The organism is Stenotrophomonas sp. 22LJNL06-5-1 (genome assembly GCF_056861455.1).
Genome location: NZ_JBSPUE010000001.1, coordinates 225,893 through 452,611, shown reverse-complemented (window position 1 = coordinate 452,611; position 226,719 = coordinate 225,893). Strand labels below are relative to the sequence as shown.

The 226,719-nt window shown below is 66.8% G+C and carries 206 protein-coding genes, 1 tRNA gene and 1 pseudogene (2 of these 208 only partly in view); 103 read left to right on the top strand and 105 right to left on the bottom strand.

The window, feature by feature from the left end; genetic code table 11:
• The 4 genes from sufD to AC13GF_RS02050 all read right to left on the bottom strand — a co-directional run.
• Window positions 1–1,237, bottom strand: the 5' portion of a protein-coding gene (sufD, locus tag AC13GF_RS02065; RefSeq protein WP_483003019.1) for a Fe-S cluster assembly protein SufD. It extends 26 nt beyond the left edge of the window; 1,237 of the gene's 1,263 nt are visible here — the first part of the coding sequence; the start codon lies at window positions 1,235–1,237; the stop codon falls past the left edge of the window.
• A complete protein-coding gene (gene sufC, locus AC13GF_RS02060) occupies window positions 1,237–2,001 on the bottom strand; it encodes a Fe-S cluster assembly ATPase SufC (RefSeq protein ID WP_019337095.1) in 765 nt (254 codons plus the stop codon). The genes sufD and sufC overlap by 1 nt, the downstream gene beginning before the upstream one ends.
• 74 nt (window positions 2,002–2,075) lie before the next feature.
• A complete protein-coding gene (gene sufB, locus AC13GF_RS02055; protein WP_010483551.1) occupies window positions 2,076–3,551 on the bottom strand; it encodes a Fe-S cluster assembly protein SufB in 1,476 nt (491 codons plus the stop codon).
• 17 nt (window positions 3,552–3,568) lie between these two features.
• Window positions 3,569–4,024: an SUF system Fe-S cluster assembly regulator gene (locus tag AC13GF_RS02050; RefSeq protein WP_483003018.1), complete on the bottom strand. Its 456-nt coding sequence runs from the start codon at window positions 4,022–4,024 to the stop codon at window positions 3,569–3,571.
• A 209-nt stretch (window positions 4,025–4,233) separates the two neighbouring features.
• Between AC13GF_RS02050 and AC13GF_RS02045 the strand changes: the two genes are divergently transcribed.
• The gene (locus tag AC13GF_RS02045) at window positions 4,234–4,701 is read left to right on the top strand and encodes an SET domain-containing protein (RefSeq protein WP_010483549.1); all 468 of its coding nucleotides are present in this window, start codon (window positions 4,234–4,236) and stop codon (window positions 4,699–4,701) included.
• Window positions 4,702–4,745: 44 nt separating this feature from the next.
• Here the strand turns inward: AC13GF_RS02045 and AC13GF_RS02040 are convergent, their stop codons facing one another.
• From AC13GF_RS02040 to AC13GF_RS02025, 4 genes are all read right to left on the bottom strand, one after another.
• Window positions 4,746–5,342: a YceB family lipoprotein gene (locus AC13GF_RS02040; RefSeq protein ID WP_171953988.1), complete on the bottom strand. Its 597-nt coding sequence runs from the start codon at window positions 5,340–5,342 to the stop codon at window positions 4,746–4,748.
• An 82-nt stretch (window positions 5,343–5,424) separates the two neighbouring features.
• On the bottom strand, window positions 5,425–5,961 hold the full coding sequence (locus tag AC13GF_RS02035; protein ID WP_483003016.1) for a hypothetical protein: 537 nt from the start codon (window positions 5,959–5,961) through the stop codon (window positions 5,425–5,427).
• Between the two features lie 55 nt (window positions 5,962–6,016).
• On the bottom strand, window positions 6,017–6,325 hold the full coding sequence (locus AC13GF_RS02030) for a DUF3861 family protein (RefSeq protein ID WP_483003015.1): 309 nt from the start codon (window positions 6,323–6,325) through the stop codon (window positions 6,017–6,019).
• A 254-nt stretch (window positions 6,326–6,579) separates the two neighbouring features.
• A complete protein-coding gene (locus AC13GF_RS02025) occupies window positions 6,580–6,978 on the bottom strand; it encodes an HU family DNA-binding protein (protein ID WP_010483539.1) in 399 nt (132 codons plus the stop codon).
• A gap of 373 nt (window positions 6,979–7,351) precedes the next feature.
• On the opposite strand from AC13GF_RS02025, the gene AC13GF_RS02020 reads away from it, so the two are divergent.
• Window positions 7,352–7,783 carry an OsmC family protein gene (locus tag AC13GF_RS02020; RefSeq protein ID WP_005408443.1) on the top strand — a complete coding sequence of 144 codons (432 nt, stop codon included), beginning with the start codon at window positions 7,352–7,354 and terminating at the stop codon, window positions 7,781–7,783.
• A gap of 99 nt (window positions 7,784–7,882) precedes the next feature.
• Here the strand turns inward: AC13GF_RS02020 and AC13GF_RS02015 are convergent, their stop codons facing one another.
• Together AC13GF_RS02015 and AC13GF_RS02010 are read right to left on the bottom strand one after the other, a co-directional pair.
• Window positions 7,883–8,761: a PhzF family phenazine biosynthesis protein gene (locus AC13GF_RS02015; RefSeq protein ID WP_483003013.1), complete on the bottom strand. Its 879-nt coding sequence runs from the start codon at window positions 8,759–8,761 to the stop codon at window positions 7,883–7,885.
• A 133-nt stretch (window positions 8,762–8,894) separates the two neighbouring features.
• Window positions 8,895–9,767, bottom strand: a complete 873-nt coding sequence (locus tag AC13GF_RS02010) for a PhzF family phenazine biosynthesis protein (protein WP_483003011.1) — start codon at window positions 9,765–9,767, stop codon at window positions 8,895–8,897.
• A gap of 75 nt (window positions 9,768–9,842) precedes the next feature.
• Here AC13GF_RS02010 and AC13GF_RS02005 point away from each other — a divergent pair, with 75 nt between their 5' ends.
• From AC13GF_RS02005 to murD, 3 genes are all read left to right on the top strand, one after another.
• Window positions 9,843–12,437, top strand: coding sequence for a bifunctional aspartate kinase/diaminopimelate decarboxylase (locus tag AC13GF_RS02005; protein ID WP_483003010.1), 2,595 nt, complete (start codon window positions 9,843–9,845; stop codon window positions 12,435–12,437).
• Between the two features lie 76 nt (window positions 12,438–12,513).
• Window positions 12,514–13,866, top strand: coding sequence for a UDP-N-acetyl-alpha-D-muramoyl-L-alanyl-L-glutamate epimerase (gene murL, locus AC13GF_RS02000; protein WP_483003008.1), 1,353 nt, complete (start codon window positions 12,514–12,516; stop codon window positions 13,864–13,866).
• Complete coding sequence (murD, locus tag AC13GF_RS01995; protein WP_483003006.1) at window positions 13,847–15,256, top strand: UDP-N-acetylmuramoyl-L-alanine--D-glutamate ligase; 1,410 nt, start codon at window positions 13,847–13,849, stop codon at window positions 15,254–15,256. The genes murL and murD overlap by 20 nt, the downstream gene beginning before the upstream one ends.
• Window positions 15,257–15,316: 60 nt before the next feature.
• Here the strand turns inward: murD and AC13GF_RS01990 are convergent, their stop codons facing one another.
• The gene (locus tag AC13GF_RS01990) at window positions 15,317–15,910 is read right to left on the bottom strand and encodes an SMI1/KNR4 family protein (RefSeq protein WP_483003005.1); all 594 of its coding nucleotides are present in this window, start codon (window positions 15,908–15,910) and stop codon (window positions 15,317–15,319) included.
• Window positions 15,911–16,042: 132 nt separating this feature from the next.
• On the opposite strand from AC13GF_RS01990, the gene AC13GF_RS01985 reads away from it, so the two are divergent.
• Window positions 16,043–16,828 (top strand): dienelactone hydrolase family protein, encoded by a 786-nt coding sequence (locus AC13GF_RS01985; protein ID WP_483003004.1) that lies wholly within the window; start codon window positions 16,043–16,045, stop codon window positions 16,826–16,828.
• 84 nt (window positions 16,829–16,912) lie between these two features.
• Here the strand turns inward: AC13GF_RS01985 and AC13GF_RS01980 are convergent, their stop codons facing one another.
• The gene (locus AC13GF_RS01980) at window positions 16,913–17,911 is read right to left on the bottom strand and encodes a polyprenyl synthetase family protein (protein ID WP_004147673.1); all 999 of its coding nucleotides are present in this window, start codon (window positions 17,909–17,911) and stop codon (window positions 16,913–16,915) included.
• 214 nt (window positions 17,912–18,125) lie between these two features.
• Between AC13GF_RS01980 and AC13GF_RS01975 the strand changes: the two genes are divergently transcribed.
• Entirely contained in the window at window positions 18,126–19,739 is a 1,614-nt protein-coding gene (locus AC13GF_RS01975; protein ID WP_483003003.1) for an alpha-glucosidase, read from the top strand.
• A 154-nt stretch (window positions 19,740–19,893) separates the two neighbouring features.
• On the opposite strand, the gene AC13GF_RS01970 is transcribed toward AC13GF_RS01975, so the two are convergent.
• Together AC13GF_RS01970 and AC13GF_RS01965 are read right to left on the bottom strand one after the other, a co-directional pair.
• Window positions 19,894–22,650 carry a TonB-dependent receptor gene (locus tag AC13GF_RS01970; protein ID WP_483003001.1) on the bottom strand — a complete coding sequence of 919 codons (2,757 nt, stop codon included), beginning with the start codon at window positions 22,648–22,650 and terminating at the stop codon, window positions 19,894–19,896.
• A 216-nt stretch (window positions 22,651–22,866) separates the two neighbouring features.
• Window positions 22,867–24,918 (bottom strand): glycoside hydrolase family 97 protein, encoded by a 2,052-nt coding sequence (locus AC13GF_RS01965; RefSeq protein ID WP_483002999.1) that lies wholly within the window; start codon window positions 24,916–24,918, stop codon window positions 22,867–22,869.
• A gap of 237 nt (window positions 24,919–25,155) precedes the next feature.
• On the opposite strand from AC13GF_RS01965, the gene AC13GF_RS01960 reads away from it, so the two are divergent.
• From AC13GF_RS01960 to AC13GF_RS01935, 6 genes are all read left to right on the top strand, one after another.
• Window positions 25,156–27,348: a glucosidase family protein gene (locus AC13GF_RS01960; protein WP_483002997.1), complete on the top strand. Its 2,193-nt coding sequence runs from the start codon at window positions 25,156–25,158 to the stop codon at window positions 27,346–27,348.
• Window positions 27,345–28,832, top strand: coding sequence for an MFS transporter (locus AC13GF_RS01955; RefSeq protein WP_483002995.1), 1,488 nt, complete (start codon window positions 27,345–27,347; stop codon window positions 28,830–28,832). The genes AC13GF_RS01960 and AC13GF_RS01955 overlap by 4 nt, the downstream gene beginning before the upstream one ends.
• Complete coding sequence (locus tag AC13GF_RS01950) at window positions 28,832–30,544, top strand: alpha-amylase family glycosyl hydrolase (RefSeq protein ID WP_483002993.1); 1,713 nt, start codon at window positions 28,832–28,834, stop codon at window positions 30,542–30,544. Before AC13GF_RS01955 ends, AC13GF_RS01950 begins: the two co-directional genes overlap by 1 nt.
• A gap of 124 nt (window positions 30,545–30,668) precedes the next feature.
• Window positions 30,669–31,055 (top strand): SseB family protein, encoded by a 387-nt coding sequence (locus AC13GF_RS01945; RefSeq protein WP_049462191.1) that lies wholly within the window; start codon window positions 30,669–30,671, stop codon window positions 31,053–31,055.
• A gap of 110 nt (window positions 31,056–31,165) precedes the next feature.
• Window positions 31,166–31,630: a GNAT family N-acetyltransferase gene (locus AC13GF_RS01940; RefSeq protein ID WP_483002991.1), complete on the top strand. Its 465-nt coding sequence runs from the start codon at window positions 31,166–31,168 to the stop codon at window positions 31,628–31,630.
• The gene (locus AC13GF_RS01935; RefSeq protein ID WP_483002989.1) at window positions 31,627–31,920 is read left to right on the top strand and encodes a hypothetical protein; all 294 of its coding nucleotides are present in this window, start codon (window positions 31,627–31,629) and stop codon (window positions 31,918–31,920) included. Before AC13GF_RS01940 ends, AC13GF_RS01935 begins: the two co-directional genes overlap by 4 nt.
• A gap of 124 nt (window positions 31,921–32,044) precedes the next feature.
• Here AC13GF_RS01935 and AC13GF_RS01930 read toward each other — a convergent pair whose 3' ends face one another.
• From AC13GF_RS01930 to AC13GF_RS01920, 3 genes are all read right to left on the bottom strand, one after another.
• On the bottom strand, window positions 32,045–35,629 hold the full coding sequence (locus AC13GF_RS01930; protein ID WP_483002987.1) for an ABC transporter permease/M1 family aminopeptidase: 3,585 nt from the start codon (window positions 35,627–35,629) through the stop codon (window positions 32,045–32,047).
• A gap of 12 nt (window positions 35,630–35,641) precedes the next feature.
• Entirely contained in the window at window positions 35,642–36,544 is a 903-nt protein-coding gene (locus AC13GF_RS01925) for an ABC transporter ATP-binding protein (protein ID WP_024956967.1), read from the bottom strand.
• 131 nt (window positions 36,545–36,675) lie between these two features.
• Entirely contained in the window at window positions 36,676–37,707 is a 1,032-nt protein-coding gene (locus AC13GF_RS01920) for a LacI family DNA-binding transcriptional regulator (protein ID WP_024956968.1), read from the bottom strand.
• A 137-nt stretch (window positions 37,708–37,844) separates the two neighbouring features.
• Here AC13GF_RS01920 and AC13GF_RS01915 point away from each other — a divergent pair, with 137 nt between their 5' ends.
• The 6 genes from AC13GF_RS01915 to AC13GF_RS01890 all read left to right on the top strand — a co-directional run bounded on the left by AC13GF_RS01915 (window position 37,845) and on the right by AC13GF_RS01890 (window position 43,130).
• Complete coding sequence (locus AC13GF_RS01915) at window positions 37,845–38,240, top strand: hypothetical protein (protein ID WP_154267733.1); 396 nt, start codon at window positions 37,845–37,847, stop codon at window positions 38,238–38,240.
• A 170-nt stretch (window positions 38,241–38,410) separates the two neighbouring features.
• The gene (locus tag AC13GF_RS01910) at window positions 38,411–38,986 is read left to right on the top strand and encodes a single-stranded DNA-binding protein (protein ID WP_059033488.1); all 576 of its coding nucleotides are present in this window, start codon (window positions 38,411–38,413) and stop codon (window positions 38,984–38,986) included.
• Between the two features lie 201 nt (window positions 38,987–39,187).
• Window positions 39,188–40,084 (top strand): hydroxypyruvate isomerase family protein, encoded by an 897-nt coding sequence (locus tag AC13GF_RS01905; RefSeq protein ID WP_483002984.1) that lies wholly within the window; start codon window positions 39,188–39,190, stop codon window positions 40,082–40,084.
• A gap of 27 nt (window positions 40,085–40,111) precedes the next feature.
• Window positions 40,112–41,797: a GMC oxidoreductase gene (locus AC13GF_RS01900; protein ID WP_483002982.1), complete on the top strand. Its 1,686-nt coding sequence runs from the start codon at window positions 40,112–40,114 to the stop codon at window positions 41,795–41,797.
• A complete protein-coding gene (locus tag AC13GF_RS01895; RefSeq protein ID WP_100437983.1) occupies window positions 41,797–42,372 on the top strand; it encodes a gluconate 2-dehydrogenase subunit 3 family protein in 576 nt (191 codons plus the stop codon). The genes AC13GF_RS01900 and AC13GF_RS01895 overlap by 1 nt, the downstream gene beginning before the upstream one ends.
• Complete coding sequence (locus AC13GF_RS01890) at window positions 42,372–43,130, top strand: 3-keto-disaccharide hydrolase (protein WP_483002980.1); 759 nt, start codon at window positions 42,372–42,374, stop codon at window positions 43,128–43,130. The genes AC13GF_RS01895 and AC13GF_RS01890 overlap by 1 nt, the downstream gene beginning before the upstream one ends.
• A 30-nt stretch (window positions 43,131–43,160) precedes the next feature.
• Here the strand turns inward: AC13GF_RS01890 and AC13GF_RS01885 are convergent, their stop codons facing one another.
• The 5 genes from AC13GF_RS01885 to AC13GF_RS01865 are packed head-to-tail and all read right to left on the bottom strand — an operon-like array spanning window position 43,161 to window position 47,803.
• On the bottom strand, window positions 43,161–43,439 hold the full coding sequence (locus tag AC13GF_RS01885) for a c-type cytochrome (RefSeq protein ID WP_483003693.1): 279 nt from the start codon (window positions 43,437–43,439) through the stop codon (window positions 43,161–43,163).
• Between the two features lie 46 nt (window positions 43,440–43,485).
• Window positions 43,486–44,349 (bottom strand): sugar phosphate isomerase/epimerase family protein, encoded by an 864-nt coding sequence (locus AC13GF_RS01880; RefSeq protein ID WP_483002978.1) that lies wholly within the window; start codon window positions 44,347–44,349, stop codon window positions 43,486–43,488.
• A gap of 19 nt (window positions 44,350–44,368) precedes the next feature.
• Window positions 44,369–45,493, bottom strand: coding sequence for a Gfo/Idh/MocA family protein (locus tag AC13GF_RS01875; RefSeq protein ID WP_483002977.1), 1,125 nt, complete (start codon window positions 45,491–45,493; stop codon window positions 44,369–44,371).
• Window positions 45,494–45,505: 12 nt separating this feature from the next.
• Window positions 45,506–46,723 (bottom strand): nucleoside permease, encoded by a 1,218-nt coding sequence (locus AC13GF_RS01870; RefSeq protein ID WP_483002975.1) that lies wholly within the window; start codon window positions 46,721–46,723, stop codon window positions 45,506–45,508.
• A gap of 27 nt (window positions 46,724–46,750) precedes the next feature.
• A complete protein-coding gene (locus AC13GF_RS01865) occupies window positions 46,751–47,803 on the bottom strand; it encodes a sugar phosphate isomerase/epimerase family protein (protein WP_483002973.1) in 1,053 nt (350 codons plus the stop codon).
• 95 nt (window positions 47,804–47,898) lie between these two features.
• Here AC13GF_RS01865 and AC13GF_RS01860 point away from each other — a divergent pair, with 95 nt between their 5' ends.
• Together AC13GF_RS01860 and AC13GF_RS01855 are read left to right on the top strand one after the other, a co-directional pair.
• Window positions 47,899–48,906, top strand: coding sequence for a LacI family DNA-binding transcriptional regulator (locus AC13GF_RS01860; protein ID WP_483002971.1), 1,008 nt, complete (start codon window positions 47,899–47,901; stop codon window positions 48,904–48,906).
• A gap of 113 nt (window positions 48,907–49,019) precedes the next feature.
• On the top strand, window positions 49,020–50,072 hold the full coding sequence (locus tag AC13GF_RS01855; RefSeq protein WP_483002970.1) for a sensor domain-containing diguanylate cyclase: 1,053 nt from the start codon (window positions 49,020–49,022) through the stop codon (window positions 50,070–50,072).
• Here the strand turns inward: AC13GF_RS01855 and AC13GF_RS01850 are convergent.
• Window positions 50,060–50,956 (bottom strand): LysR family transcriptional regulator, encoded by an 897-nt coding sequence (locus AC13GF_RS01850; protein WP_483002969.1) that lies wholly within the window; start codon window positions 50,954–50,956, stop codon window positions 50,060–50,062. The genes AC13GF_RS01855 and AC13GF_RS01850 overlap by 13 nt on opposite strands.
• Between AC13GF_RS01850 and AC13GF_RS01845 the strand changes: the two genes are divergently transcribed.
• From AC13GF_RS01845 to AC13GF_RS01795, 11 genes are all read left to right on the top strand, one after another.
• Window positions 50,942–51,916, top strand: coding sequence for an isocitrate lyase/PEP mutase family protein (locus AC13GF_RS01845; RefSeq protein ID WP_483002967.1), 975 nt, complete (start codon window positions 50,942–50,944; stop codon window positions 51,914–51,916). The genes AC13GF_RS01850 and AC13GF_RS01845 overlap by 15 nt on opposite strands.
• Window positions 51,917–52,051: 135 nt before the next feature.
• Window positions 52,052–53,077 (top strand): AI-2E family transporter, encoded by a 1,026-nt coding sequence (locus tag AC13GF_RS01840; RefSeq protein ID WP_019337057.1) that lies wholly within the window; start codon window positions 52,052–52,054, stop codon window positions 53,075–53,077.
• Between the two features lie 162 nt (window positions 53,078–53,239).
• Window positions 53,240–54,982, top strand: a complete 1,743-nt coding sequence (locus tag AC13GF_RS01835) for a GGDEF domain-containing protein (protein WP_483002966.1) — start codon at window positions 53,240–53,242, stop codon at window positions 54,980–54,982.
• Window positions 54,983–55,051: 69 nt separating this feature from the next.
• Entirely contained in the window at window positions 55,052–55,489 is a 438-nt protein-coding gene (locus tag AC13GF_RS01830; protein WP_483002964.1) for a hypothetical protein, read from the top strand.
• Window positions 55,490–55,503: 14 nt separating this feature from the next.
• Window positions 55,504–56,007, top strand: coding sequence for a GNAT family N-acetyltransferase (locus AC13GF_RS01825; protein WP_483002963.1), 504 nt, complete (start codon window positions 55,504–55,506; stop codon window positions 56,005–56,007).
• Window positions 56,008–56,134: 127 nt separating this feature from the next.
• Window positions 56,135–56,716, top strand: coding sequence for an NMCC_0638 family (lipo)protein (locus tag AC13GF_RS01820; protein WP_483002962.1), 582 nt, complete (start codon window positions 56,135–56,137; stop codon window positions 56,714–56,716).
• 184 nt (window positions 56,717–56,900) lie between these two features.
• On the top strand, window positions 56,901–57,368 hold the full coding sequence (locus AC13GF_RS01815; protein WP_295558100.1) for a DUF2975 domain-containing protein: 468 nt from the start codon (window positions 56,901–56,903) through the stop codon (window positions 57,366–57,368).
• Window positions 57,368–57,592, top strand: coding sequence for a helix-turn-helix domain-containing protein (locus AC13GF_RS01810; protein WP_483002961.1), 225 nt, complete (start codon window positions 57,368–57,370; stop codon window positions 57,590–57,592). The genes AC13GF_RS01815 and AC13GF_RS01810 overlap by 1 nt, the downstream gene beginning before the upstream one ends.
• 43 nt (window positions 57,593–57,635) lie before the next feature.
• Window positions 57,636–59,174: a TerC family protein gene (locus AC13GF_RS01805; RefSeq protein ID WP_483002960.1), complete on the top strand. Its 1,539-nt coding sequence runs from the start codon at window positions 57,636–57,638 to the stop codon at window positions 59,172–59,174.
• A 134-nt stretch (window positions 59,175–59,308) separates the two neighbouring features.
• Window positions 59,309–60,445 (top strand): metallophosphoesterase, encoded by a 1,137-nt coding sequence (locus AC13GF_RS01800; RefSeq protein WP_483002959.1) that lies wholly within the window; start codon window positions 59,309–59,311, stop codon window positions 60,443–60,445.
• Window positions 60,446–60,538: 93 nt separating this feature from the next.
• Window positions 60,539–60,922, top strand: a complete 384-nt coding sequence (locus tag AC13GF_RS01795; protein ID WP_239666642.1) for a hypothetical protein — start codon at window positions 60,539–60,541, stop codon at window positions 60,920–60,922.
• 62 nt (window positions 60,923–60,984) lie between these two features.
• Here AC13GF_RS01795 and AC13GF_RS01790 read toward each other — a convergent pair whose 3' ends face one another.
• The 5 genes from AC13GF_RS01790 to AC13GF_RS01770 form a co-directional block, all read right to left on the bottom strand.
• On the bottom strand, window positions 60,985–61,623 hold the full coding sequence (locus tag AC13GF_RS01790; protein WP_483002958.1) for a hypothetical protein: 639 nt from the start codon (window positions 61,621–61,623) through the stop codon (window positions 60,985–60,987).
• 51 nt (window positions 61,624–61,674) lie between these two features.
• Window positions 61,675–62,409, bottom strand: coding sequence for an HvfC family RiPP maturation protein (locus AC13GF_RS01785; RefSeq protein ID WP_483002956.1), 735 nt, complete (start codon window positions 62,407–62,409; stop codon window positions 61,675–61,677).
• Window positions 62,402–63,247 (bottom strand): HvfB family MNIO-type RiPP peptide maturase, encoded by an 846-nt coding sequence (locus tag AC13GF_RS01780; RefSeq protein WP_483003691.1) that lies wholly within the window; start codon window positions 63,245–63,247, stop codon window positions 62,402–62,404. Before AC13GF_RS01780 ends, AC13GF_RS01785 begins: the two co-directional genes overlap by 8 nt.
• 62 nt (window positions 63,248–63,309) lie before the next feature.
• Entirely contained in the window at window positions 63,310–63,786 is a 477-nt protein-coding gene (locus AC13GF_RS01775) for an HvfA family oxazolone/thioamide-modified RiPP metallophore (protein ID WP_069139051.1), read from the bottom strand.
• A gap of 96 nt (window positions 63,787–63,882) precedes the next feature.
• A complete protein-coding gene (locus AC13GF_RS01770; protein WP_483002954.1) occupies window positions 63,883–64,527 on the bottom strand; it encodes an HvfX family Cu-binding RiPP maturation protein in 645 nt (214 codons plus the stop codon).
• 342 nt (window positions 64,528–64,869) lie between these two features.
• Here AC13GF_RS01770 and AC13GF_RS01765 point away from each other — a divergent pair, with 342 nt between their 5' ends.
• From AC13GF_RS01765 to AC13GF_RS01740, 6 genes are all read left to right on the top strand, one after another.
• Window positions 64,870–65,664 carry an alpha/beta fold hydrolase gene (locus AC13GF_RS01765; RefSeq protein ID WP_483002952.1) on the top strand — a complete coding sequence of 265 codons (795 nt, stop codon included), beginning with the start codon at window positions 64,870–64,872 and terminating at the stop codon, window positions 65,662–65,664.
• A 3-nt stretch (window positions 65,665–65,667) separates the two neighbouring features.
• Window positions 65,668–66,213: a redoxin family protein gene (locus AC13GF_RS01760; RefSeq protein WP_329768986.1), complete on the top strand. Its 546-nt coding sequence runs from the start codon at window positions 65,668–65,670 to the stop codon at window positions 66,211–66,213.
• A gap of 58 nt (window positions 66,214–66,271) precedes the next feature.
• Window positions 66,272–67,012 carry a response regulator gene (locus AC13GF_RS01755; RefSeq protein WP_032960784.1) on the top strand — a complete coding sequence of 247 codons (741 nt, stop codon included), beginning with the start codon at window positions 66,272–66,274 and terminating at the stop codon, window positions 67,010–67,012.
• Window positions 67,009–68,322 carry a sensor histidine kinase gene (locus AC13GF_RS01750; RefSeq protein ID WP_483002951.1) on the top strand — a complete coding sequence of 438 codons (1,314 nt, stop codon included), beginning with the start codon at window positions 67,009–67,011 and terminating at the stop codon, window positions 68,320–68,322. The genes AC13GF_RS01755 and AC13GF_RS01750 overlap by 4 nt, the downstream gene beginning before the upstream one ends.
• A 105-nt stretch (window positions 68,323–68,427) precedes the next feature.
• The gene (locus tag AC13GF_RS01745; RefSeq protein ID WP_483002950.1) at window positions 68,428–69,441 is read left to right on the top strand and encodes a hypothetical protein; all 1,014 of its coding nucleotides are present in this window, start codon (window positions 68,428–68,430) and stop codon (window positions 69,439–69,441) included.
• Window positions 69,442–69,519: 78 nt separating this feature from the next.
• Entirely contained in the window at window positions 69,520–70,779 is a 1,260-nt protein-coding gene (locus tag AC13GF_RS01740; RefSeq protein ID WP_483002948.1) for an MFS transporter, read from the top strand.
• Between the two features lie 4 nt (window positions 70,780–70,783).
• Here the strand turns inward: AC13GF_RS01740 and AC13GF_RS01735 are convergent, their stop codons facing one another.
• Window positions 70,784–71,731 carry a nucleoside hydrolase gene (locus AC13GF_RS01735; RefSeq protein ID WP_483002947.1) on the bottom strand — a complete coding sequence of 316 codons (948 nt, stop codon included), beginning with the start codon at window positions 71,729–71,731 and terminating at the stop codon, window positions 70,784–70,786.
• A 151-nt stretch (window positions 71,732–71,882) separates the two neighbouring features.
• On the opposite strand from AC13GF_RS01735, the gene AC13GF_RS01730 reads away from it, so the two are divergent.
• Window positions 71,883–72,215 carry a hypothetical protein gene (locus tag AC13GF_RS01730; protein ID WP_483002946.1) on the top strand — a complete coding sequence of 111 codons (333 nt, stop codon included), beginning with the start codon at window positions 71,883–71,885 and terminating at the stop codon, window positions 72,213–72,215.
• Window positions 72,216–72,286: 71 nt separating this feature from the next.
• Here AC13GF_RS01730 and AC13GF_RS01725 read toward each other — a convergent pair whose 3' ends face one another.
• From AC13GF_RS01725 to AC13GF_RS01665, 13 genes are all read right to left on the bottom strand, one after another.
• Entirely contained in the window at window positions 72,287–73,006 is a 720-nt protein-coding gene (locus AC13GF_RS01725) for a GntR family transcriptional regulator (protein ID WP_483002944.1), read from the bottom strand.
• Window positions 73,007–73,062: 56 nt separating this feature from the next.
• Window positions 73,063–74,430, bottom strand: a complete 1,368-nt coding sequence (locus AC13GF_RS01720) for an SLC13 family permease (protein WP_483002942.1) — start codon at window positions 74,428–74,430, stop codon at window positions 73,063–73,065.
• A 104-nt stretch (window positions 74,431–74,534) separates the two neighbouring features.
• On the bottom strand, window positions 74,535–75,455 hold the full coding sequence (gene mdcH, locus AC13GF_RS01715) for a malonate decarboxylase subunit epsilon (RefSeq protein WP_483002940.1): 921 nt from the start codon (window positions 75,453–75,455) through the stop codon (window positions 74,535–74,537).
• The gene (gene mdcB / locus AC13GF_RS01710; RefSeq protein WP_483002939.1) at window positions 75,452–76,309 is read right to left on the bottom strand and encodes a triphosphoribosyl-dephospho-CoA synthase MdcB; all 858 of its coding nucleotides are present in this window, start codon (window positions 76,307–76,309) and stop codon (window positions 75,452–75,454) included. The genes mdcH and mdcB overlap by 4 nt, the downstream gene beginning before the upstream one ends.
• A complete protein-coding gene (gene mdcG / locus AC13GF_RS01705; RefSeq protein ID WP_483002937.1) occupies window positions 76,306–76,947 on the bottom strand; it encodes a malonate decarboxylase holo-[acyl-carrier-protein] synthase in 642 nt (213 codons plus the stop codon). Before mdcG ends, mdcB begins: the two co-directional genes overlap by 4 nt.
• Window positions 76,940–77,644, bottom strand: coding sequence for a biotin-independent malonate decarboxylase subunit gamma (mdcE, locus tag AC13GF_RS01700; RefSeq protein ID WP_483003690.1), 705 nt, complete (start codon window positions 77,642–77,644; stop codon window positions 76,940–76,942). The genes mdcG and mdcE overlap by 8 nt, the downstream gene beginning before the upstream one ends.
• A 2-nt stretch (window positions 77,645–77,646) precedes the next feature.
• Window positions 77,647–78,555, bottom strand: a complete 909-nt coding sequence (locus tag AC13GF_RS01695; protein WP_483002936.1) for a biotin-independent malonate decarboxylase subunit beta — start codon at window positions 78,553–78,555, stop codon at window positions 77,647–77,649.
• A complete protein-coding gene (gene mdcC, locus AC13GF_RS01690; RefSeq protein WP_483002934.1) occupies window positions 78,552–78,872 on the bottom strand; it encodes a malonate decarboxylase acyl carrier protein in 321 nt (106 codons plus the stop codon). Before mdcC ends, AC13GF_RS01695 begins: the two co-directional genes overlap by 4 nt.
• 10 nt (window positions 78,873–78,882) lie before the next feature.
• Window positions 78,883–80,526: a malonate decarboxylase subunit alpha gene (gene mdcA / locus AC13GF_RS01685; protein ID WP_483002933.1), complete on the bottom strand. Its 1,644-nt coding sequence runs from the start codon at window positions 80,524–80,526 to the stop codon at window positions 78,883–78,885.
• 190 nt (window positions 80,527–80,716) lie between these two features.
• Window positions 80,717–82,909 (bottom strand): TonB-dependent siderophore receptor, encoded by a 2,193-nt coding sequence (locus tag AC13GF_RS01680; RefSeq protein WP_483002931.1) that lies wholly within the window; start codon window positions 82,907–82,909, stop codon window positions 80,717–80,719.
• 321 nt (window positions 82,910–83,230) lie between these two features.
• Window positions 83,231–84,925: a malate dehydrogenase (quinone) gene (gene mqo, locus AC13GF_RS01675; RefSeq protein ID WP_483002929.1), complete on the bottom strand. Its 1,695-nt coding sequence runs from the start codon at window positions 84,923–84,925 to the stop codon at window positions 83,231–83,233.
• A gap of 228 nt (window positions 84,926–85,153) precedes the next feature.
• Window positions 85,154–85,600: a GNAT family N-acetyltransferase gene (locus AC13GF_RS01670; RefSeq protein ID WP_483002928.1), complete on the bottom strand. Its 447-nt coding sequence runs from the start codon at window positions 85,598–85,600 to the stop codon at window positions 85,154–85,156.
• A gap of 169 nt (window positions 85,601–85,769) precedes the next feature.
• Entirely contained in the window at window positions 85,770–86,675 is a 906-nt protein-coding gene (locus AC13GF_RS01665; RefSeq protein ID WP_006424060.1) for a LysR family transcriptional regulator ArgP, read from the bottom strand.
• A gap of 138 nt (window positions 86,676–86,813) precedes the next feature.
• Here AC13GF_RS01665 and AC13GF_RS01660 point away from each other — a divergent pair, with 138 nt between their 5' ends.
• Both AC13GF_RS01660 and AC13GF_RS01655 read left to right on the top strand, forming a co-directional pair.
• Window positions 86,814–87,449: a LysE/ArgO family amino acid transporter gene (locus AC13GF_RS01660; RefSeq protein ID WP_005408523.1), complete on the top strand. Its 636-nt coding sequence runs from the start codon at window positions 86,814–86,816 to the stop codon at window positions 87,447–87,449.
• Window positions 87,450–87,616: 167 nt separating this feature from the next.
• Window positions 87,617–89,599, top strand: coding sequence for an alpha/beta hydrolase family protein (locus AC13GF_RS01655; RefSeq protein ID WP_483002926.1), 1,983 nt, complete (start codon window positions 87,617–87,619; stop codon window positions 89,597–89,599).
• Window positions 89,600–89,656: 57 nt separating this feature from the next.
• On the opposite strand, the gene AC13GF_RS01650 is transcribed toward AC13GF_RS01655, so the two are convergent.
• Together AC13GF_RS01650 and AC13GF_RS01645 are read right to left on the bottom strand one after the other, a co-directional pair.
• Complete coding sequence (locus tag AC13GF_RS01650; RefSeq protein ID WP_483002925.1) at window positions 89,657–91,411, bottom strand: peptide MFS transporter; 1,755 nt, start codon at window positions 91,409–91,411, stop codon at window positions 89,657–89,659.
• 79 nt (window positions 91,412–91,490) lie between these two features.
• A complete protein-coding gene (locus AC13GF_RS01645; protein ID WP_483002924.1) occupies window positions 91,491–92,639 on the bottom strand; it encodes an acetyltransferase domain-containing protein in 1,149 nt (382 codons plus the stop codon).
• Between the two features lie 200 nt (window positions 92,640–92,839).
• Between AC13GF_RS01645 and AC13GF_RS01640 the strand changes: the two genes are divergently transcribed.
• The 3 genes from AC13GF_RS01640 (at window position 92,840) to AC13GF_RS01630 (ending at window position 98,478) form a co-directional block, all read left to right on the top strand.
• The gene (locus tag AC13GF_RS01640) at window positions 92,840–94,804 is read left to right on the top strand and encodes an OPT family oligopeptide transporter (RefSeq protein ID WP_483002922.1); all 1,965 of its coding nucleotides are present in this window, start codon (window positions 92,840–92,842) and stop codon (window positions 94,802–94,804) included.
• Window positions 94,805–95,038: 234 nt separating this feature from the next.
• Window positions 95,039–97,117 carry a S9 family peptidase gene (locus AC13GF_RS01635; protein WP_483002920.1) on the top strand — a complete coding sequence of 693 codons (2,079 nt, stop codon included), beginning with the start codon at window positions 95,039–95,041 and terminating at the stop codon, window positions 97,115–97,117.
• A gap of 131 nt (window positions 97,118–97,248) precedes the next feature.
• Window positions 97,249–98,478, top strand: a complete 1,230-nt coding sequence (locus AC13GF_RS01630) for a DUF819 family protein (protein ID WP_126927895.1) — start codon at window positions 97,249–97,251, stop codon at window positions 98,476–98,478.
• Window positions 98,479–98,514: 36 nt separating this feature from the next.
• Here the strand turns inward: AC13GF_RS01630 and AC13GF_RS01625 are convergent, their stop codons facing one another.
• From AC13GF_RS01625 to AC13GF_RS01605, 5 genes are read right to left on the bottom strand one after another with little or no spacing between them, the layout of a single operon-like run.
• Window positions 98,515–98,994, bottom strand: coding sequence for a hypothetical protein (locus AC13GF_RS01625; protein ID WP_049422782.1), 480 nt, complete (start codon window positions 98,992–98,994; stop codon window positions 98,515–98,517).
• A gap of 46 nt (window positions 98,995–99,040) precedes the next feature.
• Window positions 99,041–99,301 carry a cell division topological specificity factor MinE gene (gene minE, locus AC13GF_RS01620; RefSeq protein ID WP_004148073.1) on the bottom strand — a complete coding sequence of 87 codons (261 nt, stop codon included), beginning with the start codon at window positions 99,299–99,301 and terminating at the stop codon, window positions 99,041–99,043.
• Window positions 99,302–99,303: 2 nt separating this feature from the next.
• Entirely contained in the window at window positions 99,304–100,113 is an 810-nt protein-coding gene (gene minD, locus AC13GF_RS01615) for a septum site-determining protein MinD (protein WP_010483375.1), read from the bottom strand.
• Between the two features lie 37 nt (window positions 100,114–100,150).
• Window positions 100,151–100,996, bottom strand: coding sequence for a septum site-determining protein MinC (minC, locus tag AC13GF_RS01610; RefSeq protein WP_483002918.1), 846 nt, complete (start codon window positions 100,994–100,996; stop codon window positions 100,151–100,153).
• A complete protein-coding gene (locus AC13GF_RS01605) occupies window positions 100,942–101,538 on the bottom strand; it encodes a GNAT family N-acetyltransferase (protein WP_126927897.1) in 597 nt (198 codons plus the stop codon). The genes minC and AC13GF_RS01605 overlap by 55 nt, the downstream gene beginning before the upstream one ends.
• A gap of 153 nt (window positions 101,539–101,691) precedes the next feature.
• On the opposite strand from AC13GF_RS01605, the gene AC13GF_RS01600 reads away from it, so the two are divergent.
• The 4 genes from AC13GF_RS01600 to AC13GF_RS01585 all read left to right on the top strand — a co-directional run bounded on the left by AC13GF_RS01600 (window position 101,692) and on the right by AC13GF_RS01585 (window position 105,318).
• Window positions 101,692–102,894, top strand: a complete 1,203-nt coding sequence (locus tag AC13GF_RS01600; protein WP_126927898.1) for a sensor histidine kinase — start codon at window positions 101,692–101,694, stop codon at window positions 102,892–102,894.
• Window positions 102,894–103,535, top strand: a complete 642-nt coding sequence (locus AC13GF_RS01595) for a response regulator (RefSeq protein WP_006424175.1) — start codon at window positions 102,894–102,896, stop codon at window positions 103,533–103,535. The genes AC13GF_RS01600 and AC13GF_RS01595 overlap by 1 nt, the downstream gene beginning before the upstream one ends.
• A 234-nt stretch (window positions 103,536–103,769) precedes the next feature.
• Window positions 103,770–104,843: a polyketide cyclase gene (locus AC13GF_RS01590; protein ID WP_126927899.1), complete on the top strand. Its 1,074-nt coding sequence runs from the start codon at window positions 103,770–103,772 to the stop codon at window positions 104,841–104,843.
• A 103-nt stretch (window positions 104,844–104,946) separates the two neighbouring features.
• A complete protein-coding gene (locus AC13GF_RS01585) occupies window positions 104,947–105,318 on the top strand; it encodes a DUF423 domain-containing protein (protein WP_019659313.1) in 372 nt (123 codons plus the stop codon).
• A 512-nt stretch (window positions 105,319–105,830) separates the two neighbouring features.
• Here the strand turns inward: AC13GF_RS01585 and AC13GF_RS01580 are convergent.
• Genes AC13GF_RS01580 through AC13GF_RS01560 form a run of 5 tightly spaced genes read right to left on the bottom strand, consistent with a single transcriptional unit; the run spans window position 105,831 to window position 108,529 of the window.
• The gene (locus tag AC13GF_RS01580) at window positions 105,831–106,640 is read right to left on the bottom strand and encodes a M15 family metallopeptidase (protein WP_483002916.1); all 810 of its coding nucleotides are present in this window, start codon (window positions 106,638–106,640) and stop codon (window positions 105,831–105,833) included.
• A gap of 9 nt (window positions 106,641–106,649) precedes the next feature.
• Window positions 106,650–107,243 (bottom strand): PH domain-containing protein, encoded by a 594-nt coding sequence (locus AC13GF_RS01575; RefSeq protein WP_483002914.1) that lies wholly within the window; start codon window positions 107,241–107,243, stop codon window positions 106,650–106,652.
• A gap of 3 nt (window positions 107,244–107,246) precedes the next feature.
• On the bottom strand, window positions 107,247–107,426 hold the full coding sequence (locus tag AC13GF_RS01570; protein WP_126927902.1) for a DUF4177 domain-containing protein: 180 nt from the start codon (window positions 107,424–107,426) through the stop codon (window positions 107,247–107,249).
• Complete coding sequence (locus tag AC13GF_RS01565) at window positions 107,423–107,602, bottom strand: type II toxin-antitoxin system antitoxin (RefSeq protein ID WP_005415691.1); 180 nt, start codon at window positions 107,600–107,602, stop codon at window positions 107,423–107,425. The genes AC13GF_RS01570 and AC13GF_RS01565 overlap by 4 nt, the downstream gene beginning before the upstream one ends.
• A 45-nt stretch (window positions 107,603–107,647) precedes the next feature.
• Complete coding sequence (locus AC13GF_RS01560; RefSeq protein WP_024956284.1) at window positions 107,648–108,529, bottom strand: SPFH domain-containing protein; 882 nt, start codon at window positions 108,527–108,529, stop codon at window positions 107,648–107,650.
• 137 nt (window positions 108,530–108,666) lie between these two features.
• Between AC13GF_RS01560 and purT the strand changes: the two genes are divergently transcribed.
• Window positions 108,667–109,854: a formate-dependent phosphoribosylglycinamide formyltransferase gene (purT, locus tag AC13GF_RS01555; RefSeq protein WP_065183122.1), complete on the top strand. Its 1,188-nt coding sequence runs from the start codon at window positions 108,667–108,669 to the stop codon at window positions 109,852–109,854.
• 97 nt (window positions 109,855–109,951) lie between these two features.
• Here purT and AC13GF_RS01550 read toward each other — a convergent pair whose 3' ends face one another.
• Both AC13GF_RS01550 and AC13GF_RS01545 read right to left on the bottom strand, forming a co-directional pair.
• On the bottom strand, window positions 109,952–111,166 hold the full coding sequence (locus AC13GF_RS01550; protein WP_483002912.1) for an endonuclease/exonuclease/phosphatase family protein: 1,215 nt from the start codon (window positions 111,164–111,166) through the stop codon (window positions 109,952–109,954).
• Between the two features lie 38 nt (window positions 111,167–111,204).
• Window positions 111,205–111,960, bottom strand: coding sequence for an arginyltransferase (locus tag AC13GF_RS01545; RefSeq protein ID WP_111150364.1), 756 nt, complete (start codon window positions 111,958–111,960; stop codon window positions 111,205–111,207).
• 156 nt (window positions 111,961–112,116) lie between these two features.
• On the opposite strand from AC13GF_RS01545, the gene AC13GF_RS01540 reads away from it, so the two are divergent.
• Window positions 112,117–112,677: an EF-hand domain-containing protein gene (locus AC13GF_RS01540; protein WP_483002911.1), complete on the top strand. Its 561-nt coding sequence runs from the start codon at window positions 112,117–112,119 to the stop codon at window positions 112,675–112,677.
• Window positions 112,678–112,728: 51 nt separating this feature from the next.
• On the opposite strand, the gene AC13GF_RS01535 is transcribed toward AC13GF_RS01540, so the two are convergent.
• The 4 genes from AC13GF_RS01535 to AC13GF_RS01520 all read right to left on the bottom strand — a co-directional run bounded on the left by AC13GF_RS01535 (window position 112,729) and on the right by AC13GF_RS01520 (window position 116,469).
• Window positions 112,729–113,946: a sigma-70 family RNA polymerase sigma factor gene (locus AC13GF_RS01535; RefSeq protein ID WP_197579301.1), complete on the bottom strand. Its 1,218-nt coding sequence runs from the start codon at window positions 113,944–113,946 to the stop codon at window positions 112,729–112,731.
• Between the two features lie 183 nt (window positions 113,947–114,129).
• Window positions 114,130–114,636, bottom strand: coding sequence for a pathogenicity-like protein (locus AC13GF_RS01530; RefSeq protein WP_483002909.1), 507 nt, complete (start codon window positions 114,634–114,636; stop codon window positions 114,130–114,132).
• A 4-nt stretch (window positions 114,637–114,640) separates the two neighbouring features.
• Complete coding sequence (gene tesB / locus AC13GF_RS01525) at window positions 114,641–115,561, bottom strand: acyl-CoA thioesterase II (RefSeq protein WP_004148214.1); 921 nt, start codon at window positions 115,559–115,561, stop codon at window positions 114,641–114,643.
• Between the two features lie 131 nt (window positions 115,562–115,692).
• Window positions 115,693–116,469 (bottom strand): enoyl-CoA hydratase/isomerase family protein, encoded by a 777-nt coding sequence (locus AC13GF_RS01520; RefSeq protein ID WP_010483336.1) that lies wholly within the window; start codon window positions 116,467–116,469, stop codon window positions 115,693–115,695.
• Between the two features lie 34 nt (window positions 116,470–116,503).
• On the opposite strand from AC13GF_RS01520, the gene AC13GF_RS01515 reads away from it, so the two are divergent.
• On the top strand, window positions 116,504–116,950 hold the full coding sequence (locus tag AC13GF_RS01515; protein ID WP_483002907.1) for a copper chaperone PCu(A)C: 447 nt from the start codon (window positions 116,504–116,506) through the stop codon (window positions 116,948–116,950).
• A 71-nt stretch (window positions 116,951–117,021) separates the two neighbouring features.
• On the opposite strand, the gene AC13GF_RS01510 is transcribed toward AC13GF_RS01515, so the two are convergent.
• From AC13GF_RS01510 to uvrA, 3 genes are all read right to left on the bottom strand, one after another.
• A complete protein-coding gene (locus AC13GF_RS01510; RefSeq protein WP_483002906.1) occupies window positions 117,022–117,747 on the bottom strand; it encodes an enolase in 726 nt (241 codons plus the stop codon).
• Window positions 117,748–117,838: 91 nt separating this feature from the next.
• Entirely contained in the window at window positions 117,839–118,246 is a 408-nt protein-coding gene (locus AC13GF_RS01505; RefSeq protein ID WP_483002904.1) for an acyl-CoA thioesterase, read from the bottom strand.
• Window positions 118,246–121,248, bottom strand: coding sequence for an excinuclease ABC subunit UvrA (uvrA, locus tag AC13GF_RS01500; protein WP_483002902.1), 3,003 nt, complete (start codon window positions 121,246–121,248; stop codon window positions 118,246–118,248). The genes AC13GF_RS01505 and uvrA overlap by 1 nt, the downstream gene beginning before the upstream one ends.
• 339 nt (window positions 121,249–121,587) lie before the next feature.
• Between uvrA and rplU the strand changes: the two genes are divergently transcribed.
• From rplU to cgtA, 3 genes are all read left to right on the top strand, one after another.
• Window positions 121,588–121,896, top strand: coding sequence for a 50S ribosomal protein L21 (rplU, locus tag AC13GF_RS01495; RefSeq protein ID WP_005408557.1), 309 nt, complete (start codon window positions 121,588–121,590; stop codon window positions 121,894–121,896).
• Between the two features lie 18 nt (window positions 121,897–121,914).
• Window positions 121,915–122,178, top strand: coding sequence for a 50S ribosomal protein L27 (gene rpmA / locus AC13GF_RS01490; protein WP_005415704.1), 264 nt, complete (start codon window positions 121,915–121,917; stop codon window positions 122,176–122,178).
• Between the two features lie 177 nt (window positions 122,179–122,355).
• Window positions 122,356–123,408, top strand: coding sequence for an Obg family GTPase CgtA (gene cgtA / locus AC13GF_RS01485; RefSeq protein WP_049434686.1), 1,053 nt, complete (start codon window positions 122,356–122,358; stop codon window positions 123,406–123,408).
• A 195-nt stretch (window positions 123,409–123,603) separates the two neighbouring features.
• Here the strand turns inward: cgtA and rpsT are convergent, their stop codons facing one another.
• Complete coding sequence (gene rpsT / locus AC13GF_RS01480) at window positions 123,604–123,873, bottom strand: 30S ribosomal protein S20 (RefSeq protein ID WP_005408560.1); 270 nt, start codon at window positions 123,871–123,873, stop codon at window positions 123,604–123,606.
• A gap of 117 nt (window positions 123,874–123,990) precedes the next feature.
• On the opposite strand from rpsT, the gene murJ reads away from it, so the two are divergent.
• From murJ to AC13GF_RS01445, 7 genes and pseudogenes are all read left to right on the top strand, one after another.
• A complete protein-coding gene (murJ, locus tag AC13GF_RS01475) occupies window positions 123,991–125,595 on the top strand; it encodes a murein biosynthesis integral membrane protein MurJ (RefSeq protein WP_483003688.1) in 1,605 nt (534 codons plus the stop codon).
• Between the two features lie 74 nt (window positions 125,596–125,669).
• On the top strand, window positions 125,670–126,617 hold the full coding sequence (locus AC13GF_RS01470) for a bifunctional riboflavin kinase/FAD synthetase (protein WP_483002901.1): 948 nt from the start codon (window positions 125,670–125,672) through the stop codon (window positions 126,615–126,617).
• Entirely contained in the window at window positions 126,614–129,445 is a 2,832-nt protein-coding gene (gene ileS, locus AC13GF_RS01465) for an isoleucine--tRNA ligase (protein WP_483002900.1), read from the top strand. The genes AC13GF_RS01470 and ileS overlap by 4 nt, the downstream gene beginning before the upstream one ends.
• The gene (lspA, locus tag AC13GF_RS01460) at window positions 129,445–129,969 is read left to right on the top strand and encodes a signal peptidase II (protein WP_010483311.1); all 525 of its coding nucleotides are present in this window, start codon (window positions 129,445–129,447) and stop codon (window positions 129,967–129,969) included. The genes ileS and lspA overlap by 1 nt, the downstream gene beginning before the upstream one ends.
• A 27-nt stretch (window positions 129,970–129,996) precedes the next feature.
• Window positions 129,997–130,947: a 4-hydroxy-3-methylbut-2-enyl diphosphate reductase gene (gene ispH / locus AC13GF_RS01455; RefSeq protein WP_049428543.1), complete on the top strand. Its 951-nt coding sequence runs from the start codon at window positions 129,997–129,999 to the stop codon at window positions 130,945–130,947.
• 201 nt (window positions 130,948–131,148) lie between these two features.
• A pseudogene (locus AC13GF_RS01450) lies at window positions 131,149–133,021 on the top strand (M61 family metallopeptidase).
• Window positions 133,018–133,683: a lysoplasmalogenase gene (locus tag AC13GF_RS01445; RefSeq protein ID WP_483002898.1), complete on the top strand. Its 666-nt coding sequence runs from the start codon at window positions 133,018–133,020 to the stop codon at window positions 133,681–133,683. Before AC13GF_RS01450 ends, AC13GF_RS01445 begins: the two are co-directional and overlap by 4 nt.
• A gap of 82 nt (window positions 133,684–133,765) precedes the next feature.
• On the opposite strand, the gene AC13GF_RS01440 is transcribed toward AC13GF_RS01445, so the two are convergent.
• The 5 genes from AC13GF_RS01440 to AC13GF_RS01420 are packed head-to-tail and all read right to left on the bottom strand — an operon-like array spanning window position 133,766 to window position 139,769.
• Window positions 133,766–134,485 carry a hypothetical protein gene (locus AC13GF_RS01440; protein WP_483002897.1) on the bottom strand — a complete coding sequence of 240 codons (720 nt, stop codon included), beginning with the start codon at window positions 134,483–134,485 and terminating at the stop codon, window positions 133,766–133,768.
• The gene (locus AC13GF_RS01435; RefSeq protein WP_483002895.1) at window positions 134,482–135,438 is read right to left on the bottom strand and encodes a hypothetical protein; all 957 of its coding nucleotides are present in this window, start codon (window positions 135,436–135,438) and stop codon (window positions 134,482–134,484) included. Before AC13GF_RS01435 ends, AC13GF_RS01440 begins: the two co-directional genes overlap by 4 nt.
• Window positions 135,439–135,484: 46 nt before the next feature.
• Window positions 135,485–138,283 (bottom strand): TonB-dependent receptor plug domain-containing protein, encoded by a 2,799-nt coding sequence (locus AC13GF_RS01430; RefSeq protein ID WP_483002894.1) that lies wholly within the window; start codon window positions 138,281–138,283, stop codon window positions 135,485–135,487.
• 11 nt (window positions 138,284–138,294) lie between these two features.
• Window positions 138,295–139,263: a FecR family protein gene (locus AC13GF_RS01425; protein WP_483002892.1), complete on the bottom strand. Its 969-nt coding sequence runs from the start codon at window positions 139,261–139,263 to the stop codon at window positions 138,295–138,297.
• Window positions 139,260–139,769, bottom strand: a complete 510-nt coding sequence (locus AC13GF_RS01420) for an RNA polymerase sigma factor (protein WP_029379863.1) — start codon at window positions 139,767–139,769, stop codon at window positions 139,260–139,262. Before AC13GF_RS01420 ends, AC13GF_RS01425 begins: the two co-directional genes overlap by 4 nt.
• Before the next feature lie 256 nt (window positions 139,770–140,025).
• Here AC13GF_RS01420 and AC13GF_RS01415 point away from each other — a divergent pair, with 256 nt between their 5' ends.
• The 4 genes from AC13GF_RS01415 to AC13GF_RS01400 all read left to right on the top strand — a co-directional run bounded on the left by AC13GF_RS01415 (window position 140,026) and on the right by AC13GF_RS01400 (window position 144,617).
• Window positions 140,026–142,899, top strand: coding sequence for an autotransporter domain-containing protein (locus AC13GF_RS01415; RefSeq protein WP_483002891.1), 2,874 nt, complete (start codon window positions 140,026–140,028; stop codon window positions 142,897–142,899).
• 97 nt (window positions 142,900–142,996) lie between these two features.
• Complete coding sequence (locus tag AC13GF_RS01410; protein WP_483002889.1) at window positions 142,997–144,001, top strand: 2-hydroxyacid dehydrogenase; 1,005 nt, start codon at window positions 142,997–142,999, stop codon at window positions 143,999–144,001.
• Window positions 144,002–144,288: 287 nt separating this feature from the next.
• On the top strand, window positions 144,289–144,480 hold the full coding sequence (locus AC13GF_RS01405) for a hypothetical protein (RefSeq protein ID WP_483002887.1): 192 nt from the start codon (window positions 144,289–144,291) through the stop codon (window positions 144,478–144,480).
• Between the two features lie 61 nt (window positions 144,481–144,541).
• A tRNA-Thr gene (locus AC13GF_RS01400) sits at window positions 144,542–144,617 on the top strand.
• 93 nt (window positions 144,618–144,710) lie between these two features.
• On the opposite strand, the gene AC13GF_RS01395 is transcribed toward AC13GF_RS01400, so the two are convergent.
• Together AC13GF_RS01395 and AC13GF_RS01390 are read right to left on the bottom strand one after the other, a co-directional pair.
• Window positions 144,711–145,046 (bottom strand): hypothetical protein, encoded by a 336-nt coding sequence (locus AC13GF_RS01395; RefSeq protein WP_483002886.1) that lies wholly within the window; start codon window positions 145,044–145,046, stop codon window positions 144,711–144,713.
• Between the two features lie 13 nt (window positions 145,047–145,059).
• The gene (locus AC13GF_RS01390) at window positions 145,060–145,695 is read right to left on the bottom strand and encodes a GyrI-like domain-containing protein (RefSeq protein ID WP_483002885.1); all 636 of its coding nucleotides are present in this window, start codon (window positions 145,693–145,695) and stop codon (window positions 145,060–145,062) included.
• A 351-nt stretch (window positions 145,696–146,046) separates the two neighbouring features.
• Here AC13GF_RS01390 and cyoA point away from each other — a divergent pair, with 351 nt between their 5' ends.
• The 4 genes from cyoA to cyoD are packed head-to-tail and all read left to right on the top strand — an operon-like array spanning window position 146,047 to window position 150,078.
• On the top strand, window positions 146,047–147,102 hold the full coding sequence (cyoA, locus tag AC13GF_RS01385) for a ubiquinol oxidase subunit II (protein WP_099554396.1): 1,056 nt from the start codon (window positions 146,047–146,049) through the stop codon (window positions 147,100–147,102).
• A gap of 2 nt (window positions 147,103–147,104) precedes the next feature.
• Complete coding sequence (cyoB, locus tag AC13GF_RS01380; RefSeq protein WP_142807521.1) at window positions 147,105–149,102, top strand: cytochrome o ubiquinol oxidase subunit I; 1,998 nt, start codon at window positions 147,105–147,107, stop codon at window positions 149,100–149,102.
• Window positions 149,099–149,737 carry a cytochrome o ubiquinol oxidase subunit III gene (gene cyoC / locus AC13GF_RS01375; protein WP_012510428.1) on the top strand — a complete coding sequence of 213 codons (639 nt, stop codon included), beginning with the start codon at window positions 149,099–149,101 and terminating at the stop codon, window positions 149,735–149,737. Before cyoB ends, cyoC begins: the two co-directional genes overlap by 4 nt.
• Complete coding sequence (gene cyoD, locus AC13GF_RS01370) at window positions 149,737–150,078, top strand: cytochrome o ubiquinol oxidase subunit IV (protein ID WP_005408584.1); 342 nt, start codon at window positions 149,737–149,739, stop codon at window positions 150,076–150,078. The genes cyoC and cyoD overlap by 1 nt, the downstream gene beginning before the upstream one ends.
• A gap of 117 nt (window positions 150,079–150,195) precedes the next feature.
• Here the strand turns inward: cyoD and AC13GF_RS01365 are convergent, their stop codons facing one another.
• A complete protein-coding gene (locus AC13GF_RS01365) occupies window positions 150,196–152,256 on the bottom strand; it encodes a putative bifunctional diguanylate cyclase/phosphodiesterase (RefSeq protein ID WP_483002884.1) in 2,061 nt (686 codons plus the stop codon).
• A gap of 149 nt (window positions 152,257–152,405) precedes the next feature.
• Between AC13GF_RS01365 and radA the strand changes: the two genes are divergently transcribed.
• The 4 genes from radA to AC13GF_RS01345 all read left to right on the top strand — a co-directional run bounded on the left by radA (window position 152,406) and on the right by AC13GF_RS01345 (window position 158,689).
• Window positions 152,406–153,782 carry a DNA repair protein RadA gene (radA, locus tag AC13GF_RS01360; RefSeq protein WP_483002883.1) on the top strand — a complete coding sequence of 459 codons (1,377 nt, stop codon included), beginning with the start codon at window positions 152,406–152,408 and terminating at the stop codon, window positions 153,780–153,782.
• Between the two features lie 144 nt (window positions 153,783–153,926).
• Window positions 153,927–155,783: an ATP-binding protein gene (locus tag AC13GF_RS01355; RefSeq protein ID WP_483002882.1), complete on the top strand. Its 1,857-nt coding sequence runs from the start codon at window positions 153,927–153,929 to the stop codon at window positions 155,781–155,783.
• Window positions 155,784–155,831: 48 nt separating this feature from the next.
• Window positions 155,832–158,138 carry a tetratricopeptide repeat protein gene (locus AC13GF_RS01350; protein ID WP_483002881.1) on the top strand — a complete coding sequence of 769 codons (2,307 nt, stop codon included), beginning with the start codon at window positions 155,832–155,834 and terminating at the stop codon, window positions 158,136–158,138.
• 92 nt (window positions 158,139–158,230) lie between these two features.
• Window positions 158,231–158,689, top strand: coding sequence for a YqhG/Tai3 family protein (locus AC13GF_RS01345; protein ID WP_483002880.1), 459 nt, complete (start codon window positions 158,231–158,233; stop codon window positions 158,687–158,689).
• Between the two features lie 40 nt (window positions 158,690–158,729).
• Here AC13GF_RS01345 and AC13GF_RS01340 read toward each other — a convergent pair whose 3' ends face one another.
• Window positions 158,730–159,524: a cytochrome C assembly family protein gene (locus AC13GF_RS01340; protein ID WP_032127560.1), complete on the bottom strand. Its 795-nt coding sequence runs from the start codon at window positions 159,522–159,524 to the stop codon at window positions 158,730–158,732.
• Window positions 159,525–159,646: 122 nt separating this feature from the next.
• Between AC13GF_RS01340 and ffh the strand changes: the two genes are divergently transcribed.
• From ffh to AC13GF_RS01290, 10 genes are all read left to right on the top strand, one after another.
• On the top strand, window positions 159,647–161,023 hold the full coding sequence (gene ffh / locus AC13GF_RS01335; protein WP_004149025.1) for a signal recognition particle protein: 1,377 nt from the start codon (window positions 159,647–159,649) through the stop codon (window positions 161,021–161,023).
• Between the two features lie 91 nt (window positions 161,024–161,114).
• The gene (locus AC13GF_RS01330) at window positions 161,115–162,191 is read left to right on the top strand and encodes an NAD(P)H-dependent flavin oxidoreductase (protein ID WP_483002877.1); all 1,077 of its coding nucleotides are present in this window, start codon (window positions 161,115–161,117) and stop codon (window positions 162,189–162,191) included.
• Window positions 162,188–162,970 carry an aminotransferase class IV family protein gene (locus tag AC13GF_RS01325; protein WP_483002876.1) on the top strand — a complete coding sequence of 261 codons (783 nt, stop codon included), beginning with the start codon at window positions 162,188–162,190 and terminating at the stop codon, window positions 162,968–162,970. The genes AC13GF_RS01330 and AC13GF_RS01325 overlap by 4 nt, the downstream gene beginning before the upstream one ends.
• 131 nt (window positions 162,971–163,101) lie before the next feature.
• The gene (gene rpsP / locus AC13GF_RS01320) at window positions 163,102–163,362 is read left to right on the top strand and encodes a 30S ribosomal protein S16 (RefSeq protein WP_005415733.1); all 261 of its coding nucleotides are present in this window, start codon (window positions 163,102–163,104) and stop codon (window positions 163,360–163,362) included.
• A 44-nt stretch (window positions 163,363–163,406) separates the two neighbouring features.
• Window positions 163,407–163,919 carry a ribosome maturation factor RimM gene (rimM, locus tag AC13GF_RS01315; RefSeq protein WP_010483256.1) on the top strand — a complete coding sequence of 171 codons (513 nt, stop codon included), beginning with the start codon at window positions 163,407–163,409 and terminating at the stop codon, window positions 163,917–163,919.
• Between the two features lie 8 nt (window positions 163,920–163,927).
• On the top strand, window positions 163,928–164,686 hold the full coding sequence (gene trmD / locus AC13GF_RS01310) for a tRNA (guanosine(37)-N1)-methyltransferase TrmD (RefSeq protein ID WP_483002875.1): 759 nt from the start codon (window positions 163,928–163,930) through the stop codon (window positions 164,684–164,686).
• Window positions 164,687–164,839: 153 nt separating this feature from the next.
• Window positions 164,840–165,241: a 50S ribosomal protein L19 gene (rplS, locus tag AC13GF_RS01305; protein ID WP_005408597.1), complete on the top strand. Its 402-nt coding sequence runs from the start codon at window positions 164,840–164,842 to the stop codon at window positions 165,239–165,241.
• Between the two features lie 82 nt (window positions 165,242–165,323).
• Window positions 165,324–165,704 (top strand): DUF6404 family protein, encoded by a 381-nt coding sequence (locus tag AC13GF_RS01300; RefSeq protein WP_483002873.1) that lies wholly within the window; start codon window positions 165,324–165,326, stop codon window positions 165,702–165,704.
• A gap of 79 nt (window positions 165,705–165,783) precedes the next feature.
• Window positions 165,784–166,218 carry a DUF1801 domain-containing protein gene (locus AC13GF_RS01295; RefSeq protein WP_483002871.1) on the top strand — a complete coding sequence of 145 codons (435 nt, stop codon included), beginning with the start codon at window positions 165,784–165,786 and terminating at the stop codon, window positions 166,216–166,218.
• Between the two features lie 38 nt (window positions 166,219–166,256).
• Entirely contained in the window at window positions 166,257–166,664 is a 408-nt protein-coding gene (locus AC13GF_RS01290; RefSeq protein WP_483002869.1) for a DUF1801 domain-containing protein, read from the top strand.
• Window positions 166,665–166,732: 68 nt separating this feature from the next.
• Here the strand turns inward: AC13GF_RS01290 and AC13GF_RS01285 are convergent, their stop codons facing one another.
• Entirely contained in the window at window positions 166,733–168,205 is a 1,473-nt protein-coding gene (locus AC13GF_RS01285) for an MATE family efflux transporter (RefSeq protein WP_483002867.1), read from the bottom strand.
• A gap of 62 nt (window positions 168,206–168,267) precedes the next feature.
• Between AC13GF_RS01285 and AC13GF_RS01280 the strand changes: the two genes are divergently transcribed.
• Both AC13GF_RS01280 and AC13GF_RS01275 read left to right on the top strand, forming a co-directional pair.
• On the top strand, window positions 168,268–168,507 hold the full coding sequence (locus AC13GF_RS01280) for a hypothetical protein (RefSeq protein ID WP_126928318.1): 240 nt from the start codon (window positions 168,268–168,270) through the stop codon (window positions 168,505–168,507).
• A gap of 9 nt (window positions 168,508–168,516) precedes the next feature.
• A complete protein-coding gene (locus AC13GF_RS01275) occupies window positions 168,517–168,924 on the top strand; it encodes an RNA-binding S4 domain-containing protein (protein WP_483002866.1) in 408 nt (135 codons plus the stop codon).
• Between the two features lie 87 nt (window positions 168,925–169,011).
• Here the strand turns inward: AC13GF_RS01275 and AC13GF_RS01270 are convergent, their stop codons facing one another.
• The 4 genes from AC13GF_RS01270 to mutS form a co-directional block, all read right to left on the bottom strand.
• Entirely contained in the window at window positions 169,012–171,702 is a 2,691-nt protein-coding gene (locus tag AC13GF_RS01270; RefSeq protein WP_483002865.1) for a P-loop NTPase fold protein, read from the bottom strand.
• Between the two features lie 100 nt (window positions 171,703–171,802).
• Window positions 171,803–172,405 carry a DUF937 domain-containing protein gene (locus tag AC13GF_RS01265; protein WP_483002863.1) on the bottom strand — a complete coding sequence of 201 codons (603 nt, stop codon included), beginning with the start codon at window positions 172,403–172,405 and terminating at the stop codon, window positions 171,803–171,805.
• Window positions 172,406–172,513: 108 nt separating this feature from the next.
• Window positions 172,514–174,157, bottom strand: a complete 1,644-nt coding sequence (locus tag AC13GF_RS01260) for a catalase (RefSeq protein WP_483002862.1) — start codon at window positions 174,155–174,157, stop codon at window positions 172,514–172,516.
• Window positions 174,158–174,352: 195 nt separating this feature from the next.
• Entirely contained in the window at window positions 174,353–176,908 is a 2,556-nt protein-coding gene (mutS, locus tag AC13GF_RS01255; RefSeq protein ID WP_483003687.1) for a DNA mismatch repair protein MutS, read from the bottom strand.
• A gap of 339 nt (window positions 176,909–177,247) precedes the next feature.
• Here mutS and AC13GF_RS01250 point away from each other — a divergent pair, with 339 nt between their 5' ends.
• Together AC13GF_RS01250 and AC13GF_RS01245 are read left to right on the top strand one after the other, a co-directional pair.
• Entirely contained in the window at window positions 177,248–178,525 is a 1,278-nt protein-coding gene (locus AC13GF_RS01250) for an O-antigen ligase family protein (protein ID WP_483002860.1), read from the top strand.
• Entirely contained in the window at window positions 178,525–179,517 is a 993-nt protein-coding gene (locus tag AC13GF_RS01245; protein WP_483002858.1) for a glycosyltransferase, read from the top strand. Before AC13GF_RS01250 ends, AC13GF_RS01245 begins: the two co-directional genes overlap by 1 nt.
• 29 nt (window positions 179,518–179,546) lie before the next feature.
• Here AC13GF_RS01245 and AC13GF_RS01240 read toward each other — a convergent pair whose 3' ends face one another.
• Complete coding sequence (locus AC13GF_RS01240) at window positions 179,547–179,939, bottom strand: barstar family protein (RefSeq protein ID WP_483002856.1); 393 nt, start codon at window positions 179,937–179,939, stop codon at window positions 179,547–179,549.
• Window positions 179,940–180,218: 279 nt separating this feature from the next.
• Here AC13GF_RS01240 and AC13GF_RS01235 point away from each other — a divergent pair, with 279 nt between their 5' ends.
• Window positions 180,219–182,441: a methyl-accepting chemotaxis protein gene (locus AC13GF_RS01235; RefSeq protein ID WP_483002854.1), complete on the top strand. Its 2,223-nt coding sequence runs from the start codon at window positions 180,219–180,221 to the stop codon at window positions 182,439–182,441.
• A 166-nt stretch (window positions 182,442–182,607) separates the two neighbouring features.
• Window positions 182,608–182,976, top strand: coding sequence for a glycine zipper 2TM domain-containing protein (locus tag AC13GF_RS01230; RefSeq protein WP_032127541.1), 369 nt, complete (start codon window positions 182,608–182,610; stop codon window positions 182,974–182,976).
• A 127-nt stretch (window positions 182,977–183,103) separates the two neighbouring features.
• Here the strand turns inward: AC13GF_RS01230 and AC13GF_RS01225 are convergent, their stop codons facing one another.
• The 5 genes from AC13GF_RS01225 to AC13GF_RS01205 all read right to left on the bottom strand — a co-directional run bounded on the left by AC13GF_RS01225 (window position 183,104) and on the right by AC13GF_RS01205 (window position 188,784).
• Window positions 183,104–184,231, bottom strand: coding sequence for an ABC transporter permease (locus tag AC13GF_RS01225; protein WP_483002852.1), 1,128 nt, complete (start codon window positions 184,229–184,231; stop codon window positions 183,104–183,106).
• Window positions 184,228–185,415: an ABC transporter permease gene (locus AC13GF_RS01220; RefSeq protein WP_483002851.1), complete on the bottom strand. Its 1,188-nt coding sequence runs from the start codon at window positions 185,413–185,415 to the stop codon at window positions 184,228–184,230. The genes AC13GF_RS01225 and AC13GF_RS01220 overlap by 4 nt, the downstream gene beginning before the upstream one ends.
• The gene (locus AC13GF_RS01215; RefSeq protein ID WP_483002850.1) at window positions 185,400–186,413 is read right to left on the bottom strand and encodes an HlyD family secretion protein; all 1,014 of its coding nucleotides are present in this window, start codon (window positions 186,411–186,413) and stop codon (window positions 185,400–185,402) included. The genes AC13GF_RS01220 and AC13GF_RS01215 overlap by 16 nt, the downstream gene beginning before the upstream one ends.
• Window positions 186,406–187,812, bottom strand: a complete 1,407-nt coding sequence (locus AC13GF_RS01210; RefSeq protein ID WP_483002848.1) for a TolC family protein — start codon at window positions 187,810–187,812, stop codon at window positions 186,406–186,408. The genes AC13GF_RS01215 and AC13GF_RS01210 overlap by 8 nt, the downstream gene beginning before the upstream one ends.
• A 78-nt stretch (window positions 187,813–187,890) precedes the next feature.
• The gene (locus AC13GF_RS01205) at window positions 187,891–188,784 is read right to left on the bottom strand and encodes a LysR family transcriptional regulator ArgP (RefSeq protein ID WP_483002847.1); all 894 of its coding nucleotides are present in this window, start codon (window positions 188,782–188,784) and stop codon (window positions 187,891–187,893) included.
• Window positions 188,785–188,888: 104 nt separating this feature from the next.
• Between AC13GF_RS01205 and AC13GF_RS01200 the strand changes: the two genes are divergently transcribed.
• Both AC13GF_RS01200 and AC13GF_RS01195 read left to right on the top strand, forming a co-directional pair.
• Entirely contained in the window at window positions 188,889–189,509 is a 621-nt protein-coding gene (locus tag AC13GF_RS01200) for a LysE/ArgO family amino acid transporter (protein ID WP_483002846.1), read from the top strand.
• A 175-nt stretch (window positions 189,510–189,684) separates the two neighbouring features.
• Window positions 189,685–190,353, top strand: a complete 669-nt coding sequence (locus tag AC13GF_RS01195; RefSeq protein WP_483002844.1) for a hypothetical protein — start codon at window positions 189,685–189,687, stop codon at window positions 190,351–190,353.
• On the opposite strand, the gene map is transcribed toward AC13GF_RS01195, so the two are convergent.
• From map to AC13GF_RS01120, 15 genes are all read right to left on the bottom strand, one after another.
• Window positions 190,350–191,132, bottom strand: a complete 783-nt coding sequence (map, locus tag AC13GF_RS01190) for a type I methionyl aminopeptidase (RefSeq protein WP_483003685.1) — start codon at window positions 191,130–191,132, stop codon at window positions 190,350–190,352. The genes AC13GF_RS01195 and map overlap by 4 nt on opposite strands.
• A 10-nt stretch (window positions 191,133–191,142) precedes the next feature.
• Window positions 191,143–191,355, bottom strand: coding sequence for a ParD-like family protein (locus tag AC13GF_RS01185; protein WP_012510456.1), 213 nt, complete (start codon window positions 191,353–191,355; stop codon window positions 191,143–191,145).
• Between the two features lie 68 nt (window positions 191,356–191,423).
• Window positions 191,424–191,783, bottom strand: a complete 360-nt coding sequence (locus AC13GF_RS01180) for a bleomycin resistance protein (protein WP_483002843.1) — start codon at window positions 191,781–191,783, stop codon at window positions 191,424–191,426.
• A gap of 64 nt (window positions 191,784–191,847) precedes the next feature.
• A complete protein-coding gene (locus tag AC13GF_RS01175) occupies window positions 191,848–192,732 on the bottom strand; it encodes a hypothetical protein (protein ID WP_483002842.1) in 885 nt (294 codons plus the stop codon).
• A gap of 3 nt (window positions 192,733–192,735) precedes the next feature.
• Window positions 192,736–193,800 (bottom strand): GNAT family N-acetyltransferase, encoded by a 1,065-nt coding sequence (locus tag AC13GF_RS01170; RefSeq protein ID WP_483002840.1) that lies wholly within the window; start codon window positions 193,798–193,800, stop codon window positions 192,736–192,738.
• Window positions 193,801–193,827: 27 nt separating this feature from the next.
• A complete protein-coding gene (locus AC13GF_RS01165) occupies window positions 193,828–195,228 on the bottom strand; it encodes an aspartate aminotransferase family protein (protein WP_006425764.1) in 1,401 nt (466 codons plus the stop codon).
• Between the two features lie 62 nt (window positions 195,229–195,290).
• On the bottom strand, window positions 195,291–196,004 hold the full coding sequence (locus tag AC13GF_RS01160; RefSeq protein ID WP_483002839.1) for an MtnX-like HAD-IB family phosphatase: 714 nt from the start codon (window positions 196,002–196,004) through the stop codon (window positions 195,291–195,293).
• Window positions 196,005–196,178: 174 nt separating this feature from the next.
• Window positions 196,179–197,381 (bottom strand): DegT/DnrJ/EryC1/StrS family aminotransferase, encoded by a 1,203-nt coding sequence (locus tag AC13GF_RS01155; RefSeq protein WP_483002838.1) that lies wholly within the window; start codon window positions 197,379–197,381, stop codon window positions 196,179–196,181.
• A gap of 10 nt (window positions 197,382–197,391) precedes the next feature.
• Entirely contained in the window at window positions 197,392–197,790 is a 399-nt protein-coding gene (locus AC13GF_RS01150) for a DMT family transporter (RefSeq protein WP_483002836.1), read from the bottom strand.
• Complete coding sequence (locus AC13GF_RS01145) at window positions 197,787–198,146, bottom strand: EamA family transporter (protein ID WP_012479558.1); 360 nt, start codon at window positions 198,144–198,146, stop codon at window positions 197,787–197,789. The genes AC13GF_RS01150 and AC13GF_RS01145 overlap by 4 nt, the downstream gene beginning before the upstream one ends.
• A gap of 1 nt (window position 198,147) precedes the next feature.
• Complete coding sequence (locus AC13GF_RS01140) at window positions 198,148–198,984, bottom strand: alpha/beta hydrolase (RefSeq protein WP_010483180.1); 837 nt, start codon at window positions 198,982–198,984, stop codon at window positions 198,148–198,150.
• Between the two features lie 79 nt (window positions 198,985–199,063).
• Window positions 199,064–200,443, bottom strand: coding sequence for a sensor histidine kinase (locus AC13GF_RS01135; protein ID WP_005412674.1), 1,380 nt, complete (start codon window positions 200,441–200,443; stop codon window positions 199,064–199,066).
• On the bottom strand, window positions 200,440–201,123 hold the full coding sequence (locus AC13GF_RS01130; protein WP_099498146.1) for a response regulator: 684 nt from the start codon (window positions 201,121–201,123) through the stop codon (window positions 200,440–200,442). The genes AC13GF_RS01135 and AC13GF_RS01130 overlap by 4 nt, the downstream gene beginning before the upstream one ends.
• Before the next feature lie 133 nt (window positions 201,124–201,256).
• Window positions 201,257–202,384, bottom strand: coding sequence for a metallophosphoesterase (locus AC13GF_RS01125; protein ID WP_483002835.1), 1,128 nt, complete (start codon window positions 202,382–202,384; stop codon window positions 201,257–201,259).
• A 73-nt stretch (window positions 202,385–202,457) separates the two neighbouring features.
• Entirely contained in the window at window positions 202,458–202,907 is a 450-nt protein-coding gene (locus tag AC13GF_RS01120; RefSeq protein ID WP_483002834.1) for a winged helix-turn-helix transcriptional regulator, read from the bottom strand.
• Between the two features lie 77 nt (window positions 202,908–202,984).
• On the opposite strand from AC13GF_RS01120, the gene AC13GF_RS01115 reads away from it, so the two are divergent.
• On the top strand, window positions 202,985–204,202 hold the full coding sequence (locus AC13GF_RS01115) for an MFS transporter (protein WP_483002832.1): 1,218 nt from the start codon (window positions 202,985–202,987) through the stop codon (window positions 204,200–204,202).
• Between the two features lie 95 nt (window positions 204,203–204,297).
• On the opposite strand, the gene AC13GF_RS01110 is transcribed toward AC13GF_RS01115, so the two are convergent.
• Window positions 204,298–205,713, bottom strand: coding sequence for a GGDEF domain-containing protein (locus AC13GF_RS01110; RefSeq protein ID WP_483002831.1), 1,416 nt, complete (start codon window positions 205,711–205,713; stop codon window positions 204,298–204,300).
• Window positions 205,714–205,999: 286 nt separating this feature from the next.
• On the opposite strand from AC13GF_RS01110, the gene AC13GF_RS01105 reads away from it, so the two are divergent.
• Together AC13GF_RS01105 and AC13GF_RS01100 are read left to right on the top strand one after the other, a co-directional pair.
• Window positions 206,000–208,249, top strand: a complete 2,250-nt coding sequence (locus AC13GF_RS01105; RefSeq protein WP_483002829.1) for a TonB-dependent siderophore receptor — start codon at window positions 206,000–206,002, stop codon at window positions 208,247–208,249.
• Between the two features lie 173 nt (window positions 208,250–208,422).
• Window positions 208,423–209,403 carry a cation diffusion facilitator family transporter gene (locus tag AC13GF_RS01100; RefSeq protein ID WP_483002828.1) on the top strand — a complete coding sequence of 327 codons (981 nt, stop codon included), beginning with the start codon at window positions 208,423–208,425 and terminating at the stop codon, window positions 209,401–209,403.
• A gap of 38 nt (window positions 209,404–209,441) precedes the next feature.
• Here the strand turns inward: AC13GF_RS01100 and nfi are convergent, their stop codons facing one another.
• Complete coding sequence (gene nfi / locus AC13GF_RS01095; RefSeq protein ID WP_483002826.1) at window positions 209,442–210,116, bottom strand: deoxyribonuclease V; 675 nt, start codon at window positions 210,114–210,116, stop codon at window positions 209,442–209,444.
• A 94-nt stretch (window positions 210,117–210,210) separates the two neighbouring features.
• Here nfi and gpmA point away from each other — a divergent pair, with 94 nt between their 5' ends.
• The gene (gene gpmA, locus AC13GF_RS01090) at window positions 210,211–210,960 is read left to right on the top strand and encodes a 2,3-diphosphoglycerate-dependent phosphoglycerate mutase (protein ID WP_033830680.1); all 750 of its coding nucleotides are present in this window, start codon (window positions 210,211–210,213) and stop codon (window positions 210,958–210,960) included.
• A gap of 157 nt (window positions 210,961–211,117) precedes the next feature.
• A complete protein-coding gene (locus tag AC13GF_RS01085; RefSeq protein WP_483002824.1) occupies window positions 211,118–213,211 on the top strand; it encodes a M13 family metallopeptidase in 2,094 nt (697 codons plus the stop codon).
• Window positions 213,212–213,404: 193 nt separating this feature from the next.
• Here AC13GF_RS01085 and AC13GF_RS01080 read toward each other — a convergent pair whose 3' ends face one another.
• The 4 genes from AC13GF_RS01080 to AC13GF_RS01065 form a co-directional block, all read right to left on the bottom strand.
• Window positions 213,405–214,022, bottom strand: coding sequence for an HD-GYP domain-containing protein (locus AC13GF_RS01080; protein ID WP_180852207.1), 618 nt, complete (start codon window positions 214,020–214,022; stop codon window positions 213,405–213,407).
• 45 nt (window positions 214,023–214,067) lie between these two features.
• Window positions 214,068–217,532 carry a transcription-repair coupling factor gene (mfd, locus tag AC13GF_RS01075; RefSeq protein ID WP_483002823.1) on the bottom strand — a complete coding sequence of 1,155 codons (3,465 nt, stop codon included), beginning with the start codon at window positions 217,530–217,532 and terminating at the stop codon, window positions 214,068–214,070.
• Window positions 217,533–217,680: 148 nt separating this feature from the next.
• Window positions 217,681–218,226, bottom strand: coding sequence for a GNAT family N-acetyltransferase (locus AC13GF_RS01070; RefSeq protein WP_004150340.1), 546 nt, complete (start codon window positions 218,224–218,226; stop codon window positions 217,681–217,683).
• Window positions 218,227–218,321: 95 nt separating this feature from the next.
• Window positions 218,322–219,179, bottom strand: coding sequence for a 23S rRNA (adenine(2030)-N(6))-methyltransferase RlmJ (locus AC13GF_RS01065; RefSeq protein ID WP_049446789.1), 858 nt, complete (start codon window positions 219,177–219,179; stop codon window positions 218,322–218,324).
• A 35-nt stretch (window positions 219,180–219,214) separates the two neighbouring features.
• Here AC13GF_RS01065 and creB point away from each other — a divergent pair, with 35 nt between their 5' ends.
• The 7 genes from creB to AC13GF_RS01030 form a co-directional block, all read left to right on the top strand.
• On the top strand, window positions 219,215–219,940 hold the full coding sequence (gene creB / locus AC13GF_RS01060) for a two-component system response regulator CreB (protein ID WP_483002822.1): 726 nt from the start codon (window positions 219,215–219,217) through the stop codon (window positions 219,938–219,940).
• Window positions 219,941–219,943: 3 nt separating this feature from the next.
• On the top strand, window positions 219,944–221,404 hold the full coding sequence (gene creC, locus AC13GF_RS01055) for a two-component system sensor histidine kinase CreC (RefSeq protein ID WP_483002821.1): 1,461 nt from the start codon (window positions 219,944–219,946) through the stop codon (window positions 221,402–221,404).
• Between the two features lie 81 nt (window positions 221,405–221,485).
• Window positions 221,486–222,805 carry a cell envelope integrity protein CreD gene (gene creD, locus AC13GF_RS01050; RefSeq protein WP_049433884.1) on the top strand — a complete coding sequence of 440 codons (1,320 nt, stop codon included), beginning with the start codon at window positions 221,486–221,488 and terminating at the stop codon, window positions 222,803–222,805.
• A 10-nt stretch (window positions 222,806–222,815) separates the two neighbouring features.
• A complete protein-coding gene (locus AC13GF_RS01045) occupies window positions 222,816–223,226 on the top strand; it encodes a hypothetical protein (protein WP_483002819.1) in 411 nt (136 codons plus the stop codon).
• Between the two features lie 171 nt (window positions 223,227–223,397).
• Window positions 223,398–224,975, top strand: coding sequence for a M20/M25/M40 family metallo-hydrolase (locus tag AC13GF_RS01040; RefSeq protein ID WP_483003683.1), 1,578 nt, complete (start codon window positions 223,398–223,400; stop codon window positions 224,973–224,975).
• 155 nt (window positions 224,976–225,130) lie between these two features.
• Window positions 225,131–226,534, top strand: a complete 1,404-nt coding sequence (gltX, locus tag AC13GF_RS01035; protein WP_054171306.1) for a glutamate--tRNA ligase — start codon at window positions 225,131–225,133, stop codon at window positions 226,532–226,534.
• Between the two features lie 34 nt (window positions 226,535–226,568).
• Window positions 226,569–226,719 carry the start of a Fur family transcriptional regulator gene (locus AC13GF_RS01030; protein ID WP_004150412.1) on the top strand. 341 nt of this gene lie beyond the right edge of the window, so 151 of the gene's 492 nt are visible here — the first part of the coding sequence; its start codon is at window positions 226,569–226,571; the stop codon falls past the right edge of the window.

Below are 226,719 nucleotides of genomic sequence, written 5' to 3'. Positions count from 1 at the left end.
CCTTGTCCAGGCGACGTGCCAGCTGCGCACGCAGCGCGTCGGGCAGGATCTTCAGCGGCTCGTGGCAGAACGCGGCGCTCAGCAGTGCCTGCGCCTGTGCCTGCGGCAGGCCGCGCGAGCGCAGGTAGAACAGCGCATTGGCGTCGAGCTGGCCGACGGTCGCACCGTGTGCGGCTTTCACTTCATCGGCGTCGATCACCAGCGTCGGCTGGGTGTCGATCTCGGCATCGGCCGACAGCAGCAGGTTCTTGTTGGACAGGTTCGCGTCGGTGCCATCGGCGCCTTCGCGGATCTGGATGCCACCATGGAACACCACGCGGCTGCGGTTGGCGGCGACACCGCGCCACAGCAGTTCGCAGGCGGTATCGCGGGCGATGTGGTCGATACCCAGGCGGGTTTCGACGTGGCGGCGGCCATTGCCAAGCAGCACGCCGTTGGCGGTCAGCTGGGCATTGTCGCCTTCCAGGCGCACGTTCAGTTCATGGCGGCTGAGCGCGGCGCCCAGCTCCAGGTCCACGCGGTGGTACTGCGCATCGCGCGCCAGCACGGCGTCGGTGCGCAGGAAGCTGGTCTGGCGCGCGCTGCCGGCCTGCACGCGGGCGTGCTTGAGCACGGCATCACGGGCGACGTGGGCATGCAGCACGGTGTTGTCCAGGTGGGCGGAGTCACCCACGCTGAAGCGATGCTCGACCACGCCCAGGCTGGCGCCGGCACGCAGTTCGATCAGGTGACGGTGGTGCCAGGCCAGATCGGTGTCGCCAGCGACGCTGGCGAATACCAGCTGCAGCGGCGTTTCGACCTGCACGCCTTCATCCACGCGCAGCACCACGCCTTCATCGGCCAGCGCGGCATTCAGGCGGGCGAAGATCTCCTCGCTGCGCTCGTAGCGGCGGCCAAGGAAACGCACGGCGTCTTCGCCGGCAGCCAGCGCGGCCGAAAGCGGCTGCAGCTGCACGCCGGCCGGCAGGGCCTGCACGTCGCTCAGCGCGGTATCCAGGCGGCCGTTGACGAACACCAGGCGCGGCGCCGGGATGTCGTCCAGCAGCGCGGCGTCCAGCGCCGGCGCCTTCTGCGGTGCCGCAGCGAACGCACGGCGTTCCAGCTGGCGCAGCGAGGTGTACTTCCAGGCTTCGCTGCGGGCGGCCGGCAGGCCGTCGCGCAGGGCCGCATCCAGCACTTCGCGGCGCGCGTCGCTGCCGCAGAAGGCTTGGGCCATCGAATCAAGCAGGGCGCTCATCAGACCGCCGCCTCGGGCACGACCCGGTCCTTCAGGAAATCATAGCCGTGCGCTTCCAGTTCCAGCGCCAGCTCCGGGCCGCCGCTCTTGACGATGCGGCCATCGGCCAGCACGTGCACCACGTCCGGCTTGATGTAGTCCAGCAGGCGCTGGTAGTGGGTGATGACCAGGAACGAGCGGTCGGCGGCGCGCAGTGCGTTGACGCCGTCGGCCACGCTCTTCAGCGCGTCGATGTCCAGGCCCGAGTCGGTTTCGTCGAGGATCGCCAGCTTCGGTTCCAGCACGGCCAGCTGGAAGATCTCGTTGCGCTTCTTCTCGCCACCGGAGAAGCCTTCGTTGACGCCACGATGCAGCAGTTCGTCTTTCAGGTGCAGCACGGCCAGCTTCTGGCGCACCAGCTTGAGGAACTGCATGGAATCGAGTTCTTCCTCGCCGCGTGCCTTGCGCTGGGCGTTCAGTGCCGCGCGCAGGAAGTAGGTGTTGTTCACGCCCGGGATTTCCACCGGGTACTGGAACGCCAGGAACAGGCCGGCAGCGGCGCGCGCTTCCGGGTCCTGCTCCAGCAGGTCGACGCCGTCGAACTGCACGCTGCCTTCGGTCACTTCGTAGCCGTCGCGGCCGGCCAGGACATTGCCCAGGGTGGACTTGCCGGCGCCGTTGGGGCCCATGATGGCGTGCACCTGGCCCGGCTGGACGTCCAGCGACAGGCCCTTGAGGATTTCCTTGTCGCCGATGCGGGCGTGGAGGTTTTCGATCTTCAGCATGGTGGGGGTTTCCGTGGGGCGGGCCGCGGCGCGCCGGTAAAGAGAATGCGTTTGCGAGGGGCAGGGGTGGGCGATCAGCCCACCGAACCTTCCAGCGAGACTTCCAGCAGCTTCTTGGCTTCCACCGCGAACTCCATCGGCAGTTCGCGGAACACCTGCTTGCAGAAGCCGTCGACGATCATCGACACCGCGTCTTCCTGGCTGATGCCACGGGCGCGGCAGTAGAACAGCTGGTCGTCGGAAATCTTGGAAGTGGTGGCCTCGTGCTCGACGGTGGCGCCCGGGTTCTTCACCTCGATGTAGGGGAAGGTGTGGGCGCCACACTGCTTGCCGATCAGCAGCGAATCGCACTGGGTGTAGTTGCGCGCGCCGTCGGCATTGCGGTCCACACGCACCAGGCCGCGGTAGGTGTTCTGGCCGCGGCCGGCGCTGATGCCCTTGCTGACGATCTTGCTCTTGGTGCGCTTGCCGATGTGGATCATCTTGGTGCCAGTGTCGGCCTGCTGGCGGTGATGGGTCAGCGCCACGGAGTGGAACTCACCCACCGAGTCGTCGCCCAGCAGCACGCACGATGGGTACTTCCAGGTGATCGCCGAGCCGGTCTCGACCTGGGTCCAGGTGACCTTGCTGCGCGCGCCGCGGCATTCGGCACGCTTGGTGACGAAGTTGTAGATGCCACCGACGCCGTTCTCGTCGCCCGGGTACCAGTTCTGCACCGTGGAGTACTTGATCTCCGCATCTTCCAGCGCGACCAGCTCGACCACCGCGGCGTGCAGCTGGTTCTCATCGCGCATCGGCGCGGTGCAGCCTTCCAGGTAGGACACGTAGGCCTTGTCCTCGCACACGATCAGGGTGCGCTCGAACTGGCCGGTGTGGCCGGCGTTGATGCGGAAGTAGGTGCTCAGCTCCATCGGGCAGCGCACGCCCTTGGGAATGAACACGAAGCTGCCATCGGAGAACACCGCCGAGTTGAGCGCGGCGAAGTAGTTGTCACCCACCGGCACCACGGTGCCCAGGTACTGGCGGACCAGTTCCGGATGTTCCTTGATGGCCTCGGACATCGAGCAGAAGATGATGCCCTTCTCGGCCAGTTCCTTGCGGAAGGTGGTACCGACGGACACCGAGTCGAACACCGCATCAACCGCCACGCCGGCCAGCTTGGCGCGCTCGTGCAGCGGCACGCCCAGCTTGTCGTAGGTGTCCAGCAGTTCCTTCGGCACGTCATCCAGCGAGGCGTACTTCGGGCCCTTCGGCGCGGAGTAGTAGCTGAGCGCCTGCAGGTCGATCGGGGCGATCTCCAGCTTGGCCCAGTCCGGCATCGGCATGGTCAGGAAGTGGCGGTAGGCGTCCAGGCGCCACTGCGTCATCCACTCCGGCTCTTCCTTCTTGGCCGACAGGGCACGGATGGTGTCCTCGTCCAGGCCCGGCGGCAGGGAGTCCGATTCGATCTCGGTGATGAAGCCGGCCGAATACTTGCGGCCGAGCTGCTCGTGGATCTCGCGGTTGGGGGTGTCGTCGTGGGCGACGTTTTCGATGGTTTCGGTGGCCATGGGGGGCTGCCTACGGATCAGGAGACGACGTCGACAGCGATGGTGCGGCGCTGTTCGTCATCGGCAAGGGGGAGAGGGGGCAGGATCTGGGCGAGGGTGACATCGCGCAGGGCCTCGGAAACCACATCGTTGATCAGCCGCCAGCTGCTGCGCGCGCCGCAGTTGGGCGCCATGCCGCACTGGTGGTGGTCGTGGCTGCATTCGGTCAGGGCCAGCGGCCCTTCCATTGCTTCGACCACTTCGAACAGCGAGATCTCGATGGCCGGGCGGGTCAGGCGATAGCCGCCACGGACGCCGCGCAGGCCTTCAACCAGGCCGGCCTGGGCCAGCGGCTTGAGCACCTTGCTGACGGTGGGCGGCTCCAGACCGGTGAATTCGGCCAGCTCAGTGGCACTGAGTACCTCGCCCGGGCGGGCGGCGAGCACGGTCAGTACGACGGTGGCGTAATCGGTGAGTTTGGTGACGCGCAGCATGGGGATGCGAGTGGTTCTTAAAGCGGACTGAAATTGTACGCTTTTATTCGCCGCCATCCAACCCGGGCATTCAGCCGGCGCTGGGGCCGGGCCGGGAGGACACACCGGGGCCGTTGCCAGGACGCAATGCTGCGCCAACGGGGTGATTTTCGCAATCACCCGGAATGGGCGAGAATCAACGTTCCTTTCGCTGCAGACCTCCCTTGCCGATGCCCAAGAAGATCCAAGCCCGCAAGTCCGCCATCCACGGCAACGGTGTGTTTTCCGTGGCCCCGATCAAGCAGGGCGAGCGCGTGATCCAGTACAAGGGCCTGCTGCGCAGCCACGGCGACGTTGATGCCGATGACAGCGGCGACGTTGAAAGTGGCCATACCTTCCTGTTCACCCTCAATGACGACTGGGTGATCGATGCCAACTACAAGGGCAATGACGCGCGCTGGATCAACCACAGCTGCGACCCGAACTGCGAGGCAGTGATCGAGGAAGACGAGGACGGCGACAGCCGCGGCGACAAGGTGTTCATCGAGGCGCTGCGTGACATCAAGGCCGGCGAAGAGCTGACCTACAACTACGGCATCACCCTGGCCGAGCGCCACACCGCCAAGCTGAAGAAGATCTGGGAGTGCCGCTGCGGCTCGCCCAAGTGCACCGGCACCATGCTGCAGCCCAAGCGCTGACCCGCAGTGGGTAGTGCCGGCCAGCGGCCGGCACTACCTCGACCCTATTTACCCAGAACGCCTGCCGGCACCAGGTTGCCCAGGTTCTGGTTGAAGGTGACCACCAGCTTGCCGTTCTTCACCTGCGCCGACTGCACCTGCAGAGCGCCGAGCACCCCGGCCACGGCCGGGTCCAGCTTGTAGATCGGTTCGCGCTGGGCGTAGTCGCTCAGCCAGGCATTGAGCAGGCCGCGGGTGCGCGAATCGAGGCGACCGCCCTGGTTGGCCGGGGTGAAGTCATCCACGCTCGGCTGCTGCAGGTGGAAGCCCTGGGTCTGCGCGTCGTAGCGCAGGCCACTGCTGAGCTTCACCGTGCCCAGCTTGGACGGGTTGCCACCGGCGGTGGCCAGTGCCACATCCATGCCCAGGTTCAACCGCTCGCCGGCCGGAAGGCTCAGTTGCGGGTGGCTCATGGTCAGGGCGATCAGGCCACCCAGGGCGTCCTGGGTGCGCGGGAAGCTGCCATCGAGGTACTGCTGCACGTCGCTGGCACCGACCGACAGTTCGCGGCCGGAAATGGAAGGGGCAGCCTGGGCGCCGATCGCAGCAGCGATCAGCACGGTGGAGGCCGCGAGGCGGGTCATCAGGGAACGCAGGCGCATGGCGGTGACCGGTGAATGCGGAATGGATGAATCAAAGAGTAGCCTTGCCGGCTGAATCGCGCGTGCATGCCGCTGCAACGGTTCAGTCCAGCGATGGCCGCAGTTGCGCCGACTGGATCTGCCAGGCGCGGCCATCGGCACGGGGTTGCACCCGGTACCAGCCACCGAAGCGGAAGGTGCCCTCAGGGGTCACTGCGCGGATCTGCACCGGAACCTCCAGCAGCTGCGGCGGCTGGTGACCATCGCGCGCGATCGGCAGTTCGCTGGTCAGGCGCAGGCTGCGCACGTCCGTGAGCTGGCGCAATGCGGCATCGTCGGCGCGTCGTGCATCGCTGGGCGGGAAGGTCCACGCGGCATCGACGGCCTTGCGATCGCGATTGAGCAGGGCCATGACATAGGCATTGAGCATTCCCGCCGGCAACTCGGCCTCGGCCGCGACAGCGGCAAACAGGGGATCGACGTCGATGGCCTGCACGGCCGGTGTATCGCCTTCTGCGGCGGTCTGTGGAGCCGCCTCGGCCGTGGCCGATGGTGCGGCATCCGCTGGATCGGATGGCGATGGCGGCCGGGAACAGGCCAGCAGCACCAGTGGTGCGATCAGTATCAGGAACCTGCGCATGTCTGCCTCCTCCCCGAGGCGAACGGAAGGAGGCAGTGTATCGGCTGTGCCGCGATCAGCGGGAGGAGGGCAACTGCTCCAAGGCATCCAGTGCCGGCAGTACCTGCGCGGCGATGCCGGCCAGGGCATGGCCTTCGGTTTCGGCGTGGCGCTGCACGATGTCGCGCAGCAGCTGGGTGGCGATCACCAGGGTCGCGCGCTCGTCGCCGCTGATGCCAGCGGTGCGCGGCGCCGCTTCCAGCAGGCGCATCAGGTCGCGGCTGGCGCGATGTTCCAGTTCGATGGTGCAGCGCCCGGTGCACTGCAACCCGTCCTTTTCGATGGGGGTCACCGAGATCCGGTAGCGGGTGGAGGGGCTGGCCATGAGGGTGTGCTCGCCGTAGCTGTGGAGGATGTGCCCACCTTAGGCAAGGCGGTGCCCGGCGGCGATGGCCGGGGCTGCACGCAGTGTTCCACCCGGTACGTTCCGGGACCGGAACGGAGCACGCCCAGCCAATGGCGACGGGCCTGTACGCGCATTCCCGGGGATGCGGCAACGCTGTGTTGCGGGCTGTGGTTGGGACAAAAAAAACGGGACGGCCAGAGCCGTCCCGTCGGAATCCGCGTTGGGGCGCGCGCTTACAGCGCGGCGTCCTTCAGCTTCTTCAGCGGACGCACCTTCAGCTTGGTGGTGGCCGGCTTGGCAGCGAACCACTGCTCTTCCTTGGTGAACGGGTTGATGCCCTTGCGCTTCGGCTTGGCCGGCACATTGACGGTGGTGATCTTCAGCAGGCCCGGCAGGGTGAACGAGCCAGCGCCCTTCTTGTGCACCGAGGAGGCGACAGCGCTTTCCAGCGAGGCCAGCACAGCGCGGACGTCCTTGGCGATGACGCCGGAGGCTTCAGCGATGTGTGCAACCAGGCCGGACTTGGTCAGCACTTCCTTGATCGGCTTCGGAGCGGCCGGCTTGGCGGCTGCCTTCGTCGCGACTTTCTTCACTGCCTTCTTCGGGGCAGCCTTCTTAGCGGTCTTTGCCATGGTTTCCTGTTCCGTGAACGGTTGGTTGTTTGGTCGGCGCCGAACCCCGTCGGCAAGCGCAATGTAGGGCAACTCTCGGGCGCCGCCAATAGCCCGAAGCGCGGAAAGTGCATGTTTTTTCATATCCAGGCCGATTCAGTACATGGCCGGCAGTGGGGGAAGGGGGTGTGGCAGCGCGCGCGATGGCCCACGCCCGCCCATCGACGGAATGCGCGAAACTACTGAAAACAAGAGGAAAATGCGTTTCCGGTTGGCGAGGAAGTGTCCACGCGACGGGTTCGGAAGGTGACCTGTGGCCTGCGGCGGAGCGACGCAGGGCTAACGCCTCCCGTGCGAGGGTGACCGTTCATCACCGCCATGCAGGAGCAGCACAATGGGAATCTCGCGACACGCCACCGCGCACTGGGAAGGCGATCTGAAGTCGGGCAAGGGGCAGTTGAGCACGCCGCAGAGTGGGCTGCTGGACAAGACCCGCTACGGCTTCAATAGCCGTTTTGGCGACGAAAAAGGCACCAATCCGGAAGAGCTGATCGCTGCCGCGCACGCCGGTTGTTTCACCATGGCGCTGTCGGCCAAGCTCGGCGAAGCCGGCTTTACCCCGACCTCGCTGGATACCGAAGCCAAGGTTGATCTGTCGCTGGAAGGCGGCCCGCAGCTGTCGCAGATCCGGCTGAAGGTGAAGGCGGTGGTGCCGGGCATCGACGCGACGCAGTTCCGTGCGATTGCCGATGACGCCAAGCAGAACTGCCCGGTGTCCAAGGCGCTGAGCGCCGTGCCGATCAGCCTGGAAGCCGAGCTGGGCTGAGCCGGCGCATCTGCAGAGCCGAGCCCATGCTCGGCTCCCCTGGCTGCCATGATCTGGCCGGAGAGCAGCCGAGCATGGGCTCGGCTCTACAGCATCCCTTTACCAATCGATGGTGCCGGTGATGACGGTCTGCACCTGGCCACCCGACCAGACCTCGCCGTCCTCGTCGACCAGCAGAGTCAGGCGCGCGTCATGGCCGACTTCGCGGCCCTGGCTGACTTCGAACGGTGCACGGCCACGGGGCAGTGCATCGCGCAGGTCCAGCCACGCGGCCAGCACGGCGTTGGCGGCACCGGAGGCGGCGTCCTCGAAGCGGCGTCCATTGCCGACGAAGGCACGTACCGCCAGGTCGAAGCCCTCGCTGCCATCGCTGAAGGCATAGGCGAACACGCCCATGCTGTCGGTGGACTCGGCCAGTGCGGCCACCGCATCCCAGTCCGGCTGCAGCGCGCGCAAAGCGGCCTCATCGGCCACCTGCACCACCCACCAGCTGCGCCCGCCCTGCATGCGTGCCGGTGGCAGCGTGCCCAGCGGCCAGCCCTTCAGTGCGGCCTGCAGGCGAGGATCGGTCGCCTCGGCAGTCTCGGCCAGCTGCGCGCGCGGGGTGCGGATGGCGATGCGCTGCTGCGCACCCTCACCGCTGACGCGCAGCGGCAGGGCACCGGCAATGCCGTCCTGCACCAGCACACCGTCGACCGCTGCGGCCAGGCCCGCCTGCAGCACCGCATGCGCGGTGCCGACGCTGGGGTGGCCGGCGAACGGAACTTCCTTCTGCGGGCTGAACATGCGTAGCCGGTAACTGGCACCGGCGACCTGCGGCGGGAACACGAAGGTGGTTTCGGGCAGGCGCGTCCAGCGCGCGATGGCCTGCATGCTGGCATCGTCCAGGCCCTCGGCATCGAGCACGACGGCCAGCGGATTGCCGGCGCCGGCGCGCGGGGAGAACACATCCAGCTGCAGGAAACGGCGGGTGGTCATCAGGCGGCACTCCAGTAAACAGGCCGCATAGCGTAGCGCGGGGCACCAAAAAGGGGACGGAGGGAATTAAGTCGCTTTTGCCCCATGTGCCATAAGCGACTTAATTCCCTCCGTCCCCTTTTTTTTCCGTGGGCTACCAGCGGATGTGGCCGTCGATGACCGGCTGCACCTGGCCGCCGATCCAGACCGTGCCCTGCGCATCGACCTGCACCTGCACGCGGCCATCGCGACCTACTTCGCGGCCCTGACTGGCCACGTAGCGGCCCTCGCGGCCGGGCAGGGCATCGCGCTGCCGCAGCCAGGCGCCGATCAACGCATTGGCGCTGCCGGTCACCGGATCCTCGGGCACGGCGGCCGCATCGGCGGGGCAGAAGGCGCGCACAACGCGGGCGTGGTCGTCGCTAGCCTCGTCGGCGAACACGGCCAGGCCGGTAGCATCGGTGGCCAGGCTCCAGTCGCGCAGGGCCGCCATGTCCGGCGCCAGCCCGCGTACGGCGGCGGCGTCGCGCAACGGCAGCAGCCACCAGCGTGCGCCGTTGTCCCACAGTTCGGGCACGTGCCCGCTGGCCGCCAGCGCCAGCAGCTCCTCCGGCGCGGCGTCCGCCGTCGTGTCCAGTTGCCGCCCCGGTGGGCTGGCCAGCTGGATCTGCAGTGCCTCGGCCGGGCCGTTCACCCGTACCGGCAGCAACCCCGCCTCGCATTGCTGCAGCAGGGCACCGTCGCGCGGTTGCGCCAGGCCGCAGGTCACCGCCACCCAGGCGGCGCCGACGCTGGGGTGGCCGGCAAAGGCCAGCTCGCGGGTCGGGGTGAAGATGCGGATGTGGTAGTCGGCGCCCGGCGCGCTGGGGCGCAGGAAGAACACCGTCTCGGACAGGTTCAGCCAGGCGGCCAGGGCCTGCATCTGGCTGCTGGAGAGCCTGTCGGCGTCCAGGATGACGCCCAGTGGGTTGCCGGTGCCGGGGCGGGGGGCGAAGACATCGAGCTGCAGGTAACGGAGGACGGCCATCTACGGGGATATTGCGCTTAGAATCAAAGGTTCCGCCCCCGAGGGCGGCTTCCCCACATTCTACATAGCCAATCCATGTCAGCTTCCCCCCTTGTCGATCGTTGGATCGTACTGAAGTTCGGCGGCACCTCGGTGTCGCGTCGTCATCGCTGGGACACGATCGGGAAGCTGGCGAAAAAACGTGCGGAAGAGACCGGCTCGCGCGTGCTGGTGGTGGTGTCGGCGCTGTCCGGGGTCACCAACGAACTGACTGCGATTGCCGATGGCGCGCCGGACAGCCGTGATCGCATGGCGGCGCTGGTCGAGCGCCACGAGGCCTTCCTGGTTGAGCTCGGCCTGGGTCGAGAGGTGCTGGCCGAACGCCTGGCGGCGCTGCAGGGCCTGCTCGACGACGCGCGTGCGGCCACCCGTCCGCTGGAATGGCAGGCCGAAGTGCTGGGCCAGGGCGAGCTGTTGTCCTCCACCCTGGGCGCGGCCTATCTGCATGCCTCGGGCCTGGACATGGGCTGGATGGACGCGCGCCAGTGGCTGGATGCGATGCCGCCGCAGCCGAACCAGAGCGACTGGTCGCAGCGCCTGTCGGTGAACTGCCAGTGGCGTGCCGATGCGGAGTGGATGCAGCGCTTCCGCGCGCAGCCGACCCGCCTGCTGATCACCCAGGGCTTCATCTCGCGGCATGCCGATGGCGGCACCGCCATCCTCGGCCGCGGTGGCTCGGATACCTCGGCGGCGTACTTCGGTGCGCTGCTCGGCGCCAGCCGCGTGGAAATCTGGACCGATGTGCCGGGCATGTTCAGCGCCAACCCGAAGGACGTGCCGGACGCGCGCCTGCTGACACGCCTGGACTATTACGAAGCGCAGGAAATCGCCACCACCGGCGCCAAGGTGCTGCACCCGCGCTCGATCAAGCCGTGCCGCGATGCCGGCGTGCCGATGGCCATCCTCGATACCGAGCGCCCGGAACTGCCTGGCACCAGCATCGATGGCAGCGCCGCACCTGTGCCGGGCGTAAAGGCGATCAGCCGCCGCAACGGCATCGTGCTGGTGTCGATGGAAGGCATCGGCATGTGGCAGCAGGTCGGCTTCCTGGCCGATGTGTTCAACCTGTTCAAGAAGCATGGCCTGTCGGTGGACCTGATCGGTTCGGCCGAAACCAACGTCACCGTGTCGCTGGATCCGTCCGAGAACCTGGTCAACACCGATGTGCTGGCCGCGCTGTCGGCCGACCTGTCTCAGATCTGCAAGGTGAAGGTGATCGTGCCGTGTGCGGCGATCACCCTGGTTGGCCGTGGCATGCGTTCGCTGCTGCACAAGCTGTCGGACGTGTGGGCCACCTTCGGCCGCGAGCGCGTGCACATGATCTCGCAGTCGTCCAACGACCTGAACCTGACCTTCGTCATCGACGAGGCCGATGCCGATGGCCTGCTGCCGGTGCTGCACGCCGAGCTGATCGACAGCGGCGCGATGCCGGTGGAAGAGACCGAAGTGTTCGGCCCGCGCTGGCGCGAGATCGCCGGCACCGTGCGCCCGCGTGGCACGCCGTGGTGGCGGGGCCAGCGTGCGCACCTGCTGCAGCTGGCCGATGCCGGCACGCCGCGTTACGTCTACCACCTGCCGACGGTGCGCGCCCGCGCCCGTGCGCTGGCTGCGATCAAGCCGATCGACCAGCGCTACTACGCGATCAAGGCCAACAGCCACCCGGCCATCCTGCAGCTGCTGGAAGCCGAAGGCTTCGGCCTGGAGTGCGTGTCGCACGGTGAGCTGAAGCACGTGTTCCAGCACCTGCCGGAACTGTCGCCCAAGCGCGTGCTGTTCACCCCCAGCTTCTGCCCGCGCAGCGAGTACGAGGCGGCGTTCGCGCTGGGCGTGACCGTGACGGTCGACAACGTCGAAGCACTGCAGCGCTGGCCGGACCTGTTCCGTAACCGCGAGCTGTGGCTGCGCGTCGACCTGGGCCGGGGCGAGGGCCACCACGCCAAGGTGCGCACCGGCGGCAAGGAGTCCAAGTTCGGCCTGCCGATTGCCCGCGTCGACGAGTTCGTGCGCGCGGCCACCGATCTGGGCAGCCGCGTGGTCGGCCTGCATGCGCACCTCGGCAGCGGCGTGGAGACCGCGCAGCACTGGCGCCTTATGTGCGATGAACTGGCCGGTTTCGCCCGCCGCATCGGCAGCGTGCACACCATCGACATCGGCGGCGGCCTGCCGATTCCGTATTCCGCCGAGGACGAGCCGTTCGACCTGGACGCCTGGGCCGAGGGCCTGGCCGAGGTCAAGGCACTGCATCCGGCATTCCGGCTGGCGATCGAGCCGGGCCGCTACCTGGTGGCCGAGTCCGGCGTGCTGCTGACCCATGTCACCCAGGTGGTGGAGAAGGAGGGCGTGCGCCGCGTCGGCCTGGATGCCGGCATGAACGCACTGATGCGCCCAGCCCTGTACGACGCCTGGCACGACATCGAGAACCTCAGCCGCCAGGGTGGGTATGCCGAGGCGGCGTTCGATGTGGTCGGCCCGATCTGCGAATCCAGCGATGTGTTCGGCAAGCGCCGCAAGCTGCCGGTGTCGACCGCGCCGGACGACGTGATGCTGATCGCCGATGCCGGCGCCTACGGCTATTCGATGGCCAACACCTACAACCAGCGGATGCTGCCGCGCGAAGACGTGATCGAATGATCGCCGCGCGCGCCCTGCACCCGCCCACCGACACGCCCCGCGCCATCGCGCGGGCCCGTGCCTGACCGGATACACCATGACTGCTTTCGACAAACACCAGGTTTCCCGCTTCCGCTTCGTCCGCTGCGAATTCGCAGCGGAGACCGGCGTGGCCAAGCTGGTCTATGCCTTTGATGACGGCCCGGAGATGGTGGAAACCATCACCGTGCCGGGCGCCCCGTTCGTGCTGGACGAGGCGCGTGCCGCCGCCGTGCAGCGCGCGCTGCAGCTGCTGCACCTGATCGCCGGTGTCAGCTACTACAAGGCGGGCGTGCCGGAGACGGTCAGCATCGACAGCTACGCCATCGATGCCGATACCGCTGCGCTGGTGGAGACGGTCTACCTCAACGGCCTGGGCGAATTTGCCTACCGCAACGGTCTGAACCTGCGCGGGCGCTTCCGCCTGCCGGTGCAGGGCGAAGCGGTGCAGGCGCCGGTGCTGGGCCTGCAGCCGCACGCACTGGTGGCGATCGGCGGCGGAAAGGATTCGCTGGTCAGCATCGAAGCGCTGCGCCGTGCCGGCGTGGACGAGACGGTGACCTGGATTGGTGGTTCGCAGCTGATCCGCGCCTGTGCCGAGCGTACCGGCCTGCCGACGCTGAACCTGGGCCGTGCGCTGGCGCCGGAACTGTTCGAGCTCAACCGCCAGGGCGCCTGGAACGGCCATATCCCGGTCACCGCGGTGAACTCGGCGATCATGGTGCTGGCCGCGCTGCTGCAGGGCGTGGACCAGGTGGTGTTCTCCAATGAGCGTTCGGCCAGCTACGGCAGCCAGATTCCGGGCACCGGCGAAGTGAACCACCAGTGGTCCAAGGGCTGGGCGTTCGAGCAGGCCTTCGGCAGCCATGTGCAGACGCACGTGGCGGCGGACCTGCAGTACTACTCGCTGCTGCGCCCGATGTCCGAGCTGGCGGTGGCCCGCCAGTTCGCCAAGACCGACTTCTACGACGCGCACTTCTCCAGCTGCAACCGCAACTTCCACATCCTCGGCGAGCGCCCGGTGAACCGCTGGTGCGGCGTCTGCCCGAAGTGCCATTTCGTGTTCCTGGCGCTGGCCCCGTTCATGCCCAAGACGCGCCTGGTGCGCATCTTCGGCCGCAACCTGCTGGACGATGCCGAGCAGGCCGGTGGCTTCGATGCGCTGCTGGAATTCCAGGACCACAAGCCGTTCGAGTGCGTGGGCGAAGGCCGCGAATCGCGTGCGGCGATGGCGACCCTGGCGCAGCGCCCGGAGTGGAAGGAAGACGTGCTGGTGAAGCGCTTCTGCAATGAGATCCAGCCGCAGCTGGATGCGGTCGAACTGGAACTGGCACCGCTGCTGCAGCTGCAGGGCGAGCACCGCGTTCCGGCTGCGCTGTGGGAACGGGTGCGTGAAGATTTCGAAGCTTGAAGGAAAGCGCGTTGCGCTGTGGGGCTGGGGCCGTGAGGGCCGCGCCGCGTTTGCGGTACTGCGTGAGCGCCTGCCCACGCTGCCGCTGAGCCTGTTCTGCCCGGCGGCCGAAGTCGAGGCCGCGCGTGCGGAAACGCAGGGCGTGCTGGACGTGCGTGGTGAGCCTTCTGCTGAAGCGCTGGCCGCGTTTGACGTGGTGATCAAGTCTCCCGGCATCAGCCCGTACCAGCCGATCGCGCTGGCGGCGGCGGAGCAGGGCACCACCTTCATCGGTGGCACCGCGCTGTGGTTTGCCGAGCATGCGGCTGCCGATGGCATCGTGCACGACACCGTGTGCGTGACCGGTACCAAGGGCAAGAGCACCACCACCGCGCTGGTCGCGCACCTGCTGCGTGCCGCCGGCCACCGTACCGGCCTGGTCGGCAACATTGGCCTGCCTCTGCTGGAAGTGCTGGACCCGCAGCCCGCGCCCGAGTACTGGGCGGTGGAACTGTCCAGCTACCAGACCGGCGAAGTGGCGCGCAGTGGCGCCCATCCGCAGGTAGCGGTGGTGCTGAACCTGTTCCCGGAACACCTGGACTGGCACGGCAGCGAGCAGCGCTACATCGACGACAAACTGCGGCTGGTGACCGAAGCTGCTCCGCGCATCGCCGTGCTCAACGCCGCCGATCCGCATCTGGCCGCGCTGTCGTTGCCTGACAGCGAGGTGGTCTGGTTCAACCAGCCGCAGGGCTGGCATATGCGCGAAGACATCGTGCACCGTGGCGAACAGGCCGTGTTCGATACCCGCAACACGCCGCTGCCGGGCCGCCACAACCGCGGCAACCTGTGCGCGGTGCTGGCCGCGCTGGAAGCGCTGGGCCTGGACGTCGAGGCGCTGGCGCCGGCGGTGCAGGATTTCCGCCCGCTGCCCAACCGCCTGCAGCGCATCGGCGTGGCGGATGGCCTGACCTACGTCAACGATTCGATCAGCACCACACCGCATGCCAGCCTGGCCGCGCTGGAGTGCTTCGCCGGCCAGCGCATCGCGCTGCTGGTGGGCGGGCATGATCGGGGCCTGGACTGGACCGATTTCATGCAGCACATGGCCCACGACGTGCCGCCGGTGGAGATCGTGACCATGGGCAGCAACGGCCCGCGTATCCACGCCATGCTGCAGCCGCTGGCCGATGCCGGTCGCTTCGGCCTGCACGCGGCGGGCGATCTGCCCGAGGCGATGGCGCTGGCGCGTACTGCGCTGGGCGCGCAGGGTGGGGTGGTACTGCTGTCGCCGGGTGCGCCGAGTTTTGGTGCTTACCGAGACTACGTGGCGCGTGGTCGTCATTTCGCCGAGCTGGCCGGGTTTGACCCGGAGAGCATCAGCGCGATTCCCGGGCTGGGTATCGCTTGAAGGTAGTGCCGGCCGCTGGCCGGCAACCTCCGGAGAAATTCATCCACGCATGGCGTGGATCTACTGCTCCTCGTCGATGAACGCGTAGTCGCCGTCGATCAATTGCTGCAGATACGCATCGAAGCTGGGCGCGATCACCGCGTAGCTGTCCGGGTCGTGCAGGTAGCGCACCACCTGGCCGACCGTGCCACCCGGCGCCGGATCGAAATCCAGGTACAGCATCGAGGTGCCGCCATTGTTCATGCAGTGCGAGAAGCACAGGCGACGGTTCATCGGCAGATCGGCGTCGATGCCCTCACCCAGGATCTCCGGCTCGTCGTCCAGCCATTCCTCGTAGATGGAACGGATGCTGTCGTCCCATTGCTGCTGGTCCTCGAAGATCTGCGCGACCGAACGCAGGTAGTACGGATAGCCGCCGTCTTCCACGTCCGAGCCGAGCATCAGCACGCAGACCTCGCCGCTGGGGTACTCACGGAAGTGGGTGCCATCCACGCGGGACAACAGTTCCGCCAGGCTGTCCGGCACCTGCGGCCACTGCACACGCAGGCGCTGCAGGTCTTCGGCGCTGGCGCCCTGCACATGGGCCCACTGCGGGGCATCGTCGGCAGGCAGGCGTGGGATCAGGCCAGACAGAAAGCGATCAACAAGAGTCATGCGAAAAAAGGGACGGAGGGGATTAAGTCGTATCCAACCACACCTGCGTCACGTCGCCAATGCAGAATGCGACGCGAGAGGGGCGAATACGGCTTAATCCCCTCCGTCCCCTTTTTCTTGCGGAGCAGGCGCATGAATCGTTGGCGATGCGGTGTGGCGGTGATGCTGGGGCTGGCGGCGATGCCGGCGTGGGCGGCGATGAAGACGCAACCGGTGGAGTGGAAACACCAGGGCACGACCTTCAGCGGCGTGCTGGTCTATGACGACGGCGACAACGACAAGCGCCCTGGCCTGGTGATGGTGCCGAACTGGAAGGGTGTGAACGAGTCGGCCATCGAGAAGGCCAAGCAGCTGGCTGGCGATGACTACGTGGTGCTGGTGGCCGATGTGTACGGCAAGGGCGTGCGGCCGAAGACCGATGCCGAGGCGGGGCCGGTGGCGACCAAGTTGCGCAATGATCGGCCGCTGCTGCGCGCACGCGCACTGGAGGCGGTGAACGTGCTAAAGGCCCAAGCGGGCAAGGTGCCGCTGGATGCTGGCCGGATCGGTGCGGTGGGCTTCTGCTTCGGCGGTACCACCGTGCTGGAGCTGGCCCGTGCCGGTGCGCCGCTGGCCGGGGTGGTCAGCCTGCATGGCGGGCTGGGTTCGCCGCTGCCGGCACAGGCCGGTGGCAGTCACCCGTCGGTGCTGGTGCTCAACGGCGCCGACGACAAGAGCGTGACCGCCGAGGACATTGCCGGTTTCCAGACCGAAATGAACGCCGCCAAGGTCGACTGGGAATTCACCAACTACAGCGGGGCGGTGCACTGCTTCGCCGAGCGCGATGCCAACAGCCCGCCGGGCTGCCAGTACAACGAACGGGCGGCCAAGCGCGCGTGGAAGGCGCTGGATGAGTTCTTCGAGGAACGCTTCCGGTAATAAACGGCGTGCCGACCAACGGTCGGCACCCACCGGAATGCCGGTTTGGTGGGTGCCGACCGTTGGTCGGCACATTTCAACCCATCAATGCGAGCGCTGCACCGCGTAGCGCGCCAGGCCGCGCAGGGCGGCAACAGCGTCGTTGTCGCCCAGGCCATCGAGCGCGCGCTCGGCGGCTTCGGCATATTCCTCGGCACGCGCGCGGCTGTACTCCAGGCCGCCGGTAGCACGGATCGCCGCCAGCACTTCCGGCATCGCCGAGGCGTCGCCGTCCTGCACGATGGTGCGCAGGCGCTCGCGGGTGGCGTCGTCGGAGTGGGCCATCGCGTGGATCAGCGGCAGCGTCGCCTTGCCCTCGGCGAGATCGTCGCCCAGGTTCTTGCCCAGCTCCTCGGCGTTGGCCGAGTAGTCCAGCACGTCGTCGGCGATCTGGAACGCGTAGCCCAGGTGCATGCCGTAGTCGAACAGGGCCTGCTGGGTCGCTTCATCCACGCCGCTGGCCAGTGCGCCCAGGCGGGTACCGGCGGCGAACAGCACCGCGGTCTTGCGCTCGATCACGCGCAGGTAGGCGGCTTCGTCGGTGTCCGGGTTGTGCACGTGCAGCAGCTGCAGCACTTCACCCTCGGCGATGCGGTTGGTGGCATCGGCCAGGATCTGCATCACCGACATGCGCTCCAGCTCGACCATCAGCTGGAAGCTGCGCGAGTACAGGAAGTCGCCGACCAGCACGCTGGGCGCGTTGCCCCACAGTGCGTTGGCGGTGCTGCGGCCACGGCGCAGGCTGGATTCGTCCACCACGTCGTCGTGCAGCAGGGTGGAGGTGTGGATGAACTCGATGATCGCCGCCAGCTGGTGGTGATCCGGACCGGCCTGGCCGACCGCATGGCCGGCCAGCATCACCAGCATCGGGCGCAGGCGCTTGCCGCCGGCGGAAATGATGTGGTCGGCGATCTGGTTGATCAGCACGACGTCCGAGGACAGCCGGCGCCGGATCAGGGCGTCGACGGCGGCCATGTCGGCCGCGGCAAGCGACTGGATCTGGGGCAGGCCCAGGGCGGGACGGGTGTCTTCGGTGATGGTCATGCGATCAGGCTTTCAGGCTCACCACTGATTATAGGCGCTGGCCGTGAATTCGGGCGCAAACCGGGCGGGCCGACGTCCGCGGCCCGGCCAACGCTGCCGCCTGCGTGAATACGTATGCAGGTTGCGCCATGCCCGCAGGGCCACCGCTAAGCTTGCGGCATCAGGATTTCGGCCCGCTCCCGGCGGGTCCCGCATGCCCGGAGGGGGGCTGTCGATGTCGCACTATCCATGGTGGCGCGGAGCCGTCATCTACCAGATCTACCCACGCAGCTACCTCGATGCCAACGGCGATGGCGTGGGCGACCTGCCGGGCATCATCCAGCGCCTGGACCACATCGCCGCGCTGGGCGTGGACGCCATCTGGATCTCGCCGTTCTTCAAGTCGCCGATGGCCGATTTCGGCTATGACATTGCCGACTACCGCGACGTCGACCCGCTGTTCGGCAATCTGGATGACTTCGACCGCCTGCTGGCCAAGGCCCACGGGCTGGGCCTGAAGGTGATGATCGACCAGGTCCTGAGCCACACCTCGATTGAGCACGCCTGGTTCCGCGAGAGCCGCCAGGACCGCAGCAACCCGAAAGCGGACTGGTACGTCTGGGCCGACCCGCGCGAGGACGGCACCCCGCCCAACAACTGGCTGTCGCTGTTCGGCGGCGGCGCCTGGCAGTGGGAACCGCGCCGCGAGCAGTACTACCTGCACAACTTCCTGGTGGACCAGCCGGACCTGAACTTCCATCACCCGGACGTGCAGCAGGCCACCCTGGACAACGTGCGCTTCTGGCTGGACCGCGGCGTGGATGGCTTCCGCCTGGACGCGATCAACTTCTGCTTCCACGATGCGCAGCTGCGCGACAACCCTGCCAAACCGGCGGAGAAGCGCTTCGGCCGCGGCTTCAGCCCGGACAATCCGTACGCCTACCAGTACCACTACTACAACAACACCCAGCCGGAGAACCTGCCGTTCCTGGAGCGCCTGCGCGCGCTGCTGGACGAGTATCCGGGGGCGGTCAGCCTGGGCGAGATCTCCTCGGAGGACTCGCTGGCGACCACGGCCGAGTACACCCGCGATGGCCGCCTGCACATGGGCTACAGCTTCGAGCTGCTGGTGGACGACTACAGCGCGGCCTATATCCGCGACACGGTCTCGCGGCTGGAAGCGGCGATGACCGAAGGCTGGCCGTGCTGGGCGGTTTCGAATCACGACGTGGAGCGGGCGGTCAGCCGCTGGGGCGGCCACCCGGCCGACCCGCGCCTGGCGCGGATGCTGGTGGCGATGCTGTGCTCGCTGCGCGGCTCGGTCTGCCTGTACCAGGGCGAGGAGCTGGGCCTGGCCGAGGCCGAGGTGCCGTTCGAGGCTCTGCAGGACCCGTATGGCATCACCTTCTGGCCGAACTTCAAGGGCCGTGATGGCTGCCGCACCCCATTGCCGTGGACCGATGCGCCGCTGGCCGGTTTCACCACGGGCCAGCCGTGGCTGCCGATCCCGGCTGAGCACCGCGCCGCGGCCGTGGCGGTACAGGAGCGCGACCCGGATTCGGTCCTGGCCGCGTTCCGGGGGTTCCTGGCCTGGCGGCATAGCCAGCCGGCGCTCCTGCATGGCAGCATCCGATTCATCGAAAGCGCCGAGCCAGTGCTGCTGTTCGAGCGTATGCTTGCAGATGAAACCCTCCTGCTGGCCTTCAACCTGTCGGCCGAGGCGGTGAGCCATCCGCTGCCGCCGGGCAACTGGCAGCAGGTGGCGGTACCGGGCCCGGATGCGGGCACGGTGCAGGGCAATGAACTCCAGCTGCCGCCGCGTGCGGTGTATTGCGCACGACGCAGCTGACCGATTTCTCCGGTGGCGGTACTTGCGGGGACGGGGCCGAAGCGCCCCGTCCCTTTTTTGTGGATGGGCATCCGCGCAAAAGAAAACCCGCTGCCTGCGCAGCGGGTTTCCGATGAGTCGTTGCCGGCCAGCGGCCGGCACTACCCGGTCATGGTCAGAACTTGTAGTTCACGCCCAGCATATAGGTGCGACCCCACTCGATGTATTCCAGCGGGCGGTCCTTGCTGCCGGCGTAGGTGCGGTACGGCTCGTTGGTGAGGTTGCTGCCCTGCAGCAGCAGGGTCAGGCCCCGCAGGGCGCTGCTGTCGCTGAAGGTGTAGCTGACCTGCGCATCGGTCACGTTCTCGCCGACGACATAGCGCAGGCTGCGGTTGCCGTTGAAGTTGCCGATCTCACCGATGAAGTCCGAACGCCGGCGCTGGCTGACGCGTGCTTCAAAGCCGCTGCGCTCGTAATAGGCCGTGAAGTTGTACACGCGCTTGGACAGGCCCGGCAGGCTGATCGGGTCACTGCCTACGCTGGAGGCGCTCTCCGGATCCAGGATGGTGATGTCGCTCTTGTTGAAGGTCGCGCTGGCCTGCACGCCGAAGCCACGCAGGCTGTCGGTCAGCATGTCCAGCGGGAACGATGCGGTCAGTTCCAGGCCCTTCAACGTGCCGCCCTTGCCGTTCTGCGGGGCGGAGAAGGTGCCGGTGGTCAGCACCGGTGCCGTCATGCCCGGCGGCGGCACGTAGCTGCCCAGCAGCGAGGTGAAGTCGTAGTTGTCGACCGACTGGGTGTAGACGTAGCTCTTCAGGTCCTTGTAGAAGATCGCGGCGGCCACGTACGCCTTCTCGCCGAAGTACTTCTCATAGGACAGATCCAGCGCGGTGGCACGCCACGGGTCCAGCAACGGATTGCCGCCGCTGCCGCCGGGGCGGCCGGTGCCGGTGTCCACGCCGAACTCCAGGCCGGCGCGCATCTGGTCCACGCGCGGGCGCGCGACCTGCTTGGCGGCGGCGAAGCGCAGCGTCTGCTGGTGCGGGAACATGAAGGCCAGGTTCAAGCTCGGCAGCCAGTCGTTGTAGGTACGGCCGTTCGAATACGGCTGCACGTTGTTGCCGGCCGACTGCGAGCTGTCCCAGTAGCGCGAATCCGAACTCTGGTCGGTGTGCTGCATCTGCACGCCGATGTTGCCGCGCACGCCGACCACGCCGATGTCGGTGTTGATGTTCAGGCGCGCCCAGGCGGTAGTGATCTTTTCCTGCACCGACCACGACTTGGGAATCAGGTAGTCCAGGTTGTCGACCGGGTTGAAGGTCATGTAGCGACCGACCGCGGCCGGCACGTTCCAGGCCGGAATGGTGCCGAGGCCGGCGAAGCCCAGGTCGACCGGGCGGTACTGCAGGTCCGAGGCGATGTTGGCGTCGCCCTGGGCGCCGAGCAGGATGTTGCCTTCGGACTGGGTCTTCACCTTGCGGCGGTCGGCGTAGTTCACGCCGATGTCGATGTCCGGCGCCCACGAGGCGATGGCATCGGGCAGGGCGATGGTGGCGGCCAGCTTGCCACCCTTCAGGCGGTCTTCCACCTTCGGCACCTTGCCGTAGCCGGAACCGTAGATGGTGTTGGTCAGGAACAGGGCGTCGGGGTTGGAATAGTTCAGCCCCGGGCTGATCTGCGAGAAACCATCCTGGCGGATCGTCACGCCGATCGTATCCAGCTGCGGCATCGGAGTCAGCTGCAGGTTGTTTTCCAGGTTCAGCTCATCGCGCGTGGCCTTGGAGTAGTTCAGGTCGGCGACCAGCTTGACGCCGCCGAAGTTGAACTCGTTGTTCCAGCCGAACGCATCGATCTTGTCCTTGCGCTTGTTGTACATGCCGCGCACCAGCGGATACACGCCGCTGGCGGTGCCGCCGGTGAACGAGCCGTTGGCGTTGATCTGCGGGTTGCTGACCAGCAGGCCCGGGGTGTAGTTGCCGTTGTAGTTGCTGAGATTCAGCTCGAACTGGTTGGCGGTGTCGATCTGCTCGGCTTCGGTGTGGAACGCATCGAAGGTGCTGGTCCAGCTGTTGTTCGGCCGGAACTGGATCGTGGCCATCACGCCGTCGCGCTTGTTGTTGCCGGTGCGGCGCAGTGCCTTGATGCCATCGGAGAAGTAGGTGCCGGCGCCCACGCCCGGGCGGTCGCCCTTGTCGGTGTGCTCGGTGGTCCACGGCTCGTACAGGCCGACCTGGTTCTCCTGGATCGGCATGTCGCTGTGCGCGTAACCGATGGCGATGCCCAGGGTATTGTCGAAGAACTGGTCGATGTAGCTGGCGCTGAAACGGTTGCCATACGGATCGACGTTGGCAGCGCGGCCCAGCGAACTCTTCTGGTAGCGGCCGCTGACGGCGATCACGCGCTCGCCGAAGCTGAGCGGGCGTGCGGTCTGCATGTCGATGGTGCCCGACAGGCCCTGGCCGACCAGCGCGGCATCCGGGGTCTTGTACACGGTCACGCCGTTGACCAGCTCGGACGGGTACTGGTCGAACTCGACGCCGCGGTTGTCGCCGGTGCTGACCACTTCCCGGCCATTGAGCAGGGTGGTGGCGAAGTCCGGCGACAGGCCGCGCACGCTGATCACCTGCGCACGGCCGGCCACGCGCTGGGCGGCCAGGCCGGGCAGGCGCGAGATGGATTCGGCGATGCTGACGTCGGGCAGCTTGCCGATGTCTTCGGCGGAAATCGCCTCGACCACCGAGGTGGCGTCCTGCTTGACCGCGATCGCGCTCTCGATGCCGCGGCGGATGCCGGTGACCTGCACCGTATCCAGGTTGGTGGCGGCGGTGGCGGCCGGCGTGGTGGTGCTCTGCGTGGACTGTGCCGACGCCAGCGTCGGCGCCAGGACAACGGCCAGCGCGATGCTCAGCGCGCTGCGCTTGTGGTTCAACATTTTCCCCTCCCAGGCAATGTTGCAGATCGATTCGTGAACGTCCCGGAGTGACCGTGGACGTGCGACGCGGTGGCCGCTGTCGTCGCCGCTATGGTAGGCAGCGCGTTCTTCGCGGGAATCACCCTGCATACGTATTCAATGGCGTTTGCAGGGATGTAATCGCTTTCAGATCCTGCTTGCGGTGATGCCGGCCGGCGGCCGGCACTACCGGGGTATTCACAGCGGCGTGAAGCGAATGGCCTGCCCACCGCCCGGTGCCAGCACCAGCGTCAGCACGTCGGTGCTGGTCACCTCGCGGGTTTCGCGCGCGAAGGCGAATGGATTGCTGCGGAAATCCGCGCCCTCGCCATCGCGGTAGATCTCGGCGCGATAGCGCACGCCCGGCTCCAGGAAGCCCAGCGACACCGGCAGCACGCCGCCGTGTTCGTCGGTGATGCTGCCGAGGAACCAGTCACGGCTGTTGCGGTCGCGGCGCACGATCGTCACGTAGTCGCCCACTTCGCCATCGAGCACGCGGCTCTGCTCCCAGTCCACCGCCACGTCCTCGATGAAGCGGAATGCCTCGCGGTGCTGCAGGTAGTGCTCGGGCAGGTCGGCGGCCATCTGGATCGGGCTGTACAGCACCACATACAGCGCCAGCTGGCGGGCCAGCGTACTGGGGATGGCCTGGCCGTGGCGGCCCTTCAGGCTGAGGATGCCGGGGGTGTAATCCATCGGCCCGGCCAGCATCCGGGTGAACACCAGGTTGACCTCATGCTCGGGTGGATTCGGCGGTTGGCCCCAGGCGTTGTACTCCATGCCACGTGCGCCTTCGCGCGAGATCCAGTTGGGATAGGTGCGGCGCAGGCCGGTGTCCTTGATCGGCTCATGCGGGTTCACCGACAGGTGCCGGCGCGCTGCTTCCTGCACCACCTTCAGATGGTGGCGGGCCATGAACTGCCCGTCGTGCCACTCGCGCCACAGCGGGCCCCCCGTGGGATTGCGGCGGTCGACCTGGCCGTCGTCGCAGACGTAGCCGGTCTTGAACTGGTCCACGCCCAGCCGTGCGTACAGATCCAGCGCGGCGCCCAGCTGCTCCTCGTAGTGCTCGATGGCGCAGCCGGTTTCATGGTGGCCGATCAGGTGCACACCCCTTTTCAGGCCATACGCCGACAGCGCTTCAATGTCGAAATCGGGCGTGGCGCGGGTGAAATCGAAGTCGTAGCCATTGCCCACCCACATGCCGTCCCAGCCCGGGTTCCAGCCTTCCACCAGCACGCCACGAAAGCCGTGCGCGGCGGCGAAGTCGATCACCTTCTTCGTCTTGGCGGTGGTGGCCGCGTGCTTCGGTCCGGTCGCCCAGCTCTCATTGTCCAGGTGCATCGACCACCACACGCCGAGGTACTTGGCTGGCTTCACCCAGCTCACATCGCCCAGCGCATTGGGTTCGTTGAGGTTGAGGATCAGGTCCGATTCGACCAGCCCGCCGGCACGGTCGGCGATCTGCAGCGTGCGCCACGGCGTGGCGAAGGGCAGGGTACGGCGCACCTTCCAGCCTTCGGCCGCAGGCGAAAGCTGCGCGCGCAGGCGCTGGCCCTCGGTGCGGCGCAGCCACATGCCGGCGTAGTCCACCAGCGCGGCCTCGTGGATCGCCACATGCAGGCCATCGCGGCTGCGCAGGGTCATCGGCGTATGCACCAGCGGCACCTCGCGCAGTGGCGTGCGCTGGTACAGGTATTCGTAGTGGATCGGTTCGCCGGCGGGAATCCACCAGGCGGTGGAATCCTGCGCGATGGCGAACTCGGTCAGTTCGTCATCGATGATCGCTTCGCGCAGATTCGGCTGTTCGGGGAACACATAGCGGAAGCCGAGGCCATCGTCGTAGACGCGGAACACCACATCCAGCCGTCGCTTGCTGCCGGTGGTTTCGGCCAGCTGCAGGGTCAGCTCGTTGAAGTGGTTGCGGGTGAGCCGGCGCTCGCCCCACGGCTGCTCCCAGCGGTCATCGACGCTGCGTCGTTGCTGGCCCAGCAGGGCGAAATCGCGGTCCAGGCGGCCGTCGCGCAGGGCGAAGCCGAGCTTCGAATCCTCCACCACGGGCTCGCCGAAACGCTGGACGCGGTAGCGGACGGTGCCGCCGTCCAGCACGAGGCTGACCTTGAGCACCTTGCCCGGTGATTCGACGCTGGCGACCTGTGGCGCGGCCTGTGCCAGCGTGGCCACTCCCAACAGGGCCAGGCCGAACATGTGCGCGAACAGCGCGCGTACAACCGTGTGTGGCATCGGCATTTCCCCTCCCAAGGCGCCGTTGGCAGACCCGGACCATAAGCCAGTGCAGCAGGCGCGCTACCGCGTGGCGCCATGAATACGTATGCAGCTGGACGCAGCCGACAGCCCCGCGTCTACCATGGGGCCAAGGCACCTTGAGGGAGGGGCCGCGCCCGCCCGCCGGCAACGACGGTGCGGACCTACAACGCGTGCAGAGAGGGAGGGAGGCCGACGGGCGCAAGCCGGTCCGCCGCTTCGATGCTGAAGATCATTTGCCTGACCGCTGCCCTGGGGGCAGCGCTTGGATCGACCGCGCAGGCGGCCGACCTGCAATTCGACGGCCGCCATGCGCGCGCCGAAGCCGCTGCCAACGGCAGCTTTGTGCTGCATGCGCCGAAAGGTGAGGTGCGTATCGCGCCGATGCCGATGCGCAGCCAGACCGGTAGCGTGATGTTCGATGCCCTGTTCGCGCTGGCCCAGCAGGAGATGGACCAGGACCGCGTGGACGCGATTCGCGATCCCGCCTTCGACGAAGGCCGGCCGGTGCCGTGCGAGTGCTTCCAGACCGGCGCGCGCTGGCCCTATGTGTGGACCCGCGATGTCAGCTTCGCCGCCGATCTGGCGCTGGCGCGGCTGGACCCGCAACGCACGCGGCAGTCGCTGCAGTTCAAGCTGTCGGCGGCGCGCGACGGGCACACACCCGGCCTGTTCGTGGCGCAGGACACCGGTTCCGGTGGCAGCTGGCCGATCAGCAGCGACCGCGTGGTGTGGTTCCTGGCGGCACGTCACCTGCTGGAGGATCGCGCGTTTGCCGAGCAGGTCTGGCAGGCGCTGCAGGGCACGCTGGCGCAGGACCGCGCGATGGTGTTCGACGCGCAGGTGGGCCTGTACCGTGGCGAGACCTCGTTCCTGGACTGGCGCGAGCAGACCTATCCGGACTGGACCCGCGAGGACGTGCGCTTCATCGGTGATTCCTATGCGCTGTCCACCAACGTGCTGCACTATCAGGCACTGCGCCTGGCCGAACGCCTGGCCGGCCAGCATGGTGATGCCCGCGCGGCCGACTACAAGGCGTGGGCCGATGCGCTGGCGCAGCAGATCGATGCGCGCTTCTGGCGCGAGGATATCGGCCAGTACATGAGCTACATCGGCGAAGCCGCACACCCGGTACCGTATGCCAAGGTCGATCTGCTCGGCCTGTCGCTGGGCATTCTGGCCGAAGTGCTGCCGCCCGAGCGTGCGCGCCGTGCGCTGGCCGCCTACCCGATGGGACCGGCCGGCAGCCCGGTGGTCTGGCCGCAGGAGGCGCAGCAGCCGATCTACCACAACCGCGCGATCTGGCCGTTCGTCAGTGCCTACTCGCTGCGTGCGGCGCGGCAGCTGGATGATGCGCCGCGCATCGCCGCCGAAATCCGCTCGCTGATGCAGGGCGCCGCGCTGGCCGGTTCCAACATGGAGAACTACGAACTGGTCAGCCAGGCGGTGCATGTCGAGGAAGGTGCGCTGAGCGGCCCGGTGGTCAACTCCGAACGCCAGCTGTGGTCGGTGGCCGGGTATCTGTCGATGGTGATCGAAGGCGTGTTCGGCGTGCAGGACGATGGCCGCGTGCAGCCCAAGCTGCCGGCGGTACTGGTGCCCGAACTGTTCGGCACGCAGCCCCGCATCACGTTGGAAGCCAACGGCAAGCGCTATGTGCTGGAGCGCCCGCAGAACCTGGGCGGTGGCCTGCTGGTGGCCGGCAGAACCACCACGCGTGGCACGACCACTACGGTGCAGCTGGTCGCCGCCCCGGCAGCAACCGGTTTCGCTGCCACGACTGCGGATGCCAACGCGCGTGCGCCGGCAACACCGGCGGCGCCGCAGGCCCTGCGCAATGGCGCGGGCTGGAACGTTCCTGTGGCAGCCGGGCAGGTGCTGTGGATGGACGGCACGGTTGTCGCCGCCAGCAACGGCCAGGCGCACTTCAGTGACGATGGCCTGCAGCATTGCCTCAGCCTGACCCGGCGCGACGACGCATTGGAATCGCTGCATAGCCCGATGGTCTGCGTCGGTCCGCAGCAGGTGCTGAAGGGCGAGGATCGCTGGCAGTTCGCTTCGGCCAAGGCCGGGCAGGTGCGTCTTCGCCTGCAGTACCGCAATCCGAACGGGCCGATCAACACTGGCGTCACGGCTGCGGTCAAGCAGCTGGTGCTGCAGTGCCCGAGGCAGCCGTTGCAGCGGCATACGGTTGCGCTGCCGCACAGCGTGGCCGTGCAGGACTCGACCTCGGCGACATTCACGGTGCCCAAGGGCCGGTGCACGGTCGCGCTTGAACAAGGCTTCAACATGAGCGCGCTGCAGCATTTCGCGCACTACACCGGGGGCAAGGGCGGGCGCGATGGCGTGCTCAACCAGGCCCAGGTGCAGGCGCTGACGGTAGCACCCGTGGCGATGGACGAGGGCGCACGATGAATCGCCCCGCCAAACCGCAGCTGTCGTTCTGGCAGATCTGGAACATGTGTTTCGGCTTCCTTGGCATCCAGTTCGGATTCGCCCTGCAGAACGCCAATGCCAGCCGCATCTTCGAGACGCTGGGCGCGGACATCGATGCGGTACCGGGGCTGTGGATCGCCGCGCCGCTGACCGGCCTGCTGGTGCAGCCGGTGATCGGTTACCTGTCAGACCGCACCTGGACCCGCTGGGGTCGCCGTCGTCCGTACTTCATGATCGGTGCGGTGCTGACCACGCTGGCGCTGCTGGTGATGCCGAATTCGCCGGCGCTGTGGATCGCGGCCGGCACGCTGTGGGTACTGGATGCCTCGATCAACGTATCGATGGAGCCTTTCCGCGCCTTCGTCGGCGACCAGCTGGCACCGCGCCAGCGTCCGACTGGCTACGCCATGCAGAGCTTCTTCATCGGCGTGGGCGCCATCGTCGCCAGCTTCCTGCCGTTCATCCTGGCCCACTTCGGCGTCGCCAACACGGCCGCCGCAGGTGAGGTGCCGGACACCGTGCGCTATGCGTTCTACTTCGGCGCGGTGGTGCTGCTGGCGGCGATCACCTGGACGGTGGTCAGCACCCGCGAGTACTCACCGGCAGAGCTGGCAGGCTTCGATGACGCCGAGCCACCTGCGCATCACGCAGCGGCGGCGATCAACGGCCCGGCACCGTGGGCACAGGTGGTCGTATGGCTGGGGTTGGGCGTGCTGCTGGCGCTGCTGATCGCCTGGCGACAGGGCGACCGGATGCTGTACGTGCTGGCCGGCCTGTGCGCCGGCTACGGTCTGTTGCTGGCGCTCGCGCGCACGTTGCCGGCCACGCATATGCTGGCCGCCATCGTCGGCGACCTGCGCGCGATGCCGCTCACCATGCGTCGCCTGGCCTGGGTACAGTTCTTCTCGTGGTTCGCGCTGTTTGCGATGTGGATCTACACCACCGCCGCGGTGGCTGGCGCCCACTTCGGTTCGACCGAACCGGAGTCGGCGGCCTACAACGAGGGCGCCAACTGGGTGGGCGTGCTGTTTGGCGCCTACAACGGTTTCGCCGCGTTGGCGGCGGTGCTGATTCCACTCATGGTGCGTGCGATCGGCCTGCGCTGGAGCCACTTGGTCAATCTGTGGCTGGGCGGTGCCGGGCTGGTCTCGCTGATGTTCATCCGCGACCCGCACTGGCTGCTGCTGTCGATGGTCGGCGTCGGCTTCGCCTGGGCATCCATCCTCTCGCTGCCCTATGCACTGCTGTCCGACAGCGTGCCGGCGTCGAAGATGGGCGTGTACATGGGCATCTTCAATTTCTTCATCGTGATCCCGCAGCTGGTGGCGGCCAGTGCGCTCGGCTTCGCCCTGCGCACATTGCTGGGCGGCCAGCCAATGCATGTACTGGTGCTGGGCGGCTGCAGCCTGTTCGTTGCCGGCCTGTGCGTGCTGTGGGTTCCGTCCCGTCCGGAGGTGGTGTGATGCGTGGTGCGCTGTGTGTTGCTGTTTCCCTGATGCTGGCCGGCCATGCGGCGGCCGCGCCGCGCCCGGACTATGTGGGCACCACCGAACCGTTCGCCAGCGATGCGGTCTACTTCGTGGTCACCGACCGCTTCGTCAATGGTGATCCGTCCAACGACCATCGTGACCAGGGGGGCGCGCACCGCACCTTCGATATTCCGGTGCCATGCCCGGACAAGGTGGACGGCAACATCGGCTACCTCGGCGGCGACTTCCGCGGCGTGCTCGACAATGCGCAGTACATCCGCAACCTCGGCTTCGGCGCGGTGTGGATCACGCCCATCGTCGACAACCCGGACGAGGCCTTTACCGGTAGCAAGCCGATCAGCTGCACCAGCACGCTGACCGATCGTGGCAAGACCGGCTACCACGGGTACTGGGGCATCAACTTCTACAAGCTCGATGAGCACCTGCCCAGCAAAGACCTGGATTTCGCCGGGCTGACCAAGGGCCTGCACGGTGCTGGCTTGAAGGTGGTGCTGGACATCGTCGGCAACCACGGTTCGCCGGCCTGGACCATGCCGACACGGCAGCCGCAGTTCGGGCAGATCTTTGACAAGGATGGAACGCTGATCGCCGACCACCAGAACCTGCCGCCGCAGAAACTGGATCCGAAGCACAACCCGCTGCACGCGTTCTACAACAACATCGGTCCGGTCGACAGCAAGGACGGCTCGATCTTCAACGGCAACCTGGCCGAGCTGTCCGACTTCAACCAGGATAATCCGGCGGTGATGGACTACCTGGTCGGTGCCTACCTGCAATGGACCGCGCAGGGCGTGGACGCATTGCGCATCGACACCATCGGCTGGCTGCCGCATCCGTGGTGGCATGCCTTCGTCAAGCGCATCCGCGCCGAGCATCCGGGCATGTTCATGTTTGGCGAAGCCTTCGACTACAACGCGGCGACCATTGCCGAGCACACCTGGCCGGCCAACGCCAATGTCAGCGTGCTCGACTTCCCGCTGCGCGGCGCACTGGAGCAGACCTTCGGCACCGCCGGCAAGGGCTTCGAGACACTGGCCGAGCCGCTGCACCTGAGCGGGGGGCCGTACGCCAATCCGTACGAGCTGATGAGCTTCTACGACAACCACGACATGCCGCGCCTGCAGGCCAGTGACAACGGCTTCATCGATGCACACAACTGGCTGTTCACCGCGCGCGGCATTCCGGTGGTCTATTACGGCTCGGAGACCGGTTTCATGCGTGGCCGTGCCGAGCATGCCGGCAACCGTGCCTATTTCGGCCAGCCGCGTGTGGATGCTGCGCCGAAGAGTCCGATCTTCGCGCCGCTGCAGCGTATCGCGCGACTGCGCGAAGCCACCCCGGCGCTGCAGCGCGGCCTGCAGGTGAACGAGCGCCTGCAGGGCGATGAGGCGGTGTTCTTCCGCGTGCTGCAGCATGGCGAGGTGGCGCAGACCGCGCTGGTGCTGCTGAACAAGGGCGACCAGGCCAGGACTCTCACCGTGGCGCGTTACGTCCAGTCCGGCCGCTGGCGTGATGCGCTGGACGGTGGTTCGTTGCAGGTGGATGCCTCCCTGAAGGCCGAAGTACCCGCGCACGGCGTGAAGGTCTACGTGCTGGATTCCGCCGTGCAGCAGCCGGCGCTGCAGGCCGAGCTGGACAAGGCGATGGCCGACCAGAAGGCGCGGGACCAGCGTCTGGGGCGGTGAGGGCGCCGCCGGGCATGACCCGGCGCTTCCGCTCTGGTGGGTGCCAACCTTGGTTGGCACGCTTTCGAGCAGTCGAGCAAGCTCGACTCTACAATAGGCACCCCTCACGCCCCGCCGTATCGCCATGACCGACCTCGCCCCGCAGACCCCGATCGAAACCCTGCTGAAGGCGGCGATGGACGGGGCGGTGCCGATCCGCGCCTTCATGGAGGCCTTCGTCGCCTCCGAGGTGGTGCTGCTGACCGGCAGCCTGGTCACCCCTGACGGTAGCGGCTTCGACCCGCTGCTGTTCGACAAGCAGGGCACCCTGCATGTGGCGGTGTTCACCGATCCGTCGCGGGTGGGCATCTACAGCCAGCAGGCCGAACACCAGATCCGCTGGCTGATGCTGGACGTGCTGCGCCGCGTGCCGGGTGGCTATGGCGTGGTGATCAACCCGGGGACCTCGCTGGGCTTTGAGATCTCGCCCAGCGGCGTGGGCGAGATCCTGAAGGACTTCGCCCAAGGCTGAGTTGCCGCCTGCGGCTCCTGTAGAGTCGAGCATGGCTCGACTCCACAGAGGGCTTCCCTTCGAGCGCCGTCCGTGATCCTCTTGGGCAATATCGGGATCAAGGCATTGCCATGGAATTCAGGGAACTACCCGCCGACGCACCGGCACGGCAGCAATTGGCCCAGTGGTACCACGCGGAATGGGGCCAGGACGCCGGCCTGACACTGGAACAGGAACTGCAGCGGCTCAATCCGCCGCAGGATGCCGAAGGTTTCCCGCACCTGATCGCCGCCTTCGATGGAGACCAGTTGGTCGGTGCCGTGCAGCTCAAGCGCAGGGAGATGCAGGCATTCCCGCAGTATGAGCACTGGCTGGGTAGCGTGTTCGTGGCCGACAGCCATCGCGGGCGTGGGCTGGCCAGTGGACTGGTGGAGCAGGCAGCGGCGCAGGCGGTGCGGATGGGGGGTTCCGAGTTGTATCTACAGACCGAAGCGCTGGATGGCGGCCTGTACGCTCGGCTGGGCTGGAAGCCGCTGCAGGAAGCCGACAACCGCAGCTATCGCGTGTTGGTGATGGTGCGCAGGTTGGCCGCATGAACGCATCCACATCGCGTCATTCCCGCTCCGCCCTGATCTTCCTGATCGCGGCGATCGTTGCCGCGCTGGTGTCCATGCCCCTGCTGCGCGCGGTGGGCATGGTGCTGTGGCCGGTGTTCGTCATTGCCTGGCTGATCAACCTGGGCGCGGCCTGGCATCTGGCTCAGTGGGCGCGCCAGCAGGGCCGTTCGGCGTGGGCATTCGGGTTGCCGGCGGCGCTCGGCACCGTCGCCTCGATCGTGGCCTATGTGCTGCTGGCGTTGCTGGGGCCGAAGGCCCCGGTGCGCTGAACCTTCGCGGCTGTCGTGGACAATGTGCGGAGCATGGCTCGGCACTACAGTAGGGCGAGCCAAGCCAAGCCAAGCCCGCACGTGTTGCGTGGAGCGCCGGCGCATAGGCCGGCGCCCCGTTGCCTCACATCGTTACCTTGCGCCGGTTGTCATCGCTCACCCGGTCGATCAGCTTGTTGTAGGGATCGAAGCCTGCTTCGTCCGGCTTTTCATCCACCGTCACTGTGATCTTCGGCTCGGCGCTGGTGATGTGGTGGCGCTGCAGGTACAGCACCTTCTGGTCGCGCTCCTTGCCCGACGGACCATTGGCGAACACGCCGACCTCGACCCAGTCATCCAGCTTTCCGTCGCTTTCCTTGCCCTTGCCGTCGGCGTACTGCTTGGCGGCGTACAGGTCCAGGGTCACGTCGTAGCGGCCGTCATCGCGCTTGCGGGCGCTGGCGGCCATCACGCGGTTGTCGTAGAAGCTGATCTTCTCGAACAGGTCGGTGACCAGCTGCTGGCGGTCGGCCGGGGTCTCGGCCCTGATGTAGTCCAGCAGCTCGCGTGAGGTGGTGTACGGCGGTTGCTGGTACCCCTTGTCCTGCAGGAAGCGCTTCAAGGCCCGGTTCAGCGCCTGCTCGCCGATCTCCTCGCGCAGCCGGTAGAACACCAGCGAACCCTTCTGGTAGTGGATGTACTGCTGGTTCTCCACACGCTCCAGCGGCTGTTCCTCGATGGCCTCGCCGCCGCGGCCGGAAAGGTAGCCGTCCAGTTCGCGCTTGAGGAACTGGCGCATGTGCTGGCGGCCGTACTCCTGCTCCATCACCATCAGTGCCGAATACTGCGACAGCGATTCGGACAGCACCGTCGCGCCCTGCACGTTGGCACCGATCACCTGGTGCGCCCACCACTGGTGCGCGATCTCGTGCGCGGTTACGTAGAACACGTAGTCCACCTTGTCCGGGTCACGCAGGTCGGCGATGAAACCGATGGCCTCGGAGTAGGGGATGGTGTTGGCGAACGACTGCGCGAAGCGGGCATAACCCGGGAACTCGATGATGCGCACCTGGCGATGCTGGTACGGGGTGAAGTTCGCCTCGTAGTAGGCCAGCGATTTCTGCACCGCTTCGATCATCCGGTCCACGTTGTAGCCGTGCGCCGGGTCGAAGTAGACCTCCACCGGGATGTCCTTGTACTTCGCCTTGCGCACCTCCCAGCGTGCCGACAGATAGGCGTAGAAGTTCAGCATCGGCCGGTCCATGGCATAGCTGAAGCAGCGCCGGCCATTGACCGTGGTCTCGTGCTGCAGGTAACCCGGCGCCAGTGCCACCTGGTCCGGCGCAGTGCAGACCGTGGTGCGGAAGTCGAGCCAGTCGGCATCGTTGGAGATGTAGGTGTTGGCACGTGCGGTTTCGTCTTCCAGCTTGGGCATGCGCCGCGGCTCACCCAGGTCGCGCTTGCGGCGCTCGTTGCGGTCGCTGATCTCGGCGCCTTCGTTGTAGCCAAAGGAAGGCAATACGCGGCTGTTGAAGAACGTGCCGTTGTCCACGATGTTGCTCGGTGCCTGGCCGGCGGTGATGCCGTTGGGCTTCTGCACCACCCGGAAATGCACGCTGCGGGTTTCACCCGGTTGCAGCGGTTTCTGCAGGCGGTAAATGCGGTAGCCGAGATCGGCGTCGTGCATCGCCAGCGTCTGCCCACCCAGGTCGACCGCGACCAGTTGCTTGTCATCACCCATCGAGACGTGCACGTCCTCGATCGGCGTGGCGTGGGTGTTGCGCACCGTCCAGTTCGCATCGATCACCATCGACTGCGATTCCGGGAACAGGTCCACACGATTGTCCACCGCCACGATGCGAGGCTGCGGCAGCGTGCGGTACTTCGACAGCTCGCGTTCGTAGCGGGCCTGCAGATCCAGCTGCTGGTCGGGCGAGACGAACTCGTTGCGGATGTTGGTGCTCCAGTACAGCCAGCCACCCAGGCCGACGAAGGCCAATGCGGCGACTCCGGCGAAGACCCCGGTCGGGCCGCGCAGGCGGCGGCCGGCCAAGGCCAGGCGCTGGCGCAGGCCCTGGCTGACACCTCGTACCCAGAAGGCTGACGCCAGGCACATCAAGGTCAGCAGGAACAGGGCCCAGTAGCCCTGGAACGCCAGTTGCCCGGTCAGGAAGTGGCCGTAGCCGTTCATGTCCGAATAGGGCGCGTTGGGCCAGCTGCCGAAGTTGTACAGGTTCTGCGTGTAGTCCAGCAGGCCGAGCACGCCCTGGCCGATCATCACCACGATCAGCAGCGCGTAGCCGACGAACTTGTTGTTGGTGAGCACCTGCAGCACCAGCGCCAGGCCCCCCATCAGGATGTAGACCACCGAATCCAGCGCCAGGCTGCGCAGGTACAGCAGCGGCTCCAGATGCGTGTAGCCCTTGGCCAGCTGAACGCCCATCGCCGCCAGCGCGCCGGCGGCCTGGAAGCAGATGATCACGGCCAGCAGTGCGGTGAACTTGGCCAGCAGCGGCACCCAGTTCGGCACCGGCATGGCATCGGTCACTTCATTGATGCGCGCACTGCGTTCCTTCCAGACCAGCTCACCGGCGAAGAACAGCACGATGATCACCAGCAGCCAGCTGAAGGCACCCTGCAGGCCCATGATCATCTGCGAGGTGACCGGCCAGATCGAGGTGCCGTACAGGGTCTGCCGGAACAGCGCGCTGGGCAGGAAGTTGGCCAGGCCCAGTACCAGCAGCACGATGAACGGCACGCTGCGCAGCACGCCGCGTGTATCGAAGCGGACCTGGCGCAGGAACTGCTGCCACGCCGTGGTGGCGGTGAACGCCGGTACCACGCGCGGCAGCGTCGCGCGGCTGGGACGGACCACGCTGGCATCGGCAACCGGTTGCGCCTGCCTGCGGCCCCAGCGCCGACGGCCACTGCCGCTGCGTTCGGTGCGGAACAGCGCGAAGGTGGCGGCGAACAGCGCGGCAGCCACACCCAACCACAGAGCACGGTTGGCCAGCAGGTAACCAGCCAGCTCGGGAATCCCGTTGTTGCGTTCGGCGGTGGACCAGTAGCGGATCGTGCGGCCCAGTGCGCGCATGCCCAGCGGTTCGCTCAGCACCGCGATCCACGTATTGTCGATGTCGCGCAGCAGGGCCGCGCTGGCGCCGTACAGCACCAGGTAGGCCACCAGGCCGATGTAGACCCACAGGATCGAGCGGGTCAGCGCCGCCAGTAGTGACAGCAGCGCGGTGGTGAACAACAGGTTCGGAATGACGATGACCGCGAACGTCCACGCATAGCCCTGCCAGCTGATCGGGCCCATGCGCTCGGGATCGACCCACGGCATGAACGGCGCCAGCCACAGGCCGAATGCGATCAGCACGTAGACCAGCAAGCCTGCCGCCAGGGCGGCGGCGATGCGTCCGGCCAGGTAGTCGCGGCGTTTCACCGGGCTGGCGAAGATCAGTTCGGCGGTGCCGAGTTCGAAGTCACGCAACAGCGCGTTGCTGACGAACAGCGCGGTGACCAGCATGCCGAGCAGGGTGAAGATGCCCAGCATCTGCGCGATCACGGTGGGCGCGTTGCTGTGCACGTTGCCGGCGCCGCCACCGATCTGCACCGCGTCGCTGGAGGCGGCGGCGAAGGCGAGCAGGGCGAACAGCCCGGCCAGCAGCCACAGCAGCGGGGAGCGCAGCTGCTCGCGCAGCTCGAAGCGGAAGAAGTTGAGGATCATGGCGTGCTCCGCTCAGGCTGCCGCGCGGGCACGGGCCTGCAGGCGCAGGCGCTGGAAGTACACGTCCTCGAGGTCGGGAGCCACGGCCGCAAAGCCGTCACCGGGGTCGTTGGCGCTGTGCACGTGGATCACCGGGCGGCCACCGACCAGGCGGGTCGACAGCACCACGTAGCGCGCTTCGTGGTCGGCCAGTTCCGAAGGATCGACCTGCTTGCGCCAGACCTGGTGCTGCAGGGCGTCGATGGCTTCGGCAGGACGGCCGGTCAGCAGCACCTGGCCCTTGTTCATGATCGCCATCGTCGGGCACAGATCGGTCACGTCCTCGACGATGTGGGTGGACAGGATCACCGCCACGTTCTCGCCGATGGCCGCCAGCAGGTTGAGGAAGCGGTTGCGCTCTTCCGGGTCGAGGCCGGCGGTGGGTTCATCGACGATCACCAGCCGCGGGTCACCCAGCAGCGCCTGGGCAATGCCGAAGCGCTGGCGCATGCCGCCGGAGTAGGTGCCCAGCTTGCGTTTGCGGGCATCCCACAGGTTCACCTGCTGCAGCAGCCCATCGACCACCTCGCGGCGCTGCGCGCGCTGGGTCAGGCCCTTGAGCACTGCGAAATGTTCCAGCAGGTCCAGCGCGCTGACTTTCGGGTACACGCCGAAATCCTGCGGCAGGTAGCCCAGCCGGCGGCGCACCGCGTCCTTGTCGCGCAGTACGTCGATCGGCGCCTCGCCTGGAATGGTGAGCGTCGCCGTGCCGCTGTCGGCCTCCTGCAGGGTGGACAGCGTGCGCATCAGCGACGACTTGCCGGCGCCGTTGGGGCCGAGCAGGCCGAACATGCCGCGCGGGATGTCCAGGTTGACGTTGTTGAGGGCATGCACGCCGTTGGCGTACGTCTTGGACAGCGAATCGATCTTCAGCATGCGACGTACACCTTTCCATGGGCGATGTCTGCGCGTTATCCGCGCATCAGCCTCCGTGCGCATCCGCCGTTGGTCATGGGGGGAGAATTCCGCCGTCGCACGTTGGGGCGTGGCGGGAGGCCTGGCGGCGCTTACCGGCGCAGCGACGATTCCCGCACCACCAGCTTCACCGGGATGCTCTGGCTCTCCACCGGCTGCCGGCCGATCAGCGCCAGCAGGCGTTCCACCAGCAGCTGGCCGGCCTGCTTGGTGTCCTGCTGCACCGTGGTCAGCGCCGGGGATACCGAGGCTGCCAGCGGGATGTCGTCGAAGCCGGTCACCGCCACGTCCTGGGGCACCCGCAGGCCGGCCTCGCGCAGGGCCCGCATCGCGCCGATGGCGATCAGGTCGCTGGCGGCGCAGATCGCATCGATCGGTTCACCGCGCGCCAGCAGCGCCTGGCAGGCCTCCTGGCCGGAAGCCTCGGTGGTGATCGCATCGTGCTGCAGCGCCGGTTCGGCGGCCAGGCCGTGGTCCTGCAGGGCCGCGACATGGCCGCGGTAGCGCTCCTGGAATTCGGGGTAATGGCTGGAGGCATGGCCGAGGAAGGCGATGCGGCGGCAGCCCTGCTGCAGCAGGTGGGTGGTGATGTCGTGCCCACCCTGGAAGTTGTCGCTGCCGATCGAGACACCGGGTTGGCCGGGCAGGGCGGCGCCCCAGCGCACGAAGTGCGTGCCCTGTTCGACCAGCCGCTGCAGGCGGTCGCGCGATTCGTGGTAGTCGCCGTAGCCCAGCAGGATGATGCCGTCGGCCTTGTTGCTGTCCTCGTAATCGGCCTGCCAGTCGGTGGACAGCTGCTGGAACGAGACCAGCAGGTCCTGCCCATGCAAGGCGCAGGCACGGGTGATCGAGCCCAGCATCGAGTGGAAGAACGGGTTGATCAGCGAGTCGTCGTTGGTCGGGTCCTCGAAGAACAGCAGGGCCAGCGTGCCGGCGTTGCGCAGGCGCAGGCTGGAGGCGTTCTTGTCGACCTTGTAGTTCAGCTCGCGGGCGATGCGCAGGATGCGCTCGCGGGTCTCGGCATTGACCATCGGGCTGCCACGGAGCGCCCGCGACACGGTCGGCTGGGAGACCCCGGCCAGGTGGGCGATGTCCAGGGAGGTGGCTTTGCCTTTGATCGTCATGGGCACGCGGAGGGGGCAGGGGAAAGGTGCCCGGGCATGATGCCATGGGGTGGCTGCAGGCAGTCCCGGCCGACGCCGCTTGTGGTCAAGGTCGCGGGTGTGCGACGGTCAGTGCCACAGCCTGATGGAGCCAAGCGGTGTCCTTTCGCCTGTACCCGGATGTTCCGGATGATTTCGAGGCGCGGATCCGTATCCTCGCGCCGGAGGAGGGCGGGCGACGCAGCCCGGCCCGGAACGGTATCCGCTGGGACTTCGCCTACGCCGATGACGCCGGGGCGCCAGAGCTGTTCATGATCTGGCCCGACTTCCGGCACGCCGAGGGCGACAGCTGGGCGAGCGAGCTGCCGCTGCCGGTGGGAGAGTCCCTGTTGGCCGGCCTGACCGTGGTCAATGAGGTGCTGAGGGCTGGGCTGCACCGGGAGCGTATCCGGCCGGGCGTGCGCTTCCACTGCCATGAAGGGCCCAAGGTGGTGGCGGTGGGGGAGGTTACGCGGGTCACCGGCCTTCTGCTGGATCGCCCCCCGCTTCGTTGAGGCCGGTTCCGACCCGGATCGGCCGGATTCCCGACGGGCCGGGGGCGAAGGGAATGGTAAGATGCCTCGTTCCGATATCCCCCATTCGCAACCGTGGGAGGTCCAGCGTATCGGCACCCCGCCGGGTGTGCTATCACTGGTCCAGCCCCGGACAACGGAAGAATCCATCTATGGCGCGCGGCATCAACAAAGTCATCCTGGTCGGCAATCTCGGCAACGACCCGGACGTGAAGTACACCCAGAGCGGCATGGCGATCACCCGCATCAGCCTGGCCACCACCAGCGTCCGCAAGGACAAGGATGGCAACCAGCAGGAACGTACCGAATGGCACCGTGTGGTGTTCTTCGGCAAGCTCGGAGAGATCGCCGGCGAGTACCTGCGCAAGGGCAGCTCGGTCTACGTCGAAGGCAGCCTGCGCTACGACAAGTACACCGGCCAGGACGGCGTGGAGAAGTACTCCACTGACATCGTCGCCGATGAAATGCAGATGCTGGGCGGCCGCGGTGAAGGCGGCGGTGGCGGCGGTGGTGGCAACTACGGCGGCGAGCGCCCGCAGCGCCAGCAGGCTCCGCGCCAGGAGTACGGCGGCGGTGGCGGCGGCCAGCGTGGTGGCCAGGGCGGTGGCTATGGCAACCAGGGCGGCAACCAGGGCGGCGGTTACGGCAACCAGGGTGGCAACCAGCGTCCGCAGCCGCAGCAGGCGCCGCCGATGGATGACTTCGCTGACGACGATATTCCGTTCTGATCGAACGCTCGTTCGCAGCAGAAAAGAAAGCCCCGCTCATGCGGGGCTTTTCTTTGTCTGCGATTCCTGCGGAGTTGTGCTTCGCAGCATCAGTTTTCGTGCACCGCGACTTGCAAACAGACAATTTCCTCCCCTATGGTGCAATCGATTGCATTGCTGTGAATCGTTGCGTTTGATACCGGTTGGGAGGCCGGAAGGTGGATGTCCATCCATTCGATCAGACCGGCTCCTTCGAGGGGGCTCACGCGGCGCGATGCGTTGCGCATGGCGGTTGCTGGAGGCGTAGCTCTGGGTACTGCGGGAGCGTTGCCTGCATTCGCCGCCACGGCGCCGCTCAAGGGCAACCTGAAGCACTCCGTGGCCCGCTGGACCTTCCCGCAGCTGTCCGTCGCCCAGCTTTGCGCGACGGTAAAGGACATTGGTTTTGCCGCGATCGACCTGGTCGGCCCGGAAGACTGGCCCACGCTGAAGGCCCATGGCGTCTACAGCTCGATGTGCAACGGCGCGGAGCTGGGCCTGACCAAGGGCTTTGCCGGCCGCGAATTCCATGACCAGCTGGTGGAACGCTACACGCGGCACATCGATCTGGTGGCCGATGCCGGCTATCGCAACCTCATCTGCTTCTCAGGCAATCGCAACGGCATGGATCCCCGCGACGGCATGGCCAATGCCGAGGCTGGCCTCAAGCGCATCCTCGGGCATGCCGAGAAGCGCGGCGTGGTGCTGGTGATGGAGTTGCTGAACTCCAAGGTCGACCATCGCGACTACCTGTGCGACCACTCGGCCTGGGGCGTGGAGTTGTGCCAGCGGCTCGGCTCGGACAACTTCGGCCTGCTCTACGACATCTACCACATGCAGATCATGGAAGGCGACATCATCGCCACCATTGGAAAACACCACGCCTGCTTCAAGCATTACCACACCGCAGGCGTGCCTGGCCGGAACGAGATCGGAGACCAGCAGGAGCTCCACTATCCGGCCATCTGTCGCGCGATCCGCGACACCGGTTTCAAGGGGTATCTGGCGCAGGAGTTCACGCCTTCAGCGGCCGACCCCGTTGCCTCATTGCGCGAGGCGATCCGCCTCTGCGACGTCTGAAACGATATCCACCCAGGTGAGAAACCCATGGCAGATAATCACTACGACGCCATTGTTGTTGGCTCGGGAATCAGTGGCGGTTGGGCAGCGAAGGAGCTGACCGAGAAGGGCTTGAAGGTCCTGATGCTGGAACGCGGACGCAACATCGAGCACGTCAAGGACTACGTCAATGCGATGAAGGAAGCGTGGGACTTCCCGCACCGCAACCGGCCAACGCAGGCGATGAAGGCCGACTTTCCGGTGCTGATGCGCGACTACGGGCTGGCTGAGAACCTGGAAGGGATGTGGGCCAACGAACAGGACTCGCCCTATATCGAGACCAAACGTTTCGACTGGTTCCGTGGTTACCACGTCGGCGGCCGCTCGCTGCTGTGGGGGCGGCAGAGCTATCGCTTCTCCGATCTGGATTTCGAGGCGAACCTGAAGGACGGCCTCGCGACCGACTGGCCGATCCGCTACGCCGACATCGCGCCGTGGTACGACTACGTGGAAAAGTTTGCCGGCATCGCCGGCACGCGCGAAGGACTGGACGTGCTGCCGGACGGCGAGTTCCTGCCGCCGATTCCCTTGAACATCGTCGAGAAGGATGTGGCCGCGCGTATCAAGAAGGCCTTCGGCGGAACGCGCCATATGATCCACTCGCGCACTGCCAACATCACCAAGCCGATGCCCGAGCAGGGGCGCGTCAACTGCCAGTACCGCAACAAGTGCATCCTGGGCTGTCCCTTCGGTGCCTACTTCTCCACCCAGGCGGCGACGCTGCCAGCGGCGATGAAGACCGGCAACCTGACCCTGCGTCCGTTCTCGATCGTCAAGGAAGTGCTCTATGACAAGGATCGCAGGCGTGCGCGCGGCGTGGAGGTGATCGACGCTGAGACCGGGCAGACCTACCAGTACACCGCCAAGGTCATCTTCCTCAACGCGTCGTCGTTCAACTCGACGTGGCTGCTGATGAACTCGGCCACCGACGTCTGGGACGGCGGGTTGGGCTCTTCGTCGGGCGAGTTGGGGCACAACGTGATGGACCATCACTTCGGTGCGGGCGCCTCGGGCCGGGTGGAGGGCTACGAAGACAAGTACTACTTCGGCCGCCGTCCCTGCGGCTTCTACATTCCGCGTTTCCGCAACGTCGCGGCCGACAAGCGCGGCTACCTGCGCGGCTTCGGCTACCAGGGCGGTGCCAGCCGCACCGGCTGGTCGCGCGAGATTGCCGAGCTGAACATCGGTGCCGACCTGAAGGAGGCGTTGACCGTACCGGGCGACTGGCGCATCGGCATGACCGGGTTCGGTGAAATGCTGCCGCACCACGACAATACGATCCGCCTGGACCGCGAGCGCAAGGACAAGTGGGGGCTGCCGGTGCTGGCGATGGACGTTGCCATGCGCGCCAACGAACTGGCGATGCGCAAGGACATGGCCGCCGATGCCGCCGAGATGCTGGAGGCGGCCGGCGTCAAGGACGTGAAGATGCATGACAACGATTACGCCCCGGGCAAGGGCATCCACGAAATGGGGACCGCGCGCATGGGACGTGATCGGAAGAGTTCGGTGCTGAACCAGCACAACCAGGTCTGGGATGCCCCCAACGTCTATGTGACCGACGGTGCCTGCATGACCTCCAGCGCCTGCGTGAATCCCTCGCTGACCTACATGGCGCTGACCGCGCGCGCGGCCGACCACGCGGTACGCGAACTGAAAGCAGGGAACCTCTGATGGATCGCCGCGAACTGTTGAAGATGATCGTCGCCGCCACCGGCGCGGCCATGGTCGGGTTGCCCGCGCTTGTGCAGGGGCAGGCACCGGCGGGCGCCGCGAAGATCCATTTCTCCGATGCCGATGTCGGCACGCTGGACGAGATCGCCGAGACCATCCTGCCGCGGACCCGGACACCCGGCGCGAAGGATGCGGGTGCCGGGCTGTTCATGGCGACGTTCGTCAGCGACTGCTACACCGCCCGGCAGCAGGCGACGTTCCGCGCCGGCCTGGCCGACATCGACAAACGCGCCGGCGGCCGCTTCGTGTCGCTCACGCCGGAAGCCCGCACCGGGTTGCTGCGAACGCTGGACGCCGAAGCCAAGGCGCGCCATGCCGACGTGACCGAGACAGGCACACCGGAAGAGGGCGAGGCGATGCCGCATTACTTCACGATGATCAAGCAGCTGGCCATCTTCGGCTTCTTCACCTCCAAGGTCGGCGCAACAGGGGTGCTGCAGTACGTCGCCGTGCCGGGTCGCTACGACGGCGACCTGGCCTATGTCCCCGGTACGCCGGCGTGGGGGACCAGCTGATGGATACCACCCTGATGATCCGCCCTGCGTTGATCACGGCCGGCCTGCTGGCCGCCACATCTGCATTCGCGCAGGACAGTGTCGACGCTGCACGCGATCCGAAGAAGACCGAGGTGTGGACGCCGGTGCCTGCGGTCGTGGCAACGCCCGCGGGCAAGGCGCCGTCCGACGCCATCGTGCTGTTCGATGGCAAGGATGTCTCCGCGTGGGAATCGGAGCAGGGCGGGCGCGTGCCCTGGACGGTTGCTGATGGCGCCATGACCGTCGTTCCGGGCAGCAAGGGCATCCGCACCCGGCAGCGCTTCTGCGACGTCCAGCTGCATGTCGAATGGCGTACCCCCACCGAGACGAAAGGCTTCGACGGCCAGAACCGGGGCAACAGCGGCATCTTCCTGCAGGAACTGTACGAGCTGCAGGTGCTCGACAGTTACAACAACCCGACCTATGCCAATGGCCAGGCGGGTTCGATCTACAAGCAGGCCATGCCACGGGTGAACGCCTCGCGCGCACCGGGCCAGTGGCAGGTCTACGACGTCATCTGGAAGGCCCCGCGCTTCTCGCAGGGCGGCGGCCTGACATCGCCCGCGCGCATCACCGTGTTGCATAACGGCGTGCTCGTGCAGGATGACACCGTGCTGGCGGGGAAGACGGAGTACATCGGTGCACCGTCGTACGCGCCTCACGCGTGCGCGCCGCTGTATCTGCAGGAGCATGACTCCAAGGTCAGCTACCGCAACATCTGGGTGCGCGAGCTGTAGCGGCACACGGCCGGCGTGGTCGCCGGCCGCTTACTTCGCCAGATAGCTGGCGATGTCATCGATTTCCTGTTGCGACAGCTGCGGGAAGGGCGGCATCAAACCGCCGCCCTTTCTGATCTTGTCCTTGATCTGCGCGGGCTGCAGCCGCTTGCTGATGTCGGTGAGCGCAGGAAACGCGCCCGGCATGCCTGCACGATCCGCACCATGGCAGGCCGTGCAGTTCGCGGTGTAGAGCTTCGCGCCGGCCGCAGGGTCGTCCTTGCACCAGGCTGTGGTGGCCAGCGTCGTGCCGCACAGAACCGCGGCCAGGGTGAAGCTCAGTTTCAAGCGGGTGTCCAAGCGAGGCTCCTTCGCATCAGCGCTGTGCGCGAGCAGGTTGGCTGACGGCCAGATGTTCACGCAGGTAGTCCGCGCCGGTCTGGATGACCTTGGCCGGATCGCGTGGCTGGTCGTGCTCGATGATGTACCAGTGGACGCCGGCGGCTGCTGCAGCAGGCAGGATCGCGTTCCAGTCCAGCACGCCCTGGCCCACGGCGGCGAATCCGTCTTCGTCCTGGGCCTGGCCCTTGGGCGCATTGTCCTTGGCGTGCACCGCGAATACGTGGCCGCGGAATTTCTCAAGCATCACCGCAGGGTCCAGGCCCGCACGCGCGACCCAGGCCAGGTCCAGCTCGGTCTGCAGGTCTGGACCGGCGGCGGCGAACAGCAGCTCCAGTCCGGTCTTGCCATCGAAGTCGGCCAGTTCGAAGTCGTGGTTGTGATAGGCCAGGCGCATGCCCTTGCCGCGCACCTGCTTTGCGATCCGGCCCAGTTCCTGGCCCAACGCAGTCCAGCCCGCGGCATCGGTTGGGCGGTCCTTCTTGTCCAGGTAAGGCACGACCAGCGTGCTGTTGCCGATCGAGCGGTTGAAGGTCACCACCCCATCCAGATTGCTGCGCAGCTCGGCCAGCGGCACATGCGATGAAATCGCCTTGATCGAGTACCGGTCCAGCAGCCGCTTGAGCTCTGCAGCGCTGGCGTTCTGCGTGCCGACCGTCTCCACCGCGTGCACGCCGGCGTCGTGGACGATCTTCAACTGCTGCTCGAGCGACCCGGCGTTGCGCAGGGTGTACATCTGCACCGCGATCGGTTTCTGCGCGCTGGCGGCTTCGTCTGCGAAGGTGGGCAGGGCAGCGAACAGCAGGATGAGGCTTGCACTTCTACGGAAAAGAGCTTTCATCAACAGATCCTCCCGGGATTCAACCGATGGTGGTCCAGGCGCGTGACCTGGCCGATGCAATGACACGATCAACGATCTGCGCCGAGCGCAGGCCGTCTTCGAAGGTGGGCAGCCCCTGCGGCTGATCGCCTTCGATGGCGCGATAGGTGTCGGCGACAAACGCTTCGAAGCACTGGGCGTAGCCCTGTGCATGCCCGGCCGGCAGCACGGAAAGACGGCGTTGTTCGGCGCTGCCGGCGGCTGGCCCGCGCACGAAGATCTCCTCGCGCTGGTCGGGCAGGCCGATCCAGAGTCGTTCGGCATCCTCCTGGTTGAAGGCCACGCTGGCCTTGGCGCCATCGATCTCGAACCAGAGGCGGTTGTGGCGTCCGGCCGAGACCTGGCTGACCGTCAATGACGCCAGCGTGCCGGCGCCGGTCCTGAACATCGCTGCTGCCACGTCCTCGCTCGTAACGGCCTGCATCGCGCCGGCGGCCGTTGGCGTGCTGAAGCTCTGCCCGCTGACGGCGCCACGCTGGGCGATCACCGTGGCGAACGCCGCGCTGACCTCGGCGAAGCGTTCGCCGCTGATCCATTCGACCAGGTCGCACCAGTGCGAACCGATGTCGGCGAACACGCGCGACGTGCCTCCCTGCGCGGGGTCCACGCGCCAGTTGTTGCTGGCCGGGTCCAGCAGCCAGTCCTGCAGGTAGCTGCCGTGGATCAGGTGCAACGGCCCCAGATCGCCCTGGGCGATGCGTGCGCGCGCCTCGCGGACCACAGGGTGGTAGCGGTAGACGAAGGGCACCGTGGCAACCAATCCAGTCGATGCGGCCAGCGTCGCCAGCGCCTGCGCATCGTCCAGCGTCGTCGCCAGCGGCTTCTCGCAGATCACGTGCTTGCCGGCGTCCAGCGCGGCCTGTGCCATGGCGCGGTGCAGATGGTTGGGCGTGCACACGTGCACGACCTGTACCTGCGGATCGGCGATCACCTCCTCGATATCCCGGTAGGCGCGCGGGACATTCCAGGACTGCGCGGCCTCATGCGCGCGCTGCGGTGACGAGGCGGCCACGCCGCGTACCTCGGCACCCGCCAGCAGTGCTGCACGACGATGCACTGCACCGATCATGCCGGCGCCGACGATGGCGATTCCAAGCTTGGGCATCGACTGGGATCCTCAGGGTGTGGAGGGCGCGGCCGTGGCCGCCGGCCGGTCGCGGAACAGCAGCAGGAAGGCAATCAACACCACCAGTGCAACGCCGGCCGGGAACAGCCAGATCTGCTGCCAGTCGGGGCCGGCCTCGGTGGTGAAGTGCTCCACCACCGCGCCGGACAGGAAGGTGCCGATCAGCATGCCCACGCCGTAGGTAGCCAGGGTGATGAACCCCTGCGCGCTGCTGCGCGCGGCGGGGCCGGCATGCGCATCGGTGTAGATCTGGCCGGTGACGAAGAAGAAGTCGTAGCAGATGCCATGCAGCACGATGCCGATCACCAGCAGGGAGAAACCGCTGCCTGCATCGCCGAAGGCGAACATGGCGTAGCGCACCACCCAGGCGGCCATGCCGACCGCCAGCATGGTCTTCACTCCCAGCCGCACGAACAGGAACGGCATGGCCAGCATCAGCAGCACTTCAGAGACCTGGCCCAGGGACTGCAGGCCTGCTGCACCGCGCACGCCCAGGTCGTTGAGATAGGGGTTGGTGAAGTTGTAGTAGAACGACAGCGGGATGCAGATGGCGATGGAAGCCAGGAAGAACACCAGATAGGCACGCGACTTCAGCAGACGCAACGAATCCAGGCCGAGGATCTGCCCGAGCCCGGCGTCGCGCTGCTTGGCCAGCGGCGGTGTGTGCGGCAGGGTGAAGGCATACAGGCCCAGCAGCAGTGATGCCAGCGCGGCCATCCGGAAGGTGAGTTCCAGCCGGTGCGCCTGCTCCCAGCCCAGCCAGCCGATCAGCACGCCGGCGATGATCCAGCCGATGCTGCCCGCCACCCGCACCAGTGGGAACTGTTTCTCGGGCGATTGCATGTGCCGCATGGCTACGCTGTTGGCCAGTGCCAGCGTCGGCATGAACAGCAGCATGTAGCCCATGACGCAGGCGGAGAACATGCTGAAGCTGGTTGCCGTGGACGCCATCCACATCAACACGGCACCGGCCAGATGCAGTACCGCAAGAATGCGCTGCGCCGCGAAGTAGCGATCGGCGATCAGGCCGACCAGGAACGGCGCCACGATGGCGCCGATGGACTGGCTGAGGAACGCCGTCGCCACCTGGCTCGCGCTGGCCTGCAGCGGGCCCTGCACCAGATAGGTGCCCAGGGTGACGAACCACGCCCCCCAGATGAAGAACTGCAGAAACATCATCGCGCCCAAGCGCGACATGGCGTGCGACATGGCTTGCCCTCCCGGGGCGGTAGTGGCTCAGATTCCCAGCATGCGGTGCAGTGATGCGGCGTCCGTGCCGCTGTCGGCGAAGTCGTCGAAGGCGCGTTCGGTCACGCGGATGATGTGGTCGCGGATGAAGGCGGCACCCTCGCGTGCGCCGTCTTCCGGGTGCTTCAGGCAGCACTCCCATTCCAGTACCGCCCATCCGGGGAAGTCGTACTGGGCGAACTTGGAGAAGATCGCCTTGAAGTCGATCTGGCCGTCACCGGGTGAACGGAACCGCCCCGGGCGATCGATCCAGTTCTGATAGCCGCCGTAAACGCCGCTGCTGGCACTGGCGTGGTACTCCGCATCCTTCACATGGAAGGCGCCGATGCGCGCGTGGTAGCGGTCGATGAAACCCAGGTAGTCCATCTGCTGCAGCAGCAGATGACTTGGGTCGTACAGGATCTTGGCGCGCGGGTGGTGATCGACCACATCGAGGAAGCGCTCGAAGGTCGCGCCGTCGTGCAGGTCCTCCCCCGGGTGGATCTCGAAGCACAGGTCCACGCCGCAGTCGTCGAACGCATCGAGGATGGGGCGCCAGCGGCGGCCGAGTTCGGCGAAGGCCTCCTCCACCAGTCCCGGTGGGCGTTGCGGCCACGGATAGAAGTAGGGCCAGGCCAATGCGCCGGAGAACGTGGCATGCGCGGTCAGCCCCAGGCGTTGGCTGGCTTGGGCGGCCAACACCAGCTGTTCCACTGCCCAGGCCTGGCGGGCGGCGGGATCGCCGCGCTTGTCCGCAGGTGCGAACCCGTCGAACAGGCTGTCGTAGGCCGGATGGACCGCGACCAGCTGCCCCTGCAGATGGGTGGACAGCTCGGTGATCTGCACGCCGTGCCCGGCCAGCACGCCGGCGATATCGTCGCAGTACGCCTGGCTGCGCGCGGCCTCGGCCAGATCGAACAGGTGGGGCGCCGTGGTGGGGACTTGTACGCCAGAATAGTCCAGACCCGCGGCCCACCCGGCCAGCGTGTCCAGCCGATCAAAAGGAGCTGCGTCGCCGATGAACTGCGCCAGGAACAGCGCTGGACCCTTGAGCGTCTTCAACGTGATTCGCCCTCGATGCAATCGATTGCATTATCCTAGCAGGGGCTCACGCAGGACCTGTTGTGCAGTGCACAGCGGACAGGAGAACTAACGCCATGGCCACCATCTACGACATCGCAAAGCACGTCGGCGTCTCCGCAGGCACGGTGTCGCGGGCGCTTTCGCGGCCGGACAAAGTCCTGCCGGCCACCCGCGCGCGCATCGAGCAGGCTGCCGCCGCGCTGGGCTATGTACCCAACACGGTGGCCCGCACGCTCAAGACCCAGCGCAGCGGCAAGATCCTGGTCACCGTCCCGGACATCGCCAATCCGTTCTTCGCGCAGATCCTGCAGGGGGCGGAGGACGCCGCGCAGGCCGTTGGCTACGCGGTCCTGCTGGGGGACACCCAGCATCAACCGGATCGCGAGGAGCGTTATGCGCAGATGCTCCGGCGCAACGAGGCCGACGGCATGATCGTGCTGGGGCACCGCCTGCCGCCGACGGCGCGTGACATCGTCGAACAGCGGGGTGCCGCCGCGCCGGTGGTCAACGGCTGCGAGTTCGATCCCGCGCTGGGTATCCCCAGCGTCCACATCGACAATGCGGCCGCCGCGCGCGCGGTGATGGAACACCTGTATGAGCTGGGACACGAGCGCATTGCGGTGGTGGGCGGACCGCCGGACAATCCACTGCACCAGCAACGGCTGGAAGGGGTGCGGGCGGCCGGCAAGGCGCGTGGACGCCTGCGCCAGCTGAACATCGTGCCGGGTGACTTTTCGGTGGAGTCGGGCCATGCGGCCGCGATGGTGATGTTGGCCGCCGCGCCGGTACCGACTGCGATCTTCTGCTTCAGCGACCAGATGGCGCTGGGCACCCTGGCGGCCTGCCGGGAGCTGGGAATCCGCGTGCCGGAGGACCTGTCCATCGTCGGCTTTGACGACCTGGCCTCCTCGCGTTACCTCACACCGCCGCTGACGACGATCAGGCAGCCGATGCGGGAGATTGGTGAGCGCGCGGTCAACCTGCTGCTTGCCATCATCGATCACGTGGATGTGCCGCTGCAGCAGACGCTGGATTTCAGCCTGATGCTGCGGGGCTCAACGGCGCCACCCAGGCGCGCGTGAGGTAGGGGGGGCTGTGAGTCCTTGATCCCGAATTGACGCAGAGCTGTCAGACTCACGGCAGGCAGCCCGGCAAGGGCCTTGGTGGCAGCTGCGATCGCTCAAGGGGGTCGGCAATGCCGTTCTTGACGGACTCGACCGAGGTCTCGGTCGAAGGCATCGGCGCGGCACGGCGCATCGGCTGGATGCGTTTCGTGGGCAACGGGTTGGGGGCGATCCCCATTGCTTCGATCATGCTCGAACGCCAGGACGGTGCGCTGGCGTGGGTCCTGCTGCTGTTCAATGCGCTGGCCTGGCCGGCGCTCGCGCTGGTGCTGACCCATCGCTCACGGCAGCCCGCGGTGGTCCAGTTCCGCTGCATGGTGATTGATTCCTTCTTTGGCGGTGGCTGGATCGCCTTCATGGGGCTCAGCGTGGTGCCCAGTGCGTTGTTCGCTGCGCTGCTGGTCGCCGACAAGATCGCCGCCGGCGGGGTGAAGCTGGCGGTACGGGCCACACTGGCATTGGTAGTGGGGTTCGCGCTCACCTGGTGGGTACTCGGATTTCCCTACCAGCCGGTGTCATCGCAGCGCACGATCGTGCTCAGCGTGCCGTTCCTGTTCGTCTACGGCATCGGCCTCAGCATCCTCAGCTGGCAGCTGGCACGGCGGGTGAAATCGCAGAACCGCCAGTTGAAGCGGCTGAGCCGGATGGACCCGCTGGTGGAGCTGGCCAACCGCGGCTTCCTGATCGTCCGCGCACAGCAGGCACTGGACAAGGCGCAGGGGCAGGGTGGTTTCGCCTGCCTGCTGATGCTTGATGTGGATGACTTCAAGCGCATCAATGACTCGCATGGTCATCGCGCCGGGGACGAAGTGCTGCGCCATATCGCCTCCACCTTGCGCGCTTTCGCCCGGCCCGGCGATACCCCCGCGCGGCTGGGAGGTGACGAGTTCGTGGTGCTGTTGCACGACTGTGCGCCCATCGATGCGATGCATGTGGCAGAGCGGGTTCGCCTGCACCTTCTGGAAGCAGCAAGGCAGGCAACGCCGGGCATCGAGTTCAGCGTAAGCATCGGCATTGCCGCCACGCCGCGTGGTGGCAGTGTCGAGGACTGGCTGGCACTGGCCGACCGAGCGCTCTACCACGCCAAGCGCCAGGGCAAGAACAACGCCAGTTATGGCGAATGAGGTGTTGCCACGTCTCTGGCGCAGGCCAGCAGCTGGGCGGCCGTTGCCGGAGGCTCGCAGCGCACCGCCAACTGCAGCGTGGTGGTCGGCATGCCCAGTTCCAGCGCAACAAAGGCCAGGCCGCTCCGATGCATGCTCTGCATCGACGCCGGCACGATGGCGATACCCAGGCCGGCGGCGGCAAGGTTGATGGCTGAAGCCACCTGCGGCGCTTCCTGCTGGATGGCCGGAGTGAACCCCTGGCTGCGGCAGGCGGCGACCACGTCTGCACTCAGGCCCTGGCCCGATTTCCGCGAGAACAGGATGAAGCGCTCATCGCGCAGCTCGACCAGCGCGATGCTCGCCCGGCATGCCAACGGGTGATCGGCTGGCAGCACCGCCACCAGCGGCTCGGCACTGAGTTGCTGTGTCACCCGTTCACCGCTACCGGAAAACGGCGGGCGCACGATCACTGCATCGAGCTCGCCGTCATCCAGGCGCCGGACCAGCGATTCACTGCCATCTTCGACCAGCTGCACCTGTACTGCCGGATGCGCCCGCTGGAAGCTGCGCATCAGCGCGGTGACCGCTTCGTTGTAGGTCGCCGATTCGGTCAACCCCAACGTCAACGTGCCGACCTCGCCGCGTGCGGCGCGCAATGCCTCTTCCTTGGCCTGGTCGACGCGCGCGAGGATGTCCTCCGCCGCTTTCCAGAACACCCGCCCGGCATCGCTGAGCACGATGCCGCGTCCCTGGCGATGGAACAACGGCGTTCCGATCTCTTCCTCCAGTGCACGGATCTGCTGCCCCAGCGGCGGCTGGGCGATGTGCAGGGCCTCGGCGGCTTTGGTGAAGCTCTGCAGCTGGGCGGTCATGACGAAGTAGCGCAGGTGGCGCAGTTCCATTGGAACCTCAGACGTTCTGATGCTGTACGAACACGGTATTGGACGGTCGCCGGTGGCGACAACATCATCGGTATCCCACGCCAAATGTCCATCTGCAAGGGAGACCAAATGAAGAAAACACGCCAGCTGCGTAACCTGCTCGGGCACGGCCGCAGCGTGATCGCACCGGGGGTCTTCGACGGCCTGTCGGCCCGCCTGGTGGAGCTGGCCGGGTTCGAGGCGGTGTATGCCAGTGGCGGTGCCATCGCACGTTCGGCCGGCGTGCCGGACATCGGCCTGCTCGGCCTCAGCGAAGTGCTTGCGCAGGTTGAACGGATCGTCGATGCCTGCGATCTGCCGGTGATCGCAGACGCTGACACCGGCTTCGGCGGCGCCGCGAATGTTGAACGCACGGTGCGCGCGTTCGAAAGGGTTGGGGTTGCCGCCCTGCATATCGAGGACCAGGCCTTCCCCAAGCGCTGCGGACACCTGGATGACAAGGCGTTGGTCCACGCAGCCGAGATGTGCACGAAGATCCGGGTCGCCTGCCAGGCGCGGCACGATCCGGAGCTGATGATCATCGCGCGTACCGATGCCATCGCCTGCGAAGGACTGGACGCAGCCATCGGACGGGCGCAGGCCTATGTGGACGCGGGCGCGGACATGATCTTCGTCGAGGCACCGGAAACCCTGGAACAGATCGAGGCGATCTCGCAACGGGTACCCGGGCCGAAGCTGATCAACATGTTCCATAGTGGCAAGACGCCGCTGGTGCCAGTGGAACGGCTGGCCGAACTCGATTACCGGTTGGTGATCATCCCTTCGGACCTGCAACGGGCCGCGATCCGGGTCATGCAGCGCACGCTGCAGGAGATCGCCGCGAGCGGGGACAGCGGACGTATTGCCGGCGAGCTGGCCAGCTTCGGCGAACGCGAGGCGATCGTGCGCACGGCGCGCTATCTGGCGCTGGACCGGGTGTGATTCCGGCGTGATTCCGGAGGTGCCGATGAGCGGGTGAGGGGCGGCGCAATCCTCGTCTGATGCCCGTTCATCCTGCACCCGGAATCGTCGCCGTCAATCCTCTACCATGGGCCACCCCGCCCGGACGCGCCGCCCATGCAAGACGCCCTCGTTGCCCAGCCCAAGCCCCCTGTCCCGAGGATCGCGGCCTGGCTGATGATGCTGCTGGGCATGTGGCTGGCGTTGAAGCTGGGCCTGGTGGTAACCCTGCTGTCGGGGCTGCTGGTGTTCCAGCTGACCCACGTGCTGGCGTCCACCGTGGAAGGCAGGCTGCCACCGGGACGGGCACGGGCGATCGCGGTGATCGTGCTGTCGGCGATCATCATCAGCGGGCTGGTGCTGGCCGGCATCGGCGTGGCGTCGTTCTTCCGCAACGAGACCGGCGGGCCGGACGCGCTGCTGGCGCGGCTGATGGACATCCTCAATTCGTCGCGCCACCAGGTACCAGCGCTGCTGCAGCCGTATATCCCCGAAGACATGCCGGCGCTGCGTGCGGCGCTGAATGACTGGGCCGCCGAGCACCAGCGCCAGCTGGGCGTGGCCGGTACGTCGGTGGTGCAGGTGGGCGTACGCGTGCTGATCGGCATGGTGCTGGGTGCGATGATCGCGCTGTACGACGAACTTCCGCTGCCGAAGATGGGGCCGCTGGCGCAGGAGCTGATCGGGCGCACCAGCCGCCTGGCCACCGCGTTCCGCCAGGTGGTGTTCGCGCAGGTGAAGATCTCCCTGCTCAACACCGTGTTCACCGCCATCTTCCTGCTGGGCGTGCTGCCGTTGTTCGGCGTGCACCTGCCACTGTCCAAGACGCTGGTATTGATCACCTTCATCGCCGGCCTGCTGCCGGTGGTGGGCAACATCATCTCCAACACGATCATCACCATCGTCGCGCTGTCGGTCTCGTTCTACGTGGCAGTGGCCGCACTGCTGTACCTGATCGTGATCCACAAACTGGAATACTTCCTCAACGCGCGCATCGTCGGCGGTGAAATCCAGGCCCGCGCCTGGGAGCTGCTGCTGGCGATGCTGGTGATGGAAGCGGCGTTCGGCCTGCCCGGGCTCGTGGCGGCACCGGTGTTCTATGCCTACGTGAAGCGCGAACTGGTCGACCAGCGCTGGATCTGACCTGGCGTGACCTGTCGCATCTGACCGGCTGGACGGGGGGTGCCGGCGTTGTCGGCGCGTTCGCGCGCGCTGCGCTATATCCACCCCTGCGGATCGTACGGCGCTGGCTTGGCGCCGCCGGAGCCGCTCGCTACAGTGAGCCGCACGTCAGGGGAAATTTGCATGGCCGGCAAGGCATCGCCCATCAGGTTGCGGACCTGGGTCTGGATCCTGGCTGGGCTGTTCGTGGTCTGTACGCTGCCGTTGATGGCCATCGCCCTGGTGCAGGGCACGCTGCGTTACACCGCTGCCGAGGACAATCTGGCCAGCCTGCGACAGCTGCGGCAGACCTTCGATCTTGCCAACCTGGCTTCGGCCGAGCGCGGCCCGGCCAACAGCCTGCTGGGGGCTGACCCGGCCGACGCCGCCGAACAGGCGCGGCTGGCCGCGCAGCTGGGGGCCGCGCGCAAGCGGGTCGACACCGCCCTGCTGCAGCTGGACACCGTGTTCAAGGCCGACCCGGGCGTGGTCGACGAGCATGCACTGCTGGCCGACGCGCAACGTCGCCTGCAGTCGGCGCGGGCTGCGGTCGACCAGGTCGTGGCGCTGCCTCATGACGCACGCCGTGTGGAGGAGGTGGAGCGTGCGATCAGTGGCATGTTCGCCGTGGTTGATCGCCTGCACCTGCTGACCTCGGCACAGATCAACGTGGTGGTCAGCGCCGACCGTGAAGCGGCGATTCCGGCGATGCAGGGCCAGGTGCTGATCGATCTTCGCGAGCATGGTGGCCGCCTGGCCTCGAACGTGATGGCGCCGGTGGCGGTACCGGGGGCATGGCGCGAGGAGCAGGTACGCGCTGCACTGCAGACCGAGGGCCGCCTGCTGGAGCTGTGGCGGTTGGCGGGCAGCCACGAGTCGGTGTTCCGCAGTGACCCGGAATTGTCATGGCACTGGGACATGGCGCGACGGCAGTTCTTCGGTGAGTCGCTGCCGATGATCGAGCAGTTGATCGAGGATGGCCGCCGTGGCGTACCACCGCCGTGGACCGCTGCCGAGTTCACCACGCGCTACGTGCCCACCCTGCAGTCGCTTGAGGCGTTGCGCGATGGCTACCTGAGCGTGTCCATCGCCCGCTTCGAACGCACCCGCAACCGCGAAGCCATGCGCCTGGCCGTGCTGGTGGCGACCGCGCTGGGCACGCTGGTGGTGCTGGGCGTGGCCCTGCGCATTGCCCACCTGCAGATCCTGCAGCCACTGCTGCAGGCGCAGAAGCAGGTGATCCAGCTCGCCACGGATGCACCCGGCCCGGAGCAGCATGTCACCCATCCGCTGGCCGAGATGCAGCGCCTGTTCGATGCCATCGAAGTACTGCGTGAGAAATCTCGCGAGCGCTCGGCGTTGACCAGCGAGCTGCGCCAGCTCGCTGGCACCGACGAACTGACCGGATTGTTGAACCGGCGCGCGCTGGATGAGGTGGTGCAGCAGAGACACGCCGGGGGCGACGCAAGCGCCGTGGTGATCCTGCTGGACGTGGATCGCTTCAAGGCGATCAACGATGGCCATGGCCATGAAGCCGGCGACGAAGTGCTGGTGCAGGTCGCGCAGTTGCTGCAGCAGCACCTGCGCCGCAGCGACAGCATCGCCCGTTATGGTGGCGAGGAGTTCCTGGTGCTGCTGGCCGACGGTGATCTGGCCGGTGGCCGCCAGCTGGCCGAGTCGTTGCGACTGGCCCTGCAGCGGTTGGACATCGTGCTGACCGGTGGCACCGTGCTGCGGGTGACCGCCAGTTTCGGCGTGGCCGAGGGCGGCACCGACGCGCTGGGTTGGCGCAGCCTGCTGCGTGCCGCCGATGCGGCGATGTACCGGGCCAAGGCACAGGGGCGTGATCGGGTACGAGTGGCGGGGGGCGGTCGTGGCGCCCGCTGATCGTGGCATTCATCGCCGGCGCACGTGGTCCTGCCTAGACTGGCCCTCCGATCGTTGCAGGAGCCTTCCATGATCGTTCGTCCCTTTGTTGCCACGGCACTGCTGGCCGGGTTGTTGGCCGGCTGTGCTTCGACCGCGTCCCAGACGAGCGCCGACGCGCCTCGCCATCCCTCCATCGCTGCCGACCTGAGTCCGGTGCCGGCCTTTACTGGCGGTGGCGCGGGGTGGAGCATCGAGATCGCCTCCACGGGCAAAGGCAATCACGACGCCAGCCTCAGTGCCGATGGCCGCACCCACAAGGGCGTGCTGCGCTACCTCGGCCAGCCGGCCGATGCACCCCGCTCGCTGATCGTGCTCAACGGTGAGCTGGACAAGCAGCCGGCCATCGTCGAGATCAAGCATGAGTCGTGCCACAACACCGAAGGCGTGGACACGCTGGCCAGCGTGCAGGTGACGATGGAAGGGCAACCCCAGCGGCGTGGTTGCGGTCATCTGGCCGTGTACTGATCCAGTGCGCCGTCATGCTTGAGATTCCAACCCTGCACACCGTCCGCCTGCGGCTGCGTCCACAGCAGTTGGATGACTTCGGCGTCTATGCCGCGTTCCTGGCCTCGCCACGTGCGCGTGGCATGGGCGGCCCGTTCGGTGAAGTGGCGGCGTGGGGGCAGTTCTGCCACGACCTGGCCAGCTGGCATCTGTTCGGGCATGGCGCGTTGATGATCGAGCGCGTCGACAGCGGTGCCTGCATCGGCCAGGTCGGGATCAATCATGGCCCGTTGTTTCCTGAAAAGGAGCTGGGCTGGTTGCTGTACGACGGCCATGAAGGGCAGGGCTTTGCCACTGAAGCGGCCGGTGCACTACGCGACTGGGCATTCGAGGTGGCGAAGTTGCCGACGCTGGTCAGTTACATGGCGCGGGACAACCTGGCATCGCAGGCCGTCGCGAGGCGCCTGGGCGGCGTTCTCGACACGCGGGCGGTGCGCAATGATGCCGATGATCTGGTCTACCGCTACAGCACCAGGTAGTGCTGGCCGCTGGCCGGCATCACCGGTGCACCGGGGGCGTCATCCACGCATGTCAAGCCATGACCCATTGCGCGGCGCGCCCGGGCTTTGCCATCCTCCCTGCTGTTTTCCGTAGCGTGGAATCCCGATGCGTCCTGCATTCTGGCTGGCTTTGATCTTGCTGCCCACCCTGGCGGTGGCGCAACCCGCGCGTACGCCCAAGGCCAAGGCCCCGGCGCAGGATCCCTTCAGCGAGCTGTTCGATACCGCCTGCATGCAGCACATCGGTGCCCCGGCGCGGTTGCAGTCGTTGATGGAATCCAATGGGCTGTCGCCGCTGCAGCCCGCCGAAGCCGCCACGCTGTTGCAGGGGCAATCGGGCGTGGCCTGGATGGTGCCTCTGGCCAGTGGCCGCTATGCGGTGAGCTGGGCTGACGATGGCACGTGCACGGTCTACGCCGAAAAGGCCGACGCGGCGGTCGTGCAGAAGGGATTCGCCCGGTTGGTGCAGGCCGCACCGAAGCCGTTGCAGGTGCGGTCGCTGCCAGGGCGTGGGCCACTGTCGGCCGATCAGGTGGCCATCCAGTACGGCTGGGCGACGCCGGGGCAGGGCAAGCTGCAGGTGCGCTTCCGCCTGGTCACGCGGCAGGCGGCCGAAGCCGGGGTACAGGCAATGGCCTCGGCGGCCCCGGGCGAAGCGATGCTGGAGCAGGGCGCGCCTGGGCCCTGACAAGGGCCAGGCTCGCGATTCAGCCTTTCACGCGGCATGTGGTATATCGTTTATCGATAAACCCACCCCGGGGCGGCGAGGCCACCCCAATGCCGGAGGCCGCTTGACCGCTCGTCCCGCCCGCGCCAGACCCGCGCGAGGCTTGTTCACCCTGGCCCAGGCCGCCGTACAGGCCGTCCGGGCGATGTGCTGGCTGGGCATCCTGGCCGCACTGCTGGCCGTGCCACTGGTCGCCCACGACCGCCGCTGGCTGCTCGACAGCGTGCACGATGCCGCTGCCGCCGCCGCGCATGGCAACGATCTGTTCCTGCATTTCTGTCTGGGCTTGGGCGCGATCGTCGCGCTGCTGGTGCTGTGCCTGGTGTTCCTGCGCCATCTGCTGCGGCTGCTGAAGTCGGCGGCGCGCGAGCGGCCGTTCACCCATGCCAATGCGCAGCGCCTGCAGCGCATGGCGTGGCTGATGCTGTCGATGGAGGTGCTGTCGATCCTGATCGGCGCCTACGCCGCCTGGATGGGCCCGGACTTCACCTGGATGGAGGTGGGCGGCGGCATGTCGATCACCGGCCTGGTCGCGGTGCTGATGCTGTTCGTGCTTGCACGCGTGTTTGCCGTGGGTGCGGCGATGCGCGATGACCTCGATGGTGTCATCTGATGGCGATTGTCATCACCCTGGACCGCATGCTGCAGGAACGGGGCATGACCCTGTCCGAGCTGGCCGGGCGCATCGACATCACCCTGGCCAACCTGTCGATCCTGAAAACCGGCAAGGCACGCGCCATCCGCTTTTCCACGCTGGATGCGATCTGCCGTGAGCTGCAGTGCAGGCCCGGCGACCTACTCGGGCATGACCCGATGCAGGCGCAGGACGCTGACTGAGTGGTTTCCCTTTTCCCTTACCTACTGACGAAACGGACCTGAAATGGAATGGTTGGCTGACCCCTCGATATGGATGGGCCTTGCAACCCTGGTCGTGCTGGAGATCGTTCTCGGCATCGACAACCTGGTGTTCATCGCGATCCTTGCCGACAAACTGCCGCCGCACCAGCGTGACCGCGCGCGGGTGATCGGCCTGGCGCTGGCCCTGCTGATGCGGCTGGTGCTGCTGGCCGCGCTGGCATGGATCATGAAACTGACCGAGCCGCTGCTGACGCTGTTCGACCACAGCTTCTCCGGGCGTGACCTGATCCTGCTGGGCGGCGGCCTGTTCTTGCTGTTCAAGGGCACCATGGAGCTGCACGAACGGCTGGAAGGCCGCGAACACCATGAGGATGGCAAGAAGGTCTATGCCAGCTTCGCAATGGTGGTGGCACAGATCGTGGTGCTCGACGCGGTGTTCTCGCTGGACTCGGTGATCACCGCGGTCGGCATGGTCGACAACCTGGGCGTGATGTACGCCGCGGTGACCATCGCGATGGTGCTGATGCTGGTGGCCAGCAAGCCGCTGACCCGCTTCGTCAACAAGCATCCCACGGTGGTGGTGCTGTGCCTGGGCTTCCTGTTGATGATCGGCTTCAGTCTGGTGGCCGAGGGCCTGGGCTACAAGATCCCGAAGGGCTACCTGTACGCGGCGATCGCCTTCTCGATCCTGGTCGAGGCGTTCAACCAGTGGGTGCGCTTCAACCGTGAGCGCAACGAGCGCCGCCAGCCGTTCCGTCAGCGCACCGCCGACGCCGTGCTGCGCATGCTGGGCGCGCGCCCGGCCAACGGCCATGCCGATGAAGGGGTGGACGAGCAGGTGGACGCCGAAGAGCGCCTGCAGCCGGCGGAGCACGAGATGATCCGCAGCGTGCTGGGCCTGGCCGATCGCCCGGTGTCGAGCGTGATGACGGTGCGTGCCGACGTGCAGTGGATCGACCTGGCACGTGGGCAGGAGGATGTGGTGGCACGCTTGGTGGCGTCGCCGCATACCCGCCTGCTGGTGGGCGACGGTGATCTGGACAGCCTGCGTGGCGTGGTACAGAGCCGCGACCTGCTGGCCGACCTGCTGCAGGGCAGGCCGCTGCAGCTGGAGGGCAACCTGCGCGAGCCGCAGTACGTGCTGTCCAGCGCCAGCGCGCTGCAGGCGCTGGAACTGATCCGCCAGCACCCGGTGCCGTTGGCGGTGGCGGTGGACGAGTACGGCAGCGTGGAAGGCCTGGTGACCGCCAACGACCTGCTGGCGGCCATTGCCGGTGACCTGGTCGATACCCAGGACGAGCGCTATGGCGTGGTCGCGCAGGGCGAGGACCAGTGGGAGGCCGACGGTGCGCTGACTCTGGACGACCTGCAGCGCCTGGCCGGCGTATCGCTGCCGCGCAGTGCCGACTACATGACCATCTCCGGCCTGGTGCTGGAGCGTCTGGGGCGCCTGCCGGACATCGGTGACGCGGTGGAGATGGCGGACGTACGCATCACCGTACTGGCGATGGAGAAGCGTCGCATCGCCCGCCTGCGGGTGGAGCGCCTGGGGCATCCGTAGCGTTGAGCCATGCGCGATTGGGGTTCTGTAGCGTCGAGCCTTGCTCGACGGCTTCCTGAGCAGCCGAGCATGGGCTCGGCTCTACACAACGCCTCCCACAACCGTCACCATGGCGGGCCCGCTTTCCTTCCCGGATGGTTGCAGTGCTGAGTACGATCGGTTTGTTGATGGGCCTGTATGTGGCCTGGCGCCTGTTCTGGCCACTGCGCATGCCCATCTGGCTGAAGATCGTGCTGTTGCTGCTGCTGGTGGGCGTGGCCGTGCAGCTGCGCATCGTCGCCATGTTCTGGGGCACGATGGCCTCGCCGGAGATCCCGAAGCTGGCCATCGCCACGCTGGCCACCGGCTCCACGGCGGTGTTGCTGTTGGCGCTGCTGATGCTGGCGATGGATATGGGCCTGCTCGCTTCCCGCCTGCTGCGCTGGCCCCGTGCTGTTTCGGCGCTGCGTGCGCCGCTGCTGCGCCCGGCGGCGGCGCTGCTTGCGCTGTTGGTCAGTGGCTACGGCATCAGCCAGGGCATGGCGGTGCCCAAGCCCCGGCAGATCGAGGTGAGCATCGCCGGACTGCCCGCTGCGTTCGACGGCTATCGCGTGCTGCAGCTGACCGACATCCACGCCAGTCGCCTGCTGACCGGCGACTGGGTGCGCAGGGTGGTGGATGAGAGCAACGCACTGAGGCCGGACCTGATCGTGATCACCGGCGACCTGATCGACGGCAGTGTCGAGGCCCGCCGTGACGACGCCCGCCCACTCGCGGACCTGCGGGCGCCGGACGGTGTCGTCGCCATCACCGGCAACCACGAGTACTACGCGCAGTACCAGGACTGGATGCAGGCGTTTCGCGCGCTGCACATGCAGGTGCTGGAGAACAGCCACATGCAGGTGCGGCGCGGCGATGCGGCGCTGACCATCGCCGGTGTCACCGATCCGGTGGCCGCACGCTACGGCCTGCCGCTGCCGGACCTGGATGCTGCGCTGGCCGGTGCCGATCCGTCCGCGCCGGTGATCCTGCTCGATCATCGCCCGCGCAATGCACGCGAGGCGGCGGCGCGTGGGGTGAAGCTGCAGCTGTCCGGGCATACCCACGGCGGGCAGATCATCGGCATGGACCAGCTGGTGAAGCGAGCCAATGGCGGTTTTGTGTCCGGGCGCTACGACGTGGATGGGATGACGCTGTACGTGGGCAACGGTGCGGGCCTCTGGGCCGGGTTCCCGGCGCGCATCGGCGTGCCGTCGGAGATCACCCTGGTGACATTGCGCCGCGCGCCGTGACCTTGGGCGGGGTCAGATCCCTTTCCCCGGGGGAAAGGGATCTGACCCCTGACAAACCACACGGAAGGAACCATGGCCCATCCCCGTGCCCCGATGGAGCGCCTGATCCGCGCCAATGCTGACGAGATCAACCGGCTGCAGCAGGCGATCCACGAGAGTGCCGCGCTGCGCTGGCGTGATCCGGAGCAGAAGCTGCTGCACGCCCAGGCCTGCGCGGCGTTCCACCAGCACTACGAGCGGCTGGCGTTTCCGGGAGGCTATGCCAACGCGTTGAAACGGCTGGCCGAACACGATCCAGATACGCTGGATGTCGCGCTGACCTTTCTCGAAGTGCGGCCGTATTTCTTCCGATCCGGATACATGTGGAAGACGCTGCTGAAGCGCGTGCAACGGGTCCCCATGGGGACGAAACAGCATGCGCGGCTGCAGAAGATCCTCGATGCCTACGCGGCCTATCGCGCCACACGCGACGGCTGATAGGGACGGCATGATGAGGTCAGGTCCCTTTGCCTTTGGCAAAGGGATCCGACCCCGGCCCGTCAGGCCGCCCGCAGCGGCGGCCGCGCATGCGCACTTCGGCGCAGCGCCTGCGCCCGCTTGGCGATCCAGCGCACCACGAAGGCGGTGAACAGCAGTGCCGACGGCACCGCATACCAGAAGTTGCCCGGCACGCGCTTGAAGTACGAGTAAGTAAACACCGCCGCGATGATCCACATGCCGGTGACGTGCAGGCGACGCCAGGCGGTGGGTCCCATGCGCCGGGCGAGCCCCCGGTGCGAGGTGATGGCCAGCGCCAGGATGGCGATGTAGCCCACCGTGCCCGGCAGGTTGGCCAGCGCGGATCGTGCTGGCCAGAACGCCGGGTTGAGGATGCCGAAACTGGTGATGGCGATTGCATGCAGCAGGTGCGAGAACGCGAAGGACAGCCCGATGATGCGCCGTTCGCGCAGCAGGAACCGGGTGAACGGGCCGGGCAGAAGGCTGGCGAACGACGATGCCGTGAACGCTGCGAGGAACAACAGGAAGGATGTGCGTGCAGTGACCCGGATCGCTGCTCGGCTGCCCTCGGCCACATCGGCATGCAGGGCGAACGCGCCCAGCGCGAAGGCGATCAGTACCGCCGCGATGGCCAGGAACAGGCGCCAGCCGTGCAGGAAGGAAGTGTTGGAAGGAGCCATGATGAGACCTCGAAGTAGGGAATGGGTAGCACCGGCCGCTGGCCGGCACCTTCAACAGTCGTTCGGCACAACCAGCACGCCCGCCGCGCACAGCTCGCCCAGAACGGGCACGCAGACCACGCGCAATGCGTCCGTTGCCACGCCATGTGTTTCGGACAGCACCTGCAGTGCCTCATCCACCGACGCGCCGTCGTCACCGAAGACCAACAGCAGCGCGTAGGCCAGCGGTGACAGTTCCTCGGCCTGCAGGCTGAAATCGGCGAGGCGCTGAGTCACCAGCAGCGTGGGCGCTGCGCTCGATACCGGCTCCAGCGCCTCGTCCTCATGTACCGGCCACTGGTAGCCAAGCACCCGCACCAGCGGCGAAACCGCCAGCACATCTCTGTCCTCCGGTATGCGCTGCAGCAAACGGCCAGCGTCACGCGCTTCAATGTGCAGCGACTGCTGCGTGCTCTCGTAGTGCGCCAGTTCTGCTGCCCAGCCCGGCAGTACCAGCGCGTCCTGCACCGCCAGCCAGGTCGCGAACTCGCCGGCGATCCGTGGGAACAACGGGGTCTGGCAGGCGTGGCGGGCGTAGTAGTGCTCCACTGTGTCGCGCCAGCGCGGCGCGCCCAACTGTTGTTGCAGTCGCGGCAGGCTGCCGGCCAGCAGGGTGTCCAGACTGTCGATGCACAGGCGGCGGTACACCGCCAGCCTGCGCGCCTCGACGCCATCGGGTGCGGCCATTGCAGGGTCGCGCACATGATCGGCCCAGCGCCGTTGCAGGGTCGCCAGCGACTCAGCCATGGGCCACCTCGGGGCAACGTGCCTCGAACTGCGCCTGGCGGATCTGCGCAACCTCGGCCAGCAGCTCTGCCAGCGGCGGAAAGTTGAAGTCGCGTTCGAGCAGCGTGGGGCGCACGCCCACCCGCGCATAGGCCTCGCGCAACAGCGCCCAGACCACGCCTTTCACCGGCGCGCCGTGGGTATCGATCTTGAAGCCATCGTCTTCATCGAAGTGGCCCGCTACGTGCAGCGAGGCGACACGGTGGGACGGCACGCGGGCCAGGAATTCGAAGGCGTCGTAACCGTTGTTGCAGGCGTTGACGAAGACGTTGTTGACGTCCAGCAGCAGGTCGCAGTCGGCTTCGGCGAGCACGGCGTTGATGAAGTCGATCTCGCTCATGTCCGCGCCGGCAACGGCGTAGTAGGAGATGTTCTCCACCGCGATGCGTCGGCCCAGCATGTCCTGCACCTGGGCGATGCGGCCGGCCACGTGGTGTACGGCCTCGGCGGTGAACGGCAGCGGCAGCAGGTCATAGACATGGCCACCGGCGGCGCAGTAGCTCAGGTGTTCGCTGTACAGCTGCACCTGGTGCAGGTCGAGGAAGGCTCGGGTCTGTGCCAGCAGGGTGCGGTCCAGCGGATCAGGACCGCCCAGCGACAGCGACAGGCCGTGGCAGGTCAAGGGGTGGCGCTCGCTGAGTTGGCGCAGCGCGGCGCCGTGTGCACCGCCGACGCCGATCCAGTTGTCGGGGGAGACTTCGAGGAAGTCGATGGCACCGGCCGGCATTGCCAGCAGTTCGTCGATCAGGCCACGGCGCAGGCCAAGACCGGCGGCATTGGAAGGCAGGGGCAGGGGCAGGGACATGGCGGATGCTCCAGAGAGAGGGCGCCGCCTTGAAGGCGGCGCCGGTTGAACGTCGATCAATCGGCAACGCGGGAGAACAGACCCTTCGGCATCGGCTTGCCGTTGGCGGTGTAGACGCTGCGCAGGTAGTCGTGTGCTTCCTGCTCGCTGATGTAGCCGTCGTGGTCGGTGTCGATGCGGTCGAACTCGGCGGCACGCTTGGCGGCCACAGCGTTGAACTCGGCGCGCGAGACCTTGCCGTCGTGGTCACGGTCGGTGCGGGCAAACGAGGCGTCGCCGCACTTGCCTTCGCCACACTGGCCCTCGGCCACCTTGGCCTTCCCAGCGGGCTTGCCGGTGGTGGCCTTGTTGGCCCCGCACTTGCCTTCACCGCACTTGCCTTCGGCGGCGGCGCTCATGGCCACCGCGCTGATCGCCAGCGGTTGGATCGCGGCGGCCTGGCCGGCCAGCAGCAGGCCACCGGCCAGGGCGATGCCGATGGCACCGATGCGCGGCAGGCGGGAGGAGGGGGTGTTCTTGGTCGAGACGGACATGGTGGTGACTCCTTGGGAAAGCACGCGGGGCGTGCGGGATGGACGCCGCCGGAGAGGCGACGGAAAGGGAAACGTTCGGGAACAGGGGGAAGCGGCTCAGGCGGCGCGGCGGCGACGCAGCAGATAGCCCAGCAGCAGCACGCCACCGAGCAGGGCGCCACCGAAGCCGATGCCGGGCAACAGCGCGGCAACCGGCAGCAGCAGGGCGATCAGGCTGACGCCCCAGCCCAGACCGTCATTGCCGACGGGGGCATCCTGTGAGCCGGCTAGCAGCCGGTCCACGCTGAGCGCGCCACCGCCGTTGAGGATCAGTGGCAGCAGCATGGCCAGGAACAGCAGGGGCAGCTTGAAGTTGCCGTAGCCCTGGTCGGTGATCGCATAGCCCTGCCAGAGTTCACCCAGGCCGTTCCATTGGTCGGGCCAGTGCACGGCAGCGATGGCGACCACGGTCAACACCCAGAAGACGTAGGCCACTGAGCGCGTGGCCAGGCCGAGCAGCAGCATCACCGCACCCACCAGTTCCAGCCAGGTGGCAAGCTGCCAGTTCAACGACGCGGGCAGGGTGGAGAACGGGAACGGGAAGCGGCCTTCCAGGTCTGCGAACCAGTTCTGGCCGCCCAGCTTCTCGCGGCCGGATTCAAAGAACTCCCAGGCCAGCAGGGTGCGCAGCGCCAATGGCGAGAGCCAGCGGCCGACGGCGTCCAGGCGGGGGGTATACACGGAAGAGGCGGTGCTGATCATGGTGGTGTCCTGCGGGCCAGTGGTCGATGGAGGCCATTTCAGGCGGCGCAGGTATCGGCAACGTGTGCCGTTGCCCGGGGTTTTGTCAGCGACTGTGGCTGCGGCTGGGGTTTCGTACAGTCAGATACAAAGACGATGCGTTGACGCACATCGGGGCATTGCGCGCCCGCGTGCGGGGAGCGATATCCACCCGGTAGCGCCCAGCCAGGACCGGCGCCCGAATGTATCCCACTGTAGAAACCCGCCTGCGCCCTACAGTCCGGTACAACTCCGCGCCGTGGAGAAACAGTGGTGATACACCGGCAGGCGGAAATGGCCACTCCCAACACCGGAGTGCCACCCATGATCCGTACCTCGTTGCTTGCCGCTGCTCTCGCCCTTGCCGGCGCCGCCGCCCCCGCCTTCGCTAGCCAGGCCGATACCGCGGCACCGCCCACCGTCATCCTGGTGCACGGCGCCTTCGCCGATGGCTCCAGCTGGAGCAAGGTCATCAGTACCCTGCATGACTGGAAGCTGCCGGCGGTGGCCGTACAGAATCCGCTCACCTCGTTGGCCGACGATGTCGCCGCCACCCGCCGCGCGATTGCCGCCGCGCCCGGCAAGGTGGTGCTGGTCGGCCACAGCTGGGGTGGCACGGTCATCACCGAAGCGGGCAATGACCCGAAGGTGCAGGCACTGGTGTACGTGGCGGCCTTCGCACCGGATGCAGGGCAGTCTTCGGCGCAACAGGGCGAAGGTTTCCCGGTCGGTCCGGGCCTGGCCCGACTGCTGGAAAGGGATGGCTACCTGACGTTGCCGGCTGATGCCATCGCCCAGGACTTCGCGCCGGACGTGATGAAAAAATCGGCCGCACTGCTGTACAGCACGCAGGTCCCGTTGAAGGCCAGCGCGCTGGGCGAGGTGGTGAACGTTGCGGCGTGGCGCAGCAAGCCGAGCTGGTACGTGCTCAGCCGCGATGACCGCATGCTGTCGCCGCAGCTGCAGGCCGCGACCGCACGTCGCATCGGTGCACAGCTGCAATCGATCGGCAGCAGCCATGTGTCGCTGCTTTCGCATCCCGCGCAGGTGGCCGACAGCATCCTGGAAGCGGCAGGGGTGAAGCCGGCGGAACTGCCGCTGGCCGAGCAGGGGGGCTGAGCGATGGCCGCACTGCGAGGGTACGCATTGCCGCTGTTGCTGGGCCTGCTGGGCGGAGCGGCGTTGTTGCTGGCATGGCCCGGCGCAGATGCCGGCGCGCAGCCGCTCGATGCAGCACCGATGGCGGGATTCGACGGTGGCGGGCCCTGGCACAACAGCCCACCGCTCACACTGAAGCAGTTGCAGGGGCAGGTGGTGCTGGTCGAGTTCTGGACCTACACCTGCAGCAACTGCCTCAACGTGGCGCCCTATGTCCACCAGTGGCATGCGCGATACGCGTCGCAGGGTCTGAAGGTGATCGGCGTGCATACGCCGGAATTCGCCTATGAAGGGTTGCCCGGCAACGTGCGCAAGGCCATCGCGCGGTTGGATATCACCTGGCCGGTGGTGCAGGACAACCAGTACCGGATCTGGAACGCCTGGGGCAACCGCTTCTGGCCCGCGCTGTACCTGCTCGACCGGCAGGGGCGGGTGGTCTACCGCCATTACGGCGAGGGCGACTACGCACGTACCGAAAGCGAGATCCAGCGCCTGCTGGCCAGCCCCTGAGCCGCGCTACCATGGCCGCGCCGCGCGGCGCTGTCCCCCTGCCTTCATCGAGAACGCAATGAACCATGTACCGCACATCCTGGTCGTCGACGATGACAGCGAGATCCGCCAGATGCTGGCCGACTACCTGCAACGCAACGGCCTGCGCGTGAGCCAGGCCGACGGTGGCCGGGCCATGCGCGCGCTGATGGATACCCATGCCGTGGATCTGGTGGTGCTGGACGTGATGATGCCGGGCGAGGACGGTCTGAGCCTGTGCCGCAACCTGCGCGCCGGCAAGCATCGTGCGGTGCCGGTGGTGCTGCTGACCGCCCGCGACGACGAGACCGACCGCATCATCGGCCTGGAAATGGGCGCTGACGACTACGTGACCAAGCCCTTCTCTTCGCGCGAACTGCTGGCACGCATCAATGCGGTGATCCGCCGCACCCGGATGCTGCCGCCGAATCTGCAGGTGAGCGAAGCAGGTCGCCAGCTGGCCTTCGGCGAGTGGCGCCTGGACACCACCGCACGCCACCTGCTGGATGCGCAGGACACCGCGTATCCGCTCAGTGGCGCCGAGTTCCGCCTGTTGCGCGTGTTCCTTGATCACGCCAATCGGGTGCTCAGCCGCGACCAGCTGCTCAGCCTCACCCAGGGCCGCGATGCGGAACTGTTCGATCGCTCGATCGACCTGCTGGTCAGCCGCGTGCGGCAGCGCCTGGGCGACGATGCACGCGAGCCGACCTACATCAAGACCGTGCGCAGCGAAGGCTATGTGTTCAGCGTGCCGGTGCAGTTGCTGGGGCCGGACGAATGAACACCACCGCACGCCGTCCACGCTGGCCGCGCACGCTGTCGGCGCGGCTGCTGCTGGTGTTGCTGGGCGGACTGGCCCTGGCCCACGCACTGTCCTTCGGCCTGCTGTTCTTCGAACGCTACCAGTCCACCCGCAGCATGATGCTGCGCAACCTCGACGAGGATGTGGCGGTGAGTGTCGCGCTGCTGGAGCACCTGCCTGTGTCGCAGCGTGAGGCCTGGGTGCCGCGGCTGGAGCGGCGCACCTACCGTTACCTGCTGCGCCCGGCCGCGGCCGGGCCAGGGCTGCAGACAGATCGTGCACGCCAGGTCACGGCGATCATCGACGACAGCCTGCAGCACCGCTATCCGTTGCAGGCGCGCCAGGTGGCTCGCCTGCCGGAGCGGTTCGAGGTGGAACTGCGCCTGCACGACGGCACACCCTTGACCATTGAAGTCACTCCGTCGGGCCTGCCGCTGGCACGTTGGCTGCCCGCCGTGCTGCTGGTGCAGCTGGCGCTGCTGCTGGTGTGCGCGTGGTTGGCGGTGCGCCTGGCCATGCGCCCGCTGCAGCAGCTGTCGCATGCGGTGGAGCATCTGCAGCCGGGCAAGGACGGGCCTGCACTGCCTGAAGATGGCCCTGCGGAAGTGGGCGGCGCGGCGGCCGCACTCAATGCACTGCAGGCACGCATTCGTGGCCATGTCAGTGAGCGCCTGCAGATCCTGGCCGCGATCTCGCATGACCTGCAGACCCCCATCACGCGCATGAAGCTTCGGGTGGAGACCCTGCCTGAAGACAGCACCCAGCAGCGGCTGCTGGCCGACCTCGACCACCTGGGTCAACTGGTGCGTGAGGGCGTGGCCTATGCGCGCAGCAGCCACGTCGCCAGTGGCGCGCCGGTGTCGATGGACCTGGGCGCGTTCCTGGCCAGTGTGGTCGGCGATTACGAGGACATGGGCAAGCCGGTCAGTGGTGGTGCGCCCGCTGGACTGGTCGTGCAGACCTGGCCGCAGCCGCTGCGCCGGGTGGTCGGCAATCTGGTCGACAACGCGTTGCGCTACGCCGGTGCCGCCGAGATCGAGGCGGGCCGCGATGAGGCCGGAAGGGTGTGGATCGGAATTTCCGACCGTGGCCCCGGCATTCCCGAGGGCCAGCTGCAGGCAGTGCTGGCGCCGTTCCACCGGCTGGAAAGCTCGCGCAATCGCGATACCGGCGGGACCGGCCTGGGCCTGGCCATCGCGGTGCAGCTGGCGCAGTCGCTGGGCGGCTCGCTGCGGTTGCACAACCGCGAGGGTGGCGGCCTGCGGGCGGAGCTGCAGCTGCCGGGGTAATTGGCGCGGTCAGAGCATCCACGCACGGCGCGGATCTACGGCAATCCTGCACGGCCCCGGGATCGGCGATCATCTGCAGGGAGTGTCGAAACCAGGAAACACGCAATGCAGGGAACGCAGCATTCAATCCGGCATCCGCGCCACGTCGCGCTGCTGGTCGGTCTACTCGCGCTGGCGGCCTGCCAGCGCACACCGGACGCGTCGACCGTGGCACCCACAGCGGGCACACCGCTTGCCGCCCCGGCCACCGCAACGGACCTCTCTCCGCTACTCGATGCCTTGCCGACCTGCGCGCTGGACGGCTGGTACATCGATCAGCAGACCGGGCGCCCGGCCCATCCCTGGTTGGCGAAAAACGCACCGAAACCCTGCAAGGAAGACGGGGAGAACGAGATCGCCACGTTCTGCGTGCAGGGGCAATGGAAGGGGCTGCCCGTGGAGGAAGTGATCCTGCCGACGATGACGTTCGTTTCGTTCCGGGGGGCCAGGATCGGCCTGCCGCTGGAGAAGGCACGTCCCATCGTCCGCCAGCGTTTCGGCCAGGACTTCCCGGGTGGTGCGGCGTACGAGGAGGGCCGCGAGCCGAAGCTGCTGGCCGACCCGGAGGATGCGCAGCGTTCGTGGCTGCTGTGCAGCACGCCGGAACCGGGAGACGATGTGGGCAGCCAGGCAGGCGTCAGCTACTCGGGCATGAACCTGCCCTACGACCACGACGGTTGCAGCTACCGCTACAGCCCGGTCGACTTCTGCGATGCGCCGCACCGGGCCGCCATCGACGATGCGCTCCAGCACCAGGAGCCCAATTTCAACCAGCACTACCTGCTGGTACAGGTCGATGATCGTCCAGAGTACTTCCAGCGCACGCTGGTGCTGGTCGATACCCGCACGGGCAGGGCGACGCCACTGCCGTTCGATGCCTTCACCGGGCCGGCGGGGAAGGGCGGTGATGCAACCGGATACGGGACACTGGAAACGGGCGTGGACCAGCAGCAGTTCTGCCTCGATGGCGCGTTGCTGGTCTACCGCGTGTTCGAGGAGGGGCGCTTCTGCTTCGGCTTTGACGGCGAACGTTTCACCGGCCATGAAACCCAGTACATGCAGGCAGCGGACAGCCGATGACCGGTATTTCACCCCGTCCATGCCACGCTGCGCGAAACCTGTACATCCGGGATCGAGGCTGTTGAAGGCGAATACGCAATGACCGTGGCGCGGCAGCGCTCGATGTGGGTGGCGGGCCTGTCCACGGTGGTGGAGTGGTACGACTTCACCCTGTACCTGTACTTCGCCACGGTGTTGTCGCGGGTGTTCTTCGGCGGCGGCGAACAGGCGCTGCTGGTCACTCTGGCCGGCTTCGCGGTGTCCTACCTGATGCGTCCGCTGGGCGCGCTGTGCTTCGGTCACCTGGGCGACCGTCTGGGCCGGCGCTGGATGCTGCTGACTTCGATGGCGTTGATGGCAGCGGCGATGCTGGCCACTGCGCTGCTGCCGACAGCGGCCACGGCCGGTACGACGGCGGGCGTGCTGCTGCTGGTACTGCGCTGCGTGATGGCGTTTTCGGTGGGCGGCGAATACACCGGGGTGGTGGCGTACCTGCTGGAAAGCGCACCGGCGCGGCGGCGTGGCCTGGTGACCTCGCTGGCGTCGGCCGCCAGCGAAGTAGGCGCACTGCTGGCGGTGGCGATCTCTGCGGTGACCGTGGCGCTGCTCGCGCCCGCGCAGCTGGACAGCTGGGGCTGGCGCATCCCGTTCTTCTTTGGTGCCGCGCTGGCGCTGGTGATCCTGGTTGCGCGCTCGGGCATGCACGAGTCGCCGGAGTTCGAGCGCCAGCGCCGTGAGGGCAGCATTCCGGCCACGCCGCTTCGCCATGTCCTGCGCAACCATCCGCTGGCGGTGGCGCGCACGTTCGCGATTTCGGCGCTGGGGTCGATCACCTACTACGTGGGTATCACCTACGTGCCCGCATTCCTGCATGCGCGGGGCCACGATGAGGGCGATGCGCTGTGGCTGTCGACGATTGCGGCAGTGGCGGTCATCGCGATCACACCACTGTGCGGCGCATTGTCCGACCGCGTCGGACGACGGCCGGTGCTGTTGGGCCTGACCGTGCTGGCAGCGCTGCTGCCGCTGTCCTTGTTCGCGTGGATGGCGCAGGCGACAGCGCTGGGCATCGCGCTGGCTGCGGTGCTGCTGGCCTGCGTGGCCGGTGGCGTGAGCGCGGTGGCGGCGCCGGCCACCGCCGAGCAGTTCCCCGGCGAAGGCCGGGTCAGCGGGCTGGCACTGGGTGTGACCATGGCCACTGCAGTATTCGGCGGTGCAACGCCCTGGCTGGCGCAATGGTGGGTGGAACGCAGCGGCTGGGCAGCGGCACCGGGCGCGATGATCGCGCTGGTGGCAGTGCTGGTGTTGCCGGTGCTGTGGACCCTGCCCGAGACGGTCCCGGGCAGGGCCAAGCGCTAGCGGGTCAGACCTTCAGGGTCTGCTCGATGTCGGCCAGTACCGCGGCCGCATCCACGCCGATGGCAATCGACTGCACCACGTGGCCGTCCCACACGCTGGGGCCGAACGCCAGGCCTTCCGGCTTCGGAATGGTCATGCCGCGGGCAACGCCGTCGGTGGCCACGCGCACGCTGGCGCGCTCGAACTTGAACAGTTCCGGGCGGGTCAGCGCGATGCAGGCGCAGCAGTCATGCACGACCATGCCCTTGTGGCCGGCCTGCAGGTAGAAGTCCACGTAATCCTGCGACAGCGCACGCACCAGCTCGGCATCGGCACCGCCGATGGCGGCCAGCTTGTCCAGGCCGTCACGGTCCATTTCCACGCGGGTGGTCACGTCCAGGCCGATCGCGGTAACCGGCCAGTTGGCGGTGAACACCACGTCGGCCGCTTCGGCATCGCCCCAGATGTTGGCCTCGGCGGCCGGGGTGATGTTGCCGTTGACGTGGAAGGCGCCGCCCATGATCACCACGCCGCGCACCAGGCCGGCGATGTCCGGAGCCTGCTGCAGGGCAAGGGCCAGGTTGGTCATGCGGCCGACCGCGACCAGGGTCACCTCGCCCGGATGGGCGCGGACCAGGTCGATGATCAGCTGGTGGGCGGGGCGCGCGTCGGCGGCCACGTCCAGTTCGGCCGGCACCGGGTGATTGCCCAGGCCGTTGTGGCCATGGATGTGCACCGGCCAGGCTTCCGGGGTGGCTTCCGGCTGCAACGGGCCACCGGCACCGCGCGCGACCGGGGCGGCAAAGCCCCAGGCCTGCTTCAGGTACAGCGCATTGTGCGTGGTCGACTCCACCGAGGCATTGCCGAAGGTGGTGGTGACGCCGATCAGGTCGATCTGGGCGTGCTTGTGCAGGTACAGCAGGGCCAGGGCGTCGTCGACGCCCGGGTCGGTATCGAAAATGACTTTCAGCATGTTGTTGTTCTTCTTCTTCCGTGTGGTGCGGGGGGCGCCGGCGGCCCGGAAGCAGGCCGGCGCGCCCTACATTGTCCCATCTTCATGACAGGCAGGGCCATTGCCGGGGTGGCAGGCCATAATGCCCCCAGTCCAGGCACGGAGTCGCCGAATGCTGATCGTTGCCCTTCTGTTGGTCCTGCTGGTGCTGGGCCTGAACGTGGTGGCTACCGTGGTGATCGTCAGGCGTGATGGCCTGTCGGCGGGCGGCCGGACAGTGCAGTTGCTGCTGATCTGGCTGCTGCCGCTGGTCGGCGCGATCCTGTGCATGGCGGTGGCCACGGCCGATGGCTCGGGCAGCCGGGGGGACAACGGTCTCGGCGGCGCCTACGATTACTCGGGCGGATATTCCGGCGACAACTACAGCCAGCACAACCACAGCAGCTCCGACTGCAGCAGTGATGGTGGTGGGGGTGACGGCGGCAGCTGCGGCGGTGGCGATTGACGAGATGTTCCGGGATGCCGGCCAAGGTCACGTCCTGGTAGTGCCGGCCGCTGGCCGGCAACCTCATCCGCTCAACCGCCGCCTTCGGTCGGCAACGGTGCCGGCACGTTCAACAGCCCGCCCGCCGCCACATAGGCGGCCAATGCCTGGCCCTGGCTGAGCAGATGGCGTTCCATGGTGCGTTCGGCGGCCTGCGCATCGCGGCGGCGGAAGCATTCCATCAACTCGCGGTGTTCGGCCAGCGACTGCGCGGTGCGACCCGGGGTCAACAGCTGGCGGCCGCGATGCATCTTCAGGATGCGGTGCAGGTCGTGGGTGATGCGGATCAGCCACGGGTTGCCGGCGTAATGCTGCACGGTCTCGTGGATCAGGTAGTTGTTGCGGTAGTACTCGGCGATGTTGCCCTCGGCCGCCGCGGTTTCCATCGCTGCGTGCAGCTCTTCCAGGTGCTGCACACCGGCCTCGTCGATGTGCTTCACCGCCTCGTGCGCGCAGCGACCTTCCAGCATGGCCATTACCGGGAACAGCTGGTTGAGGTCTTCCAGTGTCAGCCGGGTGACCCGGCAGCCACGGCCGGCATCGATCTGCACCAGGCCTTCGGCTGCCAGCAGCTTCAACGCCTCGCGCAGCGGCGTACGGCTGATGCCCAGTTCCTCGCACAGCGCGGGCTCGTCGATCCACTCACCCGGCGGCAGGCGGTAGTCGTAGATGCGCTCGCGCACGTGTTCGGCCACCTCTTCGTACAGAGGTGCGCGCTTCTTCGGTGACCGCGGGGCTGGGGCAATGGCCATGGAGGAAGTGTACCGCCAGGTAGTGCCGGCCGCTGGCCGGCACTACCGTTGGGTGGTTACATCCAGCCCGGCACCACGAACACCAGCCAGGCCAACAACGGCCCCAGGGCCACCACCAGTCCGCTGTAGACCAGGAAGCGGCGGAACAGGGTCTCGCGTTCTTCCTTGGCGGCCGAGGCCACCACCAGTGCGCCATTGGTGGAGAACGGGCTGACATCGACGATGGTGGAAGACACCGCCAGCGCGCAGATCACGCCGGCGGCGCTGAGGTGACCCTGCATCAGGAAGGGTACCGCCAGCGGAATCGTGGCGCCCAGCACCGCGGCCGACGAGGCGAATGCGGAGACGATGCCGCCGACATAGCAGACCAGCAGCGCACCGAGCAGCGGGATACCGATGCTGGAGACGCCGTGGCCGATGAAGTCCACCGCGCCGGCATGTTCCAGTACGCCGATGTAGGTCACCACGCCGCAGATCAGCAGCACGGTGGACCAGCTGATGCCATCGACCGCGCCCTTCTGGCTTTGTGGCGACAGCAGTGCCAGCGCGACAGCCACGGTGATCGAGACCAGGCCGACGTTGAGGTTGTAGATCAGCGCGGCCACGCCCAGGCCGAGCAGGCCGATCAGGGTGAACAACCGCTCGCGGGTCAGGCTCACCGCATCCAGTGCCGCCGGATCATTGCTGAGCGTGCCACCGCCCGCCGCGACCAGCGCACCATGGCCTTCGATCGCGAACTGGCGCGACGACGCCTGCGGGCCACCGGCCATTGCCAGCTCCGCATTGCCGATCGTTCCGGTTGCGGTGATTGAGCCGCGGCGAAGCAGGGCGATGCCACCGAAGGCGAAGAAGCAGATCGTCGCCATCATGAAGTTGAAGCCCAGACTGGTCAGGAACACCGCCATTTCGGTTACTTCCAGCCCGGCCTTCTGCACCACGCCATTGGTGATGCTGCCGTACACGCTGATAGGCGAAAATCCGCCCGCCTGGGCGCCATGGATGACCAGCAGGCCCATCATCAGTGGATTGATGTTGTACTGCTTGGCAAAGCGCAGCGCGACCGGACCGATGATCGCAACCGCCGCCGGGCCCAGCGCACCGAACGCGGTGAGGACCGCGGTGATCACGAACATTACCCATGGAATGGCCACGATATGGCCACGCACCGCTTTCACTGCCCAATGCACCAGCAGGTCGATGGTGCCGTTCTTCTGCGCGATGGCGAACAGGTAGGTGATGCCGACCAGGGTCAGGAACAGATCGCCGGGAAAGCCGGCCAGGACCTCCTTGCCGCCCATGTCGACCCACAGCCCGCCGATGATGAAGGCCAGCGCGAAGGCGACGGCGCCCATGTTGATCGGCATCGCCGTGGCGACGATGAACATGATCACCAGACCGATGATCGTTGCGATTTGTGGACTCATGCGCCCTCCCAGACACGTGACTCACGTACAGCGCGGATGGAGACCCGCCATCCCGGGGTAAGGCGACGTACTGCGTGTTGCGTGATACGTACTGCTCGAACCCGTTACTGCAGCCGCTCCAGCGCGCTGCGGACCCATGCCGCCGCGCCTTCAAGGCTCTGGAACTCCTCCACCGCGCGCACCTCGCAGCACGGATAGGCCGGCGCCACCATGCGCGCCAGCGCATTGCCCGGGCCCAGCTGCAGGAACACCCGCGCGCCGCGCTCGAAGGCCTGGCGCATCACCTGCGCCCATTCGATGGTCTGCGCGAGCTGCGCCGACAGCGTGTGGACCGCCGTTGCGCGATCCCGCACCGGTCGCGCATCGATGCCGGCCAGCAGCGGCAGGCGTGGGGCCTGCAGTAGCGAGGCATCGAGTGCGGCAGCGAACGGTGCGACCGCCGCCGCCAGCAACGGTGTGTGTGCAGGCACGTGCACCGGCAGCAGACGGATGTCCGCACCCAGCGCCTGCGCTGCATCGGCCAGCCGCTGCAATGAGGCGTGCGTGCCACCCACGATGAAATGGTCCTGCCCGTTGGCGATGGCCACGTGCGCACCGTGCAGATCACAGAGCGGCTGCAGGACATGGCGTTCCAGGCCAAGCACCGCCTGCAGGCCTGCATCGGCGGGGCTGGCGCTGTCCATCAACTGCGCACGCTGCGCAGCCAGGGCCAGGCAGGTGGTGGCATCGAAGCTGCCGGCGATGGCATGCGCGGCCAACTCGCCGATGCTGTAGCCCGCGATCAGCGTTGGCGTTGGCAGGCTGTCGCGCAGCCCTTGCCACTGCGCCAGGCTGGCCGCGCACAGCAGCGGTTGCGCCAGCGCATTGTCGAAACGGTCTTCGGCCGCAGCGGCGGAAAATACATCGCGGCCGAGCACCGTGCCGGCCACATCAAGGGTGTGGCGTGCGGCCGGCAGATCGCGCACGCGGTCGAACATCGCCGCATGCTGCGCACCTTGGCCGGGGCAGAGCAGGGCCAGGCTCATGCGACCTCCTGCTGCAGCAGGAACCAGGCACAGGCCAGCAGGTCGGCACTGCCGCCGGGGCTCAGCCGGCGTGCGACGAATCCATCACCGATGCCGTGCAGGCGTGCCTGCCAGCCGGGCACGAAGGCGCCGCCGGCATCGAGGAAGCCTCGCGCCTGCCGTTGGGCCCAGCGCAGGCCGTCGGCGCCGCCACGGTGCAGCAGGTTGAGGTCATCCACGCACGCGATCAGCTGCATCAGGGTCTGGCACATCGCGGCCTCGCGTGGCAGGTCGCTGGCCAGTGCGTGGCGCAGGGCAGGCAGTGCCACCTCGCGCAGCAGCGGGTAGCCGGCGGCCGCTTGTTCGCGCACACCCTGCACGCCGTGCCGCGCGCGCGCGCGCTGGCCAGGGCTGTTCGCATCCAGAGGTGCGTCGGCGAGCTCGGCAGCCCAGCGGCGCACTTCCTGGCAGACCTGCTCGGCTGCGATGGCGCCGCCCGCGCGGCCCCGACAGGCAGCGGAAGCCGCCACCAGCAGGCCAAGGCTGAAGATCGCACCGCGATGGGTGTTGATGCCCGCAGTGGCGTGCAGCATCGATATCTCAGCGGCGATGCCATGCCGGCGCAACGTCTGGAACGGCGCCGCGCTGGCACCGGCGTCGGCCACGGCGATGAAGTAGTGGCGCAGCGCGAACAGGCTGCGCAGGAAGGTGCGGGCATCCATGTCGTGGTGGCTGCCGCTGTCGAAGGGGGTGACCAACCCTGGCTTGGGTGCAAGGGCCAGTTCGGCGTGCAGGCTGGCGATGGCGAGGCGCCCCAGACGCGCGCTGTCCACCGCCGATGTGGACCGTGAGACGCGCTGCACGGCAGCGTTCACGCGCTCACCCCGGTGGAGGCGAACAACGCATCACGCAGTTCCAGTGCGGCACCATCGAGGCGCTTGACCAGTACCTCGCGGCTGCGCCCGGCGTATTCGCGCCAGTTCACCGCGCCACCATCCACCAGGCACAGTTCGCCATCGACGCGATGCCCGTAGGCGCTTTCCCAGTGCTGCAGGCGCTCGACCAGCAGGTCGGCCTGCCGCGCGTCATCCACCTGCCACAGCAGGTCGATGTCCGAGCGTGCGTGCACATAGGGCAGGCCGCTGAGGTGCTGCCAGGCGAAAGCGCCGAACACGCGGGCCGGTGCAAGCCGCAGCATTGCCTGCAGTGCCGCCTGCCAATCAGCCGGAATGCCGCCGGCGAGAATCTCATCCAGAGCAGGGGGACGCTGCAGGTGCTGGATGTCCTGCAGGGCCACGCGCAGCGCCAGCCGTTGCTTGCCTTCGCCTGGCGGTAGCGGCACCCCCAGGCGCAGCCGCGGGTCGGGATCATCCGCCGCACTGCGTGCCACCATGGCCGGCAGGCCCTGTGTGAACCATGCTGCCAGGCGCGGTTCGTGTGCAGTTACGTCAGCCCGCCAGTCGGCATCGGCCGACAGCCAGGCCAGCGTGTGGCGGGCGGGCCGCTCAGGCATCGCCGTGGGCCACCGCAGTCGAAACCCCTGCCGCCAGGGCACGACCGCCGCGCTGTGCGCCGCGTGCGGCACGCAGGTCGCCTTCGGCGGGCGTGCGCAGGGCCTGCAGCAGGTGCTGGGAAAGATCGCCCTCCCACAACGAGTCCACCGCACCCATCGCCACGTAGTTGGCCACGCCAGGTGCGAATACCGGCGAGCTCTGGCTGAGCGCCTGCAGCTTCTCCAGCGGTTGCTTGGTCACCCGTGCCATCGCGCGCAGGTCCATCACCCGCACCTGTGCATCGGGCAGGGCGTGGATGTGGTCGGCCATCAGGCCGAATGAGAGGAAGCCGCCACTGACGGATTCGCCGTAGACCAGGGTGATCAGGCGCGCACCACGGCGGCGTGCCAGATCGAGCGTCTGCGCGAGATGCGCGAAGTAACCATTGATGCCAAGCAGTTCGTCGCGCCGCGCCAGGCGCTGGCCCGCGGTATCCACCAGCATCACGATCGGCCGCTGAGGATTCGCGCCGGTGCTGTCCAGTACCGTCCCGGCCAGTGCCAAGGCGTGGTCCACGCCGACTTCGAGTTTGTCGGCGGTGCCGATCACGGTCACCTCGCCATCCTCGGTGGCAGCGCTGCCGGTCAGCACCGAATCGTTCACCGCAATGGCATGCCCATGCGGGAACAGGGCATCGAGCAGGGTCTGCAGCGGCATGCTCATGGCAGGCTCCGGTCGGCGGTGGCGTTGAGGAACTCATCGGTGTCGAGCAGCGGTAGTCGCTCGGGGGTAGTGATGCCCTGACGGGCCCAGATCTCCAGGCCATCGCGGCAATCGCCCCAGGCCTGCACGCGCGCCTTCAGTGAGGCATGGCGTTCCTGCAGCGCGGCCAGTGCAGTATCCGGATCGGAGCTGCTGGTATCGGGCTTCAACGCGTTGCTGGCCGCCTGCGCGAAGGCCTCGATGGCATCGGGCACCAGCACCTGTGCCTGGTCGATCAGGTAGCGGTGCTTGCCTCCCGTTACGCGCCAGACCAGTGCGCGGTCGCGGGAATCGAACTCTTCCACGCCACGCACGGTTTCGATCACTTCCGGGCCGGACAGCGACAGCCGGCCTTCCTCGGACATGATGACCGTGCTGCAGCAGCGGGCGACGATGCCCATGCCGCCGAAGGCGCCGTTGCCGCTGCCGATCAGCGCGATCACCGGCACACCCGCTGCACGCGCGTCCAGGGTGGCACGCATGATTTCGGAAATGGCGATGAGCCCTGCATTGGCTTCGTGCAGGCGCACGCCGCCGGTATCCAGCAGCAGCAGCACGCCCTGCGGCTGCGTTTCGGCGGCGCGGCGCAGCAGCCCGGTCAGCTTGGCACCGTGCACCTCGCCCACGCCGCCGCCCATGAATTCACCCTGCTGCGCGGCCAGCAGCACGCGTCGGCCACGCAGCGTGGCTTCGCCGACAACGATGCCGTCGTCGAACGCCGCGGGCTGGTCGAGCTGTGCCAGGTGCGGGCTCATCATCCGCCGCGCCGGGCCGAGGAATTCCCTGAAGGAACCGGCGTCTACCAGGCCGGCGATACGCTCGCGGGCATCGGCTTCGTAGTAACTGTGGCGCTGCGTCCGGTTCATCGTGGATCTCCAGCAAGCAGGGTTTCCACGGCCTGGTCCAGGCGCAGGCTGACTACCGCCGGGGTCGCACCGGCATCGTTGATCGAGATGCGTACATCGCGCAGCGGATGACGCTGTGCGAAGTCGCTGATCACTGCTTGCCACACGCTGCCGAACCCCTGCGCGGCGGTGATGATGCGCACCGTCATCGCACCGTCCAGTGCGGCCGGCTCCAGCAGGATTTCCAGGTTGCCCGAGGCCAGCACGCCGACCAGCACCGCATCGCGCGGAAACTGCACCGCAGTGTGTCCTTCGAATCGATAGTCGAGGGTTTCCATGCTCAGCCCCTTACCAGTTGCGGAAGCGCTTGGGCGGGTCGTACAGGCCGCCGGACCAGCGCACCAGGTCCTTCACCGAACGCGCCGCCAGCAGGTCACGGCTGGCATCGCGCACGGAGATGCCAAGGTCATCGGGACGGCGGATCACGCCGCGGTCGCGCAGGTTTTCCACCATCGCGCGGTCGCGGCCCATGCCCACTGCGGTATAGCCGGCCACGCCACGGATCGCCTGTTCGCGCTCTTCAGGGGTGCGGCACAACAGCAGGTTGGCGATGCCTTCCTCGGTCAGCACATGGCTGACGTCGTCGCCGTAGATCATCACCGGCGGCAGGGGCATGTTCGCGCGTTCGGCCAGGTCCCAGGCATCGAGGCGATCGACGAAGGCCGGCGCCATGTGTTCGCGGAAGGTTTCCACCATCTGCACCACCAGCTTGCGCCCGCGTGGCATTTCGCCCGAGCGCGCAGCCTGTTGCCCGGCCTTGATCCAGGCCTCGCTGGCGTGGCGGCGGCCGCGTGCGTCCGAGCCCATGTTCGGTGCGCCACCAAAGCCGGCAATGCGGTCGCGGGTGGCGGTGGAGCTGTTGCCCTGCAGGTCGATCTGCAATGTGGAACCGATGAACATGTCGCAGGCATACAGGCCGGCGGTCTGCGAGAAGGCGCGGTTGGAACGCATCGAGCCATCGGCGCCGGTGAAGAACACATCGCCTCGCGCGGCGATGTACTTCTCCATGCCCAGTTCCGACCCGAACGAATGCACCGATCTGACGAAGCCCGATTCGATTGCCGGAATCAGTGCCGGGTGTGGGTTCAACGCCCAGTGCTGGCAGATTTTTCCCTTCAGGCCGAGCGATTCGGCGTAGGTGGGGAGCAGCAGTTCGATGGCCGCCGTATCGAAGCCGATGCCATGGTTGAGGCGGTTGACGCCGTACTCGGCGTAGATGCCCTTGATGGCCATCATCGCCATCAACACCTGGATCTCGGAGATCTGCGCCGGGTCACGGGTGAACAGCGGTTCGATATGGTTCGGCTTCGGCGCATGCACCACGAAGTTGACCCAGTCAGCGGGAATGTCGACGCGGGGGAGGGTGTCGACGATCTCGTTGACCTGGGCGATGACGATGCCGCCACCGAAGGCGGTGGCTTCGACGATCACCGGGGTGTCTTCGGTGTTCGGGCCGGTGTAGAGGTTGCCGTGGCGGTCGGCCGCCTGTGCGGCGACCAGGGCCACGCGCGGGGTCAGGTCGATGAAGTAGCGGCCGAACAGTTCCAGGTAGGTGTGGATGGCACCGATCTGGATGCGCCCTTCAGCCACCAGATTGGCCAGCCGTACGGACTGCGGGCCGGAGAAGGAGAAGTCGAGCTTCGAGGCGATGCCACGCTCGAAAACATCGAGGTGCGACGGCAGGGACAGGACCGACTGCACCATGTGCAGGTCGTGTACTCGGGCCGGGTCCAGGTCGGCCAGGGCCTGGGCGAGGAAATCGGCCTGCTTCTGGTTGTTGCCTTCCAGGCAGACCTTGTCGCCTGGCTCCAGCAGTGCATGCAGCAGCTCGCCCACGTCGCCGGCGGCGACCTCGCGTCCCCGGGCCCACGGCGCGGCGCGTTCCAGGCGGGCCTGGCGGCTGCGTTCCAACGTATCCCAGCTCGGGTTCATCGACCGGCTTCCGATTGGCGTTGACGTAATTACGGCATAATTACGAAGGGCGCCGCAACCTGCAGTGCAGCAAAAAGAAGGGCCCGCGCAGAGGCGGGCCCATTCAGGTAGGCCACGACCGTGGGTCGTGGCGGAGGGCGTGCCGACCAACGGTCGGCACCCACCAGGCACCCACCGGTTCGCGGGTTGCTCAGAACTTCCAGCGCAGGCTGGCCGACACGAAGCGCGGTTCGCCGTAGTTGTTGTAGTCCAGATTCGCCCAGTAGGTCTTGTCCAGGGCGTTGCGCACGCTCAGCGTCGCGGTCCAGTTGTCGCTGATGCGGTAGTTGGCGTTGAACTGCACCAGCATGTAGGCCGGCTGGTTCACCGTCACCGTGCCGCCCAGCGGATAGGCGATGTTGTAGCCCTGCACCTTGCTCTGCCACTGCACGCCACCGCCAACGCTCAGGCGTTCCAGCGCACCGCGCAGCTGCAGCTGGGTGTTGAGCTGCAACAGGTCCTTCGGCGGGTTGGCGTACAGCAGGTCGGTAGCCGCGCGGGTGACCTTGACGTGGGTGTAGCCGGCATTGACGGTCCAGCCCGGCAGGATCTCGCCGTTGACGTCCATCTCCCAGCCGCGCGCCTTGGTGCCGTTGACGCCGATGTAGGCGGAGGTGCCATCGCTCAGCGAACCTTCCGGCACGCCCATGTCACGCACGGCGTAGTTGTCCTGCTTGGCCTCGAACACGGCGGCATTGGCGGTCAGGCGGCCGTCCAGCCACTGGGTCTTGATGCCCGCTTCCAGGTTCGAACCCTGCACCGGTGCCAGCAGGTTCTCGTTGCGGTCCTTGAAGTTCTGCGGGTTGAAGATCTCGGTGTAGCTGGCATAGGCCGACACGTTCGGGGTGATGTCGTAGACCAGGCCCACGTAGGGAGTGACTTCATCGCTCACCTTGTACGCACCGCTGGTGCCGGTGTAGGCACCTGCGGCGTTGTACGAGCGGCTGAGGGTTTCCCAGCGGCTCAGGCGTGCGCCGGCAATCAGCGACAGCGGATCGGCCAGGCGCAGGCGGGTGGCCAGATAGACGCCACTCTGCGTGGTCTTGGCCACGCGGCGCGCGCCGGTGCGGCGGTAGGTCACCTCGGAGATGTCGCCGTTCCAGCTGCGGACATTGGGAATGTAGTAGCAGCGCTCGCTGCCGCAGCGCGCCCAGTCGTTCGGGAAGTTCAGCGCCAGGGTGTTGGTGGTGCCTTCCAGGTCCGACCACTGTGCACCGAGGGTCACGTCGTGGTCACGGCCGAACAGATCGAAACTACCGGTCAGGTAGGCATCGACGTTGCGCCGGGTGTCTTTCGAATCACCGGCGGCGGCACGCAGGTAGATGCCCGAGCCGGTCACCGGGTCCGGGTTGCCGGTGCCGTACAGGCGCACGTTCTGCACGTTGCCGCGGGTGTAGGCGGTATTGATCTTCAACAGCCAGTTGTCGCCGAAACGCTGTTCCAGGTTGGCGAAGGCGGTGTTGCTCTCGCGCTTCCAGTAGCTCCACTTCGGCGACAGGTTGGTCGAGCGCGGCAGGTGCGCGAAATTGCCCTGGTTGTCGAAGAACGGCACGGTGCCCCAGGTCGAGCCGGTGGGGTTGTTGTCCTGGCTCTGGTAGCCGAGGGTGATCGTGGTGCTGTCGGTGACGTCGCCTTCCAGCACCGCCATGCCGGCCATCTTGTTCTCGTCGTAACGGTCGTAATACAGGCCACGATCGGTGTAGGCGGCGACCACGCGGCTGCGGAAGCGGCCGTCGGCGGTCAGCGGCGCGGTCACGTCGGCTTCCATCCGGCGGTAATCCCAGCTGCCGGCGCTGACCGCGAACGAGGCATCGAATTCCTTGCCCGGGCGCTTGCGCAGCAGGTTGACCGTGGCCGAGGGCACGCCGGCGCCGCTGAGCAGGCCGTTGGCGCCGCGGATCACTTCGATGCGGTCGTAGAAGGCGGTGTCGTATTCCTGGTTGGTGGAGCCGCTGTAGGTGGGAATGCCATCGACCTGGAAGTCGGTGATGGCAAAGCCACGCGCGTAGTACAGCGGGCGCTGGGTGTCATAGAAGGACACGCTGACGCCGGTGACGTTGCGCATCACATCGTTGATGCTGAACAGTGATTCGTCCTGCAGGCGCTTGAGGCTGATCGCGGTGGCCGACTGCGGGGTTTCCTGCAGGGTGATCGGCAGGCGCGTGGTACTGGCCGGTGGCGCCGACTGCTCGGCACGCACGCTCACACGGTCCAGGGTTTTGGCGTCGGCAGCGCCATCGGCGGCGGCGAACGCGCTGGGCGCGGCCAGCAGGGTCAACGACGAAAGCAGGGCAGCCGGCAGCAGCGCACGGCGGGGCAGGCGGTTACGGAGGGGCAGGGACATGGTGGGCTCGAGGCTCGGAAGCGGGGAAGGGCGGCAACAGTCGTCCAGCACCCGGGGCGGCGGCTTCGGGCACAGCAGGTCCATCTGGGAGCGGCGCGGTCACTGCGCAGGACGCAAATGTAAATAATTCTTAACAACATTACAATTCGCGTCATTGTGCATCGGCTTTCCGGCACCGGGCATCGCTTTCTGTAGAGCCGAGCCATGCTCGGCTGTTTTTTCGGAGCCGAGCGTGGGCGCGGCTCTACAGCAGAGAGCAGCCCAAACGCGAACGGCCACCCGAAGGTGGCCGTCCGTCTGCATCGCAAGGAACGCGCAGGCTTAGAGCGCCTGTAGTTCCTCGTTGGCGTTGCGCTTTTCCTTGGCCGGCGCCGGAGCCGCTGCCGGCACCGCTGCCGGAGCCGCCGCATTGGCGTCCACCGGCACCTCCAGGTACGGCAGGCGCAGGGTCTGGCTGGTCAGCGAGCGGATCTCGTTGACCAGCGCTGCACTGTCGTTGAGCTTGCGCCCGTACGACGGGACGATCTCGCGCAGGCGGGTTTCCCAGCCGGCCTTCATCTGGTCCGGGAAGGCCTTGGCCATCAGGTCCAGCATGATCGGCGGCGAGGTCGACGCACCCGGCGAGGCGCCGAGCAGGGCGGCGATGGTGTGGTCCTTGTCGGTCACGATCTCGGTACCGAACTGCAGCACCGGGCCCTTCAGCGGATCACGCTTGATGATCTGCACGCGCTGGCCGGCGGTGACCAGCTTCCAGTCACCCGGCTTGGCATTGGGGAAGTACTTGACCAGCTCTGCCTGGCGGTCGGCATCGTTCAGGCGCGCTTGGCCCATCAGGTACTGCACCAGGTCCAGGTTGTCCTTGCCCACTTCCAGCATCGGGCCGACGTTGTTGTGGTTCACCGACGAGTACAGGTCCCACCACGAGCCGTGCTTGAGGAACTTGGTGCTGTACAGCGCGAACGGCCCGAACAGGACCACCGGCTTGCCGTCCAGCTTGCGCGCATCCAGGTGCGGCACCGACATCGGCGGCGACCCGGTCTCGGCCATGCCGTAGGCCTTCACGCCGTGGCGCGAGGTCACGTCCTGGCCCTGGAAGGCGAGGAACTGGCCACCGACCGGGAAGCCGGCGTAGTCCTTCGATTCCGGAATGCCGGACATCTGCAGCAGCTTCAGCGCGGCGCCACCGGCACCGATGAACACGAAGCGGGCGTGGGTGGTGGACTCGGTGCCGGCCTTGAGGTCCTTCACCGTCACGTTCCAGCTCTTGTCGGCGTTCTGCCGCAGCGCGCTCACTTCGTGGTTGAGGTGCAGGCTGAAGTTCGGGCTGCGCTGCAGGCCGGTGGTCAGCTGGCGGGTGATCACACCGAAGTTGACGTCGGTCCCCAGCGGCATCCAGGTCGCGGCGACCTTCTGCTTCGGGTCACGGCCTTCCATCAGCAGCGGTGCCCACTGCTTGATCTGTGCCGGATCCTCGGAGTACTGCATGCCGTAGAACAGCGGATTCTTCACCAGGGCCTGCTGGCGCTTGTGCAGGTAGGCGATGTTGTCATCGCCCCAGACGAAGCTCATGTGCGGGGTCGGGTTGATGAAGTCGCTGGGCTGGCTCAGCCGGCCTTCCTTCACCTGGTGCGACCAGAACTGGCGCGAGACCTCGAACGATTCGGCGATGCCGACCGCGCGCTTGGTCTCGATGCTGCCGTCGGGCAGTTCCGGGGTGTAGTTCAGTTCGGCGAACGCCGAGTGGCCGGTGCCGGCGTTGTTCCAGCCGTCGGAGCTTTCACCGGCGACGCCGTCGAGGCGTTCGTAGACCTGGATGTTCCAGTCCGGCTGCAGTTCCTGCAGGTAGGTGGCCAGGGTGATGCTCATGATGCCGGCGCCGACCAGCACCACATCGACGGGCTTGTCGTTGCTGGCGGCGGGCACCGAGCGCTGGGTCAGCGGCCAGTACAGGAACAGCGCGGCGGCCAGCAACAGCAGCACGAGCAGGGCGAGCAGGGCCTTGCCAAATTTCTTCATGGGGGCGGGATCGTTGGCGGAGGGGAAGGGGTCAGGATGCGCGTGGGGCAGGGAAAGGGCGTGAAGAAACAACGCCTTGCGCCATCCAACCGCGATTCTAACCGGATCCGGTCTGTTTTTGATGCAACGCAGCATCCGACGTTTCGCGGCCCCGTCACGTGGCTGGCGGGCTCGACCTGGCGACCGCAGCCCCAGTAGCGCCAGGCCATGCCTGGCGACGCCTTCCAATCAGACCAGCTCCAGAATCTCGTCGCCGGCCTCATCAATCTCGCCGGTCGGGCGCCAGCCCAGGCGGCGGTAGAAGCCATGCGAGCGCGAACGCGGGTCGGCCGAGCAGGCCAGGAACAGCCGGGTGTGGCCGGCATCGCGGGTCAGGCTGACCACTTCCTGCAGCAGTTGGCGGCCGATGCCGCGGCCCTCGTAGTCCGGCAGCAGGGCCAGCACCAGCACCTCGCCGCTGTCGCGGTCGGCGAAGCAGTAGCCGGCCATGCGCTGGCCCTCCCAGGCGACGCGGCCGATGAAATCTCTGGTGGAAATGCCTTCGCCCCAGCTGTCCGCGGTGATGCCCAGTTCCGCCAGCTTCGCGGCACTGAAGGCGTTCTCGCGGGTGCGCCCGCGCAGGTCGATGCAGGCGGCGGCATCTTCGGGGCGCGCATCGCGCACGGCTATCGGCATACCGGACATCCTTGTAGTGATTGGCCCGCCAGTATCCGCATCACGCATGGACCCGGTGTGGAGGTTGCGTGGAGATCCGATGGAGCAAAAAGGGGACGGAGGGGATTAAGTCGTCTTTGCCTGATATGTCGTTTGGGTCTTAAACGACTTAATCCCCTCCGTCCCCTTTTCAGCGCTTGCGCCGGATCAGCGCGGAGGAAGCATCCAGCACGGCGCGGGTCAGCAGGGCCATGGTCTGCACGTCGCCTTTCCAGTGCTGCCAGTACAGCGGCACGTCTTCCCACGCGCGCTGCCGTACGTAGACCAGTCGCCCGGCGTCCAGGTGCCGCTTGACCAGCGGCAGCGGGTTCATGGTCCAGCCCATGCCACCGAGGTTGGCTTGCACGAAGGCGCGGGTGGAGGGAATCCACCAGGTCGGCGCGGTGCTGGGCAGGTCGTCGCCGGCCATGCGCCGGGCAAAGCGCGACTGCATTTCGTCCTTGCGGTTGAACACCAGCACCGGGGCCTGCGCCAGCGCCTGCGCGGTCACGCCCTTGGCGAAATGACGCTCGCGGAACTCGGGGGTACAGGTGGCGGCGTAGCGGATGCTGCCCAGCGCATGGATCTGGCAACCCTGCACCGGCTCGTCCAGCGTGGTCACCGCGCCCAGCACGGTGCCTTGGCGCAGCAGTTCGACGGTGTGGTCCTGGTCTTCCACGCGCAGGTCCAGGGTGGTGCCGGTGCTCTGTGCGAACTGCGAGGCGGCCTGCGGGAACCAGGTTTCCAGGCTGTCGTGGTTCACCGCCACCGGGATGCTGGCCTGTGGCAGGTCTTCGTCGGCCAGGCCCATCCGGTGCAGGGCATCGTGTTCGAGCAGGGCGGTCTGCTCGGCCAGCTGCACCAGCACCTGGCCCTCGGCGGTGGCGGTGGCCGGGGTGCCGCGCTTGACCAGCAGGCGCCCGACCCTGTCCTCCAGTGCCTTGACCCGCTGCGAGATGGCCGAGGGCGTGACATTCAGCGACTGCGCGGCGCGGTCGAAGCTGCCTTCGCGGATCACTGCGGCCAGGGCGCGCAGCTGGGCATGGTCGATACGCATCGAATTAAGCTCCGCTAATGTTGGTTTAGGAAGTTTAGCTCGTCTTTTTCATGTTGCGGCGCGACAATGGCGCCCGTTCCGGTGCTGTCCGCCTTCGCGAGGCACCGTCCCCCCAAGCAAGTAAAGGCAGTGAATCCCATGTTCTCGGTCATCTCCGCCAGCACCGGCCTCGGTGCCTGGTTCTCTGGTGCAGCCACCGGCATCGGCCTGTTCGCCGTGGTCGGGGCCCAGAGCGCCTTCATTCTGCGCCAGGGCATCCTGCGCAAGCACATCGTGCCGGTGGTCGCCACCTGTGCGGCCATCGATGCGATCTTCATCTTTGCCAGTGTGGCCGGCCTGCGCACGCTCACCTCGGCGCTGCCGTGGCTGACCACTGCCGTGCTGTGGACGGGCGTGGCGTTCCTTGCCTGGTACGCAATGAAGTCGGCACGCCGTGCGATCGCCGGTGGCGGCGGCATGGGCGAGGCTGACAGCGACGACGGCAGCCGCCGCGCGGTGCTGATGGCTGCGGTCGGTTTCTCGCTGATCAACCCGCACTTCTGGCTGGACATGATGGTGATCGGCTCGATCGCCGAGAACTTCGGCAACGCCCGCATGGCCTTCGCCGCTGGCGTGGTGACCGCCAGCTGCCTGTGGCTGACCGCGCAGGGCCTGGGTGCACGCCTGCTGGCGCCGCTGTTCACCAAGCCCAGTACCTGGCGCGTGCTCGACGGCACCATCGCCGTGATCCTCAGCATCCTGGCCCTCACGTTGGCGGTGCGCGGGGTCCACTGACCCGGCGCACGCCCCCCGAACCCACGTCCTGACTCTCTCTCCAAGGTAGTGGTAACGACGGCACCGGCAACGGTGCCGTCGTTTTTTCTGCCGATGTGGCGCGGCAAACGGTCACATGCCTAGAATCGTGCATCCGGACAGGGTGTCCGGCTTTCCATGGGGGATGGATGCGCAGGATTGTGCTGGCTGTATTGTTGGGGGCGGTTGTGGGCGGAGCATCGGCCGCAACGCTGGACCTGGATCGCTATCTGCGGCAGGAGTCGTTTACCGACATCAAGATTTCGCCGGGGGGCGAGTACATCGCCGCGACGGTTCCGCTGGAAGCGGGAACCGCCTTGGCGATCTACCGCATAACCGACATGAAGATGGTCGGCAGCTTCCGCCCGCCCCGCAACGATCACGCGCACACCTTCGACTGGGTCAGCAACGAGCGGCTGCTGGTGGGCATGGCACAGAAGTTCGGCGTGCTGGACCGGCCGACGCCGACCGGCGAACTGTTCGGTATCAATGCCAACGGCAAGGGCGGCGAGCTGCTGGTGGGGTACCGGGTTGCAGACCAGAGCCTGGGCACCAACATCAAGGTCAAGCCGGCCGGCCTGGTGGCCGCGTACCTCAGTGATGAGCTCAAGGACGACGATCGCAACGCACTGGTGACGGTGATTCCGTTGGTCGGCAGTTCGCATGCACAGGTCGAGCGCATGGATGTGATCACCGGTCGCCGCAACGCGGTGGCACGGGCCCCCATTCCCGATGCGGACTTCACGATCGATGAGCAGGGCGAGGTGCGTTTCGCACGCGCTGTCGTTACCGATGGCACGCAGAAGCTCTACTACCGCACAGGCAGCAACAGCGACTGGATCCTGCTCAACGATGAATCCCTGAGCAAGCACATCGAGCTGCCCCTCGGCTTCTCGGCCGACGGTCGCCTGGCGTACCTGCAGGTCGAGCAGGCAGAGGGACCTGATGCCATTGTCAGCTGGGACCCCCAGAGCAATGAACGACGCACCGTGCTGCGCGATGAGAGCGCCGACCCGGCGCGCATCATCCGGCGCCCCGGCAGCCGTGTGCCGGTCGGGGCACTGTTCCTTGGCAGTGCGCCGCGAACGGCATTCTTCGATGACGCCTCGGATGAAGCTCGCCTTTACCGCAGCCTCGAAGCGGGCCTGGGCGGAGCGGTCTACATCACCTCCAGCACGCGCGATGGCAAGACGGTGCTGGCGGAAACCTGGTCAGGCAGCAATCCGGGCGATTTCTATCTCTATGACACGGTTGGCAAGAGTGCACGGCACCTGATCAGCCGCAGCGACTGGATCGACCCCGCGCTGGCGGCGGAAGTGCGCCCGATCAGCCTGAAGGCGCGTGATGGGCGTCCGCTGCATGGCTTCCTTACCGTCCCGCATGGCCGCGAGGCCCGTGCGCTGCCGATGGTGGTGGTGCCGCACGGAGGTCCGATCGGTGTTGCCGACGATGGCGCCTATGACACCGAGGCACAGATGCTGGCGGCGGCAGGTTACGCGGTATTGCAGGTGAATTTCCGCGGCTCTTCCGGCTATGGCCGGGCCCATATGCAGGCCGCGCGCAAGCAATGGGGACTGTCGATGCAGGATGACGTCACCGATGCCACGCGCTGGGCGGTCGAACAGGGCGTGGCCGACAAGAACCGCATCTGCATCTACGGGGCCAGTTACGGTGCCTATGCGGCAATGATGGGGGCGGTGCGCGAACCGGGCCTGTACCAGTGCGCGGCCGGCTACGTCGGCATCTACGACCTGCCGTTGATGTACGCGCGCGGAGACATCCAGAGCGATGAGTCAGGCCTGACCTACCTGCGCAACTGGCTGGGATCGCCCAAGGATCTGGCAGAGCGTTCCCCGGTGAATCTGGCCGCGCAGGTGCGGGTGCCGGTGTTCCTGGCCGCGGGTGGCCAGGACCAGCGTGCGCCGATCGTGCACAGCGAACGCATGGAAGCTGCGTTGAAGAAGGCCGGCTCGCCAGTGGAAACCCTGTACGTCAAGAACGAAGGCCATGGTTTCTATTCTCCTGCCAACCAACGTACGTACTACAGCAGGTTGCTGGCCTTCCTCTCGCGCAGCCTGGGGGGACAAGTGGCCGGGCAGGCAGTGCCTGCGGAAAAGAGCAGCGCGCCCTGAACAAGCCGAGGGCGGCGGATGATCGATCCGCCGCCCCGGATTTCGCCAGCACCGGGCTTACTTGACCCCGTGCATCATCTTCTTCAGCAGCGGCGCGGCAATGAAGGCGGCCAGCGCACAGCCCAGGCCGATCCACATCAGCAGCCAGAACAGGTGCGCATAGGCACCGGCGGCGGCCACCATGTCCAACGATTCGCCCTCCGGCACCTCGATCGCGGCCAGCTTGCCGAACAGCGCGGCCAGCGTTTCCGAGAACGCGGTGGCCAGGAACCAGGTGCCCATCATCAGGCTCATCACCCGCGGCACGGCCAGCTGGGTCACCGCCGACAGGCCCACCGGCGACAGGCACATCTCGCCGCTGGCCAGCAGGAAGTAGGCCAGCACCAGCCACCACACGCTGGCCATCTCGCCAGTAGCGCCGACCTGCTGCGCGGCCAGTGCCAGCGGCACGAACGACAGCGCGCCGATCACCAGGCCCCAGGCGGATTTGACCGGCTTGCCCGGCTCCCAGCCGCGGCGGTCCATCCACGTCCACAGCGCGGCAAAGGCCGGTGCCAGCAGCACCAGGAACAGGCCGCCGAGGTAGGTCAGCGAGCCGGCGGTCTGCGGAATCACCAGGCAGTCGCGCACCAGCAGCACCAGCATCAGCACGACGATGGCGGCGAAGAACGTGCGCGGCGCAGCCGAACCCGGGCGCCGTTCGGACAAGCGCGCGCTGACCACGAAGCCCAGCGGTGCCAGCAGCAGCGAGATGATCGACCACGGCAGCGGGGTACCGCCGGAGATCACCAGCGAGGGCACGATGTCCTTGGTCAGCAGGCGGTCGGTGAAGGTCACCCACGAGCCGTAGGACTGCTCGTACAGGGTGAAGAACACCAGCGCCATGAAGATCAGCACCATCAGCGCGATCATCTGCTGGCGCTGCACCGGCGTGCACTTGCTGCCGGTGAACCAGGCGAACCAGACCAGCACGCCGCCCAGCACCACCAGCATCAGCATCAGTGCCAGGCTGATTTCACCGCCCAGCGCGAACGCGCCGTTGCCGGCTGCCCACATCAGCCACGCCACCGGCAGCACACCGAGCACCGCGCACAGATAGATGAGCCATTCGCGCGGCAGGCCCAGCACCTTCTGCTTCAACGCCGCCGGTTGTGGCGGCTCGGCGTGGCCCTGCAGGTACTTCTGGCCCCACAGGAACATGGCCAGGCCGGCCAGCATGCCGATGCCGGCCGCACCGAAACCGTACTTCCAGCCGTAGGCCTCGCCGAGGAAGCCACACACCAGCGAAGAGAACAGCGCGCCGAGGTTGATGCCGGCGTAGAACAGCGAGAAGCCCGAGTCGCGACGTGGGTCATCCTTGGCGTACAGCTTGCCGACGATGGTGGAGATGTTCGGCTTCAGGAAGCCGACGCCCATGATGATCAGCGCCAGCGACAGGTAGGTCACCGCCAGCGCCGAGGTGTCGCGCACCACTTCGCCATTCACCCGGTACGCGGCGTGGCCCTCGAAGGCCATGCCGAGGTGGCCGAGTACCAGCAGGATGCCGCCGAACAGCACCGCCCGGCGCATGCCCAGCCAGCGGTCGGCCAGCATGCCGCCGAACACCGGGATGCAGTACACCAGGCCACCGTAGGCACCGAGCAGGTCCAGGCCGGCCTTGTCGCCGAACAGGTGGTACTTGGTCAGGTACAGCAGCAGCAGCGCCTTCATGCCGTAGAAGGAGAAGCGCTCCCACATTTCGGTGAAGAAGCAGACGTAAACGCCCTTGGGATGGCCCAGGAAGTCGTCGGAAGCGATAGCGGTGGAATTCATCGCGGAATTATATGCCTGTGGCCCGATCCGCTTTCAGTAGATCCACGCCGTGCGTGGATTGCCGGACTGGCCTGGGCGATCACAGGTACCGCAACCACGCCAGGTCACGCCTTCGCGCCTTGAACCGCGCGAACGCCCGCGTCGGCGGGTACAGCGCCACCGCCAGCGCACAGGCCACCAGCAGCAGGCCGGCCACCGAATCCAGTGCGTACAGATCACCGTGTGTCGGCCCCCAGATCGCCAGCGCGCCCAGGTACAGCCCCTTCAGCACATACAGGTGCAGCAGGTAGAAGAACATCGGCGCGGCGCCGATATCGGCCAGCGGGCGCAGCGCACGCGCCAGTGGCGGCCATTCGTACAGGCGCAGCAGCAACAGCCCCACGCCCAGGGTCACCAGCAGGAACTGCAGCGACGGCGGGTACTTGGTGATGTTGAGCACGCTCATCCAGGTGCGCAGCGCGCTGGTCTGGTACTGCCACGGTGCATCCCCATACTGGTTGGCAAACCGCAGCAGCGCGAACAGTGCCAGCGCGCCGACGCCTGCCCACAGCAGCCAGTGCTGGCGTTGCGCCGGGTCGCGGCCGCGGGCGAACCACGGCCCCATCAGGTAGCCCAGCGCGATCACCCCGATCCACGGCAGCACCGGGTAGGAAGTGCGCAGGCGCAGCGCGCCGGCCTCGATCCAGTCGCGCTGGTGCAGCACTTTCCACAGCATCGCCAGCGGGCCGTGGCCTTCCACTCGCACGCCGTCCAACAGGTTGTGCCCGGCCACCACCGCGACTGCCAGCACCAGCAGCGCCGGGCGCGGCAGCCACAGCAGGCCAGCCAGCGCGATCATGCTCAGCCCGATGGCCCAGATCACCTGCAGGTACAGCGTGTCCGGCGGCAGCTGGAAGGTCCAGGCGAAATTCACCAGGGTCAGTTCCAGCACGACCAGGAACAGCCCGCGCTTGAGCAGGAAGGCGGCCGTGGCCCGGCGCGGATCCGCCTGGCGCTGGCCATACAGCCAGGCCGACAGGCCGGTCAACAGGACGAACACGGGTGCGCACAGGTGGGCCAGCAGACGGCAGGCGAACAGCGCAGGGGAGACCGTCGCCGCGTCCATCGGGTCGCTCACCTGGTGCTGCAGGAAGAAGGTCTCGCGCACGTGGTCCAGCAGCATCAACAGCATTACTGTGCCGCGCAGCTGGTCGATGGAGGCCAGGCGAGGGGAGGGGGAAGGGGGCATGCGATGCAGTAACAACAAGTCATCATTAAGATATAACATATCATTTGCTGCGCGCCCAGCCGGACTTTGCCGGGTCGGTCGATTGCCGGTCCACGTACTGGCCCATTGCGCTGCAGCACACGCCCCCATCCTTTGGCACGCTGGACTTGATCTGCCCTGAACGCTAGCGTGGCAGGGATTTTTTGCCAGCAGGGGCTTCCATGAACCACGACGCTGCGCCCAAGCAGCTCACCTTCCGCGCAGTGGCCCTGGCCATCGTGCTGGCGGTGGTGCTGTCGGCGGCCAACGCCTATCTCGGTCTGTTCGCAGGCCTGACCATCGCCACCGCCATTCCCGCCGCGGTGATTTCCATGGGCGTGCTGCGCCTGCTGGGCGGTGGCTCCATCCTTGAAAACAACATCGTGCAGACCGGTGCCTCGGCCGGCTCGTCGATCGCCGCCGGTGTGATCTTCACCATCCCGGCGCTGGTCATCATGGGCTACTGGCCGGACTTCAAGTACTGGTGGGTGCTGGGCATCGCCGGTCTCGGCGGCCTGCTGGGCGTGCTGTTCTCGGTGCCGCTGCGCCGTTCGATGATCGTCGAAGACCCGCTTCCGTTCCCGGAAGGCAAGGCTGCGGCCGAAGTGCTCAAGGCCGGTGAGAACCCGGGCCCGGGCCTGAAGATCCTCGGCCTGTCGGCGGTGATCGGTGCCTTCGTCAAGCTGGCCGCGGAAAGCGGCATGCGCCTGATTCCCGATGCCTGGGCCACCTCGGCCTACGTCGGCAGCTCCAAGGTCACCGCCTTCATCGGTACCAATCTGTCGCCGGCACTGCTGGGCGTGGGCTACATCGTCGGCCTCAACGTCGGCATCGTGGTGGTGTCCGGCTCGATCCTGACCTGGCACATCGCTATTCCGATCTACCAGGCGTTCTTCATGAACACCGATCCGGCACTGGCCGCGTCGGTTGCCGCAGCTTCGTCCACCGAAGCCGCGTTCGCCATCTGGGGCGCGAAGATGCGTTACCTGGGCGTCGGCGCAATGCTGATCGGCGGCATCTGGACCCTGATCTCGCTGCGCAAGTCGCTGCTCAACGGCGTCAAGAGTGGCTTTGCCGCCGCCCGCAAGAGCGGTGGCCCGGTGCTGGCGCACACCGAACGCGACCTGCCGATGAAGTGGATGCTGGTGGCCCTGGTGGTCTTTGTGCTGCCGCTGCTGGCCCTGTACCAGGCCATCGTCGGCCAGTGGCACGTGTCGATCCCGATGACCATCATCATGATCGTCGCCGGCTTCCTGTTCGTGTCGGTCTCGGCCTACCTGGCCGGCCTGATCGGCTCGTCCAACAACCCGGTCTCGGGCATCACCATCTCCACCATCCTGTTCGCCTCGGCCGTGCTGGTCGTGCTGCTGGGCGCCGACGGTCTCAAGCCGGTCGGTGCCGGCGGTGCGCCGCTGGGCGCAGTGGCTGCGATCATGATCGGTGCGGTGGTGTGCTGCGCCGCCGCGGTCGGCGGTGACAACCTGCAGGACCTCAAGGCCGGTTACATCGTGGGTGCCACCCCGTGGAAGCAGCAGCTGATGCTGGGCATCGGTGCGTTCTCGTGCGCGCTGATCATGGCCCCGGTGCTGAACCTGCTGGCCACCGCCTACGGCATCGGCGTGAAGTCCGAGCTGCACCCGAACGCGTTGGCTGCGCCGCAGGCCAACCTGATGGCCTCGGTGGCCAAGGGCCTGTTCGGTGGCGAACTGCCGTGGACCTTCATCGGCATCGGTGCCGTGGTTGGTGCCGCCATCATTGCCTTCGACAGCTGGCTGAAGTCGCGCAACTCACGCTTCCGCGTGCCGGTGCTGGCCGCCGCCATCGGCATCTACCTGCCGCTGGAGCTGATGGTGCCGATCTTCCTCGGCGGCCTGATCGCCCACCTGGTCGAGCGCTTCCACAAGGTGCGCGCCGATGACGAAGAAGGCCGCGACCGCGTGCACAAGCCGGGCGTGCTGTTCGCCGCGGGCCTGATCACCGGCGAGGCGCTGATGGGCATCGCCATCGCGATTCCGATCGTGGTCAGCAGCCGCGCCGATGTGCTGGCCGTGCCGTTCCACCTGCCGGGCGCACAGTGGATCGGCCTGGCCGTGCTGTTCCTGGTCGGCTGGCTGATCTACCGCACGGGCAAGTACACCAAGGCGTAAGGGGGGCTCTGCCCCTGGGTTCAATGGGTAGTGCCGGCCGCTGGCCGGCAATCCCGGAATCCCGTGATACCCCTGGTTGCCGGCCAGCGGCCGGCACTACCACAAACCCCGCTTCGGCGGGGTTTGCATTTTCTGGCGGGGCCCCGCGCGCCACCGGCAGCCATGACCGATGGCCTTGGCAGCCCCGGCCGCACGGGCCTACCATCGGTTTTTTGCCGTCCTGCGGAGACCCCGATGAAACTGCGTCATGCCCTGCTGCCACTAAGCCTGCTGGCTGCCCTGCCCAGCGTTGCCGCTGCCCGTGGCCTGGAAGTCCGCGACATGGTGGCCATGGACCGCGTCTCCGCACCGGTACTGACCGCTGACGGCGGCACCGTGGTGTTCGCCAAGCGCAGCGTGGACGCCAACCTGAAGGCCTCCACCGCGCTGTTCGCACGCAACCTGCGCACCCGCGATGCGGCGCCGCCGAAGCAGATCACCCCGGCCGGCTGGAACGTCAATTCCGCTTCGCTGTCGGCCGATGGCCAGACCGTGTACTTCCTCAGCGCCAAGAACGGCAGCCAGCAGCTGTACGCGCAGCCGATCAGCGGCGGTGCTCCGCGCCAGCTGACCGACTTCCCGGTCGACGTGGACAGCTACCACGTGTCGCCGCAGGACGACCGCGTGCTGTTCAGCGCCGGCGTGTTCCAGGCCTGTGCCTCGGACCTGGCCTGCACCGAAAAGAAGCTGAAGGACGTGGCTGGCGCCAAGGCCAGCGGCAAGGTCTTCGATTCGCTGTTCGTGCGCCACTGGGACACCTGGAACGACGGCCGCCGCAACACCCTGTTCGTCGCTCCGCTGCCGGCAGCCAAGGCCGGTGCGGTCAAGGGCGCCTCGGCGCTGAGCGCGACCATCGATGGCGATGCGCCGTCCAAGCCGTTCGGCGGCAATGATGACTTCGCGTGGTCGCCGGACGGCGCCAGCGTGGTGGCCAGCATCCGCGTGGCCGGCAAGCAGGAGCCGTGGTCGACCAACTTCGACCTGTACCGTTTCGACGCTGCGGGCAAGCAGGCGCCGGTCAACCTGACCGCCTCCAACCCGGCCTGGGATGCCGGCCCGGTGTTCAGTGCCGACGGCAAGACCCTGTTCTACCGTGCGATGAAGCGCCCGGGCTTCGAAGCCGATCGCTTCGGCCTGATGGCGATGGACCTGGCCAGCGGCAAGACCCGCGAGATTGCCCCGCAGTGGGATCGCTCGGCTGGCGGCATCACCCTGTCCGCCGACGGCGCCAGCATCTACACCACCGCCGATGACCTCGGCGAACACCCGCTGTTCCAGATCGACGTGGCCAGCGGCAAGGCCACCAAGCTGATCGGCGACGGCAGCGTGACCTCGGTGGATGTGGCCGGCAACAGCGTGGCGATCACCCGCAACAGCCTGAAGAGCAACGACCAGGTGCTGGTCGGCCTGCTGCCGGCCGCGGGCGAAGCCATCGGCGAGCTGCGCGCGCTGACCCCCGCCGCCGGTGACGTGCTGAAGGACGTCAGTTTCGGCGACTACGAGCAGTTCGAATTCAAGGGCTGGAACAACGACACCGTGCATGGCTATGTGGTCAAGCCGCACAACTACCAGGAAGGCAAGTCGTACCCGGTCGCGTTCCTGATCCACGGCGGCCCGCAGGGCAGCTTCGGCAACGGCTGGAGCTACCGCTGGAACCCGCAGACCTACGCGGGCCAGGGCTACGCCGTGGTGATGATCGACTTCCACGGTTCCACCGGCTACGGCCAGGCCTTCACCGATGCGATCAGCCAGCACTGGGGCGACCGCCCGCTGGAAGACCTGCAGAAAGGCTGGGACGCGGCGCTGAAGAAGTATTCCTTCCTCAACGGTGACAAGGCCTGTGCGCTGGGCGCCAGCTACGGCGGCTTCATGGTCAACTGGATCGCCGGCAACTGGAACAGCCCGTTCAAGTGCCTGGTCAACCACGATGGCGTGTTCGACCAGCGCATGATGGGCTACGCCACCGAAGAGCTGTGGTTCACCGAGTGGGAGCAGGGCGGTACGCCGTACCAGAAGGCCGCGAACTACGAGAAGTTCAACCCGGTCAACCACGTGGCGGACTGGAAGAAGCCGATCCTGGTCATCCACGGCCAGCAGGACTTCCGCATTCCGGTCGAGCAGGGCCTGGCCGCGTTCACCGCTGCCCAGCGCCAGGGCATCGAATCGAAGTTCCTGTATTTCCCGGATGAAAACCACTGGGTGCTGAAGCCGAACAACAGCATCCTGTGGCATGACACCGTCAATGCCTGGCTGAAGCAGCACATCGGCAACTGATGACTGCAGCGCCGCCCTTCGGGGCGGCGCTTTTGTTTACTGGTAGTGCCGGCCGCTGGCCGGCAACCACATGCTGCTTCCCACCCATACCGGATTGCCGGCCAGCGGCCGGCACTACCCAGAGCACCTGCATGATCCAGAACGACATCGTCGTCTTCGGTTTGATCGCCGCCACCCTGGGCGCCGTGTTCTGGACCGCCTCGCGCGAGCAGGGCCTGTGGAAGCGCTTCTACACCTTCGTGCCAGCGCTGCTGCTGTGCTACCTGATTCCCGGCATCTACAACACCGTCGGCCTGATCGATGGCCAGAACACCAAGCTCTACAACCCGATCGCACGCGACATCCTGCTGCCGGCAGCGCTGATCCTGCTGACCCTGGCGGTGGACATCAAGGGCATCCTGCGGCTGGGCCCGAAGCTGGTGCTGATGTACCTGGGTGCCTCGGCCAGCATCATGCTCGGTGCGGTGGTGGCCTTCCTGGTGATGCGCGCGCTGCATCCGGAAACCGTGGCCGGTGATACCTGGGCCGGCATGGCCGCGTTGGCGGGCAGCTGGATCGGCGGCGGTGCCAACATGCTGGCGATGCGCGAAGTATTCGATGTCAACGCCACCACGTTCGGCCAGTTCGCGGTGGTCGATGTCGGCGTGGGTTATGTATGGATGGCGGCACTGATCTTCCTGGCCGGGCGCGCAGCGAAGATCGATGCGCGCAGTGGCGCCGATACTTCGGCCATCGATGAACTGAAGGAGCGCATCGCGCGCTTCCAGGCCGAGCACGAGCGCATTCCCAGCCTCACCGACCTGATGCTGATCGTGGCGGTGGCTTTCGGCGGCGTGGGTCTGTCGCACGCGATCGGTGCGCCGCTGGCGGCATGGTTCAAGGCCAATGTCAGCTGGGCCTCGCAGTTCAGCCTGGACGCGCCGTTCGTGTGGGTAGTGGTGTTGTCGACCACGCTGGGCCTGAGCCTGAGCTTCACCCGTGCACGCACGCTGGAAGGCGCGGGCGCCTCGCGGCTGGGCTCGCTACTGCTGTACTTCCTGATTGCCTGCATCGGCATGCAGATGGATCTGCTGGCGCTGCTGGACCGCCCGTGGCTGTTCCTGCTCGGCCTGATCTGGATTGCCGTGCACATCGTGCTGTTGTGGTGCCTGGGCAAGCTGCTGAAGGTGCCGTTCTTCTATTTCGCGATCGGTTCGCAGTCGAACATCGGCGGCCCGGCCTCGGCGCCGGTGGTGGCGGCCGCATTCCATCCGGCGTTGGCGCCGGTGGGCGTGCTGCTGGGTACGATGGGCTATGCCACCGGCACCTACCTGGCCTACATCGTTGGCATCACCCTGCGCGCGCTGGCCGGGCAGGGGTGATGGGGTAGTGCCGGCCAGCGGCCGGCACTACCGGCTTCACGCCACCGGCAATCCGCGTTCGATCAACCACGCCTTCGCGTCTTCGGCGTCCTGCTCGAACCACGCCTGTGTCGACCCCAGCCGATACGTATACCCCCAGGCATCCATGTCGGCCATCAACCGCGCACTGCCAACACCAGGCAGCTGCCCGGCCAGCACGATCTGCAGGTAGCAGGTGGCATCTTCCTCGGCCACCGAGTCGGTGGCGTCGGTATGCACCTGCGCACGCCGCTCCGGCGGCAGCACGATCAGGTGGCAGGCTTCGTGCAGCATCGAATGCACGGGGGTGTCGTCGCGCACATACACGTTGCTGGCGATGATGCCGGCCTCGGGCTCGCCCCAGTAGCTGCCGGGAATCGGTTCACCGGCCGCGACGTGGTGCAGCTGCAGGCCATGCGCGGCGAGCAGGCACTGCGCATCGGCGAAGGCGATGTCGCCCACGCAGGTGATGTCCACGGCGGTTGTCGTATCGGTCATGCGGGTCAGGCAGCCCCGCCCATGCAGGCACGGGCGGGGCAGGAGATCAGGGTTTGTCCGGGCCTTCAGGCAGCGCCACGGAGATGTCCAGCACGTCGTGCTGGCCATCCTTCACCAGGTCGACCTTCACCGCGTCGACGTCGATGTTCACGTACTTCTTGATCACTTCCAGCAGCTCGCGCTGCAGCAGCGGCAGGTAGTCCGGGCCGCCGCGGTTGCTGCGTTCCTGCGCGATGATGATCTGCAGGCGGTTCTTGGCGGTTTCGGCGGTGGTCTTCTTCGCTTTGAGGAAATCAAACAGGCCCATGCTTACCCTCCGAACAGCTTGCTGAAGAAGCCCTTCTTCTCGACGTTGGTGAAGCGCATCGGGCGCTCTTCGCCGAGGATGCGCGCGACGGCGTCGTCGTAGGCCTGGCCGGCAGCGGACTCGACATCCAGGATGACCGGCTCGCCCTTGTTGGAGGCGTTGAGCACGTCACCCGACTCGGGGATCACGCCGATCGCCTTCAGGCCGAGCACTTCCTCGACGTCGGCGATGCTGAGCATCTCGCCGCTTTCCACGCGCAGCGGGGTGTAGCGGGTCAGCAGCAGGAAGGCCGGCACGTCCTGGCCGGACTCGGCCTTGTGGGTCTTCGAATCGAGCAGGCCGATGATGCGGTCCGAGTCGCGCACCGACGACACTTCCGGGTTCACCACCACCACGGCGCGGTCGGCGAAGTACATCGCCAGGAAGGCGCCCTTCTCGATGCCGGCCGGGGAGTCGCAGATGATGTAATCGAAGCCGTCGGCGGCCAGGTCCTTCAGGACCTTGCCCACGCCTTCCTGGGTCAGTGCGTCCTTGTCGCGGGTCTGCGAGGCGGCCAGCACGTACAGGTTCTCGAAGCGCTTGTCCTTGATCAGGGCCTGCTTGAGGGTCGCTTCGCCGTGCACGACGTTGACGAAGTCGTACACCACGCGGCGTTCGCAGCCCATGATGAGGTCGAGGTTGCGCAGGCCGACGTCGAAGTCGATCACCGCCACCTTCTTGCCGCGCCGTGCCAGGCCGCAGGCCAGGCTCGCGCTGGAAGTGGTCTTGCCGACGCCGCCCTTGCCGGAGGTGACTACGATGATTTCAGCCAAAGGACTTCTCCTGGTTCTGCATGAGTTTGGGGCTGCGTCAGTCCAGCGCAGCGATCTTGATCTGGTCCTGTTCCAGCCACACCTGCACGGCCTTGCCGCGCAGGTTGTCCGGGACATCGTCCAGTACCTTGTAGTGGCCTGCAATGGCCACCAGTTCCGCATGGAAATCACGGCAGAAAATGCGTGCCGCGGTGTTGCCCTGGGCCCCTGCCAGCGCGCGGCCGCGCAGGGTGCCGTAGATATGGATGCTGCCGTCGGCGATGACTTCGGCGCCGGCTCCGACGGTGGCCATCACGGTCAGGTCGCAGTTTTCAGCGTACAGCTGCTGGCCCGAACGCACGTTGCCCAGCTGCATGCGGCCCGGCTGCGGTGCGGCAGCGTCGGCGACCTTGGCCACCGGCGTGGCCGGCGCCGGCTTCGGTTCGGCACGGGCCGCGCGACGCGGTTCCGGCGCGGGCGGCGGCGGGGCCGGTTCGGCCTCGGCACGCTCGTACTGGGCGCGGAACTTGGCCAGCAGCGGGAGCCCGAGCTGCTGCGAGAGCAGGTCGACCGCGCTGGTGCCATAGGCCAGCGCCACCGGCAGCACGCCGGCGCTGCGCAGGCCATCGACCAGCGCCTGCGCGGTGGCCACGTCCGGCACCTGGCTCAGGCCGCCGAAGTCGAGGATCACCGCGGCGCGGCCGAACAGCTTCGGCGCACGGGTGACGCGTTCGCGCATTTCCTGCACGAGGCGTTCGACATCAAGGGTACGGATGCGCAGGTTGGCGATGCCCACCTGGCCGATCTTCAGTTCACCGGCCTGTTCGTAATCGAAATTCACCGCCACGCTCAGGTCCCCGTCGGCCGCTGTGCCTGCGCCGGCAGATGCCGGGCACGTGTCCATGCCACATCCGGCAGCTTGCCGCCGTAGGTCTCCAGGACCCACGGGTAGCTGCACAGTTCCTTGGCCAGCATGCTGGCGCGCACATCGACCTGCGGCATGGTGTTCTGGCCCAGCTCGCGGAAGCCGAAGCTGCCGTGGAAGAGCAGGGCGGCATCGGCACCATGGTCGAGGAAGACTTCGCAGGTCATCTGCGGGTAGCGCAGCTCGGCGAAGCTCTGCGCGTCGGCATAGAACGCACGGCCGACGCCACCGCCACGACGGCGGCTGGCGACCACGATGCGGTCGATATAGAAGAACGGGGTGTCCAGCTGCTGCTTGAACCAGGCGAAGTTGCTGCTGTCGTGCTGGCTGTCGCTGCCGAAGCCGATCAGGAAGCCGGCCAGGTTGCCGTCGCGCTCGGCGACGCGGAAATACTCAGCGGTTTCATAGAACAGGCGCAGGCGGGCCGCATCCAGGGGAAGGATGGCCAGGCCAGCGTTGTTGTTCAAAGCCAGGACGGAATCGAGCTCGTGCTCGCGCACGTCGCGGATGACAATCGACATTGTGACTCCGTGGGGTAACGCGGTTGGTCCGTCAAATTGGACCCTGCGCACGATTATTGCATGCCCGGGGTGGGCTGCGGCATGAACAGGGGACCGCAGATGCATGACTTCCGTGGGAGTGCGCGACGCAGGCCGGGCCCGTAGAGTGCTGGCATGTTGGGAGTCCTCAGCCATACCCGCGTCCTCCGTCTGGCCGGCCTGTTTACCTGGGTCATGGTCGGCCTGCCACTGGCGTACTCGCAGTTCGAGAACCTGCACAGCCGCAGCGATATGGGCAGCTGGGCGATCCTGCTGTTCGTCGCCTACCTGTCCTTCGGCGCGGCGTACTACTGGCTGACCCGCCTGCTGCGCAGCGACAGCGACAGTCACACCACCTGGCTGGACCGCGGCCTGCTGCTGCTGCTGACGGTTTCGGCGCTGGGCGTCAGCTACCTCAGTGGTTCCGGCCTTGGCAGCATCCTGATGATGGTGGCTGCCGGCGTCATTCCGTGGATGCTGTCGGCGCGCCTGTGCGTGCTGTGGCTGCTGGTCAGCCAGTTGGCGGTGGCCCCGGTCTATTACATGCTGCTGAACTTCCCGCTGTTCGAAGCGGTGATGCAATCGCTGCTGTATGGCGGCTTTTCCATGTTCATCTTCGTGACCAGCCTTGTCGCGCGGCAGCAGACCCAGGCCCGCGACGAGCAGCGCAGGCTCAATTCGGAGCTGCGCGCCACCCGCGCCCTGCTGGCCGAAAGCGCCCGGGTCAATGAGCGAACCCGCATTTCGCGTGAACTGCATGATCTTCTGGGGCATCAGCTGACCGCGCTGACCCTGAACCTGGAAGTGGCCGGCCATCTGGCCGAGGGCCAGGCGCTGGACCACGTGAAGCGCTCGCACGCCCTGGCCAAGCTGCTGCTGGGCAACGTGCGCGAGGTGGTCAGCCAGTTGCGTGAGACCGGCGCCATCGATCTGGCCGCGGCGCTGCGCCCACTGACCGAGAATGTGCCTTCGCTGGACATCCAGCTGGACATCGAGGATCCGCTGAACGTGGAGGACCCGCAGCGGGCCCACGTGCTGCTGCGCTGTACCCAGGAGATCATCACCAACGCGGTGCGCCACGCCGGTGCCCGCCACCTGTGGATCAAGGTGTACCGTGAAGCCCCCGACCGGGTGGTGGTGGAGGCCCGCGACGACGGTGTCGGCGCGGATATGGTCAATGTGGGCAATGGCTTGCGCGGCATGCGCGAGCGCCTGCAACAATGTGGTGGCCAGCTGCAGGTCGAAACCCGTCCCGGTGAAGGTTTCCGGCTGCGGGCGACGGTGCCGGCAACGGTGCTGGTGGCCGCCCTTACCAAGGTTCCTGAAGGAGTGCGTTGATGATTCGCGTCTGCCTGGTCGACGACCAAACCCTGGTGCGGCAGGGAATCCGCTCCCTGCTGGCGCTCGACGACGGTATCGAGGTGGTGGCCGAGGCCGGCGATGGCCGGCAGGCGGTCGAGCTGATACCGCAGGTGCGCCCCGACGTGGTGCTGATGGACATGCGCATGCCGGTGATGTCCGGGCTGGAGGCGCTGCAGGTGCTGTCGCGCCAGGAGCAGCTGCCGCCGACCATCATCCTCACCACCTTTGATGACGACCAGCTGGTGCTGGCCGGGCTCAAGGCCGGAGCCAAGGGCTACCTGCTCAAGGACGTGACCCTGGCGCAGCTGGTCGGTGCCATCCGCACCGTGGCCGATGGCGGTTCGCTGGTTCAGCCGGCCGTGACCCAGCGGCTGCTGTCCGGCCTGGAGCACATGCGCAACGAGTTCGTCAGCCTGGACCGCCCGGACCCGTTGACCGACCGCGAGACCGAGATCCTGCGCCTGATGGCCAGTGGCTTCTCCAACAAGGAGATCGCCAATTCGCTGGGTGTGGCCGAAGGCACCATCAAGAACCACGTGTCCAACATCCTGTCCAAGCTGGGCGTGCGCGACCGTACGCGCGCCGTACTGAAGGCGTTCGAACTCCAGCTGGTCTGAGGAAAACCTATTCAGGACAATGACTTGAGGTCCAGTCATGGCCCTCGGGTGGGGTTGCCCCCTACTTCACGGGTATCGGTATGCGGTACCCTTCGAATTCTTTGTCCATACAAATACGCAGCCGGCAGGGAAACCGGTGCGCCAATCCCGATAAACAATGCCCGCGAAGCCTGCTAGGATTGGCGCTTCGCTTCAATCAACCCGGCCGTGGGATCGGCCCCGGAGACTCTCTGAATGACCCGTATTATCGAGTTCCTGATCGCCTTGGGGATCGTGGCTGGCCTGTTCGTCATCATTGGCGTATGTCTGCCGGGCGAGCGTCACATCACCGAAAGCATCGAGACCAACCGCAAGATGACGATCGTGTACGACACGGTCAGCAGCCTGCGCCGCTTCAAGGACTGGAACCCGCTGGTACTGCGCGATCCCGCCGTTGAACTGAAGCTGTCCGGCCCGGCCTCCGGCGTCGGTGCCACTCTCGACTTCACCTCCAAGGACCTGGGCACCGGTTCCTGGAAGATCACCGAAGCCGAAGAGAACAAGCGTGTTGCGATCGCCATCGATGACGCCACCAAGGGTCACGACAAGATCACCACCTTCACGCTGGAGCCGACCGGCAAGGGTGGCCGCAACGTCAAGATCACCCAGGACTACTCGGTGAAGTACGGCTTCGACCTGTTCGGTCGTTATGCAGGCCTGTATGTCAGCCGCCAGATCGGCGACGACATCAAGATGGGTCTGTCGCGTATGGCCAACATGCTGGCCAGCGTCCCGAACGTGGACTACCGCACCCCGGAAGCCCCGCTGACCGATCTGGCCATCGTCAATGTGCCGGCTGAAGACCTGCTGGTCGTCAACGCCGGTAACGTGGACCGCGGTCAGGACACGATCACCAAGTCCATCAAGGACAACCAGGAGTGGATCAAGCGCGTGATGGAGGCCAATGGCCTTGAAGCCGCCGGTCCGTTCCGCATCATCACCACTGACTTCGGTCAGGAAAAGTACGCCTTCGACATCGCCCAGCCGGTGAAGAAGAAGGGTGCTGAAGGTGCCACCGCTGAAGAGCTGACCGTCAAGATCGACGGCGGCGCTCCGGTCAAGTACGTGCACGTGGCTCCGCACCGTTCGGCGCATGCCGCCTACACCGGCCACATGGCGGGTCTGGACGTGGCCCGCAACGGCCTGCGTGCCTGGGCTGTGACCAACGGTTCGGAAGTGATCGACCGCCCGTACGAAACCTGGAAGGACGGTCTGGACAAGTCGTTCACCCCGGAAGCGACCTACGACATCTACTGGGCCGTCAAGTAAGCCTCGGCTGACCCATGTAGTGTTGGACACGAAAACGCGCCGCTCATTGCGGCGCGTTTTTTTTCATCTGGCGCCCGGCAAGGGCGCTGCGCAAGGAGCCCACATGTTCAATCTCGAACGTCGCGCGCGTAAGCCTTCGCTGCTGGCCTGCCTGGGTGCGCTGCTGGCCGCCGCCTCGATCGGCCTGTCGGCCTATGCCTCACACGGCGTGGCCGACCCGCTGGCGCAGCAGCATCTGAACATGGCGGCGCTGTATGCGTTCGCGCATGGCGCGGTACTGGTGGCGCTTGGCCCGCGCGCGCAGGGAGCGATCGCGCACCTGGCGCTGTACGTGCTGCTGCTGGGGGTGCTGCTGTTTTCCGGCAGCCTGGTGGGCGGTGCGTTGTGGCAGTGGCCGACGCGGATGGCGCCGATCGGTGGCACCAGCATGATGGCCGGATGGGTGTTGCTGGCGATCAATGCGTTGAGGCGGTGACTGAGTCGACGTAGTTGCTTCGATCCATGCTGATGCGATCTGCACCGTTCATGGGCGTTACTTTTCTTTTCGCGCGAAAAGAAAAGTAACCAAAAGAAACGCGCCGCCGGCCGCGAGCCGGTGCTGCGCACCGGTCCCCTGCGCTCCTCGGCCCGTCGAGGGACGGTGCGGAAAGCAGCCGAGCATGGCTCGGCTCTACAGAATCGCAAGCACCTCTTCGCCTTCGCCGGACCTGCGGTGCTCGGCTCGCTTGAAGGCGGCCCCAACAGCCGCGTGCTGATCCGTTATAGAGGCTTCAAGCGCAGCGACCCGCTTCTGTCTTTGCTCTTTTGTTCCATTCCGTGGCGAACGCACGCGGAACAATTCCGGGACGTGGGCGGGGTGGGCTTGCGGGGGTGTAAGCCGCATGGATGCGGCGCCCAAGCCTCCAGGGATGGATTTACGGCGGCCCCCGCAAGTTCATCCTGCCCGCGGCCATGCGCGGACTGCTCGAGGCCTTCACCACGAGGGGCTCAGCCGTTGGCCGGTCTCCAGCACCAATGCCACGGTTCGTAGACGATCCCGTGCGGGTTGTCGCGTGGGTAGCTCAGATGGAAGCCATGCCCGCCGGCATGCGCCTGCAGCCACGCGAACGCGTCGGTGGCTTCGAACGATTCTTCGGCCGGCGCGTCGCCCGGTGTGCCGATGTCCAGTGCGTGGCCGCTGTGGTGCTCGCTGAAACCCGGTGCGGCATTCACCTTCAGGATCTCTGCCACGCTCAAGCCGCGCGCCAGCTTCCGTTCGAAGATGCCCAACTGGTAGGCATGGCTGCGGAAGCCGGAAATGGCGTCCAGCGCAATTCCATCCTGTGCCGCGTGCAGTCGCATCCGTCGCCATCCCTGCGCGGCGCCACGGCGCAGCCACAACGGGCGTGCGAAGCGGTCGCGCCCGGCGAAGTGCAGCAGGCACGGCTCGGATTCCAGCGGCAGGCCGCTGTCGTCGGCATAGCGCTGTGCATCCAGGCCAAGCTGCTGCAGGCGCTGCTGCAACCCGGCCAGCGGCAGCCACTGATCTTCCAGTCTGGCGCCGAAGGGCCGTGCAGCCGCGGCATCCAGCAGCGCCAATGCTTCCTCGACCCCGGGTTCGCGCGGCAGGTGCGGCACCATGGCGTGCACACCCTGCGCCAGTACCGCCGCCAGATAGCGGCCATCACGCTTGCGCCGCAGCACCCAGTGCGCCTGCGACAGCAGGCGTGCATCCAGGTTGCTGCGTGCACGCAGCAGGTGGGCGGGCCACAGCTCGATGGCCTCGGTGTTGATCAGCAGGGGCGTGCGTCGTTGCATCGCCGCAGCTTACTGCCGTGGCGCCGACGCGGCCACCTTGCGCAGCGCATCGAGCAGCGCCTGCGGCCGGTCCACGCTGAGCAGCAGCGTGCTGCCATCACTGACCGGCAGGGCAAGGACACGCGCACGGTCGGTGACCAGGGCGAAGCCCTTGCCGCCTCCCTGCAGGCGGAAGTGGCCCGAGTAGAAGCCTGGCATTGAATAGCCATTGGTTTTGACACGGATGCCATAGCGGCGGTCACGCTGCAGGTCGACCACCTCGGCCTGGTCCAGCCGCAGCTGCGCCACCGGCACGCGCCGCCGATACATGGTCGAGCGCACGTCCAGAACGTCGCCGGCCAGCTCCACGCGGCGGCGAAAGAATGCGGCCCCCAGCCCGACAGCGAGTACAGCGATGACGATCAGGCTCCATGCCGCACTGCCGCCCATCCGGAACCAGGGCGGCGACAGCGTTACTTCGATCCAGGGTGCGTTTGCCGGTGCCTTGTACAGCTGTGCATACAGGCAGGCCACGAAGGCAGCCAGCAGTGGCAGCACGATCCAGAGCACGCGCAGCGGCGAGCTCTCGGCCACGTCAAAGGGTTGCGGGTCGCTGCCGCCCATGGTTCAGGCCTCCTTCTTGAACACCAGCATCGCCGGGCGCATCGGTGCCGGGATGATGATGTTGACCAGTTCCCAGCCCAGTTGGCCCTGGCGGCTGAGTTCGGCCTGGATGTCCTCGGCCTTGTGCAGGCCCATCAGGGACGTCTTGACCTCGATGGTCTGGTAGCTCCAGCGCTTGCTCATTCCTTGTCCTCCGACGATGGCGTGGGTTTCGGCAGGCGTCCTGCCTTGCGCAGGGCGTCGCGCAGCACGTATTCGATCTGCGCGTTGAGGCTGCGCAGCTCGTCATCAGCCCAGCGCTGTGCCGCAGCCAGGACGTCGGCGTTGATGCGCAGCGGGTAGGCTTTCTTCTCACTCATGGGGGCTCCTGGCGGGGCGGTGGGGCACCCCGTTGCGAGTGTGGCTCAATACAGCGAGCCGGCATTGACGATCGGCTGGGTGCCGCGGTCCGAGCACAGCACGGTCAGCAGGTTGCTGACCATGTGCGCCTTGCGTTCCTCGTCCAGCTGCACCACGCCGTTCTTCTGCAGTTCGGCCAGGGCCATCTCGACCATGCCGACCGCACCGGCCACGATGCGCGTGCGTGCGGCGATCACCGCGTTGGCCTGCTGCCGCTGCAGCATCGCCTGGGCGATTTCGGCGGCGTAGGCCAGGTGGCTGATACGCGCGTCGATCACCTGCACGCCGGCGTCGGCCAGGCGCTCGGCCAGTTCGTTCTTCAGGTGCTGGGAAATCTCGCTGGCGTGGCTGCGCAGAGCCAGCTGGCCGTCCTCGTGCTGGTCGTAGGGGTAGCTGGTGGCCATCGCGCGCAGCGCCGATTCGGACTGGATGTGCACGAAGCTCTCGTAGTCGTCCACGTTGTAGACCGCCTCGGAGGCATCGACCACCTGCCAGACGATCACCGCGGCAATCTCGATCGGGCTGCCGTCCAGCTCGTTGACCTTCAGCTTGCCGCTCTCGAAGTTGCGCACGCGCTGGCTGACCCGGCGCTTGGCAAAGAAGGGGTTGTTCCAGCGCAGGCCGTTGTCCTTCACGGTACCCACGTACTTGCCGAACAGGCTCAGCACCGCCGCCTGGTTGGGCTGGATGGTGTACAGGCCGGCCAGGATGAACACGCCCAGCGCCACCAGCAGGGCGCCCAGCAGCATCAGCAGCAGGTTGGGCGAGCCGGCGCTGGCCTTGGCTGCCACACCCAGTACGAACAGGGCGGCGCCAGCGAGGGCGACGAGCAGGGCGCCGGCCAGCGTGCCGAGGCCGTTGAGGGAAGACAGCGACTTCTCTTTCATGGCGGTACGTCCTTGAGGGTTCGAGATTAAGATATCAAAGTGATATCACTTGTCGACTACCGTTCGTCGGATGCCGTGGCCGGGGCGGTCGGCCAGCTAGAATGCCCACCCGCCTTCACATCGCTGCTGGAACCGCCATGGCCAAGCTTGGAACTCCGTTGTCCCCCTCCGCCACCCGCGTGCTGCTGCTGGGCTCGGGCGAACTCGGCAAGGAGGTGGCCATCGAGCTGCAGCGGCTGGGCGTGGAGGTAATCGCCGCTGACCGTTATGCCGATGCGCCGGCCATGCAGGTCGCGCACCGCTCGCATGTGATCGACATGCTCGATGCGATGGCCCTGCGCGCGCTGATCGCACAGGAGCAGCCGCACCTGGTGGTGCCGGAGATCGAGGCCATCCACACCGAAACCCTGGTCCAGCTGGAACAGGAGCAGGGCCTGCGGGTGATCCCGACCGCGCGCGCCGCGCGCCTGACCATGGACCGCGAAGGCATCCGTCGCCTGGCCGCCGAGACCCTGGGCCTGCCGACCTCGCCGTACCGCTTCGTTGATACCGAAGCCGAATACCGTGCTGCCGTGGCCGCCATCGGCCTGCCGTGCGTGGTCAAGCCGGTGATGTCGTCCTCGGGCAAGGGCCAGAGCACCCTGCGCAGCGAGGCGGACATCGCACCCGCCTGGGACTATGCGCAGACCGGTGGCCGTGCCGGTGCTGGCCGCTGCATCGTCGAAGGCTTCATCGATTTCGATTACGAGATCACCCTGCTGACCGTGCGCCATGCCGGTGGCACCTCGTTCTGTGCGCCGATCGGGCACCTGCAGAAGGATGGCGATTACCGCGAAAGTTGGCAGCCGCAGCCGATGTCGAGCGCGGCACTGGCGCGTGCCGAAGAGATTTCGCGCGCGATCACCGACGACCTCGGCGGCTGGGGCCTGTTCGGCGTCGAGCTGTTCGTGAAGGGCGACGAGGTGTGGTTCAGCGAAGTGTCGCCGCGCCCGCACGACACCGGCCTGGTGACGCTGGTATCGCAGGAACTGAGCGAGTTCGCGCTGCACGCGCGCGCCATCCTCGGCCTGCCGATCCCGGTGATCCGCCAGAGCGGCCCGTCGGCATCGTGCGCGCTGTTGGCCCACGGCGAGGGTGTGCCGTACTTCAACAACGTCGCCGCCGCACTGCAGGTGCCGGACACCGCCGTGCGCCTGTTCGGCAAGCCGAGCGTGCATGGCCACCGCCGCGTGGGCGTGACCCTGGCGCGCGCGGAAACCATCGACGAAGCGCGCGCCATCGCGCGTGATGCCGCCGAAGCCATCGGCGTCGAACTGCGCCCCTGAAAAAGGAGCGACGACCAACGGTCGTCGCCTACCGAAACCCGGTGGGTACCGACCGTTGGTCGGTACAGATTTCTGTGCAGTCGACTAACAGTCGACTCTACCGCACGTCCACCCACACCAGGTGGTGGTCGCTGCCGTCGGCGATCTTCGCTTCCGGGCTTTCATTGGCCGGCCAAAAGATGCCGCTGCCCACGTATTCGAAACCGGTCGAGGGCAGCACGTAGTCCAGGCGCATGGTGCCGGACTTCGGGCCGAAATCGCCGGTGGCGTGGAACGGTGCGCCCTTGCGCTCGATGCCCTTGGCCGCATAGGCCAGGCTGGTCTGCTCGCCGCCGACGCTGCGCGGGGTGGGGTAGCGCAGCACGCGGGCGTTCTCGATCAGCTCGACGATCGCCTCATGACGGCCATCGCCATCGACCGGGTCGTTGTTGAGGTCGCCGAGGATCACGAAGCGCGCGTCCTGCGCCAGGCCGCCGCACTGGCCCTTGTCGTCGCACAGCCACGGCTTGTCACCCTTGGACAGGTATTCCTGCCACAGGCGCAGCTCGTCGTGGTTGCGTGCCGCGTTGCGCTTCTCCGGGCCGTCGAATACCGGCGGGGTCGGGTGCGAAACCAGCGCGTGGACCACGCCGGCCGGGGTCTTCACCGGCACGTCCCAATGCGACTTCGACGACAGGCGCAGCTGCGACCAGACGTGGTCGTTGTAGAAGCTCTTGCCGGTGCGCGGGTCAACCGGGCGGATCGCACCGGGCATCGCGCTCCACTTCAGCAGCTGGAAGCTGCGCACCTTGGCTTCATCGATCGGGTAGCGCGACAGCACCAGCATGCCGTACTGGCCCGGGTGCAGGCCGTAGCCCCATGCATCGTTGCCGCGGCTGCGGCCTTCGCCGCCGACCACGCCATTGTTGTCCAGGTCCAGTCCACTGGGCACCCCGGTATTGACCGGGGCCAGGTAGCGGTAGGCGAAGTGCAGCGGCTTGCCGCCACCGGGCTGGGCCACTTCCAGGTAGCGCTTCTGGAACAGGTCGGCGGCGCGATGGGCGTCGTCGAAGTCGAATTCGTTCAACAGCACCAGATCCGGACGCACCTGCTGCAGTACCGCGGCGATCTTGCGTGCGTGCTCGCTGTCACCTTCCAGTTCCTTGATCAGGCCACCGGCATCATCGGAGTACAGCGAGGTGTTGTAGGTGGCCAGGCGCAGCGCAGCGGACGGCTTTTCGGTCATCGCGGGGGACTTGGCGAAGGCAGGGGCGGTGGCGCCGCAGAGCAGGGCCAGGGCGAGGATCAGGGGATGGCGGCGGGTCATGTTCATGGGCCGTATTGTGCACCCGGCCCGGTGTCAGCGGTTTGTCAGCGCCCGTCCAGATCATTGTCGAAATCGTGCCAGCGGCGGCCATCGTAGGCCTCAAGCGGATGGAAGCGGCGCTTGTAGTCCATCTTCTGGTGGCCGCGGATCCAGTAGCCCAGATACACGTGTGGCAGGCCTTCGCGACGCGCCCACTCGATCTGCTGCAGGATCGCGAAGGTGCCCAGCCCGCGCGCGGCGTGGTCCGGGTCGAAAAAGGTGTAGACCGCCGACAGGCCGTGCTCGGTGACGTCGGTCACCGCCACCCCCAGCAGTTGGCTGGGCTGGCCGTCGTGGCCGGGCAGGCGCATTTCCATGAAGCGGGTGTGCGACCAGCTGCCGATCAGGAACTGCTCGAATTCGTGCGGACCATGGTCGTCCATGCCGCCGTTGGCGTGGCGGTGGGTGAGATAACGGTGATACAGCGCGAACAGGTCGTCGCGGGCGGTGGCGGCGGTGATCCGCACCTCCAGGTCGTCATTGCGGGCGGCACAGCGACGCTGGCTGCGGTCCGGGGCGAAGCGCGCCACCGGGATGCGCACCGCCACGCAGGCCTGACAGTGCGCGCAGTGCGGCCGGTAGACCAGGTCGCCGCTGCGGCGGAAGCCCCAGCTCAGCGCCAGTGGATAGAGCGCACCGAGGCGGCGGTCGTTCGGGTCCAGCACCAGGTCGCGTGCCACCCGGTCCGACCAGTACCCGCAGGGGTGCTCGCCGGTCTGGAAAAGCCGCAGTTCGTCGTCTCTGTCGCCGTGTATTGCCATGGACACAGCATAGCCCCAGCCCGTCGCAGTGGCGGCGACTGTCCGCCGGATGAATGGAACCGGCAGCGGCGTCAACCGATGTCGCGCCCGGGCGTTGTTGTCCCCCGAGGGTGAAGTGATCACCCCGACGCTGTTCCCATCTCCAGGAGTGACCTCATGATCCGTACCCCCCTGCTGCTGGCCCTGCTGCTCGGCACCTCTGCTTCCGGTATCGCGCTCGCGGCCGACACCCCGACCACGCCCGTGCAGCGCCCGGCCAGGCTGGACACCAACGGCGACGGCGTCATCGACCGCAGCGAGGCCGCTGCCAACCCGCGCCTGGCCGCGAAGTTCGACGAGCTGGACAAGAACAAGGACGGCAAGCTCTCGCGCGATGAGCTGCCGCGCTGGAAGCATGGTCGACGTGGCCACGGCGGTGAGCGCTGGGCCAAGCTGGACGTCAACAAGGACGGCCGCATCAGCCGCGAGGAAGCCAAGGCCGATCCGCGCCTGGCCGCGCGCTTCGACCAGCTTGATCTGAACAAGGACGGCTACCTGGACAAGGCCGACCGCGAGCTGCGCATGAAGCAGCATCGTGATGCCTGGTTCGCTGCCGCCGACACCAACAAGGACGGCCAGCTGAGCAAGGCCGAGTTCGACGCAGCCAAGGGCCCGATGCACGGCGGCCCGCGCCATGGCGGTCCGCGCGACGGCGGTGCACCGAAGCCGCAGCGCTGAGGTTCAATGCAGTGATTGATGACAACGCCGGCGCACTGCCGGCGTTGTCTGTTACAGGCGGCCGCTGCGCAGCAGTGAGTACACCACCAGCGCGATGACCATCAGGTTCATGGCGATGATGCCGGTGCGGCCATACATGGATTCGAACTTCCAGTTGATGCCGGTTCGTCCGCGACGGGCCGAATCGCGCGCGATCATCGGTGCCATTACCCGCTGCAGTGGTACCAGGCACTGGTAGTTGACCACGCCCAGGCCTACCGCCAGCACCGTCAGCTGCGCCCAGACCGGCGCCTGCAGCATGACCGCCAGCAGGATCGCCAGGCACCAGAACATGCCGGTGATGATGTTGAGATAGAGGAAACGGCGCACGTCGGCGCGCTCGGATGCCGTTTCGGTGTACGACATCAGGAAGCGCCCACCCAGATAGCTGCCGATCGCACCACCGACCACGCCACCGATCACCGCACCCCAGCTTTCGGCCGGCAGCACGTGCAACTGGCCCAACGTCGCGGTCAGCGAACCCATCGCGGTACCGCCCGCTGCACTGGCGCCGCCGAGGCCGAGCTTGCTGCCGCCGATGCCGACGCCGGTGCCGAGCAGGACTGCTGCGCTGGCGGTGCCGGGCGCGGCCACCAGCACCATCGACACCACGGCGGTGGCGAATGCGGCGCTCGGCGCGCTGCTGCGCGCGAACTCACCGAAGCGCTGCAGCAGGCCGTCGCGCACCAGGGCGCGGGCACGCGACAGGCGCTTGCGCACGGCGGCGTCACTGAGCCCAAGCAGGTCGGCCACCTGCTGCGAGCGCTGGCCTTCGCGGTAGTACAGCAACAGCACTTCGCGGCTGTCGGCCGGCAACGCGGAAATGATGTCCTCGGCGGCGATCTCTTCCTCCACCCGCTGCAGGCGGTCGGCCGCGCCCGGCGACGGGTCGGCGGCCATGCCCATCGCCACCTCGGCCGCCTCGCCGGTCAGCGGTCTGCCGCGCTGCGCGCGCAGCCAGTCGCGGGCCAGGTTGCGGGTGATCTGCCGCAGCCAGGGCAGGAAACTGGTCGAACTGCGCAGCTGGTGCAGCTGCTGCCAGCCCTTCACGAAGGCCTCCTGGGCGATGTCCTCGCTGGCCTGGCGATCGCGGGTGATGGCCAGCGCAATGGCGGTAACCGTGTTCTGGCAGGCCAGCACGATGCGGCCATAGGCGTGCTGGCAACCGCTGGCGGCGGCCGGCAGTTCGCGTTCCAGTGTCTGGTCGATCGATGCGGCGAACGTCGTCATGGCGGCGGCTCTCCTGCTGGGATTGTGTCCCATGACGGAGCCGCGCGCGAAGTGTGACCGGCCTTCTGTGCGGTAGTGCCGGCCGCTGGCCGGCAACCTCATGACAAAAAAGGGGACGGAGGGGATTAAGTCGTTTGTGGCACAAACGACTTAATCCCCTCCGTCCCCTTTTTCACCCGCGAGTCATTTCGAGGGCTGGATGCGGACCCGGACTTCTTCTTCTTCCGGCGGAGCCGGTTGGGCAGGCGCCTGCTGCGGCTGTGCCTGCGGGGCAGGGGCCGGTGCGACCGGTGCCGGGGTGCCGCGATGGCGCAGGCCGATCACCAGCGCCACGCCGGCGATCACCACCAGCAGGGCGATGCGGATGCGCCAGGCCCAGCCGCGGCCGCTGCCGGTCGTTTCGGCGGTGTCGCGGAAGGCGAATTCGGCGGTCGGATGGTCGCGGCGGGTGGTATCGAGCAGGCGCGCCTCGCGCAGGATTTCACGCGCGCGTGGCTGGTCGTCGGCGCGCACGATCCACACCGCCGGGTAGGCGTTGGCGTTGCCCAGGTCGGTATAACTGAACTGGCCGCGGCGACGGGTCTTGTACGAGCGCCCATTGGTCACCTTGACGTCGATGCCATGCCCGCGCAGGAGCTCGGCCACGCCTTCGACGGTTTCCACGCGCTGGCTGCTGAAAATCTGGCGCATCGGATCAATCCTTGGCCGGCACGGCGGCCGCCGCTGCCTGGTCGGGAACCACGCGGATCAGGCCTTCCTGCGCGGTGCTGGCCACCAGTACGCCATTGCGGGTGAAGAACTGGCCGCGGGCCAGGCCGCGTGAATCCTGCGCGCTGGGGCTGTCCAGCGAGTACAGCAGCCAGTCGTCGGCGCGGAACGGGCGGTGGAACCAGATCGCGTGGTCGAGCGAGGCCATCTGCACGTGCGGGTGGTAGTAGCTGATGCCATGGGGGAACGTCGCCGTGCCCAGCAGGTGGAAGTCGGAGGCGTAGGCCAGCAGCGCCTGGTGCAGTTCCGGGGCGTCGCCGACCGGCTCGCTCAGGCGCAGCCACACCTGGTGGTAGGGCGGGCGCTTGGGCGGGTTCAGTTCGTCGCGCGGATAGACGTGGCGGAACTCGAACGGGCCGCCGCGCGACAGCCAGCGCTGCACCTTGATCGGCAGCCGCTCCAGCACTTCGGCCGGCAGCGGTCGGTTCGGTTCGATGTCTTCCGGCTGCGGCACCTCAGGCATCTTGTGCTGATGCTCGGCACCGGTCTCGGCCTGCTGGAACGAGGCCGCGCAGAAGAAGATCACCTTGCCGTGCTGGATCGCGGTGACCCGGCGCACCGAGAAGCTGCCACCATCGCGGGTGCGGTCCACGTCGTAGACGATGGGGTGGTCGATGTTGCCGGCGCGCAGGAAGTAGGCGTGCAGCGAGTGCACGTGGCGGCCGTTGTCGACCGTGGCCTGGGCCGCGGCCAGCGCCTGGCCCAGCACCTGCCCGCCAAACACGTACTTGGTGCCGATGTCGCGGCTCTGCCCGCGGAACAGGTTGTCCTCCAGCCGCTCCAGCGTGAGCAGGTCGATCAGCTCGGAGACGACGGGTTCGGGCGTGTCGTTCAAGGGGGCGGCCACAGCAATGAGAAGGCCCCGATTATACCGGTGCAGGCCGGCTGCCCCATCTTCGGTAGTGCCGGCCGCTGGCCGGCAACCTCATGATCCTCCTGGGGCGCCAGCGGTTGCCGGCCAGCGACCGGCGCTACCGGTTATTTGCCGAGGCGGGCCACCAGTGCCTGCAGGGCGTTCTGTGCGTCCGGCGCAAACCAGGCCTCGACGAAGCGGTCGAGCTGGATCAGGTCCGGCTGCAGCGCCACGTGCAGGTCGGCGCGGGCGATGGCGCGGGTCAGCAGCATCGGCTGGCGCGGCTGCTTGAGCAGGTTCTGCAGCCAGGCCACGGCACGCGCCACCACCAGGTCACCTTCGGCCAGTTCGTCGACCAGGCCGATCTGCAGCGCCTGTTCGGCCGGCACCAGCGAACCGGTGGTCAGCAGGACGCCGGCGCGGTGCACGCCCACCGCACGGCGCAGCAGGCGCTGAATGCCCTCCGGTGCGATCAGGCCGACCTGTACTTCGTTCAGGCCGATGGCATACGGCCGCGATGGATCGGCGCTGCGCGCCATCACCCGGTAGTCGCAGCACAGGGCCAGCACGCAGCCGCCCGCCGGGGCGTGGCCGGTGATCGCCGCGACCACCGGGATGCGGCTCTCGGCCAGCGTGCGCACGGCGCCAAAGAAGGCGTTCCAGGTGTCCAACAACTTGTGCTTGTCATCGCCATGCGAGAGCAGGTGCGGCACGTCCATGCCGCCGGTGAAGATGCGCTCGCTGCCCGACAGCACGATGCCATGCGCGTCTTCGGCCATGGCCAGCTCGATGGCATGGATCAACTGCCGGCACAGTTCGGTGTCCAGTGCGTTGACCGGCGGCCGCGCCAGGCGCAGTTCGCGGATGGGGCCATGGTTGATCACCTCGATGAGCGTCGTCATGCTGCGGTCTCGTTGCGAAGAAGGAACCTGGACGATGATAACCAAACCATTCGTTGGCGTACTGTTGGTTCTGTGTGCGGCCGCAGCATCGGTCTCGGCCGCAGAACCGGCCTGCGTCACGGTGGAGCAGGGCTGGGCGCGGTTGCCACCGAATCCGGCGATGCCGATGACCGCTGGCTACGGCGTCATCCACAACGGCTGCAGCAAGGCGGTGGCGATCACTGGCGCAGCCAGCAGCAGCTTCGATGATGTGTCGCTGCACGAGACCACGATTGTCGATGGCGTCAGCCGGATGCGCGCGATCGAGCGCCTGCCGCTGGCACCGGGCGCGCGCGCCGAGCTCAAGCCCGGCGGCCTGCACCTGATGCTGATGCAGGGCAAGGGTGCGCTGAAGGAAGGGCAGGTGCTGCCGCTGCGGCTGCAGCTGGAAGGCGGTGGCGAAGCGAGTGCGGCGCTGACCGTGCGCAAGGCTGCGCCGTAGCGGGATGGTAGTGCCGGCCGCTGGCCGGCAACACGGGTATGCCGGCCAGCAGCCGGCATTACCAAAGAGGCTTACGTCCAGTCGTACGAGAACAGCACCGTTCGGCTTTGCGGTTCGTACAGCATCACGATCGCGTCGGCACCGGTGGCGCACCAGTTGTAGCCGGCTACGTCGGCCACGGCGAAGAATTTGTTGCCATTGCGGGTGATGATCACTGTTTCGGCATCGTCCGCAGCGTTGGGGTCATCGGCAGCCTCGGTGAAGCCCAGCTCGAAGGCCGCGGGAATCTCCGCGGTCTCGGTCCAGTTGCCGAAACCGATCGGGCCACCCAGCGTATCCAGATAATCGCGCTCGCTGGCCTCACCCTTGCCGTAGCGCGAGTAGCAGGCGAGACGACCGTGCGTGGCATGGTAGTCGCGGGCCTTGGCGTAGCTCTCGCGCATCTGCTCGATGTGTTCCTGTGCGTCCTTGTCCTGTACCGCATCGCCGATGAAATAGCCCTCGTTGCCGAGGAAGCGCATCTGGTTGCCGGCGGTCAGTTCGAAGGCGATCCAGTTGGTGCCGGTGAAATCGTTGTGGTGTTCTTCGGTGGTCTCGCCGATGCAGCCGTCGTACGGCTCGATCGGGCACAGCATCGTTGCCACCTGGCCGGCCAGTTCCGGGCGCAGCACACTCAGGTCGATCCTCAGCAGCGGCAGCAGGTGCTGGCCGAGCCAGGCCTGGTCGGTGGGAAAGACGTCGGTGGGGAAAGGGACCATGCCGGGCAGCAGGTCGCGCAGTTCAGTCTGGTGGATCATGTCAGTCCTTTGAGCAGGGTGGGTAGAGTCGAGCTTGCTCGACTCTACGAGTCGCAGGGTCGGGCATGCCAGCCAGCGGCCGGCACTACCTTCAGGTAGACGCGTTGCGGATCGCCTCCGGCAACGGTGCGCTCTTGCCGGTCTGCGTATCCATCCACACCACCACCACGTTGCCGTCCGAATACAGCTTGGTGTCGTCCTGCTGGTCGACGATGCGATGGCCGATGGTCACGCTGCTGTTGCCCAGGCGCTCGACGAACAGTTCGACCAGGATGTCGTTGGGCCACACGATCGGCAGCCGGTAATTGACGTTGGTCGCGGCCACCACCGGTGCGATGCGGTCGGTCATCGACACGCCGTCCACACCCAGCATCCAGCGCACGCGCGCTTCTTCCAGGTAGGAAATGTACTTGGCGTTGTTGACGTGGCCCATGCTGTCCATGTCACGCCAGCGCACGCTGATCGGGATGCGGGCCAGGATCTTGTGTTCGCTGCTCATCAGGCGTCCTTTTTCTTCTTGCTGGCAGTAGCGGTCTTGCTGGTCTTGCCGGTGCTCTTGGCAGCCACGGCCTTCTTCGCCGGCTTCTCGGCCTTCTCGGGCTTCACCTTGCGCGGCGGGCGGGCGTCGGGCTTGTTGGCCACGGCGGCCGGCTGCTCGGGGCGCGCGCTGGTGGAAGGCAGCATGCGCGCCAGGAACTGGCCGGTGTACGACTGCGGGCAGGCCGCCACGTCTTCCGGCGTGCCGGTGACCAGGATGGTGCCGCCGCGATGGCCGCCTTCCGGGCCAAGATCGACGATCCAGTCGGCGGTCTTGATCACGTCCAGGTTGTGCTCGATCACCACCACCGTGTTGCCTTCGTCGCGCAGCTTGTGCAGCACGCCCAGCAGCGCTTCGATGTCGTGGAAGTGCAGGCCGGTGGTCGGCTCGTCGAGGATGTACAGGGTGCGGCCGGTATCGCGGCGCGACAGTTCCTTGGACAGCTTCACGCGCTGCGCTTCACCACCGGACAGCGTGGTCGCGCTCTGGCCGAGCTTGATGTAGCTCAGGCCGACGTCGACCAGCGTTTCCAGCTTGCGCGCAATCGACGGCACCGGCTCGAACAGCTTCAGTGCATCCTCGACGGTCATTTCCAGCACGTCGTTGATGTTGAAGCCCTTGTACAGGATCTCCAGCGTCTCGCGGTTGTAGCGTTTGCCATGGCAGACGTCGCAGGGCACGTACACGTCCGGCAGGAAGTGCATCTCGACCTTGATCAGGCCGTCACCCTGGCAGGCTTCGCAGCGGCCGCCGCGCACGTTGAAGCTGAAGCGGCCCGGCGAATAGCCACGCGCACGCGCTTCGGGCACCTGTGCGAACAGTTCGCGCAGGGGGGTGAACAGGCCGGTGTAGGTGGCCGGGTTCGAACGCGGGGTGCGGCCGATCGGCGACTGGTCGATGTCCACCACCTTGTCGAACAGATCCAGGCCATCGATCTCCTTGTACGGGGCGATCGGATGCGAGGCGCCGTTGATCTCGTTGGCGGCCAGCGAGAACAGGGTGTCGTTGATCAGGGTCGACTTGCCCGAGCCGGATACACCGGTCACGCAGGTCAGCAGGCCCGACGGAATCGCCAGGTCCACGCCCTTCAGGTTGTTGCCGGTCGCCCCGCGCAGGTGCAGGGTCATCTTCGGATTCGGCGTGTGCCGGCGCGCCGGAATCTCGATCGCGCGCTTGCCCGACAGGTACTGGCCGGTCAGCGAGCGCGGTGCTTCCAGGATGTCCTGCAGGGTGCCCTGGCCGACGATCTCGCCGCCGTGCACGCCCGCGCCCGGGCCGATGTCCAGCACGTAGTCGGCCAGGCGGATCGCATCCTCGTCATGTTCGACCACGATCACCGTGTTGCCCAGGTCGCGCAGGCGGGTGAGGGTGCCGAGCAGGCGTTCGTTGTCGCGCTGGTGCAGGCCGATCGAGGGCTCGTCGAGCACGTACATCACGCCGACCAGGCCGGCACCGATCTGGCTGGCCAGGCGGATGCGCTGCGCCTCGCCACCGGACAGAGTGTCGGCCTTGCGCTCCAGGGTCAGGTAATCCAGGCCCACATCGACCAGGAAGCCGAGGCGTTCGCCGATCTCCTTGACGATCTTCGAGGCGATCTCGCCGCGCCAGCCCGGCAGGCTCAGTTCACTGAAGAACTTCAGTGCCTCGTCGATCGGCAGCACCACCAGGTCCGGCAGCGGACGGTCGGCAACGAACACGTTGCGTGCCGCCTTGTTCAGGCGCGCGCCGTTGCATTCCGGGCACGGCTGTTCGCTGATGTACTTGGACAGCTCCTCGCGCACCGCCGGCGATTCGGTTTCCTTGTAGCGGCGCTCGAGGTTGGGAATGATGCCCTCGAAGCGGTGCTTGCGCTGGGTGCGGCCACCGGCTTCGGTGAAGTAGGTGAAGGTGATCGTTTCGTCGCCGCTGCCGTACAGCACGGCCTGCTGCACCTTGGCCGACAGCGAGTTCCACGCGGCGTCCACATCGAACTTGTAGTGCTTGGCCAGCGAGGCGATCAGCTGGAAATAGTAGGCGTTGCGACGGTCCCAGCCGCGCACCGCACCGGCGGCCAGCGACAGCTCCGGATGCACCACCACGCGCGAAGGGTCGAAGAACTCGGCGATGCCCAGGCCATCGCAGCCGGGGCAGGCGCCCATCGGTGCGTTGAACGAGAACAGGCGCGGTTCCAGCTCCGGCAGCGAGTAGTCGCAGACCGGGCAGGAGTACTTGGAGGAGAACAGCGCCGGCGTGGCGTCGGCCGTGTCCAGGCTCTGCACCGAGGCCATGCCATCGCCCAGCTTCAGCGCCGTCTCGAAACTCTCGGCCAGGCGCTGCTTGATGTCCTCGCGCGGGCGGAAGCGGTCGATCACCGCCTCGATGGTGTGCTTCTGGCGCAGCGCCAGCGGCGGCACCGCATCGATTTCATACAGCTCGCCGTCCACGCGTACACGCACGAAGCCCTGCGCGCGCAGCTGGTCGAACACCTGTGCGTGCTCGCCCTTGCGGTCGCGGATGACCGGCGCCAGCAGCATGTAGCGCTGTTCCGGGTCCAGCGTCAGCACCTGATCGACCATCTGGCTGACCGTCTGCGCTTCCAGCGGATAGCCGTGGTCCGGGCAGCGCGGCGTGCCGACGCGGGCGTATAGCAGGCGCAGGTAGTCGTAGATCTCGGTGATGGTGCCGACTGTCGAGCGCGGGTTGTGCGAGGTCGACTTCTGCTCGATCGAGATGGCCGGGGACAAGCCTTCGATGTGGTCCAGGTCCGGCTTTTCCATCACGCTCAGGAACTGGCGCGCATAGGCCGACAGCGACTCGACGTAGCGGCGCTGGCCTTCTGCATAGATGGTGTCGAACGCCAGCGAGGACTTGCCCGAACCGGACAGGCCGGTGATCACGATCAGCTTGTCGCGGGGCAGGTCGAGGTCGAGGTTCTTCAGATTGTGCGTCCGCGCGCCGCGGATGCGGATGAAATCCATCGCCATGGGGAATCCGGTTGTGGGGGCGTTGGCTGGGTGCCGGGCCAGCAGGGAACGGCAATCGGTCAGCCTACCGAGGTGACCAGATGGGGGCAATGGGCGACAATGCCAGCCCGATGTCTCACCTGATGAGACAGGCTGACAGCTTTGTGTAGAGCCGAGCCATGCTCGGCTGCCTGGGCCCCGAACCGTTCAGCCGAGCATGGCCCGGCCCTACAGGACCCGGCCTCCAGGCCGTTCAGGGCTTGACTTGACCCGCAGCCGCTGATCTGCGTACAATTCCGCTCCTGTCCGCCCTCGATGGCGGCAGCTCAGACCACAATAACTACAGAGGAAGGCCTGGTCATGTACGCAGTACTGGTCACCGGCGGTAAGCAATACCGCGTGGCGCAGGGCGAAAAGCTCCGCATTGAAAAGCTCGAAGTCGAAGTCGGCAGCGAGATCAAGTTTGACAACATCCTGATGCTGGGTGACAGCGACGGCGTGAAGCTGGGCGATGCGCTGAAGGGCGCTGCCGTCACCGCCAAGGTCCTGTCCCAGGGTCGTGCTGACAAGGTCCGGATCATCAAGTTCCGTCGCCGCAAGCACCACATGAAGCGTCAGGGTCACCGTCAGTACTACACCGAAATCGAGATCACCGGCATCGCCGGCTAAGCATCAGGAGAAGCAGTCATGGCACATAAAAAGGGCGTAGGCTCCTCGCGCAACGGTCGCGACTCCAACCCGAAGTACCTGGGCGTCAAGATCTTCGGCGGCCAGGCCATCGAAGCCGGCAACATCATCGTGCGTCAGCGCGGCACCCAGTTCCACCCGGGTTCGGGCGTTGGCCTGGGCCGTGACCACACCCTGTTCGCCCTCGTGGACGGCAAGGTGGAGTTCTCGGTCAAGGGCGCCAAGAAGCGTCGCACCGTCAGCATCGTTTCGGCCGACGCCTGATCCAGGCATCGCCGGCACCCGTGCCTCGGCATGGGGGTGCTGCATGAAGAGCCCCGCTTCGGCGGGGCTTTTCGTTAGAGTGAAAGCAAGACCGGCCAGGCCGGGTTGCCGGCCAGCGGCTGGCATAACATTCAAGGCGACGGCTGGCAGGCCGCGCCCATCGCAGGCATCGAAACAATGAAACTGGTAGACGAAGCAGAAATCGAAGTGTTCGCCGGCAACGGCGGCAACGGCTGCATTGGCTTCCGTCGCGAGAAGTTCATTCCGCTCGGCGGCCCGGACGGCGGCGACGGCGGTGCGGGCGGCAGCGTGTACATCCGCGCCGACGAAAACCTGAACACCCTGGTCGACTTCCGTCATGACCGCATCTTCAAGGCACAGCGTGGCGAGAACGGGATGGGTCGCCAGGCCTATGGCAAGGGCGGCGAAGACCTGACCATCACCGTGCCGGTGGGCACCGTGGTGATCAACGTCGCCACCGATGAAGTCATCGGCGACCTGACCCAGCACAACGACCGTCTGCTGGTGGCCCAGGGTGGCCGCGGCGGCCTCGGCAACATGCACTTCAAGAGCTCGACCAACCGCTCGCCGCGCCAGGCGCTGCCGGGCGAGCCGGGCGAGGAGCGCACGCTGAAGCTGGAACTGAAGCTGCTGGCCGACGTCGGCCTGCTGGGCTTCCCCAACGCCGGCAAGAGCACCCTGATCCGCGCCGTTTCGGCGGCAACGCCGAAGGTGGCCGATTACCCGTTCACCACGCTGTACCCGAACCTGGGTGTGGTGAAGGTGGAGAATTACCGCAGCTTCGTGATCGCCGACATTCCCGGCCTGATCGAAGGTGCCGCGGATGGCGCCGGCCTCGGTGCGCAGTTCCTGCGCCACCTGCAGCGCACCCGTCTGCTGCTGCACCTGGTGGACATCTCGCCGATGGAAGGTGGGGTGGAAGGCATTTCCCCGGTCGAGCAGGTGCGTGCGATCGAGCGCGAACTGGAAAAGCATGATCCGGAGCTGCTGCAGAAGCCGCGCTGGCTGGTGCTGAACAAGGCCGACCTGATGTTCGAAGACGAGGCGAAGGCGGCGGCCGAGCAGATCGTCGCCGAGCTTGGCTGGAAGGAGCCGTGGTTCCTGGTCTCCGCGCTGGGTCGCGAAGGTACCTTCCCGATCATGAGCCGGATCATGGCGTTCTTCGATCGCCAGAAGGAAGACGAGCTGGAAGCCCGCAACGCGCAGTAATGCTGTTGGGGTTCCATGCGAAAAACCCGGCTTCGGCCGGGTTTTTCATTTTCCAGTAGTGCCGGCCGCTGGCCGGCATTACTCGGGGTTGCCGGCCAGCGGCCGGCACTACCGGATCGCAGGCAACAAAAAACCCGGCCGGGGCCGGGTTCTTGTCTGCTGCCCGGCCCCGAAGGGCAGGGCGGCAACGCCGGATCAGGCAGCCTTGAGGGCCTTGATGCGGTCGTTCAGGCGGCTCTTGTGGCGAGCAGCCTTGTTCTTGTGGATCAGGCCACGCGCGCTGAAGCGATCCAGGATCGGCTGGGCAACGGCGAAGGCGGCTTCGGCGCCGGCGGCATCGTTGGCGTCCAGCGCCTTGATCACTTTCTTGACAGCGGTGCGCAGCATCGAGCGCTGAGCCACGTTGCGCGCGTTGCGCACGACGGTCTGCTTGGCGCGCTTCTTGGCGGACTTGATATTGGCCACGGTGGTGGTTTCCTGAAAAAATCGGTGTTATGGGAACAGCAAGCTAGCTAGTATGATGGCCCGAGAAATGCACGTCAAGTCGATTGTCAAGAGGGACGCTGAGTGAGTTCACCGAAGATGTTGCGGGGCCTGCTGTCGTTCAGCAGCATGACCATGGTCTCGCGGGTTCTCGGACTTGTCCGGGATCAGGTGATCACTACCACGTTCGGCACCAATGCGGTTACCGATGCGTTCTGGGTTGCCTTCAGGATACCCAATTTCCTGCGCCGCTTGTTCGCCGAAGGGTCCTTCTCCACCGCCTTCGTGCCGGTGTTCACCGAGGTGAAGGAGACCCGCAGCCACGCTGAACTGCGCGAACTGATGGCCCGGACCGCCGGCACGCTGGGTGGGGTGCTGATGCTGGTCACCGCGCTGGCGCTGATCTTCGCGCCGCAGCTGGCGGTCGCATTCTCAAGTGGCGCTGATACCGATCCGGTCAAGCAGACCCTGCTGGTCGACCTGTTCCGCCTGACCTTCCCGTTTCTGCTGTTCGTCTCGCTCACCGCGCTGGCCGGCGGTGCGCTGAACAGCTTCCAGCGCTTCGCGATGCCGGCGCTGACCCCGGTCATCCTCAACCTGTGCATGATCGCCGGTGCGCTTTGGTTGGCGCCGCGGCTGGGCGGCACTCCAGAGAAACAGATCCTGGCGCTGGGCTGGGCAGTGCTGGCTGCCGGCCTTCTGCAGCTGCTGTTCCAGCTGCCCTCGCTGAAGGGGATCAACCTGCTGACCCTGCCGCGCTGGGGCTGGAGCCATCCGGGCGTGCGCAAGGTGCTGACGTTGATGGTGCCGACCCTGTTCGGTTCGTCGGTGGCGCAGATCAATCTGCTGCTGGATACCCTCATCGCCGCCAAGCTGACCGACGGCTCGCAGTCGTGGCTGTCGCTGGCCGATCGCTTCCTCGAGCTGCCGCTGGGCGTGTTCGGCGTGGCGCTGGGCACGGTGATCCTGCCGGCGCTGGCCCGCCACCACGTCAGCACCGACCGCGAGGGCTTCTCGCGCTCGCTGGACTGGGGGCTGCGGATGACCCTGCTGATCTCGGTGCCGGCCATGCTGGGCCTGGTCTTGCTGGCCGAGCCGCTGATCGCCACCCTGTTCCAGTACCGCCAGTTCACCGCCTTCGATACCCGCATGACCGCGCTGTCGGTGTACGGCCTGAGCTTTGGCCTGCCGGCATTCGCCCTGTTGAAGGTGGTGCTGCCGGCGTTCTATGCCCGTCAGGACACCAAGACCCCGGTGCGCGCCGGTGTAGCTGCGCTGGTGGCCAACATGGTCTTCAACTTCGCCCTGCTGGCCGTGCTCTACCATGTGATGGTGCCCGATGAACTGAAGGCACAGGGCGTGATGGCGGCCATCGGCAAGCAGCCGGGCCTGCATCTGGCGCTGGGCATCGCCAGTGCGCTGTCCAGTTATCTGAACCTGGGCCTGCTCTGGTACTGGCTGGGCAAGACCGACGTCTACCAGCGCCTGCCGGGCTGGGGCGGCTATCTGGTGCGGCTGGGGGTGGCCTGCGTGGCCATGGTCGGCGTGCTGCTGGCCCTGCTGCACTGGGTTCCCGACTTCACCGGCATGGACAAATGGCACCGTATTGGTGGCCTGATGCTGCTGGTCGGTGGTGGCGGCGCGACCTACGCGGTGGCCATGCTGGCGATGGGCTTCCGCCCGCGCGACCTGCGCGGGCATTGATCGCGGCCCATGGCGGCTATACTTCAGGGTTACACCACTGAAACGGCGGCCCCGGTGGGCCGGAACGAGAGTTGATGAGCAGGCTGTTCAGAAGCGTCGAGGGCGGGGAGCTGTTCCCCAACGGAAGCGTGGTCTGTATCGGTGCATTCGACGGCCTCCACCTGGGTCATCGTGCGCTGGTCCGCCACGCGGTTGCCCGCGCGCGCGCCTTGGGCGTAGCCGCGGTGGCCGTGGCGTTCGAGCCGCTGCCGCGTGAATTCTTCGCCCAGGGCACGCCGCCGCCGCGGCTGACCCTGGCGCGCAGCAAGGTCGAGATCCTGCGCGAGCTCGGTGTCGATGCGATCGGCCTGCTGCGTTTCGACGCGGCAATGGCGGCGATGCCGGCCGAGACCTTCGTGCGCCAGCTGCTGGTCGATCGCCTGAGCGCGCGTGAGGTCTGGATCGGGCCGGAGTTCTGCTTCGGCAACCGTCGTCGCGGCGACCTGGCCCTGTTGCAGCAGCTCGGTGCCGAGCTCGGCTTCAGCGCCGACGAGATCGAAGCGGTCGACCTGCATGGCGAGCGCATTTCCAGTACCCGTATTCGCCAGCTGCTGCAGGAGGGCGACTTCGCCCGCGCCGGCGATCTGCTCGGGCGTCCGTACGCGATCAGCGGGCGGGTGGTGCGCGGGCGCCAGCTCGGCCGTACGCTGGGCTTCCCCACCGCCAACCTGCGGTTCCCGAAGACCCCGGCGCTGTCGGGCATCTACGCGACCTGGGTGCACGGGGTGTTCGACCAGCCGTGGCCGTCGGTGTCCAGTTTCGGCACGCGGCCGACGGTGGACGGCGTGGAGCCGCTGCTGGAAGCCCACCTGTTCGATTTCCAGGGCGACCTGTACGGGCGCCACATCGAAGTCGAATTTGTCGCCAAGCTGCGCGACGAAGAGAAATTCAATGATCTGGCGGCCCTGACCGACCAGATGCACCGCGACGCCGAACAGGCGCGCGCCATCCTTTCCGAACATAGATTGCGAGCCACTGCGTGAGCCAGGACTACAAGACCACCCTGAACCTGCCAGCCACCGAATTCCCGATGCGCGGCGATCTGCCCAAGCGCGAGCCGGGCATTCTGGCGCGGTGGGAAGAGCAGGGGCTCTACCAGCAGCTGCGCGACAACGCCGCCGGCCGCCCGCTGTTCGTGCTGCACGACGGCCCGCCGTACGCCAACGGCCGCATCCATCTCGGCCACGCGGTCAACAAGATCCTGAAGGACATCATCGTCAAGTCGCGCTACCTGGCCGGCTTCGATGCGCCCTACGTGCCGGGCTGGGACTGCCATGGCCTGCCGATCGAGATCGCGGTCGAGAAGAAGTGGGGCAAGGTCGGCACCAAGCTCGACGCCGTTGAATTCCGGCAGAAGTGCCGCGAGTTCGCCGAAGAGCAGATCAACATCCAGCGCGTGGACTTCAAGCGCCTGGGCGTGACCGGTGACTGGGACAACCCGTACAAGACCCTGAGCTTCGACTTCGAAGCCAACGAGATCCGTGCGCTGGCCAAGGTCGTGGCCAACGGCCACCTGGTGCGTGGCGCCAAGCCGGTGTACTGGTGCTTCGACTGTGGCTCGGCGCTGGCCGAGGCCGAGATCGAATACCAGGAAAAGGAATCGCCGGCGATCGACGTGGCCTACGCCGCGCGCGATGCGCAGGCCATCGGCCAGGCGTTCGGCGTGAGCGTGCCGGCCGACGTCGAAGTGGCGGTGCCGATCTGGACCACCACCCCGTGGACGCTGCCTGCCTCGCTGGCGGTGTCGCTGGGCGCGGAGATCCGCTACGTGCTGGCCGAGGGCCCGGCCCACAACGGCAAGCGCCGTTGGCTGGTGCTGGCTGCCGCGCTGGCCGAGCGCGCGCTGCAGCGCTATGGCGTCGAAAACGTGGTGCTGCACGGTGAAACCACCGGTGCCGCGCTGGAAAACCAGCTGCTGGCGCACCCGTTCTACCCGGAACGCGAAATCCTGGTGCTCAACGGCGACCACGTCTCCGACGAAGATGGTACCGGTGCGGTGCACACTGCCCCCGGCCATGGCCAGGAAGACTTCGTGGTCAGCCAGAAGTACGGCCTGCTGGACAAGTACAACGCCGGCCAGGTGACCCCGATCGATGGCCGTGGCGTGTACCTGGAATCGACCCCGCCGGCCGGTGACGTGGTGCTGGCTGGCCAGCACCTGTGGAAGGCGCAGGAAGCCATCGTCGGCGTGCTGCGCGACAACGGCGCGCTGCTCGCCTTCCACCCGATCCGCCACAGCTACCCGCACTGCTGGCGCCACAAGACGCCGGTGGTGTTCCGCGCCACTCCGCAGTGGTTCATCTCGATGGACAAGGCCAACCTGCGCAACGATGCGCTGGCCGCCATCGACACCGTCGGCTGGTTCCCGACCTGGGGCAAGGCGCGCATCCAGAGCATGGTCGACGGTCGCCCGGACTGGACGATCTCGCGCCAGCGCACCTGGGGCGTGCCGATCGCACTGTTCACCCATCGCCAGACCGGCGAGATCCATCCGCGCTCGGTGGAGCTGATGCAGCAGGTCGCCGACCGCGTCGAAGCCGAGGGCATCGACGTGTGGTATTCGCTGGATGCCGCCGAACTGCTGGGCGCCGAAGCAGCCGATTACGAGAAGGTCACCGACATCCTCGACGTCTGGTTCGACTCGGGCGTGACCCATGAAGGCGTGCTTGCCGCGCGTGGCTTCGGCAAGCCGGCCGACCTGTACCTGGAAGGTTCCGACCAGCACCGCGGTTGGTTCCAGTCCTCGCTGCTGACCGGCGTGGCGATCGACAAGCGCGCCCCGTACAAGCAGTGCCTGACCCACGGCTTCACCGTGGACGAGCACGGCCGCAAGATGTCCAAGTCGCTGGGCAACGGCATCGAGCCGCAGGACATCATGAACAAGCTGGGCGCGGACATCCTGCGCCTGTGGATCGCCTCGGCCGACTACAGCAACGAGATGTCGCTGTCGCAGGAGATCCTCAAGCGCAATGCCGACGCCTACCGCCGCCTGCGCAACACCGCACGCTTCCTGCTGGGCAACCTGGACGGTTTCGATCCGGCCCAGCACCTGCAGCCGCTCGACCAGATGGTCGCGCTGGACCGCTGGATCGTGCACCGCGCGTGGGAGCTGCAGGAGAAGATCAAGGCAGCCTACGACGGCTACAACATGGCCGAGATCGTGCAGCTGCTGCTGAACTTCTGCAGCGTGGACCTGGGCTCGCTGTACCTGGACGTGACCAAGGACCGCCTGTACACGATGCCGACCGATTCGCACGGTCGCCGTTCGGCACAGAGCGCGATGTACCACATCGCCGAAGCGTTCACCCGCTGGGTCGCGCCGATCCTGACCTTCACCGCCGACGAGCTGTGGGGCTACCTGCCGGGCGAACGCACCGAGCACGTGCTGTTCACCACCTGGTACGACGGCCTGGCGCCGCTGCCGGCCGATGCCCAGCTCAACGCCGCCGACTTCGACCAGCTGCTGGCCGTGCGCGAGCAGGTGGCCAAGGTACTCGAGCCGATGCGTGCCAACGGTGCGATCGGCGCCGCGCTGGAAGCGGAGATCACCATCGCCGCCAACGAAGAGCAGGCCGCGCGCTGGCAGCCGCTGGCCGATGAACTGCGTTTCCTGTTCATCAGTGGTGACGTGCAGGTGCGCCCGGCGACCACCGACGAGGTGTTCGTCAGCGCCCAGCCGACCACCAAGGCCAAGTGCGTGCGCTGCTGGCACCACCGCGCCGACGTCGGCAGCAATGCCGATCATCCGGAGCTGTGCGGCCGCTGCGTGAGCAACATCACCGGTGCCGGTGAAGTGCGGAGCTGGTTCTGATGGCCGCGCCCCGTCCGCATCCGAACGCCCTGGTCTGGCTGCTGCTGTCGGCCGCCATCATCGGCCTGGACCAGTGGTCCAAGGCCTGGGTCCTGTCGAGCCTGCCAGAGTTCCAGCCGGTGGTGGTCATCGACGGCTTCTGGAACTGGTACCGCACCTATAACACCGGTGCGGCGTTCAGTTTCCTGAGCGACGCTGGTGGCTGGCAGAAGCACTTCTTCACCGTGCTGGCGATCGTCATCAGCGGCCTGATGGCCTGGTGGCTGCGCGGCACCGCCCGTGGCAATTGGAAGGCGGCCGTGCCGTATGCACTGATCATCGGCGGCGCGATCGGCAACGTGATCGACCGCCAGGTGCATGGCCATGTGGTCGATTTCATCCAGTGGTACGTGGGCAGCTACACCTGGCCTTCGTTCAACATCGCCGATTCGGCCATCGTGGTGGGTGCCATCGGCATCGCCCTGTTTGGCCTGTTCGACGGCAAGTCCGCCAAAAAGGCGGATAATGCCAATCCGAAACCGTAAGCCGGCCGCTGCCGGGAGATTGAACTGATGGATGTGCTGCTCGCCAACCCGCGTGGTTTCTGTGCCGGTGTCGATCGTGCGATCGAGATCGTCAAGCGCGCGATCGAAACGCTGGGCGCGCCCATCTACGTCCGCCATGAAGTGGTGCACAACCGCTTCGTGGTCGACGATCTGAAGCAGCGCGGCGCGATCTTCGTCGAAGAACTCGACGAAGTGCCGGACAACAACACGGTCATTTTCAGCGCCCACGGCGTGTCCCAGGCCGTGCGCCAGGAAGCCGAGCGCCGTGGCCTGAAGGTGTTCGACGCCACCTGCCCGCTGGTGACCAAGGTCCACTTCGAAGTCGCCCGCCACTGCCGTGCCGGCCGTGACGTGGTGCTGATCGGCCACGCCGGTCACCCGGAAGTGGAAGGCACCATGGGCCAGTGGAACCGCGAAGCCGGCACCGGCCAGATCTACCTGGTGGAAGACGTGGAGCAGGTCGCCACGCTGCACATCAACCAGCCGGAAAACTTCGCCTACACCACCCAGACCACGCTGTCGGTGGATGACACGCGCGGCATCATCGATGCGCTGCGCGAGCGTTTCCCGGCGATGCAGGGCCCGAAGAACGACGACATCTGCTATGCCACGCAGAACCGCCAGGACGCCGTGCGCGATCTGGCCAAGCGCTGCGACCTGGTGCTGGTGGTCGGTTCGCCGAACAGCTCGAACTCCAACCGTTTGAGCGAGCTGGCCCGTCGTGAAGGCGTGGAGTCGTACCTGATCGACGGCGCGCACGAGATCGACCCGGCATGGGTGGTCGGCAAGCAGCACATCGGCGTGACCGCCGGTGCCTCGGCGCCGCAGGTGCTGGTCGATGGCGTGCTGGCGCGCCTGGCTGAGCTGGGCGCCAGCGGCGTGGGCGAGCTGGACGGCGAACCGGAATCGATGGTGTTCGCGCTGCCGAAGGAACTGCGCCTGCGCCTGGTCGACTGACCGGGGAAGGCCTCATCCACGCATGGCGTGGATCTACTGAAACCGCTCTGGTGGGTGCGAACTGCACAAGGTGGGTGCGAACCTTGGTTCGCACGCTTTTGGGCATGCGTGGATGAGCGGCCCGCCCATGACCTTTGGCCATGGGGCAGGGCACCGCACAGGCCTAGCATCGGAGGATTCTCCGTTGTTGGAAGTTGCCCGATGAAGACCCGAGCCTTGGCGATGTCGTTGCTGTTCGCGCTGGCGGCCACGCCTGCACTTGCGCAGACCTCGCCACCGCCGAGCAGCGGTGCTGCGCATCGATGTCGACGCGCGCGATCTGGCCCGTCGCATCTTCAAGGTGACCGCTACGGTGCCGGCCAAGCCCGGCCCGATGACCCTGCTGTACCCGCAGTGGATTCCCGGCAATCATTCGCCCACCGGCCCGATCGACAAACTGGCCGGCCTGCGGGTGACCGCCAACGGCAAGCCGCTGGCCTGGCAGCGTGACCAGTTCAACGTCTATGCGTTCAAGGTGAACGTGCCTGAGGGCGTGAGCGAGATCGTCGCCCACTTCGATTTCCTGTCCTCGCAGGGCGGCAGCCAGGGGCGGGTGGTGATGACCCCGGAAATGCTCAACCTGCAGTGGAACGCCAATTCGCTGTATCCGGCCGGTGTCGATGCGCGGCAGCTGCAGGCGCAGGCCAGCGTGACCCTGCCCAAGGGCTGGTCGTTCGCCACTGCGCTTGAAACCGTGCGACGCGACGGTGACACCGTGGTGTTCAAGCCGATCTCGTATGACCATCTGGTCGATTCGCCGTTGTTCGCCGGCGAGCATTACCAGCGCATCGATCTCGACCCGGGCGCGAAGGTGCCGGTGCACCTCAATGTGTTTGCCGACGACGCCAAATCGTTGAAGCCGAGCGAGGCGCAGATCACCATGCACCGCGCGCTGGTGCAGCAGGCCGACAAGCTCTATGGCGCGCGTCACTACAACCACTATGAATTCCTGCTGGCGTTGACCGACCGCCTCGGCGGCATCGGCCTGGAGCACCACCGCTCCAGCGAGAACAGTGCCGATCCAGGCTACTTCACCGAGTGGGACAGCAACGCGTGGATGCGCGATCTGCTGCCGCACGAATACACCCATTCCTGGAACGGCAAGTACCGTCGTGGCGCCGATCTGGCCACTGCCAATTTCAACGTGCCGATGGGCGACAGCCTGCTGTGGGTGTACGAGGGCCAGACCCAGTTCTGGGGCCAGGTGCTGGCCGCGCGCTCGGGGCTGTGGTCGAGCGCGCAGGCGCGCGACATGCTGGCCAATGTGGCCGCGACCTACGACCGTGGCCGACCGGGCCTGGCCTGGCGGCCGCTCCAGGACACCACCAACGATCCGACCATCGCCCAGCGCCGCACGTTGCCTTACCGCAACTACCAGATGAGCGAGGACTACTACTCCGGCGGCCAGATGCTGTGGCTGGAAGTGGAGGGCAAGCTGCGCGAACTGAGTGGTAATCGGCGCAGCCTGGACGACTTTGCGCGTGCGTTCTTCGGCGTCGGCAATGGCGACTGGGACGTCAACCCCTACACCTTTGATGACGTGGTCGCGACCTTGAACGACATCGCGCCGTACGACTGGGCCACGTTCCTGCGCGGGCGCCTGGACGGCCACGGTTCGTTGACCGGCGGCCTGGAGCTGGCGGGCTGGAAGCTGGTCTACCGCGATACGCCGAACGACGCCTACAAGGCACAGGAGAAACGTGCCAAGGCGACGTTGCTGGCCTATTCGCTGGGTGCGACCGTGCTCGACAACGGTACGGTCGGTGACGTGATCTGGGACAGCGCTGCCTTCAACGCCGGTCTTGCACCCGGCATGAAGGTGATCGCGGTTGGTGGGCGCGAGTACAGCAGCCAGCGCTTGAAGGATGCGGTAGCTGCAGCGGGGAAGGACAAGGCACCGATCGTGTTGCTGGTGAAGCAGTTCGACCGCATCGAAACGATGAACATCGCCTACCACGGTGGCCTGCAGTACCCGATGCTGGAGCGCATCACCGGCAAACCTGACCGCCTTGCGGACCTGTGGAAGGCACGATGAAGCCGCGCGCCCGCGATGGCGTGATCCTGTTGATGGCGATCCTCGCCATCGTGGGCGCATTCCTGCACGGCGATGGGCGTTGGCTGCACTGGCTGGCCAAGCCGGCCACCACGCTGCTGATCGCCGCCATTGCCTGGCGCGTGCACGATCCCGCGCAGCCGTTCTACCGACGCGCGGTGCTGGCCGGCATGCTGCTGTCGTGCGTGGGGGATATCGCGCTGATGTTGCCGATGGATGCGTTCGTACCGGGGCTGGTCGCGTTCCTGCTGGCGCACCTCTGCTACATCATCGCCTTCCGCGATGGCCTGCGTGGTGGGCGAGGCCTGCTCGCCGCCAGCGTCCTGCTCGGCGCGTTCGCGGTACTCAATGTACTTGGCCTGTGGCCGCACCTGCCGGTGCCGATGCGTGTGCCGGTGCTGGCATACGTGGTGGTGCTGGCATCGATGGCGGTGCTGGCCCTGGCACGGCAGTGGCGCAGCCCGCAGCCCGATGCCGTGGAAGCCCGAAGCGCCCGCTGGGCCGCGGCAGGTGCATTGCTGTTCGTCGCCAGCGATTCGCTGCTGGCCTGGGACCGCTTTGCCGGTGGCCTGCCGATGGCCAGTCTGCTGGTGCTGTCCACCTACTACGGCGCGCAGTACGCCATCGCCCGCTCGGTGAAATAGAAAAAGGGGACGGAGGGGATTAAGTCGCAAACCGCACCAAGGCACATACGACTTAATCCCCTCCGTCCCCTTTTTGTGTGGCCTATCGGCGGTTCACGCCGCGCAGGGTGCCCTGTGCATCGAACTGCAGCCGCACGGATTCGCGATCACCGGCCACTTCGTCCGGCAGCCACATCAGCTTGCCGCCTTTGCGCACGATCACGTACACGTGGCCGACTTCGGATGCGGGGTTCTGCAGCGCATTGCGCTGTTCCTGCAGTGCTTTGGCCACGCGTGGCACGGCATCGAAATCGATGTTGGCCAGAGGCGTGCTGCTGCGCTGCAGGCTGATGGTAGGGGCGAACTGTTGTGGGTTCACTGGATTGCCCTTGCGCCATTGGCCACGCTCGAAGTGGTAGCTGTCGACGTGGGTTGGCTGTTGCGGATCGACCAGATCGAGGTTGATGCGGCCATCGTCGTAGAAGTGGATGCTGTGGAAGACCGTCAGCCGCTGGCCGGCCAGTGCTGGCAGCTGCTCCAGTGCCTGACGGGCAGCCAGCAGGTAGTCCGCATCGAACAGGCGGTTGTTGCGCTCGGGCGCCGCAGCGGTATTCGCCGCGGGGAAGGGCGCCGGGGACGGCACAAGCGATGCGGGTTGCTCGCGCGTCGACTGTGACGAGACCGAGGGTGGCAACCGGTCCGGCGGTACCGAATGCCCCAGCGTTTCGCTGATGGTCTGCACTGCGCCGCCGGCAACGGCCACGCCCGCCAGAACCAGCAGCAGTACCAGGAACACGGTGCGGGTCGAGGGCGGCTGTTTCATACTCCCTCCAGGCGCACGTTGCTGCGGTCGTCCGGGTCGTACAGCAGCGTCACGTGCTCGCGCGGGATGTTGGCCAGTTCAATCAGCGGGACGAAGCGGCGCACGCGGGCCTGCTGCACGTTGCCTTCGCGGTCGATGTATTCCAGCTGGAACTCCACCTGCGGTTGTTCGTTGAGGTAGGTGCCGGTCTGACGCACCTTCAACACCCTGGCCTCCACGCCGATGCCGCGATACTTCAGCGCGTCGCCGCGGGCATCGGCGTGCAGCAGGCGGCCGAGCAGGCGCAGGCCCAGCGCATAGCCACACAGCACCAGCGGGCACACCAGCAGCGGGTGACCGAACGACAGGAAGGTCCAGCCCAGCCCCTCGCTCTGCAGCCGGTAGGCCCACACATAGGCAGCGGCAACGGTGGCGATGCCGAGTGCTGCACCGATGCCCCGCCGCCACAGGCTGGCGACATTCAGTTCGGGCTGGGCACCGTCCAGCACGATGTTGGGGAATGCCCCGGGCGTCCGGCCCAGGCGCGCATCGATGTGCCTGCCCACCTCGAAGCGATGCAGCTGGGGTTTGCTGTCGACCACCAGCATCTGTTCGCGGATCGGCGTGCCGGACAGGTTCTTGAAGGACAACTGCAGTTTCCACTGCGCGAAGCCACCCACCTGCACGCCGGTCTGTTCGGCCTGTTCGATCAGCGCACTGCGCGGTTCACCGTCGGCCAGGATCGACTGCACCCGGTGCAGTGCGCGCGGCGGCCCCAGCAACAGGTAGTGCAGGAAGGCGAACAGCAGCGTCAGCCACAGGGCCATCGACAGTACGAGCAGCACCAGTGCCAGCCACGGTGCACTGCGGTCGACCAGGGCCACCGGCCACGAGGTGCCGAAATAGAGAATGCAGGGAAAAGGCAACGCGAAGAACAGCAGGAACGCGCCCCAGAACCAGAGATAGGCTTTCATGGGGGAAGGGGACCGCGGTGGAACAGGGCGCGTAGATTACTACGCTTCAGCGGAACTGCAGGGTAAGCAGGTAGTAGCGGCCGAGCGGATCGTCCAACCCCGGCATCTGCCCGCCATTGCCGACCAGATAGTTCACCGGTTGCGTGTCGAGCACGTTGTGCACGTCCAGCGCGGCAACGATGCGCGGCCCCAGCCGACGTGCGAGGTGCAGGTTCCAGCGCAGCTGCCGTGGGTTCATGCAGTGGTTCCGGTCGACCTGCTTCTGCGGGCATTCCGCCCCCGGCAGCCAGGCACGCGTGCGCCCGATCTGGTTGCCGCGCAGCGCGATGTCCCAGTTGCTGTTCTGCCATTGCACGTTCAACACCGCAGCCAGCTCGGGTGTCACATGGCCACGCAGGTCCACGGCAACCTCATGGTCACGGCGGCGACGCAGTTCCTGCTGCTTCAGCGCATCGAGCGACAACAACCATTGGCCGTTGCTGCCGCTGTCGATGCGGTACTCGCCACGCAGCACCCAGTTGCGGGAGGTGGTGCGGCCGATGTTGTCGAACGACAGGCGCAGGCTGCTCAGGTGGCCGTCTTCATCCAGTTCCCAGGTGCTGCGATTCCACACCGCATCGCTCGGCTGCAGGGCGAGGATCTCGTTGCGCAGTTCCACGATGTTGTGGGTCAGCGACAGCGAGAACGCGTCGTTGGGTGTCCACGTGGCTGCCAGCGAATGGCTGCGCGATCGCTCGGCCCTCAGTGCATCGTTTTCAACCACATTGGCCGTGACGCTGCAGCCGCCACCGCGCGTAGCGATTGCACATTCCGGAAGGACACTGGAAACCGGAAGCGTGATCGAGCCGAAGTAGCCGGGAGGCCGCCGTTGCTCGAACAGGCTCGGTGCACGGTAGCCGCGCCCGCTGGCCAACAGGAACGACCAGTGCGGCGTCGGGCTCCAGCGCAGCCCGGCACGTGGCGAGAACGCCATGAAGCCGCCATCGCGGTCCCAGCGTGCAGCCAGGTCCGCGCGCAGCGTGGGTGCCAGCGGCAAGCCCAGCTCGGCGTAGACGCCACTGCTTTGTCGCGAGAGGCGGCGTCGCTGCTGCGGCAGGCCCAGCGCAAGGTCGCCCTGGCTCAGCAGCGCGTCCGGACGCGAGACCCAACGTTCATGGCGCAGGTCGATGCCGGTGGCCAGCTGCGCATTGCCGCCGGGCATTGCCATCAGCTCGCGCTGCACGCCCCACCAGCCCTGCCATTGTGCGGTGCTGCCACGGTTGCGGATGGACGGAAACAGCGTGTCCGCCTCGGCCGCCGGAGGCGCGTCGAAACCGGGAGTGAACCTGCGCGCCTGCGTTGCTTCAAGCAGGCGCGTCGTGCGCACGGTGCCTGCAGTGGACAAGGTGACGTCGCTGCGCTGCGCGCTGATGCCCGCCTCCCAGCTGCGCCGGCCCTGGTCACGGCCGATGCCGAGGGTGATGTCCGCATCGGTGGCGCGGACGCTGGGGCGCACGTTGCCGGCCTCGCGCAGCACGCTGTTGAAGGTGATTCCGCGCGAGACCACCGCAACGGCGGTCGGGCCCAGGTCGAAGCGCTGGCGGTTGTGACTGGCCCGTGCCTCGACATAGGCATAGCGTCCCTCACCACGTTCATGCCGGTAGTGCAGGTAGGCCGACGCGGTATCCGAGGCGGGCTGCAGCGAACGCGGCCGCGCGCTGTCAAACCAGCAGCCATCCTCGCGCCGCTTCAGGGGCGGCTCGCAGCGCCGGGCGGGCACGTACCAGTTGCCGAAGATCGCGCCGATTGGATACAGCGAGGTTTCCGCATGCCAGTCACGCTGGTCACCGGCGACATGCTCGACACGGTGCAGATCGAGGCCGGCAAACCAGCGGTCCCCGTTGCCACGCGCGCCGCCCGTGGCGGCCTGCAGGCGGTACTGGCCTGCATCGCCGCGGCTGCTGAGCCCGGTCTGCAGCATGGCTTCAGGGCCATCGGCCTGGTCGCGCAGGATGATGTTGACCACGCCGGACATGGCATCGGCCCCATAGATGGCCGAGGCACCGCCGCGTACCAGTTCGATGCGGTCGACGAAGCTCAGCGGAATGCCGCCGAGGTCGGTGAGACCACCCTGTTCCAGCGACACCATTGGATAGCGCGGCAGGCGCCGGCCGTTGACCAGGAACAGCGTCGCCCGCGGGCCCATGCCGTCGAGGCTGGTGGTGGCCGCTGCACCCACCGGCAGGTACTGCGAATCGCCGCCGCGCGAGGTACTCATGGCGGGATGGCCGTTCATGCCGGGCAGGTGCCGCAGCAGGTCGAACAGATTGCCGTAGCCACTGCGCAGGATGTCGTCGCGATCGATGGTGGTGACCGGCAGTGTGGTCTGCACCGAAGAGCGCGGCAGCCGGCTGCCGGTGACGTGGATGGGTGCCAGTTCCACCTGGTGTGGCGTGTCGGTGGTCTTGGGAGCCGGGCGCGGCAGGCGCGGGGCTGCGTCCGCCTTCGGCGTCTTGGCAGGGGGCTCGGGATGGATACGCCGCACGACAAAGGCACCCGAGGACGTACGCAGGATGTTCACCGGCAGGCCGGCGACCAGCTGCTTCAGGGAGGTCCCGGTATCGCGTTGGCCACGCGTGCCGTCGGTGCGCAGATCGTCCAGTTCACGTGCGTCGAACAGCAGGGCGGTGCCACTCTGCCGGGCCCATTGCTGCAGTGCCGGCACCAGTGGGCCGACGCCCACGTCGATCTCCAGCGTGCCGGCGGGCTCGCCGGCATCAGCCATCGGTAGTGCGGCAACACCCAGTGCAAGGCATAGCAGGGCGCGGAGCAGCCCCCACTGCAGCGCACCCGGACCTGCCTTCACTGCCGGTCTCCTCAGTAGGTGCGGCGCAGTTCCAGCGCGCCATCCGGACGCGTCTGGCCAGCCACGGACCAACCCAGTTCCAGCGCCGACAGCAGCTCCTGTGCATCACCGGCGCGGAAGGTGCCGCTTACCGCCAGGTCGGTGATCTCCGGATCGACGATCACCAGCGGCGTGCGGCCATAACGGTTCATGCGCTCGACCACGATCGACAGTGGCGTGGCATCGAATACCAGTTGCCCGCGCAGCCAGCCTTCAGCGGCTGCGTTGGATGAGAGGGCAGGGCCCGGCTGGATACGGCCGGAGGGCAATACCTGCAGCTGTTGGCCGGGCGCCAGCGTGTGCTGCGCTGCGCCGTTGCTGACTTCCACGGCACCTTCCAGCAGCGCGACCTCGACCAGACCGTCGCGCAGGCGTTCCACCTGGAAGGTCGTACCGATGTCGCGGATCGTACTGTCGCCGGCGTGCAGCTGCAGCGCCTTGTTCGACGGTGCGACCTGCAGTTGCAGCCGACCCCGCTCCAGCACCAGATCACGATGGCGCCAGCCGAAGCGGGCGCGGAGGGTGGTGCCGGCATCCAGCATGGCGACGCTGCCATCAGCCAGCGTCTGCTGGAGTGGCTGGTGCGAATCATTGGCGTAGACCTGCGGCGTCGGGTTGCCGTCGACGGCAACCATCCAGCCGATGCCGATCGCCATGCAGACACCGGCGGCAGCGGCCACGCCCGGCAGCCAGCGCCGGCGCGGCGGACGCGCCGCCCGTGCCGCGGCGGTGCGCAGCCAAGGGTCAGCCGCAAGCTCCGCACCCTGCTGGAACAGGGTTTCGGCCTGCACCCAGGCTTTGACGTGGGCCGGATCTTCGGCCAGCCAGTCCTCGAACGTTTCGCGTTCGGCCGATGTGCAGTCCGGGGCTTCCAGGCGGGCTACCCAGGCGCTGGCGCGTTCAAACAGCTGTGCATCATCCCTGTGCGGGGTGCCACTCATTGGCCGTCCCTGTCGTTGTGCAGCGGATCCGATCCCAACTCCTGACGCAGGCCCTGCAGGGCCCGGGCGATATGTTTTTCCACGGTCTTGGCAGTAATTCCACAATGCCGCGCGATCTGCGTGTAGCTCATGCCGGTGATGCGGTTGAGCAGATAGACCTCGCGTGCGCGTTCGGGCAGCTTGAACAGGGCCTGCCGCAGCAGGGACAGCATCTGCCCTGACTCGGCCTGGCGCAATGGATCGGGCGAGGAACTGGACGGTTCGTCGCTGCCATCGTGCTCGGCCAGCGGCAGATGCGGCCGCGACTGCGGCGAGCGTCCGCGGTCTGCCAGGCGGTTGCGGGCGATACGATACAGCAGCAGGCGCAGTTCGTCCGGGCCCTGTGCGCGATAGCGGATCAGCCGCTCCATGCAGTCCTGCGCGATATCCTCCGCATCCTCAGGCCCGACCCCCCGCGTGCGCAGGAACGCGCACAACGGTGCGCGCTCTTCGCGTACGAACGCGATGAAGGCATCCGCAGGTGCGGGCGGCTCCGGCGCGCGATGGATCAGGGGAGACGGGGTGGACAGGGCTGGCCTCGACTGTCGGTGGCGAATGCGTCATCGAGTTTTACGCGACGATGACCGGATGGGGAAGAGTGTGCATCGATCGGATTCTCATTGTGAATGTATTCATTTTTCAGGATCCGTTCCACTGGGGGAGATCACCCCTCTGCGGCGTTGATCGTTCTACCCGCGTGTTGCGGGTGGAGAGAGAGAACGCATGAAGTATTCGAAGTTGAGCCTGGCCCTGGCCGGGCTGATGGGCGTTGGCGCCATCGCGGCAGCTGATGACGTCATGGCAATGAGTTATCACGTGCAGGACGATCGCGTCTTCCTCAGCGGCGGCGTCACCTTCGCCGATGTGGTGGCGCTGCCCGCACTGCTGGCCAAGGCGCAGGCTGAAGGCCGTCCGATCCGCGAAGTCGTGCTGCGCACGTCCAACGGTGGCGCGCTGATCGCCGGCGAGTGGCTGCAGGCGGTGATCCGTACCCAGGGCCTGGACACCATCGTGTCCGGCCACTGCATTTCGTCCTGCTCGATCATGCAGTCCGGTGGCGTCAACCGTTACCTCGGCGGCGATCTGCCGCTGGTCGACTCGGTGCAGATCCATGCCGCCAGCAGCGGCGGCAAGGTGATCTACACGCCGTCGCCGCGCATGACCCAGATCTATACCGACAACTACGGCGGCGGCATGGATGCGGGCCTGTTGCACAAGGCCATGTATGAAGTGGTGCAGCCCAATGGCCTGCTGGTATTCCGCGACCCGGCGCGTACCACGGGTACGTCGATCACCTTCGATCCGGATGGCAGTGGGAGCAAGCTGGAGTCATTCCCGGGCCAGGACATCCGCAGCAACAGCATCATCAACACGGCGGGCTATCGCGATCCGGGCGACACCCTTCGTGTCACCAGCAACGTCAGCGGCGACATCAACCCGGGCTACCTGCGCACCGCGCGCCAGCTGCAGGCCTTCGTCGACGACGATTTCGCGCGCTGGAGCACCGATTGGGCCAGCACCTACATCAACTATGCGGTGAGCCTGTACAACTTCTCCACGCGTGGGCCGGACGGTATCGGCGCGCAGTCGTTGCAGCAGCTGCTCGCCGACCCCGACCTCCAGGATGAACTGCGCGGCCAGCTGCGGCTGGCCGATCTGGATGCCTCGACCCTGGCCAACTCCGCCGGCGTAATCCGTGTCAGCAATGGCGCCACCTGGCGCACCGCTGAAACCACCGGCGCCGATTTCATGCTGGTCGACAACGGCACCATCGCACTGGAGGGCGGCGCGCTGCGTACCCCAGAGCTGCGGGTGATGCCGGGCAGCATCGTGGTTGGCCATGGCGATATCGCATCGGTCGGCACCGACAGCGATGCGCTGCTGGGTGGCACCGGCCCGTCCTACCGCGAAGATGGCTTCAACCGCCTGCGCGTGTTCGGCACGCTGATGCCGCGCGGTGGGGATCTGGTGACCCACGGCTACGTCAACATCATGCCCGGCGGGCAGGTGCTGTTCGATGTTACCGAAACCGGTGGTACCGGCAATGGCCGCCTGCGCGTCGGCAGCTTCTACGATGGCGGCACCGAGGAGGGCGCGCTGGTGATCGCGCAGGGCGCACACCTGGCGTTGAACGTCGCCCAGGGCTTCTATGCCGGTGCCTACCGCCGCGATCTGGTGGAAGGGCCGATCTACCTGGGGGGCTTCCAGGATGTCGTGCGGCTGGGGGACGCCGGCTACAGTGCCAGCATCACTGCCGGTGAAGTGTTCCGCCCGCGCCACAATTCGCTGCTCAGCTTCAACGTCAACCAGACCACCGACGGCCTGTGGCTGACCGCTAACCCCGGCTTTGACCAGCTGGGCCTGTTCGCCAATGGCACGTCCGGCGATGGCTTGGGCCGCGCGCTGGCCGCTGCATCGGACCGCCAGGACAGCGGCCTGAAGTCGCTGCTGGGCGCACTGCAGTTCGCCGACCGCGATGTGATTGCACAACAGGCCGGTGCCCTGCGCGGTGATGCGCACGCCAGCCTGCGCCTGGCCGACACCGCACTGGTAGGCAGCATCGGCAACGTCGTGCAGCAGCACCAGTCGGCCATGCGCAGCGGCGGTGATGCCGATGGCCTGGCCTCGCAGGTGGCGCAGTCGGTCTCGTCGCAGCCCGGCATGCGCCATGGCAGCCTGTTCAACCAGCTGGCGATGCACCTGGTCGAGCCGGCGTCGGGCAGCGTTGCGGGCAGCGGTGATGCTGGACGCAGCCATGGCATCTGGGCACGTGGTTTCGCCAGTCATGGCCGCATCGATGCCGACGGTGGCGTGGCCGGCCTGAGCCACAACATTGGTGGCATCGTGGTCGGTGCCGACACCCGCGTGGCCGATGACCGCGTGACCCTGGGCGTCAGCGTGGCCGCGGCCGACATGTCGACCAAGGCCAGTGATGGCTCCGGGTTCACCGGTGATGTGCGCGCGCTGGACGTGGGCGGCTACCTGGATGCGACGTACTCGCGGGGCTACCTGTCAGCAGCAGTGCGCTACACCGACCTGCGGCATGACACCCGTCGCAGCATCGAAGGTATCGATGGCCTGCAGCAGCCCTTGCGCGCCAAGTACAGCAACGATGCAATCTCCGCACGAGTGGAGCATGCGTTCTCCTTCACGACTGGCAAGGGCCTGGTGATCCAGCCGTTGCTGCCGGTGGTGGACTACGCGCGTACTTCGGCCACTCGCTTCAACGAAGGGCAGGGCGCCGGTGCGCTGGTTGGCCGCAGCGGCAGCCTGGAGAGCGTCCGCGTGGGTGCCGGTCTGCAGCTGTTCAAGACCTTCGAGGGCAACAACGGCGAGCGCATCACCCCGCGTGCCCGGGTGGTCTGGCAGAAGGAGCTGGGCGATTCGCAGGCCCGCTACAGCACCGGCTTCGCCGCGGCACCGGATCTGGTGTTCGGCGCCAGCAGCCAGGCGGTGGGCGAGCAGGTGCTGGCCTGGAACCTGGGCGTGACCAGCCGTGCCAGCGAGCGTCTGTCGATCATGGCCGACTACGTGGGCGAGCGCCGCGACGGGCAGATCCAGAACGGCGTGATGCTGGGCCTGGGCTACAAGTTCTAAGTGGCACCCGGCACCGGCGATGACGGCATCGCCGGTGCCATCCCAACGCGGTCGCTGCTGCGGTATGGTCGGCAGGGCATTCCACCCAGGCCCAACCATGCAGATCGCCGTCTTCAGTGCCCGTCCCTACGACCGTCGTTTCCTTGATGAGGCGAACCAGCGCGATGCCGCTGGAAAGGGCTTTGCGTTCGTGTACTTCGATGTGGCGCTGGACGTGCATACGGCGGCGCTGGCACAGGATTGCGCAGCCGTATGCGTGTTCGTCAACGATCGCCTGGATGCGCCGGTACTGCACGCCCTGCATGCGATGGGCGTGCGGGCCGTGCTGCTGCGCTGCGCTGGCTTCAACAATGTGGATCTGGAGGAGGCGAAAGCGCTGGACCTGTTCGTCGCGCGTGTGCCGGCCTATTCCCCCGAAGCGGTGGCCGAGCATGCGTTGGCGCTGGTGATGACGCTCAACCGGCAGACCCATCGCGCCTACAACCGCGTGCGCGAAGGCAACTTCATGCTCGATGGCCTGCTTGGGCGCACCCTGCATGGCCGCACGGTCGGCATCGTCGGCACCGGCAAGATCGGCCTGGCCACTGCGCGCATCTTCAGGGGCATGGGCTGCATCGTGCTGGGGCACGATCCTTATCCGTCACCCGCTTTCGGCGGTATCGGCGAAATGGTCGGGCTGGATGAACTGCTGGCGCGTGCCGACATCGTGTCGCTGCATTGCCCGCTGACGCCTGAGACCCACCACCTGATCAATGATGCGTCGCTGGCGCGGATGAAGCCGGGCGCGATGCTGGTCAATACCTCGCGCGGCGCATTGGTCGATACCCATGCGGTGATCCGCGCGCTGAAGTCGCGCCGGCTGGGGCATCTGGCCATTGACGTCTACGAGCAGGAAAGCGCGCTGTTCTTCCAGGACCTGTCCGGCGAGATCATCGACGACGAGGCCTTCCAGCGGCTGATGACCTTCCCCAACGTGCTGGTGACCGGCCACCAGGGCTTCTTCACCGTGGAGGCGCTGCAGGAGATCTCGGCAATCACGCTGGGGAATCTGCAGGATTTCGCGGCCGGGCGGGTGTGCGCCAATGCGGTGGGGACTGGCTGATCCGGCGACGTCGTGACTGCGACGCCTGCTTCGTCGCGTGCTGCATCCCCGGATCCGCACGAACGCGAAGCGCTGCCGGAGGGGGGCTGGGCACGCTGGTGCTGGTGGCGGACGGCGATGCCAGCTTCAATGATGGCTTCAATGGCTTCCGGATCGAATGCGATGGCGTCGAGCGGCCGTGCTGTGACGCAACGCGACAGGTTGGGATGTGATGCGTACCATCAAGGCAGCCAAGGGGGCCGCCGGCGATTCCTGTACCTATGAGTAAAACGACGTTCCGAGCCACCATGAAGTGGGTCAACCTCGTGGTGGTGTTGCTGATCATCATTCTGGCGGCCCGCTACCTGTGGAGCCGGACCATGAGCGGGCAGCTGGGTGGCATGCACGACATTGCCCTGACTGGATTCGTGTTTTTCTGCCTGTTCTTGGTTTTTTTGACCGTTCAGTCGATCCGCCGTGGCAGGGTGGGGCAGGGGTAGACCCTGGGGGGGGCGGCTTCAATTGACCTGCTGACCGGCACCCTCTAGAATTACCTGCTAAGCCGGAATAGCTCAGTTGGTAGAGCGGCGCATTCGTAATGCGTAGGTCGCAGGTTCGACTCCTGTTTCCGGCACCAGTTGTAATGAAAAGCCCCGGCCTTGGTCGGGGCTTTTTGTTTCTGCATTTGAAGCAATCGGCGGTCAACAGCTTCCCCGATGAAGCCATGACCTCATCGGCGCCCCACGATCACCGTTTCCCGCGCCAACCACCACGCGAGCTGCCGCAGGTACCCGCCCATCGCGCCTGCCAGCATGGCCAGCAGCAACCTCCGCACACGGTGCAATGCTCGCTCTGCGTACTCCCGCAACCACGGTAGCATCGCCGCGCTCTGTGCACCCAGCAACACCATCAGCACGTCCAGCCCCAGCGCATCCACCATCGGCAACAACGGCAACAGATCCGGATTGCAGGCCAGCACGATCACCAGCAGCGTGCCAAGCATGGCCATCGCGCGCCGCCCAGCAGGAAGCGTGGCCCAGTGCCGCAGTCGGTCGATCAGGAACATGGCAGCCCTTGTGTCATGAACGTGCATCCTTGCCGGGTTCAAGCGCCCGCACCGGCTGCCGAAGCACAGTCTTCAACCGCGCCGCGTCGGTCTTGCGCGGATCGCTCAGGTAGATCTCGTGATGGGGGCCGGCGAAGGCATATCCCATTGCAGGCATCAGTTCGTTGTGCAGATGGGCGAGGGCCGTACCCTCGTCATCGTAGGCGCCTACATGCAGGGTCTGCAGGCAGAGGCCTTCTTCAAGAGTTTCATGGCGAAGGCTGGCCGGGACCTCGCCCAGTTTCTTCGCCGCCTTGGTGATGGCCGCCTCCAACTGCGCTGGACTGATCCCGTCCGGCGTCCGGATCATCACTGTCCAGGCCCACTCATTCTTGCGGCGTGCCACAAAGCTCGACGGATCCTCGGCGGTCCAAAGCGCTTCCAGCGGTGGCACCACGTAGTCCTGGCCCCCGGCCTTCAGCGCGAACTTCAGTGCATAGCTCACCGAGTACAGCCACTGCACCGCCTGCACATACGCGGGGGCGGTATTCGGATCACCGTGGCCGTCGACCATCAGGTAGGGCAGGGGCGGTACGTCGACCCGTACGAACTTGCCGGTGGGCGGTTGATAGAGCGCCCGGTCGTGCTTCTTGAAGTCGATCTTGTCCACGGGCCTTCCTCCTGCGCCGAGCATCCCACGCCAGGCACCCGCCAGCACGCCTGAACAGGTTCAGATGACTTTGCCGAACGAGGGCGGAGCAGCCGCCATCGCCCGATGCTAGGATGCCGCCCCTGGTGTTCTGCCCGCCGCGCCTGCGCGGTGCGACAACGTGTCGCAGCCAGAAACGGGCCTTTCCTGCGCTCGATCATTGTCAATGCCTTTCTTAAATGGTGGGTGACGGCCTAAAATTGAAAGGCTGACTCGACCCCACCTCCCTACCTGTCTTCCGGACCGGTGGGACCGGCTTTGGCCGGAACAGGCAGGACGGGGAACGGCATTCCCTCGCAATTGGATCGACCGATGATTCCGTTGAAAACCCTTGGGCGCTGGTTGCGCCCGGGCCTGCTGTTGTCGTTGCTGGTGATGCTCACCGGCTGCGATGCCGTGGCCATCCTCAGTCCGAAGGGCCAGATCGGCCAGGATGAGAAGACCCTGCTGATCACGGCCACCGTGCTCATGCTGCTGGTCGTCATCCCGGTCATCATCATGACCCTGACCTTCGCGTGGAAGTATCGCGCCTCCAACACCAAGGCCCGTTACGAGCCGAAGTGGTCCCACTCGACGGCGATCGAGGTGGTGGTGTGGTCCATTCCCTGCATGATCGTGCTGGTGCTGGCGGTCCTGACCTGGCGCTCGTCGCACGCACTGGACCCGTACAAGCCGCTGGATTCGGACGTCAAGCCGGTCACCATCGAGGCGATCTCGCTGGACTGGAAGTGGCTGTTCATCTATCCGGAAGAGAAGGTGGCGGTCGTCAACGAAATCAAGTTCCCGGTCAACACGCCGCTGAACTTCAAGATCACGTCCGATTCGGTGATGAATGCCTTCTTCATCCCGCACCTGGGCAGCATGATCTACTCGATGGCTGCGATGGAGACCAAGCTCCACCTGATTGCCAACGAGACCGGTGAATTCCCGGGCATGTCCTCGCACTACAGTGGCGCAGGCTTCGCCAAGATGCACTTCACCGCCTACTCGGTCACCGATGCCGAATACCGCCAGTGGCTGGACCAGGTCCGCGCCGGCGAGCAGACCCTGGACAAGGCCTCGTTCAAGGCCCTGGGTGAAGCACGCAACGCCGAGTGGTACCCGGTCACCTACTTCGGCAAGACCGAAGAAGGCCTGTTCGACTGGGTCATCGCCAAGCACATGGGCGACAACAAGCATTACGGCATGAAGCACGAGCACAAGGCCCCGGCCGATGGTGCCGCCGCTGAAGGCCACGATGCCCATGCAGGTCACGAGGGCCACCAAGGCCATACCGACGCTGCTGCCGCTCCGGCCGAACACGCCGGACACACTGCTGACGAACACGCCGCCGCCGGTCACGCTGGCCACGCGGGTTCGGGAGAATGAACATGTTGGGAAAACTCTCTCTTGAGTCGATCCCCCACGATCCGATCGTGCTGACCACCCTGGTCGGCGCGGTGCTGGGTGGCCTGGGCGTCATGGCCCTGATCACCAAGTTCAAGCTGTGGGGCTATCTGTGGAAGGAGTGGTTCACCTCGGTGGATCACAAGAAGATCGGCGTGATGTACCTCATCGTCGCCTTCGTCATGCTGCTGCGCGGTTTCTCCGACGCCATCATGATGCGTACCCAGCAGGCGCTCGCCGTCGGTGGGTCCGAGGGTTACCTGCCGCCGCACCACTACGACCAGATCTTCACCGCCCACGGCGTGATCATGATCTTCTTCGTGGCGATGCCGCTGATCACCGGCCTGATGAATCTGGCCGTGCCGCTGCAGATCGGTGCGCGCGACGTCGCGTTCCCGTTCGTCAACTCGCTCAGCTTCTGGCTGTTCGTGTCCGGTGCGGTGCTGATCATGCTGTCGCTGTGGATCGGTGAGTTCGCTGCCACCGGCTGGCTGGCGTTCCCGCCGTTGTCGGGCATCGAATACAGTCCAAGCGTCGGCATGGATTACTACATCTGGGGTCTACAGGTCGCAGGCCTGGGTACCACGCTGAGCGGTATCAACTTCTTCATCACCATCCTGAAGATGCGTACCCCCAGCATGAAGCTGATGCAGATGCCGGTGTTCACCTGGACTGCCCTGGTGACCAACGTGCTGATCGTCGCTGCTTTCCCGGTGCTGACCATCACCCTGGTGCTGCTGACCCTGGACCGTTACCTGGGTACGCACTTCTTCACCAATGACGGTGGCGGCAACGCCATGCTGTACATCAACCTGATCTGGATCTGGGGTCACCCGGAGGTGTACATCCTGGTCCTGCCGGCGTTCGGTGTGTTCTCCGAAGTCATCGCGACCTTCTCGCGCAAGGCGCTGTTCGGCTACAAGGGCATGGTCTACGCCACCGCCTGCATCGGCGTGCTGTCGTTCATCGTGTGGCTGCACCACTTCTTCACCATGGGCTCGGGTGCCAACGTCAATGCCTTCTTCGGCATCACGACGATGATCATCTCGATCCCGACCGGCGTGAAGATCTTCAACTGGCTGTTCACCATGTTCCGCGGTCGTGTGCAGTTCACCACGCCCGTGCTGTGGACCATCGGCTTCATGGTCACCTTCACCATCGGCGGCATGACCGGCGTGATGCTGGCGATCCCGGCCATCGACTTCGTGCTGCACAACAGCCTGTTCCTGATCGCCCACTTCCACAACGTCATCATCGGCGGCGTGGTGTTCGGCATGTTCGCCGGCATCACCTACTGGTGGCCGAAGATGTTCGGCTTCCGCCTCAATGAGTTCTGGGGCAAGTGCGCGTTCTGGTGCTGGTTCATCGGCTTCTACGTGACCTTCATGCCGATGTACGTGCTGGGCTTCATGGGCATGACCCGTCGTCTGCAGAGCACCGTCAACCCGGCCTACGAGCCGCTGCTGCTGGTGGCCGCTGCAGGTGCCTTCATCGTGGGTGCCGGCATCCTGTGCCAGATCATCCAGGTGGCCGTGTCGATCCGCGACCGCAAGAAGACCGCCGACCTGACCGGCGACCCGTGGGATGCCCGTACGCTGGAGTGGGAAACCTCTTCGCCGCCGGCCTTCTACAACTTCGGCAGCCTGCCGGAAGTCACCGAGCTGGACGATTTCTGGGAGCGCAAGCAGCGTGGTGAAGCCTGGCCGAAGCCGGCCAAGTACACCGACATCCACATGCCGCGCAACACCGGCACGGGCGTTGTCATCGGTGCCTTCAGCCTGGTGTTCGGCTTCGCGATGATCTGGCACATCTGGTGGCTGGCCATCGTCGGCTTCGTCGGCATGATCGCCACGTTCATCTACCGCACCTTCGACCAGGACGTGGACTACTGGGTCCCGGCCGCCGAGGTGGAACGCATCGAGAACGAACACCGCAAGCACCTGGAATCCCAGGGCCTGGTGAAGTCGGAGCTGAAGGCATGAGCACCAATACCTCGACCCTGAGCCACGGGCACGCCGCGCAAGCGGCGGCCCATGGCCATGACGACCACGAGCACCACGACACCGGCGGCAACACCGTCTTCGGTTTCTGGGTGTACCTGATGAGCGACTGCCTCATCTTCGCCTCGCTGTTCGCCACCTATGTGGTGCTGGCCGGCGGTACCGATGGTGGCCCGACCGCGAAGGACCTGTTCGAACTGCCGTTCGTTGCATGGGAAACCGCGCTGCTGCTGACCTCCTCGCTGACCTTCGGCCTGGGCATGATTGCCATGCACCGCAAGCAGATGGGCCAGATGTACCTGTGGCTGGGCATCACCTGGCTGCTGGGCTTCGGCTTCATGTGCATGGAAGTGTGGGAGTTCCAGCACCTGATCCACCAGGGCTACGGTCCGGACCGCAGTGCCTTCCTGTCGGCGTTCTTCGCCCTGGTCGGTACCCACGGCCTGCACGTCAGCGCCGGCCTGCTGTGGCTGCTGGTGATGTTCGTGCAGCTGAAGAAGTACGGCCTGACCCCGACCAACAAGACCCGCATGGCGTGCCTGAGCCTGTTCTGGCACTTCCTGGACCTGATCTGGATCGGCGTGTTCTCCGTCGTCTACCTCAATGGAGCCCTGTAATGGCACATGACAACCATGCACACGACCACGGCACCGGCGGCGAAAGCCATGGCACCGTGAAGTCGTACCTGATCGGCTTCGTGCTGGCGGTGGTGCTGACCGTCATCCCGTTCTGGATGGTGATGTCGGGTGATTTCTCGCGCACCGTCAACGGTGTGGTGATCGCGATCACGGCGGTGCTGCAGATGCTGGTCCACCTGGTGTTCTTCCTTCACCTGGACCGCTCTTCGGAAAGCCGCTGGAACGTCAACGCTGCGGCCTTCACCGTGGTGGTGATCGGCATCATCGTGGTCGGCACCCTGTGGGTTATGCACAACATGAACGTGCACATGATGCACTGACGTCCGCGCGACGTTGCCACGCAGAAAGGCCGCCCTCGGGCGGCCTTTCTGTTTGTCTGCGGATGGGTAGTGCCGGCCGCTGGCCGGCAATCGCGGGAAGCCGGCCAGCGGCCGGCTCTACCCCGCCACGCGGCGCAGGAACTCTTCGGCCTCCATCGGCCGGCCCAGGTGGTAACCCTGCAACTGATCACAGCCCAGTTCGCTCAGGTATTCGCGCTGCGCCTGCGTTTCCACGCCCTCGGCCACCACCTGCAGCTGCAGGGTGCGTCCCAGCGCGATGATCGACGAGACGATGGCGGCATCCTCTTCATTGCATTCCAGATCGTGCACGAACGCGCGGTCGATCTTCAGTTCGGTGGCCGGCATGCGCTTCAGGTACAGCAGGCTGGAATAGCCCGTGCCGAAGTCGTCGATGGCAATGTGCACGCCCATCGCGGTCAGGTCGTTGAGAATCGCCAGGCTGGCATCAACGTCCTTCATCGCCGTGGTCTCGGTGATCTCCAGGGTCAGCCGTGCCGGCTCGATCCGGTGCCGCTCCAGTACCTCGCGCACGCTGTCCAGCAGGGCCGGGGAGGAGAACTGCAAGGGCGACAGGTTCACCGCCATCGACCATCCGGTGTGACCGGCATCGTGCCACGCCCGCAGCTGCGCACAGGCGCGGTCCAGCACCCAGTCGCCGATGGGCAGGATCAGGCCGCTGCGCTCGGCGATGGGAATGAACACATCCGGCGCCAGCAGGCCCAGCTCCGGATGCTGCCAGCGCAGCAGCGCCTCGGCGCCAGTGGCCGGTGCACCCGCGGCCGGGAACTTGGGCTGGTAATGCAGGACCAGTTCATTGCGCGTCACGGCCTTGCGCAGGTCCTGCAGCAGGCGCAGCTGGCGGTTGGCGCTGAGCTGCATCGACGGGGTGAAGAACGTATAGCCGTTCCGGCCCGTTTCCTTGGTGTGGTACATCGCAGCGTCGGCGTGTGCCATCAGCTCGCGCTCGTTGCCGGCGTCATCCGGATACAGGGCGATGCCCAGGCTGGCGCTGACCTGCAGCTCGGCCGCATCCAGCAGGAACGGTTCGCCCGCCGCCGCGATGATCCGCTCGGCGACCACCACCGCATCGTCGGGAATGTCGATGGCCAGCACGATCACGAACTCGTCGCCGCCAAGGCGGGCGAAGGTGTCCTGCGGCCGCAGCAGGCCGCCAATACGCTGCGCCACCGCCACCAGCAGGCGATCTCCCAGCTGGTGTCCGTACGCATCATTGACCGCCTTGAAGCCGTCCAGGTCGCAGAACATCACCGCCACCGCATGGCTGCGGCGCCGCGCCTTCTCGATGGCCTGCTCGATGCGGTCCTGCAGCAGCATGCGGTTGGGCAGCTGGGTCAGCGGGTCGTGCAGGGCGGCCTGGATCAGCTTGTCGTTGGCGTGTGCCAGTGAATCGGCCAGCAACCCGGTGCGCACGCGCATCTGCCGGTCGAACAGCGAGGCGACCAGCGCGATGCCCAGCGTGGCCACGGTGGTGACGATCACGAGCACCGCCAGCCAGCGCGTATCGATGCCACCGCTGCCGACCGCGCCGCAGATGCTGCCCTCCGGGAAGCGCGCCGCGGCCATGCCGGTGTAGTGCATGCCGACGATGGCCAGGCCCATTACCAGCGAGGCCAGTGCGCGCAGGCGCATGGTGTTGCGCTGCTCGGTACGCAGGCGGAAGGCGATCCACAGCGCCGCACCTGCGGCGCCGATGGCCACCGCGATGGAGGCGGCGAACCAGCCCGGGTGATAGTCGATGCCCGGCTGCATGCGCATCGCGGCCATGCCGAGGTAGTGCATGGTGGCAATGCCCAGGCCCATCAGCACGGCGCCGGCCAGCAGGCGTCGCCACGGCAGGCTGGGCCGCGACACCAGCCATAGCGCATAGGCCGAGGCGCCGATCGACACGGCCAGCGAGTACAGGGTGATGCCAAGGTCGTAGCCGACCGGAATCGGCAGGTCGAAGGCCAGCATGCCGATGAAATGCATCGACCAGATGCCCAGGCCCATCGCCGCCGCGCCGCCGGCCAGCCACCAGCGGGCCACGCGGCCCTCGGCCGTGGCCAGGCGGCCGGCCATGTCCAGCGCCGTGTACGAAGCAAGAATGGCCACCAGCAGGGAGATGGCGACCAGGCTCTGACTGTAACTGCCAGTCATGTTGAATCCAGAGGGGGAGGGAGGGGCGCCCGCAAGGCGCACGCCCGCGACAGCTATCGGCGCGGGCGGGCGGGACTTGAGCGGTCGCAGCACCTGCGACCCGGCTCGGCTATCCTGCCACGCCTGTTCCCGTTGCTGGAAATCATCCAATGGCAAAAGCCCGCACCGCCTACGTCTGCAATGAATGCGGCGCCGAATTCAGCAAGTGGCAGGGCCAGTGCACCGAGTGCAATGTCTGGAACTCGCTGTCGGAAATCGTGCTGGAGAGCGCGGCGGCGGCCAAGGCGCCGGCGTCGCGCCGGGCGGGCTGGGCTGGCAAGATCGACCCGCCGAAGATCACCGCGCTGAAGGATGTGGAGCAGACCGAGCATCGTCGGGTCTCGACCGGCATCGGCGAGTTCGACCGCGTGCTCGGCGGCGGCCTGGTCGAGGGCGCGGTGGTGCTGGTCGGTGGCGACCCCGGCATCGGCAAGTCGACCCTGCTGCTGCAGGCGGTGGCGAAGATGGCGGCCGAATTGCCGGTGCTGTACGTCACCGGCGAAGAGTCGCTGGCCCAGGTGGCCGGCCGCGCGCATCGCCTGGAGTTGCCGCTGGATGGCGTCAATGCGCTGGCCGAGACCGGCGTCGAGTCGATCCTGCAGCACGCGTCCAAGGCCGGCCCGCGGCTGATCGTGGCCGACTCCGTGCAGACCCTGTGGACCGAGAGCCTGACCGCCGCGCCGGGCTCGGTCAGCCAGGTGCGCGAGAGCGCTGCGCGGCTGGTGCGTTTCGCCAAGGAGACCGGCACCGCCGTGTTCCTGGTCGGCCACGTGACCAAGGAGGGCGGCATCGCCGGCCCGCGCGTGTTGGAACACATGGTCGATGCGGTGCTGTATTTCGAAGGCGAGAGCGGCAGCCGCTTCCGCCTGCTGCGCGCGTTCAAGAACCGCTTCGGTGCGGTCAACGAACTGGGCGTGTTTGCGATGGGCGACAAGGGCCTGAAGGAGGTCTCCAATCCATCGGCGATCTTCCTGTCCGGTGGCAGCACCCATCAACCGGGCAGTTGCGTGATGGTCACCCGCGAGGGCACCCGGCCGCTGCTGGTGGAGGTGCAGGCACTGGTCGATGCATCTCCGCTGTCGAACCCGCGCCGTGTCGCGGTTGGCCTGGAGCAGAACCGGCTGGCGATGCTGCTGGCGGTGCTGCATCGCCACGGCGGCGTGCTGGTCGGCGATCAGGACGTGTTCGTCAACGTGGTCGGTGGCATCCGTGTGCAGGAGACCGCCGCCGATCTGCCGGTGCTGCTGGCGGTGCTGTCCTCGCTGCAGGACAGGCCGCTGGCGGAGAAGACCATCGCCTTCGGCGAAGTCGGCCTGTCCGGCGAGATCCGTCCGGTGCCCAATGGCGAAGATCGCCTGCGCGAGGCCGCCACCCATGGCTTCAAGCGCGCCATCGTGCCCAAGGCCAATGCGCCCAAGGGTGGTTCGGTGAAGGGTATGGAAGTGATCGCGGTGGAGCGCCTGTCCGAGGCCATCGACGCGGCGTGATCGCGCCGGGCATGGCTCGGCGTCACCACCGCGCACGTGGAATACGGCGGCCGACACAGCAACGGTCAGCCTGCCTGTGCTAGTTTTTCCCGCTCGACGAAAGCGCCCTCTGGCGTCTTTCCGTGCCCAGGAGTAAACGATTACATGCAGGACACCGCGCTCACCGCCCCCAACGCCGAAATCCGTCGCGCCGGGGTCGATCTCAATGGACTGATGACGGTGCTGGGCAAGCACCTGTATTCCACCCCGGTGGTGGCACTGCGTGAGCTGGTGCAGAACGCGCACGACTCGATCATCCGCCGTCGCATCGAACAGCCCGGCATCGAAGTGCCTTCGCGTATCTCGGTGCAGGTCGATGCCGGTGCCGGCGTGCTGCGCATCACCGATACCGGTGCTGGCCTGACCCGCCAGGAGATCCACGATTACCTGGCTACCGTCGGCGTCGGCTATACCCGTGGCCTGCGCCAGGACGGCGAGGACGATGAGGGCCTGATCGGCATGTTCGGCCTCGGTTTCCTGTCGGCCTTCGTGCTGGCGCGCCGGGTCAGCGTGCGTACCACCTCGTACCAGACGCCGGATCTGGGTCATCTGTACGTGTCCAGCAACGCCGAGCAGTACACCGTCAGCGAAATGCCGGCGCGCGCGGTCGGCACCGAGGTGGAGCTGGAGCTGCATCCGGATTTCCTGCCGCTGGCCAACGAGGCGCGGTTGCACGAGGTACTGGGTCGCTACTGCGCGTTGTTGTCCGAGCCGATCTTCATCGGCGCTGCGGGCGAGGCGCTCAATCCCGAGCCGCCGCCGTGGCGCGGGCAGGGTGATGTTGCCCTGCATCCGGTGCAGGCGCGCCGCCAGGCGCTGCAGTTCGCCGCGCGTTTCGAACATGATTTCGAGCCGATCGTCACCGTGCCGTTGCGTGCCGATGGCAACAGCGATGCCACCGGCCTGTTGTGGGTGCAGGACGGCGCTACCTACGGCACCAGCGACAACCGCAACCTGTCGGTGTTCGTGCGCGGCATGTTGCTGGACGACGATGCGCGCGACCTGCTGCCGCCGTGGGCGGGCTTCATCGGCGGGGTGATTGAATCCTCGCGGCTGACGCCCACCGCCAGCCGCGAAGACCTGCAGCGCGATGACCAGTACCGCGCCGTGCAGCATGCGCTGCTGGAGGCGCTGATTGATGGCCTGGCCGACGTCGCGCGGCAGCAGCCGGAAGCGTGGCGACGGGTGCTGACCCGCCACAACGAGGCCCTGCTGGGTGCGGCACTGTGCGACGACCGCCTGTTCGACCTGCTGCTGGAACACGTGCGCGTGCCGACTTCGCAGGGCGACCTGCCGGCCAGCGCACTGCCGGCGCGGGGTGCCGTGCATGTGATCCTCGACAACGGCGGCGGCTTCGAGGAAATGCTGTTCCGCGCGATGGGCGTGCCGGTCGCGCATGGCCATCGCTATGCCGTGGTGCCGTTCCTGCGTCGCTGGGCCCAGGCCAAGGGCCTGCGCCTGGTTGAACTGGGGACCGAACAGGGCAACCGTGCGCTGTTCCGCAGCGATGACAGCCTCGACGAGGCGCAGCTGGCATGGCTGCGCGAGCAGCTGGGTGACGGCGAACAGTTGCTGCCGGCACGCTTCAGCCCCGAGTCGCTGCCGGTGGTGGTGGTACCCGACCGCGAGGCTGAGCTGAAGCAGCGGCTGGAAGACGACGAGAACGATAAGCGCGTTTCGATGGCCGCGCTGCGCCTGGCGCGGCAGTTCACCGCACGCATCGAATCGCGGGCGCCATCGCGGTTGTACCTCAACCTCGACAACCCGGCGGTGCAGGCACTGTTGCGTGCCCAGCGCGACGGGCATCCACAGGCCGAAGCTGCAGCACGCCTGCTGCGCTCACTGAAGATCATCGTTGCCGCACAGGGCCGTCCGTTGGCCCGCGCGACCGCCACACCGGGCCCGGATCTCAACGGCGCCTTTACCGATATCGCCGGTGCCCTGCAGCAGATGCTGCGCTGAGCACCGCATCCTCTCATCCAGCCTTCGCTAGACAGGAGCACTTACCCCATGGACATCTGGAACTGGGTCGAAAAACTGCAGGGCGACCTGCGCCAGGCCGGCCAGGCGCAGAATGCGCACCTGCTGAACCGCCTCGCCGACGAGGTGAGCGAACTGCGTGTCGACCGCGTCGACGCGCTGCTGCCCGAAGCGCGTGCGCTGGGCAAGGCGCTGGACAACCCGTGGGTCGACGTCTACGTCGGCCACTGGGCGCTGCGCAACCGCGTCGGCAACCGCGTCGAAGGCGAGAGCGCGCTGGGCGAAGCCGTGGCGCTGTTCGAGCGTGCGCATCGCGAGGATACGCTGGAATGCCCGCAGTCGATCTGCGTGACCCAGGATCTGGCGGCCTGCTACGGCAACATCGATGGCCCGGGCTGGGTGCCAGAGCGCATCGAGGTGTGCGATGAAACGCTGGGTCGCATCGATCCGAGCTGGGCCTGCTTCCAGTGCCTGAGCTGCGAAAAGGCCGATGCGCTGCTGGATGATGGCCGCGGCCAGGACGCGCTGGACTACCTGCAGGTGCAGTCGGATGCGATCGAGGCCAGTGGCAAGGAAGTGTTCGACAGCTTCCCGGAGATGCAGATCAAGATCCTGCTGGGCATGGGCCGTGCCGAAGAAGCGCTGGTGCTGATCGAGAAGCGCGAGGCCGAAGTGGCAGCGTCCGGCGAGTATGAGCCGGCCAACTGCACGGTGCCGCGCAGCCTGTCCAAGGCGTGGGCGCTGGCCCAGCTGGGCCGCGACGAAGAAGCCGTGCAGCAGCTGGTGCCGTGGAGCGAACTGACGCCTACCTACTGGCGGCTGTGGGCGAACACCGCCGCAGCGCTGTGCCGGCGCGATCCCGCACGCAATACCTGGGATCTTGGCACGCGCTTCAACACCATCATCGAACACTTTGCCGAGGTTGGCTCGCACCGCCTGCTGATTGAAGTCGCTGCGCTGAGCCTGGAGCTGGCCCTGCAGCGCGGCGCGCGCTGGGTGGCGCTGCGCCAGCTGGAACTGGCGCGTACCCATCTGGCGCAGCTGCGCCAGGACCGTGGTGCGGCAGCGCTGGTGGCTGGCCTGGCCGCACGCATCGATGCATTGCCGGACGTTGCGCCGCTGCCGGTGCCGGCCAGCGAACTGCTGGCCTGGCTGCACGAGCAGGGGGAACAGAACCAGTCGCGCGATCCGGAGCGTGAGGCGCAGTGGTTGCTGCAGGCACAGGCGCAGCTGCCCGATGATGAGGCGCTGGCCGAGATGGCCGCCTCCGCCTTGAGCGCCTGTGGTGCACAGACCGAAGCGCGGGCATTGCTGTGGCGCTTCGTGCGCGCGCACACGCAGGATGATGGTCCGGCCGCCTACACGCTGATGCGTTGGCTGACCGAGCAGGGCGACGACGACGGCCTGCGCCTGCTGGCGGATACCTATCGCGGCAGCGTGCCGGTGTTCGCGCACTGGTGCGAGGTGCAGCGTGCCCGTCGCGTGTCCGATTGGCCGGCGCTGGAGCAGGCCGCGCAGGCGCTGCTGGCGGCATCGCCAGGTTCGCATGGTGCACGTGGCACGCTGGCGCGGATGTACATGGAAACCGGCCGCTTCAGCGAGGCGCAGGCCTGCTATGCGCAGCTGGTGGAGCTGCTGGAAGAACCGAATGCCGCGCATTGGGACCACATGAGTGCGGCCAGCGCGGCACGCGACTGGGATGCAGTGCGCCGCTCGGCGGCCGCGATCGGCATGGAGCTGTCCAGCCAGGACGGCGTGGTCGAGGAGCCGTGGGGCTGGGTGATCATCCGCAGCGAAGAGAACGGCGAGCCGATGGAATACTACGCACGCCGCAGTGGCCCGGTTACCGCACGCATCGTCGAGAACGCGCCGGCCAACCGTGCGCAGCAGGTGGGCGACTGGGTGGTGTTCGATGCCGCACTGGTGCATCCGGCGCCGGAAGAGGAGGAAGCGCGCGAGCATTTCATCCCGACCTATGCACAGGTGCACGTGCTGGAGCGCGGTGGTTTCGCCCGCAGCTGGCTGATTGACGGCGCGCACCCCGGCGAAGAGGCCTGGAACGACTTCGTGGAAGCGGCTGAAGCGCAGGGCTGGAAGGTGTGGTCGCACAGCCGTGCGGACTACACCGTGACCGATCCGGATATGGAGGAGGGCACGCTGCCGGGCCTGCTGTTCACGGTCGCCCAGCCGCAGGACCATGCGCCGCTCGCGCTGCACCGTTTCCTGCAGCAGGAGACCGCGAAATGGCTGTATCCGCATTGCTGGCTGCGATTGGCCGAGGCCTGTGACCAGGATCGCCAGCCGCACCTGGATGTGATCGAGCGTTACGGGTTGTAAGCCCGGTATCGGGTAGTGCCGGCCGCTGGCCGGCAACGCCATGAGATGCTGTGTTGCCGGCCAGCGGCCGGCACTACCTCAAGGAGAATTACGTGCGAAAGACAGGGATGTTCGTGATCGCCGGGCTGCTGCTGGCCCCCACCGTGCAGGCTGCACCCGCCTGCCGGGAGCCTGCGGCTGTGGCCCGCGCCTTCTACGAGGCGACGACCGGCAACGGTGATCTGCTGGACCCGCCGGCCGCGCTGGTCAGCCCGGCTTTCGGCAAGGCGCTGCGTGATGAGCGTGCCTGCCAGCAGCGCGAGGAAGGCATCTGCACGATCGATTCCGATCCGTGGCTGGATGCGCAGGACGGCGATATTGAAGCCCCGGTGCGCTACAGCTGGAAAGAGACGTCGGCCACCGCCGGCCAGGTCGAGATGCGCTATTCGGTATGGAAGAAGGCCTACGTGACCCGCCTGCCGATGGTGCGCCAGGGCCAGGGCTGCTGGCAGGTCGATGACATCCTCACCAACAGCGGCCGTTCGGTGCGGAAGATCCTGGCCCAGCCTTGACGGTAGCGCCGGTGGGTGCCGACCGTTGGTCGGCACGCTTCTATCGCGAATGCCCGAACACCAGTTCGATCACGAACTGGCTGCCGAAGAAGGCCAGCAGCAGCAACAGCATTGCCGCCAGCGTCCAGTGCACCGCCTTCATGCCCCGCCAGCCGTAGCGGCGGCGGCCGATCAGCAGCACGCCGAATACGATCCACGACAGCACGCTCAGCACGGTCTTGTGCACCAGCTTCTGTGCCAGCAGGTCGTCGACGAACAGTACGCCGGTGACCAGGGTCAGGGTCAGCAGCGCGAAGCCGACGGTGATCACCCGGAACAGCAGCGATTCCAGGTCGGCCAGCGGCGGCAGCGCCCGCAGCCACGGGCGGAACTCGCGGCGGCGCAGTGCGCGTTCCTGCAGCCACAGCATGATCGCCAGCAGCGCGGCGATGCTCAGCGTGGCGTAGGCCAGCAGCGCCAGCCAGGCGTGGCTGGCCAGGCGCCAGCCCAGCACCTTGCTCGGTTCGTGGCCGTAGCCGTGGTAGGCCAGCAACAGTACCGCGGCCAGCGGGAACACCACCACGCCCAGTGCCGACATGCGCCCGCGTGCGCCGACCAGCGAGGTCAGCCAGGCCATGCCCAGGCCGACCAGCGACAGCGCGGCGAAGAAGTGCATGTCCGGCCCGCCGTTGGTGCGCATCGCCACCATCACGTGGTAGCCGCCGTGCAGCAGCATCGCCGGCAGGGCGGGCCACAGCCAGGCGGGGGAGCCGGTGCTTTCATCGCGGCCAAGCGCACGCACCAGCAGGGCGCTGGCGGCCAGGTAGAGCAGGGCGGCGATGAGAACGATTAACATCGTTGCAGTTTCGCATACCCCTGCGGCGGTGGCGACGGCCCTGTGGTCGCAGTCCGGGGAGGGGAGCGGACCCGTTATACTGTCTGCATTATTGTCCCCCGCTTTCAGACAGGTTGCGCCGCATGTTCGAGTCCCTGACCCAGCGCCTTTCCGGCACCATCGAGCGCCTGCGTGGCCGCGGCCGCCTGACCGAGGAGAACATCCGCGAGGCCACCCGTGAGGTCCGCATCGCGCTGCTCGAAGCCGACGTTGCGCTGCCGGTGGTGCAGGCCCTGATCGAGCGCATCAAGGTGCGCGCGGTCGGCCAGGAAGTGCTGAAGTCGCTGACCCCGGGCCAGGCCCTGATCAAGGTCGTGCGCGACGAGCTGACCGCGGTGATGGGCGCCGAAGCCAGCGACCTGAACCTCAATGTGCCCGCGCCGGCCATCATCCTGATGGCGGGCCTGCAGGGCGCCGGCAAGACCACCACGGTGGGCAAGCTGGCCAAGCACCTGAAGGAAAAGCGCAAGAAGAAGGTGATGGTGGTCTCGGCCGACGTCTACCGTCCGGCCGCGATCGAGCAGCTGAAGACCCTGGCCGAGCAGGTCGGCGTGCTGTTCTTCCCGTCCAGTGCCGACCAGAAGCCGGAAGCCATCGTCCGCGCCGCCATCGACGATGCGCGCAAGTCCTTCGTCGACGTGCTGCTGGTCGATACCGCCGGCCGCCTGGCCATCGACGAAGCGATGATGGCCGAGATCAAGGCCCTGCACGCTGCGGTGAATCCGGCCGAAACCCTGTTCGTGGTCGACGCCATGACCGGCCAGGACGCGGCCAACACCGCCAAGGCGTTCGGCGACGCGCTGCCGCTGACCGGCGTGGTGCTGACCAAGACCGACGGTGACGCCCGCGGCGGTGCCGCGCTGAGCGTGCGCTACATCACCGGCAAGCCGATCAAGTTCGTCGGTGTCAGCGAAAAGCCGGAAGGCCTGGACGTGTTCCACCCGGACCGTATCGCCAGCCGTATCCTCGACATGGGCGACGTGCTGTCGCTGGTCGAGCAGGTCGAGCAGCAGGTCGACAAGGACAAGGCGGCCAAGCTGGCCGAGAAGGTCGCCAAGGGCAAGAAGTTCGACCTGAACGACATGCGTGACCAGCTGGAGCAGATGCAGAACATGGGCGGCATTGGCGGCCTGATGGACAAGCTGCCGGGCCTGGGCAACATCCCGGATCATCTGAAACAGCAGGTCAGCCAGGGCAAGGAAGTCCCGCGCATGATCGCCATCATCAGCTCGATGACCAAGAAGGAACGGCGTAACCCGAACCTGCTCAACGGCTCGCGCCGCGCGCGCATCGCCAAGGGCTCGGGCGTGACGCCGGCCGACGTCAACAAGCTGATGAAGCAGTACATGCAGATGGAAAAGATGATGAGCAAGATGGCCGGCGGTGGCATGAAGGGCATGATGCGCAGCATGAAGGGCATGATGGGCGCCATGGGCGGCCGCGGCATGCCGTTCCGTTGATGCAGCGACGGGGCCGGCGCGCATTGCGACGCGGCCCCGGTCACAATGACTGGCGTATGCTGGATGGCGACTTCTCCAACAGGTATGTCGCGTGAACGCATCGCCGATCCTTGAACGCGCCGACACCTTCTGTCGGCGTTTTTCATTGCAGCTTCCGATCCTGTTGGCACCGATGGCCGGTGCCTGCCCGGTGCCGCTGTCGGCTGCGCTGGCCAATGCCGGCAGCATGGGGGCAATGGGCGCGGTGCTGTCGTCGTCGGCCGATATCGGTCGTTGGATGGAGGACTTCCGCGCGACCTCCACCGGCCCGGCACAGGTGAACCTGTGGGTGCCGGATCCCGTGCCGGCCCGTGACGTTGCCGCCGAGGCCGCCAGCCGCGCCTTCCTCGCGCAGTGGGGCCCGGACGTGCCGGCCAGCGCCGCCGACGCCACGCCCGCCGACTTCGAAGAGCAGTTCGCCGCGTTGCTTGCGGCACGCCCGGCGGTGGCCTCGACCATCATGGGCGTGCTGCTGCCGCGCCACGTGCAGCAGTTGAAGGATGCCGGCATTGCCTGGATCGCCTGTGCGACCACGTTGTCGGAAGCGCGCGCGGCGCAGGACGCCGGCGCCGATGCGGTGGTGGCGCAGGGCGTGGAGGCGGGCGGCCATCGCGGTGCATTCGATCCGGCGATGGCCGAGCGCCAGCTGGTCGGCCTGTTCGCGCTGCTGCCGCGCCTGGCCGATCACCTGCAGATTCCGGTGATTGCTGCCGGTGGTATCGCCGACGGTCGCGGCATTGCCGCCGCGCTCACCCTGGGGGCCAGCGCAGTGCAGATCGGCACCGCCTTCCTGCGCACGCCCGAAGCGGCGATCGCTTCGGCGTGGGCCGATGGGCTGGCCGCCAGCGAACCGGAAGATACATGGCCGACCCGCGCCTTCAGCGGTCGCCTGGGCCGTGGCCTGGCGACACCCTATGTGCGCGCCGCCGCTGCGGAAGGCGCCCCCGCGCCGCGTCCGTATCCGGTGCAGCGCGGGCTGACCGCGCCGATGCGCAAGCAGGCCGCGCAGGAAAACCGCCTGGCGGCGATGCAGGCCTGGGCAGGGCAGTCGGCGTGGATGGCGCCCGCACAGCCGGCCGCCGACGTGCTGCGCGGCATCTGGGAACAGGCGCAGGCACTGCTGCGATGACGCTGACCTGCAACGGCCTGCCGGCACAGGTGGAGGATCTGCTGCCAGCGCTGGTGAACTACGGCCACTTCACTTCGCTGCAGGTGCGCGACAGCGCAGCGCAGGGCTTGGACCTGCATCTGGCGCGGCTGTCGCAGGCCACGCGCGAACTGTTCGGCAGCGAATTGGATACGGCGCAGGTGCGGGGCTGGATGGCGCAGGCGCTGCGGCAGGCCGGCCTCGCCGATGCGTCGCTGCGGGTGACGGTGTATTCGCGCCACTTCGATTTCCGCAACCCGCTGGCGGCGGTGCCGGTGGACGTGCTGGTGGCGGTGTCCCAGCCGGTGACGCTGACCGCCTCCAAGCGCGTGCGCAGCGTGGCCTGGCAGCGTGAGCTGCCGCAGATCAAGCATGTGGGCACGTTTGGCCTGTTCGCCGAGCGTCGCGCGGCGATGGTGGCGGGCTTCGACGATGTGCTGTTCGTGACCGCCGATGGCCACGTGAGCGAAGGCAGCACCTGGAACCTGGCCGTGCACGATGGCGAACGGCTGCTCTGGCCGCAGGCACCGGCCCTGCGGGGGACCGCCGAGACGCTGCTGAAGCAGCATTGGCCCGGCGCACAGCTGACGCGGCCGTTCGCACTGGCTGAACTGGACAGTGTGAAGGCCGCTTTTGCCTGCAACGCCAGCGGCCTGTGGGCGCTGGAGGCCATTGACGGGCATGTCCTGCCCGGCTCGCAGGCGCTAGCTGAACAGGGCAGGGCGGTGCTGGCGGCGGCGGCTTGGGACGGTCTGGGGTGAAAAGTCCCGCCGGGCATGGCCCTGCGCTACCGTGAAGATGGATACAGCCCGGGGTTGGCTCGGCCGGGCTCTGCCGCTATAATCGCCCGCTTACCTCGCCATCCTGGCGACTGGGCAATAGGAAAAACACCATGGTCAAGATTCGACTGACCCGCGGCGGCGCCAAGAAGCGTCCGTTCTACCACATCATCGTCACCGATGTGCGCAGCGCGCGCGACGGCCGCAACATCGAGCGCGTTGGCTTCTACAACCCGGTCGCCCAGGGCGCCGAGAAGCGCATCGAGCTGGACCTGGCCCGCGTTGACCATTGGGTCAAGAACGGCGCCCAGCCGACCGACAAGGTCCGCAACCTGATCAAGGAAGCGACCAAGTCTCAGGCCGCTGCGGCCTGATCCTGACGGGCCACGCTTCGGCGTGGCCCTCTTGGTTGAAGCAGATGAAAGATATCGAGCGCCGCATCCTGCTGGGCAGGGTTGTCGGCGCTTTTGGTGTGCGCGGCGAGATCAAGCTCGAGTCCTGGACCGAGCCACGTTCCGCCATTTTCCGTTACCAGCCGTGGATCGTGCGCAGCCCGTCCGGCGTGGAAACCACGATTGAAGGTGTGCGCGGCCGCGACAGCGGCAAGCACCTGGTCGCCCGTTTCCCCGGCGTCGAGGACCGCGATACCGTTGAAGCGATGCACGGCACCGAGATCTACGTGGCCCGCAGTGCATTGCCGCCACCGAAGCCGGACGAGTACTACTGGGTGGACCTGGAAGGCCTGGACGTGAAGACCACCGAGGGCGTTGCCCTGGGCCAAGTCTCGCACCTGTTCAGCACCGGCGCCAACGACGTGGTGGTGGTCCGGGGTGACCGCGAGCGGATGATCCCGTTCGTGCAGCCGGACTTCGTCAAGTCGGTCGACTTCGAGGCCAACCTGGTCGTGGTCGACTGGGATCCCGAGTTCTGAGTGTGAGCATGCGGTTCGACGTCATCACCCTGTTCCCCGAGTTCCTCGCCCAGTCCGCTGGACTGGGCGTGGTCGGGCGCGCGCAGGAGAAGGGGTTGTTCAGCCTGCATGGCTGGAACCCCCGTGATTACGCCGAAGGCAACTACCGCCGGGTGGACGACCGTCCGTTCGGTGGTGGCCCGGGCATGGTGATGCTGATCGAGCCGCTGCAGGCCTGCCTGCAGGCGATCCGCGATGCTGATCCGACCCCGGCGCGGGTGATCTACCTCAGCCCGCAGGGGGCGCCGTTGACCCAGGCCAAGGTGCGGGAGCTGGCGGCACTGCCGCGCATGGTCCTGCTCTGTGGCCGCTACGAGGGCATCGACGAGCGTTTCCTGGAATCCAATGTCGACGAGGAGATTTCCCTCGGCGACTACGTGCTGTCCGGTGGCGAGCTAGGCGCGGCGGTCATCATCGACGCCGTGGCCCGCCTGCAGGACGGTGCCCTGAACGACGCCGAATCGGCGGCGCAGGACAGCTTCGAGGGCGACCTCGGCCTGCTCGACTGCCCGCATTACAGCCAGCCGGCCCAGCACCCGCTGGGTGACGTGCCGGATGTGCTGCGCTCGGGCAACCACGCGGCCATCGCGGCCTGGCGCCGCCAGCAGTCGCTGGTCCGTACCGCCCAGCGGCGCCCGGACCTGCTGGATGAACAGGCGCTGGGCAAGGCCGACCGCAAGCTGCTGGAACAGGGCCGTCAGGCCCGGAAACACAAGGCCAGCCCCTAGCGCAGGGCTGGCTTTATCGGCTATCATGGCCAATTCCGCCAGCCTCGGCCGGCGCGCGCAGTACCCAAAACAAACGTGCAGCACAGTCCCGTGACTGCATGAGCCTACGTTGTCGACACGACACGCCCACCCGAACAAGAATCGGTGTAACCCATGAGCAAGCTGAACAAGTCCATCGTCGCGGAATTCGAATCCGCCCAGATCACCCGTGAACTGCCGAAGTTCAGCCAGGGCGACACCGTTGTCGTCAACGTGAAGGTGAAGGAAGGCAGCCGCGAGCGCGTGCAGGCCTACGAAGGCGTTGTCATCGCCACCAAGAATGCCGGCCTGAACTCCTCGTTCACCGTCCGCAAGATCTCGCACGGCTACGGCGTCGAGCGCGTGTTCCAGACCCACAGCGCCATCATCGACTCGGTCGAAGTGAAGCGTCGTGGTAAGGTCCGCGCCGGTAAGCTGTACTACCTGCGTGGCCTGGAAGGCAAGGCTGCCCGCATCAAGGAAGACCTGGCTGCCGCTGCTGCCGCCAAGGCTGCCCGTCTGGCCGAAAAGGCCTGATAAACAACTTCGGTTGTTGCCGCGACGGCCACCTTCGGGTGGCCGTTTGCGTTTCCGGCATCGCATCGGCCACGATCAGGTGATGAACGATATCAACCCGCGCTATCCCGCCGTGATCCAGTCGGCGTTGCTCTTCCTCGACGGCAAGGGGCTGGCACGCGTGCAATCGGCGCCGTTGCTGCATCGCCTGCTGTGGCGCGTGGGCATCGCACTGCCACCGCCGATCCTGGCCGGCTTCGGTACCAACGCGCTGGTGCAGGGCCTGCTGTTCGGGTTGTTCTGGACCGCGCTGATGTGGCTGATGCTGTGGCAGGGCAGTGAGCGGCCGTTGGCACTGCTGCTGGTGGCCGGGCTGTTGGCCGGTGCGCTGTTCGGCATGGTGATGGCGGCCCTGATGCGCTCGCTGCGCCGCCACCGCAAGCTGCCGGACTGGCGCCAGTTCCGGGCGCGGCAGGCGGACTGAGCCGATGGCGCACCGCGCCGTGACCTCCAGGCGCGCGTCGCGCTAGGCTGCGATTCCATCCCGATGGACGTGCCGTGCGATGCCTGCCAAGCGAACCGCACCTTCCGCCGCGCCCACGCTGTTGTCCGGCGGCAACCCGCAGATCGCCAAGGGCGAAGGCGATGCCCCGGTGCAGGCGTATATCGCGGCGATGCCGGACTGGAAGCGGCCGATCGGGGCGCAGCTGGATGCGCTGATCGAACGGGCCGTACCCGGGGTGCACAAGGCGGTGAAGTGGAACTCGCCGATGTATGCGGTGGCCGCGGGCGAAGGCTGGTTTCTCAGCTTCCATTGCTTCACCCGCTACATCAAGGTGGCGTTCTTCCGTGGCGCTGCACTGAAGCCGATGCCACCTGAGCCGTCCAAGAGTGCCGATACGCGCTACCTGCACATCCCGCAGGATGGCGCGCTGGATGAAGAACAGTTCCTCGACTGGGTGCGCCAGGCCGCCGCGTTGCCCGGCGAGCGCATGTAACCCCGACATTCTGATTCCTTTCCCGACGAGAACCGCTGATGGCCACGCACGCGCCGAACCCTGCCGATGCCGGAACCCCGGCAGCTGAACTGATCGATGCACGCATCGCCGAGCTGGGCGACTGGCGTGGCGAAGTGCTGGCACGCGTGCGTGCGTTGATCCATGAAGCGCTGCCGGACGTGCAGGAAACCTGGAAGTGGCGCGGTACACCGGTGTGGGAGCACAACGGCATCCTGTGCACCGGCGAGACCTACAAGCGGGCGGTGAAGCTGACGTTTGCCAACGGGGCGGCGCTGGCCGACCCCAAAGGCCTGTTCAACGCCAGCCTGGAGGGCAACACGCGGCGCGCGATCGACATCCATGAAGGTGCGATGCCCAATGGCGCGGCGTTGAAGGCGTTGCTGCGCGCAGCGGCCACGTTCAACGCGGCGAAGAAGAAACGCTGACCGTCTTCTGTAGAGCCGAGCCCATGCTCGGCTGACAGGCCTGTGCGGACCAACGGTCCGCACCCACCTCAACGCGGCGGCGCTGACTCCAGCGCGGCATCCGGGTCGGCCACCGGCGACGGCGGACAGGCCGGAATCTCCGACGGCGTGGCCAGTTCTTCGGCGTGCGAGGGCTTGCCCATCATCTTCGCCTTGCGCCAGCCGCCCCAGCGGTAATACGCCAGCGACAGCAGCATCGACACCAGCGAGCTGACCGGGAAACTCCACCAGATCGCATCGGCGCCCCAGTACGGCTGCAGCAGTTCGGCGAACGGCACGCGCACGCCCCACAGCGAGCCGGCCAGGATCAGCAACGGCGGAATGACTGCGCCGGTGGAGCGCACCACGCCGGAGATCACGAAGCTGACGCCGAAGAACAGGAACGAGCCAATCACCACGTGGTTGAGGTGGCGGGCGATGTCCAGCGCCTGGCTGGCCGGTGGCAGGAACAGCGCCAGCAGCTGCCGGTCGAACAGCACCAGCGGCAGGATCAGCGCGCCGGTCAGCAGGAAATTGAACAGCACGCCCTGGCGCGCGGTGCCGCGCACGCGGTCCCAGCGCTGCGCACCGACGTTCTGTGCGGCCATCGACGAGCACGCCGCACCGATCGCCATCGCCGGCATCTGCAGGTAGTTCCACAGCTGCAGGGCAGCGCCGTAACCCGCGCCGGTGTCGGTGCCGTACTGGTTGACCATGGTCATCAGCAGGATCACCGACAGCGAGATCAGCACCATCTGCAGGCCCATCGGCACGCCCTTGATCACCAGCGCCTTGAGGATGGTCATGTCGAGCTTGAACAGGCGCATGTCGGCGCGGCCCAGCCACAGCGTGTGGCGCTTGTACCGCATGTACAGCAGCAGGCCGGCCAGCGACAGCGTCTGCGCGACCAGCGTGGCCCAGGCCGAGCCGGCAATGCCCAGCGCGGGGAACGGCCCCATGCCGAAGATCAGCACCGGGTTCAGCACGATGTCCAGCGCCACCGACACCATCAGGAAGCGGAACGGCGTGCGCGAGTCACCGGCACCGCGCAGCGCGGCGGTGAGGAAAGCGAACGCATACAGCGTCGGCATCGCCAGGAAGATGATCTGCAGGTAGGCCTCGGCCAACGGCAGCGAGGCGGCAGGCGTGCCCATCGCCGCCAGCAGGGGATGGGCCATGAACCAGCCGGCGATGGCGATGATCACCGACAGGCCGATGAAGAAGGTGGCGCTGGTGCCGACCACGCGCCGCGCCTGCGCGATGTCGCGCGCGCCGATCGCCTGGCCGATCAGGATGGTCGAGGCCATGCCGAAGCCGAACACCGAGCCGATCAGGAAGAACATGATGTTGTTGGCGTTCGCGGTGGCGGTCAGTGCCGCCTCGCCGAGGAAGCGCCCGACCCAGACCGCATTCACCGAACCGTTCAGCGACTGCGCGATGTTGCCTGCCAGGATCGGCAGTGAAAACAGCAGAAGATTGCGGCCGATCGGGCCGGAGGTCAGGTCAAGCGGCGCTTTGGCCATGGAGTGGTGATCGAATCCCGGGAGGCGCACACTAGCACCAAGCCGGTTTGCAGGATGTGGCAATGCATCAACGACTGCAGGTGAAATGGAGCATGGCGCTGGCCTTGATCGGTGCCGCACTGGCCGCATGTTCGACAGGTGACCGGCTGGGCGATACCCAGGTGCGGCCAACCGACCGCCCCGAGTGCCTGGTCGGCAGCCAGCGCCAGGATCTTTCCGCCGGCGTACCTACCCTGATCGGGGGCAGCGGCTGCCGCACCGACCCCGACAACCCGCGTCCCCTGAACAAGCGAACGGAGTAGTCCCTGCCGATGACCGAGCTTTCCCCGCTGTCGCCCAGTGTCCGTCTGGACATCTGGCTGTGGGCGGCCCGTTTCTTCAAGACCCGCAGCCTGGCCAAGCAGGCCATCGAAACCGGCAAGGTCAGCGTCGCCGGGCAGCGCCCGAAATCCTCGCGCGCGGTGCGTGTTGGCGAGCAGCTGCAGGTCGACCGCGGCGAGGAGCATTTCGAGGTCCGGGTGCTTGGCCTGAGCGACCAGCGCGGGCCGGCGCCGACAGCACAGCAGCTGTATGCCGAAAGCGAGGCCTCCAAGGCGCGCCGTGCCGAGCAGCGGGCGCTGCGCATTGCCGCGCGCGATGGCTTCCAGCCGCCGGAGCACAAGCCGGACAAGCGCGCACGGCGCTTGATCCGTGCACTGGGCGATATCGACGCGTTGTGATGCGGTCCGGTCTCGCTAATGGCGAGACCGGCTGCTTGACGGCGGACGGCAGCCTGGCGAGCGTTGCCGGAATGCCGCAGCGGCTGTTCAGTCGGTGCGGGACTGATCGAAATGAGCGACAACGCCGCGCAGCAGGCCAGCGGCCTGCAGCGTTGAGTCCGTTGAAATCGCCTTCCGCCACAGCTCGATCCGTTCCATGCTTTCTGCCATGGAGACCAGGTCATCAAGAATGGCCGACGGGACGTCCTGGCCGTCCAGCAGCCTGATCAATCGTGTTCGCGGCGATTCGAGCAATTCGAGCAACTCGAGCGACGCGGCGTCGATGCTCGCCTTGGCCGCTGGCTTCACAGCATCGTCCAGCGGATCGATCAGCATCCACAGATACTCTGTGGTCAGCAGACGGAATTCCTCGGACGCCGGATCCAGTTTGCTCCAGGCGGAAAGCAGGAGGTGGTGGCTGCAGAGCTGGGTACGCGCCGACTGGGCCAGCTCCCCGCGATCGGTGTTTTCGAACAAGTTGTTGAGTACAAACAGGCTGTGGTGCAGGGGCAGCGTGGCCTCGGCTTCGATGTCATCCAGCACCCGGTGGCTACCCCGTTGGAAGATGCGGGCGGCTGCATCCGCTTCGAGCTGCGTCGACAGTACTTCCCAGGCCAGGCCAAGATCCCCGACGCTGTAGTCAGCGACCTTGAGCAGTGCCATCTCCAGCCGGCCCCCCTCCGGCTTGGGATGCATGCGGACCAGGTTGTCCAGAAGCAGTGTTTCCCGCGTGCTGCAGGCAATGCCGGCAAACATCTCCGCATTGGAGGGCAGCCGGATCTCGACGAGAACGGCTTTTGCCAGGTCCGCATCGAATGCCTCTGACACCCGGTCCAGCAGGGCATTGATGAACTCGGCCCAGGCGCGGCCGATGCCGATGCCACCATACTTGGAGTTCACGCCCGCCTCGCTTACCAGGGCGGCCAGCCCACGTCCCAGCGACGTCGCCAGTTCCCTGCTGCAGATGCGCAGCAAATCGAATGTACCCTGCAGCGTGGTGAGATGTCCGGCATCCACATCGGACACACTCGGGATGAACTTCACCAGCAGTGCCAGTGATGCCTGCACATCCCTGTTGCCGGCATCCAGCCGGGAGATTCTCGAGGCGATGCTGGAAAAATCGCTCGCGCGAATCGGGCGAAGGCCCAAGGTCCTCACCGTCATTTCAAGGTGATGAGAGAACCCGGATCGTGAGCTCAGCTCCAGCAGGCGCTGCGCATCATCGCCGGGGGCGGACAAGGCGGCCAGGATCAGGTCGGGCAGCAGGATCTGCGTTGCGTGGGCGACCGGAACGTTGAACCACAGGGCGGCCAGGTGCTCCTGCAGATGCTCATCGTCGGCCAGTTTGACCAGCGCCGGCTCCAGGCCCTCCGGGCGCCCGTGCATCGTCTCGAGCAGCCTTGGCGAGTGGCGGGTGGCGACGAACAATGCAGCGGTCTGCAGCGGAATTTCCTCCCACCACTGGTCGGTGATCGAGGTCAGGTCGTTGATGAACGAGATGATCCGTCGTGGCGTCTGCGCTTGGTCAGGATCGGCAGCGGCGAACATCCTGTAGACCTGGTCGCACGCGAGTGCATTGGTGCCTTCCGGCAGCGCCTTGCGGAGCTGGCAGGAAAAGAACTCCGAAGCATCGGACAGGACCGGCGCTGAAACCACGAACGACACATCAAAGGTCTTTCGCAGCAGGTCCGCCTGCTCTTGGTGGCTGCCGCCACCCCGCGATCCGTGCATGGCGGAAAGCACATGACCGCGATCATAGGGGATCACGATCAGCAGATTTCCAGTCGATGGACTGCGCGATTCGAAGGAATCCACCGTGATCGAATGGATGTCCGCCCAGGCGGCCGGGATGCGCGAGGGCGGCAGCCGGTCCACATTGTCCAGGACAATGACCAGCCGGCGATCATCGTTCTGGAATTCAGATGAAATGTTGGCAAGCAGCTTCCTGAAGCCATGCTGCGTGGAATCATGCTCATTGATCTTCTGCTCGACATCGGTGCTGGCGGCATCCTTGTCAAACAGCCGGATCGCGCTGGACAGGGCATAGGTCAGTCTGTGGCTGAACCCTCTGACGTCCTCGGGTGCATCGGCATAGGCGCGCTTGACATGGATCGCACCGGCACTGAGTACCGTGGCCAGAATCGCCATCGACGAGAAGATGTGCAGTGGCGACGGATCAGCGGCACGCAGCTGCGACAATGCCAGGCCGGAGTAGACAATCGGCAGCAGCGGCAGGCTCAGCAGGGCGACCAGGCCAAAACCACTGAACAGCTTCCGGTTGCTGGTATGCGTGCGTACTTTCCTGGCGGAGACGTTGTCTGCCAGTTCGCGGCAGAAGGGCTTGAGCGTTTCATCCTGCTCCTGCATCCAGATCAGCAGGCTTTCGGTGAACGTGGCGCGGAAGCCTGTCGATTGATTGGCCCACAAGTCGTAATTGAAGAACCGGAACCTGCCTGCGGCACGCCGGTCCAACTCGGCTGCGGCCAGCTGCACAAGGGTGGACTTGCCCGAACCCCAGGGCCCTTCGATTCCGATGGTCGCGGAGCGCACCTGCAGCTGTTCAAGCGTGTTGGCCAGGGCGCGTGCGGTTCTGGCGTGACCGCCGCCGGAAAACTGGTCGCTGTCGGACGGAATGTCGAACAGCACCGTGCGTCTGCGACCGATCATGAGCGTTTCACTTCCCTTGTGATAGGCCACACACGCTAGCAGGCGGGCAGGGCCATCAACAATGGCCCTCATGCCCACGGCAACCGGCCCCACGCGCGGCCAGGGCCGTGCGCGGTGATATCGACGCGTTGTAAGCAACCGGGCGCCGGACCGGGTCCGGCGCCCGCATGCCTCAGCGCTTGCCGCCCAGCAGGCTGCCGCCGATCTTCAGCAGATCGCCCACACCGAGCTGGCCATCACCGTCCTGGTCCAGCAGGCTGCCGAGCAGGCCACCGGCAAGACCGCCCTGTTGCTGCACCTGCTGCTTCTCCTGGCCGAGGGCCTGGCTGAGCGAGCCGGCATCGGCCTGGCCGCCACCGAGGCGCTGGGCAAGGAAGGCCATCACGATCGGGGCAAGGATCTGCAGCAGCTGGCTGGTGCGGCCGCTGTCGAGCTGTGTGGCCTGGGACAGGCCGGTTTCCACCTTCTGCTGGCTGCCGCCGAAGATGTGGCCGAGGATGCCGGCGCCGTCGCTGGCGGCACCACCGCCACCACCGCCCAGTACCGAGCCGAGCACGCTGCCCAGGTCCAGGCCGCTGTGATTGTTCTGCAATGCGCCGAGCAGCGCCTGCGCGCCCTGCGGCTGCGAGGCGTTGTTGCCCAGCGCGCCCATCAGCACCGGCAGCGCGGCACAGATCGCGCCGGAGGCCTGGGTATCGCTGATGCCGAGCTGCTGCGACACCTGCTGCAGCGGGGCGCCCTGCAGTTTGGCGAGAAGTTCATCGGTCAGGCTCATCTGCGGAATCCTTGATTGGGGTTGGGCGTGCAGAAGGTACGACGCGGACCGTTAAAACGGCGACGCCGCCTCACAGGGAGGCGGCGTGCCGTACACGGGGGAGGGCGATCAGAGCTCGATGTCCTCGGCGCCCGGGGTCGCGGTGGGGAAGTCCGCTTCCGGCTGCGCCGGCTTGAACGGATCCGACGGCTGGCTGGCCAGCGCCTTCAGCGCCGCGGCAATGCCGGCACCGTAGGCCGGGTCGGCCTTGCTGCAGTTGTCGATGTGGCGCTGCTTGATGAAGTCCGGTGCATCGCCCAGGGCGCGGGCGGTGTTGGCGAACAGGCGGTCCTTCTGTGCCTGGTTGTAGCTGCGGAACAGGGCACCGGGCTGGCTGAAGTAGTCGGCGTCGTCCTCACGGAAATTCCAGAAGTCGGCGTCGCCGCGGATCTTCATCGGCGGCTCACGGTACTGCGGCTGTTCCTGCCACTGGCCGTAGCTGTTCGGCTCGTAGTGCGGCAGGCCGCCGTAGTTGCCGTCCACGCGCATCGCACCGTCGCGGTGGTTGCTGTGCACCGGGCAGCGCGCGGCGTTCACCGGAATCTGGTGGTGGTTCACGCCCAGGCGGTAGCGCTGCGCATCGGAATAGGCGAACAGGCGTGCCTGCAGCATCTTGTCCGGCGACGGGCCGATGCCCGGCACCAGGTTGCTCGGTGCGAACGCGGACTGCTCAACGTCCTGGTACCAGTTGACCGGATTGCGGTTCAGTTCGAACTGGCCCACTTCGATCAGCGGGTAGTCGCTCTTCGGCCACACCTTGGTCAGGTCGAACGGATGCACGCGGTAGGTTTCCGCCTCCAGCTCCGGCATGACCTGGATGAACAGCTTCCACTTCGGGAAGTCGCCCTTCTCGATCGCGGCGAACAGGTCGCGGCCGTGGCTTTCGCGGTCATGGCCGACCAGGATCTGCGCCTGCGCGTCGGTCAGCGATTCGATGCCCTGCTGGCTGACGAAGTGGAACTTCACCCAGAAGCGTTCGCCGTCGGCGTTGGTGAAGCTGTAGGTGTGCGAGCCGAAACCGTGCATGTGGCGGAAGCTGCGCGGAATGCCGCGGTCGCTCATCACCACGGTCACCTGCATCAGGGCTTCGGGCAGCAGCGTCCAGAAATCCCAGTTGTTGCGCGCGCTGCGCAGGTTGGTGTGCGGGTCGCGCTTGACCGCCTTGTTGAGGTCACCGAACTTGCGCGGGTCGCGCAGGAAGAACACCGGCGTGTTGTTGCCGACCAGGTCCCAGTTGCCTTCCTCGGTGTAGAACTTCAGCGCGAAGCCGCGGATGTCACGCTCGGCGTCGGCGGCGCCACGCTCGCCGGCCACCGTGGTGAAGCGGGCGAACATCTCGGTCTGCTTGCCGATTTTTTCGAACAGCTTGGCGCGGGTGTACTTGCTGATGTCGTGGGTGACGGTGAAGGTGCCGTAGGCGCCCGAACCCTTGGCGTGCATGCGGCGTTCGGGAATGATCTCGCGGTTGAAGTTGGCCAGCTTCTCCAGCAGCCACACGTCTTCCATCAGCAGCGGGCCACGCGGACCGGCGGTCTTGCTGTTCTGGTTGTCCACCACCGGCGCGCCGAAGGCCGTGGTCATCGGGGTGACCGGATCGTCGCCGTGCTTCTGCTTGGGCGTGGTGCTCAGCTCGCGCTGCTGCTCGGCGCCCTGCTCCGGCGACGGGGCGCTGTGATACGGGCACTTGGCGTTGTTGTTGTCGGACTGGCTCATCGGCTGGCTCCTGGTGGCGGTGAAGACGTGGGAGAAACATCTTCACTCGACTTTAGCTATGGCCAGATGAAATGAATAATCGAATGATCCATTCAGGTTGATAGATTCTGTCAATTGAAACGCAGAATAGGATTTGCAGAGTCTTTCAACGGGCCTCCCGCAAGGTGGGCGGGAGGCCATGGGCGTGCGCCGCGGTTACAGCAGCGCCTTCAACCGGTACAGGGCTTCCAGCGCCTGCTTCGGCGTCAGTTCGTCCGGGTCGATTGCCGCCAGCGCGTCCTGCGCCTTGCTCGACGGTGCCGCGAACAGGCCGAACTGCTGCGGTGCATCCAACGCCTGCGGCGCCAACTCGGCGGCATGGCTTTCACCGCCACGCTGCTCCAGCTCGGCCAGGCGACGGCGTGCCTGCGCTACGGTGGCGCGCGGCAAGCCGGCCAGTGCCGCCACCTGCAGGCCGAAGCTGCGGTTGGCGGGGCCATCCTTCACCGCGTGCATGAACACCAGCGCCTCACCGTGCTCGACCGCGTCCAGGTGCACATTGGCGATGCCGCTGCGGCCACCCTCGTGCTGCTCGTCGGCCAGCGCGGTCAGCTCGAAGTAGTGGGTGGCGAACAGCGTGTAGCAGCGGTTCTGGTAGGCCAGGTGACGGGCCACCGCGTCGGCCAGGGCCAGGCCATCGTAGGTGGAGGTGCCACGGCCGATCTCATCCATCAGCACCAGCGAATGCGCGGTAGCGTGATGCAGGATGTAGCTGGTCTCGGCCATTTCGACCATGAAGGTCGATTGCCCGCGGGCGAGGTCGTCACCGGCGCCGATGCGGGTCAGGATGCGGTCGATCGGGCCGATCAGCGCACGGCTGGCCGGCACGAAGCTGCCGATGTGGGCCAGCAGCACGATCAGCGCGTTCTGCCGCATGTAGGTCGATTTACCGCCCATGTTCGGGCCGGTGATGACCAGCATGCGACGGTCCAGATGCAGGTCCAGATCATTGGGTTCGAACGGCTGCTCGCGTACCGCCTCGACCACTGGGTGGCGGCCGCGCTCGATCTTCAGGCACGGCTCGGCCTGCAGTTCCGGGCGCGCCCAGTCCAGCGCCTGCGCGCGTTCGGCGAAGGCCGCCAGCACATCCAGTTCGCTCAGCGCGGCGGCACACTGCTTCAGCGGTTCCAGCTGCCCGCCAAGGGTATCCAGCAGCTGCTCGTACAGGTACTTCTCGCGCGACAGCGAACGGTCGCGCGCGGACAGCACCTTGTCCTCGAACGCCTTCAGTTCCTCGGTGATGTAGCGCTCGGCATTGGCCAGCGTCTGGCGGCGGGTGTAGTGCACCGGCGCGCGGTCGGACTGGCCCTTGCTGATTTCGATGTAGTAGCCGTGCACGCGGTTGTAGCCCACCTTCAGGGTGGCAATGCCGCTGCTTTCGCGCTCGCGCTGTTCCAGGTCGACCAGGAACTGGTCGGCGTGGGTGGACAGGCGGCGCAGCTCGTCCAGCTCTTCATCGAAGCCATCGGCCAGCACGCCGCCATCGCTCAGCTTCAGCGGCGGCATCTCGGCGATGGCGCTGGCCAGCAGCTGCGCGCATTCGTCGTGTTCGCCCAGCGCGGCATGCAGGGCCTGCAGGCGCGGTGAATCCAGCGGCGCCAGCACCTCGCGCACCGCCGGCAGCAGGCCCAGGCCATCGCGCAGGGTGGAGAAGTCGCGCGGGCGCGCCGAACGCAGTGCGACGCGGGTGAGGATGCGTTCCAGGTCGCCGAGGCGACGGAACTGTTCGCGGATGTCGGCGTCGCTGCCGCGATCGATCAGGGTTTCCACCGCATGGTGGCGCTGCACCAGCACTTCGCGCAGGCGCAGCGGGCGGTGCAGCCAGCGCCGCAGCAGGCGGCCGCCCATCGGCGTCACCGTGCTGTCGAGCACGCCCAGCAGGGTATTGCGGGTATCGCCGTCTACGCGCGTATCCAGTTCCAGGTGGCGACGGGTGGCGGCATTCATCGCGATCGCCTCGCCGGCGGTTTCCATCGCGATTGAGGTCAGGTGCGGCAGGCGCTGCTTCTGGGTTTCCTCGACATAGCCGAGCAGGGCGCCCGCGGCAGCGGTCGCGCGCGGCTTGTCATCGATGCCGAAGCCGCTCAGGTCGTGCAGCTTGAAGAAGTTCAACAGCTGGCGGCGGCCGCTGTCGGCGTCGAACAGCCACGGCGCACGGCGGCGCACGCCGGTGCGCTGGCGCAGGAACTCCGGCCAGTTCTCTTCGTCGGGCACCAACAACTCGGCAGGTTCCAAGCGCGCCAGTTCGGCTTCCAGCGCGTCGTCGGTTTCCACTTCGTTGACCAGGAAGCGGCCACCGGCCAGGTCGGCCCAGGCCAGGCCGTAGCCCTGCTTCGTGCGCGACAGCGCCATCAGCAGGGTGTCGCGGCGTTCATCCAGCAGTGCCTCGTCGGTGACGGTGCCCGGGGTGACGATGCGCACCACCTTGCGTTCGACCAGGCCCTTGGCCAGCGCCGGGTCGCCGATCTGCTCGCAGATCGCCACCGATTCGCCCAGCGCCACCAGCCGTGCCAGGTAGCCTTCATAGGCGTGCACCGGCACACCGGCCATCGGGATCGGCGCGCCGCCGGAGCTGCCGCGCTGGGTCAGGGTGATGTCGAGCAGGCGCGCCGCCTTGCGGGCGTCGTCATAGAACAGTTCGTAGAAGTCACCCATGCGGAAGAACAGCAGCAGGTCCGGGTAATCGGACTTGGCCGCGAAGAACTGCTTCATCAGCGGGGTGTGTTCCTTGGACGCCTTGGCGTTGCTGGTGTTGTCTTTTGTATCAGTCACTTGGGGCGTTTCGCGTCTTGGCAGGGCGTCGGGGCGTGGCCACGCGCAGGCATGGCCGGAGAGGTCATTAGTGTAGCGACCTGGGGCGGTCGATGATCCGCGGCACCCGCGCTGGGCCCGGGGGCTGTCCATGCGCCAACGCCTGCGCCCCTGCGCTGGCACTTTGGTTGATTTCCCCAGGGGCCCACGGTAGTGTCAGCCCCGGCGATTTCCGCCAAGCGGCCTCCATGGAAACCGGGGCGACTTATCCCCGGGCGGGCGTTGATGGAAAGAACAAGCATGACTGCAGCCTGCATGGCCGCCGAACCTCGTTACACCTGGCGTACCGTCCTGCTGAGCATCCTGGTCGCCATCGTTCCGCTTGCCGGCTCCGCACCCTATACCTTGCTGAAGGCGGTGCTGCTGCTGGCCCTGCTGGTCACCGGCGTGGTTCTGATCCGCCGCCAGCCCGATGTCCGCCTGCGCTACCGCATCGCCCGGTTCATCGTGATCGTCTGCTTCCTGCGCCTGGCCTATGCCTTCTACAGCATCCTCTGGCACGGGCTGCGCTGGAACGAGCTGGATCTGCCGGCGCAGACACTGCTCTACCTGGGTACCGCTGCCGTGTTCGCCACTGCGCTGGACTGGCGCCTGATCTGGAAGATCTTCGCCGTGTCCACCCTGGTCTTCGGCGGGTCGTGCATCGTGCAGCACCACGTGATGGGCCTTGAACGCGCGCACGGTTTCAGTGGCGGCGAATGGACGGCCATCGAGTTCACCATGGTGACGCTGTGCATGGCGTTGTTCTCGGTCATCCGGTTGATCCAGCCCAATGTGCATCCGGCCGAACGCTGGCTGCACGGCGTGGCCATCGCCGTCGGCGTCTACGGTTCGATCCTGGCGCAGAGCCGCGGGCCGATCCTGGCGTTCATTCCCGCCATGCTGATGGTGATTGCGGTGCACGTCCGGCGGACCCGGCGCTGGCGGGGGGCACTGGCCTTCGTCGGTGCCCTGGTCATTGGCGTGGTCGGCGCCACCTCGGTGCTGAACCACGAGGTGATCCAGCGCTTCGGTGAGGTCAGTGGCGAGATCTCCGGTTTCAACCAGGAAAACGAGGTCGGCTCGGTCCGTGAGCGCATCGCCATGTGGGGCGTGGCGGTCGACGCCTTCGCCGAGCATCCCGTGGCGGGGGTGGGCCTGAACCAGTTCGGTACCTATGCACGTGAGGGCATCGCCCGCGGCGAGGTGTCCGAGTCGATCTTCCGCTACAACCACCCGCACAACGAGTACCTGGAAGCGGCGGTGACCGGTGGCGTGCCGTTGCTGCTGATCATGCTGCTGGTCTTCATCCTGCCCGGCATTCATTTCGTGCGGCGCCTCGGCCACGCCGACGACATCACCGCGATGATCGCCACCGCCGGACTTGCCGTGGTCATCGTCTATGCGCTTTCGGCGTTCACGGACAACGTGTTCTACCGGGCGATGCCGCATTCGTTCTATTTCTACCTGGTGCTGGGCTTCATGCTGGCGACCGCCTTGCCGGCGCGCGATCTGCATCGGCCAGGGAGTCCGTCCTGATGGCGCATATCCATCTGCTGGCCGCCGACAACCAGCGTGGCCTGTCCCATGACATCCAGGTGATCGAGCGCTCGTTGCAGCAGCTCGGGCACACGGTGACGGTCAGTCGCCTGGACGCGGTGCGCAATGGGGGTGCCTGGAAACTGCGCGGGATGCGCCTGCGCAGACTGCTGGCCTCGTGGCTGAGCCTGGGGCGCACGCCGGCCCGGTTCGACATCAACATTTCGCTGGAACATGTCCGGCCGGCAAGCTTCGGACTGGCCGAGGTCAATCTTCTGATTCCGAATCCGGAATGGGTGTCCGCACGCAGCCTGCGGATCCTGCCGCGGTTCGATGCGTTGCTCACCAAGACCGAAGAAGCCACGCGCATCTTCAACGCGCTGGGCATGCGCGCGCTGGAAGTCGGTTTCTGCAGCCGTGACCGCTACGACCCGGCGGTGCCACGCAGGCCGCGCAGCTTCCTGCATGCGGCCGGTACCAGCCGCATGAAGGGGACGGCTGCACTCGTCAATGTCTGGAAGCGGCACCCTGAATGGCCCTTGCTGACCATCCTGCGCGGCGGCCCTTCGGACGAAGATGAGGGCGGTGCCGCGAACCTGCGGATCGTCCGCGAGCGGCTGCCCGACCAGGAGGTGCAGCGCCTGCAGAACGAACATGCGTTCCACCTGTGCCTGTCGCAGACCGAAGGCTGGGGCCATTACCTGGTGGAAGCGATGAGCTGCGGGGCGGTGGTGATCACCTGCGACGGCGCGCCGATGAATCAGATGATCGACGACAGCCGCGGCATCCTGGTTGCCGCGCACGAGGGTGAGCCCTGCCATCTGTCCAGGACCTGGCATGTGGATGAGAAGGCGCTGGAACAGGCCGTCGAGCGCGCGCTGGCGATGGATGAGGCCGAGTGGACCCGGCTGGGCGCCAATGCACGCGCATGGCACCTGGCCAGCGAAGTGGCGTTCCCGCGCCGTCTGGGCGAGGCCCTGGCCAAGGTCTGAGCGGATGGGGGCTGGTCGCTGCAGCGCGCTCAGCCAGGCACCAGGGTGATCTGCGGATGGCTGCCGAAGATCTCCATGACGATCTCGAAGTAGGTCTGTCCCTGGCCAAGCGCCAGTGCCGTCAACTGAGCGTGGATGGCCGGACCATTGAACCTGCCGCCCTGATCGAGTTTCGACTGCAGCCAGGCGCGCGTGGTCTCGCGGCCCAGTGCCTCGCGGCTGTGGGCGATGTCACGCCATACCACCGTGGCGGTGGCATGGCCGGCGAGAGCGCCGTAGCCACCGTGAAGCAGGTCATCAAGCGCGTCCAGGCTTGCGCCCAGCAGCCAGTCTTCGTCGGCCATGAACACGCGATTGATTTCCACGTAGAGGCTGGCGATGTCGTTGATGGACGCGCCTTCGATGTGCAGGATCCGTGTCATCTGCAGACTGTAGCCCGCCCGGGCGGCGCTTGTATCCGGCGCAGATAATCTAGGTCGCTTTGGATGGGGGGCGTGATTATGGTGTTAAACCTGCGTGATTTTCATCGGGCGCTGGCGTGTCAGCGGTATTCGATAATGATATGGCGCCATTATCCATCGCTGCATTTTCTGACTGCCTGCACAGTTCCATATATTTGGATCGGTCCATATATAAAGTCCCGTAAAGTTTCCCTCCGCTGCGCCGCCATCGAACGTACGGCCACGATCAAGGGAATTGAGATGCTTGCCTTACGTAATCTCCGTGTGGGATCCCGGCTTGGCGCCGGCTTCGGTCTGCTGCTGCTGTTCATCATGGCCATCGTTGGCCTGGTGCTGTATGGGAATCAGCTGAAATCCGCCCAGTTCGAGAAAGTGGTGGACGTCAACATGGTGAAGATGCGTTTGTTGAATGACATGCTTGATACCAACAACGCGGTGCTGATGCATCGCCGCCTGATGGTGATCAAGCAGGGTGACGAGTTCGACAAGGATTACCAGCGTGCCCAGGAGTTGTCGCGGACCTATGACGGTATCTGGGCCAAGTACATCAAGATTCCGCGTGACGCTACCGGCGATACCCTGGTCGCGCGCATCGAGGCGGCCCGCAAGGCCACCGATGCATCAACCCAGCAACTGCATGAGCGCATGAAGGCGGGGGATTTTGATGGGGCCGCGAAGGAGCTGCTGGCCGAGCACGGTCTGGCAACGGCCTGGAATGAATCCATTTCGGCCCTGCTGCGCCACCAGGAGACACTGACCGAACGCAGCCGCGAAGAGTACCGCGCAACCGAATCGTGGACCGGCACGCTGTCGATCGCGTTCGGAGCACTGAGCCTGTTGCTGGGGACGTTGGCGGCCTGGGCGATCACCCGCAGCCTGACCCGCCCGCTGGAAGGAGCGGTGAAGCTGGCCGACGGCATCGCCAGTGGACGCCTGGACAGCAGCATCGACGCCACCGGCAACGACGAGGTGACCCAGCTGCTGAAGTCGATGCAGCGCATGCAGGCACAGTTGCAGTCAGTGATGGCGGCACAGGGCGAGCTGGCCCGCCAGCACGATGCCGGCAGCCTCAGCTACCGCATGGACGAGAGCGCGTTCCCCGGCGACTACGGGCGCATGGTGCATGAGACCAATGCGCTGGTTGGATCGCACGTGCAGGTACAGAACCGGTTGATCGAAGTGATGAAGCACTACGCACGCGGCGATCTGTCGGTGGACATGGACCCGCTGCCCGGCGAGAAGGCGGCGATCACACAGGCGATGGACGAAACCAAGTCCAGCCTGTCGGCGATCAACAGCGAGATCCGCCGGTTGGCGACAGCGGCCGCGGCAGGCGACTTCAGCCTGCGTGGTGATGAAGATCGCTTCGCCTACGATTTCCGCGACATGGTGGCAGGGCTCAATCGCCTGATGCAGACCACCGACGAGAACCTGGTGCAGGTGTCGACCCTGCTGCAGGCCATCTCGCGCGGCGACCTGACCGTGCGCATGCAGGGTGATTTCCATGGCGTGTTCGCGCGCATGCGTGATGACTGCAATGCCACCGTCGATCAGCTCAAGCAGATCGTTGGCCGCATCCAGAGCAGTGCTTCCAGCATCAACCTGGCAGCGGGTGAAATCGCCTCGGGCAACACCGACCTGTCGCGGCGTACCGAACAGCAGGCGGCAAACCTGGAAGAGACCGCAGCGTCGATGGAGGAACTGACCTCCACCGTAAAGCAGAACGCCGAGCATGCGCGGCAGGCCAACCAGCTGGCCATCGGCGCGCATGGTGTCGCTTCGCAGGGCGGTGAGGTGGTCGGCCAGGTGGTCACCACGATGTCGGCCATCGAAGCCGCGTCGAAGAAGATCGCCGAGATCATCTCGGTCATCGATGGCATCGCCTTCCAGACCAATATCCTCGCGTTGAACGCGGCGGTCGAAGCTGCGCGTGCCGGGGAACAGGGCAGGGGCTTTGCCGTGGTGGCCAGCGAGGTGCGTACGCTGGCGCAGCGCTCGGCGGGCGCGGCCAAGGAGATCAAGGGCCTGATCGAGGATTCGGTCGGCAAGGTCGCCGACGGCTCGGCGCTGGTCCGCCAGGCCGGCACCACGATGGGCGAGATCGTGGCCTCGGTGCAGCGCGTGACCGACATCATGGCCGATATCTCTGCTGCCTCGCAGGAGCAGAGCTCGGGCATCGAACAGGTCAACCAGGCGGTGGTGCAGATGGATGAGACCACCCAGCAGAATGCCGCGCTGGTCGAAGAAGCCAGTGCTGCAGCGCGCTCGATGGAGGAGCAGGCCAACCTGCTGGCCGAGGCGGTTTCGGTGTTCCGCACGGGGGCGGTGACGGCCACCGCAGCGGTGCGCCCGGCGCTGGCAGCCGTGGCGGCATCGGTTGCGCCGGTACGCCGGCCCGCGCCGCTGTCGCCACGCATCGAACCAACATTGGCCGCCAACGCCGGTGGCTGGGAAGAGTTCTAGCAAGGCAGCACGCCGGTAGGGAGACGGCGCCCATCGCGACGGCTGGTCGCGATGGGCGCGGATTTTCTTCCTGAACGTGCGATGGCCAATGAAGTGGCGGACACGCGTATTTCACTTCCGGTTGCCAACCGCGGGAGGACACTTGCGTCATACCGGAACTCAGGAGATGGCCATGAAGACCTCGACCCGATTGCTTGTGCTGGGCACCCTGCTGGCGGCTTCGTCGGTGGCCGGCGCGCAGACCTATGGGCCGCGCGATGAGGGACGCAAGTTCAACGACGGCAGCCGCGTGGTCTGCAAGAACGTGGAAGTGCAGCGCAACTCGCGCGATCCGAACCGCATCACGGGTACCGCTACCGGCGCAGTGATCGGTGGCCTGCTCGGCAACCAGGTGGGCGGCGGCAACGGCAAGAAGCTTGCAACCGTGGCCGGTGCCGTGGCCGGCGGTGCGGCCGGCCGCCAGATCCAGGGCAACAGCCAGCAGAAGAACGGTGACCGCGTGGTCGAGCGCCGCTGCGAACGCGTCTACCGCTGATCGGTCGCTGCCGGACCCCGTTTCCCCTTCCACACTGCAGTACTCGAACGCCGGCCCCGCGCCGGCGTTCGTCGTTACGGAAAAAGGGGACGGAGGGGATTAAGTCGCAATTCCCCAAACCGGCCGTTTACGACTTAATCCCCTCCGTCCCCTTTTTCGCGAGGAGGCGCCAGGTGGCGAGGCTGCCGTAGAGCAGCAGCAGGGCGGTGAGGGTGATCAGTTCGTGGCCGACTTCGGCCAGGCTGGCGTCCATCTGGTTCAGGCGCACCATCAGGTTGATGCCGGAGGTGGTCGGCAACAGATGCGCCAGCCAGACCAGCGGTTGTGGCGTCATCACTGCCGGCCATGACAGGCTGGCCAGGAAGAACAGCGGGATCGAGGTGGCGATGATGTACTGGAAGGCGCGTTCGCGGGTGCGGAAGAAACTGCCGACGAACAGGCCAAAGGCCACCGTGGCGGCGATGAACAGGGTGCCGCCGAGCAGCTGACCCAGTGGGTTGCCGCCGCGTGGATAGTCCTGCACCCAAGCGGTGAAACCGGCGTAGTAGAACAGGCCGAACAGGCCAATCAAGCCGAAGCCCAGTGCCATGCCGGCCAGCGTGGGCAGGTCGAAGCGCAGGCGCCGGCCGAGCGCGAGGCGCCGTCCACCCAGCAGCACGCCGATGCCCATCAACAGCGTCTGGTGCACGATCAGCTCGGCCACGCCGGGCACGATGGCGCTGCCATAGCCTTCCTGGGTGTTGTACAGCGGGCGCTGCACCAGGGTGACCGGTGGTGCCTGCGGCGCGCCCATGAAGGCGGCCTGGCTGACCACCGCCTCACGCCCGAACGCACCGAGCGCATCGGCCACGCTGCCCAGCACCCAGCTGGCACGGCCCAGGTAGGCGCCGTTGCCGAGCAGCACCAATTTGGCCGGGTGGCCGCGCAGGATGTCGCGCTCCAGGTTTGCCGGAATCAGCACGATGCCCTCGGCGTGGCCGGCTTCCAGCTGCTGGCGCGCACTGTCGATGTCCGCCGGTTGCCCGGCCACGCGTGCAACCCGCAGTGCATCGAGCTTTCGCAGCAGCTCGCGGCTGGTCGCGCTGTGGTCTTCGTCCACCACCAGCACCGGCAGGTTGCCGGCCACCTGGTGGCGGTACGCGGCCGGGTAGAAGAAGGAATACAGGATCACCGCGCCGACCATCACCACGATCGCGTAGCGGTCGCACAGCACCGCCATCAGGGTCTGCCGCAGGCTGCGCCAGAGTGCGCTCATGCGTCAGCTCCTGCCGGTTGTGCGGCTTCGGGCGTACGCGCGAAGGCGATCAGGCGCAGGCCGCCAATGCCTCCTGCGACCACGGCCATCAGCAGCAATGTGGCCAACGGCCACACCGAAACCTGCAGCGGCGAACCGATGAACTGCTGCTGGGTCTGCAGCTTGATGTAGGCGCTGAGTGGCAGCAGCTGATGCCAGATGCGGGTGAACAGGGGGCCGTCCAGCACCGGGAAGGTGGCACTGGAAAACGCCAGTGCTGTGCCGATGGTGAGGCCGACCGCGGAAAGCGCAGTACCCATGTCGCGGGTGACGCCGACGAAGAACAGCGCGTAGGCGGCGGTGGCCAGATAGAACAGGGGCTGTGCGAGCAGCAGCAGGAGCACGCTGCCAGCCACACCATCGCCGCGCAGCCAGGCCAGGTAACCGATGCCGAGCGCGCCATACAGCGAGAACAGCAGGATGTGCGGCGCGACCTTGCCGGCAATCGCCGACCACGGCGTGCGGCCCAGCCAGGCGGGCAGGGTACCGTCGCGGATCTCGCGGCCGAGGCTGCCGGCCACCGCAAGCGCCAGCACCAGTGACAGCACCGCCGGGAAGATCAGTGGCAGCAGGAACAATTCGTAGCTGCGCGCCGGGTTGTAGAGGATGTCCGACTGCACCGCGATGGGCGCCGCGCGCAGCTTGGCCGGGCCGACCTGCAGGCCGATGCGCTCGCGCAGCAGGCGCGCGTTCCAGGCCGAGACCGCGTCGCCGATATCGCGCGACGCGGACTGGCCGGTGGTCATGTAGGTGGCGTTGTAATAGGCGAACACCGTGCCCTGGCGCCCGCGCAGCGCCTGCCGGGTCACGTCGCGCGGCACCAGCACGATGGCGAACACGTCCAGGCTGCGCAGCTGCGAACGCGCGTCTTCCATGTCCACGGGTTGGCTTGCGATGCGCACGCCGGGGCTGGCGTCGAGCATGCGTAACAGCAGGCGGCTGTCACTGCTGTGGTCGAGGTCGACCACGGCGATCGGGATGTCGCGCATCACCGAGGGCGTGAACATCCACGCCATTACCACCAGCATCAGCAGCGGCAGCACGGTGACCAGCATCAGATCCGCACGGTTGCCGCGCAGCGAACGAAGCTCGCGCCGCCAGGAGGCGGCGAAGCCGCCTTGGCCGGGGCTCAGTGCTGGGGCCATGCGAACAGCACGCTCATGCCGGGGCGGAAGCCCTCGATGCGGCGTACCGGGCGCACCCGCACCTCGAAGCTGCGGACGTCGTAGCCGGACGACTGGCGGGTGGTGCGCCAGGTCGCATAGTCGCCGGCCGGATTGATGAAGTAGACCTCGAACTCGCCGTCCAGGCCGAGTGCCGGCACGCTGCCCTGCAGCTTGCTGCCGACCTTCAGGCCCTGCATCTGCGATTCGCGCAGGTTCATCGCCACCCACATGCGATCGATGTCGACCAGGGTGAACACCGGGTAGCCGGCCGGCACCAGTTCGCCCGGGTCGGCCATGCGCTTGTTGATCTCCCCGGCCACCGGCGCGCGCCCTTCCACTTCGACACGCGCGGCGTTGACTTCGGCCACCGCGCCCTGTGCCTGCTGCACCTGGCCCTGCGCGGCACGCTTGTCCTGCTCGCGTGCACCGGCCAACGCCATGTCGTACTGCGCGCGGGCGGCACGGGCCAGTTCGCGCGAACTGGTGGCCTGGGCATGCGCTTCATCGCGCTTCTGCCGGGTCATTACTCCTTCGTTGAACAGGTTCTGCACGCGCTGGTAGGTGGCTTCGGCCAGCGTCGCACCGGATTCGGCCCGCTTCCAGTTCGCTTCGGCGGCGCGGATGTCCTCGCTGCGCGCGCCTTCGTCGGCCTTGTCGGCCACGGCCTGTGCGGCGGCCAGGGCGCCGTGCGCCTGCTGTTCCTTGGCGGCCACTTCGGGGCTGTCGAGCAGGAACAGCACCTGCCCGGGCTGCACGCGGTCGCCCTCGCGCACCTTCAGTTCGGCCACGCGCGCGGTGATCTTGGCGGCCACGTTGATGGTGTCCGCATCGGCCATGCCCTGGATCTGGTCGGCCGGGCTGCGCCAGGCCAGCCACAGGCCGAGCACGACCACGACCAGCAGCACCACTATCAGGATCGGGCCCAGGCGGCGCTTGGCCGGGGGCGTCGTCGCATCGTCGTGCAGCACATCACTCATGGTCGATCACCTCGTCCGCACGTCGCCGGAACTCTTCGAAACGGTCCATCTGCCCACTGACCTCCAGCAACTGTGCCAGCGCAATATCGTATTGGTAGGCGGCCTGCGCGCGCTCGACACGGGCTCCACCGAGGCCGAGCCGCGCGTCGATCACATCCAACGAGGTGGCCTGGCCTTCGCGGAACGCCAGCTCCTGCAGGCGCAGGTTTTCCTGTGCCTGGGCGATGCTGCTGTCGAGCAGCACGTACTGCTGGCGCGCGGTTTCCAGTTCGTTCCAGGCCTTGCGCACGCCCAGCGCGACCTGGTTCTCGGCCTCGCGCAGGCCGGCTTCGGCCTGTTCCTGCTGCGCACGCGCGGCGCTGATCTGCGCCGGCCGCGAGTTCGGCGACAGGAAGGTGTACTTCAGGCCGATGCCGAACGCCCAGTCCGGATCGGTCAGCATCTCGTCGCGGCGGCGGAAGTCGTACTGGCCGAAGGCGAAGATCTGCGGCTTCAGCTTGGCCTGCTGCACGCGCACGCCCTGTTCGGCCTGCGCCACCATCGCCCGCAGGCGTGCGATCTGCGGCTGGCGCGCCTGCGCCGTGCGCTCGAAGCTGGCCACCGGTTCCAGCGGCACGCGCTGCACGAACAGCGGCGACACCGGTTGTACCTCGCCACCACTGCGCAGCAGCGTGGCCAGCGCGGCCTTCAGCGTGGCCAGGTCGTTCACCGTCTTCTGGTATTCGCGTTCGGCCTTGTCGCGGGCCACGGTGGCCTGTAGGCGCTGCGCGCGGGTGGCGAAGCCCTCGCGTTCCAGCTTCTCTGCGTCGGACAGGTGGCGGTTGAGGCCATCGCGTACGTCGCGGCGCACATCCACTGCCTGCTCGGCCAGGCGCTGGCCGAAATAGGCCTGGGCCAGCTGCACGGTCAGCGATTGGCGTTGTGCTTCGCGCTCGGCGCTGGCCTGCTCGTGCGCGGCGCTGGCGGCACGTTGCGCGGCCGGAATCACGCCGCCGGTGTACAGCGGCAGCACCGCAGTCACCACCGGGCGGGTGCGCCAGTCGCGTTCGGTGAACGACAGCGGCGAGTCGATGCCATAGGCCTCGGCCACCGGTGCCAGCGAACCCAGTGGCAGCGTGAGGGTCTTCTGGAACTGCAGCCGGCGCACTTCGCCGGTGATCTCCGGCAGGCGCAGCAGGCGGGTGGCGTCCTGCAGGTCCTGCTTGTTGCGCACCGCTGCATCGGCGGCGGCCAGTGCATCGGAGACCTGTTCCAGGCGCTGCCGCGCCTGCTCCCAATCCAATGCCGGTGCATCGGTGAGAGGCTGCGCCGATGTGGCGAACGGCAGGCAGGCCGCCAGAGCCATGCTGGCCACGCCCATGGCGCTGCGCATCCTTGTCCGTCGGCGGCTCACGCGCATGCCGTTCCTGTGGTGAAGAAGTGGGCAAACGGTAGTGGTCGGCGTGTGAAGCCCGGGTCTGTGGTCATTGGATCGTCCTCAACGAAGGGTGCCGCTGGCCGCAGTGCGCAGCGCCTGGGTGATGTGCTGCAGCGTGCTTGAACGCACGGCGGCATGCTGCCAGTACAGCGGCACATCGAGCCAGCGGCGGGGTTCCAGTACCACCACGCGTCCGGCGCGTACAGCAGGCGCGACCAGCGTTTCCGGGGCCATGCCCCAGCCGAGTCCGCACGCGGCAGCTTCGACGAAACCGGTGGAGGAGGGCAGATAGTGTAACGGCGGTTGCAGCCGCGCGCGGGTAAGGCGCCGCACGAAGCGCCATTGCAGTTCATCCTTGCGGTTGAACACCAGCATCGGTGCGCGCGCCAAGGCTGCGGCCTGCATGCCATCGCTGAAGTACTGGCGGGCGAAGCCGGGGGAGGCGATGGCGTGGTAGCGCATCGCGCCGAGCGGGTGCACGTTGCAGCCCTTCACCGGCTGGCTTTCGGCGGTGACTGCCCCCAGCACACTGCCGTCGCGCAGCAGTTGCAGGGTGTGGTCCTGGTCGTCCATGCGCAGGTCGAACAGGTAGCCGTGACGTTGGTGCAGGTCCGCGATGGCGGGCACGAACCAGGTATCGAGCGAGTCGTCGTTGACCGCCAAGGGGATTGGCGTGCGCGCAGCGTCACTGCCGCGTTCGGGCAGCAGTTCGGCCACTGCCTCGGCCTCCAGCGCCTGCATCGGCCGTACCCGGCGCAGCAGTGCCTCACCGGCGGCGGTGGGCCGGCACGGTGCCTGGCGCACCACCAGCACCTGGCCAAGCCGGTCCTCCAGGGCCTTGATCCGTTGCGACAGTGCCGACGGGCTGATCGACAGCCGGCGTGCGGCGGCCTCGAAGCTGCCTTCTTCCAGCACTGCAGCAAATGCGGACAGTTGCGGATGTACCAGGTCCACGTCAGCCTCTTCAGTTTTTCTGCACAGGATAAAGAAAAATCAGATTGTCTTAACGCGTCCGTTGGCCGCACCCTGCGCATCCCTTCGCTGCCTGGCCTGTCCTGATGTGGATTGCCGCTACCGCCGCCGGCCTGTTCGCAGGTGCCGGCCTGATCATCGCCATCGGCGCGCAGAACGCCTTCGTGCTGCGCCAGGGCCTGCAGCAGCGCCATGTGGGGAGGGTAGTGCTGGCCTGCGCAGGGGCGGACATCGCGCTGATCCTTGCCGGCGTTGGCGGCATGGGCGCGCTGGTGCTGCAGTGGCCGCTGCTGCTTCAGGTGCTGCGTTTCGGTGGCGCGGCCTTCCTGCTCTGGTATGGCCTGCAGGCAGGGCTACGCGCGTGGCGAGGTGGCAGCGCGCTGGCCGCCGCCGAGGCGCAGGGCGGCAGTGGGCGCCAGGTACTGCTGACCTGCCTGGCTTTCACCCTGCTCAACCCGCACGTCTATCTGGATACGGTGGTGTTGCTGGGCAGCCTGTCCACGCGCTATCCGGGCGATCTGCGCTGGGCCTTTGCCGCCGGTGCCTGCCTCGCCAGTGTGGCCTGGTTCTGCACGTTGGGCTACGGCGCGCGCCTGTTGCAGCCGGTGTTCCGCAGGCCGAGCGCCTGGCGTGTGCTGGATGGAGGTGTGGCGGTCTTCATGTTCTGCCTGGCGACGTTGTTGCTGTTGCGTCCTCTATCGCCATGAGTGCGTGACGCACGCCGGTGTTGCGTGTGTGTTCCACCGATACGGTTCACGTGGCCGGATACAGCGCGGATAATGCGCGCCTGGTCGCGACCCCGCCGCGCATGCCGTCGTTCGGCAGCCCCCCGGTCGCCTGTGTTCTCGTTGTACGACCGCCACGGTGCGGCATCGGTGTTGCATGAAAGACAATCTACAGCTGCTCCTGTCCCACCTGGGGCGCACCTTCCTGTTCGGCCTGATGATGGCGCTTCCGCCTGCGTTGGCGTGGCTCGACATCCATTGGCTGGGCAATGCAGTCGGCGAGTGGTCGCTGGTCGAGCTGACCCAGGAAGGCTTCCTGGTCGCCAGCGTGGCTGCCTTCGTCCGGCTTGCATTGCGGCGTGCCGATGATCGGGCCTTTGCCGTTCTGGCGGCAGCGCTGTTCGCCTGCATGCTCCTGCGTGAGATGGATGAGGCCCTGGATCTGGTCGCACACGGCTTCTGGAAGTATCCGGTGGCCGTGCTGATCATTGGCTCACTGGCCTGGGCCAGCCGCGACTGGCGCCGGGCCATGCAGGCGCTGGTGCGTTTTCTCGTATCCCGGCCGGGTACCGTGATGACGATCGGCCTGGTCCTGCTGCTGTTCTATTCGCGCCTGATCGGCATGACGTCGTTGTGGACCGGACTGTTGGGTGACCAGTACATCCGTGTGTTCAAGAACACCATCGAGGAGACCACCGAGCTCCTTGGTTACACCTTCATTCTCGCAGCCAGCGTTGGCTATGCGGCACAGCGGGTGCGCGAGCCGCTGACGGCGCGGAAGCGCGCCGTGCGCGAGGGTGCCGGGATGCAGCAACGTCCGCTCTAGACGGCATCCATCGCGCACAACGGTGTCTCGCCGGGGCGCAGGGTCAGGACGCGCACACCATTGCGGGTGACTGCCACGGTGTGTTCGAACTGCGCCGACAGCTTGCCGTCGCGCGTGTAGACCGGCCATTCGTCCGGCTGCTGGCGGATGGCCGGCTTGCCCTGGTTGAGCATCGGCTCGATGGTGAACACCATGCCTTCTTCCAGCACCCTGCCGGTGTTGGGATGGCCGTAGTGCAGGATCTGTGGCTCCTCGTGCATCTCCTGGCCGATACCGTGGCCGCAGTATTCCTTCACCACGCTGTAGCCGTGGCTGCGCGCATGACGGGCGATGGCATGGCCGATATCGCCCAGGCGTGCACCGGGGCGCACCACAGCGATGCCTTTCCACATCGCCTGATAGGCGGTCTGCACCAGCCTGCGCGCGGCGTAGTCGACCTCACCCACTAGATAGGTGGTGCTGGAGTCGGCGATGTAGCCGTTCTTTTCCAGGGTGATATCGAGGTTGACGATCTGGCCGTTGCGCAGCACGTCGGTGGTGCTGGGAACGCCGTGGCAGATCACGTTGTCGATCGAAGTGTTGAGCACATACGGGAAGCCGTACTGGCCCTTGCTGGCCGGCCGCGCCTGCAGCTCATCGACGATCATGCGCTCGACGAAGTCGTTGATCTCCATCGTGCTTCGGCCCTGCAGCGGCAGCTGGTCGAGCGCGGCGAACACCTGCGCAAGCAGGCGCCCGGATTCGGCCATCAGCGCGATCTCGTCGGGGCGCTTGATGATGCCCATCGGCTCAGGCCTGACCCGGGGGCAGCAGCGGCGGCTGCACGCCGGCCGCGCGCAGCTCGCTGGCGACGATGTCCTGGAAGCTCAGCGTCGGGTTCAGCTCGCAGAGCATGCCGACCCGGATCCAGAAGTTGGCCTGGGCGTTGATCGAGCGGCTGGAGACGGTGCAGGCACGGCGAAGCTGGTCGTGCAGGGTGTCATCGATGTTGACGATGCCCATGGGCGGTCCTGGAAGTGTATATATACGAAGCGTATATGTTTCGTATATCCACCTCAAGCCCTTCCGATTCAGTCGGCATCGCTGGCAAAGCGAAGGCGGTTGCCGTCGGGGTCACGCAGCAGCATCTCCCGGCTGCCCCATTCGGTGTCATGCGGCGGCTGCTCGATGGGCACGCTGGCGGCACTGAAGGCGCGGTGCAGGGCGTCGACATCCTCGATGATGAAGTACACCGCGCCGCCGACCTCGCAGTCGCCACTGTGTTCGGTGAGGAAGATCGTCTGGCCGTCGCGGGTGAGCTGGGCGAACAGTGGGAAGCCGGGTTCGAAGCGGTGTTCCCAGTCGACCACGAAACCCAGCCCCTGCACGTAGAACGGCAGGGTGGTGTCTGCGTGGCGCATGCGCAGTTGCGGGATGACGGTCTGGGGCATGGCGAGGGCTCCGGGGGTAGGAGTCCAGTGTAGTGCCGGCCGCTGGCCGGCATGACCGGCGCGGTCAGCAGGCCGTCGGTATGGCGGCCATCGCGGCCAGCAGCTCGCGGTTCACCTGCTGGTGCCGTGCCTGCCAGACGGGAAGATCCTCGGCGCTGACGTCAGGCTGGCCATCCAGCGACGACAGCCAGCGCTTGAAACGGCTCTGGTAGTGGGCCAGCGACACTTCGCCGGTGATGTCACTGCCAACCAGACCGCCGGCGCGCAGTGCTTCGATCACCACCAGCGCGTCTTCCAGCTGGAAATGGCCTTGGTCCCAGTTGCTGCGGGCGACGTCTTCGGCGAACACATCCTTGTCGATCGACAGATAGGTCGGCTGCGGCGACTTGGCCTGCTCGGCGGCGAACGCGGCGACCAGTGCCTCCGGGTGCTCGAACCGCCGGAACGCGCGGCCCATGCCGAGGCGATGGCCCCAGCCCACGTCCACGTCCATGCACCAGTACGTCAGGCGCCCGCCCATCAGCGGCCGCCAGTGGTTTTCCCAGGCATGGCCGAGGCCGATGTCGCTGGAGGTGATGCCGAGCACGTGGATGTGTGAGACCTGCGGCAGCTTGCTGGCGGCGTTCACCCATGAACCGCAATGCATGCCGAACGGGAAACGCATGTTGTCCGGATGGTTGTCCAGCACTACCAGCTGGAAGGGCTGCTGCGGGCACATGCGCTGCAGCAGCGGCAGGCTGAGGTGATGGAAGTCGCCACTGCCCAGCATCACGGTGCCGAGCTGCGCGGGCAGCGGTGCCAGCACTTCGGCGGCGAAACGGTCCAGGGTGGCAGTGCTGCAGGCGAAGCGCAGTGGATCGTGCCACTGGGGCAGGGCCAGGGTCTGCGCCTGTGGCAGCGGCAGCACGCCACCGTCCAGGTCGAGGATCAGCGGGGAACGCAACGGCATCGTTCAACCGCCTCCATCAGCTTCGCCCTGCAGGTACGGTGCAAGCCTGCGCAGGGCGGCGCGCAGCAGCGGGGAGCGTGCGTGGATCGCATGCCGGGTGGAGGTGAAGCGGGCGCCCAGTTCGGCCTTGATCCGCGAATCGGTCCAGCCGGCTACGTAGTGGCTGAGGCCGTGCTGCAGCGCGTACTCGAGGTTGTGCATCCAGCTGACCGCATACAGGTTGTGCTCGCGTGATTGCGGGTAGGCCAGGCCGATGTACTTGTCCACCAGCTTTCCGGCGTGGATGTAGCACAGGTTCCAGCCGATCAGCTGGCCCTGGTGGCGGTACAGGAACATCCGTCCCTGGCCCTGGCTGTCGGCCAGCAGATGTTGGAAGTAGGGCAGGTCGAGTTGGTCGAAATGCACCGCGCTCTGCGCGTACACGCCCAGGTACAGTGCGTACAGTTCGGCCTGCAGCTGCGGGTCGGCCAGGGCCGGATCTCCGGTGGCGATGCAGTCGATCTGCAGGTCATCACGCGAACGCAGCTTGCGCCGGATGTTCTTGCGGCGCGAGGACGACATGCGGCCGAGATAGCCGTCGAGCGAATCGAAATCGATCGCCACCCAGGCCAGTGGCATGCCTTCCAGTTCGACGAACCCGCGTGCCAGCAATGCCTGCAGGAAGGCGCTGCTATGTGCGTTGGCAGCGTCGTCCAGCAGCGGTGAATCGATGGCCAAGTCCTTGACCACCAGCAGGCGCGTATCGCCGATCGCGTGACGCGTCACGTCCTCGGCCAGCGCCTCCGGCGCCACGTGCGCCGGCAACGGGGTGTACTCGGTGCTGGTGGCACCGACGAAACGGGTCTTCCAGGTGATCCACGGCCGCCACAGGCGCGACAGCGGCAGGCCGAGCAGCCTGCCGCGCAGTTCGTCGTCCATCGTGGTGGTCAGGTCCAGCGGCGCACGGAAGGTCGGCAGGCCGCTGGGAAGGCGGCCTGCCTCGAATCCGAGCGGCGGGTGGGCCAGGAAGCCCTCCAGCAGCGCAGCCGGTTCCAGCGCGGTGCTGGACGCGCGTGACGTCATCTCCATCGGCACGGGAACCGGCAGCGCATCGCCTCAGCCCTTGGCCTTGGTCAGCGCCTGGTCAAGCAGGGTGATCGCCAGGTCGATCTCTTCGTAGCTGATGTCCAGCGACGGCGCGAAGGTGATCACGTTCTTGTACCAGCCACCCACGTCCAGCACGAGGCCCATGCGCTTGCCGTCGTGCAGCAGGTCACCGGCCAGGCCGATGTCGACCATGCGGTCCAGCAGTTCCTTGTTCGGGGTGTAGCCGTCGGTCTGGCAGATCTCGGCGCGCAGGGCCAGGCCCAGGCCGTCGACGTCGCCGATTTCCGGGTGACGCTTCTGCAGGCCACGCAGGCCGTCGAGGAAGTAGGCGCCCTTTTCCGGCACGGTGCGCTCGTAATCCATTTCCTTGCCCAGCTTCAGCACTTCCAGGCCCAGGCGGGTGCCCAGCGGGTTGGAGTTGAAGGTGGAGTGGGTGGAGCCCGGCGGGAACACGGTCGGGTTGATCAGTTCTTCGCGTGCCCACAGGCCCGACAGCGGGTTCAGGCCGTTGGTCAGCGCCTTGCCGAACACCAGCACGTCCGGGGTCACGCCGAAGTGCTCGATCGACCACAGCTTGCCGGTACGCCAGAAGCCCATCTGGATTTCATCGACGACCATCAGGATGCCGTACTTGTCCAGCACGCGCTTGAGGCCGGTGAAGAAGTTGCGCGGCGGGATGACGTAGCCGCCGGTGCCCTGGATGGGCTCGACGTAGAACGCGGCGTATTCGGCCTGGCCGACCTTGGGATCCCACACGCCGTTGTATTCGCTTTCGAACAGGCGCTCGAACTGCCACACGCAGTGGTCGGAGTACTCATCCGGGGTCATGCCCTTCGGGCGGCGGAACGGGTACGGGAACGGGATGAACATCGCGCGCTCGCCGAAGTGGCCGTAACGGCGGCGATAGCGGTAGCTGGAGGTGATCGACGACGCACCCAGGGTGCGGCCGTGGTAGCCGCCCTCGAAGGCGAACATCAGGCTCTTGCCGCCACGCGCGTTGCGCACGATCTTCAGCGAGTCTTCAATGGCCTGCGCGCCGCCGACGTTGAAGTGCACGCGGCCGTCGAGGCCGAACTTCTCGTGCATGTCCACGGCAATGGTCTTGGCCAGCTGCACGCGGGTCGGGTGCAGGTACTGGCTGGCGACCTGCGGCAGGGTGTCGATCTGGTCCTTCAGCGCGTCGTTCAGGCGCTTGTTGCTGTAGCCGAAGTTGCAGGCCGAGTACCACATCTGCAGATCGAGGTAGGGCACGCCCGCGCCGTCGAACATGTAGCTGCCTTCGCCGCGCTGGAAGATCTTCGGCGGGTCGACGTAGTGGACGGTATCGCCGAAGGAGCTGTAGCGGGCTTCGTCGGCCAGCAGCTGCGCGTCGGAGGCAGCGGCGTCGGCGTTCTTGTCAAAAATGTTCATGCAGTTCGGTTCCGTGAAGGACGTTCGAAAGAGGTAACGGGGGCGTGCCTGGAAGGGAGTGCTCAGGCGGTGGCCAGCAGGGGCAGTACGATGGGCTGCGGGCTGGCGTCGAAATGACGTGGCTGCAGCAGGCTGCCATCGAGCAGGCGCGGCAGCAGCGCGACTGCATCGTGGAAGGTGTCGATGGCGGCGTGTTCGATGCCGGCCTTCGTGCAATGGGTGATCAGACGGCGCTTGGCGAACACGAAGTCGGCGTCTTCAGAGACGCAGAAGTCCGAGCTGCCATCGCCGATCATCAGCACGCGCGGTGCTTGGTTGGCGCGCGCCTGCGCGGCGCAGGTGCACTTGCAGGTGCCACTGCGGCAACCTTCGGCCTGGTAGGGCGATTCCAGTTCCCAGTGGTCCCCGCACCAGCGCAGGTGGTTGGCCACCACCGGCAGTCGCGACAGGCCGTGGTTGGCGAGGATGCGGCGGATCGCATAGTCCAGGCCATCACTGACGATGCGCAGCGGCACACCCAGCTGTTCGGCGCGGCTGACAAAGGCGGTGAAGCCCGGATCGATCTGCACCTGGTCCAGGTGGGCGTCGAGCGTGGCCGGGTCCAGCTTCAGCAGCCTGACCTGGCCCTGCATGCATTCACGCGAGCCGATCTTTCCCGCTTTCCACTGGTCTTCCAGTTCCTGCCAGCCCGGCTGGCCGTACTTTTCCAGCAGCGAGTCGATGACATCTTCGAGGCTGATGGTGCCGTCGAAGTCACACAGGATGCTCCAGTGCATGGGCAGGTCCGTCGATGAAAGAAACGCCCGGCCCGATGCCGGGGCAGGCTCAATGTAGGTAGGCAGCCTTTCTCGTTCCTTTCCTGTTGAAAGCCTTCATCCCAGGGCGCGGAAAGCGTTCAGGAAGGTGCATGGATGAATGCGTGAAGCGCAGTCCATCCATGCGTCTCGAGGTCACGCGCGGGCCAGTGCCTGCAGTATTCCGGCGGTCTCCTCACGGGTCTGCCAGGCGCTGTTGCCGAGGGTCAGCATGCGTGCGGCGAAGTCGCGTGCGTTGGGCATGTCGTCCTGCGGCACGATGCCGCGCAGGTAGGCATAGCCGGGCAGGGCATGGATGAACATGCGGCTGGCGCCGAGCCCGCGTGGCCACAGGTCCTTCAATACGGCATCGCGGGCGCGCTGGCTGGGCAGCAGCAGCATCAGCAGTGGCCAGGTGCCACCGCCACCGGCGAGGCCGTCGACCACCTCAACGGCTGGCAGCTGTGCCAGCTGCACGCGCAGCTGCAACGCACGCAGGCGACCGGCCTGCAGGAACGCCGGCAAGCGTCGCGCGGCATGCGCGCCGATGTTCTGCCGCCACTGGCTGACCCGGTGCTGCGGTATATCAAGCGGGAAAATGTCACCGACTGCTTCTTCCAGGTCGTCACGCTGAAGCGCGCTGCGCAGTGGATTGCCATACACCAGTGAAAGCAGCGAAGGGCGATAGCAGGCAGCAAGGCCCATCAACTGCACGCTGCGCAGCAGCTCCCAGCGCAGGCTGGAGCGAACGTGCTGGACGGCATGTTCGGCCAGCGCAGCACGCAGTTCGTCGTCACGGCTGACCAGCAGGCCGCCTTCATGCAGGCTCAGGCCCTTGCCGGCAGCCAGGCTGAAGAATCCGATATCGCCACGCAGGCCGACACTGCTGTTGCCGACCCGTGCGCCGAGTGCCTGTGCGGCATCCTCGATCACCCAGGCACCGGCGTTGCGGGCGACTTCGCAGGCCAGTTCGACATCGGCGATGCGCCCGCCCAGGTGGGTCGGCAGGATCGCCAGCGTGCGCGCATCGGCCAGACGCCTGAGCTGGCCGGGATCAAAGTCGAAGTGGCCGCTCCGGGTATCGCACAGCTGCACGCGCAGGCCCAGGCTGTGCACCGCGATCGGCACCAGCGGGCAGGTATAGGCCGGCATGATCACGGTGTCGCGCTTTGGCGCGCGCTTGCGCAGCGTACGCAGCGCGATCAGCAGTGCATGCGTACCGGAACAGGTCAGCTGCAGCGGCGGTGTGCCGAGCTGGCTGGCCAGGACTTCGCGCAGGTCGCCACCACCGGGCAGGAAATCGCTGGCCTGCATCGGCAGGCCCGCGGTAGGTGGCAGTTCGCGCGCGAACAGGCTCATCGCAGCGCGCTCACGAGGCGCTTTCGGTGGGGCTGTGCGGGTCGTCCGCTTCAGCGCGGCCGAGGCAGACGATGCCGGCCACGATCAGTACCGCACCGAGCAGATGGTGCAGGGTCAGCGGCTCGTTCAACAGCCACGCCGACAGCAGCAGCACGCTGATCACCTCCAGGTGTGATGCGGCAAACGCGGGGCCGATCGGCGCATGGCGCAGCAGGCTCATCCAGGTGAAGAACGCACCCACGTAGCCGAGGATGGCGCCGTACACCCACGGCTGCGACAGCACGCGCAGCAGCCAGGCGGTGTTGGCCTCGACCGGCAGCGCGGCATCACCGGCATACTTGAAGCACAGCTGGGCCAGCGTGTCGAAGGCCATCAGCAGCGGGAAGCCGATCACATACAGACGCCTCATGAGCCGGCCCCCACCACCGCCACGCCCGCGGTGACCAGCAGCATGCCGGTCACCCGCAGCGGCGTGAGCTTCTCGCGGAACAGGAAACGACCGGCGATCATCAGCGCGACGATGTTGATCGAGCCCAGCAGCACGCCCTTGGACAGCGGCACCAGCGACAGGAACGCAATCCAGGCGACGAACTCAAGCACGTAGCAGGCGATGCCGATCCACAGCCAGGGGCGGCTGAGCATGTGCTTCCAGCGTTGCAGTCCTTCGCCTTCCTGCGGATCGCTGGCGGCGGCCTTGAAGGCGAGCTGGCCACCGGTATCGAGTACCACATTGGCCAGCCACAGCAGCGTGGCAAGTGCTCCCATCTCAGGCCACCGCCTTGAGCACGCCCGTGCGTTCACCGATCTCGGTGAAAAAGCGCGCGCTGCGACGGATCACATCGCGGCGTTCGCGGTCGATGGTGATCATGTGGTAGCTGTCTTCCAGTACCACCAGTTCCTTCGGGCCGCTGACCCGCGACATCACCAGCTCGGCGTTGCCCATGCTGGCCACGTCGTCCTCGCGGGCGTGCATCACCAGGCACGGTGCGGTGACCTGGTGCAGGTGGCGGCGGGTCCAGTTGCTCAGCGCACGCATCTCGGCCAGCGCGTGCCAGGGGTTGCCCGGAAGGCCGGCAGCCGCGCTGTCGCCGGACAGCATGGCGGCGCTGACCTGCGCGCGCAGGCGCTCGTCACGCAGGCCGTACGGCGGTTCTTCCATGAACATGCGGTCGCGGCCGATGTTGAAGCGCTTGAACCACGGCAGCAGGAACGAGAAGCGAGCCACGGCGGGGATGTTCCAGCCGTCATAGCGGAAAGTGGCGCCGTATACGCCGACCCCGGACACCCACTCGGGGCGACGTGCAGCAAGCGCCAGTGACAGCACCGCGCCCATCGACAGGCCACCGACGAACAGCTGGTCAACCTTGCCGCGCAGGGTTGCCGCGGCATCTTCCACGCCCTGGTACCACTGTTCCCAGGTGGTCGCCAGCAGGTCATCCACGCTGCCGCAATGGCCGGGCAGCTGCACGCCGTGCACGGTGAAACCGGCGTTGTTCAGCCCTTTGCCCAGCATGCGCATTTCCGCCGGGGTGCCGGTCAGGCCATGGACCAGCAGCACGCCCTGTGGGCCACCGGGGAGGAAGAAGTCGTGCGATTCGGTCACCTGGCGGCTCCGGGACGGCAGTGGGGATGGCAGGATCGCAAGCGCGATTTTCGCCAGCCTTTCAGCGCCCCGGGCCGGGTCAGGGCGCCTTCAGCAGCGGCAGCGTGATGGCGACCTTCAGTCCGCCACCGGGGCGGTTCAGGAAGCTCAGGCGGCCGCCGAAGTGCTCCACCGCCTCGTGCGCGATGGCCAGGCCGAGGCCGGTGCCGCTGGCAGCGGTGCCCGGCGCCCGGAAGAAGCGCTCGCCCAGCCGTGGCATCACGTCGTCGGGCACGCCAGGGCCGTTGTCTTCCACATACAGTTCGACATCATTGTCGTCCAACGCGTGCACGCCTACCGTGACGGTTGCATTGCGGCCGGCATAACGCAGGGCATTGTCGATCAGGTTGTCCAGCGCCTCCTGCAGCATGGCGCCGTTGCCGAGTACACGCAGCGGATGGGGGCTGCCGCGGTAGCCCAGATCGATGCCATCGCGGATCGCCTCCGGTACGCGCATGCCGACCCACTGCGGCACCAGCTCGCACAGATCCAGTGCCTCCACGGTATCGGGCACGGTCTGCGCCCGGCTCAGCGCCAGCAGCTGGGTGCTGACCCGGGCCGTGCGCTGGTTGAGCCGGCGGATGTGCTGCAGTGCCTCGCGCACCGTATCGGGGTCACCATGTGCCAGGGCCTGGTCCACGTGCAGGGCCATGCCCGCCAGCGGCGAACGCAGCTGGTGTGCGGCATCGGCGATGAAGCGGTTCTGCAGGGTGATCATTTCCGCCTGCCGGGCAAACAGATCGTCGATGGTGCTGATCAGTGGCTGGATCTCCTCCGGCACGTCGGCATCCGAGATCGGTGCCAGTTCGCCGCGGCGCTGCGCCAGGCGGGTCCTCAGCGGGGTCAGGATGCGCAGGCCGTAGGTCACGCCGAACCAGACTAGCGCGGCAGTACCCAGCGCCAGCATGGTCATCAGCGGGATGATGATCATCAGGATTTCGCGCGCGCGCTGTCGGCGGTCGGCCATGCTCTCGGCCACGGTCACCGCCAGCTGGTCCTGTGGATCGTTCATCGCCTGCGTGCAGACGGTGGCCATGCGCACCTGCTGGCCATTGAGGTTGCCGTCGTACAGCGCCGGATGCACGCCGGTGCAGTCCTGTGAAGGGGCGTACGGGCTGAAGTCTGCATTGCCGCTGAGGGTACCCATGCGGCTGCTGTCGACGTTGAAGTAGCGATGGCCGTCGGGGTCGTACTCGATCAGGAAGCGCGCCTGAGGAGACAGGTCGCTGGTCACCGGCATGGTGCTCAGCATCTGCGCGAACGAATGCGTGTCGTCGATCAGGTTGCGGTCGTGGATGCGGTTGGAATAGTCCAGCGCAACGTAATAGGCCAGGATCGTGTTGAAGGTGAGCAGGCCCAGCATCGGCAGCGCCAGAAAGGCGAGCAGGCGCCGACGCAGGCTGGGGGGGCCACTGATCACGAGGCGCTTTCGTCCTGCGCGTCTTCCAGCATGTAGCCCAGCCCGCGCACGGTGCGGATGCCCATGCCGCCCGGTTGCAGCTTGCGGCGCAGGCGGTGCAGGGCGATGTCCAGGCCGTTGTCGGTGAGGTCCTGGCCCCAGTCGCACAGCGCTTCCACCAGTTGCGCGCGCGACACGATGCGCTCGGCGCGAACCGCCAGCGCCGACAGCAGGCCGAATTCGCGCGCGGTCAGTTCCAGTGACTGGTCGTCGATCCACACGCGGTGCCCGGCCAGGTCCAGGCGCAGGCGGCCGATGCGCAGGTCCGGGTTGCCATTGCTGGTGACCCGCCGCAGCTGTGCGCGTACACGGGCTTCGAACTCGTCCAGTGCGAACGGCTTGACCAGGTAGTCGTCGGCGCCGAGGTCGAGCACACGCACGCGCTCGGCCAGGCCGTCGCGGGCGGTCACCACCAGCACCGCCAGACCATCACCGCGCTGGCGCAGGCGCTGCAGCACATCGCGGCCATCCAGCTGCGGCAGGCCCAGGTCCAGTACCAGCAGCGCGTACTGGGTCGAGCCCAGCGCAGCGTCGGCGTGCGCGCCGTTGTCGACGTGGTCGACCACATGGCCCTGCCGGCGCAGCGAGGCGCACAGGCCGGAGGCGATATCCGGGTCGTCTTCAGCAATCAGAACGCGCATGCGCGGGGCTCCTGTAACAGTCAGGCCCACCGGATGGACGGGGTGGGCCTCTCTCGGCTGCCGAGGGTAGCCGCAAACCGGGTGAAGGTGGAGCGCGCCGCCACCGCCCGGTGCCGTCGCACTGTCCCGCCATTCAGTCCTGCAGGCCTGGCTCACCCTGCGCCAGCGGCACCCGCGAGCCGTCCAGCAGGCCACGGCTGAGCCTGCCATCTTCGATGAACAGCAGTTCGCCGTTCTCGCCGTTCTTGATGCTGCTGTCGATGGCGATCACGCGGTCGCCGTGGAAGCTGCTGACGTGTGGCATCGAGGTATGGCCGACCACGATGCGCTTGAGCTGCAGGCGGTCGAGCACGGTCTGCACGCCAGCGGTGTCGAGGCGGCCATCGAAATAGCCGCGGTACCAGATCGGGCTGGTCTTGCCGTCATACAGCGGTGCGGTGGCCGGGTCGGCCTTCACTTCGGCCTTGGGCAGGCCGAGCGAGGCCTGGTAGGCCGCGTTGGTGCGCGCCGGGTCCAGCGCCAGCTGCACTGCCTCGGGCGAGATGCCGCCGTGCAGGAACAGGGTGTCGCCGATCTTCAACAGCACCGGGCGGGTGCGCAGCCATTGCCCGATCACCGAATCGGCACCGTACAGCTGCGGGTAGCTGCGGCCCAGCAGCTGGGCGCTGCGCAGGTACTTCGGGTTGACGTAGCGCAGGTCGTCGTACAGCACCATGGTCTCGTGGTTGCCGAGCACGAAGTGCACTGCGCCGCCGGCGGCGGCCGCCTGCTGCTGCAGGCCGTACAGCAGCCAGAAGGCCTCGGTCACCTGCGGGCCACGGTCGAACACATCGCCGGCGATGACCAGGGTGTCCTTGCCCAGCGCCCAGCGGTCCTGTGCATCGATGACCTGGTGGGCACGCAGCAGGCGCACCAGCAGCCCGTACTGGCCATGGATGTCGGACAGCGCCACGATACGCGGCACGGCCGGCAGCACCGAGACCGAAGGTGCATTCGGGGCAGCCACATGCAGCGTGTGCTCGTAGCCGCAACGCGGGGCGATGTCGGTGCCTGCGGCCTGCGTGGCAAGCGTGTGCGACTCGACCTTGTCGTCGCAGATCCATCTGGCCTGCAGCTGGTTGCCCTGGCGGAACACATAGGGGCCATCGGCCTGCACGTGGTCGGCGGGCGCGGCAACCTCGCGGGCCTGCGTGGTTGCTGTGGCGCAGGCCAGCAGCGGCAACAGCAGGGCGGTCAGCAGGGAGGGGCGATAGCGCGACATCGGCGGCATCCGGTGGCGGAAAGACCCGATGCTAACCGGCGCGGGCGTTCGTCGGTGTGCGCGAATGGGCGGATCAGGTGTCGCGCCCGTCGTCCTTGAGCTTGCGCACGCGGGTGGCGGTGGACTGAAGCGGTTGGCCGTCGCGCCCATGCGGCTGCATGTAGGGCAGCGGCCGCCGCGTCGCCGATTCGATCAGCTGTGAATGGGCTTCGCCTGCACCGAAGCGATGGCGCTCTCCCCACTGGCGCAGCGCGACCAGCAGCGGGAACAGTTCCTGGCCAGCGGCGGTAAGCACGTACTCCTGGTAGGCCGATCCATCGGAGGCCGGCTGCAGCCGCAGGATGCCGGCCTCGACCAGCCGGCGCAGGCGGTCGCTGAGGATGTTGCGCGCCGCGCCGAGGCTGCGCTGGAAATCTCCGAAGCGGGTGATGCCGTCGAACGCGTCGCGGATCACCAGCAATGCCCAGCGGTCACCGAGCAGGTCGGCAGTGCGGGCTACAGGACAGGGGCTGTCGGCGTGCATGCTGGGTATCTCCGAATGTGGTTGCAGTTTAAAACCAATGGCGATAGCCTGCATCTGGTTTCAAATTGCAACCAAAAATGAGTGCCGCATCTATTCCCCGGCCGCTGCTGGTCCTGCTTGCGGTTGCCGCAGGCGCCAGCGTCGCCAATGTCTATTACGCGCAGCCGCTGCTGGATCAGCTTGCACGCGCCTTTGCGCTGGACCGGGCCGTGGCCGGCGCGGTGCTGGCTGCCACCCAGGCCGGCAGCGTGCTGGCGTTGCTTGGCCTGCTGCCGCTGGCGGACCGCGGCGACCGGCGACGCCTGCTGCGGCTGCAGTTGATCGCGCTGGTGCTGGCCCTGTTGTGGCTGGCGGCGTCACGCACGGCGAGCTGGTTGTTGTCGGGCATGCTGCTGGCCGGCTTGCTGGGCACCGCGCTGACCCAGGGCCTGATTGCCTATACCGCCATGCTGGCACCGCCCGAGCAGCGCGGTCGCGTGGTCGGTGTGGTGCAGGGCGGCGTGTTCATCGGCCTGCTGCTGGCGCGCGTGGTGTCCGGTACGGTGGCGGCGGCCTTTGGCTGGCAGACGGTCTACCTGCTGTCAGCGGTGGTGATGGCGGTGTTGGCGGCGATGCTGTGGCGGCGCCTGCCCGCAGTGCCGGTGCCGTCGGTTCCTCCACGCTGGCGCGAGCTGCTGGGCTCGATGCTGGGCATGCTGTGCCGGGATCGAACGCTGCGCGAGCGCGGGCCGATGGCATTGCTGTTGTTTGCCGGCCTCAATGTGTTCTGGGCGGCGGCACCCCTGCCGCTGTCGGCACCGCCGCTGCACTGGTCGACCGCAGCCATCGGCGCGCTCGGCCTGGCCGGCGTGGTCGGCGCGCTGATGGCTGCACGTGTCGGGCACTGGATGGACCGTGGTTTCACGCATCGGGTCAGCCTTGGTGCGCTGCTGCTGATGCTGGTCGCGTGGTGGCCGCTGCTGGGCCTGCCGCAGTCGCTGTCCTTGCTGCTGCTGGGTGTGGTCGTGCTCGACCTCGGCGGCCAGGCACTACATGTCTCGAACCAGGCATTGCTGCTGCGTGCACCGGCAGAACAGCATGGGCGCCTGGTGGCGTTGTACATGCTGTTCTATGCGCTGGGCAGTGGTGCAGGCGCGGCGGCGGGACCCTGGATGCAGGTGCGGCATGGCTGGCCTGCCGTGTGCCTGCTGGGGGCAGGCATCGCGTTGCTGGCGCTGCTGTGGTGGGCAGCGTGGCGGGTGGGGGCGGTGAAAGCAGCGGCTGGGCGCCGTATCGATCGAGCCGGCTGTCGGTAGAGTCGACTGTCAGTCGACCACTCTTCGCCCAGCGTGCGAAAAATCCCGCGCTGCGCGCGATAGTCGACCAGCGGTCGACTCTACCTGTCCTGCCGTCATCGCTGCAGCGCGCGCCGCCCGGGGGCTTCCTGCAATGCCTCGCTGGCCACCACCACGCGGTTGCGGCCGCTGCGCTTGGCCTCGTACATCGCGGCGTCGGCACGTGCCATCAGCCGCTCGTAATCCGGATGACCATCGTGACCGGCCACGCCGATGCTGGCGGTCAGTTCCAGCACCTGGCCATTGGCCAGCGCTACCGGCGACTGTGCGATCTGCCGGCGCAGGCTCTCAGCGATGACGGTCGCCTGCGATTCGCTGGCGGCCACCAGTACCACCACGAATTCTTCGCCGCCATAGCGGAACAGGTAGTCGCTGCCACGCGTGAGCTGGCCGAGCAGGCCGGCCACGTGCTGCAACGCGCGGTCGCCGGCATCGTGGCCGTGGCCGTCGTTGATTGCCTTGAAATGATCCAGGTCGAGCAGCAGCAGCGAGAACGGTGTGCGGTTGCGTGTGGCCAGCTCGATTTCCCGACGCAACACGGTGGGCAGGAAGCGACGGTTGAGCAGGTTGGTCAGCGCGTCGCTGCCGGCATCCAGTTCGCCGATGCGCTCGAACAGCAGTGTCATCAGGGTGCGGATTGCAGCCAGGTCCTCACGGATGGCCGGCAGCACCGCCAGTCGCTGCGCCGGAGCATCGCCGCTGGCGCGCTGCAGGTGGCCGTCAATGCGGGCCATCAACTGGCCCACCTGCTGCGTTTCGCTGCTTTCGCCGAAGCTGGGGATGCCCTTGTGGGTGAACCACAGGCCGAACTCCGAGGTGGCCAGGCTGGCGTTGTCGCTGGCCTGCACATGACCGGCGAGTGCGTACAGCAGGGCGTTCTCCCAGTCCAGCAGCAGTGCGCGCTGGCGCTCGCGTTCAGTACCGACGTTCTGTACCAGCGAGAACAGCCGGTAGGCGGCGTCGGCACGGGTGGAGCGCTCTCGCGCATGGGTGTAGGCCAGGGTCATGCCTTCCATGGCGATGTCCATGATCGCGCTGAGGCAGGCGATGGCGGCAAATGCGGTCGCGCTGTCGGGCGCGTCGTCGCGCAGGCGCACGAACAGCTCGTGCTTGAGCACGCGCGCACCGCGGGTGACCAGGTCGACCGGGATGCCGACCCGTGCGTGTACGTCGCCGATCACCCGCTGCGAGGCGACGGTGGTGGCGATGCCGGAGGCCTCGGTGGTCAGCAGTTGCACCAGCCAGCGCTGCATGGCCGGCTGCAGGCGCTGCTTGACCTGGTCATGGGACAGGAAGCGGCGTGCACGCCCGTCCTGCAGCAGCACTTCGTAAAAGCGCTGGGCCAGCGCGGGTGGGGCATCGGTGGCAGCGGCCTTGAGCAGCGCGGTGGCGGCAGGGCCGGCCTGGAGCAGGCAGTGCTGCCAGGCCTCGGCCAGCGGCTGGCTGGCATCGTCCAATTGGGGTGGTTCCACGTCGATCTCTGACTGCGTACGGCAAACCACGGGTATCGGCCGCGGCGGCATACGGTTGATGGCGGGTTAGCCGGCCAGTTTACGCGCGGTGCAGGGTTGCACGGTGCGCAAACCACATCGGCGCCGCTGCGGCAATGAGTGAACGCATTTGAGAATCAATCGCATTGGTGGGAGAATGCGCGCACGGAACGGGCTGCAGGTGCCTGCAGGACTGCTCCGCCTCCCCCTCGTCGTTGCCTCAAGCCCTTTGCCAGAGGCCCCGTAGCCCTGCCAGAAGGTCCTGATCATGTCTCCTGCCGTTGTCCTTTCGCCGCGCCCGCTGGCGCTTGCCGTTGCCGTCCTGCTGGCGGGCAGCGCCCTGACCGCCCAGGCCGAAACCGACGCCACCGATATCGACACGGTGCACGTCACCGCCTCGCAGATCGCGCGTCAGGCACTGGGTACCTCGACCATCACCGCCGAGGACATTGCCCGGCGCCCGCCGGCCAACGACATCGCCGAGCTGCTGCGGACCATGCCCGGCGTCAACCTGACCGGCAACAGTGCCTCGGGCCAGTACGGCAACAACCGCCAGATCGATCTGCGTGGCATGGGCCCGGAAAACACCCTGATCCTGGTCGATGGCAAGCGCATCGGCGCACGCGATGCCGTGCGCATGGGCCGCAGCGGTGAGCGCAATACGCGCGGTGACACCAACTGGGTGCCAGCGGAAATGATCGAGCGCATCGAAGTGCTGCGCGGCCCGGCGGCGGCACGCTATGGCTCGGGTGCGTCTGGCGGCGTGGTCAACATCATCACCAAGCGCCCGACCGGCGACCTGACCGGTGCGGTCGACCTGTATGGCCTGGTGCCCGAGCACAGCGCCGAAGGCGGCAGCGAGCGCGTCGGACTGCAGCTGAGCGGGCCGATGACCGACACCCTGTCGTTCCGCCTGTACGGCAATCTCAACAAGACCGACGCCGATTCGCTGGAACTCAACCGTGACTTCGCGACGAATCCGAACGCGGTGCCGCCGGCCGGCCGCGAGGGCGTCAAGAACCGCGATGTCAACGCGCTGCTGCGCTGGGACGTGACCGCCAACCAGGTGGTCGAATTCGAAGCCGGCACCAGCCGCCAGGGCAACATCTATGCTGGCGACCGCGCGGTCAGCACCACCGGTACCTCGACACCGATCGATCTGGGGGCCTTGGCCGAGCAGCAGGCCGAGACCAACCGCATGTACCGCAACACGGGCGCGATCACCCATCGCGGCCGCTGGGGTGACGTGACCTCGCGGGTGACGGCCGCAGTGGAGGCGGTGAACAACTCGCGCATCAACGAAGGCCTGGCCGGTGGCCCGGAAGGCAGCTTCAACGGCACCGACTGGTCGACCTCGCGCCTGCGCAACTACCAGCTGGACGGCGAAGTTAGCTTCCCGACCACGCTGGGTGGTGCCGAGAACATCTGGACGCTGGGTTTCGAGTACCTCGACAGCCGCCTGACCGACCCGTATTCGATGAGCCAGTCCAGCAGCAGCGGCGGCGGATTCCCGGGATTGTCGGCCGATCGCGCACGCGGCAAGTCCGACGCCCAGACCACGGCCGTGTTCGTGGAAGACAACATCTACCTGGGTGAGCGCTGGATCGTTACCCCGGGCCTGCGCTTCGACCACCACAGCCAGTTCGGCAACAACACCAGCCCCAGCCTCAATGCGCAGTTCCGCATCAACAGCGACTGGGTGGTAAAGGGCGGTATCGCCCGTGCATTCAAGGCACCGAACCTGTACCAGTCGAATCCGGACTATCTGTACTACACCCGTGGCAATGGCTGCCCGAATGCACTGCCGAGCCTGGGCGCCGGCTGCTACATGCGCGGCAACGCGGACCTGAAGGCGGAAACCAGCCTGAACAAGGAGCTGGGCATCGAGTGGGCACCGCAGAGCGGCTGGCAGGCGTCGTTGACCTACTTCCACAACGACTACAAGGACAAAATCCAGGCCGGCTACAACCAGATCGGCCTGACTGCCGACACCAGGGGCCGCATCTTCCGCTGGGAGAACGCACCCAAGGCGATCGTGCAGGGGCTTGAAGGCAACCTGGTGATCCCGCTGCTGGGCGAGCAGGGCAACCGCCTGAAGTGGAGCAACAACTTCACCTACATGGTGGAGAACGAGAACAAGAGCACCGGCCAGCCGCTGTCGGTTATTCCGAAGTACACCGTCAACACGATGCTGGACTGGCAGGCCACCGACAAGCTGTCGATGCTGCTGACCGGCACGTTCTACGGCAAGCAGAAGCCGGCCACCACCAACATCAACAATGATCCGCGCTGCACCGGTACCTGCGACCCGTCGATCGCACTGCAGGATCGCGGTGCGTACAACATCTGGGGCGTGAGCGCGCGCTACAAGGTGACCGAGACGGTCAGCTTCGGCTTCGGCGTCAACAACCTGGCCGACAAGCGCCTGTTCCGCGAGGCCAACAGCAGCGATGCCGGCGCGGCGACCTACAACGAGCCGGGCCGCGCGTACTGGGCCAGCCTGCGTTTCGGGTTCTGATCGCAGGCGGGCGTCGTTCCGCTGGGCTCGCCAGGCACGGCCTGGCGCTACTGGGTAGCGCCGGGCCATGCCCGGCGGCTCCGGACCTGCGCGCCTGCAATGTTATAAACACCGTAATAGTCTCCCTCGCCAGCACGGCGTAGCCTGCACCGCATCGCAAAGGAGCTGTTGCCATGGGCCACGACCACGATCACCTACCGTCCGAGATCCGCCACGAGAAACCCTTGTGGTGGGCACTCGGCCTGACATCCACCTTCCTCGTCGTCGAGGTGGTGGGCGCGTTCTGGACCAACAGCCTGGCGCTGCTGTCAGATGCGGCGCACATGGCCACCGATGCACTGGCATTGATGATCGCGCTGGTCGCGGTGCGGCTGAGCCGGCGCCCGCCGGATGCACGTCGCACCTACGGCTATGCACGGCTGGAAGCGCTGGGCGCGATGATCAACGGTGCGATGCTGTTCGTGGTCGCCGGTTACATCCTGTGGGAGGCCATTGGGCGTTTCCGCGAGCCGCAGGAGATTGCCTCGTCGGGCATGCTGGTGATTGCGGCGGCGGGCCTGGTCATCAACCTGATCTCGATGCGCCTGCTGCAGGCCGGCAGCGGCGAGAGCCTCAACGTGAAGGGTGCCTACCTGGAAGTGTGGGCGGACATGCTCGGCTCGGTGGCGGTGATTGCTGGCGCGCTGTTGATCAAGTGGACCGGCTGGAAGCCGATCGATCCGATCCTGGCGGTACTGATCGGCCTGTGGGTGCTGCCGCGCACCTATGTGCTGATGCGTGAGGCGATCAACGTGCTGCTGGAAGGCGTGCCCAAGGGCATGGACGTGTCCAAGGTGCGTGACAGCCTGTCCGGCCACGCTGCGGTGCTGGACGTGCATGACCTGCATGTGTGGGCGCTGGCCTCCAGCACCCCGGCACTGACCGCGCACATCGTGATGCGTGACGGCACCGATGCCGATGCGCTGCGCCGTGAACTGGGCGGGCGCCTGCACGATGACTTCGGCATCGAGCACGTGACACTGCAGCTCGAAGCGGACCACTGCGGCGAAGCCTGTGGTGAGCCCACGCCGGCCAAGGGCGGCGAGCACGAGGGCTATGAGGGTCACGACCACGGCGAGGACGCGCAGGGCCATCGCGGCCACGTGCATCGTTGATTGAAATTGGGGGCCGCGGCGGGTGGTGCCCGGCGTGGCTATTCGTCCCGTCGGGACGCCAGCCGATCCGCCAGCCGGGTCGGCTCCGGCAGCCGGTAGCCATGCAAGGTGCGCTGCACCCAGGCCAGCGCGGTATCCGCACTGACCCGATGGCCGCCGGCCACGAACAGCGGCTTGCAGCGCACTTTGCTGCGCAGCACCCAGCCCAATTGTTCATCGCCATCCAGCAGCGGCGTATGCGCACCGGCCTCGGCACCTGGTTCGACGAACCGGCCCACCAGTTTCGACTTGGCCACACCGATACTCGGCAGGTCGGTGACCACGCCCAGATGCGCGGCCACGCCCAGCCGGCGTGGATGGCTGATGCCGTGCCCATCGACGAACACCAGGTCCGGCGTGCGTGGCAGCAGCGCCAGTGCGGCCAGCAGTGCCGGCAGCTCGCGGAAGCTGAGCAGGCCGGGGATGTAGGGCATCACCGTAGGAATCCGCGCGATCTCCTGCGCTGCGGGCTGCAGCGTCTTCGCATCCAGCAGCACCGCCGCGGCGCGGGTGATGGCGCCGTTGTCCTCGAAGCCGACATCCAGCCCGGCCAGCCAGCGCACGTTGCGTGGCAGGCGGTCCTGGCGCTCCACGCGGCCGGCCAGCTGGATCTGCTGCTCGCGGGCGGCGGCGACGCTGCCTTCCCAGCGTCCGGGGTCGATCACCGTATTCATTGGTCACAGCATCGCATGCGCGGTGCCACGGCCCGGTGAGTGGCGCCCGGGGCTACAATGCCGACCTGCCTTTCCTCGCGTTGGAGACCCTGCAGTGACCCGTAAACTCGTACTGTTGCGCCATGGCCAGAGCCAGTGGAACCTGGACAACCGCTTCACCGGCTGGGTCGATGTCGACCTGACCGAGCAGGGGCGCCGGGAAGCGGCCGCCGCCGGTCGCCTGATGCGCGAGGAAGGCCTGCAGTTCGACGTCGCCCACACCTCCGTGCTCAAGCGCGCCATCCACACCCTGCAGGGTGCGCTGGCCGAGCTGGAGCAGGACTGGCTGCCGGTGAACAAGTCCTGGCGCCTCAACGAGCGCCACTACGGCGGCCTGCAGGGCCTGGACAAGGCCGAGACCGCCGCCAAGCACGGCGAGGACCAGGTCAAGGTGTGGCGCCGTTCGTACGACATCCCGCCGCCGGCCATGGACCTGGAAGATCCGGGCCACCCGATCCATGACCGCCGCTACGCCGGCCTGGATCGCAACGCGCTGCCGGGCACTGAATCGCTGGCGACCACCCTGGACCGCGTGCTGCCGTACTGGCACGACGCCATCGCGCCGCAGCTGAAGGACGGCAAGACCGTGCTGGTCACCGCCCACGGCAACTCGCTGCGCGCGCTGTACAAGTACCTCAACAATGTTTCGCGCGAGGAAATCCTCGAGCTGAACATCCCGACCGGCATCCCGCTGCTGTTCGAACTGAACGATGATCTGACCGTGCAGTCGTTCCGCTACCTGGGCGACCCGGAAGCGGCGCGCAAGGCTGCTGAAGCCGTGGCCAACCAGGGCAAGGCGCGGTAGATACCCGCCGTTGGTGGGTATTGCTCTGCTGGGTGCGTGCGGACCAACGGTCCGCACCTGCCCGATTACGGCCAGGGGCGTTCCCCCTGTGACCTTTGGCCGGTCCCCGCCGCGGGCCTTCCCGGCTACCCTGTGAAATTACCCGCAGGAGAGCCTCATGAACTTCCGCAACCTGGCCCCGCTGGGCCTGACCCTCGCCATCGCTGCCTCGCTGGCCGCCTGTGGCAAGAATGAAACCGCACCGGCCGCCAGCGCCGATGCAAAGCCGGCCTTCGATCAGTCGCAGATCAAGACTGCGCTGATCTCGCTCAACAGCGCCGATCTGGACCCCTCCATTTCGGCCTGTACCGACCTCAATGGCTTCGTCAACAGCAAGTGGCTGAAGGCCAACCCGGTGCCGGGCGACCAGACCACCTGGGGCAGCTTCGAGATCCTGCGCGAGCGCTCGTTGGAAGTGCAGCACGCGCTGGTCCAGCAGGCCGCCGCCAGTCAGGCCAAGGCCGGGTCGGTGGAAGCCAAGATCGGTGATATCTGGAAGACCGGCAACGACGAAGCCAAGATCGAAGCCGCCGGCCTCGCGCCGCTGCAGCCGCAGCTGGACAAGATCACCGCGCTGAACGATACCGCCGCCATCACCCAGTACCTGCGCGACAGCCAGGCTGAGGGCAAAGGCGTGCTGTTCTCGCTGTTCGCCAATGCCGACTACAAGGATTCGGCCAACGTCATCGCCTACGTCGGCCAAGGTGGCCTGGGCCTGCCGGAGAAGGGCTACTACTTCGACGACGCGCAGGCCAAGATCCGCGATGCCTACGTGGCCTATATCGCCCAGGTGCTGACCCTGTCCGGCGTGGACGCCGCGCAGGCGGCCGAGCAGGCCAAGGCCGTGATGGCCTTTGAAACCCGCCTGGCCAAGGCCTCGATGTCGCGCATCGAAATGCGTGACCCGGCCAAGCGCTACAACCCGCTCAGCGCCGCAGACGCCGACAAGCTGACCCCAAACTTCAGCTGGACTGCGCTGTTCGACACCCTGAAGGTGCCGGCCGCGCAGAAGTTCTCGCTGGCGCAGCCGGGCTTCTTCGGTGAAATGGACAAGATGCTCGCCGATGTGCCGGCCAGCACCTGGCAGGCCTATCTGCGCTTCCACACCATCGACGACGCCTCGCCGTACCTGAGCAGCCAGTTCGAGAAGGCCAACTTCGATTTCTATGGCACCACCCTGCGTGGCCAGAAGGAAATGCAGCCGCGCTGGAAGCGCGTGCTGGAGTCGGTCAACGGTGGCATGGGTGAAGCCCTTGGCCAGCTGTACGTCGACGCCGTGTTCCCGGCCGAGTCCAAGGTGGCCATGCAGCACCTGGTGGAGAACCTCTCGGTGGCGCTGAAGGCGCGCCTGGAGCAGCTGCCGTGGATGGGCGAAGAAACCAAGAAGAAGGCGCTGGAAAAGTGGGCCAGCTTCACCCCGAAGATCGGTTACCCGGACAAGTGGCGTGAGTGGACGGGCCTGCAGACCAACGGTGACAGCTACCTGGGCAACATGCAGGCGGCACGTGCGTTCAACTACCGCTACATGCTGGACAAGATCGGCAAGCCGGTGGACAAGACCGAGTGGGGCATGACCCCGCAGACCGTCAACGCGTACTACAACGCCACCAAGAACGAGATCGTGTTCCCGGCGGCGATCCTGCAGGCGCCGTTCTTCGACGCCAAGGCCGATCCGGCGTTGAACTACGGCGGCATCGGTGCGGTCATCGGCCACGAGATGATGCACGGCTACGACGACTCGGGCAGCCAGTTCGCCGCCAACGGCAACTTCGACAACTGGTGGACCGACGCCGACCGCAAGGCCTTCACCGAGCGTACCGACCAGCTGGTCGCACAGTTCGACGGCTATGAGTCGGTGCCGGGCGTGTTCGTGAAGGGCAAGCTGACCCTGGGCGAGAACATCGGCGACCTGGGCGGCCTGACCGTGGCCTACGACGCGCTGCAGATGGCGCTGAAGGAAGACCCGAAGGCGAATGTCGAGGTTGATGGCCACAGCCAGGACCAGCGCTTCTTCATGAACTGGGCCACCGTGTGGCGCCGCAACTTCACCGATGGTGAGCTGCGCGTCCGCCTGAACACCGACCCGCATGCGCCGGCCAACTTCCGTGCCAACGGTGCACCGTCGAACATGCCGTCCTATGCCGCTGCATTCCAGTGCAAGGCCGGCGACGCGATGGTGCGTGCCGACGACAAGCGCGTGGTGATCTGGTAATCGATCGCACGTGATGCGTGATGCGAAAGGCCCGGCGAACGCCGGGCCTTTTGTCTTCCAGACCGGTAGCGAGGAGCGGACTGGTAGAGTCGACTGTTAGTCGACTATCGCGCGCAGCGCGGGATTTTCGCGATCGGTACGAAGAGCAGTCGACTAGCAGTCGACTCTACCGACGAGCCAGCCAGAGCATCAGTCAGGCCAACTCTGGCTCCTGCGCCAGCATGCGATGGAAGCGCTGCAGCACGTAGGGATCGATCAGTCCGCCGGACTGCTCGTCGATGATGCGCAACGCAGTCTCGCGTTCCATCGCCGCGCGGTAGGGGCGTACGCTGGTCATGGCATCGTAGGCATCTGCAACGGTGACGATACGTGAGCCCAGTGGAATGCTCTCGCCACGCAGGCCGTCGGGATAGCCGCTGCCATCGAAGGCCTCGTGATGGGCGCGGATCAGGCGTGCGACCGGTGCCGCGTCGCTGCGGCCGGTGGCGAGGAAGATGTGTTCGCCGCGCACCGGATGCTCACGCATGATCGCGCGTTCCTCGTCGGTATGCCGGCGCGGTGTCAGCAGTACATCGTCGGGAATGCCGATCTTGCCGATGTCATGGAAGCGCGCGGCCAGGCCGATCTGCGAACAGGCATCGTCATCGAGATCGCAGTGCGTGGCCAGGCGCTGCGCGAGCAGGCCGACGCGGTCGCAATGGTGGCGGGTGTAGGCGTCGCGCATCTGCAGCGACATCGAGAGGGCATCGATCAGGCAGGCCTGCGCGTGCAGCAGGTCGGGGGCGGGTACGGCGTCAGGAAACATGGTCATCCGCCCGCACCGGGTGGGGACCGGTGCGGGGTGTTCGGGGGGCAATCACCCCGGGGCGAGGGTGGTCAGAAGGGCGCGGGCCGCATTGAAGCGGTCTTCCGGCAACGGCAGCGGGTGCTTGATGCGCAGCTTGTCGGGCCCTTCCATGGCGTAGAGGTTCGGTTGTTTCTGGATCAGCTGGATCACCGCCATCGGGTCGATGTTCGGCTTGGACTCGAACACGATGCGGCCACCGTTCTCGCCCAGGTCCAGCTTGCGGATGCCCAGCACGTTGGCTTTCAGCTTCAGCTCGGCGATGGCGAACAGGTGCTTGGCCGCATCCGGCAGCAGGCCGAAGCGGTCGATCATCTCCACCTGCAGTTCGCGCAGCGCATCACTGTCGCGCGCGCTGGAAATGCGCTTGTACAGGGTCAGGCGGGTGTGCACGTCCGGCAGGTAGTCTTCCGGAATCAGCGCCGGCACATGCAGCTCGACTTCGGCACCGCGCACTTCCTCGCCGGCATCCAGGTCGGGCAGCTTGCCCTGCTTGATGCTGCGCACCGCGCGTTCCAGCAGCTCGGTGTACAGGCTGAAACCGACCTCGGCCATCTGCCCGCTCTGGTCCTCGCCGAGCAGTTCACCGGCACCGCGGATCTCCAGATCGTGCGTGGCCAGGGTGAAGCCGGCGCCGAGCTCGTCCATCGAGGCGATGGCTTCCAGGCGCTTTTCGGCGTCCGGAGTGATCGAGCGGCGGTCGGGGGCCACCAGGTACGCGTAGGCGCGGTGGTGCGAACGGCCGACGCGGCCACGCAGCTGGTGCAGCTGGGCCAGGCCGAAGCGGTCGGCGCGGTTGATGATGATGGTGTTGGCGTTGGGGATGTCGATGCCCGACTCGATGATCGTGGTCGACAACAGCACGTTGAAGCGCTGCTTCTGGAAGTCCAGCATCACCTTTTCCAGCTCGCGCTCGGGCATCTGCCCGTGGGCGATGCCGATGCGCGCTTCCGGCACCAGCTCGGACAGCTCGCGCTGCATGCGGCCGATGCTTTCCACGTCGTTGTGCAGGAAGTACAGCTGGCCACCGCGTGCCAGCTCGCGCTGGAAGGCTTCGCGCAGCAGCGCGTTGTCCCACTGGGTGATGAAGGTCTGCACCGCCAGCCGGTTCGGCGGCGGCGTGGCGATGATCGACAGGTCGCGCAGGCCGGCCATGGCCATGTTCAGCGTTCGCGGGATCGGCGTGGCGGTCAGGGTCAGCAGGTGCACGTTGGCGCGCAGCGCCTTCAGCGCTTCCTTCTGGCGCACGCCGAAACGCTGCTCCTCGTCGACGATGACCATGCCCAGGTCCTTGAACTTCACGTCCGGCTGCAGCAGGCGGTGGGTGCCAACGATGACGTCGATGGTGCCGGCGGCCACCTTCTCCAGCTCGGCCTTGATTTCCTTGGTGCTCTTGAAGCGCGACAGCACCTCGACCTTCATCGGATAGTCGGCGAAGCGGTCGCGGAAATTGCGGTAGTGCTGCTCGGCCAGCAGCGTGGTCGGCACCAGCACGGCCACCTGCTTGCCGGCACTGGCGGCGGCGAACGCCGCGCGCACCGCGACCTCGGTCTTGCCGAAGCCGACGTCGCCGCAGACCACACGGTCCATCGGCTGGCTGCTTGCCAGGTCGCGCAGGGTGGCGTCGATGGCGGCCAGCTGGTCCGGCGTTTCCTCGAACGGGAAGCCGGCCGCGAACGGCTCGTACATCGCGCGGTCCACCTGCAGGGCCAGGCCGGCACGCGCCTGGCGCCGGGCCTGGATCTCCAGCAGTTCGGCAGCAACGTCGCGTACTTTCTCGGCGGCCTTGCGCTTGGCCTTGCTCCACTGCTCGCCACCGAGCGAATGCAGCGGCGCGGTTTCCGCCGAAGCACCGGAGTAGCGGCTGATCAGGTGCAGCTGCGCGACCGGCACATACAGGCGGTCGCCCTTGGCATATTCGATTTCGAGGAATTCGCCGGGCATGCCGCCGACATCCATCGCGATCAGGCCACGGTAGCGGCCGACGCCATGGTCTTCGTGCACGATCGGTGCACCCTCGGTCAGTTCGCCGAGGTCGCGGATGATCGCTTCCGGCTCGCGGCCGGCACGACGCGTGCGGCGGGTGCTGCCGGCGCGCTCGGGGAACAGCTGGCGCTCGGTCAGCACCGCGATGCGCGGATCGTCCAGTGCGAAGCCATCTTCCAGCGGCGCCACCGCGATCGCAAAGCGCGCATCGTCGGCGAGGAAGCTGGGCAGGTCGGCCACCACCGGCGGCTTCAGCTCGGCGGCCTGCAGCACTTCCAGCAGGGCCTCGCGACGCCCGGGCGAGTCGGCGGCAATCAGTACCCGGCCCGGATAGTGGCCGAGGAAGGACTTCAGCGCGTCGCCAGCGGGGGCCTCGCGTGCGGCCACCGGCAGTGGTGGCAGCGGCTGGTCACCCAGCGCATGGGCATCGGCGATGCGCGCGTGGTCAGCCGACCACACCTCGATGCGCGGGGCATCGTTCAGGCGCTCGCGCAGCAGCTCCGGCGACAGGTACAGCGCCGACGGCGGCAGCAGCGGCCGTTCCACATCGTGGCGGCGCTGTTCGTAGCGCTCACCGGTCTGTGCCCAGAACGCCTCGGCGGCTTCGCCGGCACCGGCGCAGACCACCGGCAGGCTGCCGTCGGGCAGGTAGTCGAACAGGGTCGCGGTGCGCTCGAAGAACAGCGGCAGGTAGTACTCGACGCCGGCCGGGGCCAGCCCGGACTTCAGGTCCTGGTACAGCGCGCTGCGCCGGGTATCGACATCGAAGCGCTCGCGCAGCGTGGCCAGCACGCGGGCGATGCTGGCCTCGTCCATCGGCACTTCGCGGCCGGGCAGCATGTGCACCGCCTCGACCTTGTCCAGCGAACGCTGGCTTTCCGGATCAAAGGCACGGATCGAGTCGATGTCCTCGTCCAGCAGCTCCACCCGCAGTGGTTCGTCGGCGCCCATCGGGAACACGTCGAGCAGGCCGCCGCGCACGGCGAAATCACCCGGGTCCATCACCTGCGGCACGTTGCGGTAGCCGGCGCTTTCCAGACGGCGCTTCTCGGCCTCAAGATCCAGGCGCTGGCCGACCTTCAGGTCGAAGCTGCCACCGATCACATAGCTGCGCGGGGCCAGCTGCTGCAGCAGGGTCTGCACCGGCACGATCACCAGGCCGCGCTTCAGCGCGGGCAGGCGGTGCAGGGCGGACAAGCGCTGCGAAATGATGTCCGGATGCGGGCTGAAGCGGTCGTAGGGCAGGGTTTCCCAGTCCGGGAAGGCGACCACCGGCAGGGCCGGGTCACCGCCGAGCAGGGTCTGCAGGTCGGCTTCAAGCTGGTTGGCACCGTGGTTGTCACGGGCGATCACCAGCAGCGGCGCGTCGTGCGCACGCGCGGCCTGGGCCAGGTACCAGGCCAGGGCGGTCGGCGAGGCGGGGGCGCGCCACCAGGCGCGGAGCTGGCCGGCGCGCGGCAGCGGCGGGGCGGGGTATGAGGTACGCGACATGGACCCCGGATTTTAGCAGAAGCCTGATCGAAGCCCGGTGGGTCGTGCCGGCCGTTTGCCGGCCGCCTCATGTGCCGTTGGGGGAACGGAACGCCGGCCAGTGGCCGGCACTACCGGGAGGCGTGGCCGGGCACGCCCGGCGCGGCCGTCAGTTGTCCAGCTCCAGCACCATCCGCACCAGGCCTTCGGCACCGGTGGGGTGCGGCACCGGCTTGAAGCCCAGCGAGGCGGCCAGCTGCTTCATCGGCTCGTTCTCGGCGGCAACGTCGCCGTACAGGCGGTCCAGGTACTTGCCGCGGCCCCACTTCACCAGCTTGCGCATCAGCTGCCGGCCCAGGCCCTGGCCAATGAGGAAGCGGCTGATCAGGATCGCGTACTCGGCTTCACGGGTACCGGGGATGATCGAGGCCCGGGCGACCGCGCCGACCACCGCTTCGCCAGCGGGCAGGGATTCGGCTGCGACCAGGGTGATCTCGGTCTTGGGATTGGGGTGGGTCAGGCGCTGGGTGGTTTCCGGCGACAGCTCGGTCACCGCCTGCAGGAAACGATCACGGATTTCTTCCGGCCCGAACAGGCTGAACGCCGCTTGCAGCGGTGCGCCATCTTCCGGGCGGATGGGGCGGATCAGCAGCTCGTGGCCGCTGGGAGCCTTGAAGATCTCATGCCAGGGCGGCATGCGGTTGCGAGTGGCCATACCGGGTGATTCCTTGGTGGTCCATCGATTGTGGCATCACCGGGGCTGCATTCCGTGAACGAAAGGCTCACGGCGGTACAGCCTCGTGAAGGCCGTTATTCGGGTGCTTTGAGCCAATCCAGGCGGGTGCTGGCACCGGGTTCACCAAGGTGCTGGCGCAGCGCCGGCAGGGCCGGGCCGACCACCCGGTCGAACTGCCAGGGCGGGTTGAGCAGCAGCATGCCGCTGCCATTGAGGCGCAGCGGCGAGTCGTCCGGGCGCACCAGGAACTCGATCGTCATCGCCGATTTCACCGGCAGGGCGCTGGCCTTGCGCAGGAAATGCAGGATGGTGCGGCGCTGCTTGATCGGGAACCAGACGGCACAGGTGGCCTGCGGCCAGCGCGCCAGGGTTTCGGCCAGGGCGGCCAGAACGGCCTGGTATTCGGCGTCCTGGGCCTCGTAGGGCGGGTCGATCAGGACCAGGCCACGGCCGATCTTGCTGCCGTTGAACTTCGGCGGCAGCAGCGAACGCAGCAGGGCATAGCCATCGCCCGCCCGCACATCGACGCGGCTGTCATGGGCGAACAGGGCCTTCAGCGTGGCCGTTTCGGCTTCCTGCAGCTCACACACTGCCATGCGGTCCTGCGCACGCATGGCCTGTGCGCTCAGCAGCGGCGAGCCCGGGTAGTTGGTCATCGCGCCCACCGGGTTGTCGGCCTGTACCGCCTTCAGGTAGCGCTCGACCACCTCCGGCAGCTTGGGCTGGGCCATCAGCCGCATGATTCCGGACTCGGCCTCGAGGGTCTTGCGGCTCTCTTCGCTGGCCAGCAGGTAGCGGCCGGCACCGCCGTGGGTGTCGAGCACGAAGAACGGGCTGTCCTTGCGCTTGAAGCTGTCGATCAGGGCCAGCTGCACGATGTGCTTGAGCACATCGGCGTGGTTGCCGGCGTGGAAGGCGTGGCGATAGTTCATGGGCGGCAGTGTACGGGGCGGCGGCCGCAGCGGCTATGCTGCGCGCCATGACAGCTCCCGTTGCCCATGTCCTGGTAGTCGAGGACGAAGCCGCCATCGCCGAAACCGTGCTCTATGCGCTGCGCAGCGAGGGCTATGCCGCCAGCCACTGCCTGCTGGGCGGGGAGGCGCTGCAGCGGCTGCAGGCCGGGGATATCGATGTGGTGGTGCTGGACGTGGGCCTGCCCGACCTGGGTGGTTTCGAGGTGTGCAGGCGGCTGCGCGCGCAGCCCGGGCCGGTAGCGCAGCTGCCGGTGATCTTCCTGACCGCCCGCAATGATGAAGTGGACCGCGTGCTCGGCCTGGAGCTGGGCGCCGACGACTACATGACCAAGCCGTTCTCGCCGCGCGAGCTGGTGGCGCGGGTGCGTGCGCGCCTGCGCCGTGCGGCACCGGTCACCGCAGCGCCCAGCGCCGATGGGGGCTGGCAGGAACATGGCGCTTTCGCCATCGACCGCGAAGGCCGGCGCATCCGCTTCCGTGGCCAGGCACTGGACCTGACCCGCTATGAGTACGCGCTGCTGGAGGCGCTGCTGCAGCGTCCCGGTGCCATTCTCAGCCGTGCCCAGCTGATGGACCGCGGCTGGGACAGCAGCGCCGACAGTGCCGACCGCACCGTTGATACTCATGTAAAGACGCTGCGCGCCAAGCTGCGCGCGGCCGGCGCCAGCGACGACCCGATCCGCACCCACCGTGGCCTTGGCTACGCGCTGGAGGTCTAGCCGATGCGCCTGGTGCTGAAGCTGTTTCTGGGCTTCTTCCTGATCACCGGCATCGCGGCGTTCTTCGTGATGCGCGTGTTCGTCAACGAGGTGAAGCCGGGTGTGCGCCAGGCGATGGAATCGACCCTGGTCGATGCCGCCAACGTGCTGGCCGAGATGGCCGCCGCCGACGTCAAGGCGGGCACCATCCGCAGCGGCAGCTTCACCCGCAACCTGGCCAAGGCGCGCCAGCGCGACCTGAAGGCGATGGTCTGGCGTTTCCCGAAGCGCTCGCTGGACTACCGGGTGACCATCACCGACGCCAAGGGCATCGTCATCTACGACTCGCTGGGCCGCGACCTGGGGCGCGACAACTCGCGCTGGAATGATGTCTACCGCACCCTGCGCGGTGAGTACGGCGCTCGTTCCAGTCCCGAGATTGCCGGCGAAGAGGGCGATACGGTGATGCATGTGGCGGCGCCGGTATATGACCCGGCCGATGGGCGCACCCTGATCGGCGTGCTCAGCCTGGCGCAGCCCAACCGCAGCATCGATCCGTTCATCGCCGCCAGCCAGCGCGCCATCATCGAGCGCGGGGCCTGGCTGATCGGATTGTCGGCGCTGGTCGGCGTGCTGGTGACGATGTGGCTGACCACCGGCCTCGGCCAGCTCAGCCGCTATGCACGTGCGGTCAGCGCCGGCGAACCGGTGCCACCGCCTCGGCGCCGACGCGACGAGATCGGCGATCTCGGCCAGGCGCTGGAAACGATGCGCCGCAAGCTGGAAGGCAAGGCCTACGTCGAGCAGTACGTGCAGTCGCTGACGCATGAGATGAAGAGCCCGCTGGCGGCCATCCGCGGTGCTGCCGAGCTGCTGCAGGAGCCGCTGCCCGAAGCCGACCGCGTGCATTTCGCGCGCAGCATTGTCGACCAGCAGGAGCGGCTGACCGAGACCATCGACAAGCTGCTGGCACTGGCTGAAGTGGAGCAGCACGGTTGGCTGCAGACCCGCGACCGGATCGCGCTGCCGGCATTGCTGGCCGATGCGGCCGCTGCCGCGCAGGTGCGCGCACAGGCGGCCGGCGTGCAGGTCCGCATCGACAGCGTGCCCGACCTGCAGGTGCAGGGCGACGGCTACCTGCTGCGGCAGGCACTGCACAACCTGATCGACAACGCGATTGCCTTCTCGCCGTCCGGCGCGGAGATTGCGCTGCGGGCCGAGGTGGACGGGCAGGGCGTGCGCCTGCAGGTGGCCGACCGCGGCGCCGGTATCCCGGACTATGCGCGCGAACGGGTGTTCGAGCGCTTCTATTCGCTGGCGCGGCCCGGCAGCGGGCGGCGCAGTTCCGGCCTGGGCCTGCCGTTCGTGCAGGAAGTCGCGCGCCTGCACGATGGGCGCGCCAGTGTCGACGTCCGCGAGGGCGGCGGCACCGTGGCCAGCCTGTGGCTGCCGTTGGGTGCGCCGGGCCAGCGCCCGCGCCGCTGACTTCACACTCGCTTCAAATTCGCCACAAACCCTGCTCACCACGGCGGTCCATCCTGCAGCCCTCTCCAACGAGGATGGACCATGAAATCCCTGAAGATGCTGCTGAGGTTCGCCATTGTCGGCGGGCTGATCCTGCTGCTGCTGGTTCCGCTGACGATGATCCGCGGGGTCATCAACGAACGCAGTGCGTACCGCGACGAGGCCTTCTCGCGGGTGGCCGACAGCCGCGCTGGTGCACAGCAGCTGGTGGGCCCGGTACGGGTGGTGCCATGGGTGGAACGCAAGCAGGTTGAACTGGTTGACCCGCTGGGCGTCAAGAAGACCGAGGTGCAGGTCACCGAGGGGCACTGGCTGCAGATGCCGGCGTCGCTGGAGGTAGGCGGCGAGATGCTGCCGAGCCAGCGCGAAGTCGGCCTGTTCAAGGTGCCGGTGTACAGCTGGAACGGCCAGCTGAAGGCGACCTTTGCCGCAGACGACTATCCGGTGAAGGCCGGCCGCAGTTATGGCCAGCCGTATGTGGCGGTGGGCATTTCCGATGTGCGCGGCCTGGTCGGTACGCCGAACCTGCGCGTGGATGGCAAGCAACTGCGGTTGCTGCCGGGCGTTGGCGCCGCCAGCGAGGTGGGGCGAGGCCTGCATGCGCCGGTGGCCGGTTTCGCTGCGGATCAGGGCGGCACGCTGGCTGCCAGCACCGTTGAACTGGAGCTGCGCCTGGATGGCAGCCGCATGCTGTCGGTGGTGCCGGTGGGCGATGACACCCACATCGCGCTGCGTTCGAGCTGGCCGCATCCGTCGTTCAGCGGTGCGTTCCTGCCCAATGAGCGACGCGTCGATGCGCAGGGCTTCGATGCGCGCTGGGCGGTGTCCTCGCTGGCCTCCGACGCCCAGCGACAGCTGCGCAATGACGGTTCGGTCGACTCGCAGGCGGTAACGGTGTCGCTGGTCGATCCGGTCGATACCTACACCCAGGCCGACCGTGCCTCGAAGTACGGCGTGCTGTTCGTGCTGCTCACCTTCGTCGGCTTCATCCTGTTCGAGCTGATCAAGTCGCTGCGCATCCATCCGCTGCAGTACCTGATGGTGGGCCTGGCGCTGGCGATCTTCTTCCTGCTGCTGATCAGCCTGTCCGAGCACATCGCGTTCTGGAAGGCGTATCTGGTTTCGGCCGTGGCCTGCATCGGCCTGCAGGCGGTGTACCTGGCCAATGTGCTGGGCCACTGGAAGCGCGGCCTCGGCTTCGCGGCGCTGCTGACCGTGCTGTACGGCGCGCTGTATGGCCTGCTGGTATCGGAAAACAACGCGCTGCTGATGGGGTCGCTGCTGCTGTTCGTGATCCTGGCGCTGGCGATGTGGGTGACGCGCCGGGTGGACTGGTATGCGCTTGGCGCGGAACTGAAGTAAGGAGCACGCCATGAGCTGGCGCCAGGGATTGCGGCAACGGGCACGGCAGGGCATTCCGGCCCTGCTGGAAGTGGATGCACTGCTGCAGGCACATGGCGTGCTGGCGGCCCTGCCGGGGGCACGGATCGCCCCCGGCCTGGTCCGCTTCCAGCTGGCTGCAGTGACCTGCGAGGGACTGCAGGGCAAGGGGCTGGGCTGGCTGCAGGGCGCGCGGCAGGGACGCGGCGCGGTGGCTGGCCGGGTGCCGCGCTACCGGCCATGGAAGGCCGGGGCGGAGGCGCTGGCCGAGATCGGCATCGGTGGGCTACCCGATGACTGGCCCGCACACGCCGCGGTGTACGGCTGCAGCAGCATCGACCGGCGGCACTGGTTGCTGCTGCTGCCGGAACGGGCGCAGCTGTGGCTGGGGTGGAGTGGATGAAGTGGTTTGGCAGGTGCGAACCAACCACTCTCCTGTGGGTGCGAACCTTGGTTCGCACGCTTCTACCGCCGTCCATGACCGATGGGACGGTATCCCCGCGCCCCTGCTGGCTAGACTCGATGGGTTGATGATCGAGCCGAAGGGCAGGGGTGCGATGTGTTGAAGTGGGGCATGCTGGCCGCAGCGCTGGCGATGGGTGGTAATGCAGGGGCGCAGCAGCGCGAGACGGTGGACCTGGACATGGTCAGCCGCATCCGCCAGGAGGCCTTCCACCGTTCGCAGGTGATGGACACCTTCAGCTATCTCACCGAGCGCATCGGCCCGCGCCTGACCAACTCGCCGGCAATGGGCCGCGCCAACGCGTGGACCCGCGGCAAGTTCAACGAATGGAAGCTGGACAACGTCCACGATGAAGCCTTCGACGACTTCGGGCGCGGCTGGGAGTTCACCTCGGCCAGCGTGGAGATGCTGGGTGACCGCGTGCAGCCGCTGCATGCACTGCCCAAGGCCTGGACGCCGGGCACCAAGGGCCCGGTTGAAGGCGAGCTGGTCCAGGTCGAGATCAAGAAGCCCGAAGACATCGAGAAGTACCGCGGCAAGCTGCGCGGCAAGATCCTGCTGCTGGGCGAGGCGCGCGAGTACAAGCGCGGCACCGAGGCGGATTCGCATCGCCACGACGCCACCTCGCTGGAGGGCCTGCAGGAATTCACCCTGCCCAAGGACAAGGACGCCACCGCCGAGCGTGCCAAGCGGGTCAAGGAGTACCAGGAACGCCAGCAGCTGGCGGCCAAGGTCAATGCGTTCTTCGTGGAAGAAGGCGCGCTGGCCTCGATCAGCATCAGCAGCTGGGACAACGGCATCATCCGGGTTGCCGGTGGCGGTTCGCGCAAGGCGGGTGAATCGGTGGGTATTCCCGAGCTGGCGATGATCAGCGAACACTTCAATCCGCTGGTGCGCGCGCTGGAGGCCAAGCAGACCGTGCGCCTGCGCGTGGATGTAGCCGCGCGTTTCACCGACGAGGCCGACCAGCCCGGTTACAACACGCTGGCGGAGATCCGTGGCAGCAGCAAGCCCGATGAAGTGGTGATGATCGGCGCGCACCTGGATTCCTGGCACAGCGGTACCGGTGCGGCCGACAACGCGGCCGGTGTGGCGGTGATGATGGAGGCGATGCGCATCCTCAAGGCGACCGGTGCCAAGCCCAAGCGCACCATCCGCGTGGCGCTGTGGAGCGGTGAGGAACAGGGCCTGATCGGCTCGCAGGCTTATGTGGCCAAGCACTTCGGTCGCTTCCCGGAACCCACCGACCCGGCGCAGAAGGCGCTGCCGGCGTCGCTGCGCGAGCCCACCGGCGCGCTGCAGAAGACCCGCGACTACGGCAAGTTCCAGGTCTACTTCAACATGGACAACGGCTCGGGCCGCTTCCGTGGCATCTACGCGCAGGAAAACCTGGCGGCGATGCCGATCTTCGAAGCCTGGCTGGCACCGTTCCATGACGTGGGTGCCACCACCGTGGCCACCCGCAACACCGGCAGCACCGACCACATCAGCTTCGATCGCATCGGCCTGCCGGGCTTCCAGTTCATCCAGGACCGGCTGGACTACTTCACCAACGTCCATCACAGCCACCTGGACACCTGGGACCACGCCGAGCCGGAAGACCTGAAGCAGGCCGCGGCCATCGTCGCCTCGTTTGCCTACAACGCCGCAACGCGCGAGCAGCCGTTCCCGCGCAAGGTAGAACCGTAAAAGGGGACGGAGGGGATTAAGTCGTTTTCTCCCCTCCGTTTCCCGGTCGCAGCGCCCAGAGGCTGGGCAATCGCGACTTAATCCCCTCCGTCCCCTTTTTCCGTCGGGGGCGGAGGGCTGGTAAAATCAGGGGATACCCGTTCCTCGAGTCCTCCATGACCTGCCGCACCCGCTTTGCCCCCAGTCCCACCGGCTACCTGCATATCGGTGGCGCCCGCACCGCGCTGTACTGCTGGCTGGAGGCCCGTCACCGTGGCGGTGAGTTCGTGCTGCGCATCGAGGACACCGACCGTGAACGCAGCACCCAGGGCGCGATCGACGCGATCCTGGAGGCGATGGAGTGGCTGGGCCTGGATTACGACGAGGGCCCGATCTACCAGACCGACCGCGTGGCCCGCTATCTGGAAGTGGCCGAGCAGCTGGTGGCCGACGGCAAGGCGTACTACGCCTACGAGACCCGCGAAGAGCTGGACGCGATGCGCGAGGCCGCCATGGCCAAGCAGGAGAAGCCGCGCTACAACGGCGCTGCGCGCGAGCTGGGCCTGCCGCGCAAGGACGACCCGAACCGCGTCATCCGCTTCAAGAACCCGCTGCAAGGCACCGTGGTGTTCGACGACCTGATCAAGGGCCGCATCGAGATCGCCAACAGCGAGCTCGATGACATGGTCATCTTCCGCCCGGACGGCTACCCCACCTACAACTTCGCGGTGGTGGTGGATGACTGGGACATGGGCATCACCGAGGTCATCCGCGGCGACGACCACATCAACAACACCCCGCGTCAGATCAACCTGTACGAGGGCATCGGCGCGCCAGTGCCGAAGTTCGGCCACATGCCGATGATCCTGGACGAGCAGGGCGCCAAGCTGTCCAAGCGCACCGGCGCGGCCGATGTGATGCAGTACAAGGACGCAGGCTACCTGCCTGATGCGCTGCTGAGCTACCTGGCCCGCCTGGGCTGGTCGCACGGTGACCAGGAGCTGTTCAGCCGCCAGGAACTGATCGAGCTGTTCGACGTGAAGGACTGCAACTCCAAGGCCTCGCGCCTGGACATGGCCAAGCTGGGCTGGGTCAACCAGCACTTCCTGAAGACCGAGGACGTGGCCGCGATCGTGCCGCACCTGGTCTACCAGCTGCAGAAGCTGGGCCTGGACGTGGCCGCCGGCCCCGCCCCGGAGGATGTGGTGATCGCCCTGCGTGAACGCGTGCAGACCCTGAAGGAAATGGCCGAGAAGGCCGTGGTCTGGTACCAGCCGCTGACTGAGTACGACGAAGCGGCGGTGGCCAAGCACTTCAAGGCCGGTGCCGAGGTGGCGCTGGGCAAGGCCCGCGAGCTGCTGGCCGCCCTGCCGGAATGGACTGCCGAGTCGGTGGGCGTGGCCCTGCACGATGCGGCCGCAGCGCTGGAAATCGGCATGGGCAAGGTCGCCCAGCCGCTGCGCGTGGCCATCACCGGCACCCAGGTCAGTCCTGACATTTCCCATACCGTTTACCTGGCCGGCCGCGAGCAGGCCTTGAAACGCATTGATGTGGCCATCACCAAGGTAGCAACGGCCTGAGGCATCCTTGCCAGGCCCGAACCGGAGAACACGCATGCCCGCCAAGACCGCCACTGCCTGTACCGCCCCGCACCACCACGTCCACGACGCATCGGATTTCGTGGCGGTGGTCGAGCGCGTCTCGCGCGAACGCGGGCTGCGCCTGACCCCGATCCGCGCCAATGTGCTGAAGCTGATCGCCGAGG

Bases quoted from the DNA above. Each gene is read 5' to 3' on its own strand.
- sufC (WP_019337095.1), bottom strand. From the start codon at position 2,001: ATGCTGAAGATCGAAAACCTCCACGCCCGCATCGGCGACAAGGAAATC.
- sufB (WP_010483551.1), bottom strand. From the start codon at position 3,551: ATGGCCACCGAAACCATCGAAAACGTCGCCCACGACGACACCCCCAAC.
- AC13GF_RS02050 (WP_483003018.1), bottom strand. From the start codon at position 4,024: ATGCTGCGCGTCACCAAACTCACCGATTACGCCACCGTCGTACTGACC.
- AC13GF_RS02045 (WP_010483549.1), top strand. From the start codon at position 4,234: ATGCCCAAGAAGATCCAAGCCCGCAAGTCCGCCATCCACGGCAACGGT.
- AC13GF_RS02040 (WP_171953988.1), bottom strand. From the start codon at position 5,342: ATGCGCCTGCGTTCCCTGATGACCCGCCTCGCGGCCTCCACCGTGCTG.
- AC13GF_RS02035 (WP_483003016.1), bottom strand. From the start codon at position 5,961: ATGCGCAGGTTCCTGATACTGATCGCACCACTGGTGCTGCTGGCCTGT.
- AC13GF_RS02030 (WP_483003015.1), bottom strand. From the start codon at position 6,325: ATGGCCAGCCCCTCCACCCGCTACCGGATCTCGGTGACCCCCATCGAA.
- AC13GF_RS02025 (WP_010483539.1), bottom strand. From the start codon at position 6,978: ATGGCAAAGACCGCTAAGAAGGCTGCCCCGAAGAAGGCAGTGAAGAAA.
- AC13GF_RS02020 (WP_005408443.1), top strand. From the start codon at position 7,352: ATGGGAATCTCGCGACACGCCACCGCGCACTGGGAAGGCGATCTGAAG.
- AC13GF_RS02015 (WP_483003013.1), bottom strand. From the start codon at position 8,761: ATGACCACCCGCCGTTTCCTGCAGCTGGATGTGTTCTCCCCGCGCGCC.
- AC13GF_RS02010 (WP_483003011.1), bottom strand. From the start codon at position 9,767: ATGGCCGTCCTCCGTTACCTGCAGCTCGATGTCTTCGCCCCCCGCCCC.
- AC13GF_RS02005 (WP_483003010.1), top strand. From the start codon at position 9,843: ATGTCAGCTTCCCCCCTTGTCGATCGTTGGATCGTACTGAAGTTCGGC.
- murL (WP_483003008.1), top strand. From the start codon at position 12,514: ATGACTGCTTTCGACAAACACCAGGTTTCCCGCTTCCGCTTCGTCCGC.
- AC13GF_RS01990 (WP_483003005.1), bottom strand. From the start codon at position 15,910: ATGACTCTTGTTGATCGCTTTCTGTCTGGCCTGATCCCACGCCTGCCT.
- AC13GF_RS01985 (WP_483003004.1), top strand. From the start codon at position 16,043: ATGAATCGTTGGCGATGCGGTGTGGCGGTGATGCTGGGGCTGGCGGCG.
- AC13GF_RS01980 (WP_004147673.1), bottom strand. From the start codon at position 17,911: ATGACCATCACCGAAGACACCCGTCCCGCCCTGGGCCTGCCCCAGATC.
- AC13GF_RS01975 (WP_483003003.1), top strand. From the start codon at position 18,126: ATGTCGCACTATCCATGGTGGCGCGGAGCCGTCATCTACCAGATCTAC.
- AC13GF_RS01970 (WP_483003001.1), bottom strand. From the start codon at position 22,650: ATGTTGAACCACAAGCGCAGCGCGCTGAGCATCGCGCTGGCCGTTGTC.
- AC13GF_RS01965 (WP_483002999.1), bottom strand. From the start codon at position 24,918: ATGCCGATGCCACACACGGTTGTACGCGCGCTGTTCGCGCACATGTTC.
- AC13GF_RS01960 (WP_483002997.1), top strand. From the start codon at position 25,156: ATGCTGAAGATCATTTGCCTGACCGCTGCCCTGGGGGCAGCGCTTGGA.
- AC13GF_RS01955 (WP_483002995.1), top strand. From the start codon at position 27,345: ATGAATCGCCCCGCCAAACCGCAGCTGTCGTTCTGGCAGATCTGGAAC.
- AC13GF_RS01950 (WP_483002993.1), top strand. From the start codon at position 28,832: ATGCGTGGTGCGCTGTGTGTTGCTGTTTCCCTGATGCTGGCCGGCCAT.
- AC13GF_RS01945 (WP_049462191.1), top strand. From the start codon at position 30,669: ATGACCGACCTCGCCCCGCAGACCCCGATCGAAACCCTGCTGAAGGCG.
- AC13GF_RS01940 (WP_483002991.1), top strand. From the start codon at position 31,166: ATGGAATTCAGGGAACTACCCGCCGACGCACCGGCACGGCAGCAATTG.
- AC13GF_RS01935 (WP_483002989.1), top strand. From the start codon at position 31,627: ATGAACGCATCCACATCGCGTCATTCCCGCTCCGCCCTGATCTTCCTG.
- AC13GF_RS01930 (WP_483002987.1), bottom strand. From the start codon at position 35,629: ATGATCCTCAACTTCTTCCGCTTCGAGCTGCGCGAGCAGCTGCGCTCC.
- AC13GF_RS01925 (WP_024956967.1), bottom strand. From the start codon at position 36,544: ATGCTGAAGATCGATTCGCTGTCCAAGACGTACGCCAACGGCGTGCAT.
- AC13GF_RS01920 (WP_024956968.1), bottom strand. From the start codon at position 37,707: ATGACGATCAAAGGCAAAGCCACCTCCCTGGACATCGCCCACCTGGCC.
- AC13GF_RS01910 (WP_059033488.1), top strand. From the start codon at position 38,411: ATGGCGCGCGGCATCAACAAAGTCATCCTGGTCGGCAATCTCGGCAAC.
- AC13GF_RS01905 (WP_483002984.1), top strand. From the start codon at position 39,188: ATGTCCATCCATTCGATCAGACCGGCTCCTTCGAGGGGGCTCACGCGG.
- AC13GF_RS01900 (WP_483002982.1), top strand. From the start codon at position 40,112: ATGGCAGATAATCACTACGACGCCATTGTTGTTGGCTCGGGAATCAGT.
- AC13GF_RS01895 (WP_100437983.1), top strand. From the start codon at position 41,797: ATGGATCGCCGCGAACTGTTGAAGATGATCGTCGCCGCCACCGGCGCG.
- AC13GF_RS01890 (WP_483002980.1), top strand. From the start codon at position 42,372: ATGGATACCACCCTGATGATCCGCCCTGCGTTGATCACGGCCGGCCTG.
- AC13GF_RS01880 (WP_483002978.1), bottom strand. From the start codon at position 44,349: ATGAAAGCTCTTTTCCGTAGAAGTGCAAGCCTCATCCTGCTGTTCGCT.
- AC13GF_RS01875 (WP_483002977.1), bottom strand. From the start codon at position 45,493: ATGCCCAAGCTTGGAATCGCCATCGTCGGCGCCGGCATGATCGGTGCA.
- AC13GF_RS01870 (WP_483002975.1), bottom strand. From the start codon at position 46,723: ATGTCGCACGCCATGTCGCGCTTGGGCGCGATGATGTTTCTGCAGTTC.
- AC13GF_RS01860 (WP_483002971.1), top strand. From the start codon at position 47,899: ATGGCCACCATCTACGACATCGCAAAGCACGTCGGCGTCTCCGCAGGC.
- AC13GF_RS01855 (WP_483002970.1), top strand. From the start codon at position 49,020: ATGCCGTTCTTGACGGACTCGACCGAGGTCTCGGTCGAAGGCATCGGC.
- AC13GF_RS01850 (WP_483002969.1), bottom strand. From the start codon at position 50,956: ATGGAACTGCGCCACCTGCGCTACTTCGTCATGACCGCCCAGCTGCAG.
- AC13GF_RS01840 (WP_019337057.1), top strand. From the start codon at position 52,052: ATGCAAGACGCCCTCGTTGCCCAGCCCAAGCCCCCTGTCCCGAGGATC.
- AC13GF_RS01835 (WP_483002966.1), top strand. From the start codon at position 53,240: ATGGCCGGCAAGGCATCGCCCATCAGGTTGCGGACCTGGGTCTGGATC.
- AC13GF_RS01830 (WP_483002964.1), top strand. From the start codon at position 55,052: ATGATCGTTCGTCCCTTTGTTGCCACGGCACTGCTGGCCGGGTTGTTG.
- AC13GF_RS01825 (WP_483002963.1), top strand. From the start codon at position 55,504: ATGCTTGAGATTCCAACCCTGCACACCGTCCGCCTGCGGCTGCGTCCA.
- AC13GF_RS01820 (WP_483002962.1), top strand. From the start codon at position 56,135: ATGCGTCCTGCATTCTGGCTGGCTTTGATCTTGCTGCCCACCCTGGCG.
- AC13GF_RS01815 (WP_295558100.1), top strand. From the start codon at position 56,901: ATGTGCTGGCTGGGCATCCTGGCCGCACTGCTGGCCGTGCCACTGGTC.
- AC13GF_RS01810 (WP_483002961.1), top strand. From the start codon at position 57,368: ATGGCGATTGTCATCACCCTGGACCGCATGCTGCAGGAACGGGGCATG.
- AC13GF_RS01805 (WP_483002960.1), top strand. From the start codon at position 57,636: ATGGAATGGTTGGCTGACCCCTCGATATGGATGGGCCTTGCAACCCTG.
- AC13GF_RS01800 (WP_483002959.1), top strand. From the start codon at position 59,309: ATGGTTGCAGTGCTGAGTACGATCGGTTTGTTGATGGGCCTGTATGTG.
- AC13GF_RS01795 (WP_239666642.1), top strand. From the start codon at position 60,539: ATGGAGCGCCTGATCCGCGCCAATGCTGACGAGATCAACCGGCTGCAG.
- AC13GF_RS01790 (WP_483002958.1), bottom strand. From the start codon at position 61,623: ATGGCTCCTTCCAACACTTCCTTCCTGCACGGCTGGCGCCTGTTCCTG.
- AC13GF_RS01785 (WP_483002956.1), bottom strand. From the start codon at position 62,409: ATGGCTGAGTCGCTGGCGACCCTGCAACGGCGCTGGGCCGATCATGTG.
- AC13GF_RS01775 (WP_069139051.1), bottom strand. From the start codon at position 63,786: ATGTCCGTCTCGACCAAGAACACCCCCTCCTCCCGCCTGCCGCGCATC.
- AC13GF_RS01770 (WP_483002954.1), bottom strand. From the start codon at position 64,527: ATGATCAGCACCGCCTCTTCCGTGTATACCCCCCGCCTGGACGCCGTC.
- AC13GF_RS01765 (WP_483002952.1), top strand. From the start codon at position 64,870: ATGATCCGTACCTCGTTGCTTGCCGCTGCTCTCGCCCTTGCCGGCGCC.
- AC13GF_RS01760 (WP_329768986.1), top strand. From the start codon at position 65,668: ATGGCCGCACTGCGAGGGTACGCATTGCCGCTGTTGCTGGGCCTGCTG.
- AC13GF_RS01755 (WP_032960784.1), top strand. From the start codon at position 66,272: ATGAACCATGTACCGCACATCCTGGTCGTCGACGATGACAGCGAGATC.
- AC13GF_RS01750 (WP_483002951.1), top strand. From the start codon at position 67,009: ATGAACACCACCGCACGCCGTCCACGCTGGCCGCGCACGCTGTCGGCG.
- AC13GF_RS01745 (WP_483002950.1), top strand. From the start codon at position 68,428: ATGCAGGGAACGCAGCATTCAATCCGGCATCCGCGCCACGTCGCGCTG.
- AC13GF_RS01740 (WP_483002948.1), top strand. From the start codon at position 69,520: ATGACCGTGGCGCGGCAGCGCTCGATGTGGGTGGCGGGCCTGTCCACG.
- AC13GF_RS01735 (WP_483002947.1), bottom strand. From the start codon at position 71,731: ATGCTGAAAGTCATTTTCGATACCGACCCGGGCGTCGACGACGCCCTG.
- AC13GF_RS01730 (WP_483002946.1), top strand. From the start codon at position 71,883: ATGCTGATCGTTGCCCTTCTGTTGGTCCTGCTGGTGCTGGGCCTGAAC.
- AC13GF_RS01725 (WP_483002944.1), bottom strand. From the start codon at position 73,006: ATGGCCATTGCCCCAGCCCCGCGGTCACCGAAGAAGCGCGCACCTCTG.
- AC13GF_RS01720 (WP_483002942.1), bottom strand. From the start codon at position 74,430: ATGAGTCCACAAATCGCAACGATCATCGGTCTGGTGATCATGTTCATC.
- mdcH (WP_483002940.1), bottom strand. From the start codon at position 75,455: ATGAGCCTGGCCCTGCTCTGCCCCGGCCAAGGTGCGCAGCATGCGGCG.
- mdcG (WP_483002937.1), bottom strand. From the start codon at position 76,947: ATGCCTGAGCGGCCCGCCCGCCACACGCTGGCCTGGCTGTCGGCCGAT.
- mdcE (WP_483003690.1), bottom strand. From the start codon at position 77,644: ATGCCGCTGCAGACCCTGCTCGATGCCCTGTTCCCGCATGGGCATGCC.
- AC13GF_RS01695 (WP_483002936.1), bottom strand. From the start codon at position 78,555: ATGAACCGGACGCAGCGCCACAGTTACTACGAAGCCGATGCCCGCGAG.
- mdcC (WP_483002934.1), bottom strand. From the start codon at position 78,872: ATGGAAACCCTCGACTATCGATTCGAAGGACACACTGCGGTGCAGTTT.
- mdcA (WP_483002933.1), bottom strand. From the start codon at position 80,526: ATGAACCCGAGCTGGGATACGTTGGAACGCAGCCGCCAGGCCCGCCTG.
- AC13GF_RS01680 (WP_483002931.1), bottom strand. From the start codon at position 82,909: ATGTCCCTGCCCCTCCGTAACCGCCTGCCCCGCCGTGCGCTGCTGCCG.
- mqo (WP_483002929.1), bottom strand. From the start codon at position 84,925: ATGAAGAAATTTGGCAAGGCCCTGCTCGCCCTGCTCGTGCTGCTGTTG.
- AC13GF_RS01670 (WP_483002928.1), bottom strand. From the start codon at position 85,600: ATGCCGATAGCCGTGCGCGATGCGCGCCCCGAAGATGCCGCCGCCTGC.
- AC13GF_RS01665 (WP_006424060.1), bottom strand. From the start codon at position 86,675: ATGCGTATCGACCATGCCCAGCTGCGCGCCCTGGCCGCAGTGATCCGC.
- AC13GF_RS01660 (WP_005408523.1), top strand. From the start codon at position 86,814: ATGTTCTCGGTCATCTCCGCCAGCACCGGCCTCGGTGCCTGGTTCTCT.
- AC13GF_RS01655 (WP_483002926.1), top strand. From the start codon at position 87,617: ATGCGCAGGATTGTGCTGGCTGTATTGTTGGGGGCGGTTGTGGGCGGA.
- AC13GF_RS01650 (WP_483002925.1), bottom strand. From the start codon at position 91,411: ATGAATTCCACCGCTATCGCTTCCGACGACTTCCTGGGCCATCCCAAG.
- AC13GF_RS01645 (WP_483002924.1), bottom strand. From the start codon at position 92,639: ATGCCCCCTTCCCCCTCCCCTCGCCTGGCCTCCATCGACCAGCTGCGC.
- AC13GF_RS01640 (WP_483002922.1), top strand. From the start codon at position 92,840: ATGAACCACGACGCTGCGCCCAAGCAGCTCACCTTCCGCGCAGTGGCC.
- AC13GF_RS01635 (WP_483002920.1), top strand. From the start codon at position 95,039: ATGAAACTGCGTCATGCCCTGCTGCCACTAAGCCTGCTGGCTGCCCTG.
- AC13GF_RS01630 (WP_126927895.1), top strand. From the start codon at position 97,249: ATGATCCAGAACGACATCGTCGTCTTCGGTTTGATCGCCGCCACCCTG.
- AC13GF_RS01625 (WP_049422782.1), bottom strand. From the start codon at position 98,994: ATGACCGATACGACAACCGCCGTGGACATCACCTGCGTGGGCGACATC.
- minE (WP_004148073.1), bottom strand. From the start codon at position 99,301: ATGGGCCTGTTTGATTTCCTCAAAGCGAAGAAGACCACCGCCGAAACC.
- minC (WP_483002918.1), bottom strand. From the start codon at position 100,996: ATGGACACGTGCCCGGCATCTGCCGGCGCAGGCACAGCGGCCGACGGG.
- AC13GF_RS01605 (WP_126927897.1), bottom strand. From the start codon at position 101,538: ATGTCGATTGTCATCCGCGACGTGCGCGAGCACGAGCTCGATTCCGTC.
- AC13GF_RS01600 (WP_126927898.1), top strand. From the start codon at position 101,692: ATGTTGGGAGTCCTCAGCCATACCCGCGTCCTCCGTCTGGCCGGCCTG.
- AC13GF_RS01595 (WP_006424175.1), top strand. From the start codon at position 102,894: ATGATTCGCGTCTGCCTGGTCGACGACCAAACCCTGGTGCGGCAGGGA.
- AC13GF_RS01590 (WP_126927899.1), top strand. From the start codon at position 103,770: ATGACCCGTATTATCGAGTTCCTGATCGCCTTGGGGATCGTGGCTGGC.
- AC13GF_RS01585 (WP_019659313.1), top strand. From the start codon at position 104,947: ATGTTCAATCTCGAACGTCGCGCGCGTAAGCCTTCGCTGCTGGCCTGC.
- AC13GF_RS01580 (WP_483002916.1), bottom strand. From the start codon at position 106,640: ATGCAACGACGCACGCCCCTGCTGATCAACACCGAGGCCATCGAGCTG.
- AC13GF_RS01575 (WP_483002914.1), bottom strand. From the start codon at position 107,243: ATGGGCGGCAGCGACCCGCAACCCTTTGACGTGGCCGAGAGCTCGCCG.
- AC13GF_RS01570 (WP_126927902.1), bottom strand. From the start codon at position 107,426: ATGAGCAAGCGCTGGAGCTACCAGACCATCGAGGTCAAGACGTCCCTG.
- AC13GF_RS01565 (WP_005415691.1), bottom strand. From the start codon at position 107,602: ATGAGTGAGAAGAAAGCCTACCCGCTGCGCATCAACGCCGACGTCCTG.
- AC13GF_RS01560 (WP_024956284.1), bottom strand. From the start codon at position 108,529: ATGAAAGAGAAGTCGCTGTCTTCCCTCAACGGCCTCGGCACGCTGGCC.
- purT (WP_065183122.1), top strand. From the start codon at position 108,667: ATGGCCAAGCTTGGAACTCCGTTGTCCCCCTCCGCCACCCGCGTGCTG.
- AC13GF_RS01550 (WP_483002912.1), bottom strand. From the start codon at position 111,166: ATGAACATGACCCGCCGCCATCCCCTGATCCTCGCCCTGGCCCTGCTC.
- AC13GF_RS01545 (WP_111150364.1), bottom strand. From the start codon at position 111,960: ATGGCAATACACGGCGACAGAGACGACGAACTGCGGCTTTTCCAGACC.
- AC13GF_RS01540 (WP_483002911.1), top strand. From the start codon at position 112,117: ATGATCCGTACCCCCCTGCTGCTGGCCCTGCTGCTCGGCACCTCTGCT.
- AC13GF_RS01535 (WP_197579301.1), bottom strand. From the start codon at position 113,946: ATGACGACGTTCGCCGCATCGATCGACCAGACACTGGAACGCGAACTG.
- AC13GF_RS01530 (WP_483002909.1), bottom strand. From the start codon at position 114,636: ATGCGCCAGATTTTCAGCAGCCAGCGCGTGGAAACCGTCGAAGGCGTG.
- AC13GF_RS01520 (WP_010483336.1), bottom strand. From the start codon at position 116,469: ATGACGACGCTCATCGAGGTGATCAACCATGGCCCCATCCGCGAACTG.
- AC13GF_RS01515 (WP_483002907.1), top strand. From the start codon at position 116,504: ATGATAACCAAACCATTCGTTGGCGTACTGTTGGTTCTGTGTGCGGCC.
- AC13GF_RS01510 (WP_483002906.1), bottom strand. From the start codon at position 117,747: ATGATCCACCAGACTGAACTGCGCGACCTGCTGCCCGGCATGGTCCCT.
- AC13GF_RS01505 (WP_483002904.1), bottom strand. From the start codon at position 118,246: ATGAGCAGCGAACACAAGATCCTGGCCCGCATCCCGATCAGCGTGCGC.
- uvrA (WP_483002902.1), bottom strand. From the start codon at position 121,248: ATGGCGATGGATTTCATCCGCATCCGCGGCGCGCGGACGCACAATCTG.
- rplU (WP_005408557.1), top strand. From the start codon at position 121,588: ATGTACGCAGTACTGGTCACCGGCGGTAAGCAATACCGCGTGGCGCAG.
- rpmA (WP_005415704.1), top strand. From the start codon at position 121,915: ATGGCACATAAAAAGGGCGTAGGCTCCTCGCGCAACGGTCGCGACTCC.
- cgtA (WP_049434686.1), top strand. From the start codon at position 122,356: ATGAAACTGGTAGACGAAGCAGAAATCGAAGTGTTCGCCGGCAACGGC.
- murJ (WP_483003688.1), top strand. From the start codon at position 123,991: ATGTTGCGGGGCCTGCTGTCGTTCAGCAGCATGACCATGGTCTCGCGG.
- AC13GF_RS01470 (WP_483002901.1), top strand. From the start codon at position 125,670: ATGAGCAGGCTGTTCAGAAGCGTCGAGGGCGGGGAGCTGTTCCCCAAC.
- lspA (WP_010483311.1), top strand. From the start codon at position 129,445: ATGGCCGCGCCCCGTCCGCATCCGAACGCCCTGGTCTGGCTGCTGCTG.
- ispH (WP_049428543.1), top strand. From the start codon at position 129,997: ATGGATGTGCTGCTCGCCAACCCGCGTGGTTTCTGTGCCGGTGTCGAT.
- AC13GF_RS01445 (WP_483002898.1), top strand. From the start codon at position 133,018: ATGAAGCCGCGCGCCCGCGATGGCGTGATCCTGTTGATGGCGATCCTC.
- AC13GF_RS01440 (WP_483002897.1), bottom strand. From the start codon at position 134,485: ATGAAACAGCCGCCCTCGACCCGCACCGTGTTCCTGGTACTGCTGCTG.
- AC13GF_RS01435 (WP_483002895.1), bottom strand. From the start codon at position 135,438: ATGAAAGCCTATCTCTGGTTCTGGGGCGCGTTCCTGCTGTTCTTCGCG.
- AC13GF_RS01425 (WP_483002892.1), bottom strand. From the start codon at position 139,263: ATGAGTGGCACCCCGCACAGGGATGATGCACAGCTGTTTGAACGCGCC.
- AC13GF_RS01415 (WP_483002891.1), top strand. From the start codon at position 140,026: ATGAAGTATTCGAAGTTGAGCCTGGCCCTGGCCGGGCTGATGGGCGTT.
- AC13GF_RS01410 (WP_483002889.1), top strand. From the start codon at position 142,997: ATGCAGATCGCCGTCTTCAGTGCCCGTCCCTACGACCGTCGTTTCCTT.
- AC13GF_RS01405 (WP_483002887.1), top strand. From the start codon at position 144,289: ATGAAGTGGGTCAACCTCGTGGTGGTGTTGCTGATCATCATTCTGGCG.
- AC13GF_RS01395 (WP_483002886.1), bottom strand. From the start codon at position 145,046: ATGTTCCTGATCGACCGACTGCGGCACTGGGCCACGCTTCCTGCTGGG.
- cyoA (WP_099554396.1), top strand. From the start codon at position 146,047: ATGATTCCGTTGAAAACCCTTGGGCGCTGGTTGCGCCCGGGCCTGCTG.
- cyoB (WP_142807521.1), top strand. From the start codon at position 147,105: ATGTTGGGAAAACTCTCTCTTGAGTCGATCCCCCACGATCCGATCGTG.
- cyoC (WP_012510428.1), top strand. From the start codon at position 149,099: ATGAGCACCAATACCTCGACCCTGAGCCACGGGCACGCCGCGCAAGCG.
- cyoD (WP_005408584.1), top strand. From the start codon at position 149,737: ATGGCACATGACAACCATGCACACGACCACGGCACCGGCGGCGAAAGC.
- AC13GF_RS01365 (WP_483002884.1), bottom strand. From the start codon at position 152,256: ATGACTGGCAGTTACAGTCAGAGCCTGGTCGCCATCTCCCTGCTGGTG.
- radA (WP_483002883.1), top strand. From the start codon at position 152,406: ATGGCAAAAGCCCGCACCGCCTACGTCTGCAATGAATGCGGCGCCGAA.
- AC13GF_RS01355 (WP_483002882.1), top strand. From the start codon at position 153,927: ATGCAGGACACCGCGCTCACCGCCCCCAACGCCGAAATCCGTCGCGCC.
- AC13GF_RS01350 (WP_483002881.1), top strand. From the start codon at position 155,832: ATGGACATCTGGAACTGGGTCGAAAAACTGCAGGGCGACCTGCGCCAG.
- AC13GF_RS01340 (WP_032127560.1), bottom strand. From the start codon at position 159,524: ATGTTAATCGTTCTCATCGCCGCCCTGCTCTACCTGGCCGCCAGCGCC.
- ffh (WP_004149025.1), top strand. From the start codon at position 159,647: ATGTTCGAGTCCCTGACCCAGCGCCTTTCCGGCACCATCGAGCGCCTG.
- AC13GF_RS01325 (WP_483002876.1), top strand. From the start codon at position 162,188: ATGACGCTGACCTGCAACGGCCTGCCGGCACAGGTGGAGGATCTGCTG.
- rpsP (WP_005415733.1), top strand. From the start codon at position 163,102: ATGGTCAAGATTCGACTGACCCGCGGCGGCGCCAAGAAGCGTCCGTTC.
- rimM (WP_010483256.1), top strand. From the start codon at position 163,407: ATGAAAGATATCGAGCGCCGCATCCTGCTGGGCAGGGTTGTCGGCGCT.
- trmD (WP_483002875.1), top strand. From the start codon at position 163,928: ATGCGGTTCGACGTCATCACCCTGTTCCCCGAGTTCCTCGCCCAGTCC.
- rplS (WP_005408597.1), top strand. From the start codon at position 164,840: ATGAGCAAGCTGAACAAGTCCATCGTCGCGGAATTCGAATCCGCCCAG.
- AC13GF_RS01300 (WP_483002873.1), top strand. From the start codon at position 165,324: ATGAACGATATCAACCCGCGCTATCCCGCCGTGATCCAGTCGGCGTTG.
- AC13GF_RS01295 (WP_483002871.1), top strand. From the start codon at position 165,784: ATGCCTGCCAAGCGAACCGCACCTTCCGCCGCGCCCACGCTGTTGTCC.
- AC13GF_RS01290 (WP_483002869.1), top strand. From the start codon at position 166,257: ATGGCCACGCACGCGCCGAACCCTGCCGATGCCGGAACCCCGGCAGCT.
- AC13GF_RS01285 (WP_483002867.1), bottom strand. From the start codon at position 168,205: ATGGCCAAAGCGCCGCTTGACCTGACCTCCGGCCCGATCGGCCGCAAT.
- AC13GF_RS01280 (WP_126928318.1), top strand. From the start codon at position 168,268: ATGCATCAACGACTGCAGGTGAAATGGAGCATGGCGCTGGCCTTGATC.
- AC13GF_RS01275 (WP_483002866.1), top strand. From the start codon at position 168,517: ATGACCGAGCTTTCCCCGCTGTCGCCCAGTGTCCGTCTGGACATCTGG.
- AC13GF_RS01270 (WP_483002865.1), bottom strand. From the start codon at position 171,702: ATGAGGGCCATTGTTGATGGCCCTGCCCGCCTGCTAGCGTGTGTGGCC.
- AC13GF_RS01265 (WP_483002863.1), bottom strand. From the start codon at position 172,405: ATGAGCCTGACCGATGAACTTCTCGCCAAACTGCAGGGCGCCCCGCTG.
- AC13GF_RS01260 (WP_483002862.1), bottom strand. From the start codon at position 174,157: ATGAGCCAGTCCGACAACAACAACGCCAAGTGCCCGTATCACAGCGCC.
- mutS (WP_483003687.1), bottom strand. From the start codon at position 176,908: ATGAAGCAGTTCTTCGCGGCCAAGTCCGATTACCCGGACCTGCTGCTG.
- AC13GF_RS01250 (WP_483002860.1), top strand. From the start codon at position 177,248: ATGACTGCAGCCTGCATGGCCGCCGAACCTCGTTACACCTGGCGTACC.
- AC13GF_RS01245 (WP_483002858.1), top strand. From the start codon at position 178,525: ATGGCGCATATCCATCTGCTGGCCGCCGACAACCAGCGTGGCCTGTCC.
- AC13GF_RS01240 (WP_483002856.1), bottom strand. From the start codon at position 179,939: ATGACACGGATCCTGCACATCGAAGGCGCGTCCATCAACGACATCGCC.
- AC13GF_RS01235 (WP_483002854.1), top strand. From the start codon at position 180,219: ATGCTTGCCTTACGTAATCTCCGTGTGGGATCCCGGCTTGGCGCCGGC.
- AC13GF_RS01230 (WP_032127541.1), top strand. From the start codon at position 182,608: ATGGCCATGAAGACCTCGACCCGATTGCTTGTGCTGGGCACCCTGCTG.
- AC13GF_RS01225 (WP_483002852.1), bottom strand. From the start codon at position 184,231: ATGAGCGCACTCTGGCGCAGCCTGCGGCAGACCCTGATGGCGGTGCTG.
- AC13GF_RS01220 (WP_483002851.1), bottom strand. From the start codon at position 185,415: ATGGCCCCAGCACTGAGCCCCGGCCAAGGCGGCTTCGCCGCCTCCTGG.
- AC13GF_RS01215 (WP_483002850.1), bottom strand. From the start codon at position 186,413: ATGAGTGATGTGCTGCACGACGATGCGACGACGCCCCCGGCCAAGCGC.
- AC13GF_RS01210 (WP_483002848.1), bottom strand. From the start codon at position 187,812: ATGCGCGTGAGCCGCCGACGGACAAGGATGCGCAGCGCCATGGGCGTG.
- AC13GF_RS01200 (WP_483002846.1), top strand. From the start codon at position 188,889: ATGTGGATTGCCGCTACCGCCGCCGGCCTGTTCGCAGGTGCCGGCCTG.
- AC13GF_RS01195 (WP_483002844.1), top strand. From the start codon at position 189,685: ATGAAAGACAATCTACAGCTGCTCCTGTCCCACCTGGGGCGCACCTTC.
- AC13GF_RS01185 (WP_012510456.1), bottom strand. From the start codon at position 191,355: ATGGGCATCGTCAACATCGATGACACCCTGCACGACCAGCTTCGCCGT.
- AC13GF_RS01180 (WP_483002843.1), bottom strand. From the start codon at position 191,783: ATGCCCCAGACCGTCATCCCGCAACTGCGCATGCGCCACGCAGACACC.
- AC13GF_RS01175 (WP_483002842.1), bottom strand. From the start codon at position 192,732: ATGCCGTTGCGTTCCCCGCTGATCCTCGACCTGGACGGTGGCGTGCTG.
- AC13GF_RS01170 (WP_483002840.1), bottom strand. From the start codon at position 193,800: ATGGAGATGACGTCACGCGCGTCCAGCACCGCGCTGGAACCGGCTGCG.
- AC13GF_RS01165 (WP_006425764.1), bottom strand. From the start codon at position 195,228: ATGAACATTTTTGACAAGAACGCCGACGCCGCTGCCTCCGACGCGCAG.
- AC13GF_RS01160 (WP_483002839.1), bottom strand. From the start codon at position 196,004: ATGCACTGGAGCATCCTGTGTGACTTCGACGGCACCATCAGCCTCGAA.
- AC13GF_RS01155 (WP_483002838.1), bottom strand. From the start codon at position 197,381: ATGAGCCTGTTCGCGCGCGAACTGCCACCTACCGCGGGCCTGCCGATG.
- AC13GF_RS01150 (WP_483002836.1), bottom strand. From the start codon at position 197,790: ATGAGGCGTCTGTATGTGATCGGCTTCCCGCTGCTGATGGCCTTCGAC.
- AC13GF_RS01145 (WP_012479558.1), bottom strand. From the start codon at position 198,146: ATGGGAGCACTTGCCACGCTGCTGTGGCTGGCCAATGTGGTACTCGAT.
- AC13GF_RS01130 (WP_099498146.1), bottom strand. From the start codon at position 201,123: ATGCGCGTTCTGATTGCTGAAGACGACCCGGATATCGCCTCCGGCCTG.
- AC13GF_RS01125 (WP_483002835.1), bottom strand. From the start codon at position 202,384: ATGTCGCGCTATCGCCCCTCCCTGCTGACCGCCCTGCTGTTGCCGCTG.
- AC13GF_RS01120 (WP_483002834.1), bottom strand. From the start codon at position 202,907: ATGCACGCCGACAGCCCCTGTCCTGTAGCCCGCACTGCCGACCTGCTC.
- AC13GF_RS01115 (WP_483002832.1), top strand. From the start codon at position 202,985: ATGAGTGCCGCATCTATTCCCCGGCCGCTGCTGGTCCTGCTTGCGGTT.
- AC13GF_RS01105 (WP_483002829.1), top strand. From the start codon at position 206,000: ATGTCTCCTGCCGTTGTCCTTTCGCCGCGCCCGCTGGCGCTTGCCGTT.
- AC13GF_RS01100 (WP_483002828.1), top strand. From the start codon at position 208,423: ATGGGCCACGACCACGATCACCTACCGTCCGAGATCCGCCACGAGAAA.
- nfi (WP_483002826.1), bottom strand. From the start codon at position 210,116: ATGAATACGGTGATCGACCCCGGACGCTGGGAAGGCAGCGTCGCCGCC.
- AC13GF_RS01085 (WP_483002824.1), top strand. From the start codon at position 211,118: ATGAACTTCCGCAACCTGGCCCCGCTGGGCCTGACCCTCGCCATCGCT.
- AC13GF_RS01080 (WP_180852207.1), bottom strand. From the start codon at position 214,022: ATGACCATGTTTCCTGACGCCGTACCCGCCCCCGACCTGCTGCACGCG.
- mfd (WP_483002823.1), bottom strand. From the start codon at position 217,532: ATGTCGCGTACCTCATACCCCGCCCCGCCGCTGCCGCGCGCCGGCCAG.
- AC13GF_RS01070 (WP_004150340.1), bottom strand. From the start codon at position 218,226: ATGGCCACTCGCAACCGCATGCCGCCCTGGCATGAGATCTTCAAGGCT.
- AC13GF_RS01065 (WP_049446789.1), bottom strand. From the start codon at position 219,179: ATGAACTATCGCCACGCCTTCCACGCCGGCAACCACGCCGATGTGCTC.
- creB (WP_483002822.1), top strand. From the start codon at position 219,215: ATGCTGCGCGCCATGACAGCTCCCGTTGCCCATGTCCTGGTAGTCGAG.
- creC (WP_483002821.1), top strand. From the start codon at position 219,944: ATGCGCCTGGTGCTGAAGCTGTTTCTGGGCTTCTTCCTGATCACCGGC.
- creD (WP_049433884.1), top strand. From the start codon at position 221,486: ATGAAATCCCTGAAGATGCTGCTGAGGTTCGCCATTGTCGGCGGGCTG.
- AC13GF_RS01045 (WP_483002819.1), top strand. From the start codon at position 222,816: ATGAGCTGGCGCCAGGGATTGCGGCAACGGGCACGGCAGGGCATTCCG.
- AC13GF_RS01040 (WP_483003683.1), top strand. From the start codon at position 223,398: ATGCTGGCCGCAGCGCTGGCGATGGGTGGTAATGCAGGGGCGCAGCAG.
- gltX (WP_054171306.1), top strand. From the start codon at position 225,131: ATGACCTGCCGCACCCGCTTTGCCCCCAGTCCCACCGGCTACCTGCAT.